This window comes from Pseudomonas sp. S2_B07, from assembly GCF_054668435.1.
Genome location: NZ_CP162769.1, coordinates 5,184,155 through 5,413,379, shown reverse-complemented (window position 1 = coordinate 5,413,379; position 229,225 = coordinate 5,184,155). Strand labels below are relative to the sequence as shown.

Here is a 229,225-nt window from a genome sequence, read left to right as displayed (position 1 = left end):
TGCCATCGCCCTGTCTTTAGAGGTGCTCTTGAAACCAACAGTCAGCCTACGGCGAGCGCAAAACCGACCGTATCTTGACCGGAACGCCTATTCCGGTCAATACGGCAAAATGGCCGTTCGTAAGCCGCGTGACTTTGATTTCTCTGGCTTTGAGCCAATTCAAACAAACGTTTGTATTGGACGCTAGGAGTGGTGTAGATATAATGCGCCACCCAGAGAGAAAGGTGACTAATCGATTGTCCCCTCCCAGCATCAGTGCAGGGATTCATGGATGCGACACCAAACCTCCAATTAGAAAAAAACTGTTGAGCCTTGAGTAGGAGATAACCTGTGGAACGCGAATACATGGAATTCGACGTCGTCATCGTCGGTGCCGGCCCCGCTGGTCTTTCCGCTGCCTGCCGCTTGAAGCAGAAGGCTGCTGAAGCCGGTAAGGAAATCAGCGTCTGCGTGGTCGAAAAAGGCTCCGAAGTCGGTGCTCACATTCTGTCCGGTGCCGTGTTCGAACCACGCGCCCTGAACGAACTGTTCCCGGACTGGAAAGCACTCGGCGCCCCGCTGAACACGCCGGTCACCCGCGATGACATCTTCGTTCTCAAGAATGCTGAAAGCGCGCAAAAGATTCCTGACCTCTTTGTGCCCAAGACCATGCACAACGAAGGCAACTACATCATCTCCCTGGGCAACCTGTGCCGCTGGCTGGCTCAGCAGGCCGAGAACCTGGGCGTGGAAATCTACCCGGGCTTCGCTGCCCAGGAAGCGCTGATCGACGAGAATGGCGTGGTTCGCGGGATCATCACCGGTGACCTGGGCGTTGACCGCGAAGGCCATCCGAAAGAAGGCCTGTACACCCCGGGCATGGAACTGCGTGGCAAATACACGCTGTTCGCCGAGGGCTGCCGTGGCCACATCGGCAAGCAACTGATCCAGCGTTTCAACCTCGACAGTGAAGCCGACGCCCAGCACTACGGCATCGGCCTGAAGGAAATCTGGGAAATCGACCCGGCCAAGCACCAGCCAGGCCTGGTGGTTCACACCGCCGGCTGGCCGCTGGACATCATGGGCACCGAGAACACCGGTGGTTCGTTCCTCTACCACCTGGAAAACAACCAGGTGGTCGTCGGCCTGATCGTCGATCTGTCCTACAGCAACACGTACCTGTCGCCGTTCGACGAGTTCCAGCGCCTCAAGCATCACCCGGTGCTCAAGCAGTACCTGGAAGGCGGCAAGCGCGTCAGCTACGGCGCGCGTGCCATCTGTAAAGGTGGCCTGAACTCGCTGCCGAAAATGGTCTTCAAGGGCGGCGCGCTGATCGGTTGCGACCTCGGCACCCTGAACTTCGCCAAGATCAAAGGCAGCCACACCGCGATGAAGTCCGGCATGCTCGCCGCTGAATCCGTGGCCGAGGCGCTGTTCGCTGAAAAAGACAGCACCGAAGAGTTGACCACTTACGTCGACGCCTTCAAAAAGAGCTGGCTCTACGACGAGCTGTTCGCCAGCCGCAACTTCGGCCCGGCGATCCACAAGTTTGGCGCCATCGTCGGCGGCGGTTTCAACTGGCTGGACCAGAACATCTTCGGCGGCAAACTGCCGTTCACCTTGCACGACACCAAGCCGGATTACGCTTGCCTCAAGCTGGCGGCCGACTGCAAGAAGATCGACTACCCGAAACCGGACGGCAAAATCAGCTTCGACAAACTCAGCTCGGTGTTCATCTCCGGTACCAACCACGAAGAAGAACAGCCTTGCCACTTGAAGCTGACCGACCCAAGCATCCCGATCAGCAAAAACCTGCCGCTGTACGATGAACCTGCCCAGCGTTACTGCCCGGCCGGCGTATACGAAGTGATCACCAAGGAAGACGGCGAGAAGCGCTTCCAGATCAACGCCCAGAACTGCGTTCACTGCAAGACCTGCGACATCAAGGACCCTGCACAGAACATCACCTGGGTGACACCGGAAGGTGCTGGCGGCCCGACTTACCCGAACATGTAAGCCGAACCTCTGAACATCAAGGCTCCCGAAATGGGGGCCTTTTTGTTGCCCGCGATTTCACCGACACCACAAATCCCCCTGTAGGAGTGAGCCTGCCAACTCAGGCAGCGCGCTCATCCCCCGGATTACGCTCGAAGTAGCGCTTGTACTCCCGACTGAACTGCGACGTACTCTGATACCCCACCCGATGCGCCACCTGCGCCACGCCCAAGCCTTCAGACAGCAACAACTGCTGCGCCTTGAGCAAACGCAAGCGCTTCAGATACTGCACCGGCGACAACAACGTGCTGCGTTTGAAATGCTCGTGAAACGTCGACGCACTCATGTTCGCGCAACTGGCCAGCGTCTCGACATTCAGCGGCTCGGTGTAATGTGCATGCAGATGACTGAGCGAAGCCGCGACCCGGGCGAATTGCCCTTGTTGCTCCACCAGTGCACGCAACACATCGGCTTGCGGCCCGCGCAACGCGACGAACAGCAACTCACGCAAACGCGCCTGCCCCATCACTTGGCATTCCAGCGGATCGTGCAGGCAACGCAGCAACCGTTCGACACACCCGCGCATCGCGTCGTCGAGTACCGTCGAGGTCATCGACTCCAGCGTCTGTGCCGCAATACTGCGCCCCGCCACCAGCCCCATGGCCAACACCAATTCGCCGAGCAACGTGCGGTCGATCGCGATGGAAATCCCCAGCATCGGCCCCTCCGGCGCGGCAAAGGTTTCGCACTCGAACGGCACCGGCAAGGCCTGAATCAGATAATGGCCGGCGCCGTACTCCAGCGTGCGCGGGCCCAGGTATGCCAATTTGCTGCCCTGGACGATGATGACCAGACTCGGCTCATAGATCTGCGGACCACGGGCCACATCGCAACTGGCGCGCAATACCTGCACGCCCGGCAACGCGGTGGGCGCGAAGCCGTCGCGAGTGGTCAGCGGCTGGATCAGCGAAACCAGCGTGGCATTGGCATCGAGATGTCGGGTCAACAACATGGGAGCTCTTCACAAAAATGTCGCGGAAAAAGGGATGAAAGCATCTTCGCAGGTCTGACCGCGCATTTGATCAATCCAGCGTGGATGCCGGAGGAATAGGCATGACACCCGGAGGAATCGCCATGGTCGATGCCAGGTGCGGCGCCCAGAATGCACCGCCTCACTTGTCACTGCTTTAGCGAGGTTCCTCATGTACACCGCCATCGGATACGCCGCCCAGTCGGCCACCACTCCCCTCGCCCCCGTGAAATTCGAACGCCGCAGCCCTCGGGCCGACGACGTGGCGATCGAAATTCTCTACTGCGGCGTCTGCCACTCCGACATCCACCAGGCCCGCAACGAGTGGGGCATTGCCGTGTACCCGCTGATGCCCGGCCACGAAATCGTCGGCAAAGTCACCGCCATCGGTGCGAACGTTACCCAGCATAAAATCGGCGATCTGGTTGGTGTCGGTTGCATGGTCGATTCCTGCCGCAGCTGCGAAGCCTGCCAGTCCAACCTTGAGCAATATTGCCTCGAAGGTCCGACCATGACCTACGCCACCCCGGACCGGGTCGATGGCAGCAACACCATGGGCGGCTACTCGGACAGCATCGTGGTCAGCGAGCACTTTGTCGTGCGCATCCCGGAAAAACTCGCACTGGCCAGCGCCGCACCGATCCTGTGTGCCGGCATCACCACCTATTCGCCGCTCAAGCATTACGGGGTCAAGGCCGGCGACAAGGTCGGGATCCTCGGCATGGGCGGCCTCGGCCACATGGGCATCAAGTTCGCCAAGGCGATGGGCGCCGAAGTGACGCTGTTCACCCGCTCGGCGAGCAAGGCCGAAGAAGGTCGTCGCCAGGGTGCGGACCACGTGATCGTGTCCACCGATGCCGACCAGATGAAAGCCGCTGCCGGCTACTTCGACTTCCTGCTCGACACCATTCCGGTGCAGCACGATCTCAACCCGTACCTCGACACCCTGCGTTTCGATGGCGTGCACATTCTGGTGGGTCTGATCGAACCGATCGATCCGCCGGTCCATGCCGCCAAACTGGTGTTGGGCCGTCGTGTGCTCGCCGGTTCGCTGATCGGCGGCATCGCAGAAACCCAGGAAGTGCTGGATTTCTGCGCCGAACACAACATCACCTGCGACATCGAAATGCTCGACATCCGCCAGATCAACGAGGCTTACGCCCGCATGATCGCCGGTGATGTGAAGTACCGCTTCGTGATCGACATGGCGACCTTGAAGGTCTAAACCTTCGCGCCGAGTTCTGCCGAGAGCCGGGCTGTGACCCCTTTTATCAGGGGGATCAGCTCGGCCATTTTTTCCAGCGGCATATAAGGCACGGTGCTGGCGATGCTGATGCCGGCGACGATGCGCTTGCTGGCATCACGGATCGGCGCCGCCACACAGCGGATCGACGGCTCGTTGTCTTCCAGATCGAAGGCGTAGCCACCCGCCACATACTCGACCATGCGCTGCTGAAACTGCTCCCAGGATTGCTCCGGGTGCTGCGGCCAAAACAGATTTTTCCCACCCGCTGGCAAGCTGACTTCGTACAGCCGTTGCCATTCTTCCTGCGAGTCATCAAGCATCAAGGCCTTGCCGATCCCGGTGCGGGCCAACGGCATGCGATGGCCGACCCGCGAACGCATTTCCGGGCCATTGCGCCCCGGATTCTTGTGCAGGTACAGCACCTCGTCACCTTCGCGGATCGCCAGGTGAATGGTGTCACCGGTCAACGCCGACAACTCATCCAGATACGGCCCGGCCAAGGTCACCAGCGGCAACTCTTCGCGCGCCTGGAAACCCAGTTCGATCAGCTTCGGCCCCAACAGATAACCGACTTGCGGCACCACACGCAGGTAACGCTCGTCCACCAGGCAACTGGCCAGACGATGGGTGGTGCTGCGCGTCGTGCCGATCAGCCGGGCGATTTCCTTGAGATCGCGGGCGCCGCTGGCCACGGCCTGAACCACACCCAGGCCACGAAGCAGTGTCTGGGTGCCGGTCGGGGCGGCGTCCTTGGCGATTTTTGGGGCGTCTTCCTGCATATCCAGCCTTTACCGTTGAGCGAGTGAACGGGCGGCATTATGGTCGCCCGATGCCTGCCACTACAACTTGATACGCTCGACTTTGCCCACCAGCAAGATGTAGGAAAGCGCGCCAATCAATGCCAGCACCGAGATGTAGGTAATCGCCGGGGCAAACGAATCCCCGGTCGCCAGGAAACCGATGACAATCGGCGTGGTAATCGCCGACAGGTTGCCGATGAAGTTGAACACCCCGCCGGTCAGTCCCAGCAAACGCGCCGGTGCCAGCGTTGACACCAGTGACCAGGTGATCGACGCCAGCCCGTTGCCGAAGAACGCCAGTGCCAGGAACGCAATCACCAGCGGCGTCGACTCGACGAAGTTGGCGCCGATGATCGAGGTGGAAATCAGCAGGCCGCCAATGATCGGCAGCTTGCGAGCGAAACCCACCGTGTAACCGCGACGAATCAGGAAGTCGGAGAAGAACCCTGAGCACAACACGCCGACGAAGGCCGCGAGAAACGGCAACGACGCCAGCAGACCGGACTTGATGAAGTCCATGCCGCGATACTTCACCAGGTAGGTCGGGAACCACGTCAGGAAAAACCACAACGTCGAGTTGAGGCAGAACTGGCCGAGGTAGATGCCCCACAGTTTGCGTTTGGTCAGGACAACCCCTAGGTCGGTCCAGCTGAATTTCGCTTTGACTTTGGCTTGCTCGGCCTGGATATCCACCAACCCGCCGCCCTCGCGGATCAGGTCGATTTCGGCGTCGTTGGCGCCTTTGAAATCACGGGGCTCGCGGTACACCGCGTACCAGATCACCGCCCACAGAATGCCCACCGCACCGGTGCTGACGAACACCATGTGCCAGCCGAATTCGTGCTGAAGCCAAGCGAGAACCGGCGTCAGGAAGGCCAGGCCGACAAACTGCCCGGAGGTGTAGAAACCGATGGCCGTGGCGCGCTCGCGCTCGGGGAACCAGGTGGTGACCACGCGGCTGTTGATCGGGTACGCCGGCGCTTCCAGGGCCCCGACCGCCATGCGCAGGACGAACAGCGCGATGAAGCTGGCGGCGAAACCGAGCATCACGGTGGCAATCGACCACAGCAGCAAGGCGACGCTGTAGAGGATGCGTGGCGGCACACGGTCCACCAGCCAGCCACCGGGGATCTGCATGGCGGCGTAGGTCCAGCCGAAAGCCGAAAAGATCAGCCCGACGTGGATCGGATCGATGCCCAGTTCGCTGGTCAGCGCCGGGGCGGCGATGGAGAGGTTGCTGCGGTCCAGGTAGTTGATCACCACGGTGATGAACAGCAGGACCATGATGAAAAATCGCTTGCGACTGGGCGTCACCAACGACGCTTGCCCGGCGAGGGTTTGCGGTTGCATGAGGAGTGCCTCTTCTTATGTTTATTGAGGTCGTTCGAAAGACTGGCGCAGGCCTCTTGCAGGAGTGAGCCTGCTCGCGACAGAGGTGTGTCATTCAGCATTGATGTCACTGACACACCATCGCGAGCAGGCTCACTCCTACAGGGGATAGTGGTGAGTCAGAAAGCACTCACCACTCAGCAAAACTACCATCGGCATGGCGCCAGATCGGGTTGCGCCAGCGGTGGCCGACCGCCGCGCGTTCGATCACGTATTCCTCGTTGATCTCGATCCCCAGCCCCGGGCCATTCGGAATCTTCACGAAGCCTTTGTCGTAATCGAACACCCGCGGATCTTTCACGTAATCGAGCAGGTCATTGCTCTCGTTGTAGTGGATGCCCAGGCTCTGTTCCTGGATGAACGCGTTGTAGCAAACCGCGTCCAGTTGCAGGCACGCCGCCAGCGCAATCGGCCCCAGCGGGCAATGCAGCGCCAGCGCCACGTCATAGGCTTCGGCCATGTTGGCGATCTTGCGGGTCTCGGTGATGCCGCCGGCATGCGACGCATCCGGCTGGATGATGTCGACGTAACCTTCACTCAGCACACGTTTGAAATCCCAGCGCGAGAACAGGCGCTCACCGAGGGCAATCGGGGTGCTGGTCAGCGGCGCCAGTTCTTTCAGCGCCTCGTAGTTTTCGCTGAGCACCGGCTCTTCGATGAACATCAGTTTGTACGGATCGAGCTCCTTCATCAGCACCTTGGCCATTGGCTTGTGCACCCGGCCATGGAAGTCGACGCCGATGCCGACGTTCGGCCCGACCGCGTCACGCACGGCAGCGACGTTGGCCAGGGCGAGGTCGACCTTCTCGAAGGAATCGAGGAATTGCAGCTCTTCGGTGCCGTTCATTTTCACCGCCGTGAAACCACGGGAAACCGCTTCTTTCGCCGCACGAGCGGTGTCTGCCGGCCGGTCGCCGCCGATCCACGAATACACACGAATCTTGTCGCGCACCTGACCACCGAGCAGATCGCTGACCGACACGCCCAGGGCCTTGCCCTTGATGTCCCACAGCGCCTGATCGATACCGGCCAGCGCGCTCATGTGGATCGCACCGCCCCGGTAGAAGCCGCCGCGATAGAGCACGGTCCAGATGTCTTCGATATTGCGTGGGTCTTTGCCGATCAGATAGTCGGACAATTCTTCAACGGCCGCCGCCACGGTGTGGGCGCGACCTTCAACCACAGGCTCGCCCCAACCGGTCACGCCCTCGTCGGTTTCGACCTTGAGGAAGCACCAGCGCGGCGGAACGATGAAGGTGGTCAGTTTGGTAATTTTCATTGTCTTGTCTCTCTTATTAGAGGCAGCGCTCACCGCGCCAAAAAGTCTTAGCGAAGGGCTTTCCAGGCAGCCACGTAGGCCTTGGCATTGACGGCCACGTCCTCTGGTGTCATTCCCGGTTTGAACAAGCCGGAACCGAGACCGAAACCTTTGACGCCCGCGTCGATAAACACCTGCATGTTGTCGGGCGTGATCCCACCGACCGGCGCCAGAATGGTCCCGGCGGGCAATACCGCGAGCCAGGCTTTGACGACTGCCGGCCCCATCTGCTCGGCAGGAAACATCTTCAGCACGTCGGCACCTTCGGCCAACGCGGCAAACGCTTCGGTCGGTGTCGCCACACCCGGCGACAGGAACAACCCCGCCGCTTTCGCTGCGCGCAGCACTTTCGGGTCGCTGTGCGGCATGACGATCACTTGGCCGCCAGCGGCTTTCACCTGCTCGACCTGCTCCGGTGTCAGCACCGTGCCGGCGCCGATCAGGCAATCGGCGGGCAAGGTGCTGCGCAGGATGCGGATACTTTCGTACGGTTCAGGGGAATTGAGCGGCACTTCGATGACGCGAAATCCGGCGGCGTACAGGACTTCGCCGATGGCCGCCGCTTCTTCCGGGCGCAGGCCACGCAGGATCGCGATCAGGCCGTTTTGCGCCAAGGCGTGTTTGAGCATGTCAGACCTCCAGTCAGGTTTAACGGGATGGGTTGGAAGTGATCAGTCCGGCGGCAAGCGCCAACTGCCACAACCCGCGTTCAGTGGCTTGTTCGGCCAGCGTCACCCGGGCAAACCCGCAGGCGTCGAGGGCCCGGCTGTAGCGGGCACAGAGGTGGGCATTACCGATGAGGATGATCGAAGGCAGGTGCACGCTATTGCGCCGACGCCGCTGGGCCGTCGCCAGCGCCGACAGCTCATGACCGATCAACAAGCCCGACAGATAATCCGCCTGGGCCGTGGCGCTCAGATCACCGGTCAGCCCCAGGCTGCGGGCACTGAACACCGTCGACAGCGGACCGATTTCGCCGTCTGGCGACAACGCCACTTGCACACCACGATCAAAAGCCTGGCCATCGAAGGACGCGCCCTGCTGCTGGGTGCGCCCCAAAATGCTGTGTTCGCTGAGCACGGCGAAGATTTCGCCGGTCATGAAGGTATCGAAATGCACGATGCAGCCGTCGGCCACTTCCACCCATTTCGAATGACTGCCCGGCAGGCCGATCAACAGGTCGCTGCCCGCCTCGCTCGACAGGGTTTGCAGAACACCAAGGACCTGGGTTTCTTCGCCGCGCATGACATTTGGCAAACGCGACCGCTGAATCACACCCGGCACGATGTGCACATCGACACCGCGAAGACTGCGAACCGTTTGCAGGGAAGTGCCGAGATTGGCGACGTTCGCCGGTGTATCGCGGTAAGCCGCTTCACGCCAACCCTGGGCACTGCCGACCATGCCGCAGGCAATCACCGGCAAATCCGGCTGTGCATCGAGCCAGTCACCGCACGCCTCATCGAAGGCCAGTTCGAAACCGTCGGCGCATTCCTGACCGTTAATGATTCGCGGCGTGCGCGGCAGCTGCATGATCCCCGACGACAGCGAACGCTGTTCGAGCACCTGGCCACCTGCGGCGAGTTTGTAAGCACGTAATGAGGTTGTCCCCCAATCGAGCGCGATCAATTGCGCCAGCATCGCTTCACCTGTTTTGTTTATTGGCAGTGAGTGAGCCGGACTATAAACCCGGAAGCAGGATAATCTCAATATATAAATATCACTCCCATATATTGGGATCAGCGCAAAAAAAATCGCAGCTCATGGCTGCGATCTTTTAAACGACAAGGCTGACGATCAATTACCCTCGGCAAACTCGCGCAACACCTTTCCATCCATCCGATACCGAACCCACTCTTCCTGCGGCTGCGCGCCCAGCGATTTATAAAACTCGATCGCCGGTTTGTTCCAGTCCAGCACGCTCCACTCAAACCGTCCGCAATCATTGGCGCAGGCGATTTTCGCCAGGTGGCGCAGCAAGGTTTTACCCGCCCCGCCGCCGCGTTGTTCAGGGGTGATGTAAAGGTCTTCGAGGTACAGGCAGTTGCTGCCGAGCCAGGTGGAGTAGCTGAAGAAGAATACGGCGAAGCCGATCGGCAGGCCGTCGCGCAGGCAGATCAGGCCGTGGGCGGTGGCGCCTTCGCTGAACAGGCTGCGCTCGATGTCGGCGACGCTGGCGATGACTTCGTGGCGGGCACGTTCGTAGTCGGCCAGTTCAGTGATGAACCCGAGGATTTGCGGTGCATCGCTGGGGGTCGCCGGGCGGATCTCGATCGTCATGGGGACGTGCCTTCGTCAAAGGTTGAAAACGCCATACTAAGTTGCCACGCTGCGTCCGTCACATGGGAAATTGATCCTGAATCATGGCCCAGCTGCTACACAGGGTTGTGTTGTGGCTGAAAACTTTTTCACTTAACAGGATGTTTATGAACACTGATGCTTTCGCGCCACTGCAAATCCTCGCCGCTGACTTGCTGCCCCATGCGCTGGAGCCTTCAGAGGACGGCGCCCATGACCTGTCGCATTTGCAGAGGGTCTGGCACAACGCGCGCACAATTCACGCGCAGGAAGGCGGCGATCTTGAGGTGTTGCTCGCGGCGGTGCTGTTGCATGATTGTGTGGCGGTGGAGAAGAACTCTCCGCTGCGTTCGCGAGCATCACGACTGGCCGCCGAAAAAGCATCTGTCGTATTGGCCGACCTGAATTGGTCACGCGCCAACATCAGCGCAGTGGCCCACGCCATCGAAGCTCACAGCTTCTCCGCCAACATTCCCGCGGCATCGCTCGAAGCGCAAATCATGCAGGACGCTGACCGCCTTGATTCCCTCGGCCTGCTCGGTGTCGCGCGCACGTTCTACGTTGCCGGGCGCATGGGCAGCGCGTTGTACGACCCGCTGGACCCGGACGCACAGCATCGCGACTACGACGATAAACGCTTTTGCCTCGACCATTTCCAGACCAAGCTGCTGCACCTGGCGGACGGCTTCCAGACCGCAACCGGTCGAGACCTGGCGCAGATCAGGCATAAGCGCCTGAAGGGTTTCATGGAGCAATTCAAGGAAGAGATCGGCGCCTGCTGAAGGCGATACTCCGGCGAGCACTAACCCTGAAATCGGTAACCACAGACCTAACATCGGTGCCCTCCGTGATAGATAGATAACGCTCACGTCTATCGGGTCAAGGAACCGCGTCATGTCCAGCGCAACACCCCCAGTCTCCAGCCGGTTGTTCGGTCTGTTTTGCCTCGCCAGCTATTTGCTGTCGCTGTCCTATGGCGCAACGTTTTTACTGTCGTTGCTGATCGGCTCACGCGGCGGCAATGAACACGATGCCGGCAGCGTGATTTCGGCGGCCATGCTCAGCACCTTTGCGGCGGTGATCGTCTCCGGGCATTTGTCTGACTGGCTCGGTGCTGCGCGGTCGATTGCCGTGTTTGGCGTGTTGCTGGTGGCGGCCAGTCTCGGCTTCGCCTTGACCCCGGGCTTCGGCAACCTGCTGCTGTTTTTCGGACTGTTGCTGGGGCTGGGTTGGGGCGTGTTCTACACCCTCGGGCCGATCATCGTGGCCAGCCTGGTGACGTCGGCCCAACGCGCCAAATACTTTGCGTTGCTGTCGGGCAGCATGATGACCGGGATTGGCAGCGGCCCGTTGCTGGGCCGTGCCGCCAGCGCCCTCGGTTATCCGGTGACCGCCGCGTTTTACCTCGCCGCACTGGCCAGCCTGATCGGCGTTTTACTGTTCTGGCGACTGGATGCACAGCTCAAGAAAGCGCCCGCGCCTGCCACTTCGGTCGCACGGATTTCCTGGCGCGCAACGGCTCAAGTGCTGTCGTCCAAAGCTGTGTTCCCGATCATCATGGTCGGTCTCGGCGGTTGCGTGTTCGGCGGTCTGTCGAGCTTCCAGACCAGTTACGCCGCATCCCGTTCGCTGGACTACTCACTGTTCTTTTTCGGCTTCATGGGCGCGGCGATCAGCAGCCGCATGTTGATCGCAGGCATCGTGGTCAAGCGTGACCCGTTCCGCGCCTCCTGCCTGTTGTCGGGCCTGATGATGGGCTCGATTGTGGTGTTTGGTTTCGTGGTCGACAGCGGGTTCAGCTATGTACTGGCGGCGGTGATGCTCGGTGTCGGATACGGGCTGACCTATTCGGTGATCAATGGCCTGGCGGCCAACGAAGCGCCGCACGGCACGACCTCACAAGCCTTGCTGTTGTTCAGCCTCGCCTACTTCATCGGTGTGTTTGGATTTCCTTTGCTGGCGGGGACAATCATCGTTGAACACGGGATGCCGACGCTGCTGCTGACCGTGTTGGCCGTGGCTGTCCTGAACTGGCTGATCACCGTGGGCCGGTTGATCTGGCGTCGGTTTGCGCCGGCTAAAGCCGTGCAGCCAGCCTAGACCGTTCGTCGTTCCTCAGGCACCAATGCAAATCCCGGGCGGACCAACATCAGGTAAGGACTCTATTAAACGGAGACGATGCCATGTTCATGTCCAGGTTGACCGCCCTCGCCCTCACCACGCTGCTGTCCTCTGCCGCATTCGCCGCGACACTCGCTGAAGGAACCGGCCCGACCAACCCGGTCGAGGGCCCGAAAGCGCCCGCCATCCAAAGCGCACCCGGTATGAACACCAACGGCTCCGGCATCGACAACAGCCTGCCGCCCTCCACGGGCACTGACCCACGGACTCAGGGCAACGACGCCGGCCGTCAAGGCGGGCTGAATTTGCCCGACACGCGCACACCCGATAACGCCGGCAGTGGCATCGGCTCGAAAACCACCACCGGCGGCTCGGGTTCCGAAGGGGCCGCCAATCAATAGCTCGCCGCCGCGAGCAACCTCTCCACCACCATCCAGAGGTAAGCATGAACGACGATAACAACCTGGAAAAAGAAGTCCTGATCCGCCTGCTGCACGCCCACCCAAGTGGCTTGGGCAAGGAGGTCCTGGACAATTATCGCGGGGAGAAAGTCGTGGCCAGCACCCTCGCCGCCCTGCAGGACCGAGGGCTGATTCAACACGGCCACGTGACGTGCAACGAAGCGGGTGAGCACTCGCTGAACCTGCCGATCAAGCTCAGTTGCGCCGGGGTTGAAGCGGCACGCAAACTGGAAATCTGAACACTCTGAAGCCAGGAGAGATCCCATGCCTCGTGGAAGCAAAGACAAATACACCGCCGAGCAAAAGCGCAAGGCCGAGCACATCGAAGAAAGCTATGAACACAAAGGTGTGTCCAAGGATGAAGCCGAGGCCCGCGCCTGGGCCACGGTGAACAAGCAGTCGGGTGGCGGTGAACGCGCCGGGGGTTCCGGGCGCAAGAAACCGGCCAGTGCCAAGTCCGAGGATCGCAAGGAATCATCGCGGCGGGCGGTGGCGACCCGTGAAGGCCATTCGCGTAACAGCAAGGCTTCGCGGGATACGCAGACGGTTGATAGCCTGATGAAAGAGGCTCGAGCGAAGCAGATTCCCGGGCGGTCCGGGATGCGCAAGCAGGCGTTGATTGAGGCGTTGCGCAAGGCTGGGTAAATTCAGAATCTGCGGTGAATTGACTGGCCCCTTCGCGAGCAGGCTCGCTCCCACATAGGATCAGTGCACGACGCAGATCAACGGTAGGAGCGAGCCTGCTCGCGAAGGCTATCGTTCAACGCCATCAATCTTACGGATTGATTAAAGCATCCACCTCAGCACTCCCCGGCGAAGTCGCCGGCCCCCACCGAGTGACCGCCAACGCCGCCGCGGCATTCGCCCGGCGCGCCGCCTCAATCGCCGACAATCCATGCGCCAACCCGGCCACAAACACTCCGGCATGCGCATCGCCCGCCCCGTTGCTGTCCACCGCCGTCACCCTGAAACCCGGCACATGCTGACGCTCGCCACGCTGGCTGATCCAACACCCTTGCGGCCCATCGCGCACCACCATCAACACCTCGGCGGGCAGGTGATCGCCCAAAAGATCCAACGCCTGGGCAATATCCGATGCACCGGTAAATCGCAGCACCTCAACGCTGTTGCTGGTCCAGATATCGATGCGCGCCAGCAAGGCTTTCATCAACGGCTCATCCGGTGAATCCACCAACGGCCCCGGATCGAACACCACGTTGATGCCTCTCGGCAAATCCAGCACCCAATCCACCAGCGCCTTCGCCTTGCCTACTTGCAGCAGGCTGTAGCCACTGACGTAGACATAGTCGCCCGCCTCGGCCGGCACGCTGGCCAGGTCCTCGGCGGTCAGTTCGCCTTCGGCGCCGATGTAGGAAATGAAACTGCGTTCGGCCGAGGCATCCGTCACCGCCACGCACAAACCCGTGTCCCGGTCTGCGGGTTGGGCGATGCCGATCCGAATGCCTTCCGCCTGCATCGCCTCACGCGCCAGATCGCCGAAACGCCCGGTGCCATGGCGCCCGAGGTAGACCACGGGCAAGCCATTACGCTGGGCCGCAGCCATCACATTGAAGCCGCCGCCGGCTTCGAAACTGGCGGACTTCGCCAGCACGTCGCCGCCGGTTTGAGGCAATTTATCCACGGCCATGACCAGGTCGATGATGACCTGGCCGGTGTGCAGCAAATTAGGCATGAGCATTCTCAGTCATGGCGGCGCGGCGATCCTTGGCGCCACCGAGTACAAAATAAATCCCGCCGGCCACCAGGAACGTGACGATCCAGCCCAGGCCGTTATGGCCCAGCCACGAGTCGGACAGGAAACCACGGAACCACACCGTCTGTTCGGTGGTGCCGATGGTGGTAAAGCTGAAGCCCAACACGATCGCCACGGCCCATGCACCGAAGGCGCGCCATTCGATACCACCGCTGTACCAGTAAGCGCTGCTCGGGCTGACGTCCAGCAGGTCTTTGGGGCTGTAGTAATGACGGTGAATCAGGTCGACGACGAAGATCCCGACCCACGCGGTGATCGGCACTGCCAGCAAGGAAATGAAGGTGATGAACGGACCGTAGAAGCTGTCGGCGATCAGCATGAAGTAGATCGAACCGGCGAAGATCGCGACGATATCCACTACCACCGCGTACACACGCTTGACCTTCAAACCGAGGGTCAACGTGGTCAGGCCAGCCGAATACACCGACAGGTTATTCGACAGCAACAGGCCGCCGAACGCGGTGATCAGGTACGGCACGGCCATCCAGGTCGGCAGCATGTCGCGGATCGCGATGATCGGGTCAGTGGCGGAAGCCAGGTCATTGTTACCCACCGACAACAGACCGCCAAGAGTGATCAGCAACACCAGTGGAATCCCCGCACCGAACGCTGCCGACGCCACCAGGCGCACCGCTTTGACACTGCGATGCTGGTAGCGCGACATGTCGGCACCGGCGTTGGCCCAACCGATCCCGGTGCCGGCGGCCATCGTGCCGACGCCGATGATCATGGCGCTCAACGGTGCAGGTGTGGCGTTGAACACGGCGCTCCAGTCGATGGTGGCGCAGAGGAAACCGCCGACCACAATGTTCAGCGCGCCGAACACGTAGGTCGCCCACTTCTGAATCACCAGCAGCGTGGCGTGACCGAGGCCGGACACCGACAACGTCAGCAACACGAAAATCGCGATAAACAGCAACGTCAGAACCGGCGCGCTTTTGGCTTCTACGGGCGATCCGAACAGGATCGAGCACAGCGACAGCAACACGAACGCGGCAGTGGTGGTGTTGACGGTTTCCCAGCCCAGGCGCGACATCAGCGAAACCAGGGTCGGGCCGATATTGCCCCGTACGCCGAAGATGGCTCGCGACAGGGTCAGGCTCGGTGCGCGGCCACGCCGACCGGCGATGGAGATAATCCCGACCACCGCGAACGAACCGGCAGCGCCGAGGATCGCAACGATGATTGCCTGCCAGATCGCCAGGCCACGAAACGCCACCAGCGTGGCGCCCAACGGCAGGCCGAGGATGGAAATGTTGGCGGCGAACCAGACCCAGAACAGTTGCAGCGGATGCCCGTTGCACTCCGCTTCCGGCACCGGTTCGATGCCGCGCGTTTCCAGTTGCCCGGCACTTTGCCCGGCGGTTGATGAACTCATGAAAATACTCCTGTTGCCTTGTTGTGATTATGGGCAATGACGGAAGACGACAACTACAGCCCGGCTGTCCTGGCCAAGTCAGTGCGATCCATTGCGGTGAAAAATTCAAACAAGGGGCGCGCCTATCGCGGGCAAGCCCGCTCCCACAGGGACAGTGTGTACCTCAAGGTTTGCACTTTACCTGTCGGAGCGGGCTTGCCCGCGATGGCGTCAGCCCGGTCAACGCAAAGCCAAAAGCCCTTGCACCAACGGTTCCAATTCAAGGCCATTAACCGCTTTGACCTTGTCGATCATCGCCACCGGCCAACTCTCAAGGCCCAGGCAAGCCCCCAGCATCGCGCCGAGAATCGCCGCCATGGTATCGGTGTCACCGCCCAGTCCCGCAGCCATGCACACCGCTTCAAAGGCACTCATCTCGCCAATGGCCACTTGCTGCGCCAGGGCAAACGAGACCACCACCGATTCCTGCGAGGCCACCGAGGTGCCAATCACGTCGTACATCACGTCCGCCAGCAGCGCCTTGTCGCTGTCGACACTAATGCTGCGTGCCCAACTGATGCGCGAGGCAATCCGTCCGCCCGCCACCCAGTGACCACGACCTTCAGCTTGCTGCGCGATCTGCTGACCGAGGTTCAGCGCTTCGCCCAAATCCATGCCATTGATCCCGGCAGAAATCACCGCCGCCACCGCCGCCGCGCTGGAGATGCCCAGCGTGGTGTTGTGGGTGACCTGACACGCCTGCACCACCGCTTTGATGAAACGCTCCGGGTCGGCGACATCCGCCGCAATGCCGACCGGCGTGATGCGCATCGCTGCGCCATTGGTGGTGCCGTAACGCCCCGCTTCTTCCGGCGACTGACCGGCGAGGATCATCTCGATCGCCCGCTTGGTCGAAGGCCCGAGCAAGTCCTGCGAGCCCTTGGCCTGCATCTCGGCTTCCCATTCGATCAGCCGCTGCGCGAGCACCGCCGGCTCGATCCGTCCCTCACCCTCAATCAGCAACTGACCGACCAGAATCGCCTGTTCGGTGTCGTCGGTGATCGAGCCCTTGGGCATGTTGGCGGCGATCGGTTGATCGGGGCCGGCGTCCTCCAGATCGGTGATTTCGCCGAAGCGCGCCTTGATCTCGGCGCGGCTCAGGGACTGGGTCGGCATGCCCAGCGCATCGCCCAGGGCCAGTCCGTAGAACGCGCCCAGGGCACGATTGAGCGCAGTCATTTCGGGGTTCCAAATTGCAGGTGCAGGCGAAAATGTACGGGATCGAGCAGACTTTCGACTTGCTCCATGAAGCGGTTTTGCCGGTCGTAGGTGGTCCGCAGCGCCTTGAGGAATACGGTGCCCACCGGACGCCCCAGCAATTCGGCGTCTTCGGCATTCAGGGGTTCGGCGCCGATCCATTGATCGCCGCGTTCGCCGATGTAGCCGTAGGCGGCCAGGGTGATGGTCAGTGAATTGTCGATCAGACCAACGCGCGGCAGGCTTTCCAGGCCACCGGTCGCGGGCATCAATGAGCGTTCGAGGGAGACCAGCGTGCCGTTGTTGGAGCGGCGGCGCCGGTCGAGGGTGATGAATTGGTCGGTGCCGAAACGCGGCAACAGGTCCGGACGCGTCACCGCTTCCAGGCGCAGCACTTCGGTATTGATCAACGCTCCGCTGTCGGCCAGCGCCTGGGCCCAGCCGCTGCGCTGATCGAGCACCACACCGTCGAAGGTGACGATGGAACCGACACCACTTTGCGTCGCAATGTAGTTGCGCCGTTTCAACTCGGCGAGTGCTTCACGCAGCGTCCCTCGGCTGACTTTGAATTCTTGAGCCAACTGATGCTCGCCCGGCAGCAGAAAGCCGTCCTCCATGAGGCCGCTTTCAATGCGCCGGATGAGTTCGTCGACCACCCGTTGTTTCTTGTCAAATCGTACCTGTCTAATCATGTACAAAGAAATAGCCGAAACGGGTCCGTGCGGGCAAGGGATATTTCAGGAAAGTGACGGGAGGACGCGGTTGTACGCGATAGAGGGGTGATTCAGATACACCGCCATCGCGGGCAAGCCACGCTCTCACCGGTTATGTGTCAGTCGCATAATCCGTGCACGACACATGACCTGTGGGAGCGCGGCTTGCCCGCGATGGCGTCAGCTAAGACAGCACGAGTCTCAGCGTTGTTTGAGTCGGTCGATGACGACCGCCAACAACAGGATCGAACCACGAATCACATACTGGTAAAACGTATCGATGTTCTTCAGGTTCATCGCATTTTCAATAATCGCCAGAATCAACACCCCGGCAATTACATGCCGGATCATGCCGATCCCGCCGCTCAACGACACCCCGCCCAGCACGCAAGCCGAGATCACCGTCAGCTCAAAACCCTGGCCAATCATCGGCTGCCCGGAGGTCATGCGCGACGCCAGGATCACCCCGGCCAACGCGCCAATCACGCCATGCACGGCGAAGATGAGGATCTTGGTCCGGTCAACGTTGACCCCGGCCAGCAACGCCGCTTCCTGGTTGCCGCCGATGGCCATGGTGTTGCGCCCGTAGGTGGTGTAGTTCAGCAGCCAGCCGAAAAACAGGAAGCAGACGATGGTGATCAGGATCGGCACCGGCACGCCAAACAACTGGCCATTGCCGAAGACGAAGAACTGTTCTTGCGAGACGCCGACCGCTTTGCCGTTGGCAAAGATGTAAGCCAGACCGCGAACAATCTGCATGGTCGCCAGCGTGGTGATCAACGCGTTGACCCGCAGCTTGGCAATCACGATCCCGTTGATCAGCCCGACAATCAGGCCCATGAACAGTGCTGCCGTCACCCCAAGAAAGACGCTGTCGGTGTCGCGCATGACCACCGCCGCAACCACACCGGCACAGGCAATCACCGAGCCCACGGACAAGTCAAAATGCCCGGATGCCAGGCAATACAACATGGTGCACGCGGCGATGCCGGTGGTGGAAATCGCCAGGCCCAGGCCGCGCATGTTCAGTGGCGAGAGGAAGTTGTCGATCAGTAACGTGCAGAGCACGAAGATCCCGACGGCTGCCAGCAGCATCACCCAGTCATCGAGAAAGCGTCGCAGGTCCAAGGGTTTGCGCTCGGTAGGCAGCGCGTTGTTTTGGGTTGTCATCATAGTCACCTCTCAGTTCGCCACGCCGTCAGCGCGTTGGCGTGGCAAAGCCAGTTGCAGCAGGTTGGATTCATTGGCCTCGGCGCGAGACAACTCGCCGCGCATCGCGCCTTCGCAGAGCACCAGAATGCGGTCGGAAATACCCATCACTTCCATCAGGTCGCTGGACACCACGATCACCGCGATGCCGCTTTCGGCGAGGTTATGGATGATCTGGTAGATCTCCGCCTTGGCGCCGATGTCGATGCCGCGTGTCGGTTCGTCGAGCAACAGGACTTTCATCGGCATCGACAGCCAGCGACCGAGAATGGCCTTCTGCTGATTGCCGCCGGACAGGTACATGATTTTCTGTTCAGCGCTGGGCGTCTTCACCTTCAGCGCCTTGATATGTTTGTCGGCATTGCCCTTTTCCCACAGGCCACGCAACAGGCAGCCAAAGGTGGAATGCGCGCCGCGAGCACTGATGTTGATGTTCTCGGCGACACTGGCGAGCGGGATGATGCCCTCCTTCTTGCGGTCCTCGGGGCACAGCAGAATCCCGGCCGCAATCGCATCGCGAGGTGAGCGCAGTTTCAGTTCATGGCCGCGCAGTTCCAGGCGTCCGGCCGTATTGCGTTCCAGCCCGCTGAGCAGGCGGAACAGCTCGGTGCGCCCGGCACCGACCAGCCCGAACAACCCGAGAATCTCGCCTTTGTGTGCCTCGAAACTCACCGGCTCGCGCAAGCCGGGGCCGAGCAGGCCATCGACCTTCAGCGCCACCGCGCCACGTTGCCGAGCGCGGTAATCGTAGATGTCCTGAATGTCGCGACCGACCATGCACGTCACTAGTTGGTCGTGGGTCAGTTCGCTCATGTCCTCGAAGGTGCGCACGTAGCGGCCGTCCTTGAACACCGTCACCGCGTTGCAGATGCGGAACACTTCTTCCATGCGATGGGAGACGTAGAGCACCACTTTGCCTTCGTCGCGCAGGCGTCCGATGATCGCCATCAAGCGGTCGATCTCGCGTGCCGACAGGCTGCTGGTCGGTTCGTCGAACGCAATCACATGCGCGCCACGGGACAACGCCTTGGCGATTTCCACCAGTTGCCGCTGCCCGAGGGACAAGCGCCCGACTTTTTCTTGCGGGTCGATTTCATCGGCCAGGCCTTTGAGGCAAGCCAACGCCTGTTGGCGCAAGGCGCCACGATTGATCAGGCCGAAACTGGCCGGCAGGTGCCCGAGGAACAGGTTCTCCGCCACGGTCATTTCCGGCACCAGGTGCAATTCCTGATGGATCACCGCGACGCGGCTGGCGATGCTGTCGGCGGTGGATTTGAACGCCATCGTCTGTTCGCCGATCTGCAGGTCGCCGCTGCTCGGCGTGTAGGCGCCACCGAGGATTTTCAGCAGGGTCGATTTGCCGGCACCGTTCTCGCCCATCAAGGCGTGAACCTGCCCCGGGTGCGCGACGAAGCTGATGCCATCCAGCGCCTTCACGCCGGGAAAGGTCTTGCCGATCCCGTTGAAGCGCAGGCTGCCGCCGACGCTGTGCTCATGTGTCTGTACTTGCGCGTGCATAAACCACCTCTTCACAGATCAGACGGCCCCGTCGCCAGGGCCGCCGTTGAAATCAACCGCGCCTCAGTTCCAGAGGCCGATCTTTTCCAGTTCCTGCTTGAAGTTCTCGCGCGTGATCAGCGTCACGTCGTCCATGGCGGTGAATTTCGGTGGTTCTTTGCCGGTGGTGACCCAGTCAAACATCATGCTGGCGGTGTTGTAGCCTTCGATGTGCGGGCTTGGCAGCATCGAGCCAAAGAAGCCGCTATTGGGCTTTTTCAGTTCGCCGATAGCATCCGTACCGTTAATGCCGATGCCGATGACGTTGGCCGCTGCAAAACCGGCGGTTTCGGTAGCGCGCACGCCGCCCAGCACCGTGTTGTCGTTCATGCCGCCGATGATCAGGTTTTTCGCGCCACTCGGCAGTTTCACCAATGCAGAGTTGGTGGCGTCCATGCTGCCCGGGACGTCGAGGGTTTTCTGCGCCGTGAAGAGAATGTGGTCTTTCGGGAAGCCCGCGTCTTCCAGCGCCTTGACCGAACCGTCGGTGCGCTTCTTGCCAGTGTCGAGTTCGTTGAACGTGTTGATCACCGCGTAGGTGTCTTTCCAGTCCCAACCGCGTTTCTTCGCTTCGGTGGCCATCGCCGCGCCCTGTTTCTGGCCGACTTCAAAGGCGGCCATGCCGAGGTAAGGCACGTCTTCCATGAACTTGCCGCTGGCATCGACAAAACGGTCATCGACCGCCATCACTTTCAAACCATTGGCCTTGGCCTTGGCCACGATGGCCGGGCCGAGGCCGACGTCCGGCGGGCAGATCACAAAACCCTTGGCGCCGTTGGCCGCAAGACTGTCGATGGCAGACAGGGTTTTCTCGCCGTCCGGCACAGCGATCTTGATAACGGTGAAGCCTTTGTCTTTACCGGCCTTTTCAGCGAAGGCCCACTCGGTCTGGAACCAAGGCTCCTCCGCTTGCTTGACCAGAAAACCAATCTTTACTTCCTCGGCTGCCAGCAGCGTACTGCTCAGGCTAACCGCGGTGACCGCCAGAGCGGCACAGCACAGGGAACGGATCCCGCGACGACGATTCATAAGCTGACTCCTTGTTATTTTTTTTGAGCGTTATTTGAAAGCCGGTGAACACTTTGAAGCTAATAGTCATATCGTATGATGATTGGCTTTCAGACGGAGTTCCGCGCCTGAAAGCGGTTCTATTCAGTCGTGATACATCACCGAGCGCCCACCATCGATGGTGATGCACGAGGCATTGATGAACGGCGCTTCATCGCTGGCCAGGAACACGGCGGTCATGGCCACTTCCATCGGTTGACCGATGCGACGCGGCGGATGCAAGTCCAGGGCGCGTTGACGCTCGGCATGCGGGTCGGCAAACCCGTTCCAGTAATCCACGTTCAATTGGGTTTCGATGTAGCCCGGCGCGATGGCGTTGACGCGAATGCCGTTGGCCGCGTATTCGATGCCCAGTGCACGGGTCAGGCCGAGCAAACCGTGCTTGGCCACCGGGTACGGGAAACAGCCCGGAATGATGTGGCTGGAATGGGTCGACGCAATGTTGATGATGCTGCCGATGCCCTGTTCGATCATTTGCGGCAGCACAGCCTTGCAGCCATACCAGGCGCCGTCGAGGTCGATGGCGAAGCAGCGACGCCAATCTTCCTCGGTCATTTCCAGCGGATCACGGAACACATTGACCCCGGCGCAGTTGACCAGGACGTCGATGCGGCCGTGCAGATCAATCGCCAGCCTAGCCATGGCGTGCAGGTCTTGCTGGTGCGAAACGTCAGCCTTGATCGCGACCACGTCCGCACCCTGTTCACGCCAATGCGCCGCGACTTTCTCGACTTTCTCAGCCTGGATATCGCTGATGATCAGCTTGGCCTGCTGGGCCGCGAACGTCGCGACGATGGCCTCGCCGATGCCCTGGGCAGCGCCGGTCAGCAACACCACCTTGTTCTTCAGGCGCTCGCCTTTGGGCGGCTCCGGCACCGCTGGCAAGGAAAGAGGTTCAGCCATGAATCAAGACTCCTTTTGCGGGCACGACAAAAACCGGGCATCTGTCGATGTCCGGTCAAAAGACTGTCTGGAAAATCGCTGCATCACTTCACCTGTTTTGTTTTTTTAAGTGTGAGTGCGTGTAACTGATGGCCGACTATAAACCTGCCCGGCAAATAATCTCAATATATAATTTTACATCCCATATTTTGGGATTTATCCAGCAAAGCGCGTACAAGGTTTCCCGGCCACATTTACTCGAAGCGACAACACCGCCCCGTCCAGCGGATGGTTGAGCGGGCTCGCCGCGCTGGTGATGTACAGGGTTTTCAGGTCTTCGCCACCGAATACGCAACTGGTGGGACGGCTGACAGGCAGTTCGATGATTCGATCGACGTGTCCGTCCGGGGTCAGTCTTATCAGGCAACTGCCATCCCAGCGGGCGTTCCAGATGTAACCTTCGGCATCCATGGCCGAGCCGTCGGGGACCCCACGCTTGTCGGGACCGAACCAGACATAAGCGGTGTCCAGATTGCCGTCGGCGTGGATGAAGTAGCGGTACAGCGTGGCGTCGAGGCTGTCAGCGAAAAACAGAGTGGTGGCGTCTTCGCTCCACAGCAGCGTGTTGGGAATTCCCAGTCCGCGAAGCAACGGCGTAACCCGGGCATCGCGGTCGATACGGAACAGGCCACCGGAGCGACGGGTGACCGGCAAGTCTTCGCCGTTTTCGCCGATGTTGTTCTGCATGGTGCCGAGCCAGAGCCGCCCCTGCGCATCGCAACGGGCCTCGTTGGGGCGGTTGCCGGGTTGCGGGTCGGCCATGCAGAGCAAGGTCAGTCGTGGTTCAAGGCCCGGGGAGTCGAGGTCCAGACGATAGACGCCGCTGCTCAACGCGACCAGCGCATCGCCGCTTTCACACGGAATGAAGGCGGAGATGTGTTCCGGCATTTGCCAAATCTGGACGTTGGCGCCGATTAACCGGAGGGCTTGTTTGCCGGCGATGTCGACCCAGTACAGCGCCTGTGTCGGGGCATCCCAGAACGGGCCTTCGCCAAGCCGCGCCCGGTGCTGGGTCAGCGCATTCAACGTCATGAAACCTCCTGCCTTGTTCTTGTTTTTAGGTGTGAGCGAGCTTGCTCGCGATAGCGGTGTGTCTGTGACATCTATGTCGGGTGTGCCGACGCTTTCGCGAGCAGGCTCGGTCCCACATGGGTTCTTTGTAGTCAGCCAGTTCTTTTGTCGGCCACGACTTGGGGGTAGAAGCGTTTGATCGCCAGGTCTGCGTTATCGATCAGGGTCATGCACGCCCACACCCCGCGCGCGGCGTCGCGGGCGGCGATGGCGTCGGCCATGTCTTTGTGGATGGGCAGCGTACGCCGCAGTTCGTCGGGGTCGGCGGCAGAGACTTCGAATGACACCGCCAGCAGCGCGCCGAGCGCCGGGACCATTTGTTCGATGAATTGATTGTGGCTGGCGGCGAGGATGCACTCGTGGAATACCCGGTCGGCGCGGTTGTAATCGACGCCACTGTCCACGGCCCGCTCCAGCGCGTTGTAGGCCAGGAGGATGGCCTGCACTTGCTCGACCGTCGCCCGTTCACAGGCCCAGCGCACGGCCATCGGCTCGATGGTGCGGCGCAGGTCGAGCAAGTCGTCGACGAAGTTTTCCGGCAAACCACTGCGTGACAGCCAGCCGACGACTTGCGGATCGAAGAGGTTCCAGCGCCGCACCGGCAGCACCCGCGTACCGACTTTCGGCCCGACTTCAAGCATGCCTTTGGCGACCAGGGTCTTGATGGCTTCACGGATGACCGTGCGGCTGACCCCCAGCTGCTCGCCCAGGTCAGCTTCGACTTTGAGGGTTTCGCCAGGCTTGACCTCGCCAGCGGCAATCCAGCAACCCAGCCAATCGACCGTTGAGGCGTGAAAACTGCTGGACATGGAAACCTCAGGACCGCGCGCGATGGAGCAACACGCTAATCATCATATGATTGGGTGTCAATTGGATTATTGAAAGAACACAGAGAACCCTGTGGGAGCGAGCTTGCTCGCGATGAGGCCGTAACATTCAACATCAATGTTGACTGTCACACCGCCATCGCGAGCAAGCTCGCTCCCACAGGGTTTTGTATTAAGGCTCGAGACCGATGGGGAAAAACTCGCCGCCACTCCACACACCCAGCCAGCGTTGCCCGTCGATTTCACGGGTCACGGCCAGTTCCACCAGTTGATAGAACAGATTGCGGTGGATCAGCGCTTCAAGATTGGTCCGCACATGCACGTAGGGCGCGGGCTCTTGAGTGACCGGATCAATGACCACCCGAATCGGGTGCTCCGCGCCTGCCTCGGCCGTTTCATCCACGTTGGTGGTGAATCGCAGGAGCTGAGCCTCACCCTCGCCTTCCACATCGACGGCAATCGCCACGAACGGCGCATCATCGACCTTGATCCCGACCTTCTCGACCGGAGTGATCAGGAAGTAATCATCGCCATCGCGACGAATGATGGTCGAGAACAATTTGACCATCGGCTTGCGCCCGATTGGCGTGCCCAGGTAATACCAGGTGCCGTCGCGGGCGATGCGCATGTCGATGTCGCCACAGAAGTCGGGGTTCCACAGGTGGACCGGCGGCAAGCCTTTGGTCTTGGGGATTTGCCCCAACAAGTCGTTGGCTTTTTGCGGGCCACTCATGGCGTTCTCCTTTAAATTACTGGTCGCTGATCCCGATCAGGCTGCGCGCGTATTGCTGCAGGGGTGGGCCGATCAGGTCTTCTGGCTTGTTGTCGTGGAACGTCAGTAAACCGCCACGACTCTTGATGCGTGCAGTATCAATCAAATACTGGGTGCTGGTCTCGATCAACATGATCTGAATCACGCCGCTGTCGATGCCGAGGCGGTCCACGTATTCCTGATCGAGCCACTCATCGGAGTTGCCGATGCGGTCGTCAGCCTTGGCGAACCGCGTGTAAAGCAGGTAATGGGCACCGGCGGCACGGGCTTCAGCCATGGCCTGGTCGAGGCCTTCGGGTGCACGGGCGCGGCGGACCATCGGGAAGTATTCGACAAAGCCGTTAAAGGCTTCTTCGGCCACCACGTTTGGGCGCGGATAAGGACTGCCTGGTGGCGAAAAGGCACCTTGGGCGATGTAGATGAACGAGTCCGGCTGAATCCGCAGGTTGTTCACCCGACGGCTGTCGCTGTGATCCAGCAGCCCCGCGTCGCTCATCTGGTAGCGAGTCCCTTCAGCCATGTCGCTGACATTCATGCAGCCACCAAGCGCCAAAACGGCCAGCAGCAAAACCAGGCTACGCATCCTACCCTCCAGAGGCCGGTGACGGAAAACCGGCGAATGGCCATGGGATGCAGCTTCCGCGCCAGTCTTGAGCATAGGGATGTTTGCAAATAGATAATGCAAATCTGTGGCGAGGGAGCTTGCTCCCGCTCGGTTGCGCAGCAGCCGTAAATTCTGAGGAATGCAGTGTCTTTGGAAATTCGGGGGCCGCTTCGCGCCCCAACGGGAGCAAGCTCCCTCGCCACAGGGCGTGTCAGCCGCCAATAATCTTCATGACTGTCGCGCCGCCGGAGAACGCCACTTCCTGCTTGTCACCCAAGGCCTTCACCAGCAGCCGCTGCAACGCCGGCAGCGCTTGATGGCGAGGTTTGTCGAGCAAGTCGCCGACATAGTGACGGTTGCTCGACGACAGGCAGCCATGCAGCCAACCCGTGGACGAAAGACGCAAGCGCGAGCACGTACGGCAGAATGGAACGCTTTCATTGGCGATTACACCAAAATGCCCCTGCCCCGGAATCTCGTAGCGCACCGCAGTGGCATCGACCGGTGCATCGGCCTGCAGATACTCATAACGCTCGCCAATCAGGCTCAGCAACTGCTGGAGGCTGACGAACTGTTGCAGGAACGCATTGGAGTCGGTGGCCAGGTGGCCCATGCGCATCAGCTCGATGAAGCGCAACTCATAGCCGCGTTCCAGGCAGTAATCGAGCAGCGGCATCACCTGATCAAGGTTCTGTCCGCGCAGCGGCACCATGTTGACCTTGATCTTTATGCCCGCCGCGCTGGCCTGATCCATGCCGTCGAGCACGGTCGCCAGATCGCCGCCGCGGGCAATGCTGCGAAAGGCGCTGGCGTCCAGGGTGTCGAGGGAAACGTTGATACGACGAATGCCGGCGTCCACCAGCAACGGCAGCTTTTTCGCCAGCAGCTGACCATTGGTGGTCAGGCTGATGTCTTCCAGGCCCATCTGGCCAACGGCGGTCATGAAGGCTTCGAGTTTGGGGCTGACCAGCGGCTCGCCGCCAGTGATACGCAAACGCTCGATGCCCGCCGCTTCGATCAAATATGCCACGCCGCGCGCCATGGCCTCGGCCGACAATTCATCCTGCGCAGCTACCAGCCGCTTGCCGTTGGGCACACAGTAGGTACACGCGTAATTGCAGGCTGAGGTCAGACTGATCCGCAAATTGCGAAAACGCCTGCCTTGACGGTCAACGATCATGGATCACTCCGGCGATGGACAAGTGGAACGCACAAAACTTGACTCAGAATTCAAGTTTTGGCAAGTCCCAAGCCTGAGTATATTCCTGCGGTACTGCGCCATATAGAGAAATCATGGCGCAATCAGGCAGCTGAATGGTTCAGCTGCTCGGAGTGTCGGTATCGCGCTTGCGCTTGTTGCCCATGCGCACGCCGATGTCCATCAGAAACTGGAAGAAGCCTTCCTGATCTTCCAGCACGTTGCTCCAGAACGGCGAGTGATACAGCGCCACAGCGCCATGCACCAGCGCCCACGATGCGCAGTAATGGAAGTACGGCGGCACGTCTTCGAGCTTGCCTTCGCTGATCCGGCCTTTGATCAGCAGGGTCAGGCGTTCGAAGTTCGAGGCGCGGATCTTGTGCAGTTCCTCGACCATCTCCGGCACTTGATTGCCCTTGACCACCTTCTCTTCCAGGCGGTCGAACAACCGATAGCGTTGCGGATCGCGCATGCGGAATTCGAAGTAGGCCCGGGACAGCGCTTCCTTGTCCTTGTCGACATCGGCCGAATGCAACAGCTCGTTCAAATCACGCTCGTAATCGAGCATCAGGCGCAGATAGATCTCCGCCTTGGATTTGAAGTGCTTGTAGATCGTGCCTTTGCCGATACCGACGGCATCAGCAATCATCTCGACGGTGACACTGTCTTCACCTTGGTCGAGGAACAGCTTGAGCGCGGTATCGAGAATTTCTTGCTCGCGGCGACGAAACTCACGGACCTTACGAGGTTCTTTATGCATAAGAAAAGGTCTGTTGGGGGTCAAAATTCGAAGCCGCGTATTATGCCTAACTTACGCAAAAATGCACGGATCATCCGACCATATCTGTGTTTCTTGATGATTTCCCGCAGGCTCGCTCATTGATGAGAACTCTTCCGAAGCGGGCGTATTCCAAAATTGTTTAAAAACCGGGGCCCGTAAACTGGACTAGGCGCAATAGTGATCAATACTTGAACTGTCGGCGAGACATCTCCCCCAAGTGTTGCGCCGATATTGGTACCAACGGACCGCGTACCATTGTTTTACTCCTAATGGTCTTAACCCGGATTCACCCCCCAGAACCCGGGTTTTTTTTGCCTGCGATTTGACCCTGCGCAGCGAGCTTGCTCGCGATAGCCCTAAACCGGTTTCACATGCGCCAAAGGGAACAGCCGCTTGAAGTTCTCGGTGGTCTGCTCGGCAAATCGCTCGTAAGGCTCACCCCGCAACATGGCCAGAAATTCCGCGACTTCCCTTACATACTGCGGCAGGTTCGGCTTGCCGCGATACGGGATCGGCGCGAGGTATGGCGAGTCGGTTTCCACCAGCAAGCGGTCGGCAGGCACTTTGCTGGCCACGTCGCGCAGCGCGTCGGCATTGCGGAAAGTGACAATACCAGACAGGGAAATGTAATAACCCATGTCCAGCGCGGCCTTGGCCATGTCCCAGTCTTCGGTGAAGCAATGCAGTACGCCGGCCTGTGGCAGTGCCGCCTCACGCAGCAAGCTTAAAGTATCGGCACGGGCGCCGCGGGTGTGGATGATCACTGGCTTGCCGGTCTGCTGTGCTGCCTGCAAATGTAGGCGGAATGACTCCTGCTGCAACTCGGCCGCTTCCGGTTCGTAGTGATAATCCAGACCGGTTTCGCCAATCGCGACGACGCGCGGGTGATTGAGTTCGCGCAACAACCAGTCCAGTGCGGGCGCAGCGCCCGGCTGCACATCCAGCGGATGCACGCCGACCGAACAATCGACGTCGTCATAACGTTCAGCCAGGGCTTTGACGTCGGCCGCGTTGTCGACACTGACGCCGATGCACAGGAAGTGCCCTACCCCGCGCTGACGGGCCGCGTCGAGTGCCGCATCCAGAGAGCCGTCGTGGGCGGCGAGGTCGAGACGATCAAGGTGACAATGGGAATCTACGAGCATAAAAGGGCTGCAACTTACATCGTATGGGTGGGACGGTCGGATTTGAGGGCTCCGGCCAGGTAGTTTTCGATTCGACTGCGCGCCGTGTTGTCACCGTCGTTGAACTGCACGCCGACGCCAGCGGCGCGGTTACCCTGAGCGCCTTTGGGCGTGACCCAGGTGACTTTGCCCGCGACCGGAATCTTTTCGGCTTCATCCATCAGGTTCAGCAACATGAAGACCTCATCGCCCAACTTGTAGCTTTTGTTGGTCGGGATAAACAGCCCGCCGTTCTTGATGAAGGGCATGTAGGCCGCGTACAGCACGGATTTGTCCTTGATGGTCAGGGACAAAATGCCGTTACGCGGCCCCGGGTTGACGAGTTCATTCATGCTGACCTCCACTGCTGATGCACAGAGTCTAGGCGCAGACGATCACTTCTGGGTAGGCAGCGAGGCCCATTGCACCAGCAGCGCTTCCAGCAAAAGTGCCGGATTGAGGTTGGCTTTGCTCATCACCTTCTGACGCTGGGCAAGGATCCAGTCCTGGATATTCAGGACTTTATCCTGAGCGGCTTTCTGCGCCAGGTACTGAACCACCTTACGCATGTCCGTCAATCCCAGACCGTCTTCATCCTGGGTCAGCTGATAGCGCAGGATCAGGCTCGACCAGTCGCAGAACCAGTCGAACAGCAGCAACTGTGGAATGGTTTTCCATTCTTCGGCCAATTGTGTCGGCGATTGCTGTTGCTTGAGCAACTTCTTCACGCCCTCCACCACCAGCGCGCGCTGTTCGCGCACACCCTGGGCCTGCAATTTGACCGCGCCCAGCGGAGAACCGGCGGCCAGCGTCAGCAGTTCGACGCGCTCGTCTTCCGAGCTGTCCGGCAACGCCTTCGCCAACCATGCAAGGCTCATCGCTTCGCTCGGCAGTGGGCAGGCCTGCTGTACGCAACGGCTCTTGATGGTCGGCAACAGGCGACTGGTCTGGTGACTGACCAACAGCAAAACGGTATCGCCCGACGGCTCTTCCAGGCTTTTGAGCAACGCGTTGGCGGCGTTGACGTTCATCGACTCGACCGGCTCGATCAACACCACTTTGCGCCCGCCCATTTGCGAGGTCTGCACCACGAAGCTGACCAGATCGCGGACCTGATCGACCTTGATCGCCTTGTCGGCTTCTTCCGGCTCGAGGATGTAGTTGTCGGGATGACTGCCAGCCTTGAGCAGCAGGCAGGATTTGCATTCACCGCATGCGTCCTGCGCGGTTGGCCGCTGACACAGCAGGCTGGCCATCAAGCGTTCCGCCAGCGCGCGCTTGCCGATCCCGGCCGGGCCATGCAGCAGATAGGCGTGAGCGTGTTGCTTACGACCGGCCAACTGTTGCCAGAGGCTGTCCTGCCACGGATAGGCTTCAGCCACGGGTCAACTCCAGCAGACGCGGCAACAAGGCGTCCAGCGAATGCTGAACCTGCACCAGCGGCTGGGCGGCATCGACCAGCACATAGCGCGCCGGATCCGCCTCGGCGCGCTTGAGGAACGCACTGCGCACGGCATCAAAAAAGGTTCGGCCTTCGAGTTCAAAGCGGTCCAGACGACCGCGAGCACTGGCGCGGGCCAGGCCCACTTCCACCGGCAGGTCGAAGATCAAGGTCAGGTCCGGGCGCAGATCGCCCTGGACGAAGGTTTCGAGCGTCGCGATGCGCTCCAGCGACAGACCGCGACCGCCACCTTGATAGGCGTATGTAGAATCCGTGAAACGATCACACAACACCACCGCACCACGGGCCAGCGCCGGGCGAATCACTTCGGCCAGATGCTGGGCGCGCGCGGCAAACACCAGCAGCAGCTCCGTGTCGGGGTTCATGACTTCATCAACCGGGGCCAGCAGCACTTCGCGAATCCGCTCGGCCAACGGCGTACCACCCGGTTCGCGGGTCAGCACCACTTCGATACCGGCAGCGCGCAGGCGCTCGGCCAGGTATTCGCGATTGGTACTTTTGCCGGCGCCTTCCGGGCCTTCCAGGGTAATAAACAAGCCAGTCACGGGCAGTCCTTATCAGAAATTATTGCGCGCCTTGCGGAGCGACAGCTTCCGGCGCGGGCTCAGCTGCCGGTGCAGGCATCGGAACCGGAACCGGAGCCGGAGCCGGAGCCGGAGCCGGTTCTTGCGGCACGACGGAGGGCAACGCCTCGGGATCGGGATCAGGTGAAGCCGCCGGAATCGGCGCCTCGGCCTCCGGTGCTTCGCCATTCGCCGCCTCTGGCCCAGGGATCGGTGCCGGGCTGGAACGATAATCGGCACGACGCTTGAGCTGGAACTCACGCACTGCGTTGTTATGGGCATCCAGATCATCGGAGAACACATGGCTGCCATCGCCACGCGCAACGAAGTACAGGCTGTTGCCGGCCACCGGGTTCAAAGCGGCATGGATGGCTTCGCGGCCGACCATGGCAATCGGCGTCGGTGGCAGCCCCGAGATCATATAGGTGTTGTACGGGGTCGCTTCCTTGAGGTGGGCGCGGGTCAGTTTGCCGCTGTAGCGATCACCCAGACCGTAGATCACCGTCGGGTCGGTCTGCAGCAACATGCCGATCGCCATGCGTCGAACAAAGACCCCGGCAATCTGCCCGCGCTCTTGCGGCACGCCGGTTTCCTTCTCCACCAGCGAGGCCATGATCAGCGCCTGATAGGGTTCGGTGTACGGCGCATCCGCAGAACGTTGATCCCACTCTTTGGCGAGGACTTCGTCGAGGCGGTCATAGGCTTTTTTCAGCAGATCGACGTCGCTCATGCCACGTACAAAGCGATAGGTGTCGGGGAAGAAACGACCTTCCGGGAAAATCCCGCGGTGACCGAGTTTTTCCATGACCTGGCTGTCGCTCAAACCTGCGATTGTCTGCTCGAGTTTTTCATCTTTGGCCAGGGCGGCGCGGACCTGGCGGAAATTCCAGCCTTCGACAAGCGTCACGCTGTACTGAACCATTTCGCCGCGTTTCCACAGGTCGATCAGCCCTTCAACCGTCATGCCCGGAAGCATGCGGTATTCGCCACTGTGCAACGGTTGCTTGGGCAGATTGAAGCGCCAGTAAACGCGCAGCCAGAACGCGTCCTTGATGACGCCGTCGGCTTCGAGTCGATAGAAGGTGCGGGTGGGTGTCGTGCCTTTGGGCACGTCCAGCAGCTCTTCCTGGGTGATGTTCAGCGGTTGTTCCAGCGCCGAATGGATTTTCCAGGCAGAAGCGCCCAGACACAGCCCCGCCAGTACCAATCCGGTTTCCAGCAGCAGCAAGAATTTACGTCTCACGTATCAAGCATCCAGTAGCGCGCGGGCAATGGTTTGGAGTTTACGGGTGAGCGGCCCAACCGGCCAGCTCAGCGCAGCATAGGCGCGCACGGGCCAAACGCCATACACGCTGTTGCAGACAAAGACTTCATCGGCCCATTGCAGCTGTTCGAGCGTGATGTCGCCCACTTGCGTGGGGATCCCCGATGACTCGGCTTGAAACAATAATTCGTCACGCATCACACCGGCCACGCCGCAGCGTTTCAAATCGGCGGTGATTAGCACGCCATCGCGCACCAGGAACAGATTACTGAACACACCCTCGATCACGCGACCGGCCTGATCCAGCATCAAGCCTTCGGCATGTTCGCTGTCTTGCCATTCGGAGCGGGCAATCACTTGCTCAAGACGGTTCAAATGTTTGAGCCCGGCAAGCAAGGGTTGTTTTGAAAGTCGTGTGGCACAGGGAAACAATCGAACGCCCTGCTCGGCATGCGCAGCGGGATATACCGCCGGAGGATTGCCTTGCAGAATGCGTCGGACTTGCGCCGAAGGATCAGGCGCATAACCGCGCAGACTGTCGCCGCGCGTGAGGATGAGCTTGAGCACGCCCTCACCGAGCGCTGCGGCATAGGCCAGCAATTCGTTGCGAACCAGGTCGTGATCCGCCGAAATCGCCAGGCGCGAACAGCCCTGCGCCAGACGCGACAGATGCCGCTCCAGCAACAGCGGCTGCCCGCCGCGCACGGCAATGGTCTCAAACAGACCATCACCGTAGGCCAGGCCGCGATCCTTCAGCGACAGAGTGTCAGCCGGCTGACCGTCGACCCAGCTGTCCATCAGTCAGCGAACCGGCGGAAAACCAGCGAGCCGTTGGTCCCGCCAAACCCGAAGGAGTTCGACAGCACCACATCGATGTCCATGTTGCGCGCCGTGTGCGGTACGAAGTCGAGGTCGCAGCCTTCGTCCGGCTCATCAAGGTTGATGGTCGGCGGCGCGACCTGGCTGTTGATCGCCAGTACGCTGAAGATGGCTTCAACGGCGCCCGCCGCCCCCAACAGGTGACCGGTCATGGACTTGGTCGAACTGACGGCCAGCTTGTAGGCATGATCGCCGAACACCGACTTGATCGCACAGGCTTCGGCAAGGTCACCGGCCGAGGTCGAGGTGCCGTGGGCGTTGATGTATTGAACCTGATCAACGTTGACCTTGGCATCACGCAGGGCGTTGGTGATGCAACGTGCAGCACCCGCACCGTCTGCCGGTGGCGACGTCATGTGGTAAGCGTCGCCACTGGTGCCGAAACCGATCAGCTCGGCATAGATGGTCGCGCCGCGCGCCTTGGCGTGCTCCAGCTCTTCAAGCACCAGGGCACCGGCACCGTCGGACAGGACGAAGCCGTCACGGCCCTTGTCCCACGGACGGCTGGCACGGGTCGGTTCGTCGTTGCGGGTCGACAGCGCGCGGGAAGCACCGAAGCCGCCCATGCCCAGTCCGCACGCGGCCATTTCGGCGCCGCCGGCAATCATCACGTCGGCTTCGTCGTACATGATGTTGCGGGCTGCCATGCCGATGCAGTGCGTACCGGTGGTACACGCCGTGGCGATGGCGTAGTTAGGTCCCTGTGCACCCAGGTGGATGGACAGGAAACCGGAAATCATATTGATGATCGAGCCTGGCACGAAAAACGGAGAGATCCGCCGTGGGCCGGAATCATGCAGGGTGCGGCTGGTTTCTTCGATATTGGTCAGACCGCCAATACCCGAGCCCATGGCCACGCCGATACGCTCTCGGTTGGCATCAGTAACTTCCAGCCCCGAGTTACGCACCGCCTGAAAACCTGCGGCCAGACCGTATTGAATGAACAGGTCGAGCTTGCGCGCTTCCTTGACCGACAGGTATTCCTCGACATTGAAGCCCTTTACCGAGCCGCCAAAACGGGTGGAATAGGCAGAAAGGTCGGTGTGTTCGATCAGACCAATGCCACTGCGGCCAGCCAGAATGCCCTGCCAACTGCTCGGCACATCCGTGCCCAGTGGCGACAACATACCCATACCGGTGACTACGACGCGTCTACGCGACACAGCACTCTCCTTTTTTCAAATGACGACTTTGCATCAGGCCTAAAGAAAAAACCGCACGCCGTGATGGCAGTGCGGTTTTTCCATGACAGCAAGCAACGATTACAAGCTATTAAGCCTGGTGGTTAGTAACGTAATCGATTGCGGCTTGTACAGTAGTGATCTTCTCAGCTTCTTCGTCAGGGATTTCGGTCTCGAATTCCTCTTCCAGAGCCATCACCAGCTCAACGGTGTCAAGGGAGTCGGCACCCAGGTCTTCAACGAAGGAAGCAGTGTTGACCACTTCTTCTTCTTTAACGCCCAGTTGCTCAGCAACGATTTTCTTGACGCGCTCTTCGATGGTGCTCATACCTTGTTTTCACTCCTAATGGACAAATTCAGGCAGCTGGCCAGTGGGTAAGTGTATAGAAAGACTTTTCAGCTTTTCAACTGAAAGCTTCACTCCTCAAACCCGACAGCCCTCTGCCTATAAATAGATTGCAGCTTTATAACGGATTTTAGACAGCTCGTATGACATTTTTTTGAAGCGATCCGTCACATTTAACTCATGTACATCCCGCCGTTCACCGGGATTGTAGCCCCAGTAACGTAAGCCGCACCGTCCGACGCAAGAAAAGCGACCACAGACGCGATCTCTTGTGCTTGTCCCAGACGGCCCAGCGGAATCTGCGTCTGCAAGGCTTCACGCTGTGCCTCGGGCAGTTCGCGAGTCATATCGGTATCGATGAACCCAGGGGCCACCGAGTTTACCGTAATCGAACGCGAACCGACTTCACGCGCCAGTGCACGACTGAAACCTTCCAGTCCGGCCTTGGCGGCTGCGTAGTTTACTTGGCCTGCGTTGCCCATGGCACCCACAACAGAGCCAATACTGATAATTCGTCCCCAACGGGCTTTGGTCATGCCACGCAAAACGCCCTTGGAGAGGCGGAACAGACTGTTCAGGTTGGTATCGACAACGTCATGCCACTCGTCGTCTTTCATGCGCATCATCAGGTTATCGCGGGTGATGCCGGCATTGTTGACCAGGATCGCCGGCGCACCGAACTGTGCAGTGATGCTCGCCAGTACCGCAGCAACGGATTCATCGCTGGTGACGTTCAGCTCAAGACCCGTGCCTTGAATACCATTTTCTTTCAGGGTCGCGGCAATTCGCTCGGCACCGGAAGCGGAGGTCGCGGTGCCAATCACGATGGCGCCCTGACGACCCAGTTCCAGGGCGATGGCCTGGCCAATGCCACGGCTCGCGCCGGTGACCAGTGCAACTTTACCTTGCAGACTCATGCAAGCTTCTCCTGATTCAGGCCAGCGCTGCACGAGCGGCAGCGAAAGCGTCTGGGGTATTGAGGTTGGATGTCGACACGCCTTCGGCGCAACGCTTGTTCAGACCGGCCAGCACTTTGCCAGGACCGCATTCGACCAATTGGGTCGCGCCCTTGGCAGCCAGTGCCTGGACCGATTCCACCCAGCGCACGGGCTTGTAGAGCTGCTCAAGCAGATCACGCTTGAGGGTTTCCAGATCGGCCGGCACATTGGCACTGACGTTCTGTACCACTGGGATCTGCGGCGCCTGCCAGTCGATAGCAGCGATGGACGCGGCAAAACGCTCGGCTGCCGGGCGCATCAGCTCACAGTGCGACGGCACGCTGACCGGCAATGGCATGGCGCGCTTGGCACCACGAGCCTTGCAGCCTTCGATGGCACGCTCGACCGCCGCCTTGGCGCCGGCGATGACCACTTGGCCCGGGGAGTTGAAGTTCACCGCGCTGACCACTTCGCCTTGCGCCGCTTCGGCACAGGCAGCCAGTACATCAGCGTCATCCAGACCGAGGATCGCGGCCATGCCGCCCTGCCCGGCCGGTACGGCTTCCTGCATCAACTGACCGCGACGCTCAACCAGCTTCACGGCGTCACCCAGACTCAGGCTGCCCGCAGCAACCAGGGCGCTGTATTCGCCCAGGCTGTGACCGGCAACATAAGCCGGGCACGCGCCACCTTCGGCCAGCCACAGACGCCACAAGGCGATCGAGGCGGTCAGAATGGCCGGCTGGGTTTTATCGGTTTGATTGAGCTGCTCTTCCGGCCCTTGCTGGGTCAGTGCCCACAGGTCGTAACCCAGAGCATCGGAAGCTTCTTTGTATGTTTCGAGGACAACCGGATGTTGCGCGCCCAACTCGGCCAGCATGCCGAGGGACTGCGAACCCTGTCCTGGAAAGACGAATGCGAGGGAAGCAGACATGTAACGAGCCCCTAATGATCTTGTCGTCGGAGAAATGACGTCCCGCTTGGGGACGCAAGAAACTGACAGTTGGATGGCCAATTAAACTGAGCGGTCACATTTAAGCATTGTCCGACGAAAACGCCTAAAGCAACAAATCCTCCAGACGACCGTGTATCCGTTCCGGCAGGTTTTCCTGAATCTCGATCAGCGCACGGGAAATGGCGCTCTGAAAGCCCTGCACACCCGCCGAACCATGGCTCTTCACCACAATCCCCTGCAAACCGAGGAAGCTGGCACCGTTGTGCCGCGCAGGCGCGAGATCGGCTTGCAGCCGTTTCATCAACGGCAGCGCCAGGGCACCGACCATTTTCGAGGCGAGGTTTTTCCTGAACAAGGCTTCGATGCGCCCGGCAATCATGGTCGCCAGGCCTTCGCTGGATTTGAGCAGGATATTGCCGACAAAACCGTCACACACCACCACATCCGCCTCGCCACGGTACAAACCGTCACCTTCGACAAAACCGATGTAATTGATGCCCCGGGCTGCCTGCAATAACGTGGCAGCCAGCTTGACCTGCTGATTGCCCTTGATGTCTTCGGTGCCAATGTTCAGCAGCGCGACACGCGGGCGGACAATACCGAGCGTCTCCGCCGCCACCGAGCCCATAACGGCGAACTGCAACAAGTGCTCGGCACTGCAATCGACGTTGGCGCCCAGGTCGAGTAACTGGCAATAGCCCTTTTGTGTCGGAATCGCCGCCACCATCGCCGGACGATCAATGCCCGGCAAGGTCTTGAGCACAAACCGCGACAACGCCATCAGCGCACCGGTATTACCGGCACTGACACAAGCCTGGACCTTGCCATCACGTAGCAACTCCAGCGCCACGCGCATCGACGAATCGGGCTTGCCACGCAGGGCCTGCGCAGGCTTTTCGTCCATGGTAATGACTTCGGACGCCGGCACGATCGACAGGCGCGAGCGATCCACAGCCGATTGGCCAGAGAGCAATTCTTCAAGTAGGGAAGGTTGACCGACGAGGGTCAGGTGCAGCGAGGGTGTAGCAGACAGGCAAGCAAGGCTGGCCTGAACAATGCTGCGGGGACCGAAGTCCCCGCCCATTGCGTCAATCGCGATGACTTGAGCGGACAAGTGATTACTCGTCAGCGCCCTTGTCGATCACTTTACGGCCACGGTATACGCCTTCTGGCGATACGTGGTGACGCAGGTGAACTTCACCGGTGGTTTTTTCTACAGACAGGGTGCTCGCCTCGAGAGCGTCGTGCGAACGGCGCATGTCACGGGCGGAGCGGGATTTTTTGTTCTGCTGAACAGCCATAATTGATTAACTCCTAAACGTTTGGGTCACGCTTTAACTGCGCCAATACACTGAACGGGTTGGACCGCGTTACCTCGTCCTCGCTCGGTTCGGGCTCATCGAGACCCGCCGGCTGCTGGCATTCTTCCGGATGATGAGCAGGCACAATGGGCAAGGCGAGCAGAAGCTCCTCCTCGATCAGTGACTGCAGATCCAATGGATCTTCGCCCAGTTCCAGCACGTCATAACCTTTCGGCAACGACTGGGTATTCGCACCCTCCTTCACCACAGCATAACTGCATTCGCTATGGATCGGCAGGGTGACCAGCTCAAGACAACGCTGGCAAACCATTTTGACCTCGGTGTCGATAAAGCTGTGGATGACCACAGATTTACGTTCATCTCGTTCAAAAACGAATTTAGCCTGCACCGTACCGACAGTGTCGGAAAGCGGGTCGCAGAGTCTCTCCAAATCGGCCAGCAGCAGTTCACCTTGAAGGGTGGTGCCACGGTCAGCCAATTTGCGCGGGTCAACGTGAGGTGGAATCGGGTCATTCAACATAGGCGCAGCATTATAGGGATGCACCCAGCCATGTCAAAGGAAATTCAGCCCTGTCCGTCACTTGCAAGCCTCCGCTAGAATTCGCACCTGACTTTTGGAGTTGCGCATGCTGCCTTTATTACTCGCTTCAAGCTCGATGTATCGCCGGGAATTGCTGGCTCGCTTGCAGCTGCCATTCACCTGCAGCTCGCCGGATATCGACGAAAGCCACCGACCGGGCGAGCCGGCCATCGAGTTGGTCAAACGCCTGGCCAAAGAAAAAGCCCAGGCGCTTTCGGGCAGCCATACCGCTCATCTGATCATCGGCTCCGATCAGGTCGCGGTACTCGGCGACCGCATTATCGGCAAACCTCACACTTTCGAAAACGCCCGCGAACAACTGCTGGCCGCGAGCGGCGCCAGCGTGACCTTCCTCACCGGCCTGGCGCTGCTCAACAGCCAGACCGGTGAATGCCAGGTCGATTGCGTACCGTTCACCGTCCACATGCGCACGCTGAATCAGGCACGCATCGAACGCTACCTGCGCGCCGAGCAGCCCTACGACTGCGCTGGCAGCTTCAAGGCCGAAGGTTTGGGGGTGAGCCTGTTTCAAAGCACCGAAGGCCCTGATGCCACCAGCCTGATCGGCCTGCCGCTGATTCGCCTGATCGACATGCTGCTGGCCGAAGGCGTGCAAATCCCCTAACTGCTACAAGGACCGCGCAGGCATAAAAAACCGGCCACACAGGCCGGTTTATTATGCAGCCTCAGAATCAGCGCATCGATGGACCGTGAAAGCCCATCCACATCGCCAATTGCTCGGCAACGCTGGCACCAAGCTTTTTCGAGAAACGATCGAACGGCGACTCCTGAACGGTGAAGTCCACCAGCTCCTTCTCGCCAATCACGTCACGGGCCACCGAACTGGCATTGCCCAGGCCATCGATCAGACCGAGCGGCAGCGCCTGCTCACCGTTCCAGATCAACCCGGAGAACAGCTCCGGATGCTCTTTGTCCTTGAGGCGATCGCCACGCCCCTTCTTCACACTGTTGATGAACTGCTGGTGCGTGGTGTCCAGCACACCCTGCCAGAACTGGGTTTCCTCGGGCTTCTGCGGCTGGAACGGATCAAGGAACGACTTGTGCTCGCCTGACGTATACGTCCGGCGCTCCACACCCAGCTTCTCCATGGTGCCAACAAAGCCATAGCCGGCCGCCGTTACACCAATGGACCCCACCAGGCTCGCCTTGTCGGCGTAGATCTGATCCGCCGCACTGGCGATGTAGTAGGCACCGGAAGCGCCCAGATCCGAGATCACCGCGTACACCTTGATCTGCGGATGCAGGGCACGCAGACGAACGATTTCGTCATACACATAACCCGACTGCACCGGACTGCCGCCCGGGCTGTTGATGCGCAGAATGATGCCCTTGACCTTATCGTCCTCGAAGGCCGCACGCAGGCTGCCGACGATGTTGTCAGCACTGGCCGATTCTTTGTCGGCAATCATGCCAACCACGTCGATCAATGCGGTGTAGTTGGAGCTGCGGGTCGCACTCTTTTCCATGTCCATCAGCGGCGTGAACAGGATCAGCGCCACAAACAGGTACACGAACGTCAGCAACTTGAAGAAAATCCCCCAGCGACGGGAGCGGCGCTGTTCCTGCACGCCGGCCAGCAAGGTCTTTTCCAGCAGCTTCCAGCTTTTTTCGTCACCGCTCTCTACGCTCGCCTTGGCGGGCGCTTTCCATTCGTCGGTCATGACATCTACCCCAGCAAAAACCGGTTAAGCCCGCTGATTCAGCCAGGCATGCAATTCTGAAAAACGATCAATAGCCAGCGCCGGCTCGAACAACTTCAACGCCTCGATCGATTGCGCGCCGTAGCTGACCGCCACCGAGTCCATGCCGGCGTTGCGCGCCATCTGCAAGTCGAAGGACGAATCGCCGATCATCAGCGCCTGCTCGGGGCGGACCTCGCAATGCGCGAGAATCTGCTCAAGCATCAGCGGATGCGGCTTGCTGGCGGTTTCGTCAGCGGCACGAGTGATATCGAAATAATCCTCCCAGCCGTGGGATTTCAGCACCCGATCCAGTCCGCGACGGGCCTTGCCGGTCGCTACAGCCAGATGATAACCCTCGGCACGAAACGCCTCCATCGACTCGGCGACACCTTCGAACAACGGCGAAGGCACAGCCTCGGCGGCGATGTAGTGATCGGCATAGTGCTGACGGAACGCTAAAAGCTCGGTATCGCCAATCTCCGGATACAAGGTGCGAATCGCCTCAGGCAAACCCAGGCCGATGATACCCTTGACGGCAAAATCATCACGCAACTGAAATCCGGAGCGCTCGGAGGCGACATGCATCGCCTCCACAATCCGACCAATGGAGTCGGCCAACGTGCCATCCCAATCGAAAATCAGCAGCTTGTAATCAGAGTGGCGCACTCAGTCGCTCCACGGTCTTGGACCACATTTCATCCACAGGCGCCTGCAATTTCAGCTCGCTACCATCCGGCAGCGGCACGGTCAGCATGTAGGCGTGCAGGAACAGGCGCTTGCCGCCCAGATCGCGGATTTCCTTGCTGAAACCTTCGTCGCCATACTTGGTATCGCCGGCAATACTATGCCCGGCGTGCAGGGTATGGACGCGGATCTGGTGAGTCCGGCCGGTGATCGGCTTGGCTTCGATCAGGGTGGCAAAGTCGCCGAAGCGGCGCAGGACCTTGAACACGGTCACCGACTCCTTGCCCTCCTCCTCGTCGACTTCGACCATGCGCTCGCCGGAGCGCAGATTGCTCTTGCCCAGCGACGCCCGGACTTGCTTGATCGAAGCCGCCCAGTTACCACGGACCAGCGCCATGTAGCGCTTGTCGACGCCATCGCCGCGCAATGCTGTGTGCAAATGGCGCAACATGCTGCGCTTCTTGGCGATCATCAGCAGGCCGGAGGTATCACGGTCGAGACGGTGAACCAGTTCGAGCTCCTTGCAATCGGGACGCAACTGACGAAAGGCTTCGATCACCCCATACGTCAGGCCGCTGCCGCCATGAACCGCAATGCCGCAAGGCTTGTTGATCACGATCAGCGCTTTGTCTTCGAAGACAATCGAGGCTTCGAGGCGTTGCAGCAGGCCCTGGGCCAGCGGCACCGGCTCGTCGCGCTCAGGCACGCGAACCGGCGGCACGCGCACGATATCGCCCGCCTGCAGCTTGTATTCGGGCTTGATCCGACCTTTGTTCACACGCACTTCGCCTTTACGCAAAATGCGGTAAATCAAGGTCTTGGGCACGCCTTTGAGCCGAGCGAGAAGGAAGTTATCAATACGTTGACCGGCATATTCCGGCGAGACCTCCAGCAGTTGTACGGCTGGGGTCGAAGGGGTTGTAGTCGTCATGGCGCGGATGATAACAATTTTTTATGGAATTGAAGCACTTAATCATTGCTGCTATAGTCGCGAACGCCGCCAAAAGCGGCCTGGACAGCGGACCAACGGTCAAAAACCGGCCCTGACCAACGCAATTCACCAGGACGCGAGGCCGTCCTACGGGGCTTTCGCTACGTAACGGTGGAGTTTGCAGCTGTAACGAGCGCAGGTGACATGAGGCCTGAATCATGCCGCAAAGCAGAGTTTTAACTCGCCTTGCGAGCAAATATTCACGGCCAGTTCACAAAGTGCAGTCAGCCACGAACGACCCTGAGCGAACGCTTCGGAAACAACGCCTAAATTAGCCATGATGCGTGACCTCCCCCTTCGGAGCTCACGGTAAATGCCAACCCGCTGCGGATTCTGCGCGCGGCAGCACCCGAATTATCAGGGATACGTGTAGGGTGGAGATGCACAACCGCTGGACTGTGTAGCAATAGGCTTTATCAAGACGCTTCATCTCGTCCACAGCCGCTGGTTGATTCCTCCTCCTGACTGAGTGCTTAAGTAGCCACAGCAAGCAGGACGCGTACGTCGCGACACCGGCCCAATTGGTCGGGGTTCGCTAGACACTGGAGTGGCCAACCACTCCTGACGCACCTGACACCGACCGTGAGAAGTCGTGTGTGCCGAACGCCGTTTCCGGCAGCCCGGAAACCGACGGTACTACATGAAAAGAATGCTGATTAACGCAACTCAACCCGAAGAGTTGCGTGTTGCACTGGTAGATGGCCAACGCCTCTACGACCTGGACATCGAATCCGGTGCACGCGAGCAGAAGAAGGCCAACATCTATAAAGGCCGGATTACTCGCATCGAACCAAGCCTTGAGGCTGCCTTTGTCGATTTCGGCTCCGAGCGCCACGGCTTCCTGCCCCTCAAAGAAATCTCCCGCGAATACTTCAAGAAAGCCCCCGAAGGCCGCGTCAACATCAAGGACGTCCTGAGCGAAGGCCAGGAAGTCATTGTTCAGGTCGAAAAAGAAGAACGTGGCAACAAGGGCGCCGCCCTGACCACCTTCATCAGCCTGGCCGGTCGTTACCTCGTTCTGATGCCTAACAACCCGCGTGCCGGCGGTATCTCCCGTCGCATCGAAGGTGAAGAGCGCAACGAACTGCGTGAAGCCCTGAACGGTCTGGTTGCCCCGGCCGACATGGGTCTGATCGTGCGCACTGCCGGCCTTGGCCGCAGCAGCGAAGAAATGCAGTGGGACCTCGATTACCTGCTGCAACTCTGGACCGCCATCAAAGAAGCTTCGCTGGATCGTTCCGCGCCATTCCTGATCTACCAGGAAAGCAACGTGATCATCCGCGCCATCCGCGATTACCTGCGCCAGGACATCGGCGAAGTGCTGATCGACAGCGTTGAAGCCCAGGACGAAGCCCTGACCTTCATCCGCCAGGTGATGCCGCAGTACGCCAGCAAGATCAAGCTGTACGAAGACAGCGTTCCGCTGTTCAACCGCTTCCAGATCGAAAGCCAGATCGAGACCGCTTTCCAGCGCGTCGTTGAACTGCCTTCCGGCGGCTCCATCGTTATCGATCCGACCGAAGCCCTGGTGTCCATCGACATCAACTCGGCGCGCGCCACAAAAGGCAGCGACATCGAAGAAACCGCCCTGCAGACCAACCTTGAAGCTGCTGAAGAAATCGCCCGTCAGTTGCGCTTGCGCGACATCGGCGGCCTGATCGTCATCGACTTCATCGACATGACCCCTGCCAAGAACCAGCGCGCCGTGGAAGAGAAAGTCCGCGAATGCCTGGAAGCCGACCGCGCTCGCGTGCAAGTCGGTCGCATTTCGCGCTTCGGTCTGCTGGAAATGTCCCGTCAGCGCCTGCGTCCATCCCTGGGCGAAAGCAGCGGCATCGTTTGCCCGCGTTGCAACGGCACCGGCATCATCCGTGATGTTGAATCGCTGTCGCTGGCGATCCTGCGCCTGATCGAAGAAGAAGCCCTGAAAGACCGCACCGCCGAAGTTCGCGCACAAGTGCCGATCCCGGTGGCTGCGTTCCTGCTCAACGAAAAACGCAACTCGATCACCAAGATCGAACTGCGCACCCGTGCCCGCATCGTCATTCTGCCGAACGATCACCTCGAAACGCCGCACTTCGAAGTTCAGCGTCTGCGCGATGACAGCCCGGAAGCCGCTGTCGGCCAGTCCAGCTACGAAATCGCTGCTGCCGCTGCCGAAGTCGAAGAAGTCCAGCCAGCCGCTGCGACCCGCACCCTGGTTCGCCAGGAAGCCGCGGTCAAGACGGCTCCGGCCCGCGCCAACGCTCCGGTTCCGACCGAAGTCGTCGCTGCCGCACCAGTGGCTGCACCGGCTGCCGCGCCAGAACCAAGCCTGTTCAAAGGCCTGGTGAAGTCGCTGGTCAGCCTGTTCGCGACCAAGGAAGAGCCTGCTGCTCCGGTTGTGGTTGAAAAACCAGTGACCACCGAGCGTCCGGCCCGTAACGAAGAGCGTCGCAACGGTCGTCAGCAGAGCCGCAACCGTAATGGTCGCCGCGATGAAGAACGCAAGCCTCGTGAGGAACGTGCACCGCGTGAAGAGCGCGCACCCCGCGAGCCACGCGAAGCCCGTGAAGAAACTCCGGCCGTAGCCCGCGAAGAACGTGCTCCACGTGAAGAGCGCGCACCTCGCGCCCCTCGTGAAGAACGTGCACCGCGTGCTCCGCGCGAAGACCGCAAGCCACGTGGCGATCGTGAAGAACGTCCGGTTCGTGAACTGCGCGAGCCTCTGGATGCTGCTCCGGCCGCTGCTGCTGCAACGGCTACCGCTGAAGAGCGTCCGGCTCGCCAGCCACGTGAAGAACGTGCGCCACGCCCACCGCGTGAAGAACGTCAGCCACGTGCGGAACAAGCGGCTGCCGCCGTTGCTGAAGAAGAGTTGACCGGCAACGAAGAGCAACTGCAGGAAGACGGTCAGGAAGGCGCCGAAGGCGATCGTCCACGCCGCCGCTCCCGTGGCCAGCGTCGTCGCAGCAACCGTCGCGAGCGTCAACGCGACGCCAACGGCAACGTGATCGAAGGTTCGGAAGAATCCGAAGGTAACGAAGCTGGCGAAAGCAACGATGCGCCAAGCACTGCGGATCTGGCCGCTGGCCTGGCGGTTACCGCAGCCGTTGCCAGCACCGTGATCAGCGCACCGGCTGAAGCCCAGGCTCACGAGCAAGCTGAACGCGCAACGGCGTCTGTTCAGGAAACGGCTCCGGTTGAAGCGCCAGTGGTTGAAGCAACGACTCCGGTCGAAGCAACCGCCGCGCCGGAAATCGAAGTGGCTCCGGTTCGTGAAGCGTTTGTTCGTGAAGAAGCCCAACCGGTGGTTGAAGCGGCTGTTGTCGCCGAGCCAGTGGTGGCTGCCGAGCCTGCTGCCGAAACTGTCACTGAAACCGTGACCGAAGCTGTCCGCGAAGTTCGTGAAGAACAAACCGCGTTCAACTGGGTTGCCGAGACGGTTGCTGTTGAAGCGCCTGCACCGGTGGCTGAAGCTGTAGTGGCTGAAGCGAAGGTTTCCGAGCCAGTGGTTGTGGCTGCCGAACCTGCTCCAGTCGTTGAAGCACCGGCTCCGGTTGTTGCCGAAGTGGCTGAACCAGCCGTAGAAGCGGCCCCGGTCAGTGCCCTGACGCCAAGCGGCCGTGCGCCGAACGACCCGCGTGAAGTGCGTCGTCGCAAGCGTGAAGCCGAGCGTCTGCAGAAGGAAGCCGAACTGGCTGCCGCTGCGGCACCGGTTGAAGCGCCTGTCGCTGCCGAACCGGCTCCGGTTGTTGCTGAAGTGGTCGAAGCGGCACCTGTTGCCGAGTCGGTCATCGAAGAAGCACCGCGCTCCGTTCAGGAAGCCGTAAAGCAACACGAACAAGCCCAGGAAAAAGAGCACGAGCCTAAACCTCTCGTCTAACGCCTAGGCCATAAAAAGCCCCGTCTGGTCACCCAGGCGGGGCTTTTTTATGCCTCCGAACATCGCTCCCACAGGGATTTTATGCAGGTCTGAAGGTCAGTGATTCAGGCACATCGACATCCCACAGCACTCCGGGATCATCCACCACCAACTCAACCACCCTGCCCTGCGCAAACAGCGGCTTGGCCCCTCGATCCCCCGACAACCTCATCAACCCCGGTCCAAAACGGCGACCAAAGCCCACCGGATGCCCAAACTCTCCCTCCAGCACCGGCACGCTGATCGCATCATCAGCCACACCCGCCAGCACATTATCTACCGTCGAAGGCAGGATAAACGGCATATCCCCCAGCACAACCAACCAACCATCCAGCTGCTGACACGCCGCCACACCCGCCGCAATGCTGTCGCCCATGCCTGTCGAGTCGATCAACACAATCTCGCAGCCATACGCTTGAGCCATGCGAATCACCTGCGGACGATCCGCTGTCGTCACCAGCACGCGCCTTTCTATCGTCGCGGGCAGACTCGCCAACACCTGCTCGATCACCGAACGAACCGCCCCGTCGCGCCCCGTGCAGTCGGCCAACAACTTGTCTTTTTCAGCCCCGGCCACCTGACGAAAACGACTGCCCTGCCCCGCCGCCAGCACGATGACGCCGATGGATTCACTCATACAGCCTCCTGCAACGGCTTCTTTTGCTTCAGTTCGACGCCGTTCTTGATCGCCACAATTTCGGCCATCAGTGACAAGGCGATTTCCGCCGGACTGTGGCTGCCAATGTGCAACCCGACCGGGCCATGCAGACGCTCGATAGCGTCTGGCGACAAGCCCAGTTCGGCGAGGTTTTCCCGGCGCTTCACGCTGTTGACCCGCGAACCCAGCGCGCCGACATAAAAGGCCTTGGAATCCAGCGCCGTGAGCAGCGCCATGTCATCCAGGCGAGGATCGTGAGTCAGGGCAACGATGGCCGTGCGTTCGTCAGTCTGGATATTCAGCACTGCCTCATCCGGCATGCCCGAGACAAAACGACCGTGCTGCTCTTCCCACCCATAAACAAACTCGGTGCGCGGATCGCAGATCAACACTTCGAAATCCAGCAACCGCGCCATCTCGGCGACGTAACGGGACAATTGCCCCGCGCCGATCAGCAATAAACGCCAACGCGGACCATAAATCGCGCGCAACGTGGTGCCGTCAAAGCTCAAAACATCGGATTTACTCGCTGACTGCACAACCACTTCACCGGTCGCAATATCCAGCGAACGAGCGACGATTTCATGGGCCTCACAGCGCGCCAGCAATTCGGCTACCCACTGCGGATCGCCGACCCGCTCCTCAGTCAGACGCAACGTGCCGCCGCACGGCAAACCAAACCGTGCGGCTTCCTCGCGAGTAACGCCGTAGGTGATCAACTGCACCGGCGGCCCATCCACCGGGATACGCCCGTCGTGCAGCCGGGCAATCAGGTCATCCTCGACACAACCGCCCGACACCGAACCGATCACCACACCATCTTCACGCAAGGCCAGCATGGCGCCAGGTGCCCGGGGCGCGGTACCCCAGGTCTGGACCACGCTGTACAGCACCACCCGCTGACCCGCTAGGCGCCATTCGAGCACGCTGCGCAGGACATTCAGATCGACGCTGTCCATCAGGCTTGCGCCTTCTGCCAACCTTGCAGCTGAAAGCGAACCGGCAGGTTACGGATGCGCTTGCCGGTGGCGGCGAAGATCGCGTTGCACAACGCCGGCGCAATCGGCGGCACGCCCGGCTCACCGACGCCGCCCAAGGGCACAACGCCTGGCGGGGTGACCAGATGCACGGCGACTTCTTTGGGCGCCAGGGACATGCGCGCCACTTCGTACATGTGGAAGTTGTCCTGCTGGACCTTGCCGTCCTTGAAGCTGATTTCCCCCAGCACCGCATTGCCCAGGCCCATGACGCAGGCGCCCTCGAACTGCGAGCGGATGCGCTCGGGGTTGATCTGCGGCCCGCAATCCACAGCGATGTCAGCCTTGTGCACGATCAACGTGCCGTCATCTTTGACTTCGACCTCGATCACCGCCGCCACATAGGTGACGAAGCTGTAATGCACCGCCAACCCCAAGCCTCGGCCCTTGGGCAATTCACGCCCCCAACCCGCGGCTTTCGCGGCGGTTTCCAGCACCGTGCGCAGGCGGCCGGTATCGATCGGATAGCGCTCGGGGGATTCGCCGTAGTTCCACTCTTCACTCAGCGTGCGCGGGTCGATCTGACGGTCTGGGCCAAGCAGCTTGATCTGGTACTTGAGCGGATCCTGCCCGGCCTTGTGCGCCAGCTCATCGACGAAGCTCTGAATCGCAAAGCCATGGGGGATGTTCGACACCGAGCGATACCAGCCGACGCGGGTATGCACCGTCGCTTCCGGGTTTTCCAGGCGCACGTTGGGAATCGCGTAGGCCATGTTGGTGAACCCCATGCCCAGTTCAAACGCTGCCTCGTGGTTCATCCCCGGTGCAAACAGCGCGGTGATACTCGGGGCCACGGTACGGTGCAGCCAGCCGGAGGGCAGGCCGTCCTTGTTCAGGCTGGCTTTGAGGTACTCGGCCGACACGGTGTGGAAATAGGAACAGTGGATGTCGTCTTCACGGGTCCATTGCACCCGCACGGCCTTGCCGGGGAACTCTTTGGCGAGTATCGCCGCTTCAATGATGAAGTCAGGTTTGGACTTTCGACCAAAACCGCCGCCGAGCAAGGTGACGTTAAACGTAACGTTATCGAACGGAACGCCAAGGCGTTCGCCAATCCGTGTACGGGTGACCTGCGGCGCCTGACTCGGCCCCCAGGCTTCGCAGACGCCATCCTTGAAGCGGGCAATGGCAACCATCGGCTCCATCGGTGCCTGCGCCAGGTGCGGCAGGTAATAAGACGCTTCGAGGGTGCTGTCGGCGCTCTTCATTGCTTCGTCGATACTGCCGGTATTGCGCACCACTTTCCCGGGCTTGAGGGACGCCGCTTCGAGTTCCTTGCGATAGGCAATCGAGTCATAACTGGCGTTCGGGCCGTCATCCCACTCGATCTTCAGCGCCTCGCGGCCCTTGATCGCCGCCCAGGTGTTGCTGGCCACCACGGCCACGCCGCCCAACGGTTGAAATTCAGACGGCAGTGGGCTGCCTTCGATCTGCAGGACCTTGATCACGCCAGGGACTTTCAGCGCGGCGCTGGAGTCGAGGGATTTGACCTTGCCGCCGTACACCGCCGGACGCGCAATGGTGGCGTAGAGCATGCCGTCGAAATGCACGTCGGCCCCGTAAATGGCACGGCCGTTGACGATGTCGGCACCGTCGATGGCCTTGGTGCCCTCTTTGCCAATGTAGCGAAACTCCGACGGATCCTTGAGCCGTACGCTGTCACGCGCGGGCACCGCCAGCGCTCCGGCCGCCACAGCCAACGCGCCATAGCCCAATTCACGACCGGACGGTTTATGGATGACTTTGTGCAGTTGCGCATGGCACTCGGCGACCGGCACCTTCCACAGCTCGGCAGCGGCCTGTTCGAGCATGGTGCGCGCGGCGGCACCGCAGCGGCGCATTGGCTCGTACCAGTGACGCATGCTGCGTGAACCGTCGGTGTCCTGGTTGCCGAAACGCACTTCATCGCCTGGCGCCTGTTGCACCTTCACCATCGCCCAGTCAGCGTCCAGTTCATCGGCCACCACCATCGTCAGGCTGGTGCGTACGCCCTGGCCCATTTCCGAACGGTTGCAGATCACGGTCACCGTGCCATCGGCGGCGATGCTGACGTAAACCTTGGGATCATCAATCGCGCCGTGGGGCATGCCGTCGGCGCCGAACTTCTTCGAGGCCTCTTCAGCGAAAACGTCCTGCCAGCCCCAGCTGGCCGCGAGCACCAAGGCACTGGTGGCACCGACCCCTTTGAGGAAACCGCGGCGGCTGAAGTTACTCAGGGCAAAATCATTCGGTAACGGGCTCATGCCTTGGCCTCCTTCAAGTGAGTAGAAGCCTGGCGGATAGCCGTCTTGATGCGGTTATAGGTCCCGCAGCGGCAAATGTTGCCGACCATCGCCTCTTCGATCTGCGCATCCGTAGGATTGGGGTTGGTCTTGAGCAGCGCCGTCGCCGACATGATCTGCCCGCCCTGGCAAAAACCGCATTGGGCCACGGCGGTGTCGAGCCAGGCTTGCTGGACCACTTGCCCGACCGGATCGGCGTGCAGGTTGTCGATGGTGGTGACGTTCTGCCCGACCACCGAACCAATCGGCGTAATGCAACTGCGCGCCGGTGATCCGTCGATGTGAATCGTGCAGGCACCGCACAGGCCCATGCCGCAGCCGAATTTGGTGCCGTTGTAACCGGCCACGTCGCGGATCGCCCAAAGCAGCGGCATGTCCTCAGTGACGTCGAGTGGATGGTCTTGACCGTTGAGTTTCAGGGTAATCATGGGCACGCCCGCATAGATCTAGGGTTATGGGGTCGAGCAATCTGCCGTGGGATCTTGATTCGTGATACGCAGATCGACTCAGGCTAAAGAGGCTCTCTTATGCGACGGGAACGTCTGCACCGGGCCTTTGATGGAGCAAATGCTTGCATCGTTAGGTGGCTAAGTTAACCCAGCATTAACAAAAAAAGCCCTGCACAGTGGAAGTGTGCAGGGCTTTGAGATCAGTCCTGAAAGCTTAGCTTCAATACTGGTTGGGCTCCATTTCCAGATCGACATGGAAACGGTCCGAAATGTCTTTCCGGATTCGCTGCGCCAGGTTGAGCAATTGCAGGCCCGTGGCACCGCCGTAATTGACCAGCACCAGCGCCTGTAACTTATGCACGCCGGCATCCTCGTCGCGGAAACCTTTCCACCCCGCCCGCTCGATCAACCAGCCTGCGGCCAGTTTCATTTGCCCGTCGGGCTGCGCATACGCCACCAGATCCGGGTATTCGCCCCTGAGTTGGGCGACCAGCGCCGCTGGCACCAACGGGTTTTTGAAGAAGCTGCCGGCATTGCCCAGCACCGCCGGGTCCGGCAGCTTTTCATTGCGGATGCTGCAAATCGCCTGGCTGACATCCGTGGCCGTCGGGTGCTCGATGCCTTGCTCGGTCAGGCGCTGGCGCACCGGGCCGTATTCCAGATGCAAGTGCGCCGCACGGTGGAGAGTGAAACGAACGCGCAGGATCAGCCAGCGTCCCGGCTCCTGCTTGAACAGGCTGTCGCGGTAAGCAAAGTTGCACTCGGCCAAGGTGAAGTCTCGCAGCTCGCCAGTCTGGCGATCCAGCGCGGTCAGGCCGGCAAACACATCCTTGATCTCGACCCCGTACGCACCGATGTTCTGCATCGGCGCCGCACCGACGGTGCCGGGGATCAGGCTGAGGTTTTCCAGGCCCGACAAACCCTGCGCCAGGGTGTGTTGCACGAACGGATGCCACGGCTCGCCAGCCTCGGCTTCGATCACGACTTTGCTGCCATCATCACTGAGGATGCGAATTCCGCGCGTGGCCATGCGCAGCACCAGCGACTGGATATCGGCGGTCAGCAGCAGATTGCTGCCGCCGCCAATCACCAACAACGGAACGTCATGCTGTGCGGCGTAGGCCAGGGCCTCACGCACGTCAGAATCGCTATGGGCCTCGGCGAACAGGCGAGCCTGAACGTCGACACCAAAGCTGTTGAACGGCTTGAGCGAAACCTGTGATTGAACCTGCAAACTCATAACCGTCCCTTCAATTCGATCACCAGCAAGTCACTGGCGCGCTCGATCAGGTCCAGCACCTGCTCGAAGCCCTGGTCGCCGTCGTAATACGGATCCGGCACTTCATCGAGCTCCGACTGGTAGCGGCGCAGGAACAGGTCCAGCTCGGCCTTGCCCTTGGCCGGCTGCAAGGCCTTGAGGTGCCGCAGGTTGCTGTTGTCCATCGCCAGGATCAGGTCGTAAGTGGCGAAATCGGCGCGGGTGACTTGCTGGGCGCGCTGGGCGGACAGGTCGTAGCCACGCAGTTTGGCCGCAGCCTGGCTGCGTTTGTCCGGCGCCTTGCCGACGTGCCAGTCACCGGTGCCGGCGGAGGCGACCTCAATCTGATCGGCCAGCCCCGCTTCGCGCAGTTTGTGCCGCAGCACACCTTCGGCCGTTGGAGAACGGCAGATGTTGCCCAGGCACACGAACAGAACGCGCATCAGGCCTCCAGCAGGCGACGAACGCGCTCAAGGTCTTCAACGGTGTCGACCCCGGTGGGTGGTGCGATCGACGCGTCGGCGACGTGAATCCGTACGCCGTGCCACAGGGCACGCAGCTGTTCCAGGGATTCGGTGTTTTCCAGCCAGCACGGGCCCCAGCTGACGAAGTCATGCAGGAAACCGGCGCGGTAGGCATAAATGCCAATGTGGCGACGATACGGCACGCCTTCCGGCAGTTGCTCGCGGCTTTTGGCAAACGCGTCCCGCGCCCACGGCAAGGTCGAGCGACTGAAGGTCAGCGCCAGACCATTTAGGTCACTGACGACCTTGACCACGTTGGGGTTGAACAGGGTGTCTACGTCTTCGATCGGCTCCGCGAGGGTGGCCATGCGCGCTTCGGTATGGGCCGCGAGGTTAGCCGCGACCTGATCGATCACGCTCGGCGGAATCAGCGGCTCGTCACCCTGGACGTTGACCACGATGGCGTCAGGCGCCAGGCCCAGCTTCGCGGCGACTTCGGCCAGACGGTCGGTGCCGGAATTGTGGTCTTCGCGGGTCAGCACCACTTCGGCGCCGAAGCCGTTGCACGCCTCGACGATGCGCGCATCGTCAGTGGCAACCACCACGCGCTGGGCGCTGCTTTTGCTCGCCTGTTCCCAGACATGCTGGATCATCGGCTTGCCGGCGATCAGCAGCAGCGGTTTGCCCGGCAAACGGGTCGAGGCATAACGCGATGGAATGACAACGGTAAAGGCTGTGGTCATTTATCCAGACGCTCGTCGGTGGTCAGGGTGCGGGCTTCGGTTTCGAGCATCACCGGGATGCCATCGCGAATCGGGTACGCGAGGCCGGCGCCCTTGCTGATCAGCTCGGTCTTGTCGGCGCTGAGCTTGAGTGGGCCTTTGCAGACCGGGCAAGCGAGGATGTCGAGCAATTTGGTGTCCATGAGCATTCCCTGGATAAAAACGGAGTTAAGGCAAAAGACGAGCCGGCAACAGGCGCATCAGCTGCGTATCGAACCAGGCCACGAAGGCCGGCGATGGCGCAGCATCGACCGCCAGGTACCACCAATCGGCGGCGGCGAAGGCACGGCACTTCACCGCGTCCTTTTCAGTCATCACCAACGGCAATGACGGTGTGAAATTCAAGGCCTGCACGCTGTATTCGGCGTGGTCGGCAAACGCATGCGGGACAGGTTTGCAGTGTAGCGTTTCGAGGGTGGTGAAGAAACGCTGCGGATTGCCGATCCCGGCTACGGCGTGCACCGCCTGACCTGCGGGGAAGTGATCGAGAGGACGTCGTTCACCGCTGCGCAAGTTGATCAGGGCGGTCGGTTGCAACTGGAAGGCAAACCCGCCGTCGCGATCCTCCGCGGCGCCGTTGTAGAGCACCGCGTCGACGCTTTGCAGGCGTTCGACTGGCTCACGCAACGGCCCGGCTGGCAGGCAACGCTGGTTGCCCAGGCCTCGGGCGGCGTCGATCAGCACCAGTTCAAGGTCGCGGGCCAGACGGTAATGCTGCATGCCGTCATCGGAGAGGATCAGGTCCAGCGGCTCGCTCGCCAGCAGTGCTTCTACCGCGCGGCTGCGGTCCGGGTCGATCATCAACGGCACGCCGGTACGCTGGACGATCAACAACGGTTCATCACCCGCCACTTCGGCACGTTGCTCGGCTTTGACCCGCCAGGGTAGCTGCGGCGGCTTGGCGCCGTAACCACGACTGACCACGCCCACCCGCAAGCCACTGCGCTGGCAATGCTCGATCATCCACAGGATCAGCGGCGTCTTGCCGGTACCGCCCACGGTGATATTGCCGACCACGATCAGCGGCACGGGCGGTTGATAGATCTCGCCCTCACCCGCGAGGAAACGCTTGCGCTTGTTCATGACCACCCGCCGATACAGCCACTCCAGTGGCTGCAGCAGCTTCAGGGCCGGATGACCTTCGTACCACGCGGCGAGCAAGCGATCAGACATGGCCATCAATGCGCGGGCGGCGCCGCCTCGACAGTGGTCATGCGCAAGTGGCTGAAACCGAGCTTGCCGGCGGCGTCCATGGCGGTAATGACAGACTGATGCTGCGTCTTGCCGTCAGCGCTGATGGACAGCGGCAGATTAGTGTCGCCGTTGGACTCTTTTTGCAGCGCTTCCATCACCGTTGCCAGGTCGCTCTTGGGCAGGACTCGATTGTTCACCGAGAACACGCCTTCGGCGTTAATACCGATGTCCAGTTGCTTGACCTGCTGATCCTCAGCTGGCGAACCACTGACCGCTTCCGGCAAGTCGACGCGCAACTGGGTTTCACGGGTAAACGTGGTCGTGACAACGAAAAACAGCAGCAGGATGAACACCACGTCGATCAGCGACGCGAGGTTGATGTCTACCGTTTCCCGCGGCTTGCGGCGGAATTTCACGCTCGGCCCTCGGTCAGGTCCACATCACGGTCACCCTGCACCACCTCGACCAGTTTGATCGCTTCCTGCTCCATGCCCACCACCAGTTCATCGATCCGGCGTTGCAGGAAACGATGGAAGAACACCGACGGGATACCAACCATCAGGCCCGCAGCCGTGGTGATCAAGGCTTTGGAAATGCCGCCGGCGAGCACCGCGGCGTTGGTGCCCATGCCTGTGCCCATGAACGCGCTGAAGATATCGATCATACCCAGCACCGTCCCCAACAACCCCAGCAACGGGGCCATGGCGGCGATGGTGCCCAAGGCGTTGATGTAACGCTCCAGTTCATGGATGACCCGGGCGGCGGCCTCTTCGATGCACTCTTTCATGATCTCGCGACCATGCTTGGAGTTGGCCAGGCCCGCCGCCAGGATTTCGCCCAACGGCGAGTTGGCGCGCAGTTCCTTGAGTTTTTCTTTATTGAGCTGTTTGTCTTTGATCCAGACCCAGACCTGGCCGAGCAAGTGCTCGGGGGTCACACGGCTGGCGCGCAGGGTCCACAGGCGCTCGGCGACGATGGCCATGGCCGCGATGGAACTCAGAATGATCGGCAGCATCATCCAGCCGCCGGATTTGACCAATTCCCACACAGTGACAGTCCCCTCGAAAAAGTGCGCCACTCTAACATAGGGGGTCGGCGCACCGAAGACCGTGATGTCGCATCCGGTCGGGCTTTAATAACTCTCGGCTATTTATTGACCGGCGGTGGTTCGCGCCAGAAACGCCGGTCCAGACGCATCGTCCACGGTGGCTGGAAACACCCCAGTTGCAGTTGAATGGCACCGTGCTCGGCACTGTCGTAAATCGCCATGCCGCGTTTTTGATAACGCGCCACGACCGTGGGGTGCGGATGGCCAAAGGAATTGCCCTGGCCACGGGAGATCAATACGGCCTTGGGTTGCAACACGTTCAAAAGAACCATTGACGAGGAACTGCGGCTGCCGTGATGCGGTGACTGCAACCAATCGGTGGCCACCGCCAGCGGACTCTCCAACAAGACCCGTTCGGCAGCGGTGTCGATATCACCGGTCAGCAACAGTCGCTCGCCGCTGGCTTCTATTTGCAAGACGCAGGATTTCTGATTGCGGTCCTGGGCAGACGTCCATTGCCACAATTGGAAATTCACACCGTCCCAGGTCCATTGCCGGCCACTTTCACAGCCTTGGGCTTGCAGTGCGTCAGGTAAACCCTCGGGATCGCCACTGAGTATCTGCTTGACCGGCAGGCCATTGCTCACGGCTCGCGCTCCGCCTGCGTGATCGGCATCGGCGTGACTGATCAGCATCAGGTCGAGGCCCCTTACCCCGAGTTTGCGTAACGACGGCAGCACCACCCGCTCCCCCATGTCCAGATCGCCGAAACGCGGCCCTGCGTCATACAGCAGCGTGTGATGTCGGGTCCGCACCAGAATGGCCAAACCTTGACCGACGTCCAGCTGCCAGACATCGGCCCTGCCTTCCGGCAACAACGGCCGAAGCGGGAACACCAGCAACAACAGCAGCGGCCATCCTAATGGGCGTAGAGGCACGCCTCGCGGCAACAACAGCAGGACGGCGCCCAATGTACCCAGTGCCCAACACCACCACGGGATCGCCACCGGCACCCACGCCGGCAAATGCCCGGCCATCATTGTCAGCGCCCAGAACATCCCGTCGATCAAACCGCCCGCCAGCCATAGCAAGCCTTCGCCCACATAAGGGACGAGCAACAACAATGTCCCGAGCAAGGCGGGCGGTAAGACCACCAGGCTGATCCAGGGCACTGCCAGCAGATTGACCACCGGCCCGCTGAGGCTGATCGGCAAGCCGAGCACCAGCAGCAACGGGCACAGGCCGATCGCGATCAGCCATTGAGCCCGCGTCCAGGTTTGCCACCATCGCCAGGGGCCCAGCCGCCCGCCAAAGGTGAAGATCAACACCCCCACGGCGGCGAAGGACAACCAGAAACCCGGCTGCAGGCTGGCCAACGGATCCAGCAGCAAAACACCATTGAGCGCCAGCAACAGCGGCCACCAGGCGCCGAGGTGACGAAAGCGCAGCCGCCATAGCAGCACCAGACCGATCATCACGCAGGCGCGTTGCACCGGAACGTCGAAGCCGGCCAGCAGCCCGTAAGCCAGCGCCGCCGAGAACGCCAGCCCGCAGGCCCATGGCAGCCACGGTAAACGGCCTGGCCAGAGGCCAAACCGCGCCAACCCGGCGATCAGCAGGTAGACCAGCCCCGCCAACATTCCGATGTGCTGCCCGGAAATCACCAGCAGATGCACCGTGCCGGTGTCTTGCAGCACCTGCCACTCCTCACGGCTCAGCCCGGCGCCATCGCCCAGTACCAGCGCGGTCAACGCGGCGGTTCGGCCTTGGGCATCGACCGCGAGTAAACGCTGGCGGATACCGTCACGCCAGGCCCATCGGGCTTCGGCGAGTCGCTCACCGTCCTTGACCGTGCCGATCGCACCGATGCGTTGAGCCAGCAGCCAGGCGTCGTAATCGAAGGCATGCGGATTGAGCAGCCCGGCAGGACGCTTCAATTTGACCGCCAGTCGCCAGCGTTCGCCGCTGCTGACCGGCGGCCCGCCATACCAGGCCAGGCGCAAACGCCTGGGCAGCTTCGTTCGCCTGGATTGACTGTCCGTCAGTTCGAATCGCACCACGCCGTCGGCATTTTGCGCCAGCCCCGTCACCCGCCCTTCAACCCAACGGGTTTCGCCGTCGAGTTTTTGTAGCAGCCGATCATCCAGCGCCCACTGCGCATTCGCGCACGCCCAACTGAAGCCGAACAGGAAAAACGCCAACGGATACGTCCGAAACGGCAGCAGCATCAAACCCGACAGTGGCAGCCACATCCAAAACCAGACCGGCGGTAAAACCGGCAAAAAACGCAGGGCCAACAAACCCAGCGCGAGCGCCAACATCCCTGTGCGCATACACTCATCCTTGAGAGTCCCCACCTAGGCATAGCCGGCCAACCGCACCGGCGCCGTTATCAATTGTCACAAAGTCTGAATGGGCGGTTCGTAGAATCCAGACATACTTGCCGCCTTAACCGACCGAGAAGCCTTATGCCCCGGCGCTTGTTCAAACGCTACATGCCAGACCCGACCAGCATCAGGGAACACAAATCCTTACGCTTTCTCGGCACCCTGCTGCATGACCCCAACCTCTGGCACCTCAACCGTCACTCCGTGGCCCGCGCGATGGCGGTTGGCCTGTTCGCGGCGTTTCTACCGATCCCGTTGCAAATGCTCCTGGCTGCGGTGCTGGCGATCATGGTGCGAGGCAACATGCCGATTGCGGTGAGCCTGGTCTGGCTGACCAACCCGATCACCATGCCGGCGGTGTTTTTCTGCACGTACCAGACCGGGGCCTGGCTGTTGGATGTGCCCACTCGCCAGTTGCCCGACTCTTTGTCCTGGGAATGGGTCAGCAGCGAATTGTCGACGTTATGGCAACCGTTTTTGCTGGGTTCGGTGGTGACAGGGTTGGTGTTGGGGGCTCTCGCCTATTTCCTGACCATGACGTACTGGCGGTGGTGGGTGGCGCGGCAGTGGAAGCGGCGCAAGAAAAGCCGGATGTAGGAATGCAAAACGGCCTCCATTGTTGGAGGCCGTTTTTTCATGCGGTGTTTGTGCTGGCGGTCTTGAATCAGGTACGCATCCCGCGCCCACTGACCAGCAACCGTGCGCAACCGACATACAACACAATCGTCGCCACCAGCATAAAGGTGATTGCGATGCTGATCTTGATGTCCGAAACCCCAAGAATGCCGTATCGGAACGCGTTGACCATGTGCAACACCGGGTTCGCCAGGGACACGGTCTGCCAGAACGGTGGCAACAGGGAGATCGAGTAAAACACCCCGCCCAGGTAAGTCAGCGGTGTCAGCACGAAGGTCGGGATGATCGAGATGTCATCGAAGTTGCGTGCAAACACGGCGTTGATGAAGCCCAGCAGCGAAAAGATCGTCGCCGTCAGTACCACCACCAGAATGGTCACGCCCAGGTGATGCACCTGCAAATCGGTGAAGAACAGCGACAGTATCGTCACGATGATCCCGACCATCAGCCCGCGCAACACGCCGCCCAGGGTATAGCCGATCAGAATCGTATGCGGCGACACTGGCGACACCATCAGTTCCTCGATGGAACGCTGGAACTTGCTGCCGAAGAAACTCGAGACCACGTTGCCATAGGAGTTGGTGATCACCGACATCATGATCAGCCCCGGCACGATGTACTCCATGTAGGTGAAGCCACCCATGCCACCAATCTGCTTGCCGATCAGATTGCCGAAGATCACGAAATACAAAACCATGGTGATGGCCGGCGGCAGCAGCGTCTGCGGCCAGATCCGGGTAAAACGCCGGACCTCACGGTAAACGATGGTATTGAGGGCAACGAGGTTGGGCTGCAGCTCGGAACTCATACCGCCACCTTCGACAGATTTTTCTCCACCAGGGACACGAACAACTCCTCGAGGCGATTGGTTTTGTTACGCAGGCTCAGCACTTCGATGTTTTGCTGCGCCAGTTGAGTAAACAGCGCGGTGATGCCCATGGCCTTGTCGACCTGGACTTCCAGCGTGTGACCATCGAGCAGTCGGGTCGGGTAGCCGAGTAACTGCGGCGCACTGGTCAACGTGTTTTTGATGTCGAGCAGGAAGGTTTCCACATGCAGTTGGCTGAGCAACTGTTTCATGCTGGTGTTTTCGACAATAGTGCCGTGGTCGATGATGCCGATGTTGCGGCACAACTGCTCAGCCTCTTCCAGGTAGTGCGTGGTGAGGATGATGGTGATGCCTTTCTGGTTCAGCTCGGTGAGGAAGGTCCACATCGAGCGACGCAGTTCAATGTCCACACCCGCCGTCGGTTCGTCGAGGATCAGCAGACGCGGTTCGTGGACCAGCGCACGGGCGATCATCAGTCGACGCTTCATACCGCCGGACAGTGAACGCGACGGCACATCGCGTTTGTCCCACAGCCCCAGTTGGGTCAGGTATTGCTCGGCGCGTTCCTTGGCGATTTTCGGCGGGATGCCGTAGTAACCAGCCTGGGTGACGACGATGTCGAAAGTCTTTTCAAACTGGTTGAAGTTGAATTCCTGGGGCACCACGCCGATGCAACGCTTGAGCGCCGCCGGCTCCTTGTCCAGGTCGTGACCGAAGATATTCACCGTTCCGCTGGTCTTGTTCACCAGGGTCGAGAGAATGCCGATGGTCGTGGATTTGCCCGCGCCGTTAGGGCCGAGCAGGGCGAAGAAGTCACCTTCGGCAACGTCCAGATCGATACCACTCAGGGCCTGGAAACCGTTGCCGTAGGTTTTGGTTAGCTGCCGGATGGACAGAGCGGAACTCATATCGGATTACGCACCAAGAAGGAAGAAAGGGATAAAAGACGGCCTGCGGCGACTGGAGCAACCACGGCACATGAGCGCAATGGTGCTTGTCGCCGCCACACAAGTACAGTCAAGTGTGTCGATAGTGAGTATTAACTCAACGCGGTCATAACGGCTTTTTGATACGCCGGACGCTGTTTCAACCGGGCATACCAGGCTTCGAGGTGCGGCTGCGGCGCCCGCTCGATCGGCATCTCGAACCAGGCATAAATAAAACTGCCGAGCGGAATATCGCCCATGCCGATTTCATCACCGGACAGGTAAGGTTTGATCGACAACGCTTGATCGACCATCGACAGCAGCTCAGTGCATTCTTTGATTGCGGCGTTGATGGCCGACCAGTCCTGCTTGTCTGCCGAAGTGCGCATCACGCCCCAGAATACGGTGCGGAACGGGCCGGCGAGGCTTGAAGTGGTCCAGTCCATCCACTTGTCGGCCGTGGCGCGAGCTTTTACATCCGCCGGATACCAGGCGCTGCCGTCGGCATATCGGGCCATCAAGTAACGCACGATGGCATTGGATTCCCACAGGACAAAGCCGTCATCCTCGATCACCGGAATGCGACCGTTGGGGTTCATCGCCCGGTACTCCGGTGTATCGACGACACCAAAGGCGCCGCCCGCATCGATGGCCTCGTAGGCCAGCCCCAGCTCTTCGGCGGCCCACAAAGGCTTTCTGACATTCGACGAGTTTTTACGACCCCAGATCTTCAGCATGACCGCCTCTTTTTCGATAAGTGGGCAGGCAGCATACGCCGGATCAGGCGCGACTCAAATCGCTCTGCATATCCCCCAGCAGGGCCGGCAGTGTGTCGCTGAACAAGTGTGGATAGCACTTTTCCAGGTGCTCGAAAAAGAAGGCTTCCGGCACGTCGGTGAACTGGCCGTGATCGACCAGGTACTCCATCAACTGCGCGCCATCGCGATTGAACGGATGAAAGACACTGTCGTTGATCCCGTCGAATTCCAGCGGCGCAACATTGAACAATTCACAGAGTTGCTGGTTGAAGGCCGGCGTGGCCTTGACCCAGCGGTCGTTGAGATACAGTTCGGTGTAGCCGTGCATGGCGAACACATCGCTTTTCAGCAGTTCGAGCAATCGCGGGGTCGACAGGTGATTGCGCACGTCCGCCAGGCCGATGCGCGCAGGGATCCCGCAATGTCGTGCGGCACCGGCCAGCAACGTGGCTTTGGGCACGCAATAGCTTTCCCCGGCGGCCAGCGCATAACTGCCGCGCAAGGTCTTTGGGTCGCGGCTGAACGTGTAGGGGTTGTAACGCACGGCCTCGCGCACCGCGTAATAGAGGTTGATCGCCTGCTCAAGCGGATCGCGACCACTGCCGCGGTGTGTTTCGGCGAACTCCACCACCGAGGGGTGGTCACTATCGATGAAGCGGCCGGGACTCAAGTACTCGTGCATGAGATCAATCTCCTGGGGAAGCCCCGAGTCTAGCGACAGGTTCAGCACAGAGATAACGACGTTTCGGCCAAACATGCGCGTATTGTCGCGTAGGAAACGAACGAATTCCCGAGCGTGTTGCCAACCGAGCCTACAAATCTCGCCCAAGGTTTCCCACGATTTCAATCACCTCGCTCTGACCACCCTGTTTGGCGGATGCCGTCTAAGCTCTGAAGGTTGGTTTTACCCTGGTTCACGGAGGATTAAATATGCTGCTGTTGTGGATACTGGTTCTGATTGTCGGGATAGCCTGGTTAGCCCATCGTCGCACCGCCCCCCTGCCCGCCCTGTGCATTATTGCCGTCTACATCGTCGCGATGGGCGCTTTCAGCCACGCGCCGGGTTGGCTGCTGCTGGTGTTCTGGGTGTTGATTGCAGCCGTTGCGGCCCCCTTGCTGCTGCCCGACCTGCGTCGCAAGTTCTTCAGCGCGCCGCTGTTCAGCTGGTTCCAGAAAACCCTGCCGCCGATGTCGCAAACCGAACGCGACGCCATCGACGCCGGCACCGTATGGTGGGACGGCGAATTGTTCAGCGGCCGTCCGGACTGGGACAAATTGCTGTCCTATCCAAAAGCCCAACTGACTGAGGAGGAACAGGCTTTCATCGACGGCCCGACCGAGGAACTCTGCGCCATGGTCACCGACTGGCAGATCGGGCAAGACATGGACCTGCCCGCTGAAGCCTGGACACACATCAAGGAAAACGGCTTCTTCGCGCTGATCATTCCCAAGGAATTTGGCGGCAAGGGCTTCTCCGCCTACGCCCACTCACAGGTCGCGATGAAACTGGCGACCCGCAGCGGCGATCTTGCGTCCACCGTGATGGTCCCCAATTCCCTCGGCCCGGCCGAACTGCTGCTGCATTACGGCACCGATGAACAACGCAATCATTACCTGCCAAGGCTGGCCCGTGGTGACGACATTCCGTGCTTCGCGTTGACCGGTCCGCTGGCCGGTTCCGACGCCGGGGCAATGCCCGACACCGGGGTGATCTGCAAAGGTGAATGGGAAGGCAAGGAAACCCTCGGCCTGCGCCTGAACTGGGAAAAGCGTTACATCACCTTAGGCCCGGTGGCGACCCTGCTCGGCCTCGCCTTCAAGGCCTATGACCCGGACCACTTGCTGGGAGACAAGGAAGACCTGGGCATCAGCCTGGCGCTGATTCCAACCGACACGGCCGGTGTTGAAATCGGCCGCCGTCACCTGCCGCTGGGGGCCGCGTTCATGAACGGCCCGAACTCCGGCAAGGACGTGTTCGTGCCGCTCGATTTCCTCATCGGCGGCCAGGAAATGCTCGGCAAGGGCTGGATGATGCTGATGAATTGCCTGTCGGTCGGGCGTTCGATTTCGTTGCCGGCAGTCGGCACCGGCGCGGCCAAGTTCACCAGTCTGGTGACGGGGCAGTACGCTCAGGTTCGCGAGCAATTCAACGTTCCATTGTCGGCGTTCGAAGGGATTCAGGAAGCCATGGCGCGCATCGGCGGCAACGCCTGGATGATGGACGCGGCGCGCATGTTGACTGCCAACGCGGTGGACCTGGGTGAGAAACCGTCGGTGCTCTCGGCGATTCTCAAGTATCACCTTACCGAACGCGGTCGCGAGTGCATCAGCCACGCGATGGACGTTCACGGCGGTAAAGCCATCATCATGGGACCGAACAACTACCTCGGTCGCAGCTGGAATGGCGCGCCGATTTTCATCACCGTGGAAGGCGCGAACATTCTTTCGCGCAACCTGATGATCTTCGGCCAGGGTGCCATTCGCTGCCATCCGTTCGTACTCAAGGAAATGGCCCTCGCCGGTCGTGAAGACAAGGACCAGGCCCTTACCGAGTTCGATGGCCTGCTGCTCAAACACATTGGTTTTGCCGTGAGCAACGCCGCCAGCACGTTGGTGCTGAACCTCGGTTTCGGGCACTTCGAGCACACGCCGGGCAACACGCTCAGCCAGGGCTACTTCCGCGCACTCAACCGTCAGGCCGCAGGGTTCGCCATGCTGGCGGACCTGAGCATGATGCTGTTGGGCGGTGAACTGAAACGCCGCGAACGCCTGTCTGCACGCCTCGGGGATGTACTCAGCAACCTGTACCTCGCCTCTGCCGCCCTCAAGCGTTACCACGATCTCGATTCACCAGAGCACATGGCGCCGCTGTTTACCTGGGCCATGGAGGAAAGCCTTGGTCAGTCGGAACGGGCACTGGATGAACTGCTGACCAACTTCCCGAACAAGGTACTGGGTTGCCTGTTGCGGGTGATCGTGTTCCCGTTCGGCCGTCGACACAAAGGGCCATCGGACAAACTCGGCGCCGAAGTGGCTGCCGTGATTGGTCGCGCCAAGGGCGACCCGACGCTCGAAGAGCTGCTGGGCGGTTGCTACCGTCCGCAATCGGCCGAGGACGCCGTCGGTGCTTTGCAACACGCCTGCAATTTGTTGAACGCTGCGCAGCCGCTGCAGAAAAAACTGCACATCGCGCTCAAAAGTGGCCAGGTCAAACCGGCCGCCGGGGAACACGTCATCGATGCCGCGCTGGAGGCGGGAGTATTGCAGGCAACGGAAGCGCAAACCCTGCGGGCCGCCGAAGCGGCACGACGCAAGGTGATCGACGTCGATGATTTTGACAAAGAAGAACTGGCACTGGCACCCGGAAAGGTCCGCTGATCCAGTGCCCCCATGCAAAACGGGCGCAGGGGCTTTATACTCCCGCGCCCGTTTTGCTCTTGAGGACTTATCTCGTGTCCAACGTCGTTGCCGACCATCTCGTCTTGCTTGACCACTTGCGCAGCATCCTGGTCGCCGTGGGTGAGGCCGAACAGGTTCCCGAAGAAAGCCATGCCTTGTTCCTGGAGCGCTTCGATGAATTGCGTGCGTTGCTGCCGGTCGATCCGATCGAAAGCCAATACCTGGGCCAGGACATTCTCTGCCAGGTAATCACCCGCTACCCGCAAATTGCCCACCTGGTTCCGCGCGACCTGCTGTGGTACTTCGCCGGTGACTGCCTGCATTACATGCCCGATGATGAAATCGATCTGTATCAGGCGCTGGAAGAACGTCGCTTCGAAGCTGAACAGAACGACGAACCGTTTGACTGGAACCAGGAAAAGCAGCTGCTGGCGATGTCGAACGACGAAAGCAAGCACTGATTTCCGACCAGTTACACAAAAGGCCCGCATGGTTGAACATGCGGGCCTTTTTTGTGCGATCAAAACAAGCCGTCACTCTCGGGCAGCTCATACTCCGATACGCCCATCACCAGACTGCTCGACTTACCGGGCTTGCCCAACGTCGGCTCCTTCTCCAGACACTCCACCAAGTAATCAATCAATACCCGTATTTTGGGAGGCAGGTACCGAGTGGGCGAATGCAGCAACCAGGCCCCGCCGTGGTAGGAGGCCAGAAAGGTCCAGTCCGGCAGCACTTGCACCATCACCCCCTTCTCCAAGGCCCGCCGCGCCGTGAAATACGGCAGGCTGCCAATGCCGATGTGCTGCAATACCGCTCCAAACCGTACGCCAGTATGATTGGCGGCATATCGCCCGCGCACACCGACAGTCACCGATTTGCTGCCTTTCTTGAATTTCCAGCGCGCATCGCTCGGGGTTTCACCCAGGTAGATACAACTGTGATTGAGCAAGTCATGGGGGTGCGTCGGCGTCCCGTGTTCGGCCAAATATTGCGGTGTCGCACAGAGCAAATGGTCGATCGTCAGCAACTGCCGCCCCACCAGCCCCGAAGGTGGCCGATCGGTGATGCGAATCGCCAGGTCGACGTGATCATCGATCAAATCGACCTGGCGATCTTCAAGCATCAGTTCTACATCCACTTTGGGATAGCGGCGTAAAAACTCCGGCATGTGCGGGTGAATCACAATTCTTCCCACCGCTTTTGGAACGCTCAGACGCACCAACCCTTCGGCTTCGTCAGTGAACTGCCCGCTGATTTCCATCACCGACTTGGCCGCGCTGACCATTTCCTGGCAACGCTTGAACACTTCTTCGCCACCGTCGCTCAAGCGTAATTTGCGCGTGGTTCGTTGCAGCAGGCGCGTGGCCAGCGCCTTCTCCAGCCGCGAAATGCTGCGACTGACCGCCGAAGGTGAAGAACCCAGTTGGCGGGCCGCCTCGGAAAAGCTGCCGGTCTCGACAACCTTGACGAAAATCGCCATTTCCCCAAGCAGCGGCAGTGGAAGATTTATGCTCACAGCGCAACAGTCCTTTGATGTTTGAACGGATTATCACGCAATTCCACGCTTCATATAATAAAAATAGAAACTTTAATAAGGGCATGGAATATGACGCTTCGCCTCTTTTTCCATAGTGATGACCTCAAGGCTAATGTGGAAGTCCTGGATTGCACGCCCCACGAAAACGAATTTGCGGTGGTGCTGCGCGCCACGCTGTTCCACCCACAAGGTGGCGGACAGCCCTTTGATACCGGCTCAATTGGCGATAGCCAGGTCCTGCGGGTAATCCAGGATCCTGAGCGGATCATTCATTTCGTCGACCGACCGGTAAAACCCGGCATGACCCAGATTCGCGTGGACGGCGAGCGACGCCAGTTCAATACGCGCATGCATTCAGCCGGGCATCTGATCGGTCACTTCGTCCAGGCCAAGGGCTGGATGCCGATCAAGGCGCATCACTGGCCGGGCGAAGGGCGGGTGCAGTTCAAAGCACTGGAAAGTGCACAGGACGTCGACGCCCAAACCGTTCAACTCGGCATTGAACAGTGGATTGCCGAGGATTTTCCGCGCCTGACGTCATTGCGCGAAGGCGCCCGGGAAATCGGTTTCGGGGCACTGCCCGCCTACGGCTGCGGCGGCACCCATGTACGTAGCCTGAAGGAATTGGCCACGGTCACGATCGCCTTCCTTTCATTGAAGAAGGGAACGCTGTCAGTCCACTACACCGTGGACTGAGCATTTGGGCGATGACGGCACCGTCATCGCCTGACGCCGGGGGAGCCTGCGCTCGCGGGTTCTGTTGACTATCTGATAGATGGACCTAAGACATGATGCTTGACGTCGAGCGTCTCGATGAGACGTGCATAAAAAAACTGGCCAATGAAGAAGTCCTCGCCATCCGCGTCAAAGGCTTGCTGCCCCAGCCGCTGGCGATTCAGATTGGCGACAAGATCCTCGCCCCCGGTTTCGAAGGCTATATCAATGCGCCAAGCATCGGCCGCATTGGCATGGCGTTTTATGAAGCGGAAAACCAGCCGCTGCTGATCGAGGACTACTTCGAACGCGCCACCCGCAACATTGCGGAATTGCGTAACCGGTGCGCGCCCTATTCGTCCCCGGTCGACACCCTGCGCTGCATGCTCGACGAATCCTGGCCGGCAGGCGCGCACCTGGAGAACCTCTACGGTCGCAAGATGTATGTCGGCTTGTCGCGGGTGGTGAAACCGGGCGTTTGTTTTCTTGCCCACCACGACATTTTCGCCAAGGACGCCCCCGACAGTTACCAGGCCAGAAGCCTGGAAGCACAGTTTGCCTGCAACGTTTACCTGAACATGCCGACCGAGGGCGGCGCACTGCAGATGTGGGACGACGACATTTCGCCGGACCGGTTCGACGAGATGCGCGGCGACAGCTACGGCATCGACCCGGCCTTGCTCGGCCCTCCGACCTTGGAGATACGCCCCGAGCCGGGCGATTTCATCATGTTCAATTCGCGCTGTATGCACTCGGTGACACCGGGTGTGGCGGATCCGCGATTGAGCCTTTCATTCTTTGTCGGCTACCGCGGCAATGCTTCACCCCTTACCTTCTGGAGTTGAGATGCTTTCGAATTACTTGGGCGAGTTCCTGGCGCTGGCAACCATTCACTTCCTGGCCGTGGTCGCACCCGGGCCGGACTTTGCCGTGACCATCCGCCAGAGCGTGCGTTTCGGCCGGTTGGTGGGCATCTGCACGGCGCTGGGTATCGGCGCGGGGATTTCCGTGCACGTGCTTTACACCCTGCTCGGGGTCGGCGCCCTGATGCATACCACGCCGTGGCTGTTGACCGTGGCCAAGGTCGTGGGCGGCGCCTACATTTTGTACCTCGGGATCAGCTTGCTACGCAGCAAACCAAAATCCACGCTTGAGGGCGATAAAGTCCCGGACGAACCCGTCGTCGAACAAACGCTGTTGAAGGCCTTCACCACCGGGTTTCTGACCAACGCGACCAACCCCAAGGCGACGCTGTTTTTCCTGGCGATTTTCACCACCATCATCAGCGCCACAACACCGCTGAACATCCAGGCGCTGTATGGGGTCTGGATGTGTTTTGTGAATGCGGTGTGGTTTGTGATCGTCGCGCTGTTCTTTTCCAGCACCCGGGTGCGCGTGCTGTTCATGCGCATGGGGCATTGGTTTGAACGGACGATGGGGGTGATTCTGATCCTGTTCGCCGGGCGCCTGATTCTGTCGATGTAAAACCTGCGCCCACGCAAAAGGCCCGCCGAGTCTGACTCGCGGGCCTTTTTCATATCTGCGTCGCTTTTGCATTTCTGTGCGACAGATCCCACTTTAAAGCCTCCCCTTTCACGCCTACGTGGTGTTAGTTTGGAAATGTTTCTGACCAATCGATCAGACACTTCCCACAAACCGCCTGCAAAGGAATGCCTTTCACAATGGACTTCTCACTTAAGCATCTGGCCGCGTCGACCCTGATTCTGGCCAGCCTTTCGTCGTTTACCGTAGCCGCGCAAACCAACATCACCCCGCAACAGAGTGCGACCATTCTCAAGAATTTCAGCGACGTCTCCGCCACGGATTTCAGGCAGTTCCTGGCCGGCGTGGCCAAAAGCAACCTGGCCAAAACCGCCGACCTCGGCCCGGCCATCAGCGCTTTCCAGGACAACAAGACGCTTACCCCGGAACAGCAGAACGAAATCCATCGTCTTCTGGGCCTCTATGCACGGGTGAAATATGGCGCTGCGGCTACCGAGACGTTGCGTGAGCTGGTGGCAATCCCGACCTTCCAGGTGGAGGGCGTTGCTCAGCACGACAACCCCGAATTCATCAAGATCGCCGACAAGATCAAAAGCCTTGCCCAGTCCTTCAACCTGAATTTCCGCAACATCGACAACCGTGTCTATGAAATTTCCCTTGAGGGCAGCGGTGATGAAGTGGTGGGCATTCACGCACATGCCGACGTGGTGCCGGTGACGCCAGAGAACTGGGTCCTGAAAGACGGCACCCGCCTGGATCCGTTCAAGGTCACCCTGATCGGCGACCGCATGTATGGTCGCGGTACCGAGGATGACAAGAACGGTATCGTGGTGGCCCTGTACGCCATGAAGGTGATCAAGGAAGAGAAGCTGCCGCTGGCAAGGAATTTCAAGCTGCTGATCGACACCACCGAAGAAACCACCGGCGACGCCATCCCCTATTACTTCGAACACAACCCGACGCCCAACTACAACCTGGCGCTGGACGGCGGCTACCCGGTGGTCATCGCCGAAAAAGGCTACGGCACCGTGATGGGCAGCTTTGCCCGGCGTGACGGCGAGGGCCAGGGCGCGGAAATCACCTCGATGACCGGCGGCTTGGCCACCAACCAGATTCCGTCGGCTTCGGTCGCCACATTAGTGACTGACAAGCCTGCCGAACTGGCCGCCAGCCTGCAAAAGGCCGGTAGCGAGTATGCCAAGCGCAATGGTGGAAACTTCGAGGTAAGCGCCAAAATCGTCGACAAGGACGTCAAGCTCACGGTGACCGGCGTTTCCGCCCACTCCTCCGAGCCCGAGTCTGGCGTCAACCCGGTCGCCAGGATGCTGGACTTCATCAACAGCCTCGACGGAAAAGTCGCGCTCAAGCACAACCACATCACCGACGCCGCCCGCTACGCTGCCGACAACTGGGGGCTGGATTACCTGGGCGGGAAATTGGGTGTCGGTTTTGCCGATGACTTCATGGGGCCGCTGACGACGTCTCTGACCTTTGTCGGGATGAATGACACAACCTTCAAGCTGGCGGTCAACCTGCGCGTGCCGAAGGGCAAGTCCCCGGAAGCCCTCAAGGCCGAAATTGCCGAAAAGATTGGCGCTTGGAGCAAGAAGAGCCACGTAGCGGCAACGTTCGACTATTCCATCGCCGAGCCGATGTATCGCAATCCTGAGGGTGAGTGGGTCAAGGCCTTGCTGGCCGTGGCCAGCGAAAACCTGGGCATGGAACACAAGTACGGCACTTCTGCCGGCGCCACGTCGGTGCATGAACTGCCCAATGGTGTGCAATTCGGCCTGGCCCGGCCGGAAGTGAAATACACCGGCCACACGGATAACGAGTTCAAGACGGTCGACCAGTTCCTGCTGGACCTGCAGATCGTGACCGAAATGATGGGGCGCATCGGGCAGTTGCCGAAGCTCTGATCGCCTTCCGACCCACCTGATGCTCATCAGTCAGGGAACAAAACCTGGGGGAGCGAGCTTGCTCGCGATGGCGGAGTTACATTCAACATCAATGTTGACTGCCCCATCGCTATCGCGAGCAAGCTCGCTCCCACAAGGATTGCGTTGCTGAACACTTGAACTGATCGGCACAACTCGAAGAAGCTTTTTTGTTGCGCCATAAAAAACGCACAAACAAAAACGCCGCTCATTGCTGAGCGGCGTTTTCGTTAAATATGGAGCGGGAAACGAGACTCGAACTCGCGACCCCGACCTTGGCAAGGTCGTGCTCTACCAACTGAGCTATTCCCGCAAATGGCGTCCCCTAGGGGACTCGAACCCCTGTTACCGCCGTGAAAGGGCGGTGTCCTAGGCCACTAGACGAAGGGGACACGCTAACTGAAACACATGGTGTGTATTTCAGTGCCCAAATCCGCATCCGAAGATATCGGTTCTGGTTTCACTCAACGCCGCCCGAAAGCAACGCTGTTTAAAAATGGAGCGGGAAACGAGACTCGAACTCGCGACCCCGACCTTGGCAAGGTCGTGCTCTACCAACTGAGCTATTCCCGCATTGGCGTCCCCTAGGGGACTCGAACCCCTGTTACCGCCGTGAAAGGGCGGTGTCCTAGGCCACTAGACGAAGGGGACACACGTACAACATTCACTCCCTACCGCGTTTCGCTGTGTGCTTTACGCTGTAAGTGGCGCGCATTCTATGGATGGATTGAGGGGTCGTCAACCCCCAGATATAAATTTATTTAAATCAATGACTTCGCCCTGCTTTCAGACGCGTTTCGGGCTTTTCCACAGACTGGCCCCCAACGCCTATATTCCGGCCTCCTTCAAGACGCTATAGTCCACGCCATCAAGATGATGGCAATCTGGAACATCTTCGCCACCATTTATATAAGCAGAGCAACGGCCGATACATTTATGGCCATAGCTGATTCAAGTCGTCGAGCGGCCTATGCGCCCCAATGGCAAGCCACTACACTCGAACGCAAACCCTATAAAGAGGTCTTACCGGTGACACCACTCATGATCACCCTGCTAGTTGTAGCCGGGATCGCACTATTGATCGCCATTGGCTACATGAACCATGTGGTGGAAAACAACAAGCTGGAAAAGGCCCGTACCAAGGTTGAGCTCAACGACCGCCTGCGTCGCTGCGGCGAGATCACCGAGACCTTTCCCGGCCAGTTGATGACACCGGCGCTCAAGCTGCTGTTGACCCGCCTGGAGCTCAACGTCTGCCAGCGCCTGCTCAACCTGGAAAAGACCAGTGCCAACCTCAGGGCGCGGATCACCGAACTGGAGGCCCTTGCCGCCCAGGGCGAGTCGATCCCAGTCAACAATCCGCCAGCACCGATCCAGACCGAAGCCAAGGCCAAGGACGTACGCTTCCTGCTGGAAGCCCTGCATGGCCAGATCACCCGTGCCGCACAGGACGGTTTCCTGCCGACCAACGAAGCCAAGCGCTGGATCCGCGAAGTCCGCCATATCCTGGTACTGCTGCACATCGAGTTCTTCAACAACCTTGGCCAGCATTGCTTGCAACAGAACCAGCCAGGTCAGGCGCGCCTGGCGTTCGAACGTGGCGTGCAGTACCTGCGTAAACAGCAAGAGCCGCAGGTCTATGCCGAGCAATTGGAATACCTGGAGAAACTCCTGGCTCGCGCCAACGCCATGGTGATGGACAACATCGCTGCCGTTGAGGGTGAGGCAAACCAGTTGAACGTAGGCCTCAAACAAGTCGACGCCGATGCCGACTGGAAAAAGAAAGTGATCTACGACTGATTTGCGAGAATAGAAAAGCCACCTGCGAAGGTGGCTTTTTTTTGGGTTGGGTTGGGTGGGGAGTGCAGTCGGGAGAGATGGGTTGGCTGTCGGGCCGTCATCGCGAGCAGGCTCGCTCCCACAAGGCTCCCACAGTGATCACAGGGCTCTTCAGAGCCGGAAGTGCCCCACCATCCCTTTCAGTTCAAGCCCGAGCTGAGCCAGCTCAATGCTGGACGCCGCGTTGCCCTGCATCGCCAGTGACGACTGATCCGCGCTCGCGCGAATGCTCGTGACGCTGCGATTGATTTCCTCGGCCACCGAACTCTGCTCCTCGGCTGCCGCGGCAATCTGCTGGTTCATCTGCTGAATCAACGACACCGCTGCCGCAATACTCCCCAGCGCACTCTCGGTCTGCAACGCATCGCTGACGGCGAGTTTCACCAGTTCGCCGCTGTTCTGAATCTGCTGCACCGACGATTGAGCGGCCGAGCGCAAGGCACTGACCAGTCGCTCGATCTCCTCGGTCGATTGCTGGGTACGCTTGGCGAGCGCCCGGACCTCGTCGGCCACCACGGCAAACCCCCTGCCCTGCTCGCCTGCCCGCGCGGCTTCGATCGCCGCGTTGAGCGCCAACAGGTTGGTCTGTTCGGCAACACTTTTGATCACGCTGAGCACTGTGCCAATGTTCTGGATCTCTGCGCTCAGGCTTTCGATGCTGGAACTGGCCGACGTCGCCGAATCCGCCAGTTGCTCGATGCGTGCCATGCTCTGGCGCACCACTTGCTGACCGCTTTCGACTTTGCCATCCGCGGTCTGTGCGGCCTGGGCCGCCTCTTCGGCATTGCGCGCCACGTCGTGCACCGTCGCGGTCATCTGGTTCATCGCCGTGGCGACCTGCTCGGTTTCTTCTTTCTGACTGCTGACTTCCAGGTTGGTCTGCTCGGTCACCGCCGACAGTGAATGCGCCGAACTGGCCAATTGCTCGATACCGGCCTGCAAGCCACTGACGATGCTGCTGAGCCCGGCGCCCATCTGCTGCATCGCCTGCATCAATTGGCCGATCTCGTCACGGCGCGTCACTTCAACCGTCGCACTCAAATCACCCGCGGCAATTTGCTGGGCAACCAGGATCACACTGCGCAGCGGTGCCACGATCAACCGGGTAATCACCCACGCCGCCACCAGCCCGACCAGCAACGCCAGGGCTGAGGAGCCTATGATCAGCAACGAGTTCTTTTTCAGCTCGGCCTGCATCGACTGGTCTTCGGCGACATAGGCTTGATCCACCCGCTCCACCACTTGCGCGGCGCGCTGATGCAACTGTTCGTAGACGGTTTTCTCCTGGGCCAACAGGCCGGTGTATTCCGTCAGTTTTTCGCTGAAACTGCCGATGTGACCGCTCACTTCATTGAGGACCGTCTGATAGCCCTCATCCTTGACCGTGGTTTTCAGCTGTTCGGCCTGGGTCAACGCCTGTTCCGCCTGCTCAATCTTGCCCTGGCCTGCGCTGTCGTCACCCTTGCGGCTCTGGTCCAGACGCACGCGCGCCTCGTTCATGGCCTGCAACATCAACCGCGAGACCTGGCTGACCTGACTGGCCTGCTCAAGGAATTGCCCACCCTCCTTACCTTCGGATTGCTTCAAGGTGTAGGCGCCATCATCGGCCAGGCCGGCTTGCAACACATCAAGGTTGTTGGCCACGCTGGACACCGACCAGCTGGCCATTTCCAGCGCCAGGTCCTTGGCCTGACTCAGCGAGACAAACTCATCGAACGCCTTGCGATAAGCACCCAGCGACTGCTCGACATCATTCATCACCGGCACGTTAGCCGCGGACGCAGCCTTGAGCTGGGTCGCCAGAGCGATCAGGCCATCAACGCCTTCGTGCAGGGCATCGGCGGTTTTCGGGTTGCCGTGCAAGGCGTACTCCTGCTCAAGCAGACGCACCTTGAGCAAGCCGCTATTGAGCGACGACATCTGCTTGAGCCCATCGAAGCGATGACTGATGGTTTGCAGGGACCACACGCCGATGGCTGCCACCAGCGCGGTCAGCAGCAGCACCAGGACAAACCCGACACCCATTTTTTTTGCCATACCGAGGTTGGCAAAACGTCCTTGCACGGCCGAAATCATTGCACTTAGTCCCCTGACATAGTCTGTTGACGCAGATTCGCAACGGGCCTGTGCCAGCACAAGTCTCTGGCGTCGGAATAATGGCAAAAAGCTACGCCCGCGTCGTTTTCAGAACGCTTGAGGTCGATTCAGAGTGGTGGCCTGAAAAAATGCCCGGGCACGAGGATCACAGGCGCAAGCCACGTTGATGCGCTGCCAGTCCGTGGCCTCACCGCCGGGATTGAATGCAGTGGCGGAAGACAACAACACACCGAAGCGTCGGGCTTGCGTGCGCACCTGAGCGTAGTCAGACATTCGTGATCGTGCCCAGATGAACAATCCGCCCACCGGTTTGCCGAAAACCTCCCAATCGGCATCTTCGAGTATCTGCAAGGCAGCCTCTCTGTCGGTGTTCAATCGCTGGCGCTGACGCTGGACCAATTTGCGATACGCGCCGCTGGCCAAGAGGCAAGCCAGCACCGATTCGCAGAATCTTGAAGCGCCCATGCTGCTGGTCATCTTGACCTCGGCCAGTCGCGAAACAACCGCGACACTGGCGACGACAAAGCCGACGCGCAATGAACTGCTGAGGGTTTTAGAGTAGCTACCGACGTAGATGACGTTGTCGTCGATACCCAGCGCCGCGAGGCGAGTGCCGGGGCCGCGGTGCAAATCGGCAAAGACGTCATCTTCGATGACCAGCACACCGTGGTCTCGGGTCAGTTGCAGCACCTGCTGCGCCACGGCGGGTGCCAGGCTGCTGCCGGTCGGGTTGTGGTAGAAGCTATTGATAAACAGCGCACGGGGCCGGTACTTCAGCAACAACGCTTCAAGCGCCTGCGTATCAGGCCCGCGGGGGGTACGCGGCACCTCGATCATCGTCACGCCGTTCAGCCTGAGCAGATCGAACAACAGCGAATACCCCGGGCTTTCCACCACCACGCAATCCCCGGGTTTAAGCAACGTACGCACGATCAGATCCAGCCCGTGAGTCGCCCCGGTGGTGGTCAGTATCCGTCGTTCATCCACTTCGATGTCGAGTGGCTGGAGACGCTTGAGGATCTGCGATCGCAAGGCTGGCAACCCCAGTGGCGTGCTGTAGCTGAACAAAGCAGCCATGTCGGTGCGGCTAACCTGGCGAATCGCGTAGCTCAAATCGTCGGTTTCACGCCAGCTTTCGGGCAGGCTGCCACAGCCCAGTTGAAGTTTGCCCGTCACGCACTCCTGCGTTACGTCCGCCCCTTCTGACCAGGGACAACCCGGTCCCTGCGCAGGATGGGCAACTATGAAACCGGAGCCCTGACGCGGCGCCAGCATGCCTTGTGCGACCAGGCGCTCACAGGCTTCGACGACGCTGGATTGACTGAGCAGATTGACCCGTGCAATTTGCCGCGCTGAAGGCAAACGTGTCCCCGGCAGCACTCCGTCCCGACGGAGCCAGTCGGCCAACCCGTCGACGATTTGCTGCACGACTGGCACCAATGCCTGTCGATCGATTCTCAATTCCATGAGCAAGCAAACTCCTGTCCGTTTTGCGGGAAACAGTTAATCACAGGAGCGCTGGAGGAGAGGTGCGACAACGCCGCCAAAACCCTCGGTTCTAACCCTTTGAAACACATTGATCAGCCACGTCACGGAACTGTAAAAAAGCCCGCAAACGTGCGGGCTTTTTCCTACATTGCAGCGCCTGATTTCAAAACGCGGTAACGCCACCATCCACCGCCAGCGAATGACCGGTGGTGAACGCCGCACCGTCGCTGCACAAGTACAACACCGCGCTGGCGATCTCCTCTACCTTGCCGATGCGACCCACCGGGTGCATGGCGTTGGCAAACTCGCCCTTCTTCGGGTCTGCTTCATAGGCACGGCGGAACATGTCAGTGTCGATCACCGCCGGGCAGACCGCATTCACGCGAATCTTTTTCTTCGCATATTCGATGGCCGCCGACTTGGTCAGGCCGATGACCGCATGTTTGGACGCCGCGTAAATGCTCATCTTCGGCGCAGCCCCAAGGCCCGCCACCGAAGCGGTGTTGACGATCGCACCGCCACCCTGGGCCAACAACAAAGGCAACTGATACTTCATGCACAGCCAGACGCCCTTGACGTTGACGCCCATGATCGCGTCGAACTCATCCAGTGTGCCGTCGGCGAGTTTGCCTTTCTCGATCTCGATGCCGGCGTTGTTGAAGGCATAGTCGAGACGGCCGTAGGTGTTGACCACTTCGTCCATCAGATTTTTTACATCGCTTTCCAGCGTGACGTTGCAACGCACGAAGGTCGCTTCGCCGCCGGCCGTACGAATCAGCGCCACGGTGCCTTCGCCGCCGGCGGTGTCCATGTCGGCCACCACCACTTTCAACCCTTCGGCCGCGAATGCCTGGGCCGTCGCACGGCCAATACCGTTGGCAGCGCCGGTCACCACGGCGACCAGGCCGGAAAACGTCATGCTCATTGTTATGTCCTCGAGTGCGGGGGATTTCGAATTTTCAGTCTAGCCACGAAGGGTCATGCCACGGCAGCACTATCAGGTGGCCGGTTGGGCGCCCATGCGTGGCAGTGATAGAACGACGGTGCCAACTATCACTGCACTGGATCGATGTGCATTCGCCGTATCAGCCAAACTTGCGGCATTGGGCCTGAAGGGCTATCAACAAGGCTTCATTCATCTTGAGTGCCTGTCATGACTACCCAGACCAATCGCCAGTTCCTGCTCGCCAAACGTCCAGTGGGTCCAGCAACCCGCGAGACTTTTACCTATCAGGAAGTACCGGTCGGTGAGCCGGCGGCAGGTCAGATTCTGGTGAAAAACGAATACCTGTCCCTGGACCCGGCCATGCGCGGCTGGATGAACGAGGGCAAGTCCTACATTCCACCGGTCGGTCTGGGTGAAGTGATGCGTGCCCTGGGCGTAGGCAAAGTCGTTGCGTCGAACAACCCGGGGTTTGCGGTCGGGGACTACGTCAACGGCGCGCTTGGCGTGCAGGATTACTTCCTCGGCGAACCGCGCGGTTTCTACAAGGTTGATCCAAAACTGGCGCCGTTGCCACGCTACTTGTCCGCCCTGGGCATGACCGGGATGACGGCCTACTTCGCCCTGCTCGATGTCGGCGCGCCGAAGGCCGGTGACACGGTGGTGTTGTCGGGCGCAGCCGGCGCGGTGGGCAGCATCGCCGGGCAGATCGCCAAGATCAAAGGCTGCCGCGTGGTCGGGATTGCGGGCGGCGCGGACAAGTGTCAGTTCCTGATCGACGAATTGGGTTTTGACGGTGCCATCGACTACAAGAACGAGGACGTCGTCGCCGGTCTTAAACGCGAATGCCCGAAAGGGGTGGACGTGTATTTCGATAACGTCGGCGGCGACATTCTCGACGCCGTGCTGAGCCGACTGAACATGAAGGCACGCGTGGTGATTTGCGGCGCGATCAGCCAGTACAACAACAAGGAAGCGGTCAAGGGCCCGGCCAACTACCTGGCGCTGTTGGTCAACCGCGCGCGCATGGAAGGTTTTGTCGTGATGGACTACGCCGCCCAGTTCGCCGCCGCCGGGCAGGAAATGGCCGGCTGGATGGCCAAGGGGCAACTCAAGAGCAAGGAAGACATTGTTGACGGACTGGAGACATTCCCGGAGACACTGATGAAATTGTTCAGCGGCGAGAATTTCGGGAAGTTGGTGTTGAAGGTTTAACCCACTCTTACCAGACACCACAAAACTACTGTAGGAGTGAGCCTGCTCGCGATAGCGGTGTATCAGTCAATGATGATGTCGACTGATAGACCGCAATCGCGAGCAGGCTCACTCCTACATTTTGATCTTCGGCGTTGGGTCAGGCGAGTTCGGCGACTACGGCGGCAAGCGCTTTTGCTGGATCAGCTGCCTGGCTGATCGGACGGCCAATCACCAGATAATCGGAACCGGCGTCCAGGGCCTGGCGTGGGGTCAGGATGCGGCGTTGATCGTCTTGCGCACTGCCCGCCGGACGAATGCCCGGGGTCACCAGTTGCAACGACGGGTGAGCCGACTTCAAGGCCTGGGCTTCCAGTGCCGAGCACACCAGACCGTCCATCCCGGCTTTTTCCGCCAGCGCGGCCAGGCGCAACACTTGCTCCTGTGGCTCGATGTCCAGACCGATACCGGCCAGGTCTTCACGTTCCATGCTGGTCAGCACGGTCACGCCGATCAGCAGCGGCTTGGGCCCGGTACGCTGGTCCAGCACTTCACGGCAGGCCGCCATCATGCGCAGGCCGCCGGAGCAGTGAACATTGACCATCCACACGCCCATTTCCGCCGCAGCTTTGACGGCCATGGCGGTGGTGTTCGGGATGTCGTGGAATTTCAGGTCCAGGAACACTTCAAAACCCTTGTCACGCAGGGTGCCGACGATTTCCGACGCGCAGCTGGTGAACAGTTCCTTGCCGACTTTTACCCGGCACAGCTTCGGGTCCAACTGGTCGGCCAGCTTCAGTGCGGCGTCACGGGTGGGGAAATCCAGGGCGACGATGATAGGAGTCTGGCAGACGGACATGTGAGGGCTCTCAGGCAGGACGAAATCGGCGCGCATTGTAGCGGAACCAGCGGCGCTGCGGGACCCGATGATCGGTAATTCGTCATCGGCGCTCAGGCAAGACTAGTCCTTTGGCCAATTGTGTCGAGGCCGATACACTCATGACACGCTCACAACATCCTTCATCGCTACCGTCGGCAGCCGCAACACGTCCTTACAGCACTTCCCGCCTCCGGGCCGGACGCCTATGCTGAAGCCACAACCTCGCAGCCCATCTTTGTGGTTGGCAGCCTCTCTGGCAGATGAACGCACGCATGCACAACACCCAAGCCCCTTTGAACGACGATCAAAAAGCGCCCGGCGATGACAAACGCTGGAGCATTCGCGCCCTGATCGTCGACGATGACGTCCCGATTCGCGAACTGATGATCGACTACCTCGCCCGGTTCAACATCCACGCCAGTGGGGTCACCGACGGCGCGGCGATGCGTCTGGCGCTGCAAGCCGAACATTTCGACGTGGTGGTGCTGGACCTGATGCTGCCGGGCGAAGACGGTTTGTCGTTGTGTCGCTGGCTGCGTGCCGAGTCGGACATTCCGATCCTGATGCTCACGGCCCGCTGCGAACCGACCGACCGGATCATCGGCCTGGAACTGGGCGCCGATGACTACATGGCCAAACCGTTCGAACCCCGTGAACTGGTGGCGAGGATTCAGACCATTCTGCGACGGGTGCGCGATGATCGCACCGAACAACGGGCGAACATTCGCTTCGACAATTGGCGCCTGAACAGCGTGTTGCGCCAGTTGATTGCCGCCGACGGCCTGGTGGTGCCCCTGTCCAACGCCGAGTTCCGCCTGCTCTGGGTGTTTATCGAACGTCCGCGCCGGGTGCTCAGCCGCGAGCAATTGCTGGACGCCGCTCGTGGCCGCTCGATCGAGGCCTTTGATCGCAGCATCGACCTGCTGGTCTCGCGCCTGCGCCAGAAACTCGGTGATGACCCCAAAGCCCCGCAGTTGATCAAGACCGTTCGCGGTGAGGGTTATCTGTTCGACGCCAGAGACATCGGCTGATGCGTGCGCGCTTCGATACGCTGTTCGGCCGCCTGTTCGGCGTGCTGTTGCTGGCGATTTTCCTTGCGCACCTGTTGGCCTTTGCCTGGTTTCACCATTACGGCCCGCCCCCTCCTCCACCGCCACGGCCGCAGTTTTCCCAAGGCCTCGACGGGCAGCGCCCACCGATGGACCCACGCTTTGAAAACCGCCCGCCTCGACCATGGTTCGGCGGGCCGTTGGTGCCGCTGACCTTTCAATTGATCTCGCTGGTCATTGCGGCCTGGTACGGCGCCAAACTGCTGAGCCGACCGATCCAGCGCCTGAGCGATGCCGCCGAGCGCTTGAGCGAAAACCTCGACAGCACGCCGCTGGACGAGTCGGGGCCACGGGAAGCGCGGCAAGCGGCCTACACCTTCAACTTGATGCAGAAACGCATCATCGAACAGGTGCAGCAGCGCTCGCGGATGCTTGGCGCGGTGTCCCATGACCTGCGCACGCCGCTGTCGCGACTCAAATTGCGCCTGGAGCAGATCGACGACGAGAAGCTGCAAGGTCAGATGCGTCAGGACCTGGACGACATGATCAGCATGCTCGACGCCACCCTGACGTATCTGCATGAACAGCGCACCAGCGAGGCCCGGCAATGGATGGACGTGCAAGCGTTGGTGGAATCGTTGTGTGAAAACGCCCAGGACCAGGGCGCCGATGTGCAGGCCAGCGGTCACTGCGCCCCGCTGCAAGTCCAGCCGATGGCGTTGCGTTCGTGTATCAATAATCTGCTGGATAACGCGCTGCGCTACGCGGGACAAGCGTTGATCACCCTCGAAGACAGTCGCGAAACCCTGGTAATTCGGGTGATTGACCATGGGCCGGGTATTGCGGCAGATAAACGTGAGGCGGTGTTTGAGCCATTCTTTCGCCTGGAAGGCTCACGCAACCGCAACTCCGGCGGTGTCGGCCTGGGCATGACCATCGCCCGCGAGGCTTCGGAACGTCTGGGCGGACAATTGAGCCTGGAAGAAACACCAGGCGGTGGTTTGACCGCCGTCATTGATCTACCTAGATCCCTGTAGCAGCTGGCGAAGCTTGCGTTCGGCTGCGCAGCAGTCGTAAACCGACTGACTCTATCTTGCTGAAACACCGCGGTGAAGGGTCTAGCGACTGCTTCGCAGTCGAACGCAGGCTTCGCCAGCTGCGACAAGTACCTGTCGTGATCTGTGTACTGACCGGTACAAACCTCACATACCCACGACACCTTGCCCCTTGAGGCTGCAGAAGCCGGTGTCCCCACCGGTATTCCATTCCAGGGAGTGAGCACAATGATCGGTAGCGTCAGCAACTACACGAGCTATACCAGCACCAGCAGCACCACAAACAATACCGCCCGCAGCCAGCCGTTCCAGAAAGAACTGCTGGCCAAGCTCGATACCAACAGCGACGGCGCGGTGGATCAGGACGAGCTGAAAAGTGCCTTGTCGCAAAAATCCGACGACGGCCTGTTGGTCAACCTGAGCAAAAATTTCGCCGACCTCGACAGCGATAACAGCGGCAACCTGAGCAGTGAAGAAATGGCCGCGATGGCCCCGCCTCCGCCACCGCAACACGATCAACCACCGAGCACTGAACTCGCCGATGCAATGATCAGCGCCCTGGACACCGACGGTGACGGCGCCATCAGCAGCGACGAGCTGAGCACCGGCCTGACCAGCGCTGGCAGCAGTGCCGACAGCAAGGAAATCTTCTCGGCCCTGGACAAGAACCAGGACGGTACCGTCAGCAAGGACGAACTCGCCGCCAGCCTCGCCCCTGCGCCCCCACCGCCACAGCAGGTGTCCAGCGAGGAACTGTTCGGCCAGCTCGATACCGACAGTGATGGCAGCGTGACCGCCACCGAACTGAGCAGCGCGCTGCAGGCGAGCAACCGCCCGTCATCGACCAGCACCGACACCAGCGCCGCACTGCTCAAGGCACTGGACAGTGACAGCAGCGGCGGCGGTGTCAGCGGCGGCGGTGTCAGCAGCGATGAATTGAAAGCAGCCTTGCAAGCAGGCCGTGAGAAAACCAGTGACAGCTCGACCGATCAGTTCAACGTCAACGATGCGCTGCACAAGATGGTCGCCAATCTGAGCAAACAGTATTCGCTCGATAACGTGGCGACGGTGGGCAAGTACCTGAACGTCGCGACCTGAGCCAAGCGTCAAGCCCGGTAGACCGCAGCGACCCTATCGCGAGCAGGCTCACGCCTACAGGGGATTTGTGAACGACACAGATCCAGTGTAGGCGTGAGCCTGCTCGCGATGGGGCCATAAGCCTGAATACAAAAATCTAAGGGCGGCGATCTTCTACCCGAGCCTGACTCTTGCTCCAGTCAGTCAGCAAGCTGTATGCCACCGCCAACAACGTCGGCCCGATAAACAGCCCGATAAAACCAAACGCAATCAACCCGCCGAACACCCCCAGCAGCACAATCACCAACGGCAGATTCCCGCCCCGGCTGATCAGGTACGGCTTGAGCACGTTGTCGACGCCACTGATGATGAACATGCCCCAGATTCCCAGGAACACCGCCATCCCGTACTCACCTTTCCACGCCAGCCACGCCGTTGCCGGAATCCACACCAGCGGTGGCCCCATCGGAATCAGACTGAGCAGGAAGGTCACGATGCCCAGTACCAAGGCTCCCGGCACCCCGGCGATCAGGAACCCGATCAGTGCCAGCACGGCCTGCGCCGCTGCCGTACCGATCACGCCGTTCACCACCCGCTGCACCGTGCCCGCCACCAGATCAATGTAATACCCGGCACGCTCGCCGATCAGGCGCTCCAGCAACCCATGAACAAAGATCGCCAGACGCGGGCCGTCGCGGTAGAAAAAGAACACAAACACGATGCTCAGTGTCAGCTCGAGAATCCCGCCGCCGATCTGCGCACTGCGCGCCAGCAGCCAATTACCGACCTGCCCCAGATAAGGCTTGAGCGCGACCATCATCGCCGCGCCCTGTTCATCGATGCTGTTCCAGACCACCACCAACCGTGCGCCCACAAAGGGAACACTGCCTAACCAGTCAGGCGCCTGCGGCAGGCCTTCGACTTGTACATCCTTGATAAACACCGTGGCGTCACGCACATGGTCGGCCAGGTTGAACCCCAGCCATACCAGCGGCACGGCCACCAGTAACATCCAGCCGAGGGTCAGCAGCGCTGCCGCCAAGGATTCGCGGCCATTGAGCCAGCGGGTCAACAAACGCATCAGCGGCCAACTGGCAAACGCCAGCACCGCGCCCCAGAACAGCGCCGACCAGAACGGCGCCATCACCCAGAAGCTCGCACCAAACAGCACCAGGAGCAGAATCTGCACCAACAGCCGATCATTATTGGGCATGTAAAGTCTCGAAAAAATCAGTCAACAAAGGGTAGACGAATGCGCCGTGCGCATTCGCCTGTGCAGCTTATCGCAACAGCTCGATGTGCAGGCCAGAGCCTTCGACGGTGCCGCCTTCCAGTCGCGCCGCACGCACGCCCTGAGCAATCAATGCCTGACGCCAGGCCTCAGCCTTGGCACCGGAAACACTGACTCGCAAGGTGGTGTCCAGGTTCAGTCCGCGTGAAATCAGACGCAGCCACGTGTCGTCGGGATCAGCGTTCAGTTTCGGGAAATCGAGTTCACCGGTGCTTTTAAGCTGACGCAGCAGAGTGGCCGACGTCGGCAACAAGTCGCCCAACGGCGCCGCCGCATCGAATTGCTCGACATGCAGGTAGGCTTTGCGGTTGCCGCGAGTGATGCTGTAAAGCGCCACCAGCGAATTGTCCTGTGGCGCCGCCAATCTCAGCAGCAAATACGCCTGTTGATCGTCGGCACCGTAGAGCTTGGCATTGCCGAAGACTTCGTTGGCCCACAGGCTGCTTTCGCCGCAATCGCGGGCCTGGCACCAGAACAGCAACTCGGCGCCCTGTTTTTGCAAGGCTTCCCGCGCGGCGGTAAAGGCTTCGGTGGAGGAATGCTCCGGCGGCAACTCATAGGTGACCGAGGTGGTTTGCCCGCGTGCCGTGACCTGACCGTCAAAGCGCAACTGGCCACTGATCTTGCGGATCGAACCCAGGGGGTAAATCCGTTCGAGCTCGACGGCCGGACGATAATCAACGATCTGCGCATCTTCCATGCGCGGCAGGATCGGCAAGTCCTGACTGCCGGGGACATCCGCGGCAAACGATAAAGGACTGAAACAGCACAACGCCAGCAGACTGAGTGAACGCATGGACAGGCTCATCGGATCAGCATGGCCTGAGCCCCTTTTAACGTTCGTTCCTTTTTGTCGAAATCCGGCGCATGCAGGCCGGGTTCCTCGATCACGATAGAGACCTTGTGGCCGTTCGGGGTCGCAGCGGTATAGCGATCTATCATGGTTGTCTCCCATTTCAACCCGCCCAGCCTCGACAGTTGCCCGGCGCAAGTCAAGGAACGGCGAAGAACCGATTGAAACAGTCTGCGACAAGGTCGGCGCCGGTTTCGTCATTCAGGTGCAAATGATGACCGCCTGGCAGCTGTTCACGGCTAAAGGGTAGACGTTCCAGCAACTCGGAATGTTTGGCGAGCATGCCGTCGGCCGCGACCACCAGTTTGGCCGGACAACTGACTCGCTGGACAAAAGCCATGGCCTGTTCGGTGGTCAGACGCAGCGGCGATGGCAGCGTCAGGCGGTTGTCGGTGCGCCAGGTGTAACCGCCCGGCACGGGCATCAAGCCGCGCTGGGCCAGCAGCTCGGCGGCTTCGCGACTGACCGCCACCAACCCCTTCATGCGCGCTTCGATGGCGCGATCGAGGGTGTTGTAGACCGGTTTTTGCTTCTCCCGCAAATCCAGCTGCGCTTGCAGGGCCATGCCCATGCGCTCGGCGGCATTTTCGCCTTTGTCTGTAGGAGGAATGAGGCCGTCGATCAACGCCAGGTGTGTGACGCGCTCCGGCATCGACCCGGCAATGATCAACGAGGCGATGGCCCCCATGGAGTGCCCCATCAGCGCAAACCGCTTGAGGCCCAGTTGTTCGGCGACTTGCAACACGTCATGGGCGTAATCCCACATCGCGTAACCGGCGCCAGGCGGGCGATGCCCGGAATGACCGTGACCGGCCATGTCCAGGGCGATGATGCGCAGGCCTTTGAGCTTGGGCGCCAGTCGGGCAAAGCTGTTGGCATTGTCCAGCCAGCCATGCAGCGCAATCACCGGCAAGCCGTCTTCAGGACCGAACAAGTGTGCCGCCAACTCGATGTGCGGCAGGCTCAGACGGACTTCTTCGACGACATTGCTCATGCGCAATCCTTTTGACGGCGACCGTCCCATCGGCTGAACAGGGTTTTCAGCAGCGTGGCCGTGTCGTGTGGACGTTCGAGAGGAAACATATGACCGCCGGGCAGCGTCAGGGATTCACCCTGCGGCATGCGTCCGACAGCGCTGGCGTGATGACGCATCACCACGCGGCTCTTGTGCCCGCGCACCACCGCCAGCGGCACTTTCAGCTGACGCGTGCGACCGGGGCTGGTGTGGGGCACGCCACGGTAGATGCTGATTTCCGTGGCAGGATCGAAGCGCAGGCGCAGTGTGTCACCCACCTTGTGCAAACCGTGTTGCAAGTAGGCGTCAAAGCATTCCGGGTCAAAACTGCGGAACAAGGTTTTGCCTGAGAAGTAGCTACGCGCACTTTCGAGGTCGGCGAATTCTTCTCGGCGCCCCAGGGTACGGCCGGCCGGGGTCAAGCGGTCGATGAAGCCGAAACGCTTGGCGGCGCGAATGACCCATTGATCGGTGCGGGTCAGGACCGGTGAATCGAGCATCACCACGCCGCGATACAACTCCGGGCAACGCAAGGCCGCGTGCAAGTGCAGCACGCCCCCAAAGGAATGGCCGACGCCCCACACCGGTTCCGCTTGCTGCTTGAGGTGATGGATCAGTTCGTCCACCAGGTTGTACCAATTGTCGTCCGCGGGAAAACGCGGGTCATGAGCGTGCTGCTCCAGATGCGTCACCTGATACTCGGGCGCCAGCGCCGCGAACAACTTGCCGTAGGTTCCGGAAGGAAAGCCATTGGCGTGGGCGAAAAATATCTGTTGCGACATACCGGCAAATCCATGAGCGAGAACAGGCGTTGATTGTCCGTAAGACGACGGCTGACAGCAATGACTGTAAGTGACAGGAATGATGACAGTCCGGTCAGGGCAATACCGAAACGCTGATGAAGATCCCTGTAGCAGCTGTCGAGCCTTGGCGAGGCTGCGTTCGCGGTCAACCTGAAACACCGCGTTGGTAGATTTCACGACGGCTTCGCAGCCGAGCGCAGCCTCGCCGGGGCTCGACAGCAGCTATACGAGGCGGATGCAGGCTTCGTTTAGCGGGCCGGCGGGTTCTCCCCCAGCGGCACGACCGCCATGGTCAGGCGCGACACGCAACTGGCCTTGCCTTCATCGCTGGTCAAGCGGATGTCCCAGACGTGTGTCGTGCGGCCAATGTGGATGGGCGTGGCCACGGCCGTCACCCGCCCACTGCGCAGGCCGCGCAGGTGGTTGGCGTTGATTTCCAGGCCCACGCAGTAAAACTTGCTGGCGTCGATGCACAGGTAGCTGGCCATTGAGCCGACCGTTTCGGCCAGCACCACCGACGCGCCGCCGTGCAGCAGGCCGTAAGGCTGGTGAGTGCGGTGGTCAATGACCATGCTCGCGGTCAGGGAGCCTTCGTCAAACGCTTCGAAGCGGATATCCAGCACTTCGCCGATGGTGTTTTTCTGGATCGCGTTCAACTGCTCGATGTTGGGAGTGGTACGCCACAGACTCATCGCTGCTTTCCTTTGTTGGTTTTGTTCGTGGCTCAATCCTGCCACAGCACCGCCTCGCTGCGCTCGCTCCATTCTTCGAAGCGGTCGCCGTAAGCCGCTTCGATCACGTTGCGCTTGATCTTCAGTGTTGGCGTCAGGAAGCCGTTTTCCACGGCCCAGCTGTCCTTGACCACCACCAGACGCCGCAAACGCTCGTGTTTGTCGAGGACGCCATTGACCTCATCCAGGAGTTTTTCCAGGCTTGAGTGCAGCCCCGCCCTCGCCGTGCCGCTGGCGTCCTGCTGCCCGACCGCCGATAGCACGCACAGCCCCAGCGGTGCACTCAAACCGTCACCGACCACGCACACTTGTTCAATCCGCGAATGCACCGCCAGGCGATTTTCAATCGGTGCCGGCGCGACGTACTTGCCCTTGCTGGTCTTGAAAATTTCTTTCAGGCGTCCGGTCAGGCGCAGGTTGCCTTCGGCGTCTTCCTCACCCTTGTCGCCGGTGCGCAGGAAGCCGTCCCCGGTGATGGTTTCAGCGGTTTTCTGTGGTTCCTTGAAATAGCCGAGCATGGTCGCGCCGCTGCGCACCATGACCTCGCCCGATTCGTCGATCCGCACTTCTACCTCAGGGCACGGCTTGCCGATCCAGCCGGACTTGTTCTCGCCGGGCCGGCCAATGTGCGAATAGCCGCAGCTCTCGGTCATGCCGTAGACCTCCAGCACGTCCAGCCCCAGTTTGCGGTACCACAGCAGCAAGGTTTGTGGCACGGGCGCAGCGCCGGACAAGGCAACGCGCAACGCGTCCAGCCCCAGCCCGGCGAGGACTTTATGCCCGACCCGCTTGCCGATGAAGGGCAGCCCGAGCAGAAAATCCAGGCGTTTTGCCGGGATCTTGCTGTACACGCCCATCTGGAATTTGGTCCAGATCCGCGGCACACCGAACAAGGCAGTAGGCCGGGCGCGCTTTAAATCCGTCAGGAAGGTGTCGAGACTCTCGGCAAAAAACACCGTCTGCCCGGTGTAAATCGACGCCAACTCAACGAACATCCGCTCGGCCACATGGCACAGCGGCAGGTAGGACAACAGCCGGTCCGACTCGTTGAGGCCGAATAGCTGCGTACCGCGGGTGGTGGCGAACCCCAGATTGCCGAAACTGTGCATCACGCCTTTGGGCAGGCCGGTGGTGCCGGAGGTGTAAATGATAGTGGCCAACTGATCGGCTGCCGGCGTGGGGTCATCCTGGATGGGTGAGCTGCGTTGCAGGTCGGCCCAGCTGAAATCGAAGGTGCCCGGTGGGTGCAACGGCAGACTGATCGTCGGCAGCTCAGGTCTGACGCCGAGGGACATGCTTGGCCAGTCATCGAGCTTGCCGATAAACGCCAGCGCTGCTTCGGAATGATCGAGTACCTGGGCCACCGATTCGGCGGTCAGGTTGGGGTACAACGGCACCGAGACATGCCCGGCCATCCAGATCGCCAGGTCGGCGATGATCCAGTGGGCACAGTTTTTCGAGATCAGTGCGATGTGGCTGCCTTGCGGCAATTCACGAGCGCGCAGCCAGTGCGCGGCGCAGCGAGCCTGATGGCCGACGTCGGCCCAGGTCAGTGTTTCAACTTGCCCGCCACCCGTGGGCTGGACCAGAAAACGCTGGCGTGGATGACGGGCCTCACGCTCGTAGAAAACATCCAGCGGCAAACGAAAAGCAGCAGACATGCGACTCGCTCCTGAATTTTTGATCTGGAGCAAGCGTAGTCAACCAAGCGGTTGCTTGGTTGACTATTTCATTACAAAAATCAGCAACACCGCAGCCCCCTGTAGGCGCCGGGCTTGCCCGCGATGCAGGCGCTGCGGTTTATGAATCAGACCGCGTCAATGCAATCGCGGGCAAGCCTCGCTCCCACATTGATGCCCTGTACCGACAGTGCTAAGGGTGTTTGATGCCCTTGAGTTTCATGGCGCCGGCCGGCGGCAGGTCACCTTCTAGCTCTGCCAGGCCGGCGGTCTTGACGGTTTCCGGCTCTTGCAGGTGACCGTGTTGCAGGTAACCGAGCAGATTGCCCACCAGCGGGTTGTGGCTGACCAACAGCGCGTTATCCACCGACACCAACTGCTCCGACACCGCTTGCGGGCGGTTGTCGGGCGTCAGCCACTCGACGGTGCGGATGTTCGGTTCGAACCCCAGCGCGTCGCGCACCAACTGCGCGGTCTGTTGCGCACGCAGGTAAGGGCTGGCGTAGATCGCGGTAATCGGCTGACCGATCAACTCGGCCGCACTGCGCAGCACTTCTTCGCGACCACGAAGAGTCAGCGCTCGCTCGGAATCAGGACGCGAGCCATACGGTTCAGCTTCACCATGACGCAATACCCAGAGTTTCATAGCTTGGGTTCCTCATCTCGGGCCGGATGCGGCGCGGGCGCCACAACATGCGGAGCTTCACCTTCCGGTGTACGCGGCGTCGGCCAGTCGGCGAACGGCCAGGGTTTCTGGTCGCTGTGGAAGCTGCCGAAACGACCGATCTGCGCCAGGAACTGGCTCAGGCTGTCGCCAAAGTTCATCAGGCTGGCGCTCGGGGCGCCATAGAACAAACGATAGATCAGTTGCACCAGCACTACCGCGCCCAGGATGAACTGCGCCACTTGCCAGACCAGCACGAAGACAATCATCCACAGCACCCGCAGCAGGATGGACTCGTACTTGGTTTCCATTTTCGGATCGTTCATGTCGTGCTCCCCTGCTTATTTACAAAGCGTGCTTAGTTGAAACCGCTGGTCGAGATGAAGTCGACGTCGGTTTTCGGTTCGCCGCGCATCAACAGCTCAATCACTTGATTTAGCGTGCGCCCTTCGAACAGGATCGCGTGCAGCCCGGCGACCAGCGGCATATAGACGCCCACCTCCTGAGCCTTGGCCTTGAGCACTTTGAGCGTGTTCACGCCTTCGGCGACTTCACCCAGACGCGTCACCGCTTCCTCCAGGCTCAGGCCCTGGCCGAGGGCGAACCCGACCTGGTAATTGCGGCTTTTCGGCGACGAGCAGGTGACGATCAAATCGCCCACCCCGGCAAGACCGAGGAAGGTCATCGGGTTGGCGCCCTGATTCACTGCAAAACGGGTCATTTCCGCCAGTGCTCGAGTGATCAGCATGCTCTTGGTGTTTTCGCCCATGCCCAGCGCCACGGCCATGCCGGCAATGATCGCGTAGACGTTTTTCAGCGCCCCGCCCAACTCGACGCCAAAGCGGTCGGCGCTGGCGTACACGCGAAAAGTCCGGCCATGCAGCGCTTCCTGAACTCGCTGACACAGCTCTTCGTCTTCGCTGGCGACCACCGTCGCGGTCAGCGCGTGTTCGGCGATTTCACGGGCCAGGTTCGGTCCGGACAGCACGCCGATGCGCGCTTGCGGAGCGATTTCCTCGAGGATCTCGCTCATCAGCTTGAAGGTGTGGGCTTCGATGCCTTTGGTCAGGCTGACCAGCAGTTTGCCGCTCAACTGTGCGGCATGCGGGACCAGGACCGAGCGCAGGGCACTGGAGGGCAGCGCGACGAAACACAGGTCGCAGGCGTCCAGCGTGGCTTGCAAGTCTGTCACCGGTTCTACCGCAGGGAGAATCTTGATGCCTTTGAGGTAACGCGGGTTCTCGCGATTGACCCGGATGGCCTCGGCCTGTTCGGGGTCTCGCATCCACTGCCGGACCTGATGCCCGTTTTCGGCCAGCAGATTAGCCACGGCGGTACCAAAACTTCCGCCTCCCAGGACCGCAATTGGGCGCTGTTCAGTCATATGCAATCCGTTAATCCATACCAGTGGCGATGTCGGCATTATACGGAGCGCCCCCGTGGCGGCCAGCCCCTGCGTCAATTACCAACACTTGTAGGAAGAAGACCAATAAATACGAGGAAAATGCCGGCATCGTGAATGGAAAAGTGACCGCGCTCGGTTAACATGCGCGCCAACTCCTCACGATCAAAGGGTATGACGTGTCGCTTGGTTCTCCATCATCCCGTTCGCCGCTGGTCCTGGCGCTGATGTTCAGCCCGTCCTTGCTGGCCGACGATTTGTTCCTCGACAACGAACCGCTCCCGCAAGTGCTGACGGCGACACGCCTGAAGCAATCGCCGGCCGCAGTTCCGGGGAGCATGACGGTGATTGACAGCGAATTGATCAACGCCAGCGGCGCACGGGACATCAGCGAATTGTTGCGACTGGTGCCGGGTATGATGGTCGGCAACATCAGCGGCAACCAGGCCACCGTGAACTACCACGGCACCAACGCCACTGAGGCCCGCCGCCTGCAAGTGCTGATCGACGGTCGCTCGGTGTACCGCGCAGGCCTGGCCACGGTGGACTGGAGCGATATTCCGGTGGCCATGGAGGACATTGAGCGCATCGAAGTGTTTCGCGGCCCGAACACCGTCAGCTACGGCGCCAACGCGCTGATGGCCGTGGTCAACATCATCACGCGCAACCCGGCCAACAGCCATGGCACCCGCGTGAAAGTCACCCGTGGTCAACGCGGCATCAACGACTATTACGCCAGCCAGGGCACCGGCTGGGACGGCGGCGACTTGCGTCTGTCACTGTCGGGGCAGCAAGACGACGGTTTCGATTCGGACCGCAACGGGGCCGATTATCGGGACAGCCGTCGCCTGAACCGCTTCAACCTTGCGGTCAGCCAGACGCTCGCGCAAAACCAAAGCATCGACTGGCAATTGAATGCGAAGGAAGGCACCAACCAGCGACCGTATACCTACCGCCCGGTGTTCCCGGGGATTACCGCCGCCGGGGACAATTCCGACGTCGCCGCCAAAGATTACGCCGGCTCGCTGCGCTGGAACCTGGACCTCAATCCCGATCACAGCCTGTATGTCCAAGGCTCGGCCCAACACTGGGATCGCCAGCAAACCTGGCGCGCCTGTGATGCCGAAGCGTCGTTCAGCCCGGAGCTGACCCAGCTTTGGCAGCTCAACCCGAATTACACCGAACGCCTGGCGCGCAACATGGATCGCTTCACCGGTCCCGGCGCACCTCTGGGCACGCCAGCGGAACAAGCGCTGGCCAATCAGGTGCTGGGGCAATGGAAAAACGGCGCCCGGCAAACACTCTGTGGCGACATCGACCAGAGCGCCCGGGAATCGCGCTACGACCTCGAAGTGCAGGACACCCTCAGCCTGTCCGACAGCCTGCGACTGGTCAGCGGCATGAACTATCGTTACGACCGGGCCGATTCCGAGACCTACTTCAATGGCACGCTCGACGACACCACGTGGCGCACGTTCGGCCAGCTGGAATGGCGTGCCACCGAGCACTGGTTGTTGCAGGGCGGGGCGATGTTCGAAGACACGCAATTGACCGGCAGCTCACTGACCCCGCGCGTGGCGGTCAATTACCTGATCAACCCGCGTCATGGCTTGCGTGCCGTGTATTCGGAAGCGATTCGCTCACCGGACATGTTCGAGAACAACGTCAACTGGAGTTACCAGGTGACCAACCTGCGGCCCACCGCTTACGGCCAGACCAGCGCCCGCTATTTCGTCAAGACCCGTGGGCCCGGCGACCTCGACAAGGAACGCATGCGCTCGCGAGAGCTGGGCTACAACGGCTACTTCGTCGAACTGGGGCTGAGCGTCGATGTGAAGCTGTTCTACGACGAAATCAACGGCATGATCAGCGAACCGCTGCGCAACAATCAGTACATCGCCAGCAACTCCAACACCTCGCGCTTCACCGGGGCGGAAACGCAACTGGACTGGCGCCTCGGCAGCGCTGACCGCCTGCGCCTGACCTATGCCTACGTGGACACCGACGCCAGTAATCCGCTGGATGAGCAACAGACCGCGCGCAACAGCGGCTCCGCCGGTTGGCTGCGCAACTGGGGACAGGGCTGGAACAGCGCCCTCTTCTACTATGGCGACGATGCGCTCAACGGCTATCGCTTCGAGCGGGTCGACACCCGCATCGCCAAACGCCTCGGTTTGGGCAAGGCCAACCTGGAACTGGCCGGCATCCTTCAGCAACGCCTGGACAATCAACCCACCACCTTTGTCGACAACAACTACGACGAGCGCCGAGTGGTTTACTTCAGCGCGGAGCTGACGTTTTAAATGCGCCGTCGCCTGTCATGGAAGTCGCCGCGACCGGGTCGCCTGCTGGCCGGGTTGTGCCTGGCGGTTGGCTGCCTGCTCGGCGCCCTGCCGATACAGGCTGCAGACATTCTGTTGACCGGCACCGAAGACAGCCCCGGCGTGCAGTCCTTCGTCCATGCATTGAGCGAGATGCGCCCCACCGACAACGTCCGCTTCCAACTACTGGCGAGTCTCCCCTCGCCGGGTAAACTGCCTGCCGCCACGCGCCTGATCCTGCTGGATCTGCCGAGCCTCGACTGGCGTCAGCAAGAGGCCCTGGGGCCGACGACGCTGGTACTGCGCATCAGTCGCCTGCAAGCCCAACAACGTTTCGGCGTGAACTTTCCACCACACCTCAGCCTGCTCTGGAGTGATCCGCCACTGGATCGGCAATTGCGCCTGACCCGACTGATCCTGCCCCAGGCGCGGCGCGTCGGCGTGCTGTTCGACAGTCACAGTGAATTCCTGCTGAAAGAAATGCGTCTGGCCGCCCTGGGGGAAAGTCTTGATGTGGTCGCCGAGCGCTGGGATAACACCAATGACAGTCGCCCCTTGCAGGATTTGCTGAAAAACTGCGACGTGCTGCTGGGCCTCGACGATCCCGACCTGTACAACCCGAAAACCGCAAAAAATCTGCTGTTGAGCAGCTATTCCCGGCAACTGGCCTTGATCGGCCCGAATGCCGCGTTCGTCAAGGCCGGCAGCCTGGCCAGCACTTACAGCGATCAGAGCGACTGGCTGCAAGTGCTCGACGAATTGCTCGACCTGCCACCGACGAGCTGGCCGCGCGCGCTTTACCCGCAACACTTCAAAGTCTCAAGTAACCCGCAAGTGGCTCGTTCATTAGGTATTGAGCAGATTGATGACGCATCTGCCGCCCTCCAGCTGGCTGAAGGAGAAAGCCGCCCATGACCTTCCGACGCCCTTGGGACATCAATACCCGCACCCAAATGATCAGCCTTGGCCCGGCCCTGTTGCTGACATTGGTGCTGATCAGTTTTTTTACGTTCGTACGGATTCAGGACCTGCGTCAGGAGCTCAATCACACCGGGCAGTTGATCGCCAACCAATTGGCTCCCGCCACCGAATACGGGGTGATTTCGGGTAACAACGAGGTGCTCGAAAGCTTGCTCAAGGCGACACTCGCCACGCCGAACGTGCGTTTCCTGGAGGTCCAGGACAACGCCAACCGGATTCTGGTGTACGTCGAGCAACCCTCGGAAACCCACCGACGCTCGCAGCAGGTTGAAGTGTTCCAGGCACCGGTGCGGTTGCAGCGGATCGCGCTCAACAATGATTTTTTCCAGGGCTCCAAAGCCTCGAGCACCGGCCCCTCCGAGGACTATCTGGGCCGGGTGATCGTCGGTCTGTCGAATGACGCCTTCAACCAGCGTCAGCAGGAAATCCTGTTGAAAGCCGCGATCCTCGCCCTGTTCGCCCTGCTGTTTACCTTTCTGGTGGCACGGCGCCTGGCGGGCAGCCTGTCGCAACCGATTCGCGACATTGGCAACGCGGTGAAGGCCATCCAGGAAGGCGATTACACACGCCCCTTGCCGATTGTCGACGACACCGAGCTGGGCGCGCTGTCGCAACACATCAACAACCTCGCCAGCGGCCTCGAACAAGCCAGTCGCGAACAGCATCAGGCGATGGCGCAGTTGATCCAGACACGCGAGGAAGCGGAAAAGGCCAACAATGCCAAGTCTGATTTCCTGGCGATGATGAGCCATGAACTGCGCACGCCGATGAATGGCGTACTCGGCATGCTGCAATTGCTCGAAACCACCGACATGACCGAAGAGCAGGTCGAATACGCGGCACTGGCCTCGGAGTCCACCGAACACCTGCTCAAGGTCATCAACGACATTCTCGACTTCTCGCGCATCGAGCGTTCGGAACTGGAACTCGAGCACATCCCGTTCAATCTCGCGGACCTGGTCGTCAGTTGCGCCCAATCGTTCCAGCACAGCGCGGCGCAACGCGGGCTCGATCTGCAGTTGCTGATCCCCGACGACATGCGCGCCCTCCAGGTTCAAGGCGATCCGACACGCATCCGGCAGATTCTGGTCAACCTGGTCGGCAATGCCTTGAAGTTCACCGAGCATGGCCGCGTCAGCATCGAACCGCAGTGGCAATCGCTGGACCACGAACTGCTGTGGTTCACCTGCACCGTGCGCGACAGCGGCATTGGCATTTGCGCTGAAAGCCTGGAGCTGATGTTCAATGCCTTCCAGCAGGCCGACAGCTCCATCTCACGACGCTACGGGGGCACCGGCCTGGGGCTGCCGATTGCCCGCACGTTGGCTGAACGCATGGGCGGCACCTTGCGGGCGCAGAGCGAAGAAGGCCAGGGCTCGGTGTTTACCCTGGAAATTCCGCTGGCTCTCTATAAGCAGACGCTTCCGGTGCTGGCCCCGAGGGCGCAGACCGGCAATGAGGATGGCGCGGGGCATAACGTGTTGCTGGTCGAAGACAACCCGGTCAATCAGACCGTGATCGAAGCAATGTTGCGCAGCCTGGGCTTTACTGTCAGCGTCGCCACCGACGGCGCGCAGGCCGTGCGTAGCGCCGAAAGCCTGATTTTTGAAGCGATCCTGATGGACTGCCGACTGCCGATCATCGACGGCTATGAAGCGACCCGACAGATTCGCCAATTGCCCGGCTGTGCGGACTTGCCGATCATCGCCTTGACCGCCAATGCGCTGCAGGGCGATCGCGAAGCCTGTTTGTCGGCGGGCATGAACGATTACTTGGCCAAGCCCTTCAAACGAACGGATTTGCAGCAAATTCTGCAGCGCTGGGTGCAGTAGTACAGGCCTTTCGACCATCTGCGACTGGCGTGAAAGGCGAAAGTGCGGCAGTCTTAGGCACCCGAACAGGCCCGAAAAGGGGCTTGAATAATAATTTCAGTGCACAAGTGTACATTCATGTCCTTGGTGCTGTGACTTTCACCACAACGCAATAGTCTATGAGTAGGCTGCTGACTCGAGGCATGAACGCCTCGATCGGCCGGGAGATTTGCCCCACCCTGCCGCATGGGACTATTGAGGAGCTCGCATGACCCAACAAAACGCCTTTACTCGGGAAGACCTGCTGCGCTGCAGTCGCGGTGAGCTGTTCGGCCCAGGTAACGCACAACTGCCCGCCCCGAACATGCTGATGGTGGATCGCATCACCCATATCAGTGCCGAGGGTGGCAAGTACGGCAAAGGTGAATTGGTCGCCGAGCTGGATATCACTCCGGACCTGTGGTTTTTCGCCTGCCACTTCGAAGGTGATCCGGTGATGCCGGGCTGCCTGGGCCTTGACGCCATGTGGCAATTGGTCGGCTTCTTCCTCGGCTGGCAAGGCCTGCCGGGCCGTGGCCGTGCGCTGGGTTCGGGCGAAGTGAAATTCTTCGGCCAGGTCCTGCCGACCGCCAAAAAAGTCACCTATAACATTCAGATCAAGCGCGTGTTGAAAGGCAAACTGAACCTGGCCATTGCCGACGGTTCGGTCAGCGTCGACGGCCGCGAGATCTACACCGCCGAAGGCCTTCGGGTCGGCGTTTTCACCTCCACTGACAACTTCTAAGGGTTATCCGCATGCGCCGCGTCGTTATCACTGGTCTGGGCATCGTTTCGTGCCTGGGCAATGACAAAGAGACCGTCTCCGCTAACCTGCGTGCAAGTCGCCCTGGCATCCGGTTCAACCCGGAATATGCCGAAATGGGTCTGCGTAGCCAGGTTTCCGGCTCCATCGACCTTCCCCTCGAAGAACTGATCGATCGCAAGATCTATCGCTTCGTTGGCCACGCGGCGGCTTACGCCTACCTGGCCATGAAAGACGCCATCACCGACTCCGGTCTGACCGATGAGCAAGTCTCCAACCCGCGTACCGGCCTGATCGCCGGTTCCGGTGGCGCCTCCACGCTGAACCAGATGGAAGCGCTGGACATCCTGCGCGAGAAAGGCGTGAAGCGCGTTGGCCCGTACCGTGTAACGCGGACCATGAGCAGCACCGTTTCCGCTTGCCTGGCCACCCCGTTCAAGATCAAGGGCCTGAACTACTCCATCGCTTCTGCCTGCGCCACCAGTGCTCACTGCATCGGCAACGCCATGGAACAGATCCAGATGGGCAAGCAGGACGTCGTGTTCGCTGGCGGCGGCGAAGAAGAGCATTGGAGCCAGTCGTTCCTGTTCGACGCCATGGGCGCACTGTCCAGCCAGTACAACGAAACCCCGGAAAAAGCTTCCCGTGCCTACGACGCCAAGCGTGACGGTTTCGTCATCGCCGGCGGTGGCGGCATGGTCGTGGTCGAAGAGCTGGAACACGCTCTGGCCCGCGGCGCGAAGATCTACGCGGAAATCGTTGGCTACGGCGCGACTTCCGACGGCTACGACATGGTCGCCCCAAGCGGCGAAGGCGCCATCCGCTGCATGCAGATGGCCATGTCCACCGTTGACGCTCCGATCGACTACCTGAACACCCACGGCACCTCGACTCCGGTCGGCGACGTCGCGGAAATGAAAGGTGTGCGTGAAGTGTTCGGCGACAAGGCTCCGGCCATCAGCTCCACCAAGAGCCTGTCGGGTCACTCCCTGGGCGCCGCCGGCGTTCACGAAGCGATCTACTGCATGCTGATGATGGAAGGCAACTTCATGGCCGGTTCCGCCAACATCGAAGAACTGGACCCGGAAGTGGCAGACATGCCAATCCTGACCAAGACGCGCGAAAATGCCACCATCAACACCGTGATGAGCAACAGCTTCGGTTTCGGTGGCACCAACGCCACGCTGGTACTGAAGCGTTGGGCAGGTAAGTAATACCTCGCCGTTTCGCTGCACACAAAAACGCCCCGACTGGTTCGGGGCGTTTTTTTTGTGCCCTAATAAAGTGAATGCACCGCAGTTCCTGTAGCAGCTTGGTTATTCATGAACATGAAGCTTTTGTCATAAAACTCAACGCCCTGCGACCGAATGTCGCGCGTTACGCGGGCTGCAGGACTTTTGCAGAATCGGCAATTGTCCGTTACCAATCCCGAGCGTTTACTTAGCAAGCTAACAAAACGTATAACAAAGACCTGCACACGCCTTGGTGCAGATAATTGAGATTGGAGCTAGCAGATGACTGTAAAAGTAACTGAACGCGACGATTCACATAAATCCCATGAGGGTGTAGCCGCTGGTATCCGCATTTGGGATGTCCACCAACAGGACCTACTGGTGGGGATGTTTCACTCCGAGACTGACGCGCACAACTACAAAACCGAACTGGAAACACTGGAGCAGCAAAGGGCGTTGCGCTCCGCTTGAGCAACTACAGCATTGAAAACGACAAACCCCGCCATGAGCGGGGTTTGTCGTTGTTGCAACCTCTAACGGCTTACCACATCAGATCATCCGGAATCTGGTAGGCGGCGTACGGATCGTCCTCGGCGGCCACTTCTTCAGTCTTCACGTTCATCTGCACGATGCGTTGTGGATCACGCTCCTGGATCTTCAGCGCCGCTTCACGCGGGATCACTTCATAACCGCCGGCGTGGTGCACGATGGCCAGGAAGCCATTGCTGAGCTGATTACGCATCAGCGTGTTGACGCAGAGGCGCTTGACCTTTTTGTCATCAACGAAGTTGTAGTAGTCCTCGGTGGTCAGCTTCGGCAGACGCGAGACTTCGATCAATTGCTTGATCTGCGCGGCGCGGGCCTTGGCCTCGACTTTTTCCTGCTGCTGACGGTTCAGCTCCTGGTCGCGCTTGACCTTCTCGGCCTTCGCTTCCTGCGCCGCACGCTGCTGCGAGTCATCCAGCTCGATATGGCCTTTGTGGGCCAGGCGCTGTTGTTTCTGCTTCTCTTTGCCGACCTGTTTGGCCTGCTTCTGGTTGACCAGCCCTGCTTTGAGCAACTGGTCGCGAAGGGAAATGCTCATGGTGCTTGTTTCTCACTTAGGCAACTGCTCAACCGCAGCTGGTCAAATTCTTTTCCTGACGTTTGGCTTCGCCCCACAAGGCGTCCAACTCTTCGAGGGTGCAATCTTCTATGGGACGGTGGGTGTCGCGCAATGCCTGTTCGATAAAACGGAAGCGTCTTTCGAATTTGCTGTTGGCGCCACGCAGCGCGGTTTCCGGATCAACCTTGAGATGACGCGCCAGATTGACCACGGAAAACAGCAGATCACCGACTTCATCGGCAATCGCCGCCGAGTCATTGTCGGCCATCGCTTCGAGCACTTCATCAAGCTCTTCACGAACCTTGTCCAGCACCGGCAAGGCGTCCGGCCAGTCGAAACCGACCTGCCCGGCGCGCTTCTGCAACTTGGCCGAACGAGACAACGCCGGCAGCGCAGCAGGCACATCGTCGAGCAAGGACAGTTGTTGCGGCGCGGCAGACTTCTCGGCGCGCTCCTCGGCCTTGATCTCTTCCCAGCGCTGCTTGACCTGTTCTTCACTCAGGCGCGGGATGTCCATGGGCGCGTACAGATCACCGGTGGGGAACACATGAGGATGGCGACGGATCAGCTTGCGGGTGATGCTGTCGATCACACCGGCAAACTCGAAGCGCCCTTCTTCCCGGGCCAGCTGGCTGTAATAAACCACCTGAAACAGCAAATCCCCCAACTCGCCCTGCAAATGATCGAAGTCGCCGCGCTCGATGGCGTCAGCGACTTCATAGGCTTCCTCAAGGGTGTGCGGGACGATGGTGGCGTAGGTTTGCTTGATGTCCCACGGGCAACCGAAATGCGGGTCGCGCAGACGGTTCATCAAGTGCAATAAGTCTTCGAGTGAATACATCAATCAGTCTCTACACAAACCCTTGCAGGAGTGAGCCTGCTCGCGATGGGGGCGTGTCAGTCGGCATTAATCGTGACGGATACACCGCTATCGCGAGCAGGCTCACTCCTACATTGATCATCTCAAGGAGTACGGTTACGGCGGGTTTCGATGATGTTTGGCAACTGGGAAATCCGTCCCAGCAACCGCCCAAGCGCATCCAGCCCCGGAATCTCGATGGTCAGGGACATCAACGCGGTGTTGTCCTCTTTGTTCGAGCGGGTGTTGACCGCCAGCACGTTGATCCGCTCGTTGAGCAGCACCTGCGACACGTCACGCAGCAAGCCGGAGCGGTCGTAGGCGCGGATGACGATGTCCACCGGGTAAGTGAGCACCGGCACCGGGCCCCAGCTGACCTGGATGATCCGCTCTGGCTCGCGCCCGCCCAGTTGCAGCACCGAGGCGCAGTCCTGGCGGTGAATGCTCACGCCGCGGCCCTGGGTGATGTAGCCGACGATGGCATCCCCCGGCAACGGCTGGCAGCAGCCGGCCATTTGCGTCATCAGATTGCCGACACCCTGGATCTGAATGTCGCCACGCTTGCCCGGTTTGTAGCCGGTGGCTTTGCGCGGGATCAGCTCCAGCTGCTCGTTGCCGCGTTCCGGCTCGACCAGTTGCTGCGCCAGGTTCACCAGTTGCGCCAGGCGCAGATCTCCGGCGCCCAAGGCCGCGAACATGTCCTCGGCGGTCTTCATGTTGGCCTTGTCGGCCAGCTTGTCGAAGTCCACCGCCGGCAGGCCCAGACGATTGAGTTCACGCTCAAGCAGGGTTTTACCAGCCGCGACGTTCTGGTCACGCGCCTGCAACTTGAACCAGTGGACAATCTTCGCCCGTGCCCGCGAGGTGGTGATGTAACCCAGGTTCGGGTTCAGCCAGTCGCGGCTCGGGGTGCCGTGCTTGCTGGTGATGATCTCGACCTGTTCACCGGTTTGCAGGCTGTAGTTGAGCGGCACGATCCGGCCGTTGATCTTCGCGCCACGGCAGTTATGGCCGATTTCGGTGTGCACGCGGTACGCAAAGTCCAGCGGCGTCGCGCCTTTGGGCAGGTCGATGGCGTGACCGTCCGGGGTGAAGATGTAGACCCGGTCCGGCTCGATATCGACCCGCAACTGTTCCGCCAGGCCGCCGATATCGCCCAGCTCTTCGTGCCACTCGAGGACCTGACGCAGCCAGGAGATTTTCTCTTCGTAGTGGTTGGAGCCGGATTTGACGTCGGTGCCCTTGTAGCGCCAGTGCGCACACACGCCCAGCTCGGCTTCCTCGTGCATGGCGTGGGTGCGGATCTGCACTTCCAGCACCTTGCCCTCGGGGCCGATCACCGCGGTGTGCAGCGAGCGGTAGCCGTTCTCTTTCGGGTTGGCGATGTAGTCGTCGAATTCTTTGGGAATGTGCCGCCACAGGGTGTGGACAATGCCGAGCGCGGTGTAACAATCGCGCATTTCCGGCACCAGCACGCGAACGGCGCGCACGTCGTAGATCTGGCTGAATTCCAGACCCTTGCGCTGCATTTTGCGCCAGATCGAGTAGATGTGTTTGGCCCGGCCGCTGATGTCGGCATCGACGCCGGTGGCCTGCAATTCATTCTTCAGCTGGCTCATCACGTCAGCGATGAAACGTTCGCGATCCAGACGCCGTTCATGCAGCAACTTGGCGATCTGTTTGTACTGGTCAGGCTCAAGGTAACGGAAGGACAAATCCTCCAGTTCCCACTTGATGTGACCGATACCGAGACGGTGCGCGAGAGGCGCATAGATGTCGAAGACTTCACGGGCGACGCGATTGCGTTTTTCGTCGTCGGCGGTTTTCACCGCTCGAATCGCGCAGGTGCGTTCAGCCAGTTTGATCAGCGCGACGCGAACGTCGTCGACCATGGCGACCAGCATTTTGCGCAGGTTTTCGACCTGGCCCTGAGTGCCCAGCACCAAGGATTTACGCGGGCTCAGGCTGTCGCTGATCGCCGCCATGCGCTGCACGCCGTCGATAAGCTTGGCCACCACCGGGCCGAAGCGCTGGCTGATCGCAGGCAACAGAATCTGCCCTTCGCGCACGCCACGGTACAAGATCGCGGCGACCAGTGAATCCTGATCGAGTTTGAGGTCGGCGAGAATCTCGGCGATCTCAAGGCCCGTGCGGAAACTCGACGTCCCTTCGGACCAGAGATTCTTCGCCGCATTGGCCTGCTGTTCAGACGTACGAGCGAACTCGCACGCTTCCTTCAAGGCTTCGCGATCCAGTGCCGGATCGACACTGACCGCATGATCGAGCCAAGCCTCGAGATTGATACTGCCGTCTGTATTGATCGGCTGGTGTGCTCTCACCTGTACCATCTTGCTTACCTTCCCTACGACGCAGATTCAATGCGTCAAATCGCTGACCTTCGTTGCCCGCTTGCGCTCGCGGGGCTCATGCGAGCGCTGCACGGGCGGGACAGTCGGACCAGACGAGCCGTCCTAGCTCGCTTCAAATAACGCCATGGCCTCGACATGTGCCGTTTGAGGAAACATATCGAGAATCCCGGCACGTTTTAACCGGTAGCCCTGCTTGATCAATTCAACCGTGTCGCGCGCCAGCGTTGCCGGGTTGCACGACACGTACACCAACCGCTTGGCGCCCAAGGACGCCAGCTTGCGCACGGCCTCGAAAGCACCATCACGCGGTGGGTCCAAGAGTACCGCACAAAAGCCTTCGCGCGCCCATTCGGCGTCGGACAAAGGCTGGGATAAATCGGCCTGAAAAAACTTCGCGTTATGCAGATTATTACTAGCCGCGTTCGCAGCGGCCCGCTCGACCATGGCCTGCACACCTTCCACCGCGACCACTTCGCGAACGGCCTTGGCCAGCGGCAATGCAAAGTTACCCAAGCCACAAAACAAATCCAGAACCCGCTCATCCGCTTGCGGTTTCAGCCAGTCCAGCGCCTGGGCAATCATCGCTTCGTTGACCCCGGCATTGACCTGAATGAAATCCCCCGGCCGGTAGGCCAGTTCCAGGTCCCACTGCTCCAGGCGATAACCCAGCGACGCATCGGCCTCGACCGGTTGCGGTTCACCGTCCCCATGCAGCCACAATTGGGCTTCATGGACGGCGCAGAAATCCTTGAGGATGGCCATGTCGGCGTCAGACAACGGCGCCATGTGCCGCAGCAACACGGCCAATGACGAACCGCTGAACAATTCCACATGCCCCAGCGCTTGAGGTTTGCTCAAGCGACGGAGCATCTCCGGCAAGCCGGTCATGATCGGTTGCAAGGGCTGTACCAGCACCGTGCATTCGTTGATCGCGACGATGTCCTGACTGCCCGCTGCGCGGAAACCGACCTCGAGTTTTTTCGCTTTCATGTCCCAACGCACCGCCACGCGGGCGCGACGACGGTAACCGAATTCCGGACCGCTCAACGGCGCTGCCCACTCTTGCGGTTCGACACCGGCGACCTTTGACAGTTGCTCGGCAAGCATGCGTTGTTTCAGGGCGAGTTGTTCAGAATGAGGCATATGTTGCACGCTGCAGCCGCCACAGCGACCGGCGTGCGGGCACGGTGCCGGGCGACGCAGTTCGCTGGCCTGGAACACGCGCTCGGTGCGCGCCTCGACCACTTTGCCGTGGGCGCCCAATACTCGCGCCTCGACGTCTTCACCGGCCAATGCGCCGATGACGAACCAGGGGCGACCTTCGAAAAAAGCGATACCGCGACCGTCATTGGCCAGGCGCTCGATGCTCAAGCGCTGCTTTTTGCCGGTCGGGATTTGTGGGGCTTTGCTGCCGCCCGTGGGTTGGAAGCGCAGGCCTCTCTCGTGCTTGGCCATCAGTTAGGCGCGTCGAAAATGCCGGTCGACAAATAACGGTCGCCACGGTCGCAAATGATCGCGACGATCACCGCGTTTTCAACTTCTTTGGACAGGCGCAGCATCGCCGCCACGGCGCCGCCCGAAGACACGCCACAGAAGATGCCTTCTTCGCGGGCCAGACGACGGGTCACGTCCTCGGCTTCACTTTGCGCCATGTCGACAATACGGTCGACACGATCCGCCTGATAAATCTTCGGCAGGTATTCCTGCGGCCAGCGACGGATGCCCGGAATCGCCGAGCCTTCCATCGGTTGCAGGCCGATGATCTGCACGCCTTCGTTCTGTTCTTTCAAATAGCGAGAGACCCCCATGATGGTACCGGTGGTGCCCATCGAACTGACGAAATGGGTGATGGAGCCCTCGGTCTGACGCCAGATTTCCGGGCCGGTGGTGGTGTAGTGCGCTTGCGGGTTATCCCCGTTGGCGAACTGGTCCAGCACCTTGCCACGGCCTTCGGCTTCCATCCGCTGAGCGAGGTCGCGGGCGCCTTCCATACCTTCTTCCTGGGTGACCAGGATCAGCTCGGCACCATAAGCCGTCATCGCGGCTTTACGTTCGGCGCTGGAGTTGTCCGGCATGATCAGGATCATCTTGTAACCCTTGATCGCGGCGGCCATCGCCAACGCAATACCGGTGTTACCCGAGGTCGCTTCGATCAACGTATCGCCGACGTGGATCTGCCCGCGCAACTCGGCGCGAGTGATCATCGACAGCGCCGGACGGTCCTTGACCGAACCCGCCGGGTTATTCCCTTCGAGCTTGAGCAAAAGGGTATTGCTGGTGGCACCGGGCAGGCGCTGCAAACGGACCAGCGGAGTGTTGCCGACGCAATCGGCGATGGTTGGGTACTGCAAGGTCATGGCGTATTCGCAATCCAGACTGCGGGGGCGCCTATCATACCGGCAAACGTTCGAAGGCCATATCACGCAAAGTGCGGTGCTTATGGCTTATGGGAATAAGCAGTGAAATTCTGGTCACTCCTTTATGCCGACTGGTTAATTTGTGACGGGTGGCTGGGATGGCCTCATCGCGGGCAAGCCCGCTCCCACAGGGTTAGAGGACGATCACGCCATATACGGGTGACACACATCCAGTGTGGGAGCGGGCTTGCCCGTGATGGCGTCATCACTCACACCCTCAACTTCAGCCACCAACCGCATATTCAGCCGCAACCCACCCCCAGTGTTCTCAGCCCACAACTGTCCACCCTGACGCCGCACCGCATTCCTCGCAATGCTCAACCCCAACCCGAACCCGCCATCCCCCGGTCGCGAACCGTCGAGCCGAATGAAGGGGCAGAAGATCCGCTCAAGATCAGTCTCTGCCACCCCGCCGCCTTCATCTTCCAGCCACACATGCCAGAAATCGCCATCACGTTGCCCGCCCAGACTCACCACGCCGCCCTTGGGCGAATGACGAATGGCGTTGCGCAGGATGTTTTCCAGCGCCTGCGCCAGGGTGTTGAGGTTGCCGCGCACCCAGCACGACGAGTCCACCGTGCAGCGCAATTGACTGCCCGGCCAGCCGCTTTCATAGCAGGCATTTTCCGTGAGCATTTCCCACAAGGCCTGGACCTGAATCGCTTCGTCAGGCAACGGCGCACGCTCGGTATCGAGCCAGGCCAGTTGCAGCGTGTCCTCTACCAGACGCTGCATGCCATCGACCTCCCGCCCGATACGCTCGCGCAACGCCGTCAACCCCTGCTCGCTTTCGCTGGCCACCCGCAAGCGGCTCAACGGTGTGCGCAGTTCGTGGGACAGGTCGCGCAGCAATTGTTGCTGCAAGGCCACGGTGCTTTGCAGGCGCTCGGACATGTGATCGAAGGCCCTGCCCAGCTCGCCGAGTTCATCCGAACGATTGGTGGTGCTGCTCGACAGGCGCACGTTCAATTGGTCCGCGCGCCAGGCGTTGGCCTGTTCGCGAAGACTGTTCAACGGCACGACCAGCAGTCGATACAGACCGACACACAACAACAGTGTGAACATTCCCGGAATGATGCCGTTGGTGATCACGCGCCAGATCAACCGGTATTGCCCCGGTACAAAACGTTGGGGCAACTCGATCACCAGGCTGCCGGCCGCCGGGTCGTTGGGAAAAGGGATTCTCAACCATGGCAAGCCCCTGGTGTGGCGACTCGTTGGCCAATCCAGCCCCCGCAAAAAGGTCAGGCGCTGAATTTCTTTATCTGTCAGCGGATAGCTGCTCAACGACTGCAAGTCAGCGCCGATGACACCGACCCAGGATCTCTCGCGCTTGCCGATACCCTGCAGCCAGACGTCGACGCCTGCACTCTGGTGCTGATTCCAGGCTTGCTCGGCTTCGGCGGCGTAGCGGGTCAGCGTGATCCGGGCCTCTTCGGACAAGAACAGGTTTTTCTGCTCCATGTACCGCCCCCACGACCAGCTCAGCCAGATCATCAGCAGACAAAACGCTACCAACAAACAGGCAAGTTTCCAGAACAGCGAGTGACGTCCCGGCAGGTCAGACCATTTCATCGGCAGCACTCAGGACGTAACCCTTGCCCCAAACCGTACGCACTTCGCGCTCGGTGTAGCCGATACCCTTGAGCTTGCGGCGGATCTGACTGATGTGCATGTCGAGGCTGCGGTCATGGGCGGCGTAACCCCGTTGCAGCACATGCTGATACAGGAAGGCTTTGCTCAACACTTCATCGCCATTGCGGTTGAGCGTTTCCAGCAACCGATATTCGCTGCGAGTCAGGCCGGCGGCGTGCTCGCCATGGAAAACCTCACACAGTTCATCGTCAAAACGCAGGCTGTGCGCCTCGCAGGCCAACGGCTGCGGCGCCGGTCGACGGTCGAGCGCCACCCGACGCAGGATCGCTTCGATGCGCACGCGCAACTCGGCCATGCTGAAGGGTTTTGGCAGGTAGTCATCGGCGCCCAGACGAAAGCCGCTGATGCGATCCTCCTCGGCACCCAATGCCGACATCAGCACCACGGGCGTGGCATGGCTCTGGCGTAATTGCGTCAACACATTGAGCCCGTCCAGGCCCGGCAGCAGGATATCCATCAACACCACATCGAAAGCTTGCTGGCGCGCGATGGCCAGGCCTTCCTGACCGTTCTGGCACCAGGTCACCTGAAAACCGCAACGGCCCAAATGCTCGCGCACATAGGCACCGAGCACGAGGTCGTCTTCGATGGAAAGGATTCGGGGATGGCCAATCGGGATGGGAGTCATCAGTATCTGCAAATAATTCTCAGTTGAGCGATTATTAAAGATTGCCTGCCGATGGGCAACCCAAGGTTTGCCCAAGACACAAAAGCAGCCCGCCCGCCGACGAATGACGACATCAATTTTACGAAGATTGACTGCCTGCAAATCGCTACACTGCCCGGGTGGCGCGTACCGGATGTACCCGCAGGTCAATCAATCGCTGGATGCAGGAGAGATGCGTGCTCAAGAAACTGGGAATTAAAGGCCGCGTGCTGTTGCTGACCCTGTTGCCGACCACTCTGATGGCCTTGGTCCTGGGCGGCTATTTCACCTGGATGCAGCAATCCGACCTGCAATCCCAACTGATGCAGCGCGGCGAAATGATCGCCGAGCAGCTGGCACCGCTGGTGGCCCCGGCCATGGCGCACAAGGACAATGAGCTGCTGGAACGCATCGCCACCCAGTCGCTGGAAACAGCCGACGTGCGCGCAGTGACCTTCCTCGCCCCCGACCGCACACCGGTAGCCCACGCCGGCCCGACCATGCTCAATCAGGCGCCGCCGCTGGGCGACGGTTCGAAGATGTTGCGCCGCAGCGGCAACGATGCGACGCGTTACCTGCTGCCGGTGTTCGGCAAACACCGCAACCTGGCCGGCGACTTGATTCCCGACGAAGCCGACCGCCTGCTGGGCTGGGTCGAACTCGAGCTGTCGCACAGCGGCATGTTGCTGCGCGGTTACCGCAGCCTGTTTGCCAGCCTGATGATGATTGCTGCCGGTCTGGCGGGTGCGGCGCTGCTGGCCCTGCGCATGGGCCGGACCATCAATCGGCCGATCAGCCAGATCAAACTGGCGGTGGCGCAACTCAAGGACGGTCATCTGGAAACCCGCCTGCCGCCCCTCGGCAGCCAGGAACTGGATGAACTGGCGTCCGGCATCAACCGCATGGCCGGCACCCTGCAGAACGCCCAGGAAGAATTGCAGCACAGTGTCGATCAGGCCACCGAAGACGTGCGTCAGAATCTGGAAACCATCGAGATCCAGAACATCGAGCTGGACCTGGCGCGCAAGGAAGCCCTGGAAGCGAGCCGGATCAAATCCGAGTTCCTGGCCAACATGAGCCATGAAATCCGCACGCCGCTCAACGGCATTCTCGGCTTCACCCACTTGCTGCAAAAAAGCGAGCTGACGCCGCGTCAGCTCGACTACCTGGGCACCATCGAAAAGTCCGCCGACAGCTTGCTGGGGATCATCAACGAGATCCTCGACTTCTCGAAAATCGAGGCCGGCAAACTGGTGCTCGACAACATTCCGTTCAACCTGCGCGACTTGCTGCAGGACACCCTGACCATCCTCGCCCCCGCCGCCCACGCAAAACAGCTGGAACTGGTGAGTCTGGTCTATCGCGACACGCCGTTGTCGCTGGTGGGCGATCCGCTGCGACTCAAGCAGATCCTCACCAACCTGGTCAGCAACGCGATCAAGTTCACCCGCGAAGGCACCATCGTCGCCCGTGCCATGCTCGAAGAAGAACACGAAGACAGCGTGCAACTGCGCATCAGCATCCAGGACACGGGCATCGGCCTGTCGAGTCAGGACGTGCGCGCGCTGTTCCAGGCTTTCAGCCAGGCCGACAATTCGTTGTCTCGGCAACCCGGCGGCACCGGGCTGGGGCTGGTGATTTCCAAGCGACTGATTGAACAGATGGGCGGCGAGATTGGCGTCGACAGTACGCCGGGCGAAGGTTCGGAGTTCTGGATCAGCCTGAGCCTGCCCAAGACCCGCGACGACGCCGAAGACCTGCCCAGCGCTCCCCTGCTCGGGCGCCGCGTGGCGGTGCTGGAAAACCATGAACTGGCGCGGCAGGCATTGCAGCATCAACTGGAAGATTGCGGCCTGAGCGTCACGCCGTTCAATACCCTGGAAAGCCTGGCCAATGGCGTGACCGGCGCGCATCAGACCGATCAGGCCATCGACCTGGCGGTGCTCGGCATCACCAGTAACGACATGCCGCCCGAGCGTCTCAACCAGCACATCTGGGACCTCGAACACCTGGGCTGCAAAGTCCTGGTGCTGTGCCCGACCACCGAGCAGACGCTGTTCCATCTCTCGGTGCCGAACCCGCACAGTCAGCTTCAGGCCAAACCGGCCTGCACGCGCAAACTGCGTCGGGCCTTGTCCGATCTGGTCAACCCGCGCCAGCAGCGCAGCGAACCCGGCGAACCGGTCTCCAGTCGTGCGCCGAAAGTCCTGTGCGTCGACGACAACCCGGCCAACCTGTTGCTGGTGCAAACCCTGCTCGAAGACATGGGTGCCAAGGTGCTTGCAGTTGAAAGCGGTTACGCGGCGGTCAAAGCGGTGCAGAACGAAACCTTCGACCTGGTATTGATGGACGTGCAAATGCCCGGCATGGACGGGCGTCAAAGCACCGAAGCGATTCGCCAGTGGGAAAGCGAGCGGCATTGCACTCCGCTGCCGATCGTTGCCCTCACCGCTCACGCCATGGCCAATGAAAAACGCGCACTGCTACAAAGCGGCATGGACGATTACCTGACCAAACCCATCAGCGAGCGGCAACTGGCGCAGGTGGTGCTGAAGTGGACAGGTCTGGCGTTGCGCAACCATGGGCCGGAGCGTGCCAACGAAAGCCACGGTGGCGGGCATGATTTGCTGGTGCTCGACCCCGAAGAAGGTTTACGCCTGGCCGCGGGGAAGGCGGATCTGGCGGCAGACATGCTGGCAATGTTGCTGGCCTCGCTTGAAGCCGACCGCGAAGCCATTCGCATCGCCCGGGAAAGCAATGACCAGAATGCATTGATCGAACGCGTCCACCGCTTGCACGGGGCGACCCGTTATTGCGGCGTCCCGCAACTGCGTGCGGCCTGTCAACGCAGTGAAACCCTGCTCAAGCAACAGGACCCGAAAGCCCCCGGCGCGCTGGAAGACCTCGACCGGGCGATCAATCGCCTGGCCGCGCATGCCCGCATCAACGCTTGATGCAGCGCAACGGCGCTGACCACCATCAGCGCTAAGCTGCCTTTGGTAGCAGCTGCCGAAGGCTGCTACATAAAAGCTTTGACCGAGTTAAATGGAGGACTCATGCGCACGATTCTTTTCAGCAGCCAGACCTACGACCGTGACAGTTTTCTGGGCGCCGAGCTGCCCGCCGGCATCGAACTGCACTTTCAATCGGCGCGGCTGAGCCTTGATACCGTGGCGCTGGCAGAACATCACGAGGTGGTCTGCGCCTTCATCAATGACGACCTCAGCGCCCCGGTGCTGGAACGTCTTGCTGCGGGCGGTACGCGCCTGATTGCCCTGCGCTCGGCCGGTTACAACCATGTCGACCTGGCGGTGGCGAAACGTCTGGGCCTTGCAATCGTGCGCGTCCCGGCTTACTCCCCGCACGCTGTGGCTGAACACGCGGTTGCGTTGATCCTGGCGCTCAACCGCCGCTTGCACCGGGCCTACAACCGCACCCGCGAAGGCGATTTCAGCCTGCACGGGCTGACCGGCTTCGACCTGGTGGGCAAGACCGTCGGCGTGGTCGGCACCGGGCAGATCGGCGCAACGTTCGCCAAGATCATGAACGGTTTCGGCTGCCAGTTGCTCGCCTACGACCCGTTCCCCAATCCGCAGGTCGAAGCCCTTGGCGCCCGCTACCTGAGTTTGCCGGAACTGCTGGCGCAGTCGCAGATCATCAGCCTGCATTGCCCACTCAATGAGCAAAGCAAACACCTGATCAACCGAGAATCACTGGCGCACATGCAACCGGGCGCAATGCTGATCAACACCGGGCGCGGCGGCCTGGTGGACACCCCGGCGCTGATCGACGCCTTGAAGGACGGCCAATTGGGTTATCTGGGGCTGGATGTGTATGAAGAAGAGGCGCAGCTGTTTTTCGAGGACCGCTCGGACCTGCCGCTACAGGATGATGTGCTGGCGCGGCTGCTGACCTTTCCGAATGTGATCGTCACTGCGCACCAGGCCTTCCTGACCCGCGAAGCCCTGGGCGCGATTGCCGCGACGACCTTGCAGAACATCGTCGCCTGGGGCGCCGGAACGCCGCAGAATCAGGTCGAGGGCTGATTTTTCTCAGGCTTTGGACAACAGGATCATCAGGCCCAGCCAGCCGAAACCGAGCAAGCGCTGCCCCACGGAATGCCCGCGACGCAGCAGGAACCAGACAAAAAACGGCGGCAGGAAGAAAATCATCAGCTTCAGCCAGAGTTCTACCGGTCGCGTCCCGTTCAGCGTGGGTGTCGGAGCCGGTGCTGAAACGTCGGCTTCCACCTGGGTTTTTCGTTTGCGTCCGAACGCGGCTGGAGTCACCCGGGCCACTTTCTCATCTTCCGGCAAACGCCCGAAAGAAATCGGTGCCTGTACGGGCGCTACTGTCGAAGTGGCCGCTTGCACCGTTGCCGCCGGTGCACCGCAATGAATGCAAGCAGGCGCCGTAGAGCTGATGCTTTGCTTGCACTCATAACATTCGATTAACGCCATGTCCGTTCCCTAAAAGTGTAAAAGCGGCAGTGTGCCATGAGTCGACAGGTTTTTTGAACCTGATCGAAGGTCATCTCCCCGCCCCATGCTGCGTGCAGGCCCGTGATAGCATACCGCGCATATTTGGAGGACCCATGGTCGAACACGATTTCCGCTACACCCTGATGAGCCCGCAACACACCCTTACCGAATGCCGGGCCCTCGTGCCGGGGCGTTATCAAGTCACCGGCAACGGCGGCTCGATCCGGATTGGCGACGTGCTGGTAGTGACCCTCAAAGGCAGCAAGGACTTGTCCATGCGCCTGACCGTTGAAACGGTTCGCCACTTGATCAACCCGCCGGGCCAATGGGTCGCGGTGAGCAGTGGCCCGGTGTTCGGCGAGTTGGGGATCCACACCTGGGAAGTCAATTGCGACAGCTGCGCCAAAGCCTTGAGCTTTGAATTCGCGGTCGACGCCAAACTGGGCAACAAGGCTGAAAAACCGGCTGCTAATGCGCGGATTGCCGAATTGGGCTGGACCACCGTGGGTGAAAAACACCTGTGCCCGACATGCCAGGAGTCTGCGTGATGAAACGCCTCGCCCTGACCTCCCTGGTCGGTGCCAGCCTGCTGGGCTGCGCCGCCGAGCCGGTGCAACTGCAACAAAACCGTAGCTACATTCTGGAATGGATCGGCGAACGTCCGTTGATGGACTACAGCCACTTGACCATCACCCTCGGTGACGACGGCCGGGCCTACGGCAACGGCGGCTGCAACCATTGGTTCGCGCCCTACACTCTGGAAGGCGACAAGCTGAGCTTCGGCCAGATCGGCAGCACCCGCAAGTTGTGCGCGCCAGCAGTCATGGAGCAGGAAAAACGCTTCTTGCAGGCGCTGGAAGGCGTGCAGCGCTGGGACATTTCCCCGATCGAGCAGATGCGTTTCTGGCCGGCCGAAGGCAAGCCGTTGCGTTGGTGGCTTGAAGAGGGTTGATCGACGCACAGCAACCTATGTAGCAGCTGGCTGCGCCAGCTGCTACAAGTCGTGTACGGCTTAACAGTCATCTCACTTGACCGCCTGCAACGCCTCAAGCTTTGCCATCACCCCCGCCGCCGTCTGCTCGCCCATCAGTTGTTCGCGAACCTTGCCCTTGTTATCGATGATGTACGTCACCGGCAACGCCTCGCTGCGTGGCAATTCAAAAAAATCGGCCGGGTCTGAAGCCAGGACCGTGAACTTGATCCCCAGTTTCTCGCTGGCGCTCTTCAGCTCTTCACCCTGCACGTTGTCGAAATTGACCCCGAACACGCCGATCTTCTTGTCCTTCAACTGATCGGCCAACGCGTTCAACTGTGGAATCTCGGTCCGGCAGGGGCCACACCACTCAGCCCAGTAATTAAGCACCAGCCATTTGCCATCCAGGCGATTGGCAGCAACCTTGTGACCGTCCTGGTCGATACCATAGTCATTGCCGCAGCCCCCCAGCATCAACGCCCCGATAATCGCCAATGCCGCTGCCAGTTGCCTTGTCATGTCGTAATCCTTGCTCAAAATTGAATGCGCCTGCGACCCATCGCCTCGCAAGGTTCTGGATTGCGCGCTGCACAGTTAGAATAGCCGCCACTTTACGCAAGAAGCGACCCGCACATGACCGATCTGACGCTTTATCACAACCCGCGCTGCTCGAAATCCCGCGGTGCGCTCGAACTGCTCGAGGCCCGTGGCCTGACCCCGACCGTGGTCCGCTACCTCGAAACTCCGCTGGACGCCGCGCAAATCCAGACCCTGCTGAGGAAACTCGGCCTCAGTGCCCGGCAACTGCTGCGCACCGGTGAGGACGAGTACAAAACCCTCAACCTGGCGGACAGCAGCCTGAGCGAAGCGCAATTGGTCGGCGCCATCGCGGCGCATCCGAAACTCATGGAGCGACCGATTCTCGAAGTCGGCGACAAAGCCGTCATCGGCCGTCCGCCAGAGCAAATCCTGGAGTTGCTGCCGTGAGCGCGCCGTACATTCTGGTGCTGTATTACAGCCGCAGCGGCTCGACCAATGAAATGGCCCGGCAAATTGCCCGTGGCGTCGAGCAGTCCGGGATGGAAGCGCGCCTGCGCACCGTGCCGGCGATCTCCACCGAATGTGAAGCGGTGTCGCCGGACATTCCGGACGAAGGCGCGCTGTACGCCAGCCTCGACGACCTGAAGAACTGCGCGGGCCTGGCCCTGGGCAGCCCGACCCGTTTCGGCAACATGGCCGCGCCACTCAAGTATTTCCTCGATGGCACCAGCAACCTGTGGCTGACCGGCGCGCTGGTGGGCAAGCCGGCTGGCGTGTTCACCTCCACGGCGAGCCTGCACGGCGGCCAGGAAACCACGCTGCTGTCGATGATGTTGCCGCTGCTGCACCACGGCATGCTGATCACCGGCTTGCCTTACAGCGAGTCGGCGCTGCTGGAAACCCGTGGCGGCGGCACGCCATACGGCGCCAGTCATCACGCCGGGGCCGACGGCAAAAGCGGTTTGAATGAACATGAAGTGGCGCTGTGCCGGGCCTTGGGCCTGCGGTTGGCGAAGACTGCGCAAAAGCTGGGGAACTGACGTGGCCAAGAAGCCGAAGATTCTGCCGTCCATTGAATGGCTCCAGCCGCGGGTCCGGGCGATGCGCGTCATCAGCCTGCTGTGCTTTTTCGGTCTGGTGGGGCTGTTGTGCGCCTACTACCTGGTGTTCGCCGACCTGCATGGCGCGCGGCCATGGGTGATTCTGCTGATCGAGCTGGTGCCTTTGTTGTTACTGGCACCCGGCATGATTATCGGCAGTGCCCGCGGGCATTCGTGGATGTGTTTTGTGGTGAACCTGTATTTCATCAAAGGCGCGTTGGCGGCGTATGACCCGAACCGGCAGCTGTTTGGGTTGCTGGAGATGGGGGCGAGCCTGGCAGTCTTTTGCTCGGCATTGTTGTATGTGCGGTGGCGGTTTCAGCTCAATCGCAAGCTTGCGGGCGAAGGTGAGATTAGCGTCGCCTGACAGACCGCTGTCGCGAGCAGGCCCACTCCTACACTGGATCTGTGGTGTTCACAAATCCCCTGCAGGAGTGAGCCTGCTCACGATGGGATCAACTCGGTCTTAATGATTGACGGTGTAAGCCAGCATCATCGAAATCTGGCTCATCGCCCGCCCGCCACTCTGTTCATGCCACTGGTTGAACACCTCCTGCACCAAGGCCAGATCGCGCAAACTGGTCGGCACCTTGTCGACGATCTTCTGCGCATTCAACGCCGCAACCACGTCGTAGCTCGGCACAAACGTGTCCTTGCCGACCATGCGCAAGAAACGCGGCGCCGACAGCCCGCCCAATTGATGGCCGCGTTTTTTAAGGTACGTCCACAGCCCGACGATATCCGTCACCGGCCAATCGGCAATCAGCGCACCAAAGCTGCCCTTCTCATGCGCGACGTCCAGAATGAACTGCGCGTTGCGCGGCACGCTTTTGAGCTTGCCCAGGTGGCGGATGATTCGCGCATCCTGCATCAAGCGTTCGAGGTGTTCGGCGCTCATCAGCACGACTTTCTCCGGGTCGAACTTGAAGAACACTTCTTCGAAAGCCGGCCACTTGGCGTCCACCAGGCTGTGCTTGAGGCCGGCGCGGAAGACCCGCAGGGCCATAGTCGAGAGGTAGCGGTCGTCGCTGATTTTGCGCAATTGTGCCGGGGTTTTCGGAACGGGCAGATGGGCTTCCAGTTCAGCTGCTGAACCGAAGCGGTTCAGACAGTATTCGTGCAGCCACTTGTAATCGCGCATGCCCTCTCCTGAGGTATTAAACGAAAAACCAAATGGGGGAGCGAGCCTGCTCGCGAAGAGGGAGCATCAGTCAACCTACTCGTTGAATGACACACCGCTTTCGCGAGCAGGCTCGCTCCCACAGTTTTAATCAGAGGTTGACCACGTTAACGAAGCGCGAAGCCGCCGTCTCGTCGATCTTGAGGCTGGTGAAATCAAACAGGTTGCGATCCGCCAGTTGAGACGGCTGCACATTTTGCAGACTGCGGAAAATGCTTTCGGTACGGCCCGGGGTCTTGCGTTCCCAGTCTTGCAGCATGTCCTTGACCACCTGACGTTGCAGGTTTTCCTGAGAACCACAGAGGTTGCACGGGATGATCGGGAATTGCTTGAAGTCCGAATAGGCCTGGATGTCTTTTTCGTTGCAGTAGGCCAGCGGACGGATCACCACGTTGCGCCCGTCGTCGGCGCGCAGTTTTGGCGGCATGGCCTTGAGCGAACCGTTGAAGAACATGTTGAGGAAGAACGTCTCGACGATGTCGTCACGGTGATGACCGAGGGCCATTTTGGTCGCGCCGATTTCGTCGGCAAAGGTGTACAGCGTGCCGCGACGCAGCCGCGAGCACAGCGAGCAGGTGGTCTTGCCCTCCGGGATCAGCTCCTTGACCACCGAGTAGGTGTCTTTCTCGACGATGTGGTACTCGATGCCCAGTTCCTTGAGGTAGGCCGGCAGCACGTGCTCCGGGAACCCTGGCTGCTTCTGGTCCATGTTCACGGCCACGATCTCGAACTTGATCGGGGCGACCTTCTGCAAGTGCATCAGCACGTCGAGCATGGTGTAGCTGTCCTTGCCACCGGACAGGCAGACCATGACCTTGTCGCCGTCTTCAATCATGTTGAAATCGGCAACAGCCTCACCGGCCTGACGGCGAAGGCGCTTTTGCAGTTTGTTCTGGTTAACCGTGAGAGTGCCCATGACGCGAATCCGTGAGGTGTGACGAAAGGCCGGCATTTTACGCAAAAACTTCGCTCTTGTGGCGAGCGCCCCACAGGGACTTATGTCGACAGACCCGTCGGCGATTAACAGTGATCTTTACAGCGCGATTTGCTCTAAGCCCCTATCACCTGTACGGGTAAGTCCTTTCTATACTGCGACATAAGGTCGCATTCAAATCCAGACCTTTACTTACGTGGCCACTTTGGCCTGTAGGCGCTCCACTGGGGGGCGACGGTAAAAACAAGAGGAGTGACTGGCATGATCCATCACGTAGTGGGGCTTTTCACCCACCCCGACCAGGAATGGAAAGAAATCCGTGGCGACCAAGAGGAAAGCATCAGCCACATGTACCTGACTCACACGCTGATTCTGGCGGCGATCCCCGCCGTGTCCGCGTTTATCGGCACCACGCAGGTCGGCTGGGTAATCGGCAGCCGCGCACCCGTGATGCTGACGCAGGAAAGCGCGCTATGGATGACGATCATGTCTTACGTGGCGATGCTCGGCGGTGTTGCAGTCATGGGGGCGTTCATCCACTGGATGGCTCGCACCTATGACGCCAACCCGAGCCTGGCCCGTTGCGTTGCGTTTGCGACCTACACCGCAACCCCGCTGTTCATCGGCGGTCTGGCGGCGCTGTACCCACACATGTGGCTGGGGATGATCGTCGGGACGGCGGCCATCTGCTACACGGTGTACCTGCTGTACGTGGGGCTACCCACTTTCATGAACATTCCATCAGACGAGGGGTTCCTGTTTTCAAGTTCGGTGCTTGCGGTAGGCCTGGTGGTGTTGGTTGCCATCATGGCGTTCACAGTCATTGTCTGGGGACTCGGCGTGGGGCCGGTCTATACGAACTAATGGTTCTTTCCACCCAAAAACAAGATCTGCCAATACAGGCCGCCGCAAGGCGGCCTTCTAATGCCGGGGGCGACGACCATTCGGCGCCTCGGCGATTCGCAAGACTCCAGGGTTGCGGCATACTCGACGTCTCTGGAGATCCATCAAGCATGCCCGAGCAACTCAATACCCGCGTCGAAGACTGTTACCAACTGGCCGAATCCTTTTTCAAACGAACGTTCAAACGCCCCGTGGTGAGCCTCAAGCTGCGCGGTCAAAAAGCCGGTGTCGCGCATTTGCACGAGAACCTGCTGCGCTTCAATCCGCAGCTGTACCGGGAAAACACCGAAGACTTCCTCAAGCAAACCGTGGCCCACGAGGTCGCGCACCTGATCGCTCATCAACTGTTTGGCGACCGCATCCAGCCGCACGGTGAAGAGTGGCAGCTGATCATGCGCGGCGTGTACGAACTGCCGCCCAATCGCTGCCACACCTACGACGTCAAACGCCGCAGCGTGACGCGCTATATCTACAAATGCCCGTGTGCAGACAGCGATTTCCCGTTTTCAGCGCAGCGCCATGGTCTGGTGCGACAGGGCCGGCGGTATTTGTGCCGGCGGTGCCGGAGCACGTTGGTGTTCAGTGGGGAGATGCGGGTCGAGTAACCGCACGATCGTTCCCACGCTCCGCGTGGAACGATCAATGGGGCCCTGTCAGCCGCTAGATAACCACCTTGGCACGCCGCAATTCTTCGATCCGCTGCGCACTAAACCCCAACTCCCCCAACACCTGATCCGTATGCTGCCCCAGCGCCGCGCCGATATACCGTGGCTCAGGCAAACCGTCCGAAAACTTCAACGGACATGCCATCTGCGCCTGCGTAGAACCATCCCCTCGCGGAACCTCGGTCACCAAACCCCGCGCCTTCAGCTGCGGATGCGCAATCGCCTCGCCCAGATTCAACACCGGCTCGACACACGCATCCAGCTCAGCAAACAAGCCGCACAACTCGCCGAAATCATGTTTCTCGAATTCAGTCTTCAACGCGTCCTTGAGCTTTTTCTGGTCCGCAGGCTTTGGCGACAACCCCAGGGATGACAACTCCTCCAGCCCCAGCGCCGTACACAGTTGCTTCATAAACGCGGGCTCCAGGCTGCCCACTGAAAACCAGCGTCCATCCCGTGAACGGTAATAGTCATAGAAGCTGCCGCCATTGAGCATCTGGTTTTCCCGGCGCGGCTCCACGCCACAGGCCAGGTACCCGGCGCCGGCCATGGCGTTCAGGCTGAACGCACAATCGGTCATGCTCACGTCCAGGTGCTGGCCCTGCCCGGTCTGCTGCCGGGCGATGACCGCCGCGAGCAGGCCGATGACCCCGTGCAGCGAGCCCCCGGCGACATCCGCCACTTGCATGCCCAACGGCAGCGGCCCGCTGTCGGCGCGACCGGTGTAGCTGGCCAGTCCCGCCAGCGCCAGGTAGTTGATGTCGTGGCCGGCGCGGTCTTTGTAGGGGCCGGTCTGGCCATAACCGGTAATCGATACGTAGATCAGCTTGGGATTGATCGCCTTCAAGGCTTCATAACCCAGGCCCAGGCGCTCCATCACACCGGGACGGAACTGCTCCAGCACGATGTCATAGTCGGTCAGCAACTGCTTGATCACCTCCAGTGCTTCGGGGTGCTTGAGGTCCAGCGCCAGGCTGCGCTTGTTGCGATTGAGGTAGGCGTGACTCGCGGACACGCCCTGATCATGCGGCGGCAACACCCGCAGCAGATCCATGCGCGTCGGTGATTCGATGCGCAACACCTCGGCGCCCATGTCCGCCAGCAACAACGAGGCAAACGGCCCCGGCAACAGTGTCGAAAAATCCAGAACCTTGAGTGATGCCAATGGCCCGAGCATGAGCGATCTCCGTGAACGATACCTCCAGCCTAGGCAGCCGATCGGATTGCAGCAATCACCCGAAGTGTCAGCAAAGGTGACCGTTACGCTCAAATCACGGGCAAGAAAAAACCCGCCGAAGCGGGTTTTTCATTGCAACGCGTGTTACTTGACGTTGCTTGGGGTTGGGCCTTCGGCCACGCCCAGGTCGTCTTCTACGCGCTCGTCGGAAATGCCGCGACCGCCAGAAGCCAGTTCTGCGTGCATCACGTCAACGTCCAGCTCCTTGACCCACTTGGCCACGACCAGGGTGGCAACGGCGTTACCCACCAGGTTGGTCAGGGCGCGGGCTTCGGACATGAAGCGGTCGATACCGAGAATCAGCGCCAGGCCGGCAACCGGCAAGTGGCCGACGGCGGACAAGGTAGCGGCCAACACGATGAAACCACTACCGGTCACGCCAGCAGCGCCTTTGGAGGACAGCAGCAACACCACCAACAGAGTGATCTGGTGAGTGATGTCCATGTGGGTGTCGGTCGCCTGAGCGATGAACACGGCCGCCATGGTCAGGTAGATCGCGGTGCCGTCGAGGTTGAACGAGTAACCCGTCGGGATCACCAGACCCACGACGGATTTCTGCGCGCCCAGACGTTCCATCTTGATCAGCATGCGTGGCAGTACCGATTCCGAAGAAGAAGTACCCAACACGATCAGCAGTTCTTCACGGATGTAGCGAATGACTTTGAGAATGCTGAAGCCATGAGCGCGAGCGATACCGCCCAGCACAACCAGTACGAACACGAGGCACGTGATGTAGAAGCACGCCATCAACTGACCCAGCTGCACCAGCGAGCCGACACCGTAGGCGCCGATGGTGAACGCCATGGCGCCGAAGGCACCCAGTGGCGCGAGCTTCATGATCATGTTGATGATGTTGAACATCACGTGGGCGAAGCGATCGATGAAATCGAGCAGCGGTCGGCCGTAGGAGCCCAGGCGATGCAGGGCGAAACCGAAGATCACCGAGAACATCAGCACCTGCAGGATATCGCCGGTGGCGAACGCGCCGAAGATGGTGTTCGGGATCACGTTCAGCAGGAAGCCAACCACGCTTTGATCAGCGCCGGCGGCCACGTACTGCGCCACTTTGGAGGCATCCAGCGTGGTCACGTCGATGTGCATGCCGTTGCCCGGCTGGACGATGTTGACCACCACCAGACCGACCAGCAAAGCGATGGTCGACACGATTTCAAAATACAGCAGCGCGTAACCGCCGGTCTTGCCGACCGATTTCATGTCCTGCATGCCGGCGATACCGCTGACCACGGTGCAGAAGATGATCGGGGCGATGATCATTTTGATCAGTTTGATGAACCCGTCACCCAGCGGCTTGAGGGCCACACCGGCCTGCGGATAGAAGTGACCGATCAAAATACCGATGATGATGGCAACGATCACCTGGAAATACAGGGATTTATACAGTGGCTGACGAGTCGTCATTGCAAAGTTCCTCAAGAGTGCCCGGTGACAACATCCACCTGTTGTCCCTGACACCTGAATTGCGAACCCTCCTGCTTCTGGAGGGATTTGTTTTTCGAGCTGCGCGACGGCAGGCATCTGCTCGTTGTATCGCAAGGCCCGTGCCACCTTCGCCGAAATCCCGGCAAGCCTTTTGACATCAAGGGCTGCAGGTTTTTCTTCGTCACCGAGCGGTGACACAGATGTGGCGGATTTCCGCCCATCTATCCAACCTCGTCCGGCAATTTGGCGGATATCCGCCTTGTTCGTCGGCGGTCAGCGCGGCTACCATCCGTCGTTCAATGGACGGACCTGCCTCCTATGCGCGAACGCACCATCGCCAGTCATTTCGCCCGTGCCGTCCTCGGTGGCGCGCGCCGGCTGGGTTATGACTATTCAGACCTGTTGCAGCAACTGGGCATCAGTCCCGAGCTGCTGGACGAACCGCGGGCGCGTATCGCACCGGAGCAGTTCACCCGTTTGATCCAGGGTCTGTGGCTGGCACTGGACGACGAATACCTCGGATTCGGGCCGGTCCCGAGTAAAACCGGGAGCTTCGCCATGATGTGCCACGCCGTGATCCACTGCCGCAATCTGGAAAAGGCACTGCATCGCGGCTTATTGTTTTATAGCTTATTCCCCGACGGTCCGCGCCTGACCCTGGCCCACGAAGGCGAAATGATCCGCCTGAGCCTCGACGATTCGAAGTTCCAGGACCCGGATCATTTCCTCACCGAAAGCCAGTTGATGGTGTGGCACCGCCTCGGCAGCTGGCTGATCGGCCAGCGCATGCGTTTGGAACAAGTGACGTTCAGTTACCCAAGGCCCGAACACGGCGCCGAATACGATTTACTGTTCCCCTGCCCGATGGTGTTTTCCTCCGCGCAGAGCAGCCTGCTGTTTCACAGTCGTTACCTGAACATGCCGCTGTTGCAGGACGAACGCACCCTCAAGCATTTCCTCGAACACTCCCCCGCCGACCTGCTGTCGCGCCCGGATGACGGCGACAGCCTGAGCAGCCAATTGCGCCGTTTGCTGAGCCGCGACAGCGCTCGCTGGCCGGACCTGGAAGCGGTGGCCGCGCACATGCACATCAGCCCGCAGACCTTGCGTCGGCATTTGCGCGAGGAAGGCACGAGTTTTCAGGAATTGAAGGATCAACTGAGGCGCGATATTGCGATTTATCATTTGGGGCGCGCGGATTTGTCGTTGCAGCAGATTGCTGAACAGTTGGGGTTTTCCGAGCCTTCGGCGTTTCATCGGGCGTTCAAGAAGTGGACCGGGTTGACGCCAGGGGCTTATCGCGCGCAGGAGAATTGATTTTTTGTATTGAATCTACGGGCCCCTTCGCGAGCAGGCTCACTCCTACAGGGATCTTCAGTGAACACACTATTTGTGTGCAACCGAGATCAAATGTAGGAGTGAGCCTGCTCGCGATGAACGATAACGCGGTCTGCCAGACTGAACGCCTACGGCGGATCAAGCCTGTCCAGCATCCGGTTCACCGCCGGCTCCCCAGCCTCACAACCTGCAATCCCCAGTACCGTGTTGCGCGGTGTCCCCACCACCTCTTGAACGCAGTGAAGCTGCGTGGTTGGTTGAACCCCAAACGATAGAACCCACGCCCCAGGCGCACGAGCCGGCGGATTCTGGCGTAGTCGTAGGCAGCGCCGCAAGGATGTGTAGCCTGAGTGAGTATCTGGAGATGCCTTTTAAACACCTCTGTTTATGGCTTGATCAGATACCCGCAGGAAGGCAGGGACGAACACATAAATTCGTCCCTTTTTCCCTCGAGTCTTTCTCTATCAATAGTTCAACGGAATAATCGCAAATGCTTTGGCGCTGGTAACATACGGCACCCCGTTTGCAGGTGCGTTGACGGGCAGTGTACTTATGATGGGAATAGATCGCTGTGTTGACCCGTCCGGGCGGAACCATTCTGTAATACAAGTAATCCAGCTCCGGTTCAAATTATCGACCCGAATTGTCGACATCCATCCTCTTCTAACATACCCGTCACTTCCCGCTTGAATCATCGGTGGATAGTCAGGAAGGTTATCCACCTTATATTTGTCGTACCGGATACTCATAGGGGAAATAAACGTGTTTAGCCAAATTGCATCCCCTGTCTGACCTTGCTCTCGAGCCCAAGCCTCTGCCTGCCGGGGCGTCAGCATTGTGGCGCTGAATACCACTTGATAGACATTAGAGACTGTTACCGGGTACCTGCCGGTGCTGCCGTTAGCGTCTTCAACTTCAATATAGGTACTCCCATTCATTCGCCCTGTAACGTTTCCTTCCTGGGAGACAAACGCAATATCCGGATTGCCCGACTTATAAGTTATCGGCAGTTGCCCCGTCGTCGGCCGGCGCGTTGCGTTGTTATTGTTGATGGGGTCACCCGTTTCACTCCACCCACTCACATAGAGCGCCAAACCGTTCAGCAGCATTACCGAGGGGTCGATATCCAAGGGGCGAGCAACAATAAAATCCCGCGACGGAGTAGATTCCGGCTCACTTCCGTATAACGCTTTGGCCGTGAAGCTTTGAGGACCTACCGCCAGGGTGGCAGGAGCGGTCCAGCTGCCGTCAGTTTGACTGGTTGGAACGGGCGCCCCTATAGCGGCGTTCATATTGAGGATCTGGACCGACCGGCCTTTGCTTGCATTGCCTTCCAGGGTCACGTTCATATCAGTGATCGTTTCACCCGGAAGAATTTCCCTCCCCCCGGAGTCTCTTATCGAGGTGATGGTTGGCCTTTCATCCACTACCGGCTCACCAATCACCTGCGCCGTGGCAGGCGTCGAGGTAGCGACGACCGCACCGCCCCGGACCAACTGATACACCACCTTCACGGTGCTATTGGCGATGATCTTGCTGTTTGGAATACTCCCCACAAACTGACTCGGTATGTGTGTGACTGGCGAAGTTTCTTCGTGAGTCGCAACGACGTTGCCATTCAACTCGGCGGTAAAAACCAGTTTGATCGAATCGCCCACTTTCCAGATCGTTTCAATAAGGTGGATCAACGCCGATAACGGATTACCGTTCAACTTGCCGAGGTCCACAGTGTTGGGATCGTCATTGTTCTCGGTCGGGATTTCTCGCAGGATTGCCATCGCCAGTGTTAGCCGATTGAGATGAACATCGGCAGTCACAATATCCGACCAGGTAGGTGGCCCGTTAGGGTTGTTCAGGAAGTCGACAACCCTGAACTTGAACTCAAAATCTGAATCGTCTCCCCCCTCTATCAGTGTCTGCCGGGGGATCGGGATGACGATGTTTTGCGGTGGAGCAGAGTCAGGTGGTTCGCTGTCTGGCAGCAGTTGGTAGCGCACAAGAACACCGTTGCAATCGACAAAAATACGGTCATACCACTGGATATTTTTGTAGGTTACGGTAACCGTTACGCTATCTGCCTCGTCGGCACCGATACTCTGATGACTGACGTTAATGGCCAATACAGGCGGGGTGTCACCCGGAGGGGAGCTGCGGTAGAGCAGTTTGAGTGGCTGGGTCAACTCCGTATTGCCTGAAGTACGCCGGACTCGAATGTTCAGTTCATTGTTGCCTTTCTGAAAATAATCAGGAGGAACGGTCAGCGAAATATCCTTTTCCTCCTCTCCCTCGGCGACGATCGTCTGGTCCACATCATCTCCATTCAGAACAAGTGTCAGCACGTCTTTTTCCGCCTGCCCGATGTAAGCCAGTGAAAAGACCATAAAACCGGCTCTGACATGAGCAATGGAGGCACCGCCGTGTGCATTTTCATCAGGCGGATACAGCTCGATCATCTTGGGGGCGAAAGGTAGCGACAAGTCAAATACTTGAATCGTGCGTTCGTTGCTCATTGCAAACTCCAGGTCCGATTTTCAGCAGGGCTGGTGTTATATGGCACGAACTTATCATGGGACGGCTACTGTCAAATCTGACAGTAGCGACGGGTGGCTGCGATCTAAAAATCAAACGGTCGCTGGTGAGTGTCTGGCGATGTGTTCAAAACATCAGTTGTTTCATCGCCAAGGCTGGCCCCATCGCGAGCGGGCTCACGCCCACACTTGGTCTCAAGTGCCCACAAAAAGTGGGTTCACCGAAGGTCCCTTGCGGGAGCGAGTCGGCTCCGGGGAGCTATCCGACTAAGATGCCCAAAAGAACACCACCCACCCTGCGGTCAAACCACCGGAAAATGAATCCGGAACGCCGCCCCGCCCATCGGCGAATCCCCCAGCGTCAGCTTCGCGCTGTAGCTCTCGATAATGTCCTTCACCACCGCAAGTCCAATCCCCTGCCCCGGATGCTGGCGATCCAGCCGCTCGCCCCGTTGAAGAATCCGCGCGCGCTGATCTGCCGGCACACCCGGCCCATCATCCTCGACACACAACTCCACCCCGCTCAGGGTTTCACGCACGCTGATGCGCACTTCACCCAGGCACAGCCGATAAGCGTTTTCCAGCAGGTTGCCCATCATTTCCAGCAAGGCGCCCTGCTCGATCGGTATGTAACACGGTTGCGGCAGATCAAACGCCACACGCACGCGTTTGTCGCGGTAGACCTTGTCCAGCGTGTCGCACAGGCTTTGCAACACCGGTTGCAGGCGCACCTGGTGGCGCACCAGACCGCTTTTGCGCAGGCTCGCGCGTTGCAGTTGATAGCTGATTTGTTGGCTCATGCGCTCGATCTGGGTTTGCAACACCCAGGCCTGCTCGCGGTTTTCCGGGCGCTGGGCCATGTCTTCGCTGACGCCTTGCAACACGGTCAGCGGGGTTTTAAGGCTGTGGGCGAGGTCGTCGAGGGAGTCGCGGTAACGACTGCGCTGCTCACGCTCGCTGTGCAGCAAGCGGTTGAGGGAGCCGGTCAGGCGCAGCAGTTCGCGCGGGTGTTGTTCGCTGAGGCTTTCGAGGGTGCCGCTTTCGATTTCGTCGAGTTCCTGGCTAAGCCGGCGCAACGCCTGCAACCCCCAGGTCAGGCCGATCCACAGCAACGACAGCAACACCAGCAAGGCTGCGCCGAAACCGAGGTATAGGTTTTCGCGCAGGCCTTCGAGGGTGTTTTCGTACTCGCGCACCGGTTGCAGCGTGACGATGCTGAACGCCGCGCTTTTGCCGCCGAGCAACTTGACCTCGACGTCATAAACGAAGAATTCCTGCCCATTGGCCTCACGAATCCGCGCGAACTCGTTGCCGCGTCCGTCGTAACGCGGCTTGTAGTTGATCAGCTCTTGCCCGGTGGCCTTCGACCGCCAGACCAGGTGACCTTCGCGGTCGAAGATGTAGCCGAGCAAACGGCTGTCGGTCAGGTTGAAGCGCTCATCGGGCAATTGCGCCGGCATTTGCAGGGAGTTGTTTTCCACCCGAGCGGCGGAGATCAGCGTGGTGACGTCCGAGGCCAGGCGTTGCTCGATCGAGTCCTGCAAGGCCAGGCTGAACGCGCCCTGCATCGCCGGCAGCAACGCCAACATGAACAACACCGCCAACAGCGTGGCGGCGAGCATCAAGCGAACGCGAAGGGAACGAATCAAGTGCAGCGCTCATTGAACAGGTAACCGAGGCCGCGTACGGTATCGATCGGTTTAAACCCGGCCGGGCCTTCGAGTTTGCGGCGCAGACGGCCGACCAGGACTTCAATGACGTTCGGATCGCGCTCGTCGTCATCGGGGTAGAGCTGCTCCATCAAGCGGTCCTTGGCCACCACTTGCTGGTGATGACGCATGAGGTATTCGAGGATCCGGTACTCATACGCCGTCAGCGCCAGCGGTTGTTCATCGAGGGACGCTTGCTTGCGATTGAGGTCCAGCAACAACGGCCCGGCGACGATGGTCGACTGGGTGAAACCGCTGGAGCGGCGCAGTAAGGCATTCAGCCGCGCGTCGAGTTCTTCGAACTGGAACGGCTTGACCACATAATCGTCGGCGCCGGCGGCGAGGCCCTCGACCTTGTCCTGCCAGTTGCCGCGCGCGGTGAGGATCAGGATCGGAAAGGTCTTGCCCTGCGTGCGCAATTGACGGATCAAGTCGAGCCCGCCCATGCCCGGCAGGCCGAGGTCGATCACCGCCAGGTCAAAATTGAACTGTCCGGTCTGGTACAGCGCCTCTTCGGCATTGGCCACGGATTCGACCACGTGGCCGCTCTCCGTCAGGCGGGTTTGCAGGTGATGGCGCAACAGCGCTTCATCTTCGACGACCAGCAGTTTCATAACGCTCTCCCGGGCAAAACAACATCTCCAATGGCACAACGGCGCATCCAACGGTCAGGACAGATCATAGCGGCCCATCAGGTCTTGCTGATTGAGTTTAATGCCATTGTGCGAGACCGACACGTTGGCGTAACCGGCGCGGTAGTCGGCCGGGGTTGTGGGGTGGCCCAAATGCGCATTCCAGGGACTGTCATGGCCCACGGTACTGACCGTGCTGAAGCTGTTCAGTGTGAGGGATCTTTTGACCTTCTCGTTGGTCTTCCCAAGAGCAAGGCTGGCTATGATGTCATCGGAGGCAAGCGCGGCGGTGCTGGCGCTCAGAACGGTGAAAGCCAGAATCAGGTTTTTAAAGCCAGTCATTAGGGAATGTCCTCATGCGCAGGTGCTTTGGGTACGGAGCTACCTTACTGGCGCGCCCCTGAACTGCCCCTGAACGCAGACTGAACCTGAGCTGAACCAGATTGACCCGGCTGTTTTGATGACTCACTTGCAGGAGATCCGACCATGCGCGTATTCCTCGCCCTCTGTTGGCTGGTGTTGAGCGGGCTGACTCAAGCCGCCATCAAGACTCAGGAAATCCCCTATCAAAGTGCCGACGGCACAAAAATGATCGGCTATTACGCCTACGACGACGCCATCAAGGGGCCGCGCCCCGGTGTGGTGGTGGTGCATGAGTTCTGGGGCCTGAATGATTACGCCAAGCGCCGCGCCCGTGACCTCGCCGGCCTGGGCTACAGCGCGCTGGCCATCGACATGTATGGCGGCGGCAAGAACACCGAGCATCCGAAGGATGCGATGGCGTTCATGCAGGCAGTGCTGAAAGACAGCTCGGCGGCCGCCGTGCGTTTTCAGGCCGGGCTTGACCTGTTGAAGCAACAACCGCAAACCGACCCGAATAAAGTCGCGGCGATAGGTTACTGCTTCGGCGGTGGTGTGGTGCTGAACGCGGCGCGCCAGGGTGCCCCGCTGCTGGGAGTGGTGAGCTTCCACGGCGCGCTGGCAACCAATACGCCAGCAACCCCTGGCCGTGTGAAGGCGAAAATCCTGGTGGAACATGGAGCGCTGGACAGTATGGTCACGCCGGATGCCGTGGCGGCGTTCAAGGCTGAAATGGACAAGGCAGGCGCCGACTATACATTCGTCAGCCTGGAGGGCGCCAAGCACGGGTTCAGCAATCCGGACGCGGACCGGTTGAGCCATGGCGATCATGGTGGACCGGATATCGGGTACAACAAAGCGGCGGATGAGCGTTCGTGGGCGGATATGCGGGCGTTTTTCAAAAAGATATTTGGTTAGTCAGGTGGACCGCGGCGCGGCTATCGCGAGCGAGCTCACTCCCACAGGGATCTATGTCGCTACGCAGATCCGGTGCGGGAGCGAGCTCGCTCGCGATGGCCGCGCCGCCCATCCAGACCTTTGCACTACCCAGCCCGTGAGCAACCCGGCAAAATGCCCGCCATGAATCCCGCCCCCGCCCTTCCCGTCTGCTGCACCCCACTCGACGCCCATTGGCCGCTGCCGTTGGTGCTGCCCGATACGGTGTTGCTGAGTACCCACTTCGACAGTTCGCAACTGGCCAGCGATGATTTCCGGCGCAGCGCCATCGAGCCGCCGGCAAGCATTCAGCGCTCGGTCGCCAAGCGCCAGGCCGAGTTTCTCGCCGGACGGGTGTGCGCCAGGGCCGCGCTGCAACAGTTGGAAGGCCTGAGTTTTATCCCGGCCATCGGCGAAGACCGGGCTCCGGTGTGGCCCGCGCACATCGCCGGTTCAATCACCCACAGCACCGGCCGGGCAGCGGCCATTGTCGCGAGGAAAACCGATTGGCGCGGGTTGGGGATGGACCTGGAAAACCTGCTCAACCCGGAACGGGCCGAGCGCCTGGCCGGGGAAATCCTCACGCCGCCGGAGTTGCAACGCATGACGGCCGGTCGTCGCGATGATCTGGCGCTGCTGGTGACGCTGACGTTTTCGGTGAAGGAAAGTCTGTTCAAGGCGCTGTACCCGATTGTTCAGCAGCGCTTTTATTTTGAACATGCCGAGGTGCTGGAATGGACCGAGGCCGGTGAGGTGCGGTTGCGGTTGCTGACGGATTTGTCTGGCGAGTGGCGCAATGGCACGGAGCTGGAGGCGCAGTTTGGATTGATGGATGGGCAGTTGTTGAGTCTGGTCAGTATCAAGGCTTGAAGATTTATAGCGCTTGTACTGGCCTCATCGCGCGCAAGCTCGCTCCCACAGGGATTTATGTCACTACGCAGATCCAGTGTGGGAGCGAGCTTGCTCGCGATGGCGGCCTGACGCTCACCACACCTCTCAACGCTTCTCCTGATTGCGCGGCCAACTCAAACTGAAACAAGCCCCACCCAGACTTTTGCTCTTGCTGATCAACGCCCGACCGTCATGCCAATGGATGATCCGTCGCACAATGGACAACCCCAACCCATGACCGCCCGACGCCCGGGTACGGCTGTCGTCCAGGCGCAGGAACGGCGTGAAAATCCGTTCCCAGGCCAACTCCGGCACACCCGGTCCGTCATCCTCGACGTCCACCCGGCAGCGTTGCTGCCCCACCTGATAACTCACGGTCACCCGCGACGAGGCGTGGCGCATGGCGTTGCTGACCAGGTTCTGGATGGCCCGATGCAAGTAACGCGGTTCAGCCTCGACCCAGGCGTCATCGCAATCTGCCGCCGACAGGCATAACCCGCGCTGCACCGTAACGTCGGCGCGTAACGGCGCCAGTTCTTCGATCACTTGATTGACCAGCGCGTCCAGGTCGATCCGCTGGAAATTCAGCGCCGGCGAGCCCTGCTCCAGCCGCGCGTAGGTCAGCATCTCGTCGACCAGTTTGTCGAGGTCCTCGATGTCGTGGTCCATGCCTTCGCGGTATTTTTCCAGCTGCTGCGGCGTGGTGGCCGAGCCGATCATCTCCAGGCCGAAACGCAGGCGCGCCACCGGTGTGCGCAATTCGTGGGACACCGCGCGCACCAGCTCACGCTGGATCGCCAGCAATTGCTGCAAGTGCTCGGCCATGCCGTTGAACGCGGCGGCCAGTCGCCCCACCGAGTCGGCGCCGCGCGCCGGTACACGGGTTTCCAGGCTGCCCTTGGCGATGCGCGTGGCGGCGGCTTCCAGACCGCGCAAACGGCGCTCCAGTTGCCGCACCAGGAGGTAGACGATCAAACCAATCAGGCTCAAACCCAGGGCCGCGATCAACACCAGCCATTCGGGCGGATAGGGATTCATCTGGTACAACGGGCCGATCTCCAGCACCCACGGCGTCCCGACCATGCCGGCAAACACCCGGATCGAGTCGCCGCCCTTGCCCAGCGCCATCACCGTGTCGCCCTCGGACACCCGGCGGCTCTGGTCTTCGTCCATGTCCGCCTGCTCGACCTTGACCAGGCGCAAGTCGAAACCGAAGCCCTTGTCTTCTTTCAGCAGCGCCAACCGTTCGGGCTGCTCCGCCACCGGGTAGCGCACCAGTTCATCGACCAGCAGATAAATCGTGGCACGGGCCAGTTGTTCACTGATCTGCTGCACCTCCCCCGTCAGCACAAGCTGTTCCTTGTCGCTGACCAGCCGATAGACCTTGGCCGCGTGCGGGCCGGTCTGCTCCACCAGCGCCTGACCGCGCAGTACGCGGGTGCGCTGGGTGAGGTCGAGGTCGGTCTGGGCGAACGTGGTCAACGCCAGTGGAATCCCGAGCAAGCGCTCCCAGACCAACAACGCGCGGTGGCGCTCAGTGTCGTTCATCGGCTTGAGGTTGTCGGCCATCAACGAAAACGTACCGTGGGCCAAGCGCTCCCGGTATTGCTCGCTGCGCACCTCATTGAGCAGATGCAGCGCCAGCACGCCGAGCACCGCGACCAACACCAGCGCCGCGCACATGCCGCCATAAATGCGCAGGAAGATCGAATTCACAGCGACGGGTCTACGCAAGCTTCGGGAACGAACAAATAACCTTTGCTGCGGATGGTCTTGATCAGTCGCGGATGCTCGGGGTCATCGCCTATTTTCGGGCGGATGCGCGAGATACGCACATCGATGGAACGGTCCTGGCCGTCATAACCGATGCCGCGCAACGCGGTAAAAATCTCTTCCCGGGACAGGATGCGCCCGGCGTTGGCGACGAGCAGCCAGAGCAGGTCGAACTCGGCGCTGGTCAGTTCGATGCCGTTGTCATGCAGCCAGGCTTCACGCAACGCGTTGTCCACCACCAGCGGACCAAACTGCAGACGCCGCTGTTTTTCCGGGGTGGCCTCGGGGGCTTCGCTACGGCGCAACAGGGCCTGAATGCGTGCCAGCAACAGGCGCGGGCGCACGGGTTTGCACACGTAGTCGTCGGCACCGAGGTCGAGGCCGAGGATCTGGTCGGTATCGTCGGTGCGGGCGGTGAGCATGAGGATCGGGCCGTCATATTTGTCACGGACCTTGCGGCAAATGCTCAAGCCGTCTTCGCCCGGCAGCATCAGGTCGAGAATTACCAGGTCCGGTTTCTCTTTGATGATGCGTGCCGCCGCCAGCGCACCGTTGCCTTCGATTGAAACGCGCAGGCCATTGGCCTCCAGGTAGTCGCGGGTCAGTTCGGCCAGACGCTGGTCGTCCTCCACAATCAATACCTGCCAGGCTTCTTGCTCCACGGTGACCTCTGCTTGCCAACAACACTTATAAGGAAGGATCCGCCCGTCTTTTTGTAATGATTGGGGAGGATAAGAATGCATAACCATGGGGCGATTGTATAAACGCCGCCCGCCGAGAACACAAGCCGGCAAATGCGTTCGGACAACCCGGTTTTTTGTGATAGGGTTCGCGCCCTTAAAAATCCAAACGGCTGTTTTCAATCGTTGAAAATCGATGAAAAACGGCTCGCTCCAGCTAGGTCGCGGCCTACACGCCCGTTCCACCTTTCACACACAATTTACGCACAGGTTTATCCACAGGTAGTACGTTGCAACACCCTCCAAAACGCATTATCTTGTACCTCGGCGCCAAAAAAACCCTACATGTAGGGTTTTAGCTTAAAAGCCCAACCACATTTCAGACCAGAAACTCAAGCGCTTTATTGCCTGTTTATGGTTGAACCAAGCACGAAATTACAAGCCCAAACCGCACAGGCGGATGGCACCGTTTTTTCAGGCCAGAACAGCCGAAACGGTACGGGTGTTGCAGTCATCACTGGCACCCCTGAAAGGAATCCGGCTTCGAGTCCAGGCTCGCGGCCAAAAACTTCGGCAAGGAAGCGGCATCATTAGCCTTTTTCCTACTGTCCCGAAGTTGTTATGCCCGACCTCCGTCGGTTGTAGTGCTTTTGGACAGAACGGTGGGCACCTTTATGGTGCCCAAACAAACATAGAGAATGTGGAGACACCCCCCCATGCAAACCGACACAACTCGCGAGAACCCGCAGGGCACCTTGCCGCAGGCCGCTGATTCGACTTCGGATCTGTCCGCCACCGCGCCTGGCCAGCTGCGTGTGATCAAGCGTAACGGCACTGTCGTTCCTTACACCGATGACAAGATCACCGTCGCCATCACCAAAGCGTTTCTCGCAGTTGAGGGCGGCACCGCGGCCGCCTCGTCGCGAATCCATGACACCGTGGCCCGCCTGACCGAACAAGTCACCGCGACCTTCAAGCGTCGCATGCCCTCGGGCGGCACCATCCACATCGAAGAAATCCAGGACCAGGTTGAACTGGCCCTGATGCGTGCCGGCGAGCAGAAAGTAGCCCGCGACTACGTGATCTACCGTGACGGCCGTTCGAAACAACGCGCCGCCCACGCCCCGGCCGAAGAAGCCGTCAACGCTCACCCGTCGATCCGCATCACCCGCGCCGATGGCAGCTTTGCACCTCTGGACATGGGTCGTCTGAACACCATCGTCACCGAAGCGTGCGAAGGCCTGGAAGAAGTCGACGGCGACCTGATCCAGCGCGAAACCCTGAAAAACCTGTACGACGGCGTGGCCCTGACCGACGTCAACACCGCCCTGGTGATGACTGCCCGTACCCTGGTTGAACGTGAGCCGAACTACTCGTTCGTGACCGCTCGCCTGCTGATGGACACCCTGCGTGCCGAAGGCCTGAGCTTCCTCAACGTTGCCGAAAGCGCGACCCACCACGAGATGGTCGACCTGTACGCCAAGGCGCTGCCTGCGTACATCGCCAAGGGTATCGAATTCGAATTGCTGAACCCGGTCCTGGCGACTTTCGACCTGGAAAAACTCGGCAAGGCGATCAACCACGAGCGCGATCAGCAGTTCACGTACCTGGGCCTGCAAACCCTGTACGACCGTTACTTCATCCACAAGGACGGTATCCGCTTCGAACTGCCGCAAATCTTCTTCATGCGTGTGGCCATGGGCCTGGCGATCGAAGAGAAGCAGAAAGAAGACCGTGCCATCGAGTTCTACAACCTGTTGTCGTCCTTCGACTACATGTCCTCGACGCCAACCCTGTTCAACGCCGGCACCCTGCGTCCACAGCTGTCGAGCTGCTACCTGACCACCGTGCCGGATGACCTGTCGGGCATCTACCACGCGATCCACGACAACGCCATGTTGTCGAAATTCGCCGGCGGCTTGGGCAACGACTGGACGCCGGTTCGTGCGCTGGGTTCGTACATCAAGGGCACCAACGGCAAATCCCAAGGCGTTGTTCCGTTCCTCAAAGTAGTGAACGACACCGCCGTTGCCGTTAACCAGGGTGGCAAGCGCAAAGGCGCTGTGTGTGCCTACCTGGAAACCTGGCACATGGACATCGAAGAGTTCATCGAGCTGCGCAAGAACACCGGCGATGACCGTCGTCGTACCCACGACATGAACACCGCCAACTGGATCCCTGATCTGTTCATGAAGCGCGTCTTCGATGACGGCAAGTGGACTCTGTTCTCGCCATCCGAAGTACCGGACCTGCACGACCTGACCGGTAAAGCCTTCGAAGAGCGCTACGAGTACTACGAAGCCCTGACCGAATACCCAGGCAAGGTCAAATTGTTCAAGACCATCCAGGCCAAAGACCTGTGGCGCAAAATGCTGTCCATGCTGTTTGAAACCGGCCACCCATGGCTGACCTTCAAAGACCCGTGCAACCTGCGCAGCCCGCAGCAGCACGTGGGCGTGGTCCACAGCTCGAACCTGTGCACCGAGATCACCTTGAACACCAACAAGGACGAGATCGCCGTTTGCAACCTGGGCTCGATCAACCTGCCGAACCACATCGTCAACGGCAAGCTGGACACCGCCAAGCTGGAACGCACCGTGAACACCGCTGTTCGCATGCTCGATAACGTGATCGACATCAACTACTACTCGGTGCCGCAAGCGAAAAACTCCAACTTCAAGCACCGTCCGGTCGGCCTGGGCATCATGGGCTTCCAGGATGCGCTGTACCTGCAGCACATTCCTTACGGTTCCGACGCTGCCGTCGAGTTCGCCGACAAGTCGATGGAAGCGGTCAGCTACTACGCGATCCAGGCTTCTTGCGACCTCGCCGACGAGCGTGGCGCCTACGAGACGTTCCAGGGTTCGCTGTGGTCCAAAGGCATCCTGCCGCTGGATTCGCAACAGATCCTGATCGAACAACGTGGCCAGAAGTACATCGACGTTGACCTGAACGAATCCCTGGACTGGGCACCGGTTCGCGCCCGTGTACAGAAAGGCATTCGTAACTCCAACATCATGGCCATCGCACCGACCGCGACCATCGCCAACATCACTGGCGTCTCGCAGTCGATCGAACCGACCTACCAGAACCTCTACGTGAAATCGAACCTGTCGGGCGAATTCACCGTGATCAACCCGTACCTGGTTCGCGACCTCAAGGCTCGCGGTCTGTGGGACTCGGTCATGATCAACGACCTGAAGTACTACGACGGTTCGGTGCAGCAGATCGAGCGCATCCCGCAAGAACTCAAAGAGCTCTACGCGACTGCTTTCGAAGTGGACACCAAGTGGATCGTTGACGCGGCAAGCCGTCGCCAGAAGTGGATCGACCAGGCTCAATCGCTGAACCTGTACATCGCTGGCGCTTCGGGCAAGAAACTGGACGTAACCTACCGCATGGCCTGGTACCGTGGCCTGAAAACCACTTACTACCTCCGTGCCCTGGCCGCGACCAGCACCGAGAAGTCGACCATCAACACCGGCAAGCTGAACGCTGTTTCCAGTGGCGGCAACCACGGTGAAGATTCGGTCCTGGCAGCACCTGCCGGCCCTGCTCCAGTGCCAAAGGCCTGCGCCATCGACGAGCCGGATTGCGAAGCTTGCCAATAAGCCGAGCCAGTAGGCGCTGAAAGGCGCTGACCTGAAACCCCCGATCAATCCTCTGGATAGGTCGGGGGTTTTCTTTTACCCAAAGGAAAGTGGTGAACGGGCTGCTCGCGATCAAGCCAGCCCTGATTACCAGGATGTTTGCACCAAGGACAAATCCCGACCATAAAAAAACCCCTCTTTCGAGGGGTTCTTTATGCGGCGCTATCAGGCATCAGGTCATCTGAATGATGGTCTGCATGATGGTGCTCTGGGTGGAGATGGTCTTGGCGTTCGCCTGGTAGTTGCTCTGCGCCTTGATCAAATCAACCAGTTCATTGGTCAGGTTGACGTTGGACTCTTCCAGCGAGTTGGACACTACCGAACCCAAGGTACCGGTTTTCGGTGCATCGATGCCAGGCACGCCCGAGGCGAAGGTTTCTTTCCAGCCAGAACCACCGATTGGCTGCAAGCCTTGTTCGTTGGCGAAGCTGGCAATGGCGACCTGGCCGATGGCCTTGGTTTGCTGGTTGGTGAAGTTGGCGGTCATGACGCCGCTTTCATCGATGGTCAGGCTGGAAATCTGGCCTGTCGCGTAACCGTCCTGATACTGCGCAGTACGTGCGGTTGGCGAAGCGTACGAAGTGGTTTTGGTCATGTCGAACGCGATACCGGCCGCGGCTGCGTCCGAACCATTCAGGGCCCAGGTTGGCGGGTTGGTGTTGGCGTTAACCATCACGCCCGGCTTCCAGCCAGTCATGGTCAGGGTGGTACCCGTTTGCGTCCAGCCAGCACCGCCCACCAGAGTCTTGATGCTGCCATCAGGATTGAAGGTGATATCCGCCTGGATCGGCACCGGCGGCTCAGCCAGTGGGTTGGTTGGGCTACGGCCGTCCATGTAGGTGTAGACAGTCCAGGAGTTGGACGCCGCATTTTTAACGTAGTACTGGTCCATCGTGTGCTGGTTACCCTGCGTGTCGTACACAGGGGTGGAAATAGTTTTGTTGTAGCTGTTGGTGTCTTTGACGTTGAACGGGGTCACTGTTGGCAGTGGGTCCGAGGAGTTCAGGTTCATCGTCTGATCGACACGGGTGGTCGCATGCGGCGCCAGGCTCGAGGTGTCGATTTTCAGGTCGGTCAGCACACCGTTGATGATCTTGCCGTTGGCGTCTACGCCAAAACCCTGCAAGCGACGGCCGTTGTTGTCGACCACGTAGTTCTGGGCGTCAGTCTTGAACGCACCGGCCCGGGTGTAGCTCAGCGAGCCGTTGTCGCTCATGACGAAGAAACCGTTGCCCTGGATACCCATGTCCAACACGTTGCCGGTGTTGTTCACGTCACCCTGGCCGAACTGCTGGGAAACGTTGGCCAGACGCACGCCGTTGCCGACGGTCTTGCTGCCGGTACCCAGGCGCGTGGCCGAGTACACGTCTTCGAATTCTGCACGGGACGATTTGAAACCGGTGGTCGCGACGTTGGCGATGTTGTTACCGGTGACGTCCAGTTGTTTGTTGGCTGCATAGAGACCGCTAAGGCCGATATTGAAAGACATATTCCACTCCTTTGTGCCGTGTTAGTCGGCTCTATATACCAATGGTCTGTACTTTGGACAGGGCAACACTGCCCAGGCCTGCCAGGTTCAGCATCAACTCACCGCCGGTCTGGCTGATGGTCACGCTGTTGACGGTTGCCGGCAGGTAAGTCACCAGCGAGGTCGCCTTGCTGTCGTAAGTCGCGGTAGCTGCAAACTTGTAAGTGCCGGCCTTGGCCACTTCACCCGCATCGTTCTTGCCGTCCCAGATGAAACCGGCGTTGCCGGCCTGCTGACTGCCAAGATCGATGGTGCGAACCACTTTGCCATCGGTATCGGTGATCTTGATCGTGACCGGGTTCGTCGAGGCCGGTACGACCGCCGTACCGTTGAAACTCTTGGAGGTATCGACCACCGCGGTGTCGGTCTGGGCGACAACCGAACGACCCACCAGCGAAGAAGCCTGCAACGCTTGCGACGAGTTGTAGTTGCCGGCAATGCCGCTGACCGTATCGTTGAGCGTGGTGATGCCTTCCAGGCTGCTGAACTGCGCCAACTGCGCGACGAACGCGCCGTTGTCCTGCGGCTCCAGCGGGTTCTGGTTTTTCAGTTGAGTCACCAACAACTGCAAGAAGGCGTCTTTGCCCAACGCTTTATTGCCGGTGGCGCTGCTGGTAGCGGCGGCCAGGCCGTCGCTGCTGGTGTTGCTCTTGACCGAAGAATTGGCCAGGACATCCTTGATGCTTACGGCGCTGGTAGTATCGGTAACACTCATCTGAGTCGCCCCTTATCACTGACCGAGGGTCAGGACCTTCTGCATCATGGTTTTGGCGGTGTTCATCATTTCGGCGTTGGTCTGGAACGAACGGCTCGCGGAAATCATGTCGGCCATTTCTTCGACGACGTTGACGTTCGGGTAGTAGACGTAGCCCTTGGCGTCGGCAGCGGGATGGTTCGGCTCATAACGCGCTTCGAGGTTGCTCTGGTCTTCGACCACGCCGAGCACTTGCACGCCTTGACCGGCAGCGTCCTGGCTCTGGAACAGCGAATCGCTGCCGCCGCTCTGGCCGCCCTGGAACATGGTGGCGAACACCGGGTGACGGGCGCGATAGGTCTGGTCGATGCTCGACGAGACGGTTTCGGCGTTGGCGATGTTCGAGGCCACGGTGTTCAAGCGCGTGGTTTGTGCACTCATGCCGCTACCGGCAATGTTGAAAACACTGGATAGAGACATGACTTACTCTCCGCGCAGGGCTGATACCAGCCCTTTGAATTTGCTGTTGAGCAGGGTGAAGCTGGCCTGGAAGCCGACGGCGTTTTCCGCGTAGTTAGACTGTTCCAGTTGGGCGTCCACGGTGTTCTGGTCGATCGACGGTTGCATCGGCGTGCGATACAGCAGCGACTCGTCGCCATTGCCCAGGCCTTCAGCTTCGATATGACGGCTGTTGGTCATGTTCAAGGCAAAGGTACCGCCCTTGGTTTTCTCGTTCTGTGCGGCAAGCACTTTTGAGAAGTCCAGATCCCGAGCCTTGTAGTTCGGGGTGTCGGCGTTGGCGATGTTGTTGGCCAGGACTTCGGCACGCTGAGCGCGGAAGCCCAGGGCTTGTTCGTGGATACCGAGCGCTTTATCGAAGCTGATGCTCATGTCGGGAAACCTTCGGGTGACCTGATTTTTCGTAACAGAGACATAGCAAGCGGCGTGCCAAATCGAAAAACCCCGGAAACCGGGGCTTTGCCGGCAGTGGCAAGGGCGGCAATGCCAGAAAAGCGGCAACCGGTTTCCGCAGGCTGCCGCTTTTCTGCCGCTTATCGCCTTCGAAAGAACAACTCTTACCCTGTGGGAGCCGGGCTTGCCCGCGATGGCGGTGTGTCAGCCCCATCAAATTCGTCAGTGATACCGCCATCGCGGGCAAACCCGGCTCCCTCAAGGGTTTAGGGGTGTTGGCGGAAAACCATCGGGCATAAAAAACGGGAGCCCCTGAGGACTCCCGTTTGTTGTGCCGCCAACGAATCACTTCGCCTGGTAAATGATCCCCGGGCTGCACTGGACCATCTGGTAATGGTCCGGCAAACCGTTCAGCGCTTCAGACGCGCCGAGGAACAGATAGCCACCTGGCTTGAGCGTGCTGTGAATGCGCAACAGGATGTCTTTCTTCACCTCGGCGGAGAAGTAGATCAGCACGTTGCGGCAGAACACGATGTCGAACTTGCCCAGCGCTGCATAACTGTCCAGCAGGTTGAACGAACGAAACTCCACGCGGCTCTTGATCGGCGCCTTGATCGCCCAGCGTCCCGGCCCTTTCGGGTCGAAGTAACGCTGAAGACGCTCGGGCGACAGGCCACGGCCGATCGCCAGGCTGTCGTACTCGCCGGTCTTGCAGTTGGTCAGCATGGTGCCGGACAGGTCGGTGGCGACAATCTGCGCCCCCATCTTCAACTGACCCATGTTGACGCGTTCGAACTCATCGATGGACATCGACAGCGAGTACGGTTCCTGCCCCGACGAACACGCAGCGGACCAAATCCGCAAGCGCTGGCCGGGTGCAGCCTTGATCGCTTCAGGCAATACCTTGTTCTTCAACACTTCAAACGGATAGGTGTCACGAAACCACAGGGTTTCGTTGGTCGTCATCGCGTCCACCACCATCTCGCGCAAACCGCTGCGCGGCTGGGTCTGGATGCGCTGGACCAGCTCACCCAGGGATTTGATGCCTTGCTGTTCCATCAGTTTGTTGAGACGGCTCGAGACCAGGTACTGCTTGTTTTCACCGAGCAAAATGCCACAGGCTTTTTCCAGGAAGACCCGGAACTGTTCGAAATCCAAATTACCCGTAGACAAAGATACCGCCTCTTAAATCGTGTTAATCACCAGGGGCAGAAGGCCCCTAGCTGATATCTGCTGCTTTGATCCGGTCGACTACCCGGGATGCCAGGTCATCAGGACGGAACTTGGCAAGGAAGTCATCGGCACCGACTTTCTTGACCATCGCCTGATTGAATACCCCGGACAACGAAGTATGCAGGATGATATGAAGCTTTTGCATGCGTGGGTCGTTGCGGATCTCGGCCGTGAGGGTGTACCCGTCCATTTCCGGCATCTCGATGTCGGAAATCATCATCAGGAACTCTTCTTCCGGCTTTTTCCCTTCGTCGACCAGCTTGCGCAAGTAATCCAGCGCTTGCTTGCCGTCGTTCAACGCCACCACTTCGACACCGACGGTTTGCAGGCAACGAGTCACTTGCTTGCGCGCCACCGACGAGTCATCGACGGTCAGGACCTTCAAGGACAAGGCCTTGTGCTGGGTTTCGACATCGACCACACCGACCGAAATCGCTTCCGGTGTCGGCGCCACTTCCGCGAGGATTTTCTCGACGTCGATGATTTCGACTAACTGATTGTCGACCCGAGTCACAGCCGTCAGGTAGTGATCGCGTCCCGTGCCCTTGGGTGGCGGATGAATCTCTTCCCAGTTCATGTTGACGATGCGCTCCACCGAGCGCACCAGGAAACCCTGGGTCTTGGTGTTGTACTCCGTGATGATCACGAACGGATTGCTTTGATCTTTGAGCGCGCCGGAGCCGGTCGCCATGGCCAGATCAAGAATCGGAATGGTCGCCCCCCGGATATTTGCCACACCGCACACGACAGGACTGGATTTTGGCATCAGCGTGAGTTTTGGGCATTGCAGCACTTCCCGAACCTTGAACACGTTGATCCCATAGAGTTGCTGGCCGTCGAGACGGAACAACAGCAGCTCCAGGCGATTCTGCCCTACCAGTTGCGTGCGCTGGTTTACCGCATCCATTACACCAGCCATGCACAGACTCCTACACCAACGCTTAAGTGTGTTGCGACGCACGTTCATTGCTAAACGGCACGGCGCTTGCTTTTTAACTCTTATGAACACAGAACTGACATTTTTCCGACGCCTGACATCAAACGCTCGCCACGTGCTTTGCGCGATGTCGGCCGTCTGCCTGTTCAACGCTGGCAGCCCTGCCCTTGCTGACGCAGTTACCTTGCCTGACATGCTTATCGGCGTCACTCAGGGCTTTCTTGAGTTCACCGTAGAAGACTATTTGGCGACCAGTCAAACCGAAGGCCGTTATGAGATCGAGGTCAAGCAGCTCGATCCGCGCCTGCGCATGCCCATGTGCGACAAGGAATTGACAGCCACTCTGGAGAGCCCGGCGATCCCGATTGGCCGGGTCACGGTCAAGGTTCGTTGCGACAGCACCTCGCCCTGGACGGTGTTCGTGCCCGCTCAAGTCCGCCTGTTTCGCGACGTCGTCACCACCACGCGCCCCCTCAAACGCGCCGGCTATATCGAGCCGGGCGACGTCATGCTGCGCGAACGCGACATCAGCCTGATCGGCCAGGGATACTTCACCTCCATCGATCAGACGATTGGACAAAAACTTACCCGACCAACGGTCGCCGATCAGGTGCTGACGCTGGTCCATCTCGAACAGGCCGAAGTCATTTCCAAAGGTGACCAAGTGGTGATTACCGCCCGCAGTGGTACGCTCAGCGTGCGCATGCCGGGCGAAGCCCTGTCCAATGGCGGCTTGCGTGAACAGATCCGGGTAAAAAACCTCAACTCCCAACGGGTCATCAAGGCGCAGGTCATGGCGCCGGGCCAGGTGGAAGTGGCCATGTAGAAACTCTGCGCTTGCGAAAACATGGCGCTGGCCGTGGCTGTTCCCTAAACTGTGCCTCACGCAGGAAATGCGCTGGCGCATGCAGGCTCGTTGATAAATGGGCCTAAAGTTTTTGCAGGAAGAGCCGAAAACATGGCAAGCGTCCAAATTCCCAGAGGTTTTTTATCATGGTCATCGATTTCAGCCGTTTGAACAGTTCCTCGTCACTGACCGGCAGTACGCGTACCAGCGCCAACAAGGACACTGCCGAAGCCGGCAAATCCGCGCCGCTGAATACCCCGGCCGAACAGGCCAGTACCGCCAAAAGCGGGGAATCGGTACACCTCAGCAATGAGGCTCAACAGTTGCAGAAGGTCACTGACAAGCTGCGCGATCAGCCTGCCGTCGACAATGCCCGCGTGGCCGAGTTGAAAGCAGCGATTGCCGATGGCAGCTATAAAGTCGACAGCAACCGTGTAGCCAGCAAACTGCTCAACTTCGAAGCCCAGCGCTAGGCCCCCGGCCTGCGCCAGGCTTTTGGACGCTTAAACCCCAAGGCCAGCCATGCACGACACTAATTTACTGCAACTGATCATCGACGACTTTGCTCCAGCACAACACTTGCTGGAGTTACTGCAAACCGAGTCCCTCGCCTTGCATGGTCGCGACATGCCACTGCTCGAAGACATTCTGGCGCGCAAACAGGCAATGATCATTCTGCTCGAACAGCATGGCCGCAAGCGCAGCGAAGTCCTCGCCAGCCTCAATCTGCCCACCAATCGCAAGGGCCTGGAGCAACTCGCCAGCGAATCCAGCGTCGGTGACCAGTTACTTGCGCAAAGCGATGCCCTGACCGACCTTCTGGCTCAGTGCCAGGCCATCAACGTCAATAATGGTCAGTCGATCCTGGTCCAACAGGCCGCCACGGCCAATCAGCTGAAAATCCTCACCGGCGGCGAACCACCCGCGCTTTACGATGCCCGCGGATCAACCGCCAAGCTAGCGAAGCCGCGCCCGCTCAGTCAGGCGTGAACCTGTTGATGAGTTCGCACTTTCAAGACGCGCTACATGATGGCAGTATGCTGGCCATGCGCAGTCACATTTTGTCCGGAGAACGATGAACCGTGCCCAATGCCTTAACCGCGGAAGATGCTCCGCAGCCACCCAAGGTGCTCTCCACGCCCATGGAGATCGCGGGTAACCTGCGGCAACTGCAAGAAAGCCATGACCCGCTGATCATTACGTTCCACGAACGTAACCAGCGCTTCCAGAGCTATCTGGTTGAGGTTGACCGTGACAACAACATGATTGCCCTGGATGAAATGGTGCCCCGCGATGGTGAGCGCTATCTGCTGGCAGGCGAATCGTTTCGGGTCGAAGGCTTCCACGACGGCGTGCGCATCGCCTGGGAAAGCAACGGCCCGCTGAGCATCGACGAACTCAGCGACGCACGCTGCTATCGCGGCAAACTCCCTGACGAAGTCGTCTACCATCAGCGCCGCAATGCCTTCCGGGCTGCATTGAAACTGGCGCAATTGGTCAATGTCGAACTGGGCGGTGAAAAGCTCAAGTCGCCCATCAAAGGCAAGTTGCTGGATATTTCCGCCACCGGCTGCAAGCTGCGCTTTGAGGGTGACATCACCAGCCGACTGCAATTGGGCCAGGTCTACGACCGCTTCGTCGCCGACCTGCCCTTCGGCAGCATGACCACCCCGGTGGAACTGCGTTACCTGCACTTCGAAGAAAGGATCTCCACCACCTTCGCCGGCATCCGCTTTCACAACATGAGCGGGCTGGTGCAGCGCCAGGTCGAGCGATTCGTGTATCAGCTTCAACGTGAAGCACGACGCTTCGATAAAGACGATCTCTGATCCACCGCGTCAACAAAAAACGGGCAGCCCCTTGCGGTGACTGCCCGTTTTTTTATGCATCAAAAAATCAAGGCCTGGCTTCAGTGAAACTTTGTTCGCGACCGGCGTCCGGGTCTTCCGGTGGCGTCGGCTCACCTTCCAGTTCCACCTCTGGTCCCGGCTCCGCTTCCGGATGCGGCGGACTCTGCATCTGCTCTTGAACGATCTGCTCGTCGACACGCGGGTCAAGGCACACCACCAGCGGCGAGCTCGACATGCTGTCCGGCATGGCGACGTGATGCAGCGGCGCATCGTCGACCTGATGCAGGTTGGTGACCGCTTTCGGACGGATCCGCCACACCAGCACCAGCGCGAAGAAACTGAAGAACGCGTAGAGCATGTGGCTGCCGAACAGCTTCATCAGCACCCCGGCGACCAGCGGCCCGATACTGGCGCCGACGCCGTAGGTCACCAGCAGCATCGCTGTCAGCGAGACCCGGCGATCACCCTCGACATGGTCATTGGAGAACGCCACCGCCAACGGATACAGGCAGAACTGCACCAGCGAACAGAAGAACCCGGAGATGAACAAGACCTCCAGCGGCACCTTCTGCAGAATCGCCAGCGGCAACGCGGCCAGTGCCAGGCTGAAGGCAAAACAGCGGATCAACAGCGCCCGGTCATAACGATCAGACAGCCAACCCAGCGGCCACTGCACCAGCAGGCCAGCAAAAATACAGCTACCCATGAACAGACCGACCTGCTCGGTGGACAACCCCTGCTGTGACGCATACAGCGGCGCCAGACCGTAGAACGAGCCGACGATCAGCCCTGCCCCCAATACCGTGCTCAACGACTGCGGTACACGTTTGATAAAGAAGCGCGGCTCCATCGGCGCGGGGTGCAACGGCGCCGGGTGAATCCGTCGAGTCAGGGCCACCGGCACCAGGCACAGGGCAAAACACAAGGCGACCAGCATCAGCAGCTCCAGGCCCAGGCCTGGATGCATGACCAGAATCAGCTGACCCAGCACCAACCCCAGGTAGGAAGCGATCATGTAGCCGCTGAAGACCATGCCGCGCTGCTTGGCATCGGCCTGCTCGTTGAGCCAGCTCTCAATGACCATGTACTGGCACATCATCCCCAGGCCGACGATCACCCGCAGGAACAGCCAGGCCGGCAGCCAGTCGATCAATCCATGACCGAGCACCGCCGCACCGACGATCCCGGCACACGCGGCATAGGCACGAATATGCCCGACCCGGGCAATCAATCGGTGACCGATCTTGCCGCCCAGCACCAGGCCAAAATAGTTGGCCGCCATCAACGCACCGACCCACAAGCTGTCGACGTGATCGGCCGCCAGGCGCAAGGCCAGGTAAGTGCTCAACAGGCCCGAGCCGATCAACATCATCAGCGAGGCGAAATACAGCGCTCGAAAGGATTTCCAGATTTGGCGCATCGGCGTTCCGAGCGGCTCCTTGCAGTGAAGATCAGGCTACCGAAACGATAGCCCGAAGACGACGAAGCGTCAGGCCTGAGCAGCTAAAACACGCCGTTCCCAGGGAGTAATTTCATCAAAGAAGCTGGTCAGTTCCATGGACTTCGAAGCGACGTAGCCTTCGATGAACTCAGTGCCAAACAGTTCCTTCGCCAATTGGCTACGTTTCAGACGCTCAAGAGCCGCATGCAAGGTACACGGCAACGAAAGATTATCCGGCACGTCGAATTCGCCCTGGATCGCCTCGGTCGGCTCCAGCTCGTTTTCAATGCCATGCAACCCGGCGGCAAGGCTGGCGGCGATCGCCAGGTACGGATTGGCGTCCGCTCCCGGCAAACGGTTTTCGACCCGACGAGCGACCGGTGAACTGGCCGGAATGCGCAACCCGGCGGCGCGGTTGTCGTGGGACCAGCAGGCATTATTCGGCGACGCGTACGGATGGCACAAGCGCTGATACGAGTTCACGTTCGGTGCAAACAACGCCGTGAAATCGGCCATGCCGGCCTGCTGGCCACCGATGAAGTGACGGAAGGTCGCGGTCGGCTGACCGGCCTCGTCGCTGAACACGTTACGCCCGGTGTTGATGTCGACAATGCTTTGGTGAATGTGCATCGAACTGCCCGGTGTGTGCGCCAGCGGCTTGGCCATGCAGACCACCGTCAAGCCATGCTTGAGCGCGACTTCCTTGAGCAGGTGCTTGAACAGCAAAGTCTGATCCGCCAGCAGCAGCGGATCACCGTGCAGCAGGTTGATCTCGAACTGGCTGACACCCATTTCGTGCATGAAGGTGTCGCGCGGCAGGCCCAACGCCGCCATGCAGGTGTAGACCTCACTGAAGAACGGCCGCAAGCCGCTATTGGAACTGACACTGAATGCCGACTGACCGTCCTCGCGACGACCGTCCAGGCCCAGCGGCGGCTGGAACGGTTGAGTCGGATCGGGGTTGGGCGCAAACACGAAGAACTCCAGCTCGGTCGCCACCACCGGCGCCAGGCCGCGAGCCGCGTAACGCGCGATCACCGATTTGAGTTGACCGCGGGTCGACAGACTCGACGGTTCACCGGTCAATTCGTCCGCATCGCAAATGGCCAGCGCCCGGGGCTGTTGGCTCCAGGGCAAGCGATAGATATGCGCAGGGTCCGGCACCAACGCAAGGTCGCCGTCATCGCTGCCGTAAAAACGCGCGGGTGGATACCCGCCCATGATGCATTGCAGCAGCACACCCCGCGCCAACTGCAACCGACGTCCTTCGAGGAAACCCTCGGCCGTCATGACTTTGCCCCGGGGAACTCCATTCAAGTCCGGGGTGACACATTCAATCTCATCAATGCCCGCCAATCGCTGTGCGAGTGAACGATGGCCATCGGTAGTCATGACTCAATCCTTTGTTGTGCGAGCCGCGAACGGCGACCCGTACAAAATAGGCTTCGCCTGTTCAGAATTTCAAGCAGCGCCACACAATAAAGAACGCTCAGGGCAGGTAAAGGCTGAATACACCGCCGCCCAACGGGCCGCCATTGCTGAGCCGGGTGCTGCCGACGACGCCATTGCGCTGATGCATCGCGGCGATACGCCCGGCAAAGTACAGGCCCAGGCCGGTGCTACTGCTGCTGTAGTTGATGCCTTGCACATAATCCGCCTGAAACTCGATCATCTCCGCCGGATAGCCGGCGCCATCATCATTGATGCTCAGCACCAGTTGACCGCCCTCGTCGCTGACGCTGATCAGCAGCGACTCGCGCGCGTAGCGAATGGCGTTGTTGATGATGTTGCCCAGTACCGAGGCGACCAGCTCGCGGTCGAAGAAACCCAGCGGGCTCAACGGGTCGACTTCATAGGTCGCAATAATGCCGCGACTGGCGAACACGTCTTGATGGCTGGCCAGTTGCGCTTCAAGAAAGTCATCCAGGTCATGGTAGGCCGGTTGCAACGGCAACTGATTGACCCCCAGTTTGTACAGGCCCAACAACTGCACGAGCATGCCGTTGAGGTGGGCGAACTCGTATTCGATGACGCCCTGCTCCGGGCTGTGCTGCTCCGGGTCGGGCAAGCGCGCCAGCCACTGGCTGTGCGCCTGCATCAGCATGGCCAGCGAGTTCTTCATGTCGTGCACGGTGGAGGCAATCACCGTCGAGAAATCCAATGCCGGGTTGTCTTGGCTCATCCGCCGAACGCCTTGATTTTCAGTTTCTGATAGCGCGGATAACGCGCGTCGGTGTCGGGCATCAAGCCGACCATTTTCAGGCAGACCCGACATTCATCGATTTCCGCCGATGGCACACTGGTGTCGGTGCCGTGCAGCAGCGACTGCGCCAAGTTCAAGGCGATACTGATGTTTTTCGGCTGCATCGCCAGCGCCTTGCGGAACACCGACCGGGCTTCCACCAGGTTGCCGGTCTTGTACACCCGCACGCCCTCACGATTGAGCTCGGCGGCGGCGTTGCTGGAACTGAGGATGGTCGGGTCGTCGGTCAACTTGGCGATGCCCTTCATCACCACCGGATCATCACCGTAGATTTCCGCGCAATTCTTCAGCATCGAGGCGCCCGCGCTGGCTTGGCCAAGCATTTGCAACTGCTTGGCCACCAGCAGCGCCGCTTCGGCACTCATGAATTGCTCCATGCCGTCGAGACGCATCATCGCTTGTTCGGTGAGTTTCTCGGCGGTTTCGGCGTCGTTGAGCAACAGGCTGGTGGCTTTCATCAGCCGCGCACGAATCTGCAGGCCCGGGTCGGATGGGTTTTCCTTGGCCACCAGGCTGAGGGTCGTGTTGATTTCCAGGCGGGTGCGGGTATCCAGGCCTTTCTCACTGCCTTTGCTGATCAAGGCGTGAGCCAGACCGAGGTTGCTTTCCGCATCCTTGAAACGCGACTGCGCGCCCTGGGACACCGCCTGGCGATACGCCCTGGAGGCGGTGTCGAAATCTTCGTTGGCCATCGCCAGTTTGCCCAGCAAGGCTTGCCGGCGCACGGCCAGCGGCGACAGGCGAATGGCTTCTTCCAATACTTTCTGTGCGCCCTTGGTGTCGCCTTCGACCACCAGCACGTCGGCCATGCCGTCATACAGCGCCGGCATCATCGGAAACACTTTCAGGGCTTTTTCGTAGATGCCCTTGGCCTGGCTGACCTGGCCGCGCTTGAACAGCAACTGGCCCAACCCGGCAAACGCCCACGGCAACGGCCGATCAGCAATGATGCTGTCGTAAAGGCGCTCCAGCGCTTCGTTCTGATTCAAGTCGCGCAAGGCATCCGCGCGATAGCGCAGACACAGCGGCGAATAACGGATGTCCTTCTTGCACAGCTCGATGCAGGCATTGAGCACTTCCAGCGGCTTGCCACGGTCGAGGGCTTGCAGGATCGGCTTGAGCAGGTTCTTGCGCTGCTCCAGCCGCTCCAGACGCTGAGCCAGGCCCGAGCGGTTGAACGGCTTGGTCAGGTAGGCATCCGGTTCATGCTCCAGCGCACTGAGCACCATGGCCTGGCTGGTTTCGGCGGTGACCATGACGAACACGCTTTCATGGCTGATCAGCTTCTCGATCATCAAGTCTTCGAGGACCTGCTGACCGTTCTTCTTGCCGTCGCCGAGGTGGAAATCCTGCAGGATAAAATCGTAGGCCTTCTGCGAACACATGCGCAGCGCCTGCTCGCCGGAATCCGCGGTATCCACGTCCTTGACGCCCAGCTCTCGCAGCATGGACCTGACGGAACTGCGGAAATCCGAGAAATCATCGACGATCAGAAAACTCTTTTGGTGATACGACAGCATCGAAGATTTCCAGGCAGTTTTAAGAAGAAGAGCATGACCGTTCGGGTTATCGGCCAGCAGTGCCGATACCTTGAGACGTCGTGACGCTCAAGCGATGGCTAAATATTTGAAGGTGTTATGTAAAAACGGGATTATTCTGTTTTATCGACGCGCGTGTTACCCCCGTTTTACGACAACGCCCCATGTCGCCGGTAGAAGGCAGAACAGATGACCAGCACCCCCAAACAACCGGCCGGCGCTTCCGAGCGCAAGGCCCCACGCCCGAGCGACCTGGACTTCCCGGTGGTCGGCATCGGCGCGTCTGCGGGGGGACTGCAAGCCATCAAGCTGTTTTTCCAGAACATGCCTCAAGACAACGGCATGGCGTTTGTCATCATTCTTCACCTGTCGCCCGACCATCAGAGCATTGCCGACAAGATCATCCAGGAATCGACGAAAATGCCGGTCCTGCAGGTCACCGAGACCGTGCCCATCGAGAAAAACCACGTGTATGTCATCTCGCCGGCCCAGCGCCTGGCCATGGATGACGGTTTTCTAAAGGTCAGCAGCAACGCCGCGCGCGAGACGCGGCATGCCTCTATCGACCTGTTCTTCCGCGACCTCGCCGAGGTCCATCGCGAGCGTGCGTTTTGCCTGATCCTGTCAGGCAGCGGCTCCGATGGCGCGGTCGGTTTGTCACGCATCAAGGAACACGGTGGCGTGACCATGGCCCAGGTGCCGGAAGACGCCGAATTCGACGGCATGCCTCGCACAGCCATCGATACCGGCATGGTCGACCTGATATTACCCGTCACGGAAATGCCACAAAAATTGCTCGAACTGTGGCAAAACGCCAAGGAAATCACGTTGCCCATTGCCGGTGACGCGGAACTGAAAACCTTCCACTCGGTGTCGGAACGCGAGGCCGCTATCAATGAACAAATGCTCCACGACATTCTGATCCAGTTGCGCACCGGCACCGGCCACGACTTCAAGCATTACAAACGCGCCACCGTGTTGCGGCGGATCGAACGGCGGATGCAAGTCACCGCCCAGCCCGACCTGGGCGCCTACTTCCGCTACCTGCAAAACAATCCCGAAGAAACCAAGGCGCTGCTCGGCGACATGCTGATTGGGGTGACCAACTTCTTCAGAGACCGAGAGGCGTTCGAAGCGCTGGAACGGGATGTTTTACCGCAACTGGTCAGCGCCGCCGTGTCGGCGCAACCGGAAAAAGAAGAAATTCGCGTCTGGTCCGCCGGCTGTTCCACCGGCGAAGAAGCCTACAGCCTGGCGATCTTGCTCAACGACCAGCTGCAACTGGACGCCAGCAAGGCAACGATGCAGTTGTTCGCCACCGACATCGATGAACGCGCCATCAGCGTTGGCCGCGCCGGGTTGTATCCGCAAGCGATCATCACCGATGTGCCGCCGACGCGGCTGCGGCATTACTTCGTCAAGGAGGACGATCACTACCGGATCCGCAAGGAAATTCGCGAACGGGTGCTGTTTGCCAAGCACAGCCTGCTGTCGGATCCGCCGTTCTCGCAGATCGACCTGATCGTCTGCCGCAACTTGCTGATCTATCTGGATCGCGAAGTGCAGCGTGAAATCCTGCAGATGTTCCACTTTTCGCTGCGGCCTGGCGGGTTCCTGTTTCTCGGCTCTTCAGAGAGCGCGGACGCTTGCCACGAATTGTTCGCCCCGGTGGATAAACGCAATCGCATCTTCCGCGCCAAGACCGGTACCGCCAACAGCCGTCGCACGCCGACCATGCCCCGCGGCGGTTACGTGCGGGCGAGTACGTCCCGCGAGGCGCCGCCCCGCGCGGTGCCGCGCAAGCTGTCCTTTGCCGACATTCACCAGCGTGCGCTTGAGCTCGCCGCGCCGCCGAGCATGATTGTCGATGCCAACGCCGAAATCCTGCACATGAGTGATGGCGCCGGGCACTTTCTGCGGCATGTGGGTGGCGAACTGACGCGCAACCTGCTGACACTGATCCTGCCGGAGCTGCGCCTGGAAATCCGCACCACGCTGTTTCAGGTGCAGCAGAGCAACCTGGTGGTCAAGTCCGGGGCCGTACCGCTCAAGCGCGGCAACCAGAGCTACATGATCAACCTCGTGGCTCAGCCTTATAAGGACGAAGAGTCGGATGGCGAGTACGTGCTGGTGATCTTCGAAGAAGTCGAAGTCGACCCGTCCGAACAGACCGCCACGACCCTGCTACAGACCGAAAGCCAGGTGCTGTCCAATCTTGAGCGCGAACTGCAACGAACCAAGTTGCATTTGCAGGACACCATTGAACAATCGGAAGTCTCCAGTGAAGAACTGAAAGCCTCCAACGAAGAAATGCAGGCAATCAACGAAGAGTTGCGCTCGGCCACCGAAGAGCTGGAAACCAGCAAGGAAGAGCTGCAATCGATCAACGAAGAGTTGCTGACGGTCAACTACGAGCTGAAAACCAAAGTTGAAGAAACCGACAAGATCAACGACTACCTGACCAACCTGATCGCTTCCACCGACATTGCCACGGTGTTTGTCGACCGCAACATGCGGATCAAATGGTTCACCCCGCGCGCCACCGACATTTTCAGCATGCTGCCGGTCGATACCGGCCGCTCGCTGCTCGACATCACCCATCGCCTGCACTACGACGGCCTGGCCAGTGACGCGGCGCAGGTGTTCGAATCGTTGAACATGATCGAACGGGAAGTCAGCAGCACCGACAAACGCTGGTACATCGCCCGCCTGTTGCCGTACCGCTCCAGCGAAGACCACATCGACGGCACGGTGCTGACGTTCATTGACATCACCAAGCGCCGCGCGGCGGAAGAAGATCTGCGCCTGGGTGAAGAACGCATGCGCCTGGTGGCCGAAAGCACCCGCGACTACGCGATCATCACCCTCGATGAACAGGGCATCATCACCAGCTGGAACAAAGGCGCCGAGCTGATCTTCGGCTACAGCAAGGCCGAGGCGGAAGGCGCTTTCTACGATTTCATTTTTTCCGCCGAAGACCGTGCCGCCGGGGTTCCCGAAAACGAACTGCTGGCAGTGCGCACCCAGGGCCGCAGCGAAGATGAACGCTGGCACTTGCGCAAGGATGGCAGCCGCTTCTTTTGCAGCGGCGAAGTGACCTTGCTCAGCGGCGACAACCTGCGCGGTTACGTGAAAATCGCCCGGGACCTGACCGGCCACAAACGTCAACACGAAGAACAGAGCCAGGAACTGGCCGAGACGCGCAATACCAATTACCTCAAAGATGAATTCTTTGCGGTCATGTCCCACGAGCTCAAGCACCCGTTGAACCTGATCCAGCTCAACGCCGAATTGCTGCGCCGCCTGCCCGTGACCAAGTCCCTGCCCCCGGCCGCCAAAGCGGTGAACACCATTTGTGATGCCGTCACCAGCCAGGCGCGGATCATCGATGATCTGCTGGACGTCGCCCGAGTGCGCACCGGCAAGCTAAAGCTGCAACCGGTCGCCGTCGACCTTGTCAGTGTGCTGCGCGATATCCATACCGTGGTCCTGAACGAGCAACACGAAACCAAGGTCGAGCTGCATGTGCCTTCAGGGCCGCTGATGGTCCACGCAGACCCGACGCGCCTGGAACAGATCATCTGGAACCTGGTGAACAACGCCCTGAAATTCACCCCGGCCAATGGGCTGGTTCAGCTGATTGCCGGTCAGGCCGGAAACAAGATACGGCTGGATGTCAAAGACAACGGCACCGGCATCGCTGCCGAAAACCTCGAACATGTATTCGATCTGTTTGGCCAGGCTGAAAAGCAACATGCCACGCATTCCCGCGAAGGACTGGGGATCGGGTTGTCACTGGTCCGCCAGTTGACCGAAGCACAACGGGGCACGGTCGAAGTGAATTCCCAAGGGCTGGGCGCGGGCTGTACGTTCAGCGTCTATTTGCCTATGGCCCACACCAATGACACAGAGAAATCCTCCGCTCAGGTCAACGAGACCGCTGGCAGGTTAAGCGGGCTGACGATTCTGTTGGTCGATGACTCGGCCGAAGTGCTGGAAACCTTGAAGATGCTGCTGGAAATGGAAGACGCCGAAGTCATCGCTTTCGACCGGCCGGTAGCCGCTCTGGACGCGGCAAAACACACGCGCTTCGACTTGATCATTTCGGACCTGGGCATGCCGGTCATGAACGGTCACGAACTGATGAGCGCGTTACGCAAACTGCCTCAGGCCAAGGACGTGCCGGCGATTGCGCTGACGGGTTATGGCACCCGCAGCGACATTCAAAAGGCCCGGCAATCGGGTTTTAACCAGCACCTTGGTAAACCGGTGTCCTACGATGACCTGATCGAAACCATCGAGGCTCTGCGGCGCTCTTCGGTCCTCTGATCGGCCAGTTAACTAGTTCAAATAGGCGCGTTGCACGCAGACGCGCCGGTCAATGGCCTGGCGCAGGCGCTCCTTGTGGTCCGACCAGACCCTCGGATCGACCTTGCTGGCGCGCATCAACTCCAGCATGGCCGTCTTGGCCGCCAGGTATTCCGACCAGGCATCCTCGGAGCGTATCTTCAAACGCTCGCGCTCGGTCATCTCCATGCGCCGCAGCGCCAGTGTCGGCTCATCGGTGATGACAGGACTGAGCGTCAATTGCGGCCGATGGGGCGCAACAAATGCCTGAGTGTCCGCCAGCCATTCCCTCGCTCGCTGCGCGCCCCACTTCAACGCCGTGCAATAGTGCTCACCGACGCGCCGATCGTGAAACTCCTCGCAGATTGCCCAGCCGTCGTCATCGTAAATACCCACAAACACCTGGGTGACGCCTTCGACGCTGGTCCGTGCCTGCACGTCAACCTGCAGGCCATTGCCGAGCACTTCTTCATGGGTGTGGAGCGGTAACCGACTGTTGGTCCATAACCAGAATTGAGCCCCCCTGCGTCGCATCGTTTCACCTCCTGAAATCATTTCAGAAGTAAGGCACAGCGATGACAGGTTTGCCATGTAGGTCGTCGGTTGGCCGGACATAAAAAAACCCTGTCGGATGGAGGTATCCGCCAGGGCTTTTTTTATTGTTTCTAACGCAACAGATGCACTGCCAGGCCCACAAGTGCACAGGCCATCAGCACCTGAATGACGCCCCGCTTGAAGCGGAACAAGGCAATGGCCGCGGCGATCGCGATCAGTGCCGAGGGCCAATCGAGTTGGCCGCTGAAACCCTTTGGCCACAGCACGTGATAGCCGAAGAAGCACGCCAGATTGAGAATCACACCCACGACGGCGGCCGTAATCGCAGTCAGTGGCGCAGTGAACTTGAGCTCATTGTGGGTCGACTCGACCAATGGTCCGCCCGCGAGGATGAACAGGAACGAGGGCAGGAAGGTAAACCAGGTCACCAGGCAGGCAGCGACGGCTCCCGCGAGAAAAACATGGTCGCTGCCGAACACTTGAGCAACATACGCGCCGACAAAACTGACGAAGGCCACGACCATGATCAACGGTCCAGGTGTGGTTTCGCCTAACGCCAGGCCATCGATCATTTGAGTCGGTGTCAGCCAGCCATAATGCCCGACCGCCCCTTGATAGACATAGGGAAGCACGGCATACGCACCGCCAAACGTCAGCAGGGCCGCTTTGGTAAAGAACCACCCCATCTGGGTCAGGGTGCCTTCCCAGCCAAAGAGCACGGTCAAAATCCCCATTGGCAGGCCCCATAACGCGGCGCCGATCACGGCCAGCGTTGCCAATTTCAACCAACTGAACCGGGCATGCTCCGGGGACGGGGTGTCATCATCGATCACAGCCGGGCCAAAGGACTTTTTGGCAGCTCCATGACCACCGGTCCTGAACTTATCGGGCGCCAGGCGTCCGCCGACATAGCCAAGCACTGCGGCACCCAGAACGATCAGCGGGAACGGCACATTGAACGCGAAGATGGCGGTGAATGAAGCGGCCGCTATCGCCCATAGCCAATTGTTCTTCAATGCCCGAGAGCCGATCCGATGGGCCGCCTGCACGACAATGGCGGTCACGGCAGGCTTGATGCCATAGAAAAGCCCGGCCACCACCGGCACGTCACCGAAGGCGATGTACATCCACGACAACCCGATCAGGATGAACAACGACGGCAGCACAAACAGTGCGCCGGCAATCACCCCGCCCCAGGTTCGATGCATCAGCCAGCCGATATAGGTCGCCAACTGCTGCGCCTCTGGCCCGGGGAGCAACATGCAGTAGTTGAGGGCATGCAGGAATCGGCGCTCGGATATCCAGCGCCGCCGTTCGACCAGCTCTTGGTGCATGATCGAGATCTGCCCCGCAGGCCCGCCGAAACTGATGAAGCCAAGCTTCAACCAGAACCAGAACGCCTCACGAAGACTGATTGCGCCCGGCCTGGACAGCTTTTCTTCAACCATTAGCGCCAAAGCCTCTGGAAACGAACAAGCAGGGAATGTGCGATGCGGGCACTAACGGAAACGGCGCCTTGCGCAAGGCGCCATGAAATAGATGGTGTCCCAGGGCAGGTTCGAACTGCCAACCTTCCCCTTAGGAGGGGGATGCTCTATCCAATTGAGCTACTGAGACACACGTCGCCCGCACGAAATGCGGTGCGATGGACGGCGTGCATGTTAACGGGCAAGCCCGGATTTGTCATGTCGTCCGTAGGGCTTTTTAAGTGTAGGCAGACGCCCCACCGGGCTGTGGCTTTGTTTACCGTGCAAATTGCATCCCCTCAAAATGCCATCATTGCAATTTGCAATGCCACCCCTTCTCAACGACAAGTTAATTCCTTGTTTTTAAAGGATTTAATAGCCGTTAAACTATTGGCACGCGGGCTGCTTCAGCTGTTCTCAAGAACAACCGAGGTGAGCCTCATGAATCGCGCCCTTTTACTCTCGAATGCGATCGCCCTGGCAGTCCTGGCGGGTTTTCATTTTGCCCCCGAGAACAGCGCGGTGCAGGTCGCTCAACGTATGCCGCATTACCTGCAGCTGCAAAAAGCCCCGCAATTGGCGGTCATGAGCGATCAGGGCGGGTTTATTCGCCAGGATGTGAGCCAGGAAGGCCCATCGCTATCGCAGGCTTCCGAACGCTTTGTATTTTGAATCACCCTATCAGGAGCACAGCATGTCCAAATCAGCCGCAGGATTTTTGATCCTTGCCTTACTGAGCGGCATTCTTCATTTGGCTTTGGTTCAGGAGGTGGTTGTCACCCTGCCGCTGATTGCCTGCGGCGTTTTCGCCGGGTTGTTTGTGTTGGCGCTAATTGCCGGGCGAAAAATCAAGTTCGATCCGGTGCTGCGTTAAATTTCAGCAGATCGAGGAGATGGGCAACGGTCACGGCGAGCTCGCCAGAGTTATCGAGTCGATGGACTGGCATGTTGTCAGCCGCGAACTGTGTGTTGCGGTGTAGCCTGTCTTCTATGTCCGCCAGGCTCTCACGACCACGCCGCACCAGGCGTTCGCGCAACACTTCATCCTTGACGGTCAACAGTACCGGGATCAGATCGGGGTAACGCTGTAGCGCCTCGGCAAGATGAGCGCGAGAACCGTTGACCAATACATGCCGGCCCTCCTTTAGCCACTGATCGATCTGAATCGGAATCCCATAATCCAGGCCATTGGCCTGCCACGACAGCGCGAAGTCACCCGCGTCTTTCAGGTGCCGGAATTCCTCGCGCGAGACGCCGACAGCGTCCTCGCCCACCGACTCGGCCGAGCGCGTTATGACCCTGCGCACCACTTCGCAGTTCATCAACTGCAAAGGTTTTCGAGCCGCTTCAATGAGGCTGTCTTTGCCGGATCCGGAAGGCCCCATCATATAAATCAGCCTGCCATCCATCCTGAATCATCCCCCACAGCGAGTTCGCCCCTAGTAAATCGGCCAATTGCCACTATCCTGTATCAGACAAGGATCAAGGATCGAATCCGCATAGCATGCACCTTCAGACGTCTTCAGACATCATCTGCGGGAGCAAAGGACGCGGTCGGCAATGCGGCTCTGGGCAACTTTTCCAACCAGTCCACATTTCTGACAAGGGGTGCTGGCATTAAGCCTTTACCCGGCTCAATATTTGTCACAGAATTGACGCCAATGATATGGCTTCTTTGAGGCATGATGCGGGCCTCTTTCAATTCAGGTTGAACATTTGGCCAGTAAGCTTGTCCTACCAGACATCCTGCGGCCAATCCCGAGAACCGCTCCCCTGAACTAACCGGTTAAATATATGCGCCCATTGAAACAGGCAATTTATTCCAGCCGTACGGCTGACAAGTTCGTCGTACGTCTGCCAGACGGAATGCGTGAACGCATTGCCGAGGTGGCTCGCAATCATCATCGCAGCATGAACTCCGAAATCATTGCACGCCTTGAGCAGAGTCTTATTCAGGAAGGTGCACTGGGCGAAGAGTTGAGCATGCGCCTGGACAGCCCGGAGCTGTCATTGCACGAACGCGAATTACTGCAACGTTTCCGTCAACTGTCCCACCGCCAGCAAAACGCCCTTGTTTCGCTGATCGCCCACGACGCTGAAATGGCCGCAGACGCGTCCTGAATCACCCCGAAAGCTCAAGCCAGCATTATCGCTGGCTTTTTTTTGCCTGAAATTTGGCCATAAAAAACCCGCCAATTGGGCGGGTTTCTTAAAGCGGGTCAAGTCAGAGCAGGAAGATCGTCGCCAGCCCAAGGAAGATGAAGAACCCGCCACTGTCGGTCATGGCGGTGATCATCACGCTCGCGCCCATCGCAGGGTCGCGTCCAAGCCGCGCCAGGGTCATCGGAATCAAAACCCCCATCAACGCCGCCAGCAACAGGTTGAGCGTCATGGCGGCCGTCATGACCACGCCAAGGGACCAACTGCCGTAAAGCAGATAGGCCACCACGCCAATCACCCCGCCCCAGACCAGGCCATTGATCAGACCGACCGCCAATTCCTTGCGCATCAGCCGCGAGGTATTGCCGGTACTGACCTGATCCAGCGCCATCGCACGAACGATCATGGTGATGGTCTGGTTACCGGAGTTGCCACCGATACCGGCTACGATCGGCATCAATGCCGCCAGTGCGACCAGTTTTTCGATGGAGCCTTCAAACAGGCCGATCACCCGCGATGCAATAAACGCGGTAATCAGGTTTACCGCCAGCCAGGCCCAACGGTTGCGCAGGGATTTCCAGACTGACGCGAAAATATCTTCTTCTTCGCGCAGACCCGCCATGTTGAGAACTTCGTTTTCGCTCTCTTCACGAATCAGGTCGACCATTTCATCGATGGTCAGACGGCCGATCAGCTTGCCGTTCTTGTCGACCACGGGGGCCGAGATCAAGTCGTAACGTTCGAACGCCTGAGCGGCGTCATAGGCGTCCTCGTCCGGGTGAAAACTCACCGGGTCGCTGGCCATGACTTCTGAAACCTGTTTTTCCGGATCGTTGACCAGCAGACGCTTGATCGGCAGTACACCTTTCAGCACGCCGTCGTAGTCGACAACGAACAGCTTGTCGGTGTGGCCGGGCAGCTCTTTGAGGCGACGCAGGTAACGCAGAACCACTTCGAGACTGACATCCTCACGGATGGTCACCATCTCGAAGTCCATCAGTGCACCGACTTGCTCCTCGTCGTAGGACAATGCGGAGCGAACGCGCTCACGCTGTTGACCATCGAGGGTTTCCATCAGCTCGTGGACGACGTCTCGCGGCAGCTCGGACGCCAGGTCAGCGAGTTCGTCGGCGTCCATGTCCTTGGCCGCGGCCAGGAGCTCGTGATCGTCCATGTCGGCGATCAGGGTTTCACGGACCGAGTCGGATACTTCGAGCAGGATGTCGCCATCGCGATCAGCCTTGACCAATTGCCAAAGCGTCAGACGATCGTCCAGCGGCAGCGCTTCAAGGATGTAGGCAACGTCGGCGGAGTGCAGATCATCGAGTTTGCGTTGCAGCTCGACGAGGTTTTGCCGGTGAACCAGGTTCTCGACCCGGTCGTGATGCGGACCTTCCTGGCGATGAGTCAGGTCTTCGACGACCCGCTGACGCTGCAACAGCTCAACAACTTGAGCGAGGCGGTCCTGCAGGCTTTCTTGCGTTTTCTTTACTTCAACTTCGGACATAGGCGAACTCCACTCCCAGCAGCGGGGCACGCCGGAAGGATCAATCAGTCAATTCATGATTGGTGAAACGGGGTACTGAGTAACTACTGGGTAAGTCCATGGAGGTATTCCACAAGCCCCGGCGGGGCTGACGGGCGCAATGATACACCGCCCAACGGTTTTAAACGTTAAAAAATCGTGGCTGAAACAAGCGCTTGCAAGCCAAACCTGAGCGCCACCCTATCTATCAAGTGCGACGACTCATTCTGAAAAGAAAACACACCATCTTCCAAAAATGTAGCAGCTACCCTTGGTATCGACCGTCAAGGAGGACGCCATATGCCATCGATTGCGTACTATTTTTTGCTGACCACCCTGCTCTGCCTGCCGCCCCTGTTGCACGCGAAGACTGTGCATCGCTGCGAAGCTGCCAACGGGCATGTCACCTTCACCACCTTGAGCTGTACGGCCGGAGAGAGCCTTTCATTGCAGGATGTGCGCACTGTCACACCCGGCAGCACGATGGCGCTCATGCCAGATGCCAACACCGGTGAAACATCAGGTATGAAAAACATCAGGAGAGAACCGATCATCGCGGGTCAGGCAGAAGACAAATGCGGGAACCTGATCAGCGCCAGGGAGCGACGCGAAGCGATCATCAATCAACGCGTCGTCGCAGGCATGAGTCAGCAGGACGTCGAGAGCGCACTTGGCAAGCCAGACAAGATCAATATCAGGAATTCATCAACGAGTTACCGCTACGACGCGAAGCGAGGCCGTAGCGCACAGGTCGAGTTTGATGAGAAAGGATGTACGAAAGGGAAAGCCAAATCCCAGACAGCAAAAAGCCCGCGTTAGACGCAGGCTTTTTGGTGTTTGGTGCACTCGACAGGATTCGAACCTGTGACCGCTCGGTTCGTAGCCGAGTACTCTATCCAGCTGAGCTACGAGTGCATTTTGTGTTTTTAAACCAGACCACAACTGGCTGAAGCAAAGTCGCTCGCATTACTGCAAACAACTCTTAAATGGTGCACTCGACAGGATTCGAACCTGTGACCGCTCGGTTCGTAGCCGAGTACTCTATCCAGCTGAGCTACGAGTGCATTTGTTGCCGCGCATTATAGGCCGTTTAATCTCTATGTCAAACACTTTTTCTAGTAATTTCAACAACTTACCGAAGAAGCCAGATTACAACGTACTACGCAAATAATGGCGGAGAACGGGGGATTCGAACCCCCGACACCCTTTTGAGGTGTACTCCCTTAGCAGGGGAGCGCCTTCGGCCACTCGGCCAGCTCTCCGCAACACGGGGCGTATCTTAACCAACCTTTTCCCCGTTTGCAAACATAAAAAACGATAAAAATTAATGGCTTGGTTCTTCGTCCTTCTCTTTCTTTATACGCAGGTAAATTTCCTCACGGTGCACAGCAACCTCTTTCGGGGCGTTCACACCGATACGCACTTGATTTCCTTTGACGCCGAGCACGGTCACGGTGATTTCGCCATCACCAATAATCAGGCTTTCTGCGCACCGACGGGTCAGAATCAGCATACCTTTCTCCTAACGCATTTCATTTCAGGGACAACAGTCTGCAAAAAAAAGGCACTCGACCCACAACCAGAATGATCGCAGCCCTACATGCCTGAGTATTGACCAGCGCGAGCAAAAGAACAGTTTTAGGCCGCGCCATTCAAAAAAAGACAAAGGGCGCGGTCAGACCGCGCCCTTTGGTAAACGCATCACTCGCCCTGACGGGCCGGTGCGTCCAGTTCGAAAGCTGTGTGCAGAGCGCGCACAGCCAGTTCCAGGTACTTCTCTTCGATCACAACGGAGACTTTGATTTCCGATGTCGAGATCATCTGGATGTTGATGCTTTCTTTCGCCAGGGATTCGAACATGCGGCTGGCCACGCCTGCGTGGGAGCGCATGCCGACGCCGACGATCGATACCTTGGCAATCTTGGTGTCGCCCACGACTTCACGGGCACCCAGCTCGCCAGCGGTTTTTTCCAGCACGGCTTGCGCCGCCTGGTAGTCGTTGCGGTGCACAGTGAAGGTGAAGTCGGTGGTGTTATCGTGCGCGACGTTCTGCACGATCATGTCGACTTCGATGTTCGCGGCACTGATCGGGCCGAGAATCTTGAATGCAACGCCCGGGATGTCTGGCACGCCACGGATGGTCAGCTTGGCTTCATCGCGGTTGAATGCGATACCGGAAATGATCGGCTGTTCCATGGTTTCCTCTTCATCAATAGTAATGAGGGTGCCCGGACCCTCCTTGAAGCTGTGCAGTACGCGCAGCGGAACGTTGTACTTGCCGGCAAACTCGACCGCACGGATCTGCAGTACCTTGGAACCGAGGCTGGCCATTTCCAGCATCTCTTCGAAGGTAATCTTTTCCAGGCGTTGAGCCACGGACACCACACGCGGGTCGGTGGTGTAGACACCATCGACGTCGGTGTAGATCTGGCATTCATCAGCCTTCAGGGCTGCGGCCAGCGCCACGCCGGTGGTGTCGGAACCGCCGCGACCGAGGGTGGTGATGTTGCCGTGCTCGTCGACGCCCTGGAAACCGGCGACAACCACTACGCGACCGGCTTTCAGATCACCACGAATCTTCTGGTCATCAATCTGCAAGATACGCGCTTTATTGTGCGCGCTATCGGTCAGAATCCGCACCTGATTACCGGTGTAGGACACCGCTGGCACGCCGCGCTTGATCAGCGCCATGGCCAACAGTGCAATCGTCACCTGCTCACCGGTGGAAACGATCACATCCAGCTCGCGGGGAACCGGTTGGCCGTCGCCACTGATTTGCTTGGCCAGATCGATCAGACGGTTGGTTTCGCCGCTCATTGCAGACAGCACAACCACCAGGTCATCGCCGGCATCGCGGAATTTCTTAACCTTGTCGGCGACCTGCTCGATTCTCTCGACAGTGCCGACCGAGGTGCCTCCAAATTTCTGTACGATCAAAGCCATTTCAAAGCCGCCTCTGCCCATGAAGGGCGCCCAAATAATCACTCAAACAGCGTTCTGACCCGCTACTAGACCGCGGGTCAGACACACTGCCTTATAAACCCTGCTCTACAAATGGAACGGTCAGGGCCAATGCTGCATCCAGAGCGCCGGCGTCTGTACCGCCGCCCTGCGCCATGTCTGGACGACCACCGCCCTTCCCGCCCACTGCCGCAGCGGCTTGCTTCATCAAATCACCGGCTTTGAGTTGGCCAGTCAGGTCTTTGGTTACGCCTGCAACCAGAACGACCTTTTCCTCATGGACACTGCCGAGCAGGATCACTGCGCGGCCGAGTTTGTTTTTCAGTTGATCGACCAGCGCCAGCAGCGCCTTGCCATCCTGACCGTCCAGACGCACGGCCAGCACCTTCACGCCTTTGACGTCCAGGGCTGCGGCCGACAGATCGTCGCCCGCTGCACTGGCAGCCTTGGCTTGCAACTGCTCGAGTTGCTTTTCCAGCAGACGGTTGCGCTCCAGCACAGCCGACAGCTTGTCGATCAGGTTGTCGCGGCTACCCTTGACCAGGTTGGCCGCTTCCTTGAGTTGTTCTTCGGCCGCGTTCAAGTAGGCCAGTGCCGCAGCGCCGGTGACGGCCTCGATACGACGCACACCCGATGCCACACCGCCTTCGCTGATGATTTTCAACAGACCGATGTCGCCGGTACGGTTGGCGTGGATACCGCCACACAGCTCAACCGAGAAATCGCCACCCATGCTCAGCACGCGCACATTGTCGCCGTACTTCTCGCCGAACAGCGCCATGGCGCCCTTCTTCTTGGCGGTCTCGATGTCGGTTTCTTCGGTTTCAACCGCGGAGTTCTTGCGGATCTCGGCGTTGACGATGTCTTCCAGAGCTTTCAATTGCTCAGGCTTGATGGCTTCGAAGTGGCTGAAGTCAAAGCGCAGGCGCTGACTGTCGACCAACGAACCTTTCTGCTGAACGTGATCGCCCAGCACCTGACGCAATGCGGCGTGCAGCAAGTGAGTGGCCGAGTGGTTCAGCGACGTGGCATGACGCACGTCGGCTTCGACGTGAGCTTCAACCGGCGCGCCGATGATCAGGCTGCCCGATGCCAATACACCGTGGTGCAGGAAGGCGCCGCCGGTCTTGGTGGTATCGCGCACGTCGAAGCGGCTGTTGCCGGCTTGCAGATAACCACAGTCACCAATCTGGCCACCGGACTCCGCGTAGAACGGGGTCTGGTTTAGAACGACCACGCCTTCTTCGCCTTCGCTCAACACGTCAACCGATTGCCCTTCTTTATAGAGAGCCACGACTTTCGCCGAACCGCTGGTCGCTTTGTAACCGGTAAATTCGGTAGCCACATCAACCTTGACCAGACTGTTGTAGTCCATGCCGAAGGAGCTGGCGGAACGGGCACGGACGCGTTGGGCTTCCATTTCGCGCTCAAAGCCTTCTTCGTCGATGGTCAGGCTGCGCTCGCGAGCGATGTCGCCGGTCAGGTCCATCGGGAAACCGTAGGTGTCGTAGAGTTTGAACACGACGTCGCCCGGTACCACGTCGCCTTTGAGGTAGGCCAGATCCTGCTCGAGGATTTTCAGGCCTTGCTCCAGGGTCTTGGCGAACTGCTCTTCTTCAGCTTTCAGAACACGTTCGATGTGCGCCTGCTGGGATTTCAGCTCAGGGAAGGCTTCGCCCATCTCGGCAACCAGGGCCGCAACGATCTGATAGAAGAAACTGCCCTTGGCGCCCAGCTTGTTGCCGTGACGGCAAGCGCGACGAATGATCCGGCGCAGTACATAGCCGCGACCTTCGTTGGACGGCAGCACACCGTCAGCGATCAGGAAGCCGCAAGAACGAATGTGGTCAGCCACGACTTTCAGGGAAGCCTGAGCGTCGTTGGTGCAACCGATGGCCTTGGCCGAAGCGCTCAGCAGGCTCTGGAACAGGTCGATTTCATAGTTCGAGTGAACGTGCTGCAGCACGGCACTGATCCGCTCCAGGCCCATGCCGGTGTCGACCGACGGCGCTGGCAGCGGGTGCAACACGCCATCGGCGGTGCGGTTGAACTGCATGAACACGTTGTTCCAGATCTCGATGTAACGGTCACCGTCTTCTTCCGGCGAGCCCGGTGGGCCGCCCCAGATGTCGGCGCCGTGATCATAAAAAATTTCGGTGCAAGGACCGCACGGGCCGGTATCGCCCATGGTCCAGAAGTTGTCGGACGCGTACGGCGCGCCTTTGTTGTCGCCGATGCGAACCATGCGCTCGGCCGGAACACCAATTTCCTTGGTCCAGATGTCGTACGCCTCGTCATCGCTGGCGTAGACAGTCACCCAGAGCTTTTCCTTCGGCAGATTCAGCCACTGGTCGGAGGTCAGGAAGTTCCAGGCGTAGGTGATCGCGTCACGCTTGAAATAATCACCGAAGCTGAAGTTACCCAGCATTTCGAAGAAAGTGTGGTGACGGGCGGTATAACCGACGTTTTCCAGGTCGTTGTGCTTGCCGCCGGCGCGCACGCATTTCTGGCTGCTGACCGCGCGGGTGTACGCGCGTTTTTCCTGGCCCAGGAAGCAGTCCTTGAACTGGTTCATCCCCGCGTTAGTGAACAGCAGGGTTGGGTCGTTGCCCGGAATCAAAGAGCTGGAGGCTACACGAGTGTGGCCTTGCTCTTCGAAGAAGCGAAGGAAGGCTTCACGGATTTCTGCGCTTTTCATTAGGTTCTTCCACGGAGGCTGCGGCCAAAGGCCTGTTCGAAACGTCAACAGACGAAGCGACGGCAAAGGGCCGCATTATATCGGCCCTGCGCGCGGGGTACAGCGTGTTTATACGATAGAAACAGTCAATTGGAGCGCTAACCCTATCACTTGCGCGAAAAGTCGACGAATGCCGCGACGACCTGCCCGATTTGCTCACGATTGACGTCCATGTGCGTGACCATACGCAGACGCCCTGCCGCGCTCAACTTGATCCCGCGTTCGGCGGCGAACGTCTTGATGGCTTCGGCCTTGTCACCCATCGGCACGTACACCATGTTGGTCTGCACCGGTTCGACGTCGTAACCCGCCGCGCGCAGGCCTTCAGCCAACAGCTGCGCATTGGCGTGGTCGTCGGCCAGACGCTGGACGTTGTTGTCCAGCGCATACAAGCCTGCTGCCGCCAGAATCCCGGCCTGACGCATGCCGCCTCCGACCATCTTGCGCAATCGGCGCGCCTTGGCAATCAACTCGACCGAGCCGCACAACACCGAACCGACCGGCGCGCCCAGGCCTTTGGACAGACACACCGACACGGAATCGAAGTGCTGAGTGATTTCCCGGGCATCAACCCCCAGTTTGACGGCCGCGTTGTAGAGCCGCGCGCCGTCCAGGTGCAGCTGCAAGCCATGTTCACGGGTAAAGCTGCGGGCCCGCGCCAGATACTCCAGCGGCAGCACTTTGCCTTGCATGGTGTTTTCCAGCGCCAGCAAACGGGTGCGGGCGAAGTGGAAATCGTCCGGTTTGATCGCGGCGGCCACCTGGGTCAGGTCCAGCGAGCCATCGGCCTGCAGTTCCAACGGCTGCGGTTGAATCGAACCGAGCACCGCTGCACCGCCACCTTCATACTTATAGGTGTGGGCCTGTTGGCCGACAATGTATTCCTCGCCCCGCTCGCAATGCGCCATCAAACCCAGCAGGTTACTCATCGTGCCTGTCGGCACAAACAGCGCTGCGGCGAAACCCAGACGTTTTGCCAGCTCGGCTTCAAGACGGTTGACCGTCGGATCCTCGCCATAAACGTCGTCACCGGTGGCCGCGCAGGCCATTGCGTCGAGCATCCCGGCGGAAGGTTGGGTGACGGTGTCGCTGCGAAGATCGATAACGCTCATGAATCTGGCCTCGGTAAGCAGGGGAAATCCCTTTCAAGTAGGAATTACTGCGGTCATGACGACGAATAATCAACCCTTGAGCCGGAAAAGACAGCCCAAACCAGCGAAAAAGTCGATAACAATCATCAGATAGCAGCGATGCGCGGCTCACAAATATGTGTTAAAAACGCTGCGCCGCCAGACAATCTGACGGCAAAACGTTCTCAGGGCGGGGTGCAACTCCCCACCGGCGGTAATTGCGCGCAACGCGCATAGCCCGCGAGCGCTTGGCGACAGGTACGGCAATGACCGTGCATGACGACAAGGTCAGCAGACCCGGTGTGATCCCGGGGCCGACGGTCATAGTCCGGATGAAGAGAGAACGGGATTGACGCCAAAGGGCCGTCCGCTGCATTCGTGCGAGCGTGCGTACCCTGAAATCCCATTCGATTCATATGCCCTGTTTTAACCATAAACAGGAGTCAGAACATGCAACCCACCGCAATCGATAGCAAAAGCAAAAACCATCAGGGCGAGCGCGTTGCGTTCATCCAGGCCTGCTGGCACAAGGAAATCGTCGATCAGAGCCGTAAAGGCTTTGTCACCGAAATGATTGCCCAGGGTTATCAGGAATCGGACATCGATTTCTTCGAAGTCGGCGGCGCCTTTGAAATGCCCCTGCACGCCAAGTTGCTGGCCAAGACCGGCCGTTATTCGGGCATCGTCGCGGCAGCCCTGGTGGTTGATGGCGGGATCTACCGTCACGAGTTCGTCGCCCAGTCGGTGGTCAGTGGCCTGATGCAGGTGCAACTGGAAACTGAAGTGCCCGTGTTCTCGGTATCCCTGACCCCGCACCACTTCCATGCCGGTGAAGAGCACCAGAAGTTCTTCTTCGAGCATTTCCTGCATAAAGGTCAGGAAGCCGCGAAGACCTGCGCGGATACGCTGCACAAGATCCGTAACCTGCGTCGCTCCGAACCCCGGGCGGTAGCCGTCTAAGTCGGAAGATCGTTCCCACGCACCGCGTGGGAACGATCAGTGCGCAAAAGTCAGGCGAGGTTTTCGTCGGTGGTCGGTACGATCAGGATGCCGGCGCGCAAGCCATTCTTCACCTTGGGGTTCGGGAAGATAATCCGGGCGCCCTCTTCTTCGATGATCCAGCGGGTATTGGCGATGTCTTCCGCCAGCAGGTAACCCACGTCCAGTTCGGAAAAGTTCTCGATGTCCGCCGGAAGGTTCAAGCGGAAGCTGTCGCTGTGCTTGATGATTTCCCGTGCCACGCTGTACAGCTGCAAACCGTCCAGTGCTGCTTCGGTCGGTTCCGGTTCGGCGCCTTCGATGATCTGTTTCAGGCGGGTTTCCAGCTGGGAAACGTTGACCCCGGCGTTCTGCCCGAATGGCCTTGCCTTGCCCAGTTCAAGGGTGAAGGACTCGGCGCCCAGCTTGTCGTAGGTGTAGGAACTGAAAACGATGGATGGCTTGTTCTGCAACAGCACCGCTTCCATGCCGGCAGCACGCAGGCGTGCCAGTTCCTGTCGCGAATGCTGGCGACCTTCCTTCCAGGGGTACAAGGCGAACTGCTCAATCTTCGAGCCGCGAATCGCGGTGTGCAGGTCGTAGTGCAGACGCTGACGATCTGGCAGGCTGAAGAAACTCGCCGCCAGCCGCTCCAGCTCACAAGCGCGCAAGGCTTCGGAGCCGCTGCTTTGCTCGTGACGGCCGTTGAACAGCCGATTGACGTCCTGCTCGACAAAGCGCTCGCCTTTGCGAATCGCTTCCGGGTTACCGAACAGGAACAGAATACGTGCGCGCGGCTTCAAATCACCGCGAGCGATGTCATGCAACAGGCGGTCAAGCAACTCGATTGGCGCTGTTTCGTTGCCGTGAATACCGGCTGACAACAGCAGGTCCAGGCCATTGTCGCGCGCTTCAGGTGGCCGGACTTCCAGCGCACCTTCGCTCAACCAGCGCATCCGCACGCCTTCGACAGTCAGTTGAGTCTTCTCCGCCGGTTCACGGCCGGCGAGGGTCAGTTCAAGCAGTTTGCCGAGGGCGAGCATAGAGCGGTTTCCTTAGTGGTCGTGTGCGCAATCCGGGCCGTGCACGTGGTCTTCGTCGCCGACTTCAGCCGGTTCCATTTCCAGTTGCAGACTTACCAGATTAGTCGCCAATGGACGCAGCAGCAGGTTGGCGTATTCAGCGTCACCTTCTTCGACGTCCACGCCGATCAGCAGTTGGCCACGGCCATCGTGCTGGATCCACAGCTCTTTGCCTTGCCACAGGACCGCGACGCGGGTGCAGGAGGTTTCCAGTTGCGTGCCGTCGGTGTCTTCAAGGATCAGCTGCAGGGTATCGCTCATGTTTTTACGCTCTCGTTTGAGACTTTCAATTGATCTGGAATGGATAAACCGCGCCCAGTTTAAGGATTTGCGTCAGTTCATCCAGTGCCGTCCGGCATTCAAGCAGCAATTGCGGGTCCGCGAGATCGTTTTCGGTCATGCGGTCGCGGTAGTGCTTGTCGACCCATTCGGTCAACGTGCCGTACAACGGTGCCGTCATGATAACCCCTGGGTTGACCGCCGCCAGCTCGGTTTCATTCAGTGCGACGCGCAGCCGCAGGCAAGCCGGGCCGCCACCGTTCTGCATGCTTTGCTTCAGATCGAAGACTTTCACTTCGCGGATCAGGCCGCCGGAGCTGGTCAGACCTTGCAGGTACTGCCAGACACGCTCGTTGCCACGGCATTCTTCGGGCACGATCAACAGCATCGAACCGTCAGGACGCGACAGCAGTTGGCTGTTGAACAGGTAGGACCGAACGGCGTCCTCCACGGTGACGGCGGAACGCGGCACGCAGATGGACTGGAATTTGCCGCCGACTTTTGCGAGTTTGCTTTGCAGCTCGGCCAGCATCTGCTCGGTGTCGAGGAATGCGTCCTCGTGATAGAACAACACTTCGCCATTACCTACAGCGATCACGTCGTTGTGGAATACGCCCTGATCGATCACCGACGGGTTCTGCTGCGCGTAGACCACACCGTCTTCGCTCAAGCCGTGCAGGCGGGCAACGGCCTGTGACGCTTCCAGCGTCTGGCGTGCCGGGTATTTCTGCGGTGCAGGGTAGCGGGTATCGAATGCGCTGCGACCGAACACGAAGAACTCGACGCCGGCTTCACCGTATTCACGGCAGAAACGGGTGTGGTTGGCCGCGCCTTCGTCACCGAACTGCGCCACGGCCGGCAACGCGGCATGGTGCGCAAAGTGCTTCTGATCGGCGAACATCGCACCCAGCACGCGGCTGGTGGTCGGGTGTTCGATGCTGCGGTGGTACTTGCAGTTGAGGTTGGCGGCGGTGAAATGCACGCGGCCGTCAGCGGTGTCGGCACTCGGGCTGACCGTGGCGGCGTTGGCTACCCACATGCTCGACGCCGAGCAACTGGCAACCAGCAACGGCATCGCGTCTTTAGCGGCTTGCTCGATCACTTGCGCGTCGGTGCCGCTGAAACCCAAACGGCGCAGTGCGGCCACGTCCGGGCGTTCTTGTGGCGCCAACACACCTTGCTGAAAGCCCATTTCCATCAGCGCTTTCATTTTCGCCAGGCCTTGCAGCGCGGCTTCCTTCGGATTCGAAGACTGCTGGCTGTTGCTCTGGGACGCGACGTTGCCGTAGGACAAACCGCCGTAGTTATGGGTCGGCCCCACTAGACCGTCAAAATTGACTTCATAGGATTTCATCAGCGAGGCTCCACGAGAATCTGTTGTTATAGGCTTCTGGTAACTGTTCTTTTAGACCGGGTCGCGGCCATCGCGGGAAGCCCGGCTCCCACAGGTTCGGCGGTGTTCATACACTATGTATTCGACGCAAATCCGGTGGGAGCGGGCTTGCCCGCGATTGGGCATTACGCCATCTTCACGCCAGGCGTGAGAGCAGCAGGCAACACCAGGCTCGGGGTTTCCAGCGAGGCCACCGGGTAAGCGCAGTAATCGGCTGCGTAATAGGCGCTGGCGCGATGGTTGCCCGAAGCCCCCACACCGCCGAATGGCGCGCTGCTCGCGGCACCGGTCAGCTGCTTGTTCCAGTTGACGATACCGGCGCGGCTTTCCAGCCAGAACTGCCGGTAACGCGCTTCGGAATCCGACAGCAAACCCGCCGCCAGGCCATAGTCGGTATCGTTGGCTTCGGCGATCGCCGCTTCAAAATCAGCGTAGCGGATCACTTGCAGCAACGGGCCGAACAGCTCTTCGTCAGGACGGTCAGCCACGGCCGTCACGTCCAGAATGCCCGGGGTCAGCAACGCGGCTTGTGCCTGCGGCTGAGTCATTTCCAGCAACGCCACTGCGCCATTGGCCAGCAAATGTTCTTGCGCGTCCATCAACGCTTTCGCGGCGCCAAGGGAAATAACCGACCCCATGAAGGGTGCCGGTTGTTGATCAAACGCACCCACTTCAATCGTCGCGCTGACCGCCACCAGACGCGCCAGCAGCGTGTCGCCCCAGGCGCCCTGCGGCACCAGCAAGCGGCGTGCACAGGTGCAACGCTGACCGGCGGAAATGAAGGCCGACTGGATGATGGTGTAAACAGCGGCATCGAGGTCTGCCACTTCGTCGACCACCAGCGGGTTGTTACCCCCCATTTCCAGCGCCAGGATTTTGTCTGGACGACCGGCGAATTGCTGATGCAGGTGATTACCGGTGCGGCTGGAACCAGTGAAGAACAGACCGTCGATGCCCGGGTTTGCCGCCAGGGCAATACCGGTTTCACGAGCGCCTTGCAGCAGGTTCAACACGCCCGCCGGCAAGCCGGCTTCGATCCAGCATTTAACCGTCAGCTCGGCGACTTTCGGGGTCAACTCGCTGGGTTTGAACAACACGCTGTTACCGGCCAGCAGCGCTGGCACGATGTGACCGTTCGGCAAGTGGCCAGGGAAATTGTAAGGACCGAACACCGCCACCACGCCGTGCGGTTTATGACGCAGCACAGCAGTGGCGTCGCCCAGCGGGCCGCTCTTCTCGCCGGTACGTTCACGGTAGCTCTGCACCGAAATCGCAATCTTGTTGACCATGCTGGTCACTTCAGTCGCCGACTCCCACAGTGGCTTGCCGGTTTCTTCACCGATGCAGCGCGCCAGTTCGTCAGCCTTGTTTTTCAGTGCGGCGGCAAAGGCCTCAAGCACGGCAATGCGCTCGGCCAGGGTCCGACGGGCCCAGCCCGGGAATGCCTGACGCGCGGCTTGCACGGCGGATTCAACCTGAGCCGCCGTGGCGCCTTCGCCGGACCACAGCACTTGCTGGGTCACCGGGTTCAGCGACTGGAAGGCTTCACCCTGGCCGGCCAGCCATTCACCTGCGATGTATAGCGAATTCATTATTTCGACTCCCGAGCAGCAGACAACGGAACGGCGCGCACTTGATCGCCGGCGTTGAGTTGAAGACGTTTGGCGGTCAGCGGATCAACCACCAGCGTGCCGGCGGCGAAGCGTGCTGGCGCGGCAGTGATCCGGCAGTCTTCGCGCTTGCGGTTATGAATCAGGAACGGCGTAGCGTCGTCGCCCGGTGTGCCGATGGCCAGCACCAGCGCCTCGCTGTCACGCACCGCGCGAATCTTGCCGGTTTCGCACTCGACGGCCGGGCCGGCGTCGAAGATATCGACGTAGCCCTGGTAGCTGAAACCTTCGCTCTTGAGCATGGCCAGCGCCGGCTCGGTGTCCGGATGGACCTTGCCGATGACGTTGCGCGCGTCGGGCGAAAGGAAGCAGGTGTACAGCGGAAACTTCGGCATCAGTTCGGCAATGAATGCCTTGTTGCCCACGCCGGTCAGGTAATCAGCCTGGCTGAATTCCATCTTGAAGAAGTGACGGCCCAGGCTCTCCCAGAAAGGCGAACGCCCGGCTTCATCGGAGACACCACGCATCTCGGCGATGATCTTGTTGCCGAACAGTTGCGGGAACTCGGCAATGAACAACATCCGCGCCTTCGCCAGCATGCGGCCATTGAGGCCGGTGCGGAAATCGGCGTGCAGGAACAACGAGCACAGCTCGGAGTTGCCGGTCAGGTCATTGGCCAGGAACAGCGTCGGAATCTCGCGGTAGATGTTCAGCTCTTGCGAAGCGCTGACCGTCAGGCCGACCCGGAAGTTGTACCAAGGCTCACGCAGGCCGACCGCACCGGCGATGGCGGAAATGCCCACCACGCGGCCCGCGTCATCCTCAAGTACGAACAGGTAGTCCGCATCAGCGCGCCCGGCTTCGCCGCGAAAGGTCTTCTCGGCCCAGCCGACCCGATGGGCCAGACGTTCTTCGTTGGCCGGCAAGGTAGTCAGGCCGGTGCCGGTGCTGCGGGCCAGGTCGATCAGAGCGGGTAAATCGCTGCTGCGTACGGGACGAACGATCATGCTATCTCCTCAAACGGGCCGCTTGCGCCACCCGTGAAATTTCGCTGCTTTCCAGGTATCTCTCGCTGGAAATCAATGCCGGCGTTAAACCGCCACCAGGCGCACGCTGGCACCTTCACCGACGCCCAAGGCTTCGGCCGCTTCCAGATCCAGGGTCACGGGTTTGCCTGGCGCGTAATCGAGCTCAAGCAACACGGCGCGGTAATCCTGCAACTGGGCATTGGCCACCAGGTACTGACGTCCGACACCTTTGACCGGCTCGCCGATTTTCACCGGTACGACGCGGCTCTGGGCGATCGAACGGATCCCCGTCACACGGGCGTGCAAAGTCGGGCCACCGTCGAAAATGTCGATGTAGTGATCGGTCTCGAAGCCTTCGCGCATCAGGATGTCGAAGGTGATCTGCGCCCGTGGATGCACCTGGCCCATCGCCTCTTGAGCGGAGTCCGGCAGCAGCGGCACATAGATCGGGTAATGCGGCATCAGCTCGGCCAGGAACGTGCGGCTCTTCAGACCGCACAGACGCTCGGCTTCAGCGTAGTTGAGGTCGAAGAAGTTGCGGCCGATGGCATCCCAGAATGGCGAGTCGCCGTTTTCATCGCTGTAACCGACGATCTCGGTCACCACGGAATCGGCAAAGCGCTCCGGATGGCTGGCGACGAACAGCAGGCGCCCACGGGAATTGAGCTCGGCCCAAGGCGACCCCACCAGCTCGCGCTGCACGTAGAAACTGGTCAGCAGGCTGTTGCCGGTCAGGTCGTGGCACTGGGAGAGCACGTGAATCTTGTTATGAATCTTCAGCTCGCGGGAGGCGTGCACGAAGGTTTCATTACGGAAACTGTAGAACGGCTCGGAATAACCGGCCGAGGCCACGATCGCCGAGCAACCGGCCAGCTTGCCGGTGGTCGTGTCTTCGAGGACGAAGAAATAGCTCTCTTCACCGTTGAAGCTGACTTCGGCAGCAAACGAGGCTTCGCTTGCAGCGATCTTGTCGCTCAGGCGTTCAACGTCATCCGGCAAGGAAGTGACACCAATCGGGCTGTCCGCAGCCAGACGCTGTACCTCGCCCAGATCAGCCATTTGCGCGGGGCGCATCACCAGCATGGTGTCACTCCTTTCTCGAAAAACTCTTTGAGGAAAATAACCGGACCCCTTGTAGGAGCGAGCCTGCTCGCGATGGTGGATCAGCAACATTGATGTCGACTGACACACCATCGCGAGCAGGCTCACTCTTACAGAAAAGCGGGCCTGGCATAAAAATTGGGTTCGACGCCTGAAAGTTCAGGCGTCGAAGGGCCCTATCAGGCTTGTGTCAGTTTGGCGGCAGCACGTTCGAAGCGGTCCAGACCGGCATCGATATCAGCGTCTTCAACCACCAGGCTCGGCGCGAAGCGAATCACGTCCGGGCCGGCTTGCAGAATCATCAGGCCTTCACGTTCGGCGGCGTTGAAGATGTCTTTGGCCTTGCCCTTCCAGGCATCGCTCAGCACGCAACCGATCAGCAGACCCAGGCCACGAACCTGAGTGAACAGGCCGTACTTCTCGCCGATCTGCTCAAGGCGCGCCTTGAACTTGTCGTGCTTGGCATTGACGCCGGCCAGCACTTCAGGGGTGTTGATCACGTCGATCACGGCTTCAGCGACAGCGCACGCCAGCGGGTTGCCGCCGTAAGTGGTGCCGTGAGTGCCGACGACCAGGTGTTTGGCCAGGTCTTCGGTGGTCAGCATGGCGGCGATCGGGAAACCACCGCCCAGGCTCTTGGCACTGGTCAGGATGTCCGGGGTCACGCCGTAATGCTGGTAGGCGAACAGCTTGCCGCTGCGGCCCATGCCGGTTTGCACTTCGTCGAACACCAACAGCGCGTTGTGCTCGGTGCACAGGTCGCGAGCGCCTTGCAGGTAGGCCTGCTCGGCCGGCAACACACCGCCCTCGCCCTGGATCGGCTCAAGCACCACTGCGCAGGTCTTGTCGGAAATGGCTGCTTTCAACGCCGCCAGATCGTTGTACGGCACGTGGGTGATGCCGGTGATTTTCGGACCGAAACCGTCGGAGTACTTCGACTGGCCACCGACGTTCACGGTGAACAGGGTGCGACCGTGGAAGCTGTTCAGCGCGGCGATGATTTCGTACTTCTCGGTACCAAAACGATCGAAGGCGACGCGACGGGCCAGTTTGAAAGCGGCCTCGTTGGCTTCGGCGCCGGAGTTACAGAAGAACACGCGCTCGGCAAACGTAGCGTCGATCAGCTTATGCGCCAGGCGCAGGGCCGGCTCATTGGTGAACACGTTGGACACGTGCCACAGCTTGTTAGCCTGCTCGGTCAAGGCACCGACCAGCGCAGGGTGTGCGTGGCCCAATACGTTAACGGCAATCCCGCCGGCGAAGTCGATCAGCTCGCGGCCAGACTGGTCCCAGACGCGGGAACCGGCACCACGCACAGGGATGAAAGCGGCAGGCGCGTAGTTAGGAACCATTACCTGGTCGAAATCGGCGCGTTGTACCGCAGCGTGCTCAACGGACATCGGAGTCTCCTGAAGAGGAACACTCGCCTGAAACTGGCGAGCGATGGGGGGATTGTAAGGACAGTTTTCAGCCCGGCCTTGCCGCCAAGCGACAACTTCTTATAGCGCAAACCCCGGTTTCAGTCGGGTTTACGGCAATGCGACATATAGCGTCGCAAAGGCGCAGTTTAAACCGCCGGCACAGGTTATAGGCAGGCTTGTCGAACGGTGCGGTAAATATGTACCGCACCAGCCCCGTCATCGTCTGTTTTGCTGGTGACTCATCCAAACGCTAAGGGAATAGCGCATGAGTCGACACGAACAAGATCGCCCTTCTAACGCAGCCGGCAATGAATCCGCCACGCAGCCGGACGATCACTACCATCACCTGTTCAACAATCTGCCGACCTGGGTACTGGAAGCCTCGCCCGCCACACGCGACGCCCTAAAAAACGCCTCGCCTGCCACGCCGCGGTGGTACGGCACCGCGACATCCGTGCAACACCTGTCGCTGAAAAAGCTCGGCCAGGACCACTGGACCCAGCGAAATCGCCTGGACTCAACCCTGTCCAAACTGCAAAGCGCACGCGCCTTCGCCGAACCTCTTCTGACCGCGGAGCTGAAAACCCGGTTTGATCTGGAACTGGACGTCAACACCACGTTCCTGCGCCTTTACATCCCGCAAACCGTGCCCTGGTTCGGAGTCAGGACGGGCGCCGCACGCACCTGGACGGTGTCGCTGCTTGATGCCGCCCTGCATAACTTCCAGGAATCGGAAGTGGCGGCTGATGCTTACGAATCGGCATCGACGTTCATTACCGCGCCGTCACCCAATGGGCAGTTCGATACGCTGCCAGCGATCAAACAAAAAATAACCGTCGCCGCCTTTGCGCGGCTGTGCCGGGATCTGGACATCGGCGCCCGGTACAACACGTACCTCAAAGACAATCTGGGGCTGACTAACCCGGTGGCCGGCGCGGTGTTGAAATCGAAGGTGATCGGCTCGCACCAAGCGGCACTCAAAGCGGCGTTGCAAATGGCTCAACTGCGCAAGGACATTCCGGAGGATGCCTGCCTCTCGATCCTGCGCCTTGTGGAAGGGCGTTCAGGTGCGCGACTCAATGGTCAACCGCTGTACGGCCATGACCTGAGCATCATGTCCTCCTCCCTGACCGGCATTGTCATTTTCGCAGCGAGTCTGGAGCGCGCACGCAAAGGAACGCGGATCATCGCCTACATTCCCGACGATCCCGAACATCCACTCAAGGAATACCCGAACACCCTGGCGTTCATGAACGAGCTGACCCGCAAGCTGCGTGCCCCGGCTTACCAGACATTCTTCAGCCGTTTCGTCGAGCACAAGGAAAGGGGGCACTTTTTCGCTGATCTCAATCAACGTCTTCAGCGCGTCACCTGGCATCAGCACACGCGTGGCGACCCATTGCCTAGCTGGCGGGAAACGCCCATCGACAGGCCCAACCTGCGGTTTTCAATGACGCCGTTCAGCGCGGACCTGTGGAATCATGTCTATCAGCGCCAACTGAACAAGATCATCAACGATGCCAGCACGCAGGCCGTCGCCACCGCCTCCGCGGACCGAAACGGGCGCTGGGCATTGTGGGATGCCTTCAGCAAAGTGGCGTCGACGCTGCTTGAAATCGCGTCGTTCGTTGCCTTGCCATTCGTTCCGTTTCTCGGCGAAGTAATGCTGGGTTACATGGCCTACCAGTTACTCGACGAAACGTTCGAAGGCATCGTAGACCTGGCCGAAGGGTTGAAAACGGAGGCGCTAAGGCATCTGATAACGCTCGCTGAAACAGTGGTTGAAGTAGGCACATTCGCAGTGGGTGGCGCGATCGCTGCCGGCGCCTTCAGCCGTTTGCTTTCGCGCGAAGCGGTCGCGCTGGTCGACCCGCTCAAACCCGTCGCAACGCCAAAAGGAAAAATCCGCTATTGGAAGCAAGATCTACTCCCTTACGAACACGCCCAGAGCCTGCCTGACGGTGCAACCCCCGATCAACTTGGCCTCTATCGCCACGGGGGCAAGACGCTGCTGCCCCTGGAAGGAAAACTGTACGCCGTGAAACCCGAAGGCACCTCCGGCGCGTATCAGATTGAGCATCCGACCCGCACCGATGCTTATCAGCCTTCTTTACTGCACAACCACCACGGCGCCTGGCACACCGAACTGGAGCAGCCGCTGCATTGGGATCGGGAAACGGTCATGCGTCGCATCGGCCACGATGTCGAGTCGTTCAGCAACGCCGAGCGCGAGCAGATCCTGCAGGTCAGCGGTTTTCACGACAATGCCCTGCGCGAGATGCATGCCGAACACTACCGCCCGCCTTCGCTGCTGACCGACACGATCAAGCGCTACAGGATCAACCGGGACATCGACACCTTTATCGAGCAGATCGGCAGTGATCAAGCCGAGCACTACCAAAAGGCCGATGCGGTCATGCAGCATCAACTGCTGAGCAGCTACGACGACTGGCCTGTCGACACGCCGATGCCGGCAGCGCAAGACCAAACGTCAACCTTCAGACAACAGACCGCCGAACTTGCCCGGAGCCACCGCAAATCGCTGTTCGATCTGCGCTACCGAGCACTGGAAAAAACCGATGACCTGCGAGTCCAGCGACTGCTGGATGACGTGCAGGGGCTACCCACCGATATCGCCGAGGAATTGGTGAGCAATGCATCCGGCACCGAGCTGAAACAACTGCACAACGGCCGCCTTCCCCAGCGACTCAAGAATGCAGCGCTCAAAGCCATGGAAGCCGTGCGCGCGACCCGAGCTTGCGAAGGTTTTTATTCCGAAGCGCTGGACACCACCGACACCCACCGACTGGCCTTGCACAGCCTGAATTCGCTGCCCGATTTGCCGGCCGAATTACGCATCGAAGTGAGGGACTACTCGGCCGAGGGGACCTTGCGCGACAGCATTGGCCAGCCCGATGCGCCCATTCAAAAAATACTGATTCGCGCTGAAGACGGCACTTACCAGGTTCACCAGGACACTGGCTCGACGCAGGGAAGTTTTTATCAGGCCCTGTTCCGGGCGCTGCCGGAGTCGCAGCGCAACAAGCTGAACCCTTTGATCGCAGACGCCCGGACACTCAAACAACGCATCGCCGAACACGCACTGGACCAACCGGCCTTACGCAGGCTGTTCGCAAAAAATCCCCATCGAAAACCGTTCTATGACCCAACCACCATGCGCCTGCCCGGTGGTGCCGAGGGCTACAGTCGAATCGACCGCGAGACACCGACGCTCAACGACCGGGTGCGCGAGGTTTACCCCAACCTTCCTCAGGAAGAAATGCAGTCCATTGTCCAGGCATTGCAACTTCATCCCGATGGCGCTCGCGTAGAACTTTCACGTGTGAGGAGGGAGTTGGCCCGACTGCATCAGGACCTGCGCGTCTGGGTCAGTGACTCGCCCACGGCTCATCCTGAAACCGGACGCCCGCTCAGTGAGCTGGAGCAACAAGCCGAGCGAAACAATCGCCGGTTGCTGGCCCAGGAAATCCAGCGCAGCTGGCGGCGACAGTCCGACCGGGATTTCGACACCCCAGAGGGGGTGACCCAATATGTGCTCAGGTTCGAACAGCCGATACTCGGTGACTTTCCGCCACTGAGTGCCGACTTCAGTCATGTGTCGCGGTTGTCCCTGGAAGGCACGCGCAGTGCGCAGGCCATTCCCGCGTTTCTAAGGGGCTTCAGCGGACTGCGCCGCCTGGAGTTGCGCCGATTTTCCCTGACCACCCTCCCCGACGCCATCAGCCGAATGCCCGACCTTCAAGCCTTGGTCTTGAGCGATTGCGGCATCCGGGTCGACGCCGCCACCTGGTCGAAGCTGGCGTCACTGAAAAAACTGGCCATGCTGGACCTTTACAAAAATCCGTTTGAAAGCCTGCCGCGCATCGACACGATGAGTGAGCTGGTGCACCTGGACCTGAGCGACACTCGCATGACGGAGATTCCGGCCGGCGCTCTGCAACACCCGAAGCTCGAAACCCTCCTGCTGATGAACAACCGCATCAGCGAGTTGCCTGCCGGGTTATTCGAAAGTTCGCTGTACGACAAGCGCGGCCTGCACCTCACCCACAACCCGCTTTCGAACAGCGCGCGGGAATTGATCAAGCAACACCACTTCGAAAACGCCTACGACATGGGTGTCTATGCTCCCGAAGCCGATATTGATCGCATCAAGGCGTTGTACCCCAGCATGGAAGTCGAACAGGCCAGTGAGTTTGTCTACGAATTGCCGGGGACTCTGGAGGAAGGCCGCACATACCTTACGCGCCTCGAAGAAGAGCTCACCCAACTGAAAAATGATTTGTCTGCCTGGACCACCGATGTTCCGGACCGGCACCCCGTGACGGGTGAACCGTTCAGCCCCGACCAACTCTCTGCCGAGCAAGCCAACCGTGACGAACTCAAGCAGGCACTTGAGAAGTGCTGGCAGCGTGAATCTGGACTGGATGATTTCAACGACGCACTTGAGCCGACGTTCGAGCTTATGGTCCGCCCGGTTATCAATGGCGAGCTGCCCGCCATGAGTGCAGACTTCAGTCATGTTTCCGCGCTGGAGATCCAAAGCGCCGAGGGTGCAACACGACTGGGGCGTTTCCTCGAGTCCTTTACCAACCTCAAAAGCCTGAGGCTGCGCGAGTGCGACCTCGGTGACATCCCCGATGCGGTCTTCAAGATGGGGCGCCTGCGCTCGCTGTCGCTCCCCGAATGCCGGGTCAGCCTGTCTGCGCAGACGGCAAATGCATTGGCGGGCATGGAGCAGCTTGATTACATCGACCTGAGCTTAAACCCGTTGGGGCGTACGCCGGATCTAAGCCAAATGCCCAACCTGTCGACCGTGTTGCTCAACGACACCGGCATCACTGACATCCCCCATGGCCTGCTTCAGCTGACGGATCTGGACTGGGTCGACCTGAGCATGAATGCAATTACCGAGGTGCCCAGCGACCTGCTGGAATTGCCGGTGGAGGTGGCTGAAAACATCACCTTGAGAGGCAATCCGTTTTCGGAGGAAAGCCTGGCGCAACTGGTCCGCTACTTTGAACTGACCCGTGCGGATTTTGGCGTGGACGAGGTCATCAACCAAGGTGAGATGCAGGTTTCGACTTCAGAGGGTTCCGAGGTCGACGAATAACATCAGCCGCGCTCGGACGGCACCGACGACAACTCGAATGGACTGCTGCTGCGCCGCTGGTTGCGATCTTCCCGCGGCGTGGCACCGAAGAAGTTGCGATAGGCACTGGAGAAATGTGGCCCCGAGGAGAAGCCACACGACAGGCCGATCTGGATGATCGACTTGCTGGTTTGCATCAACATCTGCCGGGCCTTGTTCAGGCGCAATTCCAGGTAGTACTGGCTCGGCACACGGTTGAGGTATTGCTTGAAGATCCGCTCTAATTGCCGACGGGACACGCACACGTGCTGGGCGATTTCGTCGGTGGTCAGCGGCTCTTCGATGTTGGCTTCCATCAGCAGCACCGCTTGGGTGAGCTTTGGATGGCTGGAACCGAGGCGGTTTTGCAGCGGGATACGTTGGCGCTCCCCGCCTTCGCGGATGCGCTCGACCACCAGCTCTTCCGAGACGGCGCCAGCGAGTTCGGCGCCATGATCACGGGCCAATACTGCCAACAACAAATCAAGTACCGACAGGCCGCCGCACGCGGTCAGCCGATCGCGATCCCAATCGAACAAATGACTGGTGGCGATGACTTTAGGGAAACGCTCGGTGAAATCGTCCTGCCAGCGCCAGTGCACGGCAGCGCGATACCCATCAAGCAAACCCAACTGCGCCAGCGGGTACACACCCGCCGACAAACCGCCAATCACACAACCGGAACGCACCAGTTGTTTCAACGCACTGCTGAGCGCCGGCGCAAGCGTGGTCGGCGGCTCATCGGCGAGCAAAAACAGCTTCTGGAAATTTTCGAGTTTGCCGGCCCACGGCTCACCCGGCAATTGCCAGGCGCCTTCGGTCGGCGGTTCGGCCTGCAAAAACGACAGTTCGTAAACCACGTCCGGGTGCACACGCTGGGCAACACGCAAGGCCTCCTCAGCCAGCGCAAGCGTCAGTGCTTTAGTGCTGGGCCAAATCAGGAAACCAATTCGATGGGCAGTCATGGCGGGCAATCCGAAACGAGAACAGTGAAGAAGGCATGGGCCAATGCTAGCCCGTAAATGAACGCAAATCTCAAACCTGTAGCGATCAAATGTGGGAGCCGGCTTGCCAGCGATAACGGTGGATCAGATAACATCTCTGATGCAGACATACCGCTATCGCTGGCAAGCCAGCCCCCACAGGGATCGGGGCCGGCCTTCAGGTTGCGAAGCATGCACTATCCCGGTGCACAACGGCAGTCTTGATTACTTCAGGCTGCCCGAGAGGAATTGTTGCAGACGCTCGGACTGGGGATTGACCAGCACCTCACGCGGGTTGCCACTTTCTTCGACGACACCTTTGTGCAGGAACACCAACTGGTTCGACACTTCACGGGCAAAGCCCATTTCGTGCGTGACCACCACCATGGTACGGCCTTCCTGGGCCAGGGCCTGCATGACTTTCAGCACGTCGCCGACCAGTTCCGGGTCGAGTGCCGAGGTCGGTTCGTCGAACAGCATCACCTCAGGTTCCATCGCCAGCGCACGGGCAATCGCCACACGCTGTTGCTCGCCGCCGGACATGTGGCCAGGGTAGGCGTCCTTACGGTGACCCACGCCGACCTTGTTCAGGTAGTGCTCGGCTTTTTCGCGGGCTTCGGCCTTGGACATGCCCAGCACGTGAACTGGCGCTTCCATGATGTTTTCCAGCGCGGTCATGTGCGACCACAGGTTGAAATGCTGGAACACCATCGACAGGCGCGAACGCATGCGTTGCAGCTGTTTCGGGTCGGCCGCCTTCAACGCGCCGTCCTTGTTGGCGACCAGTTTCAGCTCTTCGTTGTTGAGCAGAATCTTGCCTGCGTGCGGCTGCTCCAGCAGGTTGATGCAGCGCAGGAAGGTACTTTTGCCGGAGCCACTGGAGCCGATGATGCTGATCACATCGCCAGCCGCCGCTTTCAGGGACACGCCCTTGAGCACTTCGTGACTGCCATAGCGTTTATGCAGGTCTTGGACTTCAAGTTTGTACATGCGGTCGGTTCTCACAAAAACAGTCAGTCAGTCGTTGAGCAAGCGCCCGTGACGCAGCGCTTCGCGCCCCGCCACCTTGGCCAGCCAGAAACCGGGTTGGGCATAACGCAGCCGTTCAATGGCAAACAGCACCCCGGACGTACCAGCACACACCGTGCTGACCCGATCCGACAACGGATCGATCACTTCAAAAATCTCGTCACCGGCTTCGATCCACTCACCGGGTTTACGCAGGAAACTCACCACACCGGGGTGCGGTGCAAACAGCAATTCGGTGCCTTCGAACGGCAAGCCTTCGCACGCTTCTTGCGCAGGTTTTGGCCATTCGCCGCTGATCAGGCCTTGCTCGGCGAGGAACGCCAGAATGCCTTCGGCGTGAGCCACGGACTCAAGACGACCGGTATCCGCCTGACCACCTAATTCAAGGGTAGTCGCCAGACACGCCAGCGGAATCTGTGCATCCGGGAACAGGCGCGACAGACGCAACCACGGCAGCGAGCAGGCTTCGTCGAAGGAACTGCCGCCGGAATCTTCCGCGAGCAAACCCACCTTCACGTTCAAGTGCGCGGCCAACGAACGCCACTGCGGCCAGTGTTGCGGCAAGGCGTACATGTGCAGTGCCGCTTCGGCGTCGCAGTGCAAATCCAGCACCACATCGGCGGTGCAGGCGTGGCTGAGCAAGACGCGCTGCATGCCTTGCAACTGACTCGCAGCCGGTGGCAATGCAGCAAGCGCATCGCTCATGGCCTGACGGATCATCTGGATATTGGCGTGCGGATCATCACCGAGGTGCCCTGCCAGCTCAGACGCAACCGGCGCGCTCAGCTCAACGAAATCGCGGTTGAAATTCTTGCCGCTGCCGGCCTCGAAACGCCCTTGATGATTGCCCTGCAACAGTTGACCGAGACCCAGTGGGTTGGCCACCGGCACCAACTCGATCACACCGTTGAGCAAGCCTTGGGCTTCGAGCTCGGTCAGGCGCTTTTTCAGCTCCCAGGCCGTGCGCATCCCCGGCAGTTCATCGGCGTGCAGGCTGGCCTGGATGTAGGCCTTGCGCTCGCCACTGCCGAAGCGGAATACCGAAATCTGGCGTTCGCTGCCCAGGTGGCTCCACGGCAATACGTGATCGATGCGTTCCATATCAGTGCTTCCGCGGGGCCAGATAGCCCAGCCAGCGGCGCTCGGCCAGTTTGAACAGCTTCACCAGGATGAAGGTCAGGCACAGGTAGAACGCGCCGGCGGTGATGTAGGCTTCGAACGGCAGGTAGTACTGGGCGTTGACCGTGCGTGCGGCACCGGTGATGTCGATCAGGGTCACAATGGACGCCAGACTGGTGGTCTGCAGCATCATGATCACTTCGTTGCTGTACTGCGGCAGCGCCCGGCGCAGGGCCGATGGCAACAGGATGCGCTTGTACATCTTGTAGCGCGACATGCCCATCGCCTTGGCGGCTTCGATCTCGCCATTCGGGGTGGCCCGCAGGCTGCCCGCAATGATTTCGGCAGTGTAGGCGCTGGTGTTGATGGCAAAGGCCAGGCATGCACAGAACGTTGCGCTGGACAGCCACGGCCACAGGAAGCTTTCACGTACCGCTTCGAATTGCGCCAACCCGTAGTAGATCAGGAACAGCTGCACCAGCATCGGCGTGCCGCGGATCACGTAGGTGTAGAGCCAGGCGCTCATGTTGACGGCGGCGTTCTTCGACACGCGCATCAAGCCCAGGGGCAAGGCGCACAGCAGGCCGAAAAACAGCGACAACGCGAGCAATTTGAGGGTAGTCACCAAGCCGCCGAGGTACAGCGGCAAGGCCTCCCAAATGACGTTGTAGTCGAAGATCATAGATCAGCCGCCCTTACGCCTACCGAGTAGCGCTTCTCAAGGTGACGCAATGCCAGCAACGAAACACTGGTGATGACCAGGTACATCGCCGCCACTGCGAGGAAGAAGGTGAAAGGCTCGCGGGTGGCATCTGCCGCCTGCTTGGCCTTGAACATCATGTCTTGCAGACCTACCACCGAAATCAGCGCGGTAGCCTTGGTCAAGACCAGCCAGTTATTGGTGAAGCCCGGAATCGCCAGGCGAATCATCTGCGGCACCAATACCCGGAAGAACACCTGAAAACTGCTCATGCCGTACGCCATGCCGGCTTCTGCCTGCCCCTTCGGGATCGCCATGAAGGCGCCACGGAAGGTTTCCGACAGGTACGCACCGAAGATGAAACCGAGGGTGCCGATACCGGCGGCCAACGGGTTCAGGTCGATGTAGTCGTTAAAGCCCAGCAGCGGTGCGACGCGGTTGAGCAGGTCCTGGCCGCCGTAGAAAATCAGCAGGATCAGCACCAGATCGGGAATACCGCGGATCACCGTGGAATACAGATCGCCCAGCCAGGCCAGCCAGCGAATCGGCGACAGACGCAGCGCAACGCCGATCAGCCCCAGAACAATGGCCAGGACCATGGACGACAAGGCGAGCTGAAGCGTCAGCCATGCGCCATCGAGGATGACAGCCCCGTAGCCTTTCAACATGATTCAGGTCCTCGAAAGTTGGGATGAAAAAATGGCGCAAACCTCAGAGATCCTGTTGCTTGCGCCATTTCGGACTTGTCGCCGCAGCGTATTACTTGCCGTAGATATCGAAGGCGAAGTACTTGTCCTGGATTTGCTTGTATTTGCCGTTCTCACGAATGGCGGCGATGGCAGCGTTGAGCTTGTCGAGATCAGCCTTGTCATCCTTGCGCACAGCGATACCCACGCCGTCGCCGAAGTATTTGACGTCGGTGAACGCCGGGCCAACGAAGGCGAAGCCCTTGCCAGCGTCGGTTTTCAGGAAACCGTCATCCAGCAGCGTAGCGTCTGCCACGGTGCCGTCGAGGCGGCCGGCGGCCACGTCGAGGTAAATTTCGTTCTGCGAACCGTAAGGCTTGATCTCGGCACCCAGCGGGGCCAGGACTTCGCGGGCGAAACGCTCGTGGATCGAGCCACGCTGCACGCCGATGTTCTTGCCCTTGAGCTCAGTCAGGCCTTCGCTGACTTGAGTGCCCGCCTTCATGACCAGGCGAGCCGGGGTGTTGTAGTACTTGTTGGTGAAGTCGACAGACTTCTTGCGGTCTTCAGTGATCGACATGGACGACAGGATCGCGTCGATCTTGCGCACTTTCAGTGCCGGGATCAGACCGTCGAACTCTTGCTCGACCCATACGCACTTGACCTTCATCTGCTCGCACAGAGCGTTGCCGATGTCGTAGTCGAAACCAACGATGCTGCCGTCCGGCGCTTTGGAAGCGAACGGAGGGTAAGCTGCTTCGATGCCGATTTTCAGAGGCTTTTCATCGGCGAAGGTTGGCAGCGACAGCACGGACAGTGCCAGGGCGCCAAGCAGCACGAGTTTCTTCATCTTGGGACTCCATCGGTAAAGGGCAAAAACGGCAGAGTGAGCGACAGCCCAATATGCGAGTGAGTAGAACGACAAAGCGGTTGCTGCGTCGTAGGAATCGCGTGTTGTTTTCAACACGGTCACCGACGAGCGAGTGATCGGCATTCTAACGACAGGCCCGAAGCCGATATTTCTTCAATGCGACAACAAATTACAGATGCACCGAGAAAGCCGCTTGAGCGCGTTGACAGCCCTGCAAAATCATGCAAGAGCAAAAGACAGTGAACCGATCTACGTTGCAAATTGCGGGCCTATTATTGGCAAACCCTTCTAATCCGGCAAGCTTGGCGTTATGTCTTATTTTTCCAAGGGGATCAGGAGGCGTGGGAATGGGGTTTTGCGTTTCCCAATGCCCCGGATTGGCACGAGCGGTTACACATTCAGTTACTTGAAGGGGGATGGGTAACAGTGGGAAAGGACCGACAACTGAGTCCGATAATTATTGGCTGTTGTTTATGGGGTGCCTGACCTGATCCCATCGCGGGCAAGCCTGCTCCCACAGTGGTCTTTGTTGCTCACAAACTCCATGCCCACTAAAGATCCCTGTGGGAGCAGGCTTGCCCGCGATGGGGCCGGGGCTGCTCACGCAAAAATATCAGGCAATAAAAAACCCCACCAGGCTCACCACCTGGCGGGGTTTCATGTCTCAAGACCCGCTACTTAAGCAACGTTCATGGTCTTGTGCGTATCAATCAAATGCTGCACCACTCCCGGATCCGCCAGGGTCGAGATATCCCCCAACCCGTCGTATTCAGCCGTGGCGATCTTGCGCAGAATCCGGCGCATGATCTTGCCCGAACGGGTTTTCGGCAGCCCAGGTGCCCACTGAATCACATCCGGCGAGGCGATCGGACCAATCTCCTTGCGCACCCAGTTTTTCAGTTCCAGACGCAGCTGCTCGCTCGGCTCTTCGCCATTTTTCAGGGTGACGTAGACATAAATGCCCTGCCCCTTGATGTCGTGCGGTACGCCGACCACTGCCGCTTCGGCGACTTTCGGGTGCGCAACCATCGCGCTTTCGATCTCGGCGGTGCCCATCCGGTGGCCAGACACGTTGAGCACGTCATCCACGCGACCCGTGATCCAGTAGTAACCATCCGCATCACGACGCGCACCGTCACCGGTGAAATACATGCCGCGGAAGGTCTTGAAGTAGGTATCGACGAAACGGTCATGGTCGCCGTACAGCGTACGGGCCTGACCCGGCCACGAATCGAGAATCACCAGGTTGCCCTCGGCAACGCCCTCGATGATGTTACCGAGGTTGTCCACCAGCGCCGGCACCACACCGAAGAACGGACGCGCCGCCGAACCCGGCTTGAGCGCGTGAGCGCCCGGCAGTGGGCTCATCATGTTGCCGCCGGTTTCGGTCTGCCACCAAGTGTCGACGATCGGGCAACGGGACTTGCCGACATTCTTGTAGTACCAATCCCAGGCTTCCGGGTTGATCGGCTCACCGACCGAACCGAGCAGGCGCAGGCTGCTGCCATCAGCCCCCTCAACCGCCGCAGTGCCCGACGCCATCATCGCGCGGATCGCCGTCGGTGCGGTGTAGAGGATGTTGACCTTGTGCTTGTCGACGATCTTCGCCACCCGGGTGATGTCCGGATAGTTCGGCACGCCTTCGAACAGCAGCGTGGTCGCGCCATTGGCCAGCGGGCCGTAGACGATGTAGCTGTGACCGGTGACCCAGCCAACGTCAGCGGTGCACCAGTAGATTTCGCCCGGACGGTAGTCGAACACGCGCTCGTGGGTCATCGCCGCATACAACAGATAACCGCCGGTGGTGTGCTGCACGCCCTTAGGCTTGCCGGTCGAACCGGAGGTGTAAAGGATGAACAGCGCTTCTTCGGCGCCCATCTCTTTCGGCGCGCAGACACTGCCCGCTACTTTCATCAGGTCTTCAAACCAGATGTCGCGATGCTGGTTCCACTTGATGTCGCCACCGGTGCGCTTGCACACGATGACTTTCTGGATGCTGCTGGTTTCCGGGTTGGTCAGCGCGTCGTCGACGTTGGTCTTGAGCGGGATCTTCTTGCCGGCACGAATACCTTCGTCAGCGGTGATCACCACTTTGGATTTGCAGTCGATGATGCGACCGGCCAGGGCTTCCGGCGAGAAACCACCGAACACCACCGAGTGAATCGCGCCGATCCGGGTGCAGGCCAGCATGGCGACCACGGCTTCGGGGATCATCGGCATATAGATAGTCACCACGTCGCCGCGGTGCACATCCTGGCCGCGCAAGGCGTTGGCGAATTTGCAGACTTGTTCGTGCAACTCGCGGTAGGTGATGTTGCGGCTTTCGGAAGGGTCATCCCCTTCCCAGATGATCGCGATTTGATCGCCGCGCTCGGCCAGATGACGGTCGAGGCAGTTGTAGGAAACGTTCAGGGTGCCGTCGGCGAACCATTTAATGTCGACATGGTGATCGTCGAAGGACGTCTGCTTCACCGTGGTGAAAGGCTTGATCCAGTCGAGGCGCTTGGCTTGCTCGCGCCAGAAGCCGTCCGGGTTGACGACCGACTGCTGGTACATGGCCTTGTAGGTCGCCTCGTCAGTCAGCGTGTTAGCCAGGACCTCGGGACGAACGGGATACAGGGAAGCCGCACTCATCTTTCTTACCTCGGTGGAATAGTTGTTTTTGTATGACCCCAGTTGTAGCCGGGCCGGGCCTATAGAACCATTCGACGATGGTAGTAACAAGCCCCTACAAAATGTCCTGAAAAGCCCGCAACCCCAACTACCACGCCTCTTTCAGGGTGTTTCAACCCCCAGTCACAATGCGGTCTGTAGCCGCTGGCGAAGCCTGCGTCCGGCTGCACAGCAGTCGAACGCAGGCTTCGCCAGCGGCTACAAGTCGTACGTCGTCGTAGATAGATGGGGCTGTTTTCGTGGATTGTTACGAAATCTGTCAAAGGTGTTTATCAAATCCACGGCTATATGATTGAAACCCCTACGCCTAAAATCTGCCACGCCAACAAGGCAATCTGATTAACCAAGTTGCAGCCCCCACGAAGGCAGTTAATCAAACACTCCGGTACCCAAGCTCCACACGCAACCCCACAAAGGTTGCGTGACCCCATTCGACCTCTAAAAGGTAAATTTGAAATGAAAGCTTTATTAGTTCTGGCCCTCAGCAGCCTGTGCGCAACCGCCATGGCAGACGAGGTTCCGACTGATGTCGCACAGCAACAACCGGTAGTTGAGGAATACACTTACTCCACCCATCTGGACATCGCCAAAGTTGTTTCCATGAGCGAAGTACCGAATGTATGTGAAGTTGTCCCGATGAAAATGGAATACGAAGACTCCAAGGGCCAACACCATATTCTGAGCTACACCATGATGGGTAACGGCTGCTCCAATGGCTGATCATTCGCCCGCCTCTTAACGGTTCGACCCATCCGCCCCGCCCTTTCAAGGCAGATGCAGCGCCGAACCCAATGCATCTACTTATACGATTGTTTTAAGCATTTATTTGCGCTTTTCAATCAAATTAGTTGGCGTAGCATTCATTCCATACCCAAGGCACAAAACGCCAACAAACCTGGAGCACGACCATGAAAACCAAACTGATCCTCGCCCTGACCCTTTCTGTCCTGGCTGCCAACACTTTCGCTGCTGACGGTTTCGACCGCACCGGCTCGGCTGCCCACACCGCACAAGCAGCTGTCGCTTCTGATGGATACGACCACACCGGTTCGGCTTCCTTTGCCGCCGATGGTGCCGATCACATCGGTGCAGGCAAGCTGGCTTCGGATGGCTTTGATCACACAGGCGCCGCCAAAGTCGCTGCTGACGGCTTCGATCGCACCGGTTCGGCCAAAGTCGCCGCCGATGGTGCTGATCACGTCGGTGCAGCACGCCTGAGCTGATCATCGAGCCTGACTTCACAGCCCGGCTTCGGCCGGGCTTAGTTGTGTCTTGAACCACCGAAAACCGATTCAAAACACAACATGTAGTGAAAAACCGCTTTTTTTGCCTATTTTTTGAACAAAAAAGTAGTGCGTCAAAATTTATGAAAAAAAATCTGCACCGGCGATATCCAGCCAAAGCCCTATAAACCCTCGCTCCGACCGAAAAACCTGCCTTCTCGTCCGCTCCATGCGCGGATTCGCCCCACCACGGCCGCAAAAATTTCCCTATAATGCCGGCTTAAACGGGCCTGCAATATTCCCTTACAGGGATAACAGCCAGTCTGAAGCCCACGCCGACGTCCTCACCGATTTCTGCGCCCCTCAGAGGCTCTCGGAACCCCGTACAAAATTATGTTTATTTGCCTGCGTGTACCGCTGCAAAAAACGCTATCCAACGCGGCCAGTACGGCCGTGTGAAAAACAACCGATCAGTTTTCACACGGGCATCTGGCCCTCACGCAGGAGACGACACGTCATGCTGAGCTGGGACGAATTCGACAAAGAAGACAGCGGCGAAGCCGTGGTAAAAGGCGCTAACGCCGGCCACGCGACCGAAGCCAACATGGACCGACTCGACACCGCTGGTGGTGTCGCCGCTCAAGAAGCTCGCGCCGTTACCGCGAACGACTCTGCCGCCATCGCCCGTGCCAAAGCTGCCCTGGACACCCTCGACGTCGCCGAAGGCCTCGCCGAACTCGAAGGCGCCTCTGCTCGCGTCGCTGTCGACGAAAAGCGCATGATCAACTGCCGCGCCGACCTCAACCAACTCGTACCGTTCAAGTACGACTGGGCCTGGCAGAAGTATCTGGACGGTTGCGCAAACCACTGGATGCCGCAAGAAGTCAACATGACCGCCGACATCGCCCTCTGGAAAGACCCGGAAGGCCTGACCGACGACGAGCGCCGCATCGTCATGCGCAACCTCGGCTTCTTCTCCACCGCCGACTCCCTGGTCGCCAACAACCTGGTCCTGGCCGTGTACCGCCTGATCACCAACCCGGAATGCCGCCAGTACATCCTGCGCCAGGCTTTCGAGGAAGCGATCCACACCCACGCCTACCAGTACTGCATCGAATCGTTGGCCATGGATGAAGGCGAGATCTTCAACATGTACCACGAGATCCCATCGGTCGCGAAAAAAGCCACCTGGGGCCTCAAATACACCCGTTCGATCTCCGATCCGAAGTTCGAAACCGGCACCGTCGAAACCGACAAAGAACTGCTGCGCAACCTGATCGCCTACTACTGCGTTCTGGAAGGCATCTTCTTCTACTGCGGCTTCACCCAGATCCTCTCCATGGGCCGCCGCAACAAAATGACCGGTGTCGCCGAGCAGTTCCAATACATCCTGCGCGACGAATCCATGCACCTGAACTTCGGCATCGACGTGATCAACCAGATCAAAATCGAAAACCCGCACTTGTGGGATGCCGAGATGAAGGAAGAAGCTTCGCAGATGATTCTGCAGGGCACTCAGCTGGAGATCGAATACGCTCGCGACACCATGCCTCGCGGCGTGTTGGGCATGAACGCGGCGATGATGGAGGACTACCTGAAGTTCATCGCTAACCGTCGTTTGAGCCAGATTGGTTTGAAGGAAGAGTATCCAGGGACGACTAACCCGTTCCCTTGGATGAGCGAGATTATGGACTTGAAGAAAGAGAAGAATTTCTTTGAGACTCGGGTAATCGAATACCAAACTGGTGGTGCGCTTAGCTGGGATTGATTTCCGAGCTCACCGCGATTTGACGATTGCCGTCTGAATCGACAAATCTGAAAAGCAAAAGCCCCGATCTGATCGGGGCTTTTTATTCGGCCATGGATACTCACTTCCACCTCACGCCCAGAAAATTCCTACGGCACTTACAGCAGTTTCCACCTCAATGGCCACTCAAAACCCTAACCGTTATGACAGCCCGATCATTGAGGCCTTTGCTACAAAATGAACAGGACCGGAAGCCTTGCCGCGAACCTAAAGTCGGTGGAATTAGGCATTTCTACTTAAAGTTCATTTCTTGCCCGGCACCCTAGTGAACCGTTACCATTTAACGCATATAGGGCGTGTCACTTCTGGGCCGCAACTCACCTGAGCGCTACAGTGCGCTTTTCTATTTTCGTCTTAGGCGCATCGACTAAATCAATGAAATATAAGGATTCTATCCCGGTCATCGACCTCTTTGCCGGCCCGGGCGGACTCGGGGAGGGATTCTCTTCAATCGGTGGCCCTGAGAAGGGAGTACGTAAGTTTCAGCTACGTGTCTCGATAGAGAAAGATCCTGTCGCTCACGCGACTTTGTCCCTCCGCGCATTGTTTCGCGCTTTTCCAAAAGGTGAAGCACCGGAGGCTTACTACCAATACATCCGGGGCGAAATTACTCGTGAAGAGCTTTTCAAGCATCCGGACGTACCGGCAGAAGCAGTGGAAGCAGCACAAGAAGCTAAGCTCGCGGAGCTTGGTAAAATTTCGCCCGATGAGGTCGACAATTGGATCAGGGAAGCCCTAATAGGCGCAGATGAATGGGTACTCATTGGCGGCCCGCCGTGCCAAGCATACTCAGTAGCAGGACGTGCCCGTCGAACACGTGAGAGCCAAGAGGAGTTTGAAAGCGACGAGAAGCACTTTCTCTACAAAGAGTATCTGCGCATTATTCGCGAGTTCAAACCAACGATCTTCGTCATGGAGAACGTGAAAGGCATACTGTCCTCGAAGCACAGTGGCTCGAACATCTTCCAGCAAATTCTCGAGGACCTCTCGACTCCTGGTGATGGTCTTTCGTACAACATCCGCTCCTTAGTCGTCCCTAAAGATGTGGAGAAACCAGATCCACATGACTTTGTCATTCAAGCCGAACGTCACGGTCTTCCTCAGGCTAGACACAGGGTAATCCTGCTTGGGGTTCGCTCTGACGTTGCCTCGAGCTGCCCTGCTCTATTGGAGCGTCCGCAAAAGTTTGTAATGGAACCCAGCAAAACGGTTTTCACCGTTGGGCAGGCTTTATCAGGGCTCCCTCCAATACGGAGCAAAATTTCAAGGGGAGGAGATTCCCTCGAAGCCTGGCTCTCCGCGTTAGAGGAGGCCAGTTCCATCCTTTTCCGATCCTATGAAACTGGCCGCGGGGAATTGATAGACGCTATGAAAAGTGCTGCTGAAGACGCAAAGAGGCTGAAATCTAGTGGCAGTGGATTCGTACCTTGGAATGTAGTTCCAGAAATGAATACCAAGCAATGCGATTGGTTCCTCGACCCACGACTGAAAGGGGTATTACAACATGAGGCTAGGAGCCATATGCGCTCTGACCTGCATAGGTATATTTTTGCAGCAAGCTACGCACGGTTGAACGGCACCTCACCAAAAATATACCAATTCCCTGCCCAACTCCTACCAGCTCATGAAAACGTGTCTTCCGATTCCGTTCCCTTTAGTGACCGTTTCAGAGTTCAAATGGAAGATGGCCCGTCTACCACCGTCGTCGCTCACATCGCTAAAGATGGCCACTACTACATTCACCCGGATCCAAGTCAGTGCCGCAGTTTGACTGTTCGCGAAGCGGCTCGACTGCAGACTTTTCCTGACAATTACTTCTTCGAGGGAAATAGAACACAGCAGTACACACAAATCGGAAACGCAGTCCCGCCGCTTCTTGCTAGAAAAATCGCAGCTGTTGTCGCTTCGATCATCGACGCCTATCGATCAGGAAAAAACCACCAAACGTCACTTGGCATTTGATCGAACCGGACAGATTATCGAGCAACGCAATCAGCGCCAGATAGTTTCGGGGGCAGGCACCCGCAACGACGGCGAATTTTTAGCCTGCCTCAGCCAATGAAGATTCGCGACCTACTAACTCTGCCCATAGTTTTGAGCTTTCTCTCTGGGTAATGGGGCGTCAGAGCGTCTCAGGAATATCTCTCAAGGGAGGAGAGAACGGTCGAGAGAGCATAGCTCTCCATACAATCTAAACGCTTCGCCTACTCAGAGATCATCCTGATTTGCTGTCTCATCAAGACGATCATTGACTTCTCGAACCCAAATTTCGATCTGATTAACAAGCTGAGGAGAATTACCTTTCTGCGAGCCACGGTCAGCTATTGCTGTCGGCTCCTGCAGCGGCGCCGTTCCTTTACTTTACGTGTCTATGACAAGTGGATATTGTGAACAGAGTAGCTTCACTGCAAAGTTCTTCGTTACATATCCATGTAAGTGATTTCTGGTAGGTTTCACGCCCCATTGCTCACCGTGCCGATAGGGACATCTTTATGTCAGCCTTGAGGGTGGTCATGATTTGCACGCCTTAGAGAGCGGGAACATGGACAAGGAATCGCCCCTGAAAACAAACATATGCAGCAAGCTCATTTCTCAAGTCATTGTTGCGGAAGCTTCTCATGATGCGGACGCATGGGGCATGTGGGTAGCACCGTGGTAAAACTAAACCCTTTGCTTCGTATGGCGGTGATTGCTGGCGTAGAGATCGCTGTAAAACTTCATGTTGCGCGGGGTGACGATCTAGATGCCCGGGACAGTGGAGGTGCCACCCCCCTGATGCTTGCTTCCGCACGAAGAAAGAAGGGCATTGTGCGGTTGCTTTTGGTTGCTGGAGCAAACCCAGAGCTGCTCGACTCCAAGGGTCGGGGAGTCATAGCCTACGCGGATAAGGGTGGATGTCCTGAATGCATTGCTCTACTAAGACAGGCACTAGACGCTTTCGGCCGAGTGAATGAGAGCGTATCTGATGACGGCTTCTCACTGCCAAGTGAGTCGACTCCGGGCGATGCGACAATAACAGAAGCATTTCAGACCACCTATAAAGCGGAGGATGAAACGGCGGTAGTGGCCACTCAGGATGAGGTAGCCATGCCCGAAGTTTGCCTAAGCACGGTGCATCAAGAAGCGATGCTGGAGAACACTAATAGCGAATTAGATGACCTGCTCAATTTCGAGTCCGCGATAGAACCACAAGAGTTCTTCGCCCGATCCAATAGCGAATCGGCTTCGGGGTCATTCGTTGCGATCGTCAGTTCGGAACCTGTGGTTTGGGATGACAAGGAGGTGGATTGGGATCTCGACCTGTCAACTGCACAGATCGCCGGTGATGGTATCAGCACTAACGCTGTAGCAGCCGATCACGGCGCAGAGAATGACTTCCTGAAGGTCCGTAACCGCGGCCGAAAATCGGTTAAACGCGCAGTCCTCCAGACCGGCACGCGGCTGTCGATTAATCCGGAGATATGCATCACCTGGGCGAAGGAAACTCTGATGAAGGGATGGTGCTCTTTCGATGATGTCGACCGGCTGGTCGCCCATTGTGAGGGCAATGGTGATTTCGAAGAGCTACGCATTAATCTCCAGCGCAACTTGGAATCTGCCGGCTTCGATCTTTTCGATCATTCTGACGAGCATGATGTTGTGCGATGGGACGCCAGATCGGACATTTCAGACATATTGGCCGACGAGCTAGCTGAAGCGATTGAGGCAGCCCTTACGCGTGAAACGAGGCTGCCAGGGACGCAAAAATTCAGCATGGACAAGTCTTACGAACAGCAGCTGCTGGGGCCAATAGCGAGGGCAAAGCAGGAGTTTCAGCTAGGGATTCTCGCTTCCGAAGCCGCCATCGGAACGATCTTCGATGTCTTCGACAGCATCCGCAACGGGTACCGAGCTCCCGACTCTGTCTCGCTGAGGATCATCACTCCCTCGCGTTTGAACCACACCGAGACGGCCGAAGTCATGGCTGCCGTGGAAGCCCTTAAGTCTTGGCAGGCCAATGGTCGCAGGATGGAAGGTAAGCAGCGAAGAGAAGCGCTTGATGCGCTCAATGCGCTCGATATCTCTCTGGCGTTTCACAAGGATTTGGTCCGCTCCCTAGAGCAAAATATGGGGAGCATCGAACACTCCATTCAGCTGGGCAAACTGATTTCGGTCTATGAGGCTGCCACTGCGCGTCTTATCCGTGAGCATCTTCCCTTTGCTAGGCGTTTTGCGGCAAGGAACGTGGAGGAAGGCGAAGACCCGGAAGATGTTTTCCAAGTGGTATACACGGGATTGCAGCGATCGACGAGGCGTTTTGACTCAGCGCGTGGGGATAGGTTCGTTATCTATTGCACCTTCTGGATGCAACAGGCGCTAACGAGATGGCGTGCAGATGAAAGTGCATCGGTCCGCGTACCTGCGCATCGGTATTACAACTTGACAATGCTTGATCGCGCACTAGACAAGCTCGACATTCGCTCTGACGGCGCTGTTTCGGACAATGAACTTGCCACTGAGCTAGGGTGGACAACTGATCAAGTGCGAGAGTTTCGCAGAATACCCCGTAATGCTGAATATCCCGAAAGCATCGAGGATTGGGATGAGCTCTTACCCGCCCAAGAGCATGAAGATATCTTCGACAATGCAGAAACTGTGAGGATTGTAGTGGATGCATTGGCTGAGTTGGATTCGCGTGAAGCGGCGGTGATTAAAATGCGCTTCGGAATAGGATGCGACGAAGAGATGACCCTCGAAGAAATTGGCAAGTACTACGATTTGACACGCGAACGCATTCGACAGATCGAAACTAAGGCGCTTCAACGTCTATCACTTCCGGCACGCAAGGCCCGCTTGAAAAAACTAATGGGAATTGAATAGCGTGGGAGTTAGAAATGCACCTCCATATGCTGGTTCGATGCTCGAGTCACTTCGCGGGCTCGGCTACTCGCTACCTACTGCACTTGCCGATCTCATCGACAATTCCATCGCGGCGAAGTCGAGCGAGGTCGCCGTTCATCTCGAATGGGCCGGTCCGGAGAGCTGGGTAAGGATCGTTGATAATGGCGACGGTATGGACGATGCTAGTCTTGAGGCCGGTATGCGGTTCGGTGCGCGCGATCCGAGGGCTGAACGCGCTGCTAGTGACCTCGGTCGCTTCGGGCTGGGTCTGAAGACCGCGAGTTTCTCCCAGGCACGGCGACTGACCGTCGCCAGTCGGCAGAACGGTGGACCTGTCGTGTGCCTGCGCTGGGACCTAGATCTCATCGGTCAGGAGTCGGGCCTCGAATGGCCGATCTTCGAAGGGCCCGCTTCGGGATCGGAGCAGCTGTTTGCGCCACTCGAACAGATGGAACACGGCACAGTTGTCCTCTGGGAGAAGCTCGACCGCATCGTGACCGATGGATTCGGCGCCACAGACATGATCGAGCTCGCGGATCGCGTTGAAGCACATCTTGCGATGACCTTTCATCGTCTCCTCGACGGCAATCAGCCAACGCTTCGCCTCCTTCTGAACGGCAGAGGGGTAAAGCCGTGGGACCCATACCTGATGGGACATCCCGGTAAGGCGCTCGAAAGCCCTGAGTATCGCATCCTCCACACCATGGGTGTGACGGTTCAATGCCACGTCCTTCCTCATCGCGACATGCTCAAGCCCACCGAACAGGAAGCCGCAGCCGGGCCCGGAGGATGGACGCAGCAGGAGGGCTTCTACGTCTACCGCAACAAGCGTCTCCTTCTCGCCGGGGGCTGGCTTGGCCTCGGCGATGGAGGCAAGCCATGGCCACGCGATGAAGCCCACAGACTTGCCCGCATCCGCCTCGACATACCGAACAGCGCGGACGCCGATTGGAAGATCAATGTCCTGAAGTCGGCGGCCAGCCCGCCGGTACGACTGCGATCTCAACTTAACCGTCTGGCATCGGAAACACGCGACACAGCGAGGCGGGTTTTTGCCCACAGGGGGCACATTGCGCAGGTGTCAGGCCCGCGCTCGAACGCCGTAGCAGAGGCATGGCAGGTACGCCGCTCGGCACAAGGGACATCCTACCGAATCGCGCGCGACCATGACCTGGTAGCGTCGATCCTGAATCGCGCCGGTGCGCTTAAGCCCGATATCATCGCTCTACTAAGGCTCATCGAGGAGACTGTTCCCGTTCAACGCATCTGGCTTGATACGGCGGAAGACAAGGAAACGCCGAGAACAGGTTTCGCCGGAGCACCTAACAATGAAGTGATGGAAACGTTGTCCTCAATATTCGAAGCGCTGGTGAAGTTTCGCGGACTCAGCCCGGCCGAGGCGCGCGAACGGCTCGGTCGCACGCCCCCATTCGACCGGCACCTCGAACTGGTTGCAGCCCTTGGAGTGAAAGATACGCAATGACGAATTCGAACCTGAAAGCTTTCGATTCAATCCTATCCATGGCGCAGAACATGCTCCGCCTCGCCGAAGAGCGCGCTCAGAGCCCTGTCACTCCGGAGATGATCGAAAAGGAGCTGACCAAGCTAGCGATCATGATGGAGGACGACTTTGCCCTCGTCGATCGCAACGCGCTCGTCGATGAACTGATCCGCCGATCCAGCCGTACGGTGGGTAAGAACGCTACTCTTTCGAGCGGTGAGGACCATGTCGTTTGGCTCGAGGCGGAAAGGAAGAAGAACTGGACCTACTGGCAGCGTTACTCCGAGTACATGGAAGCACGCATCCCTTGGACGGCCCTCGATGCCCTCGACCTTGCTACGGATGAAGTTCTGTCGCAACTCGAGGACCCGACCCGGGAAGGCGCATGGGATCGTCGCGGGATGGTCGTTGGTCACGTTCAGTCGGGAAAGACCGGCAACTACACCGGATTGATCTGCAAGGCCGCCGACGCAGGTTACAAGATCATTATCGTGCTGGCCGGCCTGCACAACAATCTGAGAGCCCAGACACAGATCCGCCTCGACGAGGGGTTCTTGGGTTTTGCCACCATCGCTGACGCTGATGAGCTCCCTGCGGTCGGCGTGGGATTGATCGATAAGGACTTGTCTGTCCGTCCCAACGCTGCAACCAATCGAAACGACAATGGCGACTTCAACACGGTTGCTGCGTCGAGGATGAACATCAGCCCGGAACAGCGGCCATGGCTGTTCGTGGTCAAAAAGAACAAGACAGTACTCGAGCTCCTGCTGCACTGGATCCGCAACCGTGTCGCCAACCACGTTGACCCTGAAACCGGGCGCAAGCTCGTCACCAACCTGCCTCTCCTAGTGATCGACGACGAGTCCGATCATGGATCGGTCGACACGGGCGAAGACATCGTGGATGAGTTCGGCGCCCCGGATCTCGAACATAAACCCAAGACCATCAACAGGTTGATCCGCTCGATCCTCCACCACTTCTCGAGGAAGGCTTATGTCGGCTATACGGCGACGCCCTTCGCAAACATCTTCATTCATGACCGCGGCGAGACACAGGAGCACGGACCAGATCTATTCCCAGCAGCCTTCATCACCAGTCTTGCGGCACCATCGAACTACGTCGGGCCTGGCCGTGTCTTCGGATCGGCTTCCAGCACTCCTGAAGACCTACCCATGGTGCGCCCCCTGTCGGACAACGAGTTCCAGACTTGGATGCCGCCACGGCACAAGAACGGATACCGACCACGGTGGCAGGGGGAGGACTGTGTGCCAGATTCACTCGCAGAAGCGATCCGTTCCTTTGTCTATGCCTGTTCCGTGAGGAAGCTGCGCGGACAGGGCAGCAAGCATTCCTCAATGCTCATCCACGTTACCCGCTTCACTTCGGTACAGAATGCCGTCGTTAACCAAGTTGCGACGTACGTGCGGGATCTGAAGGGTCGCTATACCCGCGGTATCGAGCTTGCGGAGCTCGAGGCCTTCATGCGCAAGGAATATGAAGAGACTTTCCTACCAGGCATGCAGGGGATCCGCTCGGCGCTCGTCGAAGGCGAAGCGTTGGAGGACTTCTCGTGGGCGGACATTCGTGCCGTCCTCCCCAATGTGCTGTCCGACATACGCGTACGCGAGATCAACGGCAGTGCCAAGGACGCACTCGATTATGCTGAAAACGATATCACCGGCCTCAAGGTGATTGCCATCGGCGGTGACAAACTTGCCCGAGGTCTAACGCTCGAAGGTCTCTGCACGAGCTACTTCCTGCGAACTGCACGCATGTACGACACGCTAATGCAGATGGGGCGCTGGTTTGGCTACCGCGACGGTTACCTCGATGTCTGCCGCCTCTACACGTCGCAGGAAATGGTGGAGTGGTTCGGCCACATTGCGGATGCCGCCGAAGAATTGCGCCAAGAGTTTGACAACATGTTTGCGGCGGGAGCTACGCCCAAACAATTCGGGTTGCGCGTGAAATCGCACTCTGTGCTCACGGTGACGTCGCGGGCCAAGATGAGGAACGCTCGCGCGATGCAGTTGACCTACTCCGGCGATCTGCTGCAGACCATCGTGTTTCCCAATCGCAAGGACGACATCACTGCGAACTTCAAGGCTACTAGTCGTTTCATCGCCGAACTCGGCCCCTCAAAGGACCTGAACGACCAGCTCTTCATACCGAATGGCCAGAATTGGAACGGTCACCTTTGGCGAGATGTGCCAGCTCTAAGCATAATTTCGTTCCTTCGGAACTATAGAACGCACCCGGCTAGCTTCCGAATTATGAGTCCGTTGATCGCCGACTTCATCGAGGAGATGAACAAAGGGCGTGAGCTCACGAGCTGGACGGTCGCGCTGATCGGAAAGGACAGCGGTCCCGACGACAAAGACCGCACGGTAGGTGGTTGTTCGGTCAACATGCTGCAGCGGAAGCGAACGACCGAACATGAGGATCGATACTCGATTAAGACCCTGATATCGCCTCGAGATCAGGCCATTGATCTGACGGAGGCGGAATGGAAGGCTGCGCTGGAGCTCAGCCAGAAAGCGTGGCGCAACGACACTGATCGCAACGAAGGCAAGGAGCCTCCGTCAGAACCAAGAGGACCCCAGATCCGTCGGGTTCTCGGAGAAGGCGTCGCCGAAGCAGGCATCCCGCCTCGCCGGGAACGCGGCCTGCTGATGCTCTATTTACTGGATCCAGAGGGTGCTGGCGTCGATGAGCTGAAGGATGCCGATCCAGTCGTCGCTTGGTCAATCAGTTTTCCGTCAAGCACTTCCGAGAGAAGGGTTTCCAATTCAAGGTATATCGCCAACAGCGTACTGTGGGGAGGTCTCAATGAGTGGGTGGACTGAAGAGGGGCTCGCACGTGCGTGGCGAGCGCTCGCACGCCAGGAAGCAGGGGAAGACTGGCGATTCGTCCACCTCACGGGAATTGGCGCTCTCTCGGTCGAGGCGGGATGTCACTTTCCCTTAGGTCGTGAAGCACTGATCGTCTCCTTTCCCGGATCATGGTCGGTCAATCCGGCACGTCTGCCCGAAGGCAAGGGGTTCGACGTATCCAACATAGAAGGTCAGCTTGTGTTCGCCGGAAAGACGGCCATTGCTCTTGTGAGGAGGCCTGAAGGGTCACCGGATATCTTCGCCATCATGGTTGTTGATATCTTGAGAACGCTGGAGGCTGCAGCCGAAAACGCAAGCCGCGACGTGATGGACGCCTTCCTTGAACGGGTCAGGGAGTGGCAGGCATTTATGGCTCGAACGCACCGCCCACTTTCGTCTGATGCGCAGATTGGCCTGTTCGGCGAACTGTGGTTGCTCAAACTGCTAACGGACACTCCCCTCGGAGCGGGGGCTCTCGACTGCTGGCAGGGACCTTTGCGGGCGGCGCAGGACTTTCATGTTCGGGGTGGCGCGATAGAGGTAAAGAGCACTGTTCGAACCGGCAGTTTCCTTGCTCGGATTAACAGCATCGAGCAGCTGGATGGTGACAGGGCCCCCATCTTCCTCTGCGCCTTTCGCTTTGAGGAAAATACTGATGGGGCATCGCTCGCCGGTCTTGTGTCCGAACTCCGCGAAAAGTTTGAACTGGCCGGAGTGCAACGCGGATTCGAGGCGTTACTCATGGTGATGGGATACCTCGACGAGCATGCAGCGCTCTATGGCCGCACGCTGACATTGAAGGACGCGAGAGCGATCCACGCGGAAGGTGACATGCCCCGCCTCACTCGTGCCGCGCTGCCAGCGGCCATCCGCTCGGCGGCCTATGTGCTCGACCTTGACGCCCTCGAAGTCCCCACCATCGGACTCTCGGAGCTGATTAACGAATTTGGACTGGATTGAAATGAGCCTCGAAGAATTTCACCGCAACTTCCGCTCCGACCTGCATACGACTATTGCAGAGCGAGTTCAGGCAGGTGAAGGGCCATTCCCTTCGGAGGAGCTCGTATTTGCTGAAATGGTCATGGAGCATCTTGCTGAGACAGGGATTTGCGAAGAGTCCGTGGTCTGCCACTGGAACGGAAAGGTCGGCAACGCGAAGCTGCGTATCACTGGCTATGCCCTCAGCGCTGACGAAACTGCCCTCGACCTGTTTGTCAGCCATTACTTTGGAACTGAGCAACTTCAAGATCTTGCAGACTCGGATGCAACAGCCACCGCAAGTGAAGGAGTTCGCTTTCTGTTTCGCGCGGCGAGCGGAAATCTCGACGCAAAAATTGATCCAACCCATTCGGTCCGGGACCTAGTCGCGACCATTCGATCTCGCTGGAGTGACATTGACCGACTTCGGGTGTTCGTAATAACCGACGGCAAGACAAAGACTAAGCGATTTTCCAACAAGGAGGTCCATGACAAGATGGTGGCCGTCGAGTCCATGGACATGGAAAGACTGTTCCGTCATACCGATGGAAAACCTCGGGACGAACTGGCTCTAAGCTTCGTCCAGTCAATCGGGCGACCACTTCCCTGCGTCCATGTCCCTGATCCGGATGCCGACTACGAGTATGCGCTGACTGCAATTCCGGGTCAGCTCATTCGTGACCTTTACTTACGCTTCGGATCTCGGTTGCTGGAAGCCAACGTGCGAACTTTCCTTGGCAACAAGAAGGCAGTGAACAAAGGTATTGTCGAAACGCTTCGTAAGGAGCCGGAGCACTTTCTTGCCTTCAACAACGGCCTCGTCCTTGTCTGTGACGAAGCGGCATTCGAGCGCGCCGATGACGGCAATCTGGGGCTCTCTTTCCTGAAAGGACTCCAGATCGTCAATGGTGGACAGACCACTTCGTCCATCTACTTCGCATCGCGCGATGATAGGTCCATCGATCTGAGCCACGTCATGGTCCCGGCAAAAATTATCATCCTCAAGGGATCGCAAGATGAAGCGCGCGAGCGACTGATCTGCAACGTCTCGCGCTATGCGAACAGCCAGAACGCTGTGAAGATGTCCGACTTGTCCGCGAACCGGCCGTTCCATGTTCAGCTTGAGAAGCTAGCAAACGAGACTTGGTGCCCTGATGGTGCCACGCGGTGGTTCTACGAGCGAGCCGCAGGTGCCTACAATGTCATGCTGCTGAGAGACGGCAACACCCCCGCAAAGCGTCGAAAGCTGCAGGAGATGGTTCCGCCGAAGCGCAAGCTGACCAAGAACGACATCGCAAAGTATCACGAAGCGTGGCGCGGCAAGCCGGATGTAGTGGCAAGGGGTGGCGAGAAGAATTTCGTGTTGTTCATGGAAGAGCTAGACAAGGTTCCGGGAGTAGTTCCCAACCCACTCGACGCACCTTGGTATCGTGCAATGATTGCCAAGGTTATTCTCTTCAAGGCGATCGAGAGCATGATCAAGACGAAGGAGGCGAAGGAGGTCTTCCGCCAAGGATGGGTGAACATCGCCACCTATGTCGTGTCCGTAGTGGCGGATAGACTTGGAGACAGACTTGACTTCGATCAGATCTGGATGAGGCAAGGGATTTCCGGCAGTCTGCGCGAACTGCTTTGGGACTGGGCCGTGGTCGTGAACGCCGAGTTCAATAGGATTGCCCCTGGTCAACAAATTTCAGAAGTGGCCAAGCGAGCGGACACTTGGACAAAAGTCAGGTTGGCTGATTTCTCACCTCCAGCGAACGGAATAATCGAGTTGCACTATCAATAAGTTTTACTACCTAATTCAAAAGCAAATGACTTCTTTTCTGAGCCAAACCACGGATAAGCAGGCCACGAGATATGCCACTGTTTACAGTCCTATACCGCTTTCAGCGACCAGCGTATTTCTGCTTCCAACCTGGCGCCGTGGCTAGTGCACGAGAACATCACCAAGGGCAAACTGCACAGTGATCCGGTTCGCGATGGATAGTGGTGCGAGCGAATTTCAGCAGAGAAAAAGCTAAAATCGAGTGAGGCTGAATCGAAAAAAGTCGAGTTGATTGACAAGCCAGGACGCATGCGTTGAGTGCAGACATAGTTTCCCCAGAACACCGCTCCAAGATTATGTCGATGATCAAGGGCAAAAACACAAAGCCTGAAATGCTCGTGAGATCGGTGTGTCATGAGTTGGGGCTTCGCTACCGTTTGCATAGGAAGGATCTGCCGGGCAAACCTGACTTGGTTTTCCCAAAACACCGGTTGTGCATGTTCGTCCACGGCTGCTTTTGGCATCGACATCCAGACTGCAAGTTTGCATACACACCCAAGAGCAGGCTCGATTTCTGGCTGCCAAAACTGGCGAAGAACGCCGAGCGGGACCTTAATGTTCAGCACGCGCTACTCGCGGAAGGATGGCATGTAGTAATCATTTGGGAATGCCACACCAAAAACAGAGAACTCCTACGCAATGAAATCCAGAAAACATTCGGCTTGAGTGATTAGCCCTACACCTTCTCGACGGAAAAATGATGAATGATTTTGAAGGGTTGACCACCTGATATTGACCCTCTAGGCTCTTACTTCGGCGCCTAAGAAACGCCTCAACCAGAGCGGTCCTCCGCACCCGACAGTCATGCGGCTTTTTTTCGTCTGCGGTTTCTCTACGCCTGCGAGAAAATCCCCGTTATGTCGGGAGTGGGCGAATACAAGACCCGAAAGGGGAATATGTCCGGCCCGTCTCTGGTGGGTTTCTTAGCTCCCGACACCCATAACGAATGCCCTAAGAAAGCAGCCAGAGGTAAAGGAAATGCCTGACAACCTGACCTTCATGACGAAGGTGAATCGCCGTATCAATACGTCCAATCGAGTGCTTCCGTTTCAGGAGGCACGCCATGTCTGAACCACTTATACCGACTCTGTTCACCCGCCATAAATCGCACTTGCATGCGATTCTGGTAGAGAACCAGGCGTGGTTCTGTGCTCATGAGCTAGGCCGGTTGATGGGCAAATATCTTGATGAGCGCATGCTGCGCAAACTCGACGCTGATCAACGACAGATGATGTGCGTGCAGACCTATGACACGGCCGGAGAACACTTGATGGTGAGTGAGTCCGGTGTGTACGCGCTTTTGGTCTATCACTACTGCCCCGAGTATCGCCAGCTTCGTGAGTGGCTGACGCATCAGGTTGTGCCTGCGTTGCGTGATGCCCGTCCGTTGCGTTCAGTCGAGCGTCCGACGCTGAGTGTACTGAGTTGGCCGCAGATGTCGCTCAGCATGCTCCACTGGCAGGATGAGCCGTGGATTCGGTTGCGGGATATGCCCTGCTTGCTGGCGGATGATCCGTTCCATCGCAAGGAGTCTTGGTGGCGCAGGGTTTCACGGTTGGTGCGCGGATTTTGATTGTTCGTAGATCCGCTGTTTGAGTTTTCAGGCAGCGGATTTTTTTGATCAAAATGCAAAGGGCTGCGTCGCAGCTCAGCGGGGGCAAGCTCCTCGCCACAGTGGGGTGTGGAGCGGTTGAAGTATGAGTGATCGAGCCTGCAAAACTTCATCGGAACATGTGCATGAAGACGGCGAGCCATAAGGATTGCGCTGCTGCCCCCCAATAAAAAAAGAAAACGCCTAGAGTCATCAAGGACGCGTCCTACAGCCACGATCAGCCACGATCAGCCACGTTCGTTAACGTCGCCCAGCCCCTTTCCGGGGGCTGCCGATGGATGAACGAAAGGATGATCAGTGGCTGGCAACAAGGACATTCCGCGGATTAAGAATCCGCCCTCCGGTGATGGGCATCACGTCACCTACCGTTACATGACGGCCACCGAATTGGCCGAGCGGGACGCAAGGCAAAAAGCCTACGAGGCCATGCTGGGCAGGCAAGACGCCTTCGAACGCAGCCGTCAGGTCATAGCGGAAAAGCAAAGGCCGGCACAAGCGGGATGTGTCTTCGCTAAGTCCTGCAACCTGCCGGACGCCATCATCGAATACTCGAATCCTTCGGGTGTTGTGCCGACCGACAGTCTCAAGAATTACGGCGAAATTGCCTGGCTCGGCGCTCGTGATGTAGACGATGCCGGGCTGCTGAATCTCGAAACCATCAGTGGCAGTACCGTCTCACTCGGCATCGGTCGACTGGCACTTAGAGCCCCCGCTCTCGCTGTACCTTTATTGGCACTTGAGGCTGCCACTGCCGCCACATTGGCCGGTGTCGTCGCGTTGTTCTGGACGCCAAGCCTGGGTGATAGCGCGCTCTATACCGAAGATCAACTGCGTGCCTTGAAACAGGCCAGAACCCGCGTTCGTTTGCAGGTCGAGCAACAGGCTGATGGCAGCCTCAAGGGCTATGGCTTTTACACCGGCAAGAACCGTGATTGGGAAATGGTCGATGTCGTGCAGTTCACACTGCGCGGCAGCCAGCAGGTGGCGGATCTCGGGGAGGGTGTTGAGCTGATCTGGACGCCAGCCGTGGATGGCTCGGACATCCTCGGGATTCCTGCGCTGGAGGCGGCACCCCAGGCGCCGCATATTTGGGTGTATCCGCCGACGCCGGCGGCGGCCAGCATTATTGTGAACCCGGTGTATCCGCCGGAGTACAAGGATTTCATTCTGGTGTTTCCGGCTGATTCAGGGATTAGGCCGGTTTACATTGTTCTCAGTCAATCCGGTGATCATTCGTATTATGACCACCCGAAAACGCTTCCCGCATTCCCAGATACTGCCCGCGTAAAGTCGAAGTCATCTGTTCAAGGGGGAGGAAGGAAACGCGCTCGTTGGGTTGACAGTAAGGGGCGAATTTATGAATGGGACTACAAAAGTAATGCTGTGGAAAAATACGACAAACTCGGGGTCCATTTAGGCGAATTCAACCACATCACAGGCGAGCAAACAAAACCTGCGAAACCAGGCAGAAAAACTTCAAGAAATTAAGGAATACAGCATGCGCTACCTTTTAATAACTGGCTTTTATCCGGATGACAAGCAGGACGACTCCTTGCAGTTTGAGCTGGATATCGAAGGAAATGAACTCAATGAGAAAGTTGCGCATTTGATTGAATCGAAGCCACTTAATGAAGTGGAACCAGGAGAGCTACTTTTAAACGAAGATCAGGTAATGGCACTATCAAGACTTCTGGGCATCAGTTTCCCAGAGGGTTTAGAGTACTTTATGGGGACTTGCTCCAAGCAATGAAACCCAATGTGACAACCCTCCGGTGATGGGCATGACGTCACCATCCGAACCTGATTCTGCTAGCTGCTCGCGAAGCGGACGAATCAGGTGCTGTGCCACTGAAAAAGATCAGTGGCACAGCGATTCCCGTCGGTCTGGGCTCTCTCGCCTTGGCCGGCTCAGCATTCGCCGCAGGCACCGTCGCAGCAGCGCTGGTTGGTCTCGTAGCGTTGGTCACACCCTCGAATCTGGGCGACAGCTCGCTTTACACCGAACACCAACTCCGTTCGCTCAAACAGGCCCGCATCCGAGCTCCGTTTGAAAAGGCTCTAAAACGTTGTTACCCAGCCTAAGCCGATGGCCACCCATGCTCCCTCGTTCACTTGTTCATCATCTCGCTATGATGTGCGTCGCCTTCCATCGCGTCCTTGCCATGGTCGGAAAGCTGGGCATCAAACCACTGGTGAAGCGCCGCTACCAAGGCTGGATCCGAGGTCTTGAAGGCCAATTCGGCTCCGCCTTCGATGTCTTTGTAGGTGATCGCCATTTGCCCAGGCTTGGCCGCTTTCAGGTCCGCCAGGCCAGGCATGTCTTGGCCATGGATGTGCGCCGGGCCTGAGAAGTCACCCTTGAGAAACCGCTCGCGGATGTCTTGAAGGTGCTGGCGAATCCATTGCACTTGGGCAGCATCCGCAGGCTGTTTGGCGACCACTTGCTGAATGCCGCCTTCAGCGGTCTTGGTGAAGACATGGGTCGTCGCTGCGAGACTGAACGGCATGACATCCTTGCCGCGACCTGCAACCTCGGCTTGCCGTTGTGCGTCATCGTTCGAATGGTTCGTGGTCTGAGCGTAAAGGTTCGCAGCAAGAGCCGAGAGAACGATTGAGGCGATGGCGGTTTTTAGCACGGTCTTTCTCCGATGTGGGAAGGGCGTTAAGCCGATGCTGACGCGTCAATCCAGCAGGCGCTTGAGCGCTGCGACCCCAACAGGTGGCTCCGCCGTCCAGGGCACCACGATGACATCGTGGCTGGTTTGGCCTGCAACCCGCACCATCTGCTTGCGCTCACTGTCCAGGCGCGCTCGCAGCAGCGGGTCATCGGTGTCTGTCGCCAATAGAGACTTATTGACCACCCAGGCAAACGGTTCGATTTTGGCCCTGCGCAAGTCATCCTGCAGTGCCGCCGCCTGAGACACCGGTGTGGCTTCGGGCAGCGTCACCAGGATGATTTTGGTGTAGTGCGCATCTTGCAGGCGCATCAAAGGCGTGACGATGTGGTCCGAGGCGCCGTTGAATTCCCGAACCATCTGGCGGTGATAGGCGCCTGTGGCATCCATCAATAGCAGTGAGTGACCCGTGGGGGCGGTATCGAGCACCACGAACGACGTTCTGGCTTGAGCAACCACGCGGGAGAACGCGTGGAAGACCGCGACCTCTTCGGTGCAGGGGGATCGTAGATCCTCGATGAGCAAGGCTTTTTCATCGTCCGTCAGGGTCGGCGCGCGGGAGGCCACGATCTTGTCCACGTATTTTTGGGTCTCGACCTTGGGGTCGATGCGGCCAACGTCGAGCCCTTGCACATCGGCGTTGAGGGTCGCCGCCAGATGCGCCGCAGGGTCCGTGGTGCTCAGGTGCACTGACTTGCCGTGCTGCACCAGACCCAGGGCGATGGCGGCGGCAATGGTGGTTTTGCCTACTCCCCCTTTGCCCATGACCATGATCAACCCGCGTTCGTCATTCGCAAGCTCGGCAACCAGTTCCGAGAGGGTGTGATGCTCCAGGGGTGAGCGCGTTTGTGTTGCAGCCGTTGTTGGCCTGGCAAGTTCCGGGGAAAGCAGACCGCGGAGCGCGGGCAAGCCAACGGAATCTACAGCCTTGAGCGAAATGTAGTCGGCTGAAAGCTGGCGCAGCGACGTGGGCATCTCGTCGAGCGCCTGCTGGCCGATCGCTTCGATGGCGGCTGCGATCGGGTCATTCAAGTCGCTGCGTTTGAACACAGCGTTCACCACTAAACGCTGGTTTTCCAGACCCAACTCGCGGAGCTCGTCGGAGGAACGCGCGGCCTCGCCCAGTGCGCCTTTGTCAGGGCGAGCCACTAGCACGACGGTGGTCAGGGCTGGATTGTTGAGCGCCGCCAACGCCTGATTGAAAAGTTGCTCCTGCATTTTCAACCCCGAGTGCGGCCCCAGGCATGACGCACCACGATCATTGCCTTCCAAAAATCCGCTCCACGCTTTGGGCAGGCTCAACAGCCTGAGCGTGTGCCCCGTGGGTGCGGTATCGAACACCACATGATCATAGGCCGCGCCGCCCTGTGACAGGAGGTGGGAGAACTCATCGAACGTTGCGATTTCGGTCGTGCACGCTCCCGAGAGTTGCTCACGCACCAGAGCAATATCTTGATCGCTGGCCTGGGAGCCCATTTGCTCGACCACCCGGGCCCGGTAGTCGATGGCAGCGGTCCCGGGGTCGATGTTGAGCACGAACATTCCAGGCACATTCGGTACCGCTACAGGCTGATTGCTCAGCTCGACACCGAGCATCTCATCAAGGTTCGAGGCCGCGTCTGTGCTGACCAGCAGCACCTTCTTGCCTGCATCAGCCAAGGCGATTGATACCGCTGTGGAAACCGACGTTTTGCCAACCCCGCCCTTGCCAGTGAAGAACATATATTTGGTGGGTTGAGCGAGCAGTTTGATGGTGGACTGCATGGCACGCTAGCCTCGCTGCGGAGCACAATTGAGGCTCAGAGTTTAGACCGATGTTCAGCACATCCAACTTTATCTGGAAAACAGTCAGTGCAACCCGCCGCAGCTCCCGCTATTAATACCCTTCCCCACTCAAGGACCCGAGCCTGCCATGAAATTCGACCTCGCCTATTGCCTCAGCCTCGACGACAAGCTGTCGATCTATGACGTGCGCGATCTGAATTTCGACGAAACCATGGCGTTCGACTCCGCCAAAGAGCACTTCCAGTGCCCCAACGATGCCTGTCGCTTGGCGTTCGATGCGGCCAATGTGCTGACAACCTTCAACGCCAAAAACGTGAATTACGTCCGCACCCCGCACTTCAAGAACACCCCCGGCACCCGGCACATGGCAGATTGTCCTTATGCCAGTCTCAAAGCCTCGGCGTCTGGTGTGGACGCGGACGGTGCGGAAACGGATGACAGTCGCGAGGAGCATTTCCCGTCGGAGTTGTTGCTGACTCGGCGTCAGTATGTGCGTCAACCATCGAACCCGGCGGGGACGGCGGATGAAGTTCGAGACATCCCGAAAACCATTTCGGCGGACCATCACACAGAACACCCGACCCGCGAATCAGCACCCGACAAGACCAGTGTCTTCGCCCACCCGGTGGAGTGTTTTGTGTCGAACTTCGAGGACAAGGACCTGCTCAAGCGCATGCCGCTGAAGATTGGCGAGCACACGGCGCCTTATGGGTCGTTCTTCAAGAAGATCGAATACCTGACGGACAACAAGGGGCTGATTTACTGGGGCAAGATCAAGGAGATCAAGGATTACACCCAGAGCTTTCGCATCGATTTCGAACAGAAGGTCTGGTTCAAGCAGGCGGATGAGGCGAAGAAGAAGCCGTATTCAGTCAACGTTTACTTGAGCAAGAAGCTGATCGACAACTACCGCAAGCGCAAAGCGTTTCTGGAAGAGATCAAGCACGCCATCGAGAGCGGCAAGGATTTGTATTGCTTCTTTTATGGCGTGACGCCGGAGTTGAAGCAGGTGCCAAGCAAGAAAAACCCCGAGCAGACGTTCGGGGTGTTCAGTGCGAATATCGAGAACCTGGATCACTTTAATATTCGGGAAGCGCCGGGGTTGGCGGGTACGCAATCAGGGCAGCTGTAGCGCAACGCCGCCGGGGTGTTGCTTGATCAGGCTATACGGCAGGACACCCCAGCCCACATTTCCACACACTGCGGCCACGTGAGGAAAGGACGGATCTAACTTGATCCCCTGCTCGGTGAAATACCAGGAAGGAAAACTCCAGCGGTCCTCGTCATCGTAGTCGCAGTCGTCGTCCCCTTCTGGCGTGACCGTCATTTGATTGGGATAGAGATTAAGCAATTGAGCCACCAGCCACGGCGCCAGCTCTTTGCCGCGGTAATCAGAATAGGCACTGAATGACTCAGACGAAGAAATGTAGGCGTCGTAGTTTTCCTCGTAGTGCAGCGGTTTTCCCTGTCCCACCCACAGCACGTCATCAAGCGTCAGAGATTGGCCCGTTTTAGCATCCAGGTTGAGTGAGTCATTGACCTGATCCGGGTAAGCACCGCCACAGAAGTACTCGGTTGAGACACGGACGCTCATGACGTTCGGCGTCATCCACAGAGGCTGGCTCGTCTGTGCGTAGTAGGCGTCAGCGTAGTTAGCGAAGCATCCGTAATACCCCACAACCTCCTGCCACAAACGGCCCATCAATTGCTGATTGATACGCTTACGCTCCTCAGCGTTGTAGCCCGAAACCACTTCAAACAGCTCGGCTTTAGATTGTGGGTCGCGCCACCATTGCAGCGTGTAACCCATGAAGGTTTCAGTCTTGCCTTGTGTAAGCTTCATACCCTGCAAGCGTAGGTATTCATAAGGCGCCTTGTCGTGAAGCCTGGCGAGATAGGGCAAGGTGTCAGCGGGAATCTGAGGAAGGTTCGCTGGCTGCAGATCAATCTTCAAGACTTTGCCTTTAGGGCTAGTCCATTCTCCGGACCAGCCGCTGGACTTTGGTTGTAAGCGAATTGTCGGAAAAGGTTTGTGCTCTCCATATCGCTGGTCACCCTCTTCCAGCACAAGTGCTTTTCCTTCCTTTGAGCCACTAAGCACCAAGTCCTTGCGGTACTTTTGGTAAAAGTAACGACCCTCACTGCCATCGGCGCTCACCTCCAGCACAATCGGCATTTTTCCCAGAGTCCCGGTATAGACCTGCCTGCCGCTGTCGGCCCACAACATCGTAGAAAACGTGGAGCACACCAATACGACAATGCCAGCAAGACGAAACAGTCCTTTAAACATCAAATCATCCTTGAATGCAGCGAGTATTGGCTCGCAAGAAAGAGCGGCGGATTATGGCGAACCCGTGTTCGAGAATCGATAAAAAGCTGACTTGATAACGATCAGCTCAGGCACATGCTGACCATCACCAACACCAGCAACCCCACATAGACCTGCGCATGCACCCGATCCGGTATCCGCCCGATCCACGGTGTGGCCAACCGAATCCCCACCAACGATCCCATCGTCAACACCGCAAACGCCAGCAGATCCACATAGCCTATAAACCACGGCCCCAGATCAAACTCAGCAAACCCCGCCATCGCCATGTAAGTCAGCGTCCCGGCCAACGCCACCGGCAGGCTCAACGGATTGGCCATGGACGTCGCCTGACTCATGCTCAGCCCGCACCGTCGCAACAACGGTACGGTCATGACGCTGCCACCCACGCCGAGAAACGTTGCGATCACGCCGATTCCTGCGCCACCACCCGACACTTCTGCCCTCCCCAATCGTCGTGGGATTGCGGTGTCGGACGCTGTCAGAAAACCACGTCGGAACAGGCAATCCACAATGGTCACGCCCAGGTACGCGATGAAGGCATAACGAATCACCTCACCACTTACCCACATCGCGGCGAGCGCTCCGAGGATTGCGCCCAGGCCGATGAACCCGCCCAGCGGCCACAAATAATGACGAATGAGATTACCGGCGCGACGGTGTTTGCCGGTGGCGATCAATGCGTTGACGATCATCACACAGGTCGAAGTCGCTACGGCAATGTGCATCGCCGATTGGCCTATGGGATCGTCGGCGCCATGGCTAGCCATGAGCATGCGATAAAGCAATGGCACGACGACGAAGCCGCCGCCAAAACCGAACAACACCGCAGTGACGCCAGTCATGCACCCGAAAAATGCCAGCAGGAGATAAAACATTGCGCGTCGTCCGTTGATTGAGAGCGGTCGACGATAGAGCGATGCGCCTTGGCCTGCTTCAGCAAGTCAGCCAATAATGTTCGCGTTTACGCCAACTGCTGGAAGCCGCTCGATGCGCAATGTTTCGATTGATCTACTGGATGACACGCCTCGCCCGGTGGTGGCGATCGGCACGGATTATTCCCACGGCCATGTGTTGCCTCGTCATACACATCGGCGGGCGCAGTTGTTGTATGGCGCCACCGGGGTGATGCAGGTCAGCACGCATGACGGCAATTGGGTGGTGCCGCCACAGCGGGCGGTGTGGATTCCGGCGGGGGTGGCGCATGAGGTGTTGATGCTGGGGGTCAGCACATGCAGTTTGTACATCGAACCTGGTGCGGTTCACCTGGGGTCGCGTTGCCAGGTGATCAATGTGTCGCCGTTGATGCGGCACTTGTTGATGGAGGCGGTGGAGATCCCACTGGTGTACGACGAGGCCAGGCGCGATGGCGCGCTGATCGACTTGCTGCTGCATGAACTGGCGCGCAGTGCTCACTTGCCGCTGCACATTCCTTTACCGGTCGATGCGCGGTTGCTGGGGTTGTGCCAAGGCTTTTTGCAGCGGCCCGATGCGCATCAATCGCCGCAGCAATGGGCCGATCAATTGCACATCAGCTTGCGCACGTTCAATCGGCTGTTCCGCCAGCAGACTGGCCTCAGTTTCAGCCAATGGCGCCAGCGGGCCTGTGTGGTGTTGGCCCTGGCGCGGTTGGCGGCGGGGACGCCGGTGACGCGGATTGCGCTGGATTTCGGTTATGACAGCCCTGCGGCATTCTCGACCATGTTTCGCCGCCTATTGGGGCAAGCACCGTCCGTCTGGATGGAGGGGGCGACATAGCAAAAATCAAAAAATGAGTTTGATCCGGGCGCAAAACAACTGTACAAAACAACAGTACTTTTTTGGATTAGCACTCTCGAGCCCGGAGAACACCATGGCCTCTATTGCGATGAAAATCACCCTGGAACGTATCGCCCTTTTCCAATTCACCCCGGCCCATTGCGCCCAGGCCCGAGCGATGCTGGGTTGGAGCGTGGAAGAGCTTTCGGAGGAATCCGGTGTCTCCGTGGACGCCATTGTGCGATTCGAGGCCGAACGCGATGTGCTGGATGTCACCCGGCTGGCGTTGGCGTATCGGTTTGAATCGGAAGGCCTGGTGTTCTTCCCCGGATTTGCGCCGGGTCGAGGGATGAATGTGAAAGGGTCGACGCCTGATCCGGTGGGTCGGGCGGACTACGCGATGGTTGAGTGAGGAGTCAGCAGATGAATGGAATCAATGAATGCGACAGGCGCGGTCATCCGTCTTTGGGTGATATCGATGCGGGGCAGATGAGGGCAAAGGCCGAATACCTCATGAAGATTGGCATGCTGCTGGATATCGGTCAGTTGGGCAAGGCGGAAGCGGCGCAAAGGCTGGGGCTGTCAGCCGGGGAGCTGGATGAAATTCTCGGTGGGAACGTTCGCGATCTGACAGTGGCGAAGATTGTGGGCCGCTCCATGGCGAGCGGCCCGACGGTGGAGGATCAGGCGTTCTGATGCCTGACTTGATCACGCTGAAATGACCGTCCCCGTTGAGACCCTACTGCTCTTCAAAAGCCGGATTCTGGCCTTCTAACGATGCTTGCTCATAGCTGTAAGCCAGCGCCAGCAGTTGGGGTTCACTCCAGCGCTGGCCGAAAAAGAACACAGACGTCGGCTGCCCATCACTGCTCATGCCCGACGGGACGGTAATGGCGGGGTAACCGGCGACGGCGGCGCTGAATTGCGAGTAGCCATCGGCATCGGCGAACAATGCGTCCAGGTGATGTTCAGTCATTTGCTCATCAATGGCAGCCTTGAAACTGGCATTGAGGATGCCGAACATCTCGGCGGCCTGCGAGGGGGTCATGTCCAGTTCGTTGATGTCGTTCAGCATTTGCTGCCCGTAGCCTTCGGCGCCCGGGTTAAGTTCGTTGAAGTCGATCAACTGTTGAAGCGTCTGAATCGGCAAGCCTGAACGACTGGCCAGGTACTCGGGCAGTTCATGTTTCATGCCTGCCATGAGGGCGTTGAAGTAGCCATCGATATCAGGCAGTCGAAGTGTCAACGGCACCAGGGTCGCGCCTTGCTCTTCCAGTGTGGCCAGGGCCATCAGGAATTCAAAACCAGGTCGAAGAACAGTGCCGTTCGTGCCGACGTACTCAGTCGGGTAACCGATTCTTTTGCCTTGCAGCGCGTCGGTGGTAAGCAGCGCGGTGTAGTCAACGCCGACGGGGGCATCGCGGGTGACCGGGTCACTGGCGTCAACGCCTTGCAGGGCATTGAACATCAGCGCGGCATCGCGGACGGTCCGAGAGAGGGAGCCCGGCGTGTCTTGCAGACGTGTGATGGGAATGATGCCCGATCGGCTGAACAGACCCAACGTAGGCTTCACGCCCACCACGCCATTGGCCGAAGCAGGGCACGCGATGGAACCGTTGGTTTCGGTCCCCATGGCCAACGGTGCGAAACCGGCGGCAACACCGGCGGCTGAACCCGAGCTGGAACCGCAGATTTCGCCGTTCAACACGTGGGGATTTTTACCTTGGCCACCTCGGCCACTCCAACCGTGGGGCAAGCCCATTTCCCGGACGTAAGCCCATTCGCTCATGTTGGTTTTGCCGAGAATGACGGCACCTGCGTCACGCAGCTGTTGGACCACAAACGCGTCGTTCGCAGCAGGCTGACCGACCATGGCCAAAGAACCCGCGCTCGTTTGCATCTGGTCCGCCGTGTCGATGTTGTCCTTGAGCAGAACGGGGATGCCGTGCAGCGGGCCACGCACTTTTCCGTCCTGACGCTCCTGGTCCAAGGCGCTGGCAATGTCGATGGCCTGGGGGTTGAGCTCGATAATCGCGTTGATCGACGGCCCTTGCTTATCCAGCGTGTGAATACGCGCCTGCAAATATTCCACCAGGGCGACAGAGGTGAGTTCGTTACGCGCCATTCGCTCGGTGAGCTCGCTGACGCTCGCATATTCGAGCGGCTGGGCAGTGACGGAGGCATTGTTGTCTGCCAATGCAGGCCCGGAGACCGATAGCAGAATGATCTGCGCCAGCGCCGTCATGCGGTTTTTTAAAATGTCCTTCATTTACAGCATCCTTGTTATGGCTAATCACGGGCGAGTCATTTCACCCACCGCACAGCCTACCGAATACGTAGGAAACGGCTGTCAGTTACAAGGAGCTGTCAATGTAGGAAACGTCACCCTGACTTGTAGCCGCTACAAGCCAAACGCCCTTCTTCCTTCACCGTACTTTCCATTTCCGACCACCATGCGGCCCCTCGCTGTGGGTACATGATGTTAAACGCCTCGCCCATTTGCGGCGTAGTGATCGACACATTGCGCTCCCAGGCCAACGCCAAAATCCGGTCGAAGGGCTCGAACCAGGGGTGCATCGACAAGTCGAAGGTGCCGTTGTGAATGGGCAGTAGCCAGCGTCCTTTGAGGTCGATGTGTGCCTGCAGGGTTTCTTCCGGCTGCATGTGAATGTGCGGCCATTCAACGTTGTAGGCGCCGGTTTCCATCAGCGTCAGGTCGAACGGGCCGTACTGTTCGCCGATGCGTTTGAAGCCGTCGAAATAGCCGCTGTCGCCGCTGAAGTAGACCCGAGTGTCGCCGTCGATCATCACCCACGAGGCCCAAAGGGTGCTGTTGCCGTCGAACAAACCGCGCCCGGAAAAGTGTTGTGAAGGGGTGGCGATGAACTGGATGCCGTCGACCTCAGTGCCCTGCCACCAATCGAGTTGGCGCACTTTGCCGGCCTCCACGCCCCATTTGATCAGCGTGTCGCCGACGCCCAGCGGGGTAAGGAAGTACTTGGCCTTGTCCGCCAGTTTGAGTACCGCGCGATAGTCGAGGTGGTCGTAGTGATCGTGAGACAGGATCACCGCTTCAATCGGCGGCAATTCTTCCAGGCTGATCGGCGGCTGGTGGAAGCGCTTGGGGCCGGCCCATTGCACGGGTGAAGCGCGCTCGGCGAAGACCGGGTCGGTGATCCAGAATTTGTCCCGCAGCTTCAGCAGGACGGTGGAGTGGCCGAGGCGGTAGACGCTGTGGTTGGGCGCTGCGATCAACGCCGCCTGGGTCAGGGCTTGTACCGGCACTGAGGCCGCTGGGCGGCTATTGCGCGGTTTGTGGAAGATCATGCTCCACATGATGCGCAGCATTTTGTGAACGCCTTCACGTTGCACGGGCACATGGTTTTGAAAGCGCCCTTGTGCCTGATGGGAAGCTTCAGGCGTAGGGGCGTTATCCGCAGCGGAAGTAGAAGTGGCCATGACTGAGTGACTCCAGAAAAACCGCAAGATGGCAGTTCTTCACGGTGGGACGATAAATGGCCAAAGCACGCACGCATCAGCCGGAGATCTATTTTTCGCTGGGCAGGATTAACAAAACGTTACACTGCACAGTGTAGTTTCTAGGTTGCATCAAAGCCGATGACAAGTAAACTACCGAGTGTAACTTTCCTTTGCCTCCTGCCGAAGCGTACTTATGACAGCTCCACAGCGCCTCACCGACCGAAAACGTGCAGCCATTATCCAGGCGGCGATTGTCGAATTCCGTGCCAACGGTTTCGATATCACCAGCATGGACAAGATTGCCGCCACTGCCGGCGTGTCGAAGCGCACGGTGTACAACCACTTCCCGAGCAAGGAAGAGTTGTTTGCCGAAATCCTCAATCAATTGTGGGCGCGGGTACTGTCAGATCAGGAAACGTCCTACCGCCCTGACCTGCCCTTGCGCGACCAGATGCGCGTGATGTTGCAGGCGAAAATGCAGACGCTCGGCGATGACAATTTTCTCGACCTGGCGCGGGTGGCCATCGCCGCCACGATTCATTCGCCCGAGCGTGCGCAGAACATGGTCGCCAGAATGGGCCAGCGTGAAGAAGACCTGACCGTGTGGATTCGCACGGCACAGGCCGATGGTCGATTGAAACCGGTCGACCCCGCGTTTGCCGCCCAACAGATTCAGGGGATGCTCAAGTCCTTTGCGTTCTGGCCACAGATTTCCATGGGGTTGCCGGGGCTGTCACCGCAGATGCAGACCACCGTGGTGGAGTCGGCGCTGGACATGTTTCTGGCCTGTTATCAGGTCTGCGAAAAATGACACGGTCCCGCCCTTCCTCTGCAGGGCTCGGCGCTCAATAAATCAGTGCGATGTGTTTCAGAATGAAACTGGCGTGGGGGCTATAGTGAGCGTCAGTCCCAGCGCCATGCAGAGAGCATCATGACCACCCCAACCGCTGATAAAAAACCCGTCGTCGATCATTTACGCTTCCATCGCGCTCACGCCCACCTCGCGCCTACTTTCGGCAACGACAAATTTGCCCTGCGCGCCGAAGCCTTCGCGCGGTTCTTCGGCACGCCGACCTTTCTCGGGGCGCAGACGCTGATCGTGGCGGTGTGGATATGCCTCAATATCTTTGGCGTGACCCATTTCGACGTCTACCCGTTCATCCTGCTCAACCTGGCGTTCAGCCTGCAAGCGGCTTACGCCGCCCCACTGATTCTGCTGGCCCAGACCCGTCAGGCGGCGCGTGACAAAGCGCAATCCGATGCCGATGCGCAACACCGTGAGGCCATCGCCGTGGCCAACAGCGAACGTCAGGCCGAAGCTGCAAAAAACAACGCGCAATTGATGGAGTTGCTCGAACAAAACACCCGGCTCACCGAGATGACCAAGACCCTCACCGAGCGCATTGAAAACCTGACCTCGGAAATGCATCAGCACTTCGTGCGCAAAGAGCCGCCCAAGGTTTAACGCGCGCTCAAGGCAATCGCAGCGCCTGCCCCAACTCATCAAACAGCGTCACCACAGAGCGCAATGCGCGGCAGTCTGGACGGGTCAGCAGCCAGAGCGCGGTGTCGTAACCGTCCAGAGGAGCGGTCAGTGGCTGCAACGTGTCGCCGATCAAAAAGTCCGGCAAGGCCGCCACCCCTAACCCGGCCCGCACCAGCTCGGTCACTGACAGCATACTGTTGCAGCGATAGGCCGGCGTGACGCCCGGCAAGTGCTGACGCCGCCAGGCAACGGTGGGATGGTCAGGCAGGAAATCGTCAGGCGCGATCCAGGTCAGCGAAGCCAAATCTTCAGGGTCGACAGACTTCAGATACCGCTGACTGGCGCACACCCGATAGGAAATGTCCGCCAGACGTCGACCAACCAAATGCTCGGGCGGTGTGCGCGTCAGGCGCAACGCGATGTCAGCATCGCGGCGGCTGAGGTTGGCGAAGTCGTTGGAGGTGCTCAGCTCAATGGTTAGTGCCGGGTAGGACGGCATGAACTGCGCCAGCGCCGGCAGCAGCAACCCTTGCAGGACCGAATCGGTGCAGGTCAGGCGAACGGTGCCGCTGATGACTTCCCCGCCCTGCTCCACCCCGATTCGCGCCGCGTCCAACGCTTGTTCTGCGCGCTCGGCCTGCTCGGCCAAGGTTTGCGCGAGCGTCGTCGGCAAATACCCGGCGCGGCTCTTTTCGAACAGTTGTTGCCCCAATGCCGCTTCCAGTCGGCGGACGGCGCGAAACACCGTTGAAACGTCGACTTTCAGCAAGTTCGAAGCCCTGGACAGCGAACCGCCACGCACCAGCGCGAGGATCAGGGCCAGGTCGGGATAGTCCAGCCGATAGTGCGTCGCTGCATTGATCATTTGGGATAACGCCAATATTGAGTGCGTGAACGCCAATCTATAGTGGCTGCCAGGAATCAACAAGCCGAGAGAGCACTCATGGAAACCCCCTTAATCCGCATCGCCCTGATCGGCGACTACGACCCTCAAATCACCGCCCACCAAGCCATTCCCGTCGCCCTTGGCATGGCTGCCGAAGAGTTGAAGCTGGACGTGCAATTCCAGTGGCTGGCCACTGACCAGATCAACGCCGACACACCGCTGCAAGGTTTCGAGGGTTTCTGGTGCGTGCCCGGGAGTCCTTATCGAGACATGGACGGGGCGTTACGGGCGATCCGCTTTGCCCGAGAGCAGCAACGGCCGTTCCTCGGCACCTGTGGCGGGTTTCAACATGCGGTTTTGGAGTACGCCCGCCATGTGTTGGGCTGGGAAGATGCCGAACACGGCGAGACGCATCCTGATGCCGCACGGGCGCTTCTGACCCCGCTGACCTGTTCGCTGGTGGAAGCGGTGGACAGCATTCATCTGGCTGTAGGTTCGTTGATCGCCAAGGCGTACGAAACGACTGCCATACGCGAAGGCTATCGCTGTCGCTTCGGTGTGAATCCTGAGTTTGAACGAGCGCTATTGGTCCAGCAGCTGCACGCCGTTGGCCATGATTCCCAGGGGGACTTGCGGGCGGTTGAGCTCAAGGGACATCCGTACTTTGTCGCCACGTTGTTCCAGCCGGAACGTGCAGCGCTCAAGGGCGTTCTGCCGCCGCTGGTCCGCGCTTTCATCAAGGCTTGTGTGAGGTAGAAACCATGACGACGCCTTACTACGCGGTGATTTTCACCTCCCGGCGCACTGAAGGTGATCACGGTTACGCCGAGGCCGCCGAACGCATGGTGGAACTGGCTCGTGAGCAGCCGGGGTTTCTGGGTGTGGAATCGGCTCGGGGCGAGGATGGGCTCGGGATTACGGTTTCGTATTGGGCCAGTGAAGCGGCGATTCTGGCGTGGAAACATCATCCCGAGCACAGTCAGATTCGTGAGCGTGGGCGGTCGACGTGGTATGCGGAGTGTCAGACGCGGGTGTGCAGGGTTGAGCGGGATTATCGGTTTCAGCTCTGAGCGTTGTGGTGTCCTTTTGGACGCCATCGCGAGCAGGCTCACTCCTACAGGGGAACGCGTTTCAACTGTAGGAGTGAGCCTGCTTGCGATGAGGCCAGCCAAGGCTCCGCAAACCTTCAACCCCGGACAAGACTCCGCACCGCCGCAATCTGCGGCACGTCCCGCCGCTGCATATACACCCGCAACGGCTCGGTGATGTTGATGCGGTCATCAATATTCTGATCCAGCAGCAACTGAATCAACTCACGCTTGAGCGTCATGACCGGCCCCGGCCCTGGCGCCCAGACAAACTCGCTCACCGGAATGATGCCGTCATCGGCCACGTCCATGCCGAACGCGTCTTCGCTGAATCGAACGATGTAATGACCCGTCTTGCGATTGAGGCCGACGAAGCCGTTGAGTTGGTCGGCAGCCTGGCAGATGAGTTCGGAAGTGATGCGCATATAAACCTCACAAAAAGGTCGTTAACGACCGGTGATCGATGGTTTACACGCAAGGAAATCGACGCGGGTTTCCCTCTGCCGGGGAAACTGCCGCGGCCAAGAGTACTGCAAAGCAGCGCACACCGGCGCTGAAAAAATGAGCTTTAAACACGTTTATGTCGGTCTGGCGATAGCGCGAGCGGCGCTCAGTTGTTAAAAGGGACGTCTTTGAAAATCTCTCTGCGAAAGGATCTCGACATGCCGGTTACCTTCACCAAAAGCGCCCTGCTGCTGAGCCTGATGCTCGGCCTCGGCCAGGCACAGGCCGCCAGCGAGCCCAGCCCGACCGCTCTGGCCAGCCGTTTGGGCATTCCGCACCCGGCGGTAATCGCCCACCGCGGCGCGTCGTTCGATGCCCCCGAGTCCACCGCGGCCGCCTATAAACTGGCCCGCGACCTGGGCGCCGATTACCTGGAAATGGACCTGCAACGCAGCAAGGACGGCGTGCTGTTTGCCCTGCACGACAACAACCTGCAACGCACCACCGACGTCGCCACCCGGTTCCCGGATCGCAAGAACAGCCCGGCCAACGCGTTCACCATGGCCGAGCTGAAAACCCTCGACGCCGGCAGTTGGTTCAACACGGCTTACCCGGATCGCGCGCGTCCGTCCTACGCCGGGCTGAAAATCCTGACGCTGGACGAGATCATCGACATCGCCCAAGGCAACCCGCTGCACAAGCCGGGCTTGTACATCGAGACCAAAGAGCCGAAGCAATTCCCCGGCATCGAGCGCGACCTCAAGGACAAGTTGCAGGACCGAGGCTGGCTGAGCCCGGCCGGTTCGAAACTGGGGAAAAGTGATCTGGCGGTCGGCCAGGGCAAAGGCAAGGTCGTGCTGCAGACCTTCGAGAAGAGCAGCCTGGAACTGCTGCAAAAAGAAATGCCGAAAGTGCCGAAGATCCTGCTGCTGTGGGTCGGCGAAGGCAGCATCGAGCCGAAATCCAAAGTGACGTTCGCTGAATCTGGCGACAAGGACAAAGCCACTTATTACGCCAGGCAGGAACCGAAAGACAAAGCTGAATTTCAGCAATGGGTCGAGTACGCCAAGGCCCAGGGCGCTATCGGCACCGGCCCTTCCGCCGCACTGACCCAGGGTGGCGATCAGAGCTATTCGGACCTGGTGCAGCCGTGGATGAACCAGTTCACCCACGATCAGGGTTTGTTGGTGCACGTGTACACCATTGATGATGCGGTGGATTACCAGAAGGTGATGGATGCCGGGGTGGATGGGGTCTTTACTAACCGGGCCAGTGAGTTGTTGAAGTTCTATAAGCGGCCGGCGGCGGGGACGGTTGCGCAGTTGCTGCAGAATAACGGGTATTGATTCGGGACCGCGGTGCGGCTATCGCGGGCAAGCCACGCTCCCACAGGAATGGGGCAGCACTTGTGGGTGGTGGCTTTCTGGAATTAAGGATGAATTAAGTTGCCATAGTTAATCTGGCGCCACTTAAACAGAACAACCCAAGGAAAGAACTTCATGAAAACATTGACGGCCCTGTTCACCGCCGCTGCCCTGACCCTCACTGCTGGCCTGGCCCAGGCTGATGTTCGCGTCGATCAGATCCATGAACTGGTCAAGAGCGGCAAGATCAAGCCGCTGGAAGAACTGAACCAGGCAGCGCTGAAACTGCATCCGGGTGCGACCATCACCGACACGGACCTGGACAACCACTTCAACGGCTACGAATACGAAGTTGAACTGCGTCTGGCTGACGGCACGGAATGGGACGTCGATTTCGATGCTGCGACCGGCAAAGTCCTGAGCAACAAACAGGACAAGTAACCCGAACTGATAAAGCCGCACGATCTCCAAATCGTGCGGCTTTTTTACGTCCCGAATTCAGCGCGAGCCAACGCGCCGCCAGCCCGATAGAATCGGTCCACGGTGTTCTCGCAGGGATTGATCGATATGGGGCAAACAGCGGCAGCAGACATCGCCACGATCGGTCGGATCAGCGCGGTGCCGGCGATTCTCCAGGTCATCCGCGAGTTGACGGGCCTGCGTTTCTGCGCGGTGGCGCGCGTGACGGAGAATTCCTGGACCGCTTGCGCCGTGCTCGATCAACTGGATTTTGGCTTGCAGGTCGGCGGTGAGCTGGAGGTGGCCACGACCCTGTGCCACGAAATTCGTCAGGCCCACCAGTCGGTGGTGATCGACAAGGCCAGTGAAGACCCGCTCTACCACAGTCACCACACGCCGCGTATTTACCAGTTTGAAAGCTACATCTCAGTGCCGATCTTCCGCACCGACGGACGCTTTTTCGGCACCATTTGCGCACTTGATCCCCACCCTGCACCGCTCACATCCAGCACGATCCAGAGCACCATGGAATCCTTCGCCCGGATGCTGGCGCTGCAAATCGAAGCCGAAGAAAACCAGCAGCACACCGAAGCGGCACTCAAGCAGGAACGTGAAACCTCGCAATTGCGCGAACAGTTCATCGCCGTGCTCGGCCATGACCTGCGCAACCCGTTGTTCGCGATCAGTGCCGGTGCCGAAATGCTCCTGCGAAAACTGCCTGAGCCAGCGAATCAGCAACGGGCCCGGCATATCCTCACCAGCGCCCGACGCGCCACCCGACTGGTCGATGACGTGCTGGATTTTGCCCGTGGCTCCTTTGGCAGCGGCATTCCGGTGAACATCAAACCCTGCGCGGATCTGGGCGCGGCTTTACGGCATGTGATTTCCGAGGTCCAGAGTGTTCACCCGGACCGCGTCATATCCTCTTCCATCGGCGATTTGCACAATGTCCCGTGCGACCGCGAGCGGGTCGCCCAGTTGCTGTCCAATCTGGTGGCGAATGCGGTAATCCACGGCGATCCCCAAGGTCCTGTCGAGGTCAATGCGCAGATCAAGGACAGGCACTTCCTCCTGAGCGTAAAAAATCAGGGGCTGATTGCCGAGAACGCATTGACCTACCTGTTCCGCCCCTACTCGCGACCGGCCAGCGATACGCCGCAGACCGGCCTCGGATTGGGCTTGTACATTGCCAGTCAGATTGCGCAGTCCCACGGTGGAAAACTGGACGTGGTTTCGACCGCGCTACAGGGCACGACGTTTACCTTCACACTGCCTGTGCAGGCTTAGGCGCTGGTACTGACCAGCGAACCCGACGTGCTGGAATCAGCGTCCTGCAACGCCTGCAACAACGCCGCCGTTGCTGTCTGCAACGAACCTGAGGTGGTCGCCACCTGCGACTGAGCCGCCGCGACATCAGCGGCTTTGGCGTCGGCATCTTCCTGTTTTGCCTGGGCTGCTTGCAGCTGTTGCTGTTGTTCCTGCATCTGCTTTTGCAGTTCGGCGATTTGCTTGCGCAAGGCTTTCACCGCATCGGATTCTTCGCTGCTGCTGGAACTGCTGTCGCTCGACGCGGGAGCGCCACCGGCGGCCACTTTGCTGTCGTCGGAAGGCGTCTCGGTAGTGGCGGTGACGGAGGTGTCGGCGGCGGGATCGCTGATCGCGGTTTTGCTGGTGGAGGTGGTGAGGGTCTGGTTGATCGAGACAGAGGTGATGCTGACCATGGGATGTATCCAGTGTGGGATTTGGGTATCTCCCACATCGACATGGCCCGGCCGCACTTGAGATCGACTGTGTACCGACTCGGTAAGCGAGCCGGTACACAGCCGTCGGTCTTACGCGCTCAAACGCGCCGTCACTTCATTCAACTGCGACGACACCCCGTGCAGGTTGTGGCTTGCCGCTTCGGTGCGTTGCACGTTGTCCAGATTGGTACTGGCGATGCTGGTGATCTCGGTAAGGTTGCGCGAGATGTCCTCGGCCACCGAGGTCTGCTCTTCGGCAGCGGTGGCGATCTGGCGGTTCATGTCGCGAATCGCTTCGACGGCCTGGGTGATCCGCTCCAGCATGGCGCCGGCCTCGGTCACTTGCTGCACGCTTTCTTCACTGCGTGACTGCCCGCTTTCAATCGCCTGGGCCGCGTCCACCGCGCCGGTTTGCACGGTCTGAATGATCTGGTTGATCTCGATGATCGACGCCGCCGTGCGCTGGGCCAGGCTGCGCACTTCATCGGCGACCACCGCAAAACCGCGCCCGGCTTCACCGGCACGGGCCGCTTCGATGGCGGCGTTGAGCGCCAGCAGGTTGGTCTGTTCGGCGATGCCGCGAATCACTTCCAGCACCTTGCCGATGCGGCCGCTGTCGGTTTCCAGCTGACGAATGACCGTGGCGGTGTTGGAGATTTCACCGCGCATCTGGGTGATGGTATGGATGGTGCCCTGCATGACTTTTTCGCCCTGTTGCGCGGACTGGTCAGCGTCGTCGGCAGCGCGTGCGGCGTCGGCGGCGTGACGCGCAACTTCTTGCGCGGTCGCGGACATTTCATTCATCGCCGTGGCCACCTGATCAGTGCGGTTGAACTGCTCGTTGGTGCCACCCGCCATCTGGCTGGCGATGGCGTTCAGTTCGCCGCTGGCGCTGTCGAGGTCCTTGGCGCTGCGCTGCAAATGGCTGAAGGTGTCGGCGAGGAAATCGCGCAGGGTATTGGCGGCGACCGCCAGTTTGCCCAGCTCATCCTGACGGGTGCTGGCCACGCGATCGGCGAATTTGCCCTGGCTGAGTTGCGCCACGTAGTCGATCAGTTTGCGAATCGGTTCAACCAGATTGCGGTTGACCAGCCACAGGCTCAACAGACCGATCAGCAAGCCCGAGGCGAGCATCACGATGATCCCCAGCAACACGGTGCGGTCAGCGTCGGCACTGATTAGCTTCGACTGCTCGGCGCCCTGTTTGCGCAGTTCGACAACCAGTTCGCTCATCTGATCACTGGCCGCGCGGTCCACGCCTTTCACAGCGGTATCGCCAGCAGTCGGGTCGGCACCGGCTGCGACGTAGGCATCGCGACCCTTTTGATAGGCAGTGCCCAGCAAGCGGTGTTCATCACGCAGGCGTTCGATGCGGGTCTTGAGTTGCGGCTCGATGCCCTTCTGCCCGGCCAGTTCACCGAGGATGCTTTGCACATCGCGCTGACGGTCTTCGTATTGCTTCCAGTATTTGTCCAGGTCCGCCGGTTGCTTGCCGCGCAGCAGGACGTTTTTCCATTCCTGAACCTGCACCTTGAATTGCAGGTTGGCTTCATCGATCAACTGGGAAGTGTGCAGCGGGCCGTCAATCAGGTTCGCGTAGCTCTGAACACCGCTGGACAGGAAATGAAAGCAAGCCAAAGCGATCAGCAACATCGCCAGCAGGCTGCCGCTCAACAAGGCGAGGATTTGTGCTCTCAGGGATTTTTGCAGCATCGAGTGATACTCATGACAGGGGTGAGACACGCCGTGACATGGCGTGAAAGGTGTCCGGACGTCCCTGTCTGCGACTTGGCTCGTGGCCAAAGGCGCGCACGTTAACGTAAGCGAGATCGGCGTGCCAGAGCGGTTCTTTAATCCAATCCGACCGTCGGTAGAGCCACTATTTGGCCTTCATTGATCCGTCACACAACCGTCAAGAATCCTTGCGATGATGCGGCTCAGGTGAACCTGTAAACCCGCCACAACTCGACCCTGCAGCCGCAGGCTTCGCCAGCTGCTACATAGAGCGATAGCGCCCCCTTGCGAGCACTCATGAACCACAGCATCGACCAAAGCCATCGCGACACGGACCTGTTCGGCCTGCTCTACGGTTTCAGTTTTCGCCCCGGTGAACGTGGTCGCGAGATCGATTCGGCCAAAGCGCTGCAATACCTGCAACAACCCGACGACAGCCAAGAATTCCTCTGGCTGCACCTGAACCTGGCGCACGCCGCGTGCGAGCGCTGGATGAAAAGTCATCTGGAATTGCCGGAGGAATTTTTCGAGGCGCTGCACGAAGGCTCGCGTTCGACGCGCATCGAACATGTGGATTCAGCCTTGCTGGCGGTGGTCAACGACGTGGTGTTCAACCTCAGCAGCATGGTCTCCTCGGATGTCTCGACCCTGTGGGTGTGCGCCCGCAGTCGGCTGATCATCAGTGCCCGTCTGCAACCGCTGCACTCGGTGGACAAGCTGCGCTCTTCGGTGAAGGCCGGTGAATGTTTTCGATCGCCGCTGGAGTTGCTTGTGCATTTGCTGCGCGATCAGGGCGAGGTGCTGACGCAAATCGTGCGCAAGACCAGCTTGAGTGTGGATCAGATCGAAGATGAACTGTTGTCGTCGCGGCTGTCGACCAACCGCGCCGAACTGGGTGCCAACCGCCGCGTGCTGGTGCGTCTGCAACGCCTGCTGGCGCTGGAGCCGGGGTCGTTGCTGCGCTTGCTCAATCGGCCACCGCAATGGCTGCAGAAGGAGGACGTCAAGGAGCTGCGCAAGTCCACCGAGGAGTTTGCACTGATCATCAACGACCTCACGGCGCTGGGTGAGCGGATCAAACTGCTGCAAGAAGAAATCGCCGCCAACCTCAACGAGCAGAGCAACCGCACGCTGTTTACGCTGACGGTGGTGACGGTGCTGGCGTTGCCGATCAACATCATTGCCGGTTTCTTTGGCATGAACGTCGGCGGCATCCCTCTGTCCGGCGACCCGGAAGGGTTCTGGATCCTGGTGGCACTGGTCGCAACCTTTACCGTGCTGGCCGGACGCTGGGCGTTTCGCAAGCGCCAGGATTACTAAGTCTCCCCGCAACCTGCAGCAGCTGGCGAAGCCTGCTGCTACAGGTTGCGGGGGAATTCTGATTAACGGAATAGCAAAAACCCTAAACCCTGATCTGACGCAGTCTCTCTGTAACAATTAGCAACGACTATCCCTGATACACCTCCCTCATCAGGATTGTTCGTTATGGCTACGCCTTCCTACCCCGCCGATACTCAGGCATCCGCTGTCCGTAGCGCCAAACCTCAACTCGATAAAAAGCCTAGCCTGCTTACCCTCGTGGTGTTTTTCGGGGTGCTGGCCAGCGGGCTATTGTTCACCGCTTACAGCCTGATGCACGACATGAGCGAACTCGGTACGGTGGTCACCACTTGGACCCCGTTTCTGCTGTTGGGCGTAGCACTGCTGATCGCGCTGGGCTTTGAATTCGTCAACGGTTTCCACGACACCGCCAACGCGGTGGCCACGGTGATTTACACCAACTCGATGCCGCCGAACTTCGCGGTGGCGTGGTCCGGCTTCTTCAACTTCCTCGGCGTGCTGCTGTCCAGCGGTGCGGTGGCGTTCGGCATCATCGCCCTGCTGCCCGTGGAGCTGATTCTGCAAGTCGGTTCCTCCGCCGGTTTCGCCATGATCTTCGCCCTGTTGATCGCGGCGATCCTGTGGAACCTCGGCACTTGGTGGCTGGGCTTGCCGGCCTCGTCGTCGCACACCTTGATCGGTTCGATTATCGGCGTCGGCGTGGCCAATGCCCTGATGCACGGTCACGACGGCACCAGCGGTGTGGATTGGGCGCAGGCGACCAAGATCGGCTACGCGTTGCTGTTGTCGCCGCTTGTGGGCTTCGGCTTTGCCGCGCTGTTGCTGCTGGCCTTGCGTGCGTTCGTCAAGAATCGGGCGCTGTACAAGGCGCCGGTCGGCAACACGCCACCGCCGTGGTGGATTCGCGGGATGTTGATCGTGACCTGCACCGGTGTCTCGTTCGCCCACGGTTCCAACGACGGCCAGAAAGGCATGGGCCTGATCATGTTGATCCTGGTCGGCACGCTGCCCATGGCCTATGCGCTGAACCGCACCATGCCGGCCGACCAGGCGCTGCAGTTCGCCGCCGTAGCAGAAGTGACCCAGCAAGCGCTGGTCAAGGCGGCGCCACAACCGGCCCCGGCCGACCCGCGTCCGGTGCTGTCCGAATACGTGCGCAGCAAGGAAGCCACGCCGCAGCTGATCCCGGCACTCGCCGCCCTCACCGGCAGCATCGGCGCCCAGGTCAAGGGTTACGGCTCGCTGTCCAAAGTGCCGGCCGAGGCCGTGGGCAACGTGCGCAACGACATGTACCTGACCAGCGAAACCATTCGCCTGATGGACAAGAACAAAGTCGGTAATTTCGACGCCGACACCAGCGGCAAACTGCAACTGTTCAAGCAGCAGATCGACAACTCGACGCGTTTCATTCCGTTGTGGGTGAAAATCGCCGTGGCGATTGCTTTGGGCCTGGGCACCATGGTCGGCTGGAAGCGCATCGTGGTGACGGTTGGCGAGAAGATCGGCAAGACCCACCTGACCTACGCCCAGGGCGCCTCGGCGGAAACCGTGGCGATGCTGACGATTGGCGCGGCGGATATGTTCGGCCTGCCGGTGTCGACCACCCATGTGTTGTCGTCGGGTGTGGCCGGGAGCATGGTCGCCAACGGCGGCGGTTTGCAGATGAAAACCATCCGCAACCTGCTGATGGCCTGGGTGCTGACCTTGCCCGCGGCGATCATGTTGTCGGGCAGCCTGTACTGGTTGTTCACCAAACTGTTCTAAATCGACACAACCCCCTGTAGCCGCTGGCGCAGCCGGACGCAGGCTGCGCCAGCGGCTACAGGGATTTTTTTTGCCGGGTAAAAAGCATTTCGTCGCAAATACAGGCGATTACGCATTTATTGATCCACTACCCGCCCGTTAGCACTTCAGTTTGCTAACGTGTTGCCGATTCTTAAGAGACTCGATGCATTCAGGAGTGGGATCGTGAATCTGTATATCAATCAGCTTCAGCAAAAAGCTGACTTCAAAGAAGCCATCTACGCCGGCGACATCTTCCTGAACACTCAGCTGCGCGCGGCCAAAGAGCTGTGTGCATTTGCTCAGGAAAGCATCACCGCCGCTTTCGACGGCGAGACCAACCACCAGGCCCTGCACACGCTGATGCCGGTGGAAGAATTCGTGGTGTTGGTAACACGCCTCAAGGGCCAGTTCACCAACAGCCAGCGCGCCAAGGACCTGATCCTGTCGTTTATCGACGAGATCGGCGTCGACCCGCGCGAGTACATTTTCGACGTACCGCGCATTCGCGTGGTGCCCAACTATGATTACCTGCACGCCGGCGTCAGCTACGCCTACAAACCGCACCGCGACACGTGGTACGGCAGCGTCGATTGCCAGATCAACACCTGGATGCCGGTGCACACCATTCGCCCCGACCAGACCATGATGATCAATGCCGGTTACTTCGACGTGCCGGTGAAGAACACCTCCAGCGAATGGAGCCTCAACGACTGGATCAGCAACCAGCGGCACAAGGCCAAGGACAACCTCAAGGAGGAAGTCCGCGTGCACCCGGTGCCACTGGAGGCGATCAATACCGCGTCTGAAGTGCGCATCGCCGGCAACACCGGTGAGATGCTGATTTTCTCCGGCTCGCACTTGCACGGCACGGTCGCCAACCACACCGATCAAACCCGCTTCAGCGTGGATTTCCGCCTGATGCACCTCGATGACCTCAAGCACAAGCGTGGCGCAATCAACGTCGACAGCGCCTGCCCTGACGTCGGCGCCGGTTTCAAAGATTATTTCCACGCCCACGACTTCTCGAATTTCCAAGGAATCCAGCAATGACCAAGCGTCGCATCACGCCTGCCGAGGCCCAGTACAACGAAACCCGTGCCAACGTTCTGAAACGGGTCGATGCCGAATACGTGGCCGACGCCCCGTTCGTGTTCGCCAACCGCATCGGCGTTACCGCTGCCCTGTCGCGCATGGAACTGTTCAAGAAAGTCGCTGAAGTACCGGGCGCGATCATCGAGTGCGGCGTGTACAAGGGCAACTCGCTGATGCTGTACATGCACTTGTCGATGATCCTGGAACCGTACGCGATCAACCGTTCGATCATCGGCTTCGACACCTTTGAAGGCTTCCAGAGCATCGACAAGAAAGAAGACCCGGCCGACGTCAACGAGACCATGTTCTCCGACACCGACCAATCGCTGATCCAGGACATGATCGACGCCAATGACCTGCTGCGCCCGGTCAACCGCATCCCGCGTTGCGAACTGGTCAAGGGCGACATCGTCAAGACCGTGCCGGAGTGGGTCAAGACCCGTCCTGACCTGGTCGTGGCCATGCTGATCCTCGACACCGACCTGTACGAATCGACCAAAGTCGCGCTGGAAACCTTCCTGCCGTACATGCCAAAAGGCGCGATCGTGGTGCTGGACGAAGTGGCTTACCGCAACTTCCCGGGCGAAACCAAAGCCCTGCGCGAAGTGCTGGACCTGAACAAGATCGAGCTGAAGCGTTTGCCGTTTGATTCGTGCGTGGGCTACTTCCACGTCTAACGCATACCCCGAGGCTGACACAAAACCCTGTGGGAGCGAGCTTGCTCGCGATGAGGCCATCACATTCAACATTACTGTTGACTGAACCACCGCCATCGCGAGCAAGCTCACTCCTGCACATAATCTCCTTCAGGTTATGGGCTGGATCACCCAGCCAGTCCATAAACCCTCTGACCCGCGACCGCTGCTTGCCGTCCACTTCATACATCCCCCCTCCGACCGCGTTATTCATCCTTCGCAAACAGTGCGCGTCACCAACCGCTCCCGCACCACGTCATACACCCAGTGGTAAAGGTAGGTGTACGGCAGGAAAAACAGCAGCACACCGATGTCGAGCAGGAACGCTTCCCACAGGCCGATCTTCAGCCACCAGGCAATCAGCGGCACACCAAAGGCAACCAGACCACCTTCAAACAACAGCGCATGGACCACCCGGACCCACGCGTTATGCGCCATTT

The 229,225-nt window shown here is 59.4% G+C and carries 208 protein-coding genes, 8 tRNA genes, 3 pseudogenes and 1 riboswitch (1 of these 220 only partly in view); of the genes and pseudogenes, 80 read left to right on the top strand and 139 right to left on the bottom strand.

Annotated elements, in window-relative coordinates:
- The first annotated feature begins 330 nt into the window (after positions 1-330).
- Positions 331-1,995, top strand: a complete 1,665-nt coding sequence (locus tag AB4N43_RS24995) for an electron transfer flavoprotein-ubiquinone oxidoreductase (protein ID WP_194940688.1) — start codon at positions 331-333, stop codon at positions 1,993-1,995.
- A gap of 100 nt (positions 1,996-2,095) precedes the next feature.
- On the opposite strand, the gene AB4N43_RS24990 is transcribed toward AB4N43_RS24995, so the two are convergent.
- The gene (locus tag AB4N43_RS24990; RefSeq protein WP_027924073.1) at positions 2,096-2,986 is read right to left on the bottom strand and encodes an AraC family transcriptional regulator; all 891 of its coding nucleotides are present in this window, start codon (positions 2,984-2,986) and stop codon (positions 2,096-2,098) included.
- Positions 2,987-3,176: 190 nt separating this feature from the next.
- On the opposite strand from AB4N43_RS24990, the gene AB4N43_RS24985 reads away from it, so the two are divergent.
- The gene (locus AB4N43_RS24985) at positions 3,177-4,229 is read left to right on the top strand and encodes an NAD(P)-dependent alcohol dehydrogenase (protein WP_460152100.1); all 1,053 of its coding nucleotides are present in this window, start codon (positions 3,177-3,179) and stop codon (positions 4,227-4,229) included.
- On the opposite strand, the gene AB4N43_RS24980 is transcribed toward AB4N43_RS24985, so the two are convergent.
- The 6 genes from AB4N43_RS24980 to AB4N43_RS24955 form a co-directional block, all read right to left on the bottom strand.
- Complete coding sequence (locus AB4N43_RS24980; RefSeq protein ID WP_027924071.1) at positions 4,226-5,029, bottom strand: IclR family transcriptional regulator; 804 nt, start codon at positions 5,027-5,029, stop codon at positions 4,226-4,228. The two genes, AB4N43_RS24985 and AB4N43_RS24980, sit on opposite strands and share 4 nt — an antisense overlap.
- Before the next feature lie 60 nt (positions 5,030-5,089).
- Positions 5,090-6,400 (bottom strand): MFS transporter, encoded by a 1,311-nt coding sequence (locus AB4N43_RS24975; protein WP_027924070.1) that lies wholly within the window; start codon positions 6,398-6,400, stop codon positions 5,090-5,092.
- A gap of 169 nt (positions 6,401-6,569) precedes the next feature.
- The gene (gene dgoD / locus AB4N43_RS24970) at positions 6,570-7,718 is read right to left on the bottom strand and encodes a galactonate dehydratase (RefSeq protein ID WP_007903915.1); all 1,149 of its coding nucleotides are present in this window, start codon (positions 7,716-7,718) and stop codon (positions 6,570-6,572) included.
- Between the two features lie 47 nt (positions 7,719-7,765).
- Positions 7,766-8,386 carry a 2-dehydro-3-deoxy-6-phosphogalactonate aldolase gene (locus AB4N43_RS24965; protein ID WP_027924069.1) on the bottom strand — a complete coding sequence of 207 codons (621 nt, stop codon included), beginning with the start codon at positions 8,384-8,386 and terminating at the stop codon, positions 7,766-7,768.
- A gap of 19 nt (positions 8,387-8,405) precedes the next feature.
- Positions 8,406-9,398 carry a 2-dehydro-3-deoxygalactonokinase gene (locus AB4N43_RS24960; RefSeq protein WP_059182351.1) on the bottom strand — a complete coding sequence of 331 codons (993 nt, stop codon included), beginning with the start codon at positions 9,396-9,398 and terminating at the stop codon, positions 8,406-8,408.
- A 156-nt stretch (positions 9,399-9,554) separates the two neighbouring features.
- Positions 9,555-10,037: a GNAT family N-acetyltransferase gene (locus AB4N43_RS24955; protein ID WP_027924067.1), complete on the bottom strand. Its 483-nt coding sequence runs from the start codon at positions 10,035-10,037 to the stop codon at positions 9,555-9,557.
- A gap of 146 nt (positions 10,038-10,183) precedes the next feature.
- Here AB4N43_RS24955 and AB4N43_RS24950 point away from each other — a divergent pair, with 146 nt between their 5' ends.
- From AB4N43_RS24950 to AB4N43_RS24930, 5 genes are all read left to right on the top strand, one after another.
- The gene (locus AB4N43_RS24950) at positions 10,184-10,837 is read left to right on the top strand and encodes an HD domain-containing protein (RefSeq protein ID WP_460152099.1); all 654 of its coding nucleotides are present in this window, start codon (positions 10,184-10,186) and stop codon (positions 10,835-10,837) included.
- A gap of 112 nt (positions 10,838-10,949) precedes the next feature.
- Complete coding sequence (locus AB4N43_RS24945) at positions 10,950-12,155, top strand: MFS transporter (protein WP_460152097.1); 1,206 nt, start codon at positions 10,950-10,952, stop codon at positions 12,153-12,155.
- 83 nt (positions 12,156-12,238) lie between these two features.
- Positions 12,239-12,577 carry a hypothetical protein gene (locus tag AB4N43_RS24940; protein WP_027924064.1) on the top strand — a complete coding sequence of 113 codons (339 nt, stop codon included), beginning with the start codon at positions 12,239-12,241 and terminating at the stop codon, positions 12,575-12,577.
- A 44-nt stretch (positions 12,578-12,621) separates the two neighbouring features.
- Complete coding sequence (locus AB4N43_RS24935; protein WP_027924063.1) at positions 12,622-12,876, top strand: hypothetical protein; 255 nt, start codon at positions 12,622-12,624, stop codon at positions 12,874-12,876.
- Positions 12,877-12,901: 25 nt separating this feature from the next.
- Positions 12,902-13,282: a termination factor Rho gene (locus AB4N43_RS24930; protein WP_059182348.1), complete on the top strand. Its 381-nt coding sequence runs from the start codon at positions 12,902-12,904 to the stop codon at positions 13,280-13,282.
- Positions 13,283-13,412: 130 nt separating this feature from the next.
- Here the strand turns inward: AB4N43_RS24930 and AB4N43_RS24925 are convergent, their stop codons facing one another.
- The 27 genes from AB4N43_RS24925 to AB4N43_RS24795 form a co-directional block, all read right to left on the bottom strand.
- Positions 13,413-14,330 (bottom strand): PfkB family carbohydrate kinase, encoded by a 918-nt coding sequence (locus AB4N43_RS24925; RefSeq protein WP_059182347.1) that lies wholly within the window; start codon positions 14,328-14,330, stop codon positions 13,413-13,415.
- The gene (locus AB4N43_RS24920) at positions 14,323-15,789 is read right to left on the bottom strand and encodes a purine-cytosine permease family protein (protein ID WP_194940684.1); all 1,467 of its coding nucleotides are present in this window, start codon (positions 15,787-15,789) and stop codon (positions 14,323-14,325) included. The genes AB4N43_RS24925 and AB4N43_RS24920 overlap by 8 nt, the downstream gene beginning before the upstream one ends.
- Before the next feature lie 219 nt (positions 15,790-16,008).
- A complete protein-coding gene (locus AB4N43_RS24915; RefSeq protein ID WP_460152095.1) occupies positions 16,009-17,007 on the bottom strand; it encodes an ADP-ribosylglycohydrolase family protein in 999 nt (332 codons plus the stop codon).
- Positions 17,004-17,717 (bottom strand): GntR family transcriptional regulator, encoded by a 714-nt coding sequence (locus tag AB4N43_RS24910; RefSeq protein WP_027924058.1) that lies wholly within the window; start codon positions 17,715-17,717, stop codon positions 17,004-17,006. Before AB4N43_RS24910 ends, AB4N43_RS24915 begins: the two co-directional genes overlap by 4 nt.
- 222 nt (positions 17,718-17,939) lie before the next feature.
- Complete coding sequence (gene araH, locus AB4N43_RS24905; protein WP_027924057.1) at positions 17,940-18,908, bottom strand: L-arabinose ABC transporter permease AraH; 969 nt, start codon at positions 18,906-18,908, stop codon at positions 17,940-17,942.
- A 12-nt stretch (positions 18,909-18,920) separates the two neighbouring features.
- Positions 18,921-20,465 (bottom strand): L-arabinose ABC transporter ATP-binding protein AraG, encoded by a 1,545-nt coding sequence (gene araG / locus AB4N43_RS24900; RefSeq protein WP_059182345.1) that lies wholly within the window; start codon positions 20,463-20,465, stop codon positions 18,921-18,923.
- Positions 20,466-20,528: 63 nt separating this feature from the next.
- On the bottom strand, positions 20,529-21,533 hold the full coding sequence (locus AB4N43_RS24895; protein WP_027924055.1) for a substrate-binding domain-containing protein: 1,005 nt from the start codon (positions 21,531-21,533) through the stop codon (positions 20,529-20,531).
- Between the two features lie 123 nt (positions 21,534-21,656).
- Complete coding sequence (locus tag AB4N43_RS24890) at positions 21,657-22,475, bottom strand: SDR family oxidoreductase (RefSeq protein ID WP_027924054.1); 819 nt, start codon at positions 22,473-22,475, stop codon at positions 21,657-21,659.
- A gap of 195 nt (positions 22,476-22,670) precedes the next feature.
- Positions 22,671-23,546 carry an SMP-30/gluconolactonase/LRE family protein gene (locus tag AB4N43_RS24885; RefSeq protein WP_027924053.1) on the bottom strand — a complete coding sequence of 292 codons (876 nt, stop codon included), beginning with the start codon at positions 23,544-23,546 and terminating at the stop codon, positions 22,671-22,673.
- Between the two features lie 131 nt (positions 23,547-23,677).
- Entirely contained in the window at positions 23,678-24,394 is a 717-nt protein-coding gene (locus AB4N43_RS24880) for a FadR/GntR family transcriptional regulator (RefSeq protein WP_027924052.1), read from the bottom strand.
- A 190-nt stretch (positions 24,395-24,584) separates the two neighbouring features.
- The gene (locus AB4N43_RS24875; RefSeq protein WP_460152094.1) at positions 24,585-25,145 is read right to left on the bottom strand and encodes a DUF1285 domain-containing protein; all 561 of its coding nucleotides are present in this window, start codon (positions 25,143-25,145) and stop codon (positions 24,585-24,587) included.
- Positions 25,146-25,161: 16 nt separating this feature from the next.
- On the bottom strand, positions 25,162-25,767 hold the full coding sequence (locus tag AB4N43_RS24870) for a DUF4823 domain-containing protein (protein ID WP_027924050.1): 606 nt from the start codon (positions 25,765-25,767) through the stop codon (positions 25,162-25,164).
- Positions 25,768-25,999: 232 nt separating this feature from the next.
- Positions 26,000-26,968 carry a GTP 3',8-cyclase MoaA gene (locus AB4N43_RS24865; protein ID WP_027924049.1) on the bottom strand — a complete coding sequence of 323 codons (969 nt, stop codon included), beginning with the start codon at positions 26,966-26,968 and terminating at the stop codon, positions 26,000-26,002.
- Positions 26,969-27,107: 139 nt separating this feature from the next.
- A complete protein-coding gene (locus AB4N43_RS24860; protein WP_008152317.1) occupies positions 27,108-27,746 on the bottom strand; it encodes a TetR/AcrR family transcriptional regulator in 639 nt (212 codons plus the stop codon).
- Positions 27,747-28,123: 377 nt separating this feature from the next.
- On the bottom strand, positions 28,124-28,912 hold the full coding sequence (locus tag AB4N43_RS24855; protein WP_059182344.1) for a TatD family hydrolase: 789 nt from the start codon (positions 28,910-28,912) through the stop codon (positions 28,124-28,126).
- 14 nt (positions 28,913-28,926) lie between these two features.
- The gene (locus AB4N43_RS24850; protein ID WP_027924047.1) at positions 28,927-29,283 is read right to left on the bottom strand and encodes a PilZ domain-containing protein; all 357 of its coding nucleotides are present in this window, start codon (positions 29,281-29,283) and stop codon (positions 28,927-28,929) included.
- A 42-nt stretch (positions 29,284-29,325) separates the two neighbouring features.
- Positions 29,326-30,312, bottom strand: a complete 987-nt coding sequence (locus tag AB4N43_RS24845; protein ID WP_460152091.1) for a DNA polymerase III subunit delta' — start codon at positions 30,310-30,312, stop codon at positions 29,326-29,328.
- Positions 30,305-30,937: a dTMP kinase gene (gene tmk, locus AB4N43_RS24840; RefSeq protein WP_027924045.1), complete on the bottom strand. Its 633-nt coding sequence runs from the start codon at positions 30,935-30,937 to the stop codon at positions 30,305-30,307. Before tmk ends, AB4N43_RS24845 begins: the two co-directional genes overlap by 8 nt.
- 19 nt (positions 30,938-30,956) lie before the next feature.
- Positions 30,957-32,198 (bottom strand): endolytic transglycosylase MltG, encoded by a 1,242-nt coding sequence (mltG, locus tag AB4N43_RS24835; RefSeq protein WP_410922568.1) that lies wholly within the window; start codon positions 32,196-32,198, stop codon positions 30,957-30,959.
- 3 nt (positions 32,199-32,201) lie between these two features.
- Positions 32,202-33,017 carry an aminodeoxychorismate lyase gene (gene pabC / locus AB4N43_RS24830; protein ID WP_027924043.1) on the bottom strand — a complete coding sequence of 272 codons (816 nt, stop codon included), beginning with the start codon at positions 33,015-33,017 and terminating at the stop codon, positions 32,202-32,204.
- Positions 33,017-34,261, bottom strand: a complete 1,245-nt coding sequence (gene fabF, locus AB4N43_RS24825) for a beta-ketoacyl-ACP synthase II (protein WP_027924042.1) — start codon at positions 34,259-34,261, stop codon at positions 33,017-33,019. The genes pabC and fabF overlap by 1 nt, the downstream gene beginning before the upstream one ends.
- Before the next feature lie 109 nt (positions 34,262-34,370).
- Positions 34,371-34,607 carry an acyl carrier protein gene (gene acpP, locus AB4N43_RS24820; protein WP_003442511.1) on the bottom strand — a complete coding sequence of 79 codons (237 nt, stop codon included), beginning with the start codon at positions 34,605-34,607 and terminating at the stop codon, positions 34,371-34,373.
- 191 nt (positions 34,608-34,798) lie between these two features.
- Positions 34,799-35,542: a 3-oxoacyl-ACP reductase FabG gene (gene fabG, locus AB4N43_RS24815; RefSeq protein WP_027924041.1), complete on the bottom strand. Its 744-nt coding sequence runs from the start codon at positions 35,540-35,542 to the stop codon at positions 34,799-34,801.
- 16 nt (positions 35,543-35,558) lie between these two features.
- On the bottom strand, positions 35,559-36,497 hold the full coding sequence (fabD, locus tag AB4N43_RS24810; RefSeq protein WP_460152088.1) for an ACP S-malonyltransferase: 939 nt from the start codon (positions 36,495-36,497) through the stop codon (positions 35,559-35,561).
- A gap of 124 nt (positions 36,498-36,621) precedes the next feature.
- Complete coding sequence (plsX, locus tag AB4N43_RS24805; protein WP_027924039.1) at positions 36,622-37,632, bottom strand: phosphate acyltransferase PlsX; 1,011 nt, start codon at positions 37,630-37,632, stop codon at positions 36,622-36,624.
- A gap of 4 nt (positions 37,633-37,636) precedes the next feature.
- The gene (gene rpmF, locus AB4N43_RS24800) at positions 37,637-37,819 is read right to left on the bottom strand and encodes a 50S ribosomal protein L32 (protein WP_003179396.1); all 183 of its coding nucleotides are present in this window, start codon (positions 37,817-37,819) and stop codon (positions 37,637-37,639) included.
- A 13-nt stretch (positions 37,820-37,832) separates the two neighbouring features.
- Positions 37,833-38,360: a YceD family protein gene (locus tag AB4N43_RS24795; protein ID WP_004371317.1), complete on the bottom strand. Its 528-nt coding sequence runs from the start codon at positions 38,358-38,360 to the stop codon at positions 37,833-37,835.
- A gap of 106 nt (positions 38,361-38,466) precedes the next feature.
- Here AB4N43_RS24795 and AB4N43_RS24790 point away from each other — a divergent pair, with 106 nt between their 5' ends.
- Positions 38,467-39,045: a Maf family protein gene (locus AB4N43_RS24790; protein WP_460152085.1), complete on the top strand. Its 579-nt coding sequence runs from the start codon at positions 38,467-38,469 to the stop codon at positions 39,043-39,045.
- A gap of 67 nt (positions 39,046-39,112) precedes the next feature.
- On the opposite strand, the gene AB4N43_RS24785 is transcribed toward AB4N43_RS24790, so the two are convergent.
- Genes AB4N43_RS24785 through rluC form a run of 3 tightly spaced genes read right to left on the bottom strand, consistent with a single transcriptional unit; the run spans position 39,113 to position 41,738 of the window.
- Positions 39,113-40,102 (bottom strand): S49 family peptidase, encoded by a 990-nt coding sequence (locus tag AB4N43_RS24785; protein ID WP_027924037.1) that lies wholly within the window; start codon positions 40,100-40,102, stop codon positions 39,113-39,115.
- 24 nt (positions 40,103-40,126) lie between these two features.
- Positions 40,127-40,789: an HAD-IA family hydrolase gene (locus AB4N43_RS24780; RefSeq protein WP_027924036.1), complete on the bottom strand. Its 663-nt coding sequence runs from the start codon at positions 40,787-40,789 to the stop codon at positions 40,127-40,129.
- Positions 40,776-41,738: a 23S rRNA pseudouridine(955/2504/2580) synthase RluC gene (gene rluC / locus AB4N43_RS24775; RefSeq protein WP_027924035.1), complete on the bottom strand. Its 963-nt coding sequence runs from the start codon at positions 41,736-41,738 to the stop codon at positions 40,776-40,778. Before rluC ends, AB4N43_RS24780 begins: the two co-directional genes overlap by 14 nt.
- A gap of 700 nt (positions 41,739-42,438) precedes the next feature.
- Here rluC and rne point away from each other — a divergent pair.
- Positions 42,439-45,663, top strand: a complete 3,225-nt coding sequence (gene rne / locus AB4N43_RS24770) for a ribonuclease E (RefSeq protein ID WP_027924034.1) — start codon at positions 42,439-42,441, stop codon at positions 45,661-45,663.
- 79 nt (positions 45,664-45,742) lie between these two features.
- Here rne and AB4N43_RS24765 read toward each other — a convergent pair whose 3' ends face one another.
- The 12 genes from AB4N43_RS24765 to AB4N43_RS24710 all read right to left on the bottom strand — a co-directional run bounded on the left by AB4N43_RS24765 (position 45,743) and on the right by AB4N43_RS24710 (position 57,207).
- Positions 45,743-46,339: a nucleotidyltransferase family protein gene (locus tag AB4N43_RS24765; RefSeq protein WP_027924033.1), complete on the bottom strand. Its 597-nt coding sequence runs from the start codon at positions 46,337-46,339 to the stop codon at positions 45,743-45,745.
- Positions 46,336-47,319 carry an XdhC family protein gene (locus tag AB4N43_RS24760; RefSeq protein WP_027924032.1) on the bottom strand — a complete coding sequence of 328 codons (984 nt, stop codon included), beginning with the start codon at positions 47,317-47,319 and terminating at the stop codon, positions 46,336-46,338. The genes AB4N43_RS24765 and AB4N43_RS24760 overlap by 4 nt, the downstream gene beginning before the upstream one ends.
- On the bottom strand, positions 47,319-49,640 hold the full coding sequence (locus tag AB4N43_RS24755; protein ID WP_460152082.1) for a xanthine dehydrogenase family protein molybdopterin-binding subunit: 2,322 nt from the start codon (positions 49,638-49,640) through the stop codon (positions 47,319-47,321). Before AB4N43_RS24755 ends, AB4N43_RS24760 begins: the two co-directional genes overlap by 1 nt.
- Positions 49,637-50,107, bottom strand: coding sequence for a (2Fe-2S)-binding protein (locus tag AB4N43_RS24750; protein WP_027924030.1), 471 nt, complete (start codon positions 50,105-50,107; stop codon positions 49,637-49,639). Before AB4N43_RS24750 ends, AB4N43_RS24755 begins: the two co-directional genes overlap by 4 nt.
- A 241-nt stretch (positions 50,108-50,348) precedes the next feature.
- Complete coding sequence (murB, locus tag AB4N43_RS24745) at positions 50,349-51,368, bottom strand: UDP-N-acetylmuramate dehydrogenase (RefSeq protein WP_027924029.1); 1,020 nt, start codon at positions 51,366-51,368, stop codon at positions 50,349-50,351.
- A complete protein-coding gene (locus AB4N43_RS24740) occupies positions 51,365-51,829 on the bottom strand; it encodes a low molecular weight protein-tyrosine-phosphatase (protein ID WP_027924028.1) in 465 nt (154 codons plus the stop codon). Before AB4N43_RS24740 ends, murB begins: the two co-directional genes overlap by 4 nt.
- Positions 51,829-52,593: a 3-deoxy-manno-octulosonate cytidylyltransferase gene (kdsB, locus tag AB4N43_RS24735; RefSeq protein ID WP_027924027.1), complete on the bottom strand. Its 765-nt coding sequence runs from the start codon at positions 52,591-52,593 to the stop codon at positions 51,829-51,831. Before kdsB ends, AB4N43_RS24740 begins: the two co-directional genes overlap by 1 nt.
- On the bottom strand, positions 52,590-52,775 hold the full coding sequence (locus tag AB4N43_RS24730; protein WP_007945752.1) for a Trm112 family protein: 186 nt from the start codon (positions 52,773-52,775) through the stop codon (positions 52,590-52,592). Before AB4N43_RS24730 ends, kdsB begins: the two co-directional genes overlap by 4 nt.
- A 25-nt stretch (positions 52,776-52,800) precedes the next feature.
- Positions 52,801-53,811: a tetraacyldisaccharide 4'-kinase gene (lpxK, locus tag AB4N43_RS24725; RefSeq protein ID WP_460152079.1), complete on the bottom strand. Its 1,011-nt coding sequence runs from the start codon at positions 53,809-53,811 to the stop codon at positions 52,801-52,803.
- Positions 53,811-54,242: an ExbD/TolR family protein gene (locus AB4N43_RS24720; RefSeq protein WP_027924025.1), complete on the bottom strand. Its 432-nt coding sequence runs from the start codon at positions 54,240-54,242 to the stop codon at positions 53,811-53,813. Before AB4N43_RS24720 ends, lpxK begins: the two co-directional genes overlap by 1 nt.
- Positions 54,239-54,874: a MotA/TolQ/ExbB proton channel family protein gene (locus AB4N43_RS24715; protein ID WP_027924024.1), complete on the bottom strand. Its 636-nt coding sequence runs from the start codon at positions 54,872-54,874 to the stop codon at positions 54,239-54,241. The genes AB4N43_RS24720 and AB4N43_RS24715 overlap by 4 nt, the downstream gene beginning before the upstream one ends.
- Positions 54,875-54,972: 98 nt before the next feature.
- Complete coding sequence (locus tag AB4N43_RS24710; RefSeq protein WP_460152076.1) at positions 54,973-57,207, bottom strand: DNA internalization-related competence protein ComEC/Rec2; 2,235 nt, start codon at positions 57,205-57,207, stop codon at positions 54,973-54,975.
- Between the two features lie 135 nt (positions 57,208-57,342).
- Here AB4N43_RS24710 and AB4N43_RS24705 point away from each other — a divergent pair, with 135 nt between their 5' ends.
- On the top strand, positions 57,343-57,858 hold the full coding sequence (locus AB4N43_RS24705; RefSeq protein ID WP_027924022.1) for a DUF2062 domain-containing protein: 516 nt from the start codon (positions 57,343-57,345) through the stop codon (positions 57,856-57,858).
- 67 nt (positions 57,859-57,925) lie between these two features.
- On the opposite strand, the gene AB4N43_RS24700 is transcribed toward AB4N43_RS24705, so the two are convergent.
- From AB4N43_RS24700 to AB4N43_RS24685, 4 genes are all read right to left on the bottom strand, one after another.
- A complete protein-coding gene (locus AB4N43_RS24700) occupies positions 57,926-58,705 on the bottom strand; it encodes an ABC transporter permease (protein WP_027924021.1) in 780 nt (259 codons plus the stop codon).
- Positions 58,702-59,634 carry an ABC transporter ATP-binding protein gene (locus tag AB4N43_RS24695; protein WP_027924020.1) on the bottom strand — a complete coding sequence of 311 codons (933 nt, stop codon included), beginning with the start codon at positions 59,632-59,634 and terminating at the stop codon, positions 58,702-58,704. Before AB4N43_RS24695 ends, AB4N43_RS24700 begins: the two co-directional genes overlap by 4 nt.
- Positions 59,635-59,765: 131 nt before the next feature.
- Complete coding sequence (locus tag AB4N43_RS24690; protein ID WP_460152073.1) at positions 59,766-60,389, bottom strand: glutathione S-transferase family protein; 624 nt, start codon at positions 60,387-60,389, stop codon at positions 59,766-59,768.
- A gap of 43 nt (positions 60,390-60,432) precedes the next feature.
- Positions 60,433-61,092: a transglutaminase-like domain-containing protein gene (locus AB4N43_RS24685; RefSeq protein WP_460152071.1), complete on the bottom strand. Its 660-nt coding sequence runs from the start codon at positions 61,090-61,092 to the stop codon at positions 60,433-60,435.
- A gap of 248 nt (positions 61,093-61,340) precedes the next feature.
- On the opposite strand from AB4N43_RS24685, the gene AB4N43_RS24680 reads away from it, so the two are divergent.
- Both AB4N43_RS24680 and AB4N43_RS24675 read left to right on the top strand, forming a co-directional pair.
- Positions 61,341-63,788 carry an acyl-CoA dehydrogenase gene (locus AB4N43_RS24680; protein ID WP_460152069.1) on the top strand — a complete coding sequence of 816 codons (2,448 nt, stop codon included), beginning with the start codon at positions 61,341-61,343 and terminating at the stop codon, positions 63,786-63,788.
- Positions 63,789-63,862: 74 nt separating this feature from the next.
- A complete protein-coding gene (locus AB4N43_RS24675) occupies positions 63,863-64,270 on the top strand; it encodes a PA2817 family protein (protein ID WP_059182330.1) in 408 nt (135 codons plus the stop codon).
- A gap of 59 nt (positions 64,271-64,329) precedes the next feature.
- On the opposite strand, the gene AB4N43_RS24670 is transcribed toward AB4N43_RS24675, so the two are convergent.
- Complete coding sequence (locus AB4N43_RS24670) at positions 64,330-65,328, bottom strand: LysR family transcriptional regulator (RefSeq protein WP_027924015.1); 999 nt, start codon at positions 65,326-65,328, stop codon at positions 64,330-64,332.
- Between the two features lie 90 nt (positions 65,329-65,418).
- On the opposite strand from AB4N43_RS24670, the gene AB4N43_RS24665 reads away from it, so the two are divergent.
- From AB4N43_RS24665 to AB4N43_RS24650, 4 genes are all read left to right on the top strand, one after another.
- Positions 65,419-66,045 carry an alanyl-tRNA editing protein gene (locus tag AB4N43_RS24665; protein ID WP_460152066.1) on the top strand — a complete coding sequence of 209 codons (627 nt, stop codon included), beginning with the start codon at positions 65,419-65,421 and terminating at the stop codon, positions 66,043-66,045.
- 92 nt (positions 66,046-66,137) lie between these two features.
- The gene (locus tag AB4N43_RS24660; RefSeq protein ID WP_027924013.1) at positions 66,138-66,908 is read left to right on the top strand and encodes a 2OG-Fe(II) oxygenase; all 771 of its coding nucleotides are present in this window, start codon (positions 66,138-66,140) and stop codon (positions 66,906-66,908) included.
- Between the two features lies 1 nt (position 66,909).
- Entirely contained in the window at positions 66,910-67,548 is a 639-nt protein-coding gene (locus tag AB4N43_RS24655; RefSeq protein WP_027924012.1) for a LysE family translocator, read from the top strand.
- 197 nt (positions 67,549-67,745) lie between these two features.
- Complete coding sequence (locus AB4N43_RS24650; protein WP_460152063.1) at positions 67,746-69,485, top strand: dipeptidase; 1,740 nt, start codon at positions 67,746-67,748, stop codon at positions 69,483-69,485.
- Positions 69,486-69,740: 255 nt separating this feature from the next.
- Here AB4N43_RS24650 and AB4N43_RS24645 read toward each other — a convergent pair.
- The 4 genes from AB4N43_RS24645 to AB4N43_RS24630 form a co-directional block, all read right to left on the bottom strand.
- A tRNA-Gly gene (locus AB4N43_RS24645) sits at positions 69,741-69,816 on the bottom strand.
- A 3-nt stretch (positions 69,817-69,819) separates the two neighbouring features.
- Positions 69,820-69,895, bottom strand: a tRNA-Glu gene (locus AB4N43_RS24640).
- 105 nt (positions 69,896-70,000) lie between these two features.
- Positions 70,001-70,076 (bottom strand) — tRNA-Gly (locus tag AB4N43_RS24635).
- Positions 70,077-70,078: 2 nt separating this feature from the next.
- Positions 70,079-70,154 (bottom strand) — tRNA-Glu (locus tag AB4N43_RS24630).
- 378 nt (positions 70,155-70,532) lie between these two features.
- On the opposite strand from AB4N43_RS24630, the gene AB4N43_RS24625 reads away from it, so the two are divergent.
- Positions 70,533-71,303, top strand: a complete 771-nt coding sequence (locus tag AB4N43_RS24625; RefSeq protein WP_027924010.1) for a hypothetical protein — start codon at positions 70,533-70,535, stop codon at positions 71,301-71,303.
- A 150-nt stretch (positions 71,304-71,453) separates the two neighbouring features.
- Here AB4N43_RS24625 and AB4N43_RS24620 read toward each other — a convergent pair whose 3' ends face one another.
- The 4 genes and pseudogenes from AB4N43_RS24620 to AB4N43_RS24605 form a co-directional block, all read right to left on the bottom strand.
- The gene (locus AB4N43_RS24620; RefSeq protein WP_371258949.1) at positions 71,454-72,158 is read right to left on the bottom strand and encodes a methyl-accepting chemotaxis protein; all 705 of its coding nucleotides are present in this window, start codon (positions 72,156-72,158) and stop codon (positions 71,454-71,456) included.
- Between the two features lie 204 nt (positions 72,159-72,362).
- Positions 72,363-72,539, bottom strand: a pseudogene (locus AB4N43_RS24615) (HAMP domain-containing protein); the annotation flags it as partial.
- Positions 72,540-73,526: 987 nt separating this feature from the next.
- Positions 73,527-74,906, bottom strand: coding sequence for an aminotransferase-like domain-containing protein (locus tag AB4N43_RS24610; RefSeq protein ID WP_027924008.1), 1,380 nt, complete (start codon positions 74,904-74,906; stop codon positions 73,527-73,529).
- A gap of 184 nt (positions 74,907-75,090) precedes the next feature.
- On the bottom strand, positions 75,091-75,852 hold the full coding sequence (locus tag AB4N43_RS24605) for an SDR family oxidoreductase (RefSeq protein ID WP_027924007.1): 762 nt from the start codon (positions 75,850-75,852) through the stop codon (positions 75,091-75,093).
- Positions 75,853-76,080: 228 nt separating this feature from the next.
- Between AB4N43_RS24605 and AB4N43_RS24600 the strand changes: the two genes are divergently transcribed.
- Positions 76,081-77,085 carry an NADP-dependent oxidoreductase gene (locus tag AB4N43_RS24600; RefSeq protein ID WP_027924006.1) on the top strand — a complete coding sequence of 335 codons (1,005 nt, stop codon included), beginning with the start codon at positions 76,081-76,083 and terminating at the stop codon, positions 77,083-77,085.
- A 139-nt stretch (positions 77,086-77,224) separates the two neighbouring features.
- Here the strand turns inward: AB4N43_RS24600 and pyrF are convergent, their stop codons facing one another.
- Positions 77,225-77,923: an orotidine-5'-phosphate decarboxylase gene (pyrF, locus tag AB4N43_RS24595; RefSeq protein WP_027924005.1), complete on the bottom strand. Its 699-nt coding sequence runs from the start codon at positions 77,921-77,923 to the stop codon at positions 77,225-77,227.
- Positions 77,924-78,216: 293 nt separating this feature from the next.
- Between pyrF and AB4N43_RS24590 the strand changes: the two genes are divergently transcribed.
- From AB4N43_RS24590 to xopAW, 3 genes are all read left to right on the top strand, one after another.
- Positions 78,217-78,975 (top strand): response regulator, encoded by a 759-nt coding sequence (locus AB4N43_RS24590; protein ID WP_027924004.1) that lies wholly within the window; start codon positions 78,217-78,219, stop codon positions 78,973-78,975.
- Positions 78,975-80,030 (top strand): sensor histidine kinase, encoded by a 1,056-nt coding sequence (locus AB4N43_RS24585; protein WP_194940674.1) that lies wholly within the window; start codon positions 78,975-78,977, stop codon positions 80,028-80,030. The genes AB4N43_RS24590 and AB4N43_RS24585 overlap by 1 nt, the downstream gene beginning before the upstream one ends.
- Before the next feature lie 246 nt (positions 80,031-80,276).
- Positions 80,277-81,146 (top strand): XopAW family type III secretion system calcium-binding effector, encoded by an 870-nt coding sequence (xopAW, locus tag AB4N43_RS24580; RefSeq protein WP_460152059.1) that lies wholly within the window; start codon positions 80,277-80,279, stop codon positions 81,144-81,146.
- 136 nt (positions 81,147-81,282) lie between these two features.
- Here xopAW and AB4N43_RS24575 read toward each other — a convergent pair whose 3' ends face one another.
- The 10 genes and pseudogenes from AB4N43_RS24575 to AB4N43_RS24530 all read right to left on the bottom strand — a co-directional run bounded on the left by AB4N43_RS24575 (position 81,283) and on the right by AB4N43_RS24530 (position 89,545).
- Complete coding sequence (locus AB4N43_RS24575) at positions 81,283-82,338, bottom strand: AI-2E family transporter (RefSeq protein WP_027924001.1); 1,056 nt, start codon at positions 82,336-82,338, stop codon at positions 81,283-81,285.
- A gap of 67 nt (positions 82,339-82,405) precedes the next feature.
- Complete coding sequence (locus AB4N43_RS24570) at positions 82,406-83,212, bottom strand: DUF4892 domain-containing protein (protein WP_027924000.1); 807 nt, start codon at positions 83,210-83,212, stop codon at positions 82,406-82,408.
- 44 nt (positions 83,213-83,256) lie between these two features.
- Positions 83,257-83,358: pseudogene (locus AB4N43_RS24565) on the bottom strand (thioredoxin domain-containing protein); the annotation flags it as partial.
- A 50-nt stretch (positions 83,359-83,408) separates the two neighbouring features.
- Positions 83,409-84,263 carry an alpha/beta hydrolase gene (locus tag AB4N43_RS24560; RefSeq protein WP_460152057.1) on the bottom strand — a complete coding sequence of 285 codons (855 nt, stop codon included), beginning with the start codon at positions 84,261-84,263 and terminating at the stop codon, positions 83,409-83,411.
- Positions 84,260-85,066, bottom strand: a complete 807-nt coding sequence (locus AB4N43_RS24555; RefSeq protein ID WP_027923998.1) for an alpha/beta fold hydrolase — start codon at positions 85,064-85,066, stop codon at positions 84,260-84,262. The genes AB4N43_RS24560 and AB4N43_RS24555 overlap by 4 nt, the downstream gene beginning before the upstream one ends.
- Positions 85,067-85,335: 269 nt before the next feature.
- Complete coding sequence (locus AB4N43_RS24550; protein ID WP_027923997.1) at positions 85,336-85,779, bottom strand: hotdog fold thioesterase; 444 nt, start codon at positions 85,777-85,779, stop codon at positions 85,336-85,338.
- 32 nt (positions 85,780-85,811) lie between these two features.
- Complete coding sequence (locus tag AB4N43_RS24545) at positions 85,812-87,479, bottom strand: AMP-binding protein (protein ID WP_027923996.1); 1,668 nt, start codon at positions 87,477-87,479, stop codon at positions 85,812-85,814.
- 211 nt (positions 87,480-87,690) lie between these two features.
- Positions 87,691-88,143, bottom strand: coding sequence for a phosphohistidine phosphatase SixA (gene sixA / locus AB4N43_RS24540; protein WP_027923995.1), 453 nt, complete (start codon positions 88,141-88,143; stop codon positions 87,691-87,693).
- The gene (locus AB4N43_RS24535) at positions 88,140-88,487 is read right to left on the bottom strand and encodes a DUF4389 domain-containing protein (protein WP_027923994.1); all 348 of its coding nucleotides are present in this window, start codon (positions 88,485-88,487) and stop codon (positions 88,140-88,142) included. Before AB4N43_RS24535 ends, sixA begins: the two co-directional genes overlap by 4 nt.
- A gap of 32 nt (positions 88,488-88,519) precedes the next feature.
- Positions 88,520-89,545 (bottom strand): NAD(P)H-dependent glycerol-3-phosphate dehydrogenase, encoded by a 1,026-nt coding sequence (locus tag AB4N43_RS24530; RefSeq protein WP_027923993.1) that lies wholly within the window; start codon positions 89,543-89,545, stop codon positions 88,520-88,522.
- A 197-nt stretch (positions 89,546-89,742) separates the two neighbouring features.
- Between AB4N43_RS24530 and AB4N43_RS24525 the strand changes: the two genes are divergently transcribed.
- The 6 genes from AB4N43_RS24525 (at position 89,743) to AB4N43_RS24500 (ending at position 97,181) form a co-directional block, all read left to right on the top strand.
- Entirely contained in the window at positions 89,743-91,866 is a 2,124-nt protein-coding gene (locus AB4N43_RS24525; protein ID WP_410922903.1) for a TonB-dependent receptor plug domain-containing protein, read from the top strand.
- Positions 91,867-92,799 (top strand): ABC transporter substrate-binding protein, encoded by a 933-nt coding sequence (locus AB4N43_RS24520; RefSeq protein WP_410922902.1) that lies wholly within the window; start codon positions 91,867-91,869, stop codon positions 92,797-92,799.
- The gene (locus tag AB4N43_RS24515; protein WP_460152053.1) at positions 92,796-94,697 is read left to right on the top strand and encodes an ATP-binding protein; all 1,902 of its coding nucleotides are present in this window, start codon (positions 92,796-92,798) and stop codon (positions 94,695-94,697) included. The genes AB4N43_RS24520 and AB4N43_RS24515 overlap by 4 nt, the downstream gene beginning before the upstream one ends.
- 247 nt (positions 94,698-94,944) lie before the next feature.
- On the top strand, positions 94,945-95,460 hold the full coding sequence (gene fabA / locus AB4N43_RS24510) for a 3-hydroxyacyl-[acyl-carrier-protein] dehydratase FabA (RefSeq protein WP_008148022.1): 516 nt from the start codon (positions 94,945-94,947) through the stop codon (positions 95,458-95,460).
- An 11-nt stretch (positions 95,461-95,471) separates the two neighbouring features.
- Positions 95,472-96,692, top strand: coding sequence for a beta-ketoacyl-ACP synthase I (fabB, locus tag AB4N43_RS24505; protein ID WP_027923989.1), 1,221 nt, complete (start codon positions 95,472-95,474; stop codon positions 96,690-96,692).
- Between the two features lie 300 nt (positions 96,693-96,992).
- Entirely contained in the window at positions 96,993-97,181 is a 189-nt protein-coding gene (locus AB4N43_RS24500) for a hypothetical protein (RefSeq protein WP_027923988.1), read from the top strand.
- Between the two features lie 70 nt (positions 97,182-97,251).
- Here the strand turns inward: AB4N43_RS24500 and AB4N43_RS24495 are convergent, their stop codons facing one another.
- From AB4N43_RS24495 to AB4N43_RS24465, 7 genes are all read right to left on the bottom strand, one after another.
- Positions 97,252-97,794, bottom strand: coding sequence for a DUF2058 domain-containing protein (locus AB4N43_RS24495; protein ID WP_059182324.1), 543 nt, complete (start codon positions 97,792-97,794; stop codon positions 97,252-97,254).
- 28 nt (positions 97,795-97,822) lie between these two features.
- Entirely contained in the window at positions 97,823-98,656 is an 834-nt protein-coding gene (mazG, locus tag AB4N43_RS24490) for a nucleoside triphosphate pyrophosphohydrolase (protein ID WP_410922901.1), read from the bottom strand.
- A 122-nt stretch (positions 98,657-98,778) separates the two neighbouring features.
- On the bottom strand, positions 98,779-101,022 hold the full coding sequence (relA, locus tag AB4N43_RS24485; protein WP_027923985.1) for a GTP diphosphokinase: 2,244 nt from the start codon (positions 101,020-101,022) through the stop codon (positions 98,779-98,781).
- A gap of 123 nt (positions 101,023-101,145) precedes the next feature.
- Positions 101,146-102,498: a 23S rRNA (uracil(1939)-C(5))-methyltransferase RlmD gene (gene rlmD, locus AB4N43_RS24480; protein WP_460152050.1), complete on the bottom strand. Its 1,353-nt coding sequence runs from the start codon at positions 102,496-102,498 to the stop codon at positions 101,146-101,148.
- Positions 102,498-103,400, bottom strand: coding sequence for a cysteine synthase CysM (cysM, locus tag AB4N43_RS24475; protein ID WP_027923983.1), 903 nt, complete (start codon positions 103,398-103,400; stop codon positions 102,498-102,500). Before cysM ends, rlmD begins: the two co-directional genes overlap by 1 nt.
- A gap of 204 nt (positions 103,401-103,604) precedes the next feature.
- Positions 103,605-105,035, bottom strand: coding sequence for a histidine kinase sensor domain-containing protein (locus AB4N43_RS24470; RefSeq protein ID WP_460152048.1), 1,431 nt, complete (start codon positions 105,033-105,035; stop codon positions 103,605-103,607).
- Positions 105,022-105,744 (bottom strand): response regulator transcription factor, encoded by a 723-nt coding sequence (locus AB4N43_RS24465; protein ID WP_027923981.1) that lies wholly within the window; start codon positions 105,742-105,744, stop codon positions 105,022-105,024. The genes AB4N43_RS24470 and AB4N43_RS24465 overlap by 14 nt, the downstream gene beginning before the upstream one ends.
- 215 nt (positions 105,745-105,959) lie before the next feature.
- On the opposite strand from AB4N43_RS24465, the gene AB4N43_RS24460 reads away from it, so the two are divergent.
- Positions 105,960-108,716, top strand: coding sequence for a response regulator (locus tag AB4N43_RS24460; protein ID WP_027923980.1), 2,757 nt, complete (start codon positions 105,960-105,962; stop codon positions 108,714-108,716).
- Positions 108,717-108,818: 102 nt separating this feature from the next.
- Positions 108,819-109,808 (top strand): 2-hydroxyacid dehydrogenase, encoded by a 990-nt coding sequence (locus tag AB4N43_RS24455; RefSeq protein WP_027923979.1) that lies wholly within the window; start codon positions 108,819-108,821, stop codon positions 109,806-109,808.
- A gap of 6 nt (positions 109,809-109,814) precedes the next feature.
- Here the strand turns inward: AB4N43_RS24455 and AB4N43_RS24450 are convergent, their stop codons facing one another.
- Positions 109,815-110,222: a hypothetical protein gene (locus AB4N43_RS24450; RefSeq protein ID WP_027923978.1), complete on the bottom strand. Its 408-nt coding sequence runs from the start codon at positions 110,220-110,222 to the stop codon at positions 109,815-109,817.
- A gap of 134 nt (positions 110,223-110,356) precedes the next feature.
- Between AB4N43_RS24450 and AB4N43_RS24445 the strand changes: the two genes are divergently transcribed.
- Both AB4N43_RS24445 and AB4N43_RS24440 read left to right on the top strand, forming a co-directional pair.
- Complete coding sequence (locus AB4N43_RS24445) at positions 110,357-110,791, top strand: hypothetical protein (RefSeq protein WP_027923977.1); 435 nt, start codon at positions 110,357-110,359, stop codon at positions 110,789-110,791.
- On the top strand, positions 110,791-111,195 hold the full coding sequence (locus AB4N43_RS24440) for an META domain-containing protein (RefSeq protein ID WP_027923976.1): 405 nt from the start codon (positions 110,791-110,793) through the stop codon (positions 111,193-111,195). The genes AB4N43_RS24445 and AB4N43_RS24440 overlap by 1 nt, the downstream gene beginning before the upstream one ends.
- A 72-nt stretch (positions 111,196-111,267) precedes the next feature.
- Here AB4N43_RS24440 and AB4N43_RS24435 read toward each other — a convergent pair whose 3' ends face one another.
- Positions 111,268-111,735, bottom strand: a complete 468-nt coding sequence (locus AB4N43_RS24435) for a TlpA disulfide reductase family protein (protein ID WP_059182319.1) — start codon at positions 111,733-111,735, stop codon at positions 111,268-111,270.
- A gap of 114 nt (positions 111,736-111,849) precedes the next feature.
- Here AB4N43_RS24435 and arsC point away from each other — a divergent pair, with 114 nt between their 5' ends.
- Genes arsC through AB4N43_RS24420 form a run of 3 tightly spaced genes read left to right on the top strand, consistent with a single transcriptional unit; the run spans position 111,850 to position 113,223 of the window.
- Positions 111,850-112,203, top strand: coding sequence for an arsenate reductase (glutaredoxin) (gene arsC / locus AB4N43_RS24430; protein WP_027923974.1), 354 nt, complete (start codon positions 111,850-111,852; stop codon positions 112,201-112,203).
- A complete protein-coding gene (gene wrbA / locus AB4N43_RS24425) occupies positions 112,200-112,796 on the top strand; it encodes an NAD(P)H:quinone oxidoreductase (protein ID WP_027923973.1) in 597 nt (198 codons plus the stop codon). The genes arsC and wrbA overlap by 4 nt, the downstream gene beginning before the upstream one ends.
- A 1-nt stretch (position 112,797) precedes the next feature.
- Entirely contained in the window at positions 112,798-113,223 is a 426-nt protein-coding gene (locus AB4N43_RS24420) for a DUF2069 domain-containing protein (RefSeq protein WP_027923972.1), read from the top strand.
- 99 nt (positions 113,224-113,322) lie between these two features.
- Here AB4N43_RS24420 and AB4N43_RS24415 read toward each other — a convergent pair whose 3' ends face one another.
- The gene (locus AB4N43_RS24415; protein ID WP_059182317.1) at positions 113,323-113,997 is read right to left on the bottom strand and encodes a DNA-3-methyladenine glycosylase I; all 675 of its coding nucleotides are present in this window, start codon (positions 113,995-113,997) and stop codon (positions 113,323-113,325) included.
- Positions 113,998-114,127: 130 nt separating this feature from the next.
- Positions 114,128-114,952: a tRNA 2-thiocytidine(32) synthetase TtcA gene (gene ttcA, locus AB4N43_RS24410; protein ID WP_027923970.1), complete on the bottom strand. Its 825-nt coding sequence runs from the start codon at positions 114,950-114,952 to the stop codon at positions 114,128-114,130.
- Between the two features lie 279 nt (positions 114,953-115,231).
- Between ttcA and AB4N43_RS24405 the strand changes: the two genes are divergently transcribed.
- On the top strand, positions 115,232-115,834 hold the full coding sequence (locus tag AB4N43_RS24405) for a Yip1 family protein (protein ID WP_008029348.1): 603 nt from the start codon (positions 115,232-115,234) through the stop codon (positions 115,832-115,834).
- 149 nt (positions 115,835-115,983) lie between these two features.
- On the top strand, positions 115,984-116,478 hold the full coding sequence (locus tag AB4N43_RS24400) for a SprT family zinc-dependent metalloprotease (RefSeq protein WP_027923969.1): 495 nt from the start codon (positions 115,984-115,986) through the stop codon (positions 116,476-116,478).
- Between the two features lie 55 nt (positions 116,479-116,533).
- Here the strand turns inward: AB4N43_RS24400 and AB4N43_RS24395 are convergent, their stop codons facing one another.
- Positions 116,534-117,715, bottom strand: coding sequence for a CaiB/BaiF CoA transferase family protein (locus AB4N43_RS24395; RefSeq protein ID WP_194940669.1), 1,182 nt, complete (start codon positions 117,713-117,715; stop codon positions 116,534-116,536).
- A gap of 144 nt (positions 117,716-117,859) precedes the next feature.
- Complete coding sequence (locus AB4N43_RS24390) at positions 117,860-119,194, bottom strand: dicarboxylate/amino acid:cation symporter (protein ID WP_027923967.1); 1,335 nt, start codon at positions 119,192-119,194, stop codon at positions 117,860-117,862.
- Positions 119,195-119,533: 339 nt separating this feature from the next.
- Between AB4N43_RS24390 and AB4N43_RS24385 the strand changes: the two genes are divergently transcribed.
- Positions 119,534-120,532, top strand: coding sequence for an AraC family transcriptional regulator (locus AB4N43_RS24385; RefSeq protein WP_027923966.1), 999 nt, complete (start codon positions 119,534-119,536; stop codon positions 120,530-120,532).
- Positions 120,533-121,017: 485 nt separating this feature from the next.
- Here the strand turns inward: AB4N43_RS24385 and AB4N43_RS24380 are convergent, their stop codons facing one another.
- The 4 genes from AB4N43_RS24380 to AB4N43_RS24365 form a co-directional block, all read right to left on the bottom strand.
- The gene (locus AB4N43_RS24380) at positions 121,018-123,063 is read right to left on the bottom strand and encodes a hypothetical protein (protein ID WP_460152041.1); all 2,046 of its coding nucleotides are present in this window, start codon (positions 123,061-123,063) and stop codon (positions 121,018-121,020) included.
- A 320-nt stretch (positions 123,064-123,383) separates the two neighbouring features.
- Positions 123,384-124,730 (bottom strand): ATP-binding protein, encoded by a 1,347-nt coding sequence (locus tag AB4N43_RS24375; RefSeq protein WP_059182314.1) that lies wholly within the window; start codon positions 124,728-124,730, stop codon positions 123,384-123,386.
- Entirely contained in the window at positions 124,727-125,404 is a 678-nt protein-coding gene (locus tag AB4N43_RS24370) for a response regulator transcription factor (protein ID WP_027923963.1), read from the bottom strand. The genes AB4N43_RS24375 and AB4N43_RS24370 overlap by 4 nt, the downstream gene beginning before the upstream one ends.
- Positions 125,405-125,458: 54 nt before the next feature.
- Entirely contained in the window at positions 125,459-125,764 is a 306-nt protein-coding gene (locus AB4N43_RS24365) for a hypothetical protein (protein WP_059182313.1), read from the bottom strand.
- Positions 125,765-125,908: 144 nt separating this feature from the next.
- Between AB4N43_RS24365 and AB4N43_RS24360 the strand changes: the two genes are divergently transcribed.
- Both AB4N43_RS24360 and AB4N43_RS24355 read left to right on the top strand, forming a co-directional pair.
- Positions 125,909-126,700, top strand: coding sequence for a dienelactone hydrolase family protein (locus tag AB4N43_RS24360; protein WP_460152039.1), 792 nt, complete (start codon positions 125,909-125,911; stop codon positions 126,698-126,700).
- A gap of 162 nt (positions 126,701-126,862) precedes the next feature.
- Complete coding sequence (locus AB4N43_RS24355) at positions 126,863-127,588, top strand: 4'-phosphopantetheinyl transferase family protein (protein WP_460152037.1); 726 nt, start codon at positions 126,863-126,865, stop codon at positions 127,586-127,588.
- A gap of 126 nt (positions 127,589-127,714) precedes the next feature.
- On the opposite strand, the gene AB4N43_RS24350 is transcribed toward AB4N43_RS24355, so the two are convergent.
- Positions 127,715-129,325: an ATP-binding protein gene (locus AB4N43_RS24350; protein ID WP_059182311.1), complete on the bottom strand. Its 1,611-nt coding sequence runs from the start codon at positions 129,323-129,325 to the stop codon at positions 127,715-127,717.
- The gene (locus AB4N43_RS24345) at positions 129,322-130,044 is read right to left on the bottom strand and encodes a response regulator (protein ID WP_027923958.1); all 723 of its coding nucleotides are present in this window, start codon (positions 130,042-130,044) and stop codon (positions 129,322-129,324) included. Before AB4N43_RS24345 ends, AB4N43_RS24350 begins: the two co-directional genes overlap by 4 nt.
- Before the next feature lie 734 nt (positions 130,045-130,778).
- Here AB4N43_RS24345 and AB4N43_RS24340 point away from each other — a divergent pair.
- On the top strand, positions 130,779-133,673 hold the full coding sequence (locus AB4N43_RS24340; protein ID WP_027923957.1) for a ribonucleoside-diphosphate reductase subunit alpha: 2,895 nt from the start codon (positions 130,779-130,781) through the stop codon (positions 133,671-133,673).
- A gap of 211 nt (positions 133,674-133,884) precedes the next feature.
- Here the strand turns inward: AB4N43_RS24340 and flgE are convergent, their stop codons facing one another.
- From flgE to AB4N43_RS24310, 6 genes are all read right to left on the bottom strand, one after another.
- Complete coding sequence (flgE, locus tag AB4N43_RS24335; protein ID WP_027923956.1) at positions 133,885-135,201, bottom strand: flagellar hook protein FlgE; 1,317 nt, start codon at positions 135,199-135,201, stop codon at positions 133,885-133,887.
- A 31-nt stretch (positions 135,202-135,232) separates the two neighbouring features.
- Positions 135,233-135,955: a flagellar hook assembly protein FlgD gene (gene flgD, locus AB4N43_RS24330; protein WP_027923955.1), complete on the bottom strand. Its 723-nt coding sequence runs from the start codon at positions 135,953-135,955 to the stop codon at positions 135,233-135,235.
- A gap of 15 nt (positions 135,956-135,970) precedes the next feature.
- The gene (flgC, locus tag AB4N43_RS24325) at positions 135,971-136,414 is read right to left on the bottom strand and encodes a flagellar basal body rod protein FlgC (protein ID WP_007980123.1); all 444 of its coding nucleotides are present in this window, start codon (positions 136,412-136,414) and stop codon (positions 135,971-135,973) included.
- 3 nt (positions 136,415-136,417) lie between these two features.
- Entirely contained in the window at positions 136,418-136,825 is a 408-nt protein-coding gene (gene flgB / locus AB4N43_RS24320; protein ID WP_027923954.1) for a flagellar basal body rod protein FlgB, read from the bottom strand.
- Positions 136,826-137,191: 366 nt separating this feature from the next.
- On the bottom strand, positions 137,192-138,019 hold the full coding sequence (gene cheR / locus AB4N43_RS24315) for a protein-glutamate O-methyltransferase CheR (protein ID WP_010457158.1): 828 nt from the start codon (positions 138,017-138,019) through the stop codon (positions 137,192-137,194).
- A gap of 46 nt (positions 138,020-138,065) precedes the next feature.
- On the bottom strand, positions 138,066-138,998 hold the full coding sequence (locus tag AB4N43_RS24310; protein WP_059182310.1) for a chemotaxis protein CheV: 933 nt from the start codon (positions 138,996-138,998) through the stop codon (positions 138,066-138,068).
- 82 nt (positions 138,999-139,080) lie between these two features.
- Here AB4N43_RS24310 and flgA point away from each other — a divergent pair, with 82 nt between their 5' ends.
- The 4 genes from flgA to AB4N43_RS24290 all read left to right on the top strand — a co-directional run bounded on the left by flgA (position 139,081) and on the right by AB4N43_RS24290 (position 141,692).
- Complete coding sequence (gene flgA, locus AB4N43_RS24305; RefSeq protein ID WP_081743963.1) at positions 139,081-139,842, top strand: flagellar basal body P-ring formation chaperone FlgA; 762 nt, start codon at positions 139,081-139,083, stop codon at positions 139,840-139,842.
- 167 nt (positions 139,843-140,009) lie between these two features.
- Positions 140,010-140,336, top strand: a complete 327-nt coding sequence (gene flgM / locus AB4N43_RS24300) for a flagellar biosynthesis anti-sigma factor FlgM (RefSeq protein ID WP_027923951.1) — start codon at positions 140,010-140,012, stop codon at positions 140,334-140,336.
- Positions 140,337-140,385: 49 nt separating this feature from the next.
- Positions 140,386-140,853 (top strand): flagella synthesis protein FlgN, encoded by a 468-nt coding sequence (locus AB4N43_RS24295; RefSeq protein WP_027923950.1) that lies wholly within the window; start codon positions 140,386-140,388, stop codon positions 140,851-140,853.
- Between the two features lie 92 nt (positions 140,854-140,945).
- Positions 140,946-141,692: a flagellar brake protein gene (locus AB4N43_RS24290; RefSeq protein WP_027923949.1), complete on the top strand. Its 747-nt coding sequence runs from the start codon at positions 140,946-140,948 to the stop codon at positions 141,690-141,692.
- A gap of 67 nt (positions 141,693-141,759) precedes the next feature.
- Here the strand turns inward: AB4N43_RS24290 and AB4N43_RS24285 are convergent, their stop codons facing one another.
- The 4 genes from AB4N43_RS24285 to AB4N43_RS24270 form a co-directional block, all read right to left on the bottom strand.
- Positions 141,760-143,133: an MFS transporter gene (locus tag AB4N43_RS24285; protein ID WP_460152032.1), complete on the bottom strand. Its 1,374-nt coding sequence runs from the start codon at positions 143,131-143,133 to the stop codon at positions 141,760-141,762.
- Positions 143,134-143,202: 69 nt separating this feature from the next.
- Positions 143,203-144,444, bottom strand: a complete 1,242-nt coding sequence (locus AB4N43_RS24280) for a glutamine synthetase family protein (protein ID WP_172825979.1) — start codon at positions 144,442-144,444, stop codon at positions 143,203-143,205.
- Positions 144,445-144,643: 199 nt separating this feature from the next.
- Positions 144,644-145,336 (bottom strand): sensor histidine kinase, encoded by a 693-nt coding sequence (locus AB4N43_RS24275; protein ID WP_059182309.1) that lies wholly within the window; start codon positions 145,334-145,336, stop codon positions 144,644-144,646.
- Positions 145,333-146,937, bottom strand: a complete 1,605-nt coding sequence (locus tag AB4N43_RS24270) for a tetratricopeptide repeat-containing response regulator (RefSeq protein ID WP_059182308.1) — start codon at positions 146,935-146,937, stop codon at positions 145,333-145,335. The genes AB4N43_RS24275 and AB4N43_RS24270 overlap by 4 nt, the downstream gene beginning before the upstream one ends.
- 207 nt (positions 146,938-147,144) lie before the next feature.
- Between AB4N43_RS24270 and AB4N43_RS24265 the strand changes: the two genes are divergently transcribed.
- Positions 147,145-151,284 (top strand): CheR family methyltransferase, encoded by a 4,140-nt coding sequence (locus tag AB4N43_RS24265; protein WP_460152029.1) that lies wholly within the window; start codon positions 147,145-147,147, stop codon positions 151,282-151,284.
- A gap of 12 nt (positions 151,285-151,296) precedes the next feature.
- On the opposite strand, the gene AB4N43_RS24260 is transcribed toward AB4N43_RS24265, so the two are convergent.
- The 3 genes from AB4N43_RS24260 to AB4N43_RS24250 all read right to left on the bottom strand — a co-directional run bounded on the left by AB4N43_RS24260 (position 151,297) and on the right by AB4N43_RS24250 (position 153,474).
- Positions 151,297-151,836, bottom strand: coding sequence for a hypothetical protein (locus tag AB4N43_RS24260; protein WP_027923943.1), 540 nt, complete (start codon positions 151,834-151,836; stop codon positions 151,297-151,299).
- Positions 151,837-151,967: 131 nt separating this feature from the next.
- The gene (gene chrA / locus AB4N43_RS24255; RefSeq protein WP_027923942.1) at positions 151,968-153,305 is read right to left on the bottom strand and encodes a chromate efflux transporter; all 1,338 of its coding nucleotides are present in this window, start codon (positions 153,303-153,305) and stop codon (positions 151,968-151,970) included.
- Between the two features lie 92 nt (positions 153,306-153,397).
- Positions 153,398-153,474: transfer RNA gene (locus AB4N43_RS24250), tRNA-Arg, on the bottom strand.
- Positions 153,475-153,764: 290 nt separating this feature from the next.
- Between AB4N43_RS24250 and AB4N43_RS24245 the strand changes: the two genes are divergently transcribed.
- Both AB4N43_RS24245 and AB4N43_RS24240 read left to right on the top strand, forming a co-directional pair.
- Entirely contained in the window at positions 153,765-153,995 is a 231-nt protein-coding gene (locus tag AB4N43_RS24245; protein WP_027923941.1) for a hypothetical protein, read from the top strand.
- Between the two features lie 22 nt (positions 153,996-154,017).
- Positions 154,018-154,197, top strand: a complete 180-nt coding sequence (locus tag AB4N43_RS24240; RefSeq protein WP_027923940.1) for a PA3371 family protein — start codon at positions 154,018-154,020, stop codon at positions 154,195-154,197.
- Here AB4N43_RS24240 and phnN read toward each other — a convergent pair.
- Positions 154,172-154,732, bottom strand: a complete 561-nt coding sequence (phnN, locus tag AB4N43_RS24235; protein ID WP_059182306.1) for a phosphonate metabolism protein/1,5-bisphosphokinase (PRPP-forming) PhnN — start codon at positions 154,730-154,732, stop codon at positions 154,172-154,174. The two genes, AB4N43_RS24240 and phnN, sit on opposite strands and share 26 nt — an antisense overlap.
- Before the next feature lie 385 nt (positions 154,733-155,117).
- Here phnN and AB4N43_RS24230 point away from each other — a divergent pair, with 385 nt between their 5' ends.
- Positions 155,118-155,444: an Arc family DNA-binding protein gene (locus AB4N43_RS24230; RefSeq protein ID WP_003178899.1), complete on the top strand. Its 327-nt coding sequence runs from the start codon at positions 155,118-155,120 to the stop codon at positions 155,442-155,444.
- A 103-nt stretch (positions 155,445-155,547) separates the two neighbouring features.
- Here the strand turns inward: AB4N43_RS24230 and mgtE are convergent, their stop codons facing one another.
- Positions 155,548-156,990 carry a magnesium transporter gene (gene mgtE / locus AB4N43_RS24225; RefSeq protein ID WP_010457218.1) on the bottom strand — a complete coding sequence of 481 codons (1,443 nt, stop codon included), beginning with the start codon at positions 156,988-156,990 and terminating at the stop codon, positions 155,548-155,550.
- Positions 156,991-157,308: 318 nt separating this feature from the next.
- Here mgtE and AB4N43_RS24220 point away from each other — a divergent pair, with 318 nt between their 5' ends.
- Positions 157,309-157,827, top strand: coding sequence for a cell envelope protein SmpA (locus tag AB4N43_RS24220; RefSeq protein WP_460152025.1), 519 nt, complete (start codon positions 157,309-157,311; stop codon positions 157,825-157,827).
- Positions 157,828-157,846: 19 nt separating this feature from the next.
- Here the strand turns inward: AB4N43_RS24220 and AB4N43_RS24215 are convergent.
- The 7 genes from AB4N43_RS24215 to ltaE form a co-directional block, all read right to left on the bottom strand.
- Positions 157,847-157,923 (bottom strand) — tRNA-Arg (locus tag AB4N43_RS24215).
- Between the two features lie 72 nt (positions 157,924-157,995).
- Positions 157,996-158,072: transfer RNA gene (locus tag AB4N43_RS24210), tRNA-Arg, on the bottom strand.
- Positions 158,073-158,179: 107 nt separating this feature from the next.
- Positions 158,180-158,270, bottom strand: a tRNA-Ser gene (locus AB4N43_RS24205).
- A 62-nt stretch (positions 158,271-158,332) separates the two neighbouring features.
- Complete coding sequence (gene csrA, locus AB4N43_RS24200; RefSeq protein ID WP_002554426.1) at positions 158,333-158,521, bottom strand: carbon storage regulator CsrA; 189 nt, start codon at positions 158,519-158,521, stop codon at positions 158,333-158,335.
- Between the two features lie 188 nt (positions 158,522-158,709).
- Positions 158,710-159,951 (bottom strand): aspartate kinase, encoded by a 1,242-nt coding sequence (locus AB4N43_RS24195; protein ID WP_027923937.1) that lies wholly within the window; start codon positions 159,949-159,951, stop codon positions 158,710-158,712.
- A 91-nt stretch (positions 159,952-160,042) separates the two neighbouring features.
- Positions 160,043-162,667, bottom strand: coding sequence for an alanine--tRNA ligase (gene alaS / locus AB4N43_RS24190; protein ID WP_460152023.1), 2,625 nt, complete (start codon positions 162,665-162,667; stop codon positions 160,043-160,045).
- A gap of 146 nt (positions 162,668-162,813) precedes the next feature.
- Entirely contained in the window at positions 162,814-163,818 is a 1,005-nt protein-coding gene (gene ltaE / locus AB4N43_RS24185) for a low-specificity L-threonine aldolase (protein ID WP_027923935.1), read from the bottom strand.
- A 195-nt stretch (positions 163,819-164,013) separates the two neighbouring features.
- Positions 164,014-164,185: riboswitch (FMN riboswitch) on the top strand.
- Between the two features lie 101 nt (positions 164,186-164,286).
- Here ltaE and AB4N43_RS24180 point away from each other — a divergent pair.
- Positions 164,287-164,796 (top strand): 6,7-dimethyl-8-ribityllumazine synthase, encoded by a 510-nt coding sequence (locus AB4N43_RS24180; RefSeq protein WP_027923934.1) that lies wholly within the window; start codon positions 164,287-164,289, stop codon positions 164,794-164,796.
- A 50-nt stretch (positions 164,797-164,846) separates the two neighbouring features.
- On the opposite strand, the gene astE is transcribed toward AB4N43_RS24180, so the two are convergent.
- From astE to AB4N43_RS24145, 7 genes are all read right to left on the bottom strand, one after another.
- A complete protein-coding gene (astE, locus tag AB4N43_RS24175; protein WP_027923933.1) occupies positions 164,847-165,857 on the bottom strand; it encodes a succinylglutamate desuccinylase in 1,011 nt (336 codons plus the stop codon).
- A gap of 12 nt (positions 165,858-165,869) precedes the next feature.
- A complete protein-coding gene (locus AB4N43_RS24170) occupies positions 165,870-166,157 on the bottom strand; it encodes a hypothetical protein (RefSeq protein ID WP_027923932.1) in 288 nt (95 codons plus the stop codon).
- A gap of 25 nt (positions 166,158-166,182) precedes the next feature.
- On the bottom strand, positions 166,183-167,529 hold the full coding sequence (gene astB / locus AB4N43_RS24165) for an N-succinylarginine dihydrolase (RefSeq protein ID WP_027923931.1): 1,347 nt from the start codon (positions 167,527-167,529) through the stop codon (positions 166,183-166,185).
- Between the two features lie 164 nt (positions 167,530-167,693).
- Positions 167,694-169,163 (bottom strand): succinylglutamate-semialdehyde dehydrogenase, encoded by a 1,470-nt coding sequence (astD, locus tag AB4N43_RS24160; protein ID WP_460154228.1) that lies wholly within the window; start codon positions 169,161-169,163, stop codon positions 167,694-167,696.
- Complete coding sequence (astA, locus tag AB4N43_RS24155) at positions 169,160-170,185, bottom strand: arginine N-succinyltransferase (protein ID WP_027923929.1); 1,026 nt, start codon at positions 170,183-170,185, stop codon at positions 169,160-169,162. The genes astD and astA overlap by 4 nt, the downstream gene beginning before the upstream one ends.
- An 84-nt stretch (positions 170,186-170,269) precedes the next feature.
- Complete coding sequence (aruF, locus tag AB4N43_RS24150) at positions 170,270-171,289, bottom strand: arginine/ornithine succinyltransferase subunit alpha (protein WP_027923928.1); 1,020 nt, start codon at positions 171,287-171,289, stop codon at positions 170,270-170,272.
- Between the two features lie 197 nt (positions 171,290-171,486).
- Entirely contained in the window at positions 171,487-172,707 is a 1,221-nt protein-coding gene (locus tag AB4N43_RS24145) for an aspartate aminotransferase family protein (RefSeq protein WP_027923927.1), read from the bottom strand.
- A gap of 286 nt (positions 172,708-172,993) precedes the next feature.
- Between AB4N43_RS24145 and AB4N43_RS24140 the strand changes: the two genes are divergently transcribed.
- Positions 172,994-177,859 carry a dermonecrotic toxin domain-containing protein gene (locus tag AB4N43_RS24140; protein WP_460152022.1) on the top strand — a complete coding sequence of 1,622 codons (4,866 nt, stop codon included), beginning with the start codon at positions 172,994-172,996 and terminating at the stop codon, positions 177,857-177,859.
- Positions 177,860-177,861: 2 nt separating this feature from the next.
- Here AB4N43_RS24140 and argR read toward each other — a convergent pair whose 3' ends face one another.
- From argR to acs, 7 genes are all read right to left on the bottom strand, one after another.
- Positions 177,862-178,842, bottom strand: a complete 981-nt coding sequence (gene argR / locus AB4N43_RS24135) for a transcriptional regulator ArgR (protein WP_027923925.1) — start codon at positions 178,840-178,842, stop codon at positions 177,862-177,864.
- Between the two features lie 243 nt (positions 178,843-179,085).
- A complete protein-coding gene (locus tag AB4N43_RS24130; protein ID WP_007943885.1) occupies positions 179,086-179,850 on the bottom strand; it encodes an ABC transporter ATP-binding protein in 765 nt (254 codons plus the stop codon).
- 27 nt (positions 179,851-179,877) lie between these two features.
- Positions 179,878-180,990 carry a M14 family metallopeptidase gene (locus tag AB4N43_RS24125; protein WP_194940662.1) on the bottom strand — a complete coding sequence of 371 codons (1,113 nt, stop codon included), beginning with the start codon at positions 180,988-180,990 and terminating at the stop codon, positions 179,878-179,880.
- 1 nt (position 180,991) lies between these two features.
- Positions 180,992-181,690: an ABC transporter permease gene (locus tag AB4N43_RS24120; RefSeq protein WP_027923923.1), complete on the bottom strand. Its 699-nt coding sequence runs from the start codon at positions 181,688-181,690 to the stop codon at positions 180,992-180,994.
- Positions 181,687-182,376 carry an ABC transporter permease gene (locus tag AB4N43_RS24115; RefSeq protein WP_027923922.1) on the bottom strand — a complete coding sequence of 230 codons (690 nt, stop codon included), beginning with the start codon at positions 182,374-182,376 and terminating at the stop codon, positions 181,687-181,689. Before AB4N43_RS24115 ends, AB4N43_RS24120 begins: the two co-directional genes overlap by 4 nt.
- Positions 182,377-182,467: 91 nt before the next feature.
- Positions 182,468-183,244 (bottom strand): ABC transporter substrate-binding protein, encoded by a 777-nt coding sequence (locus AB4N43_RS24110; protein ID WP_027923921.1) that lies wholly within the window; start codon positions 183,242-183,244, stop codon positions 182,468-182,470.
- Between the two features lie 699 nt (positions 183,245-183,943).
- Positions 183,944-185,899, bottom strand: coding sequence for an acetate--CoA ligase (gene acs / locus AB4N43_RS24105; protein ID WP_027923920.1), 1,956 nt, complete (start codon positions 185,897-185,899; stop codon positions 183,944-183,946).
- Between the two features lie 495 nt (positions 185,900-186,394).
- On the opposite strand from acs, the gene AB4N43_RS24100 reads away from it, so the two are divergent.
- The 14 genes and pseudogenes from AB4N43_RS24100 to AB4N43_RS24035 form a co-directional block, all read left to right on the top strand.
- On the top strand, positions 186,395-186,658 hold the full coding sequence (locus AB4N43_RS24100; RefSeq protein WP_027923919.1) for a DUF2790 domain-containing protein: 264 nt from the start codon (positions 186,395-186,397) through the stop codon (positions 186,656-186,658).
- A 188-nt stretch (positions 186,659-186,846) separates the two neighbouring features.
- A complete protein-coding gene (locus tag AB4N43_RS24095) occupies positions 186,847-187,161 on the top strand; it encodes a hypothetical protein (RefSeq protein ID WP_027923918.1) in 315 nt (104 codons plus the stop codon).
- Between the two features lie 517 nt (positions 187,162-187,678).
- Entirely contained in the window at positions 187,679-188,929 is a 1,251-nt protein-coding gene (locus AB4N43_RS24090; RefSeq protein ID WP_007943877.1) for a ribonucleotide-diphosphate reductase subunit beta, read from the top strand.
- A gap of 414 nt (positions 188,930-189,343) precedes the next feature.
- On the top strand, positions 189,344-190,930 hold the full coding sequence (locus AB4N43_RS24085) for a DNA cytosine methyltransferase (RefSeq protein ID WP_460152021.1): 1,587 nt from the start codon (positions 189,344-189,346) through the stop codon (positions 190,928-190,930).
- A 690-nt stretch (positions 190,931-191,620) separates the two neighbouring features.
- Positions 191,621-193,828, top strand: a complete 2,208-nt coding sequence (locus AB4N43_RS24080) for a sigma-70 family RNA polymerase sigma factor (protein ID WP_460152020.1) — start codon at positions 191,621-191,623, stop codon at positions 193,826-193,828.
- 37 nt (positions 193,829-193,865) lie between these two features.
- On the top strand, positions 193,866-195,332 hold the full coding sequence (locus AB4N43_RS24075) for an ATP-binding protein (protein ID WP_460152019.1): 1,467 nt from the start codon (positions 193,866-193,868) through the stop codon (positions 195,330-195,332).
- Entirely contained in the window at positions 195,329-198,196 is a 2,868-nt protein-coding gene (locus AB4N43_RS24070; RefSeq protein WP_460152018.1) for a Z1 domain-containing protein, read from the top strand. The genes AB4N43_RS24075 and AB4N43_RS24070 overlap by 4 nt, the downstream gene beginning before the upstream one ends.
- The gene (locus AB4N43_RS24065) at positions 198,180-199,184 is read left to right on the top strand and encodes a PD-(D/E)XK motif protein (protein WP_460152017.1); all 1,005 of its coding nucleotides are present in this window, start codon (positions 198,180-198,182) and stop codon (positions 199,182-199,184) included. The genes AB4N43_RS24070 and AB4N43_RS24065 overlap by 17 nt, the downstream gene beginning before the upstream one ends.
- Position 199,185: 1 nt before the next feature.
- The gene (locus tag AB4N43_RS24060; RefSeq protein WP_460152016.1) at positions 199,186-200,991 is read left to right on the top strand and encodes an AIPR family protein; all 1,806 of its coding nucleotides are present in this window, start codon (positions 199,186-199,188) and stop codon (positions 200,989-200,991) included.
- A 335-nt stretch (positions 200,992-201,326) separates the two neighbouring features.
- Entirely contained in the window at positions 201,327-201,704 is a 378-nt protein-coding gene (locus AB4N43_RS24055; protein WP_460154227.1) for a very short patch repair endonuclease, read from the top strand.
- A gap of 389 nt (positions 201,705-202,093) precedes the next feature.
- A complete protein-coding gene (locus AB4N43_RS24050; RefSeq protein WP_460152015.1) occupies positions 202,094-202,603 on the top strand; it encodes a BRO-N domain-containing protein in 510 nt (169 codons plus the stop codon).
- Between the two features lie 336 nt (positions 202,604-202,939).
- Positions 202,940-204,130 (top strand): S-type pyocin domain-containing protein, encoded by a 1,191-nt coding sequence (locus AB4N43_RS24045; RefSeq protein WP_460152014.1) that lies wholly within the window; start codon positions 202,940-202,942, stop codon positions 204,128-204,130.
- Between the two features lie 10 nt (positions 204,131-204,140).
- Positions 204,141-204,392 carry a pyocin S6 family toxin immunity protein gene (locus AB4N43_RS24040; protein WP_059182295.1) on the top strand — a complete coding sequence of 84 codons (252 nt, stop codon included), beginning with the start codon at positions 204,141-204,143 and terminating at the stop codon, positions 204,390-204,392.
- 50 nt (positions 204,393-204,442) lie between these two features.
- Positions 204,443-204,682 (top strand): annotated as a pseudogene (locus AB4N43_RS24035) (toxin); the annotation flags it as partial.
- Between the two features lie 68 nt (positions 204,683-204,750).
- Here the strand turns inward: AB4N43_RS24035 and AB4N43_RS24030 are convergent.
- Together AB4N43_RS24030 and arsA are read right to left on the bottom strand one after the other, a co-directional pair.
- Positions 204,751-205,149 (bottom strand): aspartate carbamoyltransferase, encoded by a 399-nt coding sequence (locus AB4N43_RS24030; protein WP_228758892.1) that lies wholly within the window; start codon positions 205,147-205,149, stop codon positions 204,751-204,753.
- A gap of 174 nt (positions 205,150-205,323) precedes the next feature.
- A complete protein-coding gene (gene arsA / locus AB4N43_RS24025) occupies positions 205,324-207,081 on the bottom strand; it encodes an arsenical pump-driving ATPase (RefSeq protein ID WP_460152013.1) in 1,758 nt (585 codons plus the stop codon).
- 148 nt (positions 207,082-207,229) lie between these two features.
- Between arsA and AB4N43_RS24020 the strand changes: the two genes are divergently transcribed.
- Entirely contained in the window at positions 207,230-208,234 is a 1,005-nt protein-coding gene (locus AB4N43_RS24020) for a hypothetical protein (protein WP_460152012.1), read from the top strand.
- On the opposite strand, the gene AB4N43_RS24015 is transcribed toward AB4N43_RS24020, so the two are convergent.
- Both AB4N43_RS24015 and AB4N43_RS24010 read right to left on the bottom strand, forming a co-directional pair.
- Positions 208,220-209,392, bottom strand: a complete 1,173-nt coding sequence (locus tag AB4N43_RS24015) for a hypothetical protein (RefSeq protein ID WP_027923910.1) — start codon at positions 209,390-209,392, stop codon at positions 208,220-208,222. The genes AB4N43_RS24020 and AB4N43_RS24015 overlap by 15 nt on opposite strands.
- A gap of 101 nt (positions 209,393-209,493) precedes the next feature.
- Positions 209,494-210,309, bottom strand: coding sequence for a sulfite exporter TauE/SafE family protein (locus AB4N43_RS24010; RefSeq protein WP_460152011.1), 816 nt, complete (start codon positions 210,307-210,309; stop codon positions 209,494-209,496).
- A 112-nt stretch (positions 210,310-210,421) separates the two neighbouring features.
- On the opposite strand from AB4N43_RS24010, the gene AB4N43_RS24005 reads away from it, so the two are divergent.
- From AB4N43_RS24005 to AB4N43_RS23995, 3 genes are all read left to right on the top strand, one after another.
- Positions 210,422-211,189, top strand: coding sequence for an AraC family transcriptional regulator (locus AB4N43_RS24005; RefSeq protein WP_410922884.1), 768 nt, complete (start codon positions 210,422-210,424; stop codon positions 211,187-211,189).
- A 94-nt stretch (positions 211,190-211,283) separates the two neighbouring features.
- A complete protein-coding gene (locus AB4N43_RS24000; protein ID WP_027923907.1) occupies positions 211,284-211,601 on the top strand; it encodes a helix-turn-helix domain-containing protein in 318 nt (105 codons plus the stop codon).
- A gap of 11 nt (positions 211,602-211,612) precedes the next feature.
- Complete coding sequence (locus AB4N43_RS23995) at positions 211,613-211,885, top strand: XRE family transcriptional regulator (RefSeq protein ID WP_155953731.1); 273 nt, start codon at positions 211,613-211,615, stop codon at positions 211,883-211,885.
- A 43-nt stretch (positions 211,886-211,928) separates the two neighbouring features.
- Here AB4N43_RS23995 and AB4N43_RS23990 read toward each other — a convergent pair whose 3' ends face one another.
- Together AB4N43_RS23990 and AB4N43_RS23985 are read right to left on the bottom strand one after the other, a co-directional pair.
- Positions 211,929-213,458 carry an amidase family protein gene (locus tag AB4N43_RS23990; protein WP_460152010.1) on the bottom strand — a complete coding sequence of 510 codons (1,530 nt, stop codon included), beginning with the start codon at positions 213,456-213,458 and terminating at the stop codon, positions 211,929-211,931.
- Between the two features lie 113 nt (positions 213,459-213,571).
- On the bottom strand, positions 213,572-214,648 hold the full coding sequence (locus AB4N43_RS23985) for an MBL fold metallo-hydrolase (protein ID WP_194940648.1): 1,077 nt from the start codon (positions 214,646-214,648) through the stop codon (positions 213,572-213,574).
- A gap of 214 nt (positions 214,649-214,862) precedes the next feature.
- On the opposite strand from AB4N43_RS23985, the gene AB4N43_RS23980 reads away from it, so the two are divergent.
- Positions 214,863-215,480, top strand: coding sequence for a TetR/AcrR family transcriptional regulator (locus AB4N43_RS23980; protein ID WP_027923903.1), 618 nt, complete (start codon positions 214,863-214,865; stop codon positions 215,478-215,480).
- A 120-nt stretch (positions 215,481-215,600) separates the two neighbouring features.
- Positions 215,601-216,134, top strand: coding sequence for a DUF1003 domain-containing protein (locus tag AB4N43_RS23975; protein WP_027923902.1), 534 nt, complete (start codon positions 215,601-215,603; stop codon positions 216,132-216,134).
- A gap of 7 nt (positions 216,135-216,141) precedes the next feature.
- Here the strand turns inward: AB4N43_RS23975 and AB4N43_RS23970 are convergent, their stop codons facing one another.
- Positions 216,142-217,083, bottom strand: coding sequence for a LysR family transcriptional regulator (locus AB4N43_RS23970; protein WP_194940647.1), 942 nt, complete (start codon positions 217,081-217,083; stop codon positions 216,142-216,144).
- 15 nt (positions 217,084-217,098) lie between these two features.
- Between AB4N43_RS23970 and AB4N43_RS23965 the strand changes: the two genes are divergently transcribed.
- Positions 217,099-217,797 (top strand): CTP synthase C-terminal region-related (seleno)protein, encoded by a 699-nt coding sequence (locus AB4N43_RS23965; protein ID WP_460152009.1) that lies wholly within the window; start codon positions 217,099-217,101, stop codon positions 217,795-217,797.
- A 5-nt stretch (positions 217,798-217,802) separates the two neighbouring features.
- Positions 217,803-218,111 (top strand): antibiotic biosynthesis monooxygenase family protein, encoded by a 309-nt coding sequence (locus AB4N43_RS23960; protein ID WP_027923899.1) that lies wholly within the window; start codon positions 217,803-217,805, stop codon positions 218,109-218,111.
- Between the two features lie 116 nt (positions 218,112-218,227).
- Here the strand turns inward: AB4N43_RS23960 and AB4N43_RS23955 are convergent, their stop codons facing one another.
- Positions 218,228-218,554, bottom strand: a complete 327-nt coding sequence (locus tag AB4N43_RS23955; protein WP_027923898.1) for a DUF2025 family protein — start codon at positions 218,552-218,554, stop codon at positions 218,228-218,230.
- Positions 218,555-218,791: 237 nt separating this feature from the next.
- On the opposite strand from AB4N43_RS23955, the gene AB4N43_RS23950 reads away from it, so the two are divergent.
- The 3 genes from AB4N43_RS23950 (at position 218,792) to AB4N43_RS23940 (ending at position 221,683) form a co-directional block, all read left to right on the top strand.
- A complete protein-coding gene (locus tag AB4N43_RS23950) occupies positions 218,792-219,919 on the top strand; it encodes a glycerophosphodiester phosphodiesterase (protein ID WP_027923897.1) in 1,128 nt (375 codons plus the stop codon).
- A gap of 153 nt (positions 219,920-220,072) precedes the next feature.
- On the top strand, positions 220,073-220,378 hold the full coding sequence (locus AB4N43_RS23945; RefSeq protein ID WP_027923896.1) for a PepSY domain-containing protein: 306 nt from the start codon (positions 220,073-220,075) through the stop codon (positions 220,376-220,378).
- Positions 220,379-220,504: 126 nt separating this feature from the next.
- The gene (locus tag AB4N43_RS23940) at positions 220,505-221,683 is read left to right on the top strand and encodes a GAF domain-containing sensor histidine kinase (RefSeq protein WP_460152008.1); all 1,179 of its coding nucleotides are present in this window, start codon (positions 220,505-220,507) and stop codon (positions 221,681-221,683) included.
- On the opposite strand, the gene AB4N43_RS23935 is transcribed toward AB4N43_RS23940, so the two are convergent.
- Together AB4N43_RS23935 and AB4N43_RS23930 are read right to left on the bottom strand one after the other, a co-directional pair.
- Positions 221,680-222,117 carry a hypothetical protein gene (locus AB4N43_RS23935; protein WP_027923894.1) on the bottom strand — a complete coding sequence of 146 codons (438 nt, stop codon included), beginning with the start codon at positions 222,115-222,117 and terminating at the stop codon, positions 221,680-221,682. The genes AB4N43_RS23940 and AB4N43_RS23935 overlap by 4 nt on opposite strands.
- Before the next feature lie 111 nt (positions 222,118-222,228).
- Positions 222,229-223,851, bottom strand: a complete 1,623-nt coding sequence (locus AB4N43_RS23930) for a methyl-accepting chemotaxis protein (protein WP_460152007.1) — start codon at positions 223,849-223,851, stop codon at positions 222,229-222,231.
- Positions 223,852-224,169: 318 nt separating this feature from the next.
- Between AB4N43_RS23930 and AB4N43_RS23925 the strand changes: the two genes are divergently transcribed.
- From AB4N43_RS23925 to AB4N43_RS23910, 4 genes are all read left to right on the top strand, one after another.
- Positions 224,170-225,192: a transporter gene (locus AB4N43_RS23925; RefSeq protein WP_027923892.1), complete on the top strand. Its 1,023-nt coding sequence runs from the start codon at positions 224,170-224,172 to the stop codon at positions 225,190-225,192.
- A gap of 165 nt (positions 225,193-225,357) precedes the next feature.
- Positions 225,358-226,977 (top strand): inorganic phosphate transporter, encoded by a 1,620-nt coding sequence (locus AB4N43_RS23920; protein ID WP_027923891.1) that lies wholly within the window; start codon positions 225,358-225,360, stop codon positions 226,975-226,977.
- A 204-nt stretch (positions 226,978-227,181) separates the two neighbouring features.
- Entirely contained in the window at positions 227,182-228,048 is an 867-nt protein-coding gene (locus AB4N43_RS23915; RefSeq protein WP_027923890.1) for a 2OG-Fe(II) oxygenase family protein, read from the top strand.
- Positions 228,045-228,767 carry a TylF/MycF/NovP-related O-methyltransferase gene (locus AB4N43_RS23910; protein ID WP_007946102.1) on the top strand — a complete coding sequence of 241 codons (723 nt, stop codon included), beginning with the start codon at positions 228,045-228,047 and terminating at the stop codon, positions 228,765-228,767. Before AB4N43_RS23915 ends, AB4N43_RS23910 begins: the two co-directional genes overlap by 4 nt.
- A 228-nt stretch (positions 228,768-228,995) precedes the next feature.
- Here AB4N43_RS23910 and AB4N43_RS23905 read toward each other — a convergent pair whose 3' ends face one another.
- Positions 228,996-229,225: the 3' portion of a multidrug/biocide efflux PACE transporter gene (locus AB4N43_RS23905; protein WP_027923889.1), read on the bottom strand. It continues 208 nt past the right edge of the window; only the last 230 of its 438 coding nucleotides appear in the window; its start codon lies beyond the right edge, outside the window; the stop codon is at positions 228,996-228,998.

What these genes read in the sequence shown, in the direction of transcription:
- AB4N43_RS24470 (WP_460152048.1), bottom strand. Translation starts at nt 105,035, where the DNA reads ATGAAATGGTCTGACCTGCCGGGACGTCACTCGCTGTTCTGGAAACTT.
- AB4N43_RS24145 (WP_027923927.1), bottom strand. Translation starts at nt 172,707, where the DNA reads ATGTCCGTTGAGCACGCTGCGGTACAACGCGCCGATTTCGACCAGGTA.
- AB4N43_RS24560 (WP_460152057.1), bottom strand. Translation starts at nt 84,263, where the DNA reads ATGAGCAATGTCGTCGAAGAAGTCCGTCTGAGCCTGCCGCACATCGAG.
- araG (WP_059182345.1), bottom strand. Translation starts at nt 20,465, where the DNA reads ATGCACGCGCAAGTACAGACACATGAGCACAGCGTCGGCGGCAGCCTG.
- AB4N43_RS24895 (WP_027924055.1), bottom strand. Translation starts at nt 21,533, where the DNA reads ATGAATCGTCGTCGCGGGATCCGTTCCCTGTGCTGTGCCGCTCTGGCG.
- AB4N43_RS23935 (WP_027923894.1), bottom strand. Translation starts at nt 222,117, where the DNA reads ATGGTCAGCATCACCTCTGTCTCGATCAACCAGACCCTCACCACCTCC.
- AB4N43_RS24550 (WP_027923997.1), bottom strand. Translation starts at nt 85,779, where the DNA reads ATGAGTCTGTGGCGTACCACTCCCAACATCGAGCAGTTGAACGCGATC.
- rluC (WP_027924035.1), bottom strand. Translation starts at nt 41,738, where the DNA reads ATGACGACTACAACCCCTTCGACCCCAGCCGTACAACTGCTGGAGGTC.
- AB4N43_RS24095 (WP_027923918.1), top strand. Translation starts at nt 186,847, where the DNA reads ATGAAAACCAAACTGATCCTCGCCCTGACCCTTTCTGTCCTGGCTGCC.
- AB4N43_RS24920 (WP_194940684.1), bottom strand. Translation starts at nt 15,789, where the DNA reads ATGAGTTCATCAACCGCCGGGCAAAGTGCCGGGCAACTGGAAACGCGC.
- AB4N43_RS24965 (WP_027924069.1), bottom strand. Translation starts at nt 8,386, where the DNA reads ATGCTCAAACACGCCTTGGCGCAAAACGGCCTGATCGCGATCCTGCGT.
- AB4N43_RS23975 (WP_027923902.1), top strand. Translation starts at nt 215,601, where the DNA reads ATGACCACCCCAACCGCTGATAAAAAACCCGTCGTCGATCATTTACGC.
- AB4N43_RS24445 (WP_027923977.1), top strand. Translation starts at nt 110,357, where the DNA reads ATGGTCGAACACGATTTCCGCTACACCCTGATGAGCCCGCAACACACC.
- AB4N43_RS24435 (WP_059182319.1), bottom strand. Translation starts at nt 111,735, where the DNA reads ATGACAAGGCAACTGGCAGCGGCATTGGCGATTATCGGGGCGTTGATG.
- astB (WP_027923931.1), bottom strand. Translation starts at nt 167,529, where the DNA reads ATGAAATCCTATGAAGTCAATTTTGACGGTCTAGTGGGGCCGACCCAT.
- AB4N43_RS24520 (WP_410922902.1), top strand. Translation starts at nt 91,867, where the DNA reads ATGCGCCGTCGCCTGTCATGGAAGTCGCCGCGACCGGGTCGCCTGCTG.
- AB4N43_RS24220 (WP_460152025.1), top strand. Translation starts at nt 157,309, where the DNA reads ATGCCATCGATTGCGTACTATTTTTTGCTGACCACCCTGCTCTGCCTG.
- AB4N43_RS24955 (WP_027924067.1), bottom strand. Translation starts at nt 10,037, where the DNA reads ATGACGATCGAGATCCGCCCGGCGACCCCCAGCGATGCACCGCAAATC.
- AB4N43_RS24590 (WP_027924004.1), top strand. Translation starts at nt 78,217, where the DNA reads ATGCACAACACCCAAGCCCCTTTGAACGACGATCAAAAAGCGCCCGGC.
- AB4N43_RS23930 (WP_460152007.1), bottom strand. Translation starts at nt 223,851, where the DNA reads ATGCTGCAAAAATCCCTGAGAGCACAAATCCTCGCCTTGTTGAGCGGC.
- dgoD (WP_007903915.1), bottom strand. Translation starts at nt 7,718, where the DNA reads ATGAAAATTACCAAACTGACCACCTTCATCGTTCCGCCGCGCTGGTGC.
- AB4N43_RS23995 (WP_155953731.1), top strand. Translation starts at nt 211,613, where the DNA reads ATGAATGGAATCAATGAATGCGACAGGCGCGGTCATCCGTCTTTGGGT.
- AB4N43_RS24310 (WP_059182310.1), bottom strand. Translation starts at nt 138,998, where the DNA reads ATGGCTGGTGTAATGGATGCGGTAAACCAGCGCACGCAACTGGTAGGG.
- AB4N43_RS24005 (WP_410922884.1), top strand. Translation starts at nt 210,422, where the DNA reads ATGCGCAATGTTTCGATTGATCTACTGGATGACACGCCTCGCCCGGTG.
- fabD (WP_460152088.1), bottom strand. Translation starts at nt 36,497, where the DNA reads ATGTCTGCTTCCCTCGCATTCGTCTTTCCAGGACAGGGTTCGCAGTCC.
- AB4N43_RS24880 (WP_027924052.1), bottom strand. Translation starts at nt 24,394, where the DNA reads ATGTCCAGCAGTTTTCACGCCTCAACGGTCGATTGGCTGGGTTGCTGG.
- ltaE (WP_027923935.1), bottom strand. Translation starts at nt 163,818, where the DNA reads ATGAGCGTTATCGATCTTCGCAGCGACACCGTCACCCAACCTTCCGCC.
- AB4N43_RS24280 (WP_172825979.1), bottom strand. Translation starts at nt 144,444, where the DNA reads ATGACGGCCGAGGGTTTCCTCGAAGGACGTCGGTTGCAGTTGGCGCGG.
- AB4N43_RS24340 (WP_027923957.1), top strand. Translation starts at nt 130,779, where the DNA reads ATGCAAACCGACACAACTCGCGAGAACCCGCAGGGCACCTTGCCGCAG.
- astA (WP_027923929.1), bottom strand. Translation starts at nt 170,185, where the DNA reads ATGATCGTTCGTCCCGTACGCAGCAGCGATTTACCCGCTCTGATCGAC.
- AB4N43_RS23960 (WP_027923899.1), top strand. Translation starts at nt 217,803, where the DNA reads ATGACGACGCCTTACTACGCGGTGATTTTCACCTCCCGGCGCACTGAA.
- AB4N43_RS23950 (WP_027923897.1), top strand. Translation starts at nt 218,792, where the DNA reads ATGCCGGTTACCTTCACCAAAAGCGCCCTGCTGCTGAGCCTGATGCTC.
- AB4N43_RS24075 (WP_460152019.1), top strand. Translation starts at nt 193,866, where the DNA reads ATGCTCGAGTCACTTCGCGGGCTCGGCTACTCGCTACCTACTGCACTT.
- AB4N43_RS23965 (WP_460152009.1), top strand. Translation starts at nt 217,099, where the DNA reads ATGGAAACCCCCTTAATCCGCATCGCCCTGATCGGCGACTACGACCCT.
- AB4N43_RS24015 (WP_027923910.1), bottom strand. Translation starts at nt 209,392, where the DNA reads ATGTTTAAAGGACTGTTTCGTCTTGCTGGCATTGTCGTATTGGTGTGC.
- AB4N43_RS24405 (WP_008029348.1), top strand. Translation starts at nt 115,232, where the DNA reads ATGATCCATCACGTAGTGGGGCTTTTCACCCACCCCGACCAGGAATGG.
- AB4N43_RS24660 (WP_027924013.1), top strand. Translation starts at nt 66,138, where the DNA reads ATGATGCTTGACGTCGAGCGTCTCGATGAGACGTGCATAAAAAAACTG.
- AB4N43_RS24700 (WP_027924021.1), bottom strand. Translation starts at nt 58,705, where the DNA reads ATGAGTTCCGAGCTGCAGCCCAACCTCGTTGCCCTCAATACCATCGTT.
- AB4N43_RS24980 (WP_027924071.1), bottom strand. Translation starts at nt 5,029, where the DNA reads ATGCAGGAAGACGCCCCAAAAATCGCCAAGGACGCCGCCCCGACCGGC.
- flgB (WP_027923954.1), bottom strand. Translation starts at nt 136,825, where the DNA reads ATGAGCATCAGCTTCGATAAAGCGCTCGGTATCCACGAACAAGCCCTG.
- argR (WP_027923925.1), bottom strand. Translation starts at nt 178,842, where the DNA reads ATGACTGCCCATCGAATTGGTTTCCTGATTTGGCCCAGCACTAAAGCA.
- AB4N43_RS24655 (WP_027924012.1), top strand. Translation starts at nt 66,910, where the DNA reads ATGCTTTCGAATTACTTGGGCGAGTTCCTGGCGCTGGCAACCATTCAC.
- AB4N43_RS23980 (WP_027923903.1), top strand. Translation starts at nt 214,863, where the DNA reads ATGACAGCTCCACAGCGCCTCACCGACCGAAAACGTGCAGCCATTATC.
- AB4N43_RS23985 (WP_194940648.1), bottom strand. Translation starts at nt 214,648, where the DNA reads ATGGCCACTTCTACTTCCGCTGCGGATAACGCCCCTACGCCTGAAGCT.
- AB4N43_RS24285 (WP_460152032.1), bottom strand. Translation starts at nt 143,133, where the DNA reads ATGCGCCAAATCTGGAAATCCTTTCGAGCGCTGTATTTCGCCTCGCTG.
- fabB (WP_027923989.1), top strand. Translation starts at nt 95,472, where the DNA reads ATGCGCCGCGTCGTTATCACTGGTCTGGGCATCGTTTCGTGCCTGGGC.
- AB4N43_RS24515 (WP_460152053.1), top strand. Translation starts at nt 92,796, where the DNA reads ATGACCTTCCGACGCCCTTGGGACATCAATACCCGCACCCAAATGATC.
- AB4N43_RS24180 (WP_027923934.1), top strand. Translation starts at nt 164,287, where the DNA reads ATGCAACCCACCGCAATCGATAGCAAAAGCAAAAACCATCAGGGCGAG.
- AB4N43_RS24710 (WP_460152076.1), bottom strand. Translation starts at nt 57,207, where the DNA reads ATGCGCACAGGGATGTTGGCGCTCGCGCTGGGTTTGTTGGCCCTGCGT.
- mazG (WP_410922901.1), bottom strand. Translation starts at nt 98,656, where the DNA reads ATGTATTCACTCGAAGACTTATTGCACTTGATGAACCGTCTGCGCGAC.
- AB4N43_RS24010 (WP_460152011.1), bottom strand. Translation starts at nt 210,309, where the DNA reads ATGTTTTATCTCCTGCTGGCATTTTTCGGGTGCATGACTGGCGTCACT.
- AB4N43_RS24555 (WP_027923998.1), bottom strand. Translation starts at nt 85,066, where the DNA reads ATGTCGCAACAGATATTTTTCGCCCACGCCAATGGCTTTCCTTCCGGA.
- rlmD (WP_460152050.1), bottom strand. Translation starts at nt 102,498, where the DNA reads ATGGCCAAGCACGAGAGAGGCCTGCGCTTCCAACCCACGGGCGGCAGC.
- AB4N43_RS24090 (WP_007943877.1), top strand. Translation starts at nt 187,679, where the DNA reads ATGCTGAGCTGGGACGAATTCGACAAAGAAGACAGCGGCGAAGCCGTG.
- AB4N43_RS24600 (WP_027924006.1), top strand. Translation starts at nt 76,081, where the DNA reads ATGACTACCCAGACCAATCGCCAGTTCCTGCTCGCCAAACGTCCAGTG.
- AB4N43_RS24265 (WP_460152029.1), top strand. Translation starts at nt 147,145, where the DNA reads ATGACCAGCACCCCCAAACAACCGGCCGGCGCTTCCGAGCGCAAGGCC.
- AB4N43_RS24915 (WP_460152095.1), bottom strand. Translation starts at nt 17,007, where the DNA reads ATGACTGCGCTCAATCGTGCCCTGGGCGCGTTCTACGGACTGGCCCTG.
- AB4N43_RS24230 (WP_003178899.1), top strand. Translation starts at nt 155,118, where the DNA reads ATGCGCCCATTGAAACAGGCAATTTATTCCAGCCGTACGGCTGACAAG.
- AB4N43_RS23955 (WP_027923898.1), bottom strand. Translation starts at nt 218,554, where the DNA reads ATGCGCATCACTTCCGAACTCATCTGCCAGGCTGCCGACCAACTCAAC.
- lpxK (WP_460152079.1), bottom strand. Translation starts at nt 53,811, where the DNA reads ATGGCCATGTCTGATCGCTTGCTCGCCGCGTGGTACGAAGGTCATCCG.
- rpmF (WP_003179396.1), bottom strand. Translation starts at nt 37,819, where the DNA reads ATGGCTGTTCAGCAGAACAAAAAATCCCGCTCCGCCCGTGACATGCGC.
- AB4N43_RS24140 (WP_460152022.1), top strand. Translation starts at nt 172,994, where the DNA reads ATGAGTCGACACGAACAAGATCGCCCTTCTAACGCAGCCGGCAATGAA.
- AB4N43_RS24950 (WP_460152099.1), top strand. Translation starts at nt 10,184, where the DNA reads ATGAACACTGATGCTTTCGCGCCACTGCAAATCCTCGCCGCTGACTTG.
- AB4N43_RS24960 (WP_059182351.1), bottom strand. Translation starts at nt 9,398, where the DNA reads ATGCTGGCGCAATTGATCGCGCTCGATTGGGGGACAACCTCATTACGT.
- AB4N43_RS24195 (WP_027923937.1), bottom strand. Translation starts at nt 159,951, where the DNA reads ATGGCTTTGATCGTACAGAAATTTGGAGGCACCTCGGTCGGCACTGTC.
- AB4N43_RS24985 (WP_460152100.1), top strand. Translation starts at nt 3,177, where the DNA reads ATGTACACCGCCATCGGATACGCCGCCCAGTCGGCCACCACTCCCCTC.
- AB4N43_RS24115 (WP_027923922.1), bottom strand. Translation starts at nt 182,376, where the DNA reads ATGTTGAAAGGCTACGGGGCTGTCATCCTCGATGGCGCATGGCTGACG.
- AB4N43_RS24245 (WP_027923941.1), top strand. Translation starts at nt 153,765, where the DNA reads ATGAATCGCGCCCTTTTACTCTCGAATGCGATCGCCCTGGCAGTCCTG.
- AB4N43_RS24495 (WP_059182324.1), bottom strand. Translation starts at nt 97,794, where the DNA reads ATGAGCATTTCCCTTCGCGACCAGTTGCTCAAAGCAGGGCTGGTCAAC.
- AB4N43_RS24020 (WP_460152012.1), top strand. Translation starts at nt 207,230, where the DNA reads ATGAAATTCGACCTCGCCTATTGCCTCAGCCTCGACGACAAGCTGTCG.
- AB4N43_RS23910 (WP_007946102.1), top strand. Translation starts at nt 228,045, where the DNA reads ATGACCAAGCGTCGCATCACGCCTGCCGAGGCCCAGTACAACGAAACC.
- AB4N43_RS24030 (WP_228758892.1), bottom strand. Translation starts at nt 205,149, where the DNA reads ATGCCGTTCAGTCTCGCAGCGACGACCCATGTCTTCACCAAGACCGCT.
- acpP (WP_003442511.1), bottom strand. Translation starts at nt 34,607, where the DNA reads ATGAGCACCATCGAAGAGCGCGTCAAGAAAATCGTTGCTGAGCAACTG.
- AB4N43_RS24935 (WP_027924063.1), top strand. Translation starts at nt 12,622, where the DNA reads ATGAACGACGATAACAACCTGGAAAAAGAAGTCCTGATCCGCCTGCTG.
- acs (WP_027923920.1), bottom strand. Translation starts at nt 185,899, where the DNA reads ATGAGTGCGGCTTCCCTGTATCCCGTTCGTCCCGAGGTCCTGGCTAAC.
- AB4N43_RS24650 (WP_460152063.1), top strand. Translation starts at nt 67,746, where the DNA reads ATGGACTTCTCACTTAAGCATCTGGCCGCGTCGACCCTGATTCTGGCC.
- rne (WP_027924034.1), top strand. Translation starts at nt 42,439, where the DNA reads ATGAAAAGAATGCTGATTAACGCAACTCAACCCGAAGAGTTGCGTGTT.
- AB4N43_RS24545 (WP_027923996.1), bottom strand. Translation starts at nt 87,479, where the DNA reads ATGTCTGCTGCTTTTCGTTTGCCGCTGGATGTTTTCTACGAGCGTGAG.
- AB4N43_RS24865 (WP_027924049.1), bottom strand. Translation starts at nt 26,968, where the DNA reads ATGATCGTTGACCGTCAAGGCAGGCGTTTTCGCAATTTGCGGATCAGT.
- AB4N43_RS24680 (WP_460152069.1), top strand. Translation starts at nt 61,341, where the DNA reads ATGCTGCTGTTGTGGATACTGGTTCTGATTGTCGGGATAGCCTGGTTA.
- AB4N43_RS23920 (WP_027923891.1), top strand. Translation starts at nt 225,358, where the DNA reads ATGGCTACGCCTTCCTACCCCGCCGATACTCAGGCATCCGCTGTCCGT.
- AB4N43_RS24130 (WP_007943885.1), bottom strand. Translation starts at nt 179,850, where the DNA reads ATGTACAAACTTGAAGTCCAAGACCTGCATAAACGCTATGGCAGTCAC.
- AB4N43_RS24455 (WP_027923979.1), top strand. Translation starts at nt 108,819, where the DNA reads ATGCGCACGATTCTTTTCAGCAGCCAGACCTACGACCGTGACAGTTTT.
- flgC (WP_007980123.1), bottom strand. Translation starts at nt 136,414, where the DNA reads ATGTCTCTATCCAGTGTTTTCAACATTGCCGGTAGCGGCATGAGTGCA.
- AB4N43_RS24765 (WP_027924033.1), bottom strand. Translation starts at nt 46,339, where the DNA reads ATGAGTGAATCCATCGGCGTCATCGTGCTGGCGGCGGGGCAGGGCAGT.
- flgA (WP_081743963.1), top strand. Translation starts at nt 139,081, where the DNA reads ATGAACACAGAACTGACATTTTTCCGACGCCTGACATCAAACGCTCGC.
- AB4N43_RS24535 (WP_027923994.1), bottom strand. Translation starts at nt 88,487, where the DNA reads ATGAACGATCCGAAAATGGAAACCAAGTACGAGTCCATCCTGCTGCGG.
- AB4N43_RS24355 (WP_460152037.1), top strand. Translation starts at nt 126,863, where the DNA reads ATGAATCCCGCCCCCGCCCTTCCCGTCTGCTGCACCCCACTCGACGCC.
- AB4N43_RS24370 (WP_027923963.1), bottom strand. Translation starts at nt 125,404, where the DNA reads ATGAAACTGCTGGTCGTCGAAGATGAAGCGCTGTTGCGCCATCACCTG.
- AB4N43_RS24060 (WP_460152016.1), top strand. Translation starts at nt 199,186, where the DNA reads ATGAGCCTCGAAGAATTTCACCGCAACTTCCGCTCCGACCTGCATACG.
- AB4N43_RS24620 (WP_371258949.1), bottom strand. Translation starts at nt 72,158, where the DNA reads ATGACCGCGACGGTGCACGACGTGGCGCGCAATGCCGAAGAGGCGGCC.
- AB4N43_RS24380 (WP_460152041.1), bottom strand. Translation starts at nt 123,063, where the DNA reads ATGAGCAACGAACGCACGATTCAAGTATTTGACTTGTCGCTACCTTTC.
- AB4N43_RS24450 (WP_027923978.1), bottom strand. Translation starts at nt 110,222, where the DNA reads ATGGCGTTAATCGAATGTTATGAGTGCAAGCAAAGCATCAGCTCTACG.
- csrA (WP_002554426.1), bottom strand. Translation starts at nt 158,521, where the DNA reads ATGCTGATTCTGACCCGTCGGTGCGCAGAAAGCCTGATTATTGGTGAT.
- phnN (WP_059182306.1), bottom strand. Translation starts at nt 154,732, where the DNA reads ATGGATGGCAGGCTGATTTATATGATGGGGCCTTCCGGATCCGGCAAA.
- AB4N43_RS23945 (WP_027923896.1), top strand. Translation starts at nt 220,073, where the DNA reads ATGAAAACATTGACGGCCCTGTTCACCGCCGCTGCCCTGACCCTCACT.
- AB4N43_RS24885 (WP_027924053.1), bottom strand. Translation starts at nt 23,546, where the DNA reads ATGACGTTGAATGCGCTGACCCAGCACCGGGCGCGGCTTGGCGAAGGC.
- AB4N43_RS24930 (WP_059182348.1), top strand. Translation starts at nt 12,902, where the DNA reads ATGCCTCGTGGAAGCAAAGACAAATACACCGCCGAGCAAAAGCGCAAG.
- AB4N43_RS24690 (WP_460152073.1), bottom strand. Translation starts at nt 60,389, where the DNA reads ATGCTGAAGATCTGGGGTCGTAAAAACTCGTCGAATGTCAGAAAGCCT.
- AB4N43_RS24730 (WP_007945752.1), bottom strand. Translation starts at nt 52,775, where the DNA reads ATGGACACCAAATTGCTCGACATCCTCGCTTGCCCGGTCTGCAAAGGC.
- AB4N43_RS24855 (WP_059182344.1), bottom strand. Translation starts at nt 28,912, where the DNA reads ATGCTCGTAGATTCCCATTGTCACCTTGATCGTCTCGACCTCGCCGCC.
- AB4N43_RS24050 (WP_460152015.1), top strand. Translation starts at nt 202,094, where the DNA reads ATGTCTGAACCACTTATACCGACTCTGTTCACCCGCCATAAATCGCAC.
- flgD (WP_027923955.1), bottom strand. Translation starts at nt 135,955, where the DNA reads ATGAGTGTTACCGATACTACCAGCGCCGTAAGCATCAAGGATGTCCTG.
- kdsB (WP_027924027.1), bottom strand. Translation starts at nt 52,593, where the DNA reads ATGACCACAGCCTTTACCGTTGTCATTCCATCGCGTTATGCCTCGACC.
- AB4N43_RS24610 (WP_027924008.1), bottom strand. Translation starts at nt 74,906, where the DNA reads ATGGAATTGAGAATCGATCGACAGGCATTGGTGCCAGTCGTGCAGCAA.
- AB4N43_RS24270 (WP_059182308.1), bottom strand. Translation starts at nt 146,937, where the DNA reads ATGCTGTCGTATCACCAAAAGAGTTTTCTGATCGTCGATGATTTCTCG.
- mgtE (WP_010457218.1), bottom strand. Translation starts at nt 156,990, where the DNA reads ATGTCCGAAGTTGAAGTAAAGAAAACGCAAGAAAGCCTGCAGGACCGC.
- astE (WP_027923933.1), bottom strand. Translation starts at nt 165,857, where the DNA reads ATGCTCGCCCTCGGCAAACTGCTTGAACTGACCCTCGCCGGCCGTGAA.
- AB4N43_RS24070 (WP_460152018.1), top strand. Translation starts at nt 195,329, where the DNA reads ATGACGAATTCGAACCTGAAAGCTTTCGATTCAATCCTATCCATGGCG.
- AB4N43_RS24570 (WP_027924000.1), bottom strand. Translation starts at nt 83,212, where the DNA reads ATGCGTTCACTCAGTCTGCTGGCGTTGTGCTGTTTCAGTCCTTTATCG.
- AB4N43_RS24925 (WP_059182347.1), bottom strand. Translation starts at nt 14,330, where the DNA reads ATGCCTAATTTGCTGCACACCGGCCAGGTCATCATCGACCTGGTCATG.
- pyrF (WP_027924005.1), bottom strand. Translation starts at nt 77,923, where the DNA reads ATGTCCGTCTGCCAGACTCCTATCATCGTCGCCCTGGATTTCCCCACC.
- flgE (WP_027923956.1), bottom strand. Translation starts at nt 135,201, where the DNA reads ATGTCTTTCAATATCGGCCTTAGCGGTCTCTATGCAGCCAACAAACAA.
- AB4N43_RS24365 (WP_059182313.1), bottom strand. Translation starts at nt 125,764, where the DNA reads ATGACTGGCTTTAAAAACCTGATTCTGGCTTTCACCGTTCTGAGCGCC.
- AB4N43_RS24295 (WP_027923950.1), top strand. Translation starts at nt 140,386, where the DNA reads ATGCACGACACTAATTTACTGCAACTGATCATCGACGACTTTGCTCCA.
- AB4N43_RS24945 (WP_460152097.1), top strand. Translation starts at nt 10,950, where the DNA reads ATGTCCAGCGCAACACCCCCAGTCTCCAGCCGGTTGTTCGGTCTGTTT.
- fabA (WP_008148022.1), top strand. Translation starts at nt 94,945, where the DNA reads ATGACCCAACAAAACGCCTTTACTCGGGAAGACCTGCTGCGCTGCAGT.
- AB4N43_RS23990 (WP_460152010.1), bottom strand. Translation starts at nt 213,458, where the DNA reads ATGAAGGACATTTTAAAAAACCGCATGACGGCGCTGGCGCAGATCATT.
- AB4N43_RS24260 (WP_027923943.1), bottom strand. Translation starts at nt 151,836, where the DNA reads ATGCGACGCAGGGGGGCTCAATTCTGGTTATGGACCAACAGTCGGTTA.
- AB4N43_RS24040 (WP_059182295.1), top strand. Translation starts at nt 204,141, where the DNA reads ATGCGCTACCTTTTAATAACTGGCTTTTATCCGGATGACAAGCAGGAC.
- AB4N43_RS24795 (WP_004371317.1), bottom strand. Translation starts at nt 38,360, where the DNA reads ATGTTGAATGACCCGATTCCACCTCACGTTGACCCGCGCAAATTGGCT.
- araH (WP_027924057.1), bottom strand. Translation starts at nt 18,908, where the DNA reads ATGACAACCCAAAACAACGCGCTGCCTACCGAGCGCAAACCCTTGGAC.
- relA (WP_027923985.1), bottom strand. Translation starts at nt 101,022, where the DNA reads ATGGTACAGGTGAGAGCACACCAGCCGATCAATACAGACGGCAGTATC.
- flgM (WP_027923951.1), top strand. Translation starts at nt 140,010, where the DNA reads ATGGTCATCGATTTCAGCCGTTTGAACAGTTCCTCGTCACTGACCGGC.
- AB4N43_RS24910 (WP_027924058.1), bottom strand. Translation starts at nt 17,717, where the DNA reads ATGATTAGACAGGTACGATTTGACAAGAAACAACGGGTGGTCGACGAA.
- AB4N43_RS24100 (WP_027923919.1), top strand. Translation starts at nt 186,395, where the DNA reads ATGAAAGCTTTATTAGTTCTGGCCCTCAGCAGCCTGTGCGCAACCGCC.
- AB4N43_RS24860 (WP_008152317.1), bottom strand. Translation starts at nt 27,746, where the DNA reads ATGCATAAAGAACCTCGTAAGGTCCGTGAGTTTCGTCGCCGCGAGCAA.
- AB4N43_RS24740 (WP_027924028.1), bottom strand. Translation starts at nt 51,829, where the DNA reads ATGCGCGTTCTGTTCGTGTGCCTGGGCAACATCTGCCGTTCTCCAACG.
- AB4N43_RS24120 (WP_027923923.1), bottom strand. Translation starts at nt 181,690, where the DNA reads ATGATCTTCGACTACAACGTCATTTGGGAGGCCTTGCCGCTGTACCTC.
- AB4N43_RS24385 (WP_027923966.1), top strand. Translation starts at nt 119,534, where the DNA reads ATGCGCGAACGCACCATCGCCAGTCATTTCGCCCGTGCCGTCCTCGGT.
- AB4N43_RS24065 (WP_460152017.1), top strand. Translation starts at nt 198,180, where the DNA reads ATGAGTGGGTGGACTGAAGAGGGGCTCGCACGTGCGTGGCGAGCGCTC.
- aruF (WP_027923928.1), bottom strand. Translation starts at nt 171,289, where the DNA reads ATGCTGGTGATGCGCCCCGCGCAAATGGCTGATCTGGGCGAGGTACAG.
- AB4N43_RS24500 (WP_027923988.1), top strand. Translation starts at nt 96,993, where the DNA reads ATGACTGTAAAAGTAACTGAACGCGACGATTCACATAAATCCCATGAG.
- AB4N43_RS24440 (WP_027923976.1), top strand. Translation starts at nt 110,791, where the DNA reads ATGAAACGCCTCGCCCTGACCTCCCTGGTCGGTGCCAGCCTGCTGGGC.
- AB4N43_RS24395 (WP_194940669.1), bottom strand. Translation starts at nt 117,715, where the DNA reads ATGCTCGGGCCATTGGCATCACTCAAGGTTCTGGATTTTTCGACACTG.
- AB4N43_RS24890 (WP_027924054.1), bottom strand. Translation starts at nt 22,475, where the DNA reads ATGGCTGAACCTCTTTCCTTGCCAGCGGTGCCGGAGCCGCCCAAAGGC.
- sixA (WP_027923995.1), bottom strand. Translation starts at nt 88,143, where the DNA reads ATGAAACTCTGGGTATTGCGTCATGGTGAAGCTGAACCGTATGGCTCG.
- AB4N43_RS24850 (WP_027924047.1), bottom strand. Translation starts at nt 29,283, where the DNA reads ATGAATGAACTCGTCAACCCGGGGCCGCGTAACGGCATTTTGTCCCTG.
- AB4N43_RS24125 (WP_194940662.1), bottom strand. Translation starts at nt 180,990, where the DNA reads ATGGAACGCATCGATCACGTATTGCCGTGGAGCCACCTGGGCAGCGAA.
- AB4N43_RS24705 (WP_027924022.1), top strand. Translation starts at nt 57,343, where the DNA reads ATGCCCCGGCGCTTGTTCAAACGCTACATGCCAGACCCGACCAGCATC.
- AB4N43_RS24575 (WP_027924001.1), bottom strand. Translation starts at nt 82,338, where the DNA reads ATGCCCAATAATGATCGGCTGTTGGTGCAGATTCTGCTCCTGGTGCTG.
- chrA (WP_027923942.1), bottom strand. Translation starts at nt 153,305, where the DNA reads ATGGTTGAAGAAAAGCTGTCCAGGCCGGGCGCAATCAGTCTTCGTGAG.
- AB4N43_RS24390 (WP_027923967.1), bottom strand. Translation starts at nt 119,194, where the DNA reads ATGACGACTCGTCAGCCACTGTATAAATCCCTGTATTTCCAGGTGATC.
- AB4N43_RS24085 (WP_460152021.1), top strand. Translation starts at nt 189,344, where the DNA reads ATGAAATATAAGGATTCTATCCCGGTCATCGACCTCTTTGCCGGCCCG.
- AB4N43_RS24000 (WP_027923907.1), top strand. Translation starts at nt 211,284, where the DNA reads ATGGCCTCTATTGCGATGAAAATCACCCTGGAACGTATCGCCCTTTTC.
- AB4N43_RS24605 (WP_027924007.1), bottom strand. Translation starts at nt 75,852, where the DNA reads ATGAGCATGACGTTTTCCGGCCTGGTCGCCGTGGTGACCGGCGCTGCC.
- AB4N43_RS24415 (WP_059182317.1), bottom strand. Translation starts at nt 113,997, where the DNA reads ATGCGCGATTACAAGTGGCTGCACGAATACTGTCTGAACCGCTTCGGT.
- cysM (WP_027923983.1), bottom strand. Translation starts at nt 103,400, where the DNA reads ATGACCTTGCAGTACCCAACCATCGCCGATTGCGTCGGCAACACTCCG.
- AB4N43_RS24695 (WP_027924020.1), bottom strand. Translation starts at nt 59,634, where the DNA reads ATGAGTTCCGCTCTGTCCATCCGGCAGCTAACCAAAACCTACGGCAAC.
- AB4N43_RS24360 (WP_460152039.1), top strand. Translation starts at nt 125,909, where the DNA reads ATGCGCGTATTCCTCGCCCTCTGTTGGCTGGTGTTGAGCGGGCTGACT.
- arsC (WP_027923974.1), top strand. Translation starts at nt 111,850, where the DNA reads ATGACCGATCTGACGCTTTATCACAACCCGCGCTGCTCGAAATCCCGC.
- ttcA (WP_027923970.1), bottom strand. Translation starts at nt 114,952, where the DNA reads ATGGGCACTCTCACGGTTAACCAGAACAAACTGCAAAAGCGCCTTCGC.
- AB4N43_RS24875 (WP_460152094.1), bottom strand. Translation starts at nt 25,145, where the DNA reads ATGAGTGGCCCGCAAAAAGCCAACGACTTGTTGGGGCAAATCCCCAAG.
- AB4N43_RS24170 (WP_027923932.1), bottom strand. Translation starts at nt 166,157, where the DNA reads ATGAGCGATACCCTGCAGCTGATCCTTGAAGACACCGACGGCACGCAA.
- AB4N43_RS24400 (WP_027923969.1), top strand. Translation starts at nt 115,984, where the DNA reads ATGCCCGAGCAACTCAATACCCGCGTCGAAGACTGTTACCAACTGGCC.
- fabG (WP_027924041.1), bottom strand. Translation starts at nt 35,542, where the DNA reads ATGAGTCTGCAAGGTAAAGTTGCACTGGTCACCGGCGCGAGCCGTGGC.
- AB4N43_RS24275 (WP_059182309.1), bottom strand. Translation starts at nt 145,336, where the DNA reads ATGAGCCAAGACAACCCGGCATTGGATTTCTCGACGGTGATTGCCTCC.
- AB4N43_RS24665 (WP_460152066.1), top strand. Translation starts at nt 65,419, where the DNA reads ATGACGCTTCGCCTCTTTTTCCATAGTGATGACCTCAAGGCTAATGTG.
- AB4N43_RS24990 (WP_027924073.1), bottom strand. Translation starts at nt 2,986, where the DNA reads ATGTTGTTGACCCGACATCTCGATGCCAATGCCACGCTGGTTTCGCTG.
- AB4N43_RS24465 (WP_027923981.1), bottom strand. Translation starts at nt 105,744, where the DNA reads ATGACTCCCATCCCGATTGGCCATCCCCGAATCCTTTCCATCGAAGAC.
- AB4N43_RS24975 (WP_027924070.1), bottom strand. Translation starts at nt 6,400, where the DNA reads ATGCAACCGCAAACCCTCGCCGGGCAAGCGTCGTTGGTGACGCCCAGT.
- AB4N43_RS24055 (WP_460154227.1), top strand. Translation starts at nt 201,327, where the DNA reads ATGTCGATGATCAAGGGCAAAAACACAAAGCCTGAAATGCTCGTGAGA.
- AB4N43_RS23925 (WP_027923892.1), top strand. Translation starts at nt 224,170, where the DNA reads ATGAACCACAGCATCGACCAAAGCCATCGCGACACGGACCTGTTCGGC.
- AB4N43_RS24760 (WP_027924032.1), bottom strand. Translation starts at nt 47,319, where the DNA reads ATGGACAGCGTCGATCTGAATGTCCTGCGCAGCGTGCTCGAATGGCGC.
- xopAW (WP_460152059.1), top strand. Translation starts at nt 80,277, where the DNA reads ATGATCGGTAGCGTCAGCAACTACACGAGCTATACCAGCACCAGCAGC.
- alaS (WP_460152023.1), bottom strand. Translation starts at nt 162,667, where the DNA reads ATGAAAAGCGCAGAAATCCGTGAAGCCTTCCTTCGCTTCTTCGAAGAG.
- arsA (WP_460152013.1), bottom strand. Translation starts at nt 207,081, where the DNA reads ATGCAGTCCACCATCAAACTGCTCGCTCAACCCACCAAATATATGTTC.
- AB4N43_RS24785 (WP_027924037.1), bottom strand. Translation starts at nt 40,102, where the DNA reads ATGACCGACGAATGGAAAGCGCCCGCCAAGGCGAGCGTAGAGAGCGGT.
- pabC (WP_027924043.1), bottom strand. Translation starts at nt 33,017, where the DNA reads ATGGACAGCTGGGTCGACGGTCAGCCGGCTGACACTCTGTCGCTGAAG.
- AB4N43_RS24585 (WP_194940674.1), top strand. Translation starts at nt 78,975, where the DNA reads ATGCGTGCGCGCTTCGATACGCTGTTCGGCCGCCTGTTCGGCGTGCTG.
- AB4N43_RS24870 (WP_027924050.1), bottom strand. Translation starts at nt 25,767, where the DNA reads ATGCGTAGCCTGGTTTTGCTGCTGGCCGTTTTGGCGCTTGGTGGCTGC.
- AB4N43_RS24755 (WP_460152082.1), bottom strand. Translation starts at nt 49,640, where the DNA reads ATGAGCCCGTTACCGAATGATTTTGCCCTGAGTAACTTCAGCCGCCGC.
- AB4N43_RS24110 (WP_027923921.1), bottom strand. Translation starts at nt 183,244, where the DNA reads ATGAAGAAACTCGTGCTGCTTGGCGCCCTGGCACTGTCCGTGCTGTCG.
- AB4N43_RS23940 (WP_460152008.1), top strand. Translation starts at nt 220,505, where the DNA reads ATGGGGCAAACAGCGGCAGCAGACATCGCCACGATCGGTCGGATCAGC.
- AB4N43_RS24790 (WP_460152085.1), top strand. Translation starts at nt 38,467, where the DNA reads ATGCTGCCTTTATTACTCGCTTCAAGCTCGATGTATCGCCGGGAATTG.
- AB4N43_RS24240 (WP_027923940.1), top strand. Translation starts at nt 154,018, where the DNA reads ATGTCCAAATCAGCCGCAGGATTTTTGATCCTTGCCTTACTGAGCGGC.
- AB4N43_RS24750 (WP_027924030.1), bottom strand. Translation starts at nt 50,107, where the DNA reads ATGATTACCCTGAAACTCAACGGTCAAGACCATCCACTCGACGTCACT.
- AB4N43_RS24940 (WP_027924064.1), top strand. Translation starts at nt 12,239, where the DNA reads ATGTTCATGTCCAGGTTGACCGCCCTCGCCCTCACCACGCTGCTGTCC.
- AB4N43_RS24530 (WP_027923993.1), bottom strand. Translation starts at nt 89,545, where the DNA reads ATGACTGAACAGCGCCCAATTGCGGTCCTGGGAGGCGGAAGTTTTGGT.
- murB (WP_027924029.1), bottom strand. Translation starts at nt 51,368, where the DNA reads ATGAGTTTGCAGGTTCAATCACAGGTTTCGCTCAAGCCGTTCAACAGC.
- AB4N43_RS24685 (WP_460152071.1), bottom strand. Translation starts at nt 61,092, where the DNA reads ATGCACGAGTACTTGAGTCCCGGCCGCTTCATCGATAGTGACCACCCC.